Raw genomic sequence first — 230,686 nt, forward strand, 5'->3', positions numbered from 1 at the left:
CCTCACCATAGCGTGTCTGCACTTGCTTAGGCATCTTGCCATTACGGCGGTTGCCTTTTGAGCGTTCATCAAGAGAGATGGGCTTCCATCTCACCTTCAAGGGCAGCATTCAAAATGCGTTCCAACATGGGTGCCAAAGCACCGTCCTTACCAAATAATGCTTCTCAGTTACGAAGCTGTTCCGCAGCTTTCTTGTAATTAATTTCTTTGTTGTCCATAAAAAATAAACTGTATAAAAATATTTCTTATTGTTGTCTGACACAGTTTACTTTGCACTCTCGTCTGCGGTAAGTCGCCCTGCCGCCTATGGTGTAAGTTTTGGTAAGTTTCAGCGTTCAAAAGTACACGGAAAGTGTGTACAAATGTGCATCCGTCCCTTTACGAAATTAGGCCGTAACCCTTGTTTTACCAAGGAGTTACAGCCTAATCGCCTGTAAATCATAGAAATCCGTTTATTCCTCTACACGTGCCTGGGCGGCAGCAAGGCGTGCAATGGGCACTCTGAATGGCGAGCAAGAGGCGTAGTTCATTCCTATTTTGGCACAGAACTTCACGGAACTAGGTTCACCGCCATGTTCTCCACAGATACCTGTTCTGATATTCGGACGAACCTTGTGGCCTTTCTCCACAGCCATCTTTATCAATTGGCCAACACCTTCTTGGTCAAGAACCTGGAATGGATCAACCTTCAAAATCTTCTTGTCAAGATATACAGGAAGGAAAGAAGCAATGTCGTCACGTGAATAACCGAATGTCATCTGCGTAAGGTCATTGGTTCCAAAAGAGAAATATTGCGCTTCGGAAGCAATCAAGTCTGCTGTCAGCGCAGCTCGTGGAATCTCAATCATTGTACCGATTTCGAAATCTAATTTGAATCCATACTCATCGAATGTTCGTCTGGCGCTCTTCAGGATGACAGCTTTCTGCTGACGGAATTCGGCAACGGTACCGATAAGCGGCACCATGATTTCCGGCTTGGGATTCTTGCCTTCTTTCTTCAATTCGCATGCCGCGCTGATGATGGCACGAGTCTGCATGGCCGTAATCTCAGGGAATGTGATTCCAAGGCGGCAGCCACGGTGTCCGAGCATAGGGTTGTTTTCCGCCAGTGAAGCGACACGGCGCTGGATGGTGGCGAGATCTACGCCCATTTCGTCAGCCATGACCTGCTGGCCTGCCAGATCGTGAGGAACAAATTCATGCAAGGGAGGATCCAGCAGACGTATGTTGACCGGCAGTCCGTCCATCGCTTCCAGGATTCCCTTGAAGTCTGCCTTCTGGTAAGGAAGTAATTTATTCAAAGCCTTCTCTCTTCCTTCAGGTGTATCAGACAAAATCATCTCACGCATGGCAATGATTTTTTTGTCATCAAAGAACATGTGCTCCGTTCGGGTGAGACCTATACCCTTGGCTCCGAAAGCTTTTGCAACACGCGCATCATGAGGAGTATCTGCATTCGTGCGTACTTGCAGTTTTGTGTATTTATCGCAAAGGTCCATCAGTTCTTTAAAGTCACCACTTAATTCTGCCGCCTTTGTTGGGACTTCACCCGCAAAGACTTGGCCTGTAGAGCCATTCAGCGAAATGTAGTCACCTTCTTTATACAAACGTCCGTCAATCTCTACGGTTTTATCCTTATAGCTGACATTGATACCTCCCGCGCCAGAGACACAGCATTTTCCCATGCCACGTGCTACAACTGCAGCGTGAGAGGTCATGCCTCCGCGTGCGGTGAGAATGCCTTCTGCGGCAGACATACCTGCAAGGTCTTCAGGTGATGTCTCAATTCTGACCAAAACCACCTTGTGTCCTTCCGCATGCCAAGCCTGTGCGTCATCCGCGTGGAAGACAATCTGGCCGGAGGCTGCACCAGGAGAAGCAGGGAGTCCCTGAGTGATGACCTTTGCCTTTTGCAGCGCCAACTTGTCAAATACCGGATGAAGGAGTTCATCCAATTTATTCGGCTCGCAGCGTTCAATTGCCGTTTTCTCATCAATCATTCCTTCATGCAGCAAATCGATGGCTATTTTAACCATTGCCGAGCCGGTACGCTTGCCGTTTCTGGTCTGCAGGAACCACAACTTCCCCTCTTGGACAGTGAATTCCATATCTTGCATATCACGATAGTGTTGCTCCAGTTTGTTCTGTATATCGTTGAGTTGTGCATAGATTTCGGGCATGGCTTCCTCCATTGACGGATATTTACTTGCGCGTTCTTCTTCAGTAATACCCGCTCTGTTGGCCCATCTCAAAGAACCGACTTTCGTAATCTGCTGCGGTGTGCGGGTTCCGGCTACGACATCTTCACCCTGTGCATTGACAAGATATTCACCATTGAACAAGTTCTCGCCATTACCGGCATCGCGGCTGAAGCAGACACCTGTAGCAGAGGTCTCGCCCATATTACCGAATACCATGGCCATGACGGAGACGGCAGTTCCCCATTCGTCGGGAATGCCTTCCATCTTTCTATAGAGAATGGCACGTTCATTCATCCAACTACGGAATACGGCACAAATCGCGCCCCACAGCTGTTCGATAGGGTCGTTGGGAAAGTCCTTGCCGGTTCTTGCCTTGATGGCTTCCTTGAACAGGCGAACCAGTTTCTGCAATTCTTCTACAGTGAGATCTTTATCCAATTTGATTCCTCGCTCTGCTTTTACAGATTCTATAATCTCTTCAAACGGGTCTATATCTTCTTTGTTCTCAGGCTTCATTTCCAACACGACATCGCCATACATCTGTACGAAGCGGCGGTAGGAATCATATACAAAATGAGGATTATTCGTCTTGGCAACCATTCCTTCTGCGACTTCATCATTAAGTCCGAGGTTAAGAATGGTATCCATCATTCCCGGCATGGAGGCACGTGCGCCGGAACGAACACTTACCAAAAGAGGGTTGGTCGCGTCGCCGAATTTCGAGTTCATCAAGTTTTCGATATGCTTGACAGCCTCATCCACTTCCCCTCGAAGCACTTCGACGATTTTCTCTTGTCCTATTTTATAATATTCATTACAGCAATCCGTCGTAATCGTAAAGCCGGGAGGCACAGGCACTCCTATCAAATTCATCTCTGCCAGGTTGGCTCCTTTGCCACCCAGTTGCTTACGCATTTGCGCATTACCCTCAGCCTTACCATTACCAAAGGTATATACTCTTTTTACCGTCATAATAGATTTGATGTCGTTTTAATTAATACTCTTTTGTGATGCAAATATATAGGTTTTCTTAGAGATGGGCAAGCTTTTACTTCGGAAATTGCCATGTCCACATTACATTTAGCCGTGTTTGCGTGCACGGAGGGTAATTTATTAACGCCAAGAGGCAGGTAGTTGCTGTATTTTTAGTAGTTTTGTGCATTAATTAAATGGATATGACAAGGAAGAAAAAGCCGTTTCCCATCTTGGAAGATATAGAAATAACCGATATAGCAGCAGAGGGAAAGTCTCTGGCACGGGTCGACGACATGGTCGTGTTTGTGCCCTATGCGGTTCCGGGAGACATAGTAGACTTGCAGATATTAAAGAAGAAGCATCACTATTGCGAAGCTTCTGTTGTAAAATACAAGAAATTCAGTGAGAAACGGGCCACGCCCCCGTGCGAACATTTTGGTATTTGTGGTGGATGCGCGTGGCAGATTCTGCCGTATGAGGAACAACTCAAAGCCAAACAACAACAAGTAAAAGACCAACTCACCAGGATTGCCAAAGTGGAACTGCCTGAAATCAATCCCATTTTGGGTTCTGTCAAGCAGTTTGAATACAGAAACAAGATAGAATTCGGCTGCAGCAACAAGCGTTGGTTTACACGCGGCGAGCTTGACAATATGCCTCCCAAGTCCGATGAGGGGCCTCAGCTCAGGGCCGACGCCTCTGCAAACAACGCCATAGGCTTTCATATACGTGGGGCATTTGACAAGATTTATCCCATCCATAAGTGTCATTTGATGGAAGACTTGCACAATGAGATAAGGAATTTCATTGATGAAACAGCCAATCAAATGCACATGTCTTTTTATGATATACGTGCGCAACATGGAATGCTCCGCGACATTATGATAAGGAACAGCAATACCGGCGAGTGGATGGTGTTGATACAGTTCCACTACGACACACCGGAAGACATCCATGCCGGGCAGGCTTTGCTGGAGCAGGTTGCTACCCGATTCCCCCAAATCTCTTCACTCTTATACGTTGACAACCAGAAAGGCAACGACACCTTTAATGATTTGGAGATTCAAACCTACAGGGGGAAGGACTTCATCTATGAAGAGATGGAAGAACTCCGCTTCAAGGTTGGAGTCAAAAGTTTCTACCAGACCAATACGGAACAAGCCTATCGGCTCTACAGTGTTGCCCGCGACTTTGCGTCCTTGACGGGCGACGAACTCGTTTACGACCTCTATACCGGCACTGGTACGATTGCTAATTTCGTGGCGAAAGAGGCGAAGCAAGTAATAGGAATCGAGTATGTGGAAGACGCTATTGAGGATGCGAAGGTCAACAGCCAAATCAATCAGATTTCCAACACCTTGTTTTATGCGGGCGACATGAAAAATATTCTCACATCGGATTTCGTGGCCGAGCATGGCCGACCGGACGTGATTATCACCGACCCTCCCCGTGCCGGCATGCACCCGGACGTGGTCAATGTCATTCTGAATGCCGAACCGCAGAGAATTGTCTATGTCAGTTGCAATCCGGCGACGCAAGCCCGCGATTTGGCACTGCTGGATCAGAAGTACAGCGTTGGGAAAGTGCAGCCGGTTGACATGTTCCCCCATACTCCCCATGTAGAAAACGTGGTACTCTTGGTGAAGAAGTAATTCAATTTTATCATTATGAAAAAAGTTATATTAACAGCCTTGGTAGCTGTATCATTAACAACACAGGCTCAAGAGAAGAAAGCTTCCTGGTTCAACAATGTCAAACTCTCCGGCTATGGAATGACGCAATATCAATACAGCAGCCGGGAAAACGACAAGTCCAACACTTTCAACCTGCGCATGTTCAGGCTGGCGTTGGACGGCAGAATTATGGACGAGTTCTATTGGAAAGCTCAAGTCCAATTGAATGGCAACACCTCTACGTTGGGCAGCAGTCCCCGCGTTGTCGATTTGTTTGCAGAATGGCAACGATATTCGGCTTTTAGAGTGAAAATCGGACAATTCAAACGCCCGTTCACCTTTGAGAATCCCATCCATCCCATCACACAAGGTTTTATAAGCTATTCACAAAACGTTCTGAAGTTGGTGGGAATGAGTGACAGAACGGGCGAACATGCCAGCAATGGCCGTGATCTGGGTGTCCAGATTCAAGGTGATTTTCTGCCTAATGCGGAAGGGCGCAATATTCTTCATTATCAATTAGGCGTGTTCAACGGACAGGGAACAAACACCAAAGACGTTGACCAGCGCAAAGATGTCATCGGCGGCATTTGGGTGGCTCCCATCAAAGGACTGCGCCTTGGAGTGTTCGGATGGGAAGGTAGCGCCGCACGCAAGGGGACATGGACTGACGAAAACGGCAACAGCCATTCGGGCGTGCGCTCACTCCCCAAACACCGCTATGCCATCAGTGGCGAATATTTGTGCAACGACTGGACTTTCCGCTCCGAATACGTCCATTCCACGGGCAAGGCTTTCTCTACGACGATAAACAATTTCAATGATGACAACAGCAAGAATTGCAACTTGAGCAAAAACGGCGAAAAGGCTGATGGCTATTATGCGTTGGTGATCGCTCCTGTCATTCAGAAAAAACTGCACGCCAAGGCCAGATATGACGTGTATCGTCCGAAAGCCGAATGGGCTACCGCCAAGACTTATTATGAAGTGGGACTTGACTATGAGTTCCATCCCAACTTCCAGATAAACCTGGAATACGCGCGCGTCAACGACAAGTCGGTCTCTGCCTTGACAAAGCATAGCTACAACATGGTGGATGTAGAAGTGGACTTTAAATTTTAAAGCTCAACAAAGGACGATGAAAGACATCGGCTCCACAGCCATCACCATCATCACCATTACCACCACCTGCCGGAAGTGGGAGGCATGAGCAAAACGGCATGATATAAAAAAAGAATGGTTGGAATCCTACAAAGTCAGATTCCAACCATTTTTTATTTTCTGCGTCTTTTTTAGAGGCTGCCCCCTTAATATTGTCGTTCACCAAAGATAGAAGTTCCTATCCTGACCATTGTAGCCCCGTGTTCGAGGGCCAATCTGTAGTCGTGGCTCATGCCCCAGGACTTTTGGCAGAAGCTGTCTTGCGCTGCAAAATACTTGCTTTTCAGTTCCATGAAGAATGAATCGACCTCGTCAAACTCACGAGCCACTTGCTCCTGGTCGCCTACGTTCGACGCAATGGTCATCAGTCCGCAGATTTCAATGTGGGACAATGCTTTCCACGAACCGTCTTCCAAGAGTGCCCGACATGCTTCCGGCGTGAGTCCCGACTTCGTATCTTCGGCCGCTACCTTGACTTCCAACAGCACCTTTACCACCTTATTCAATTTAGTGGCCTGTCGGTCTATCTCGATAAGAAGTTTCAAGCTGTCCACCGACTCTATCAGAGAGATATACGGTACGATGTATTTCACCTTGTTGGTCTGAAGATGTCCGATGAAATGCCATTCGATATCTTTGGGCAAGGCCTCAACTTTCTGGCGCAATTCCTGTTCGCGACTCTCACCGAAGATACGTTGTCCAGCATCATAGGCAGCCTTTATGGAACTTATCGGGTGAAACTTGCTCACAGCCACCAGCTTGGTATTCGCAGGCAGGTCTTTCCGAATTTCGTTCAGATTGGAAGCAATGTCTGTCATTCTTACTCTATTTAAACCTCTTCGCTTTTCTCCTCGTATTCAGGAACATCGTTTTTCTCCTTCTTCTGTGCTGCGGATTTGTGTTCAAAGACGTCCATGATCTGTGTTTCCTGGATGGCGCTGATTACATAGTCAATCATCGTTCCCCCCATCACTTCGTCTATGTGCTTCACTGCTACAGGCAAACTGCCGGCCTGAACCAAGTAGGTGACGGTGGAGCGCTTTTCTTTTTCCGTCTTTTCGTCTATCGTAATGAATTGGAGTTTGGCCTTGTACCATTTATCATCATTGTCGGCGTCGCTGAAAAAAATCTCTCCATAGCCTGCCATCTTGATATCCCTGACCTTGAAATCGCCTGTGATGTAGGTGGACATCTCTTCTATAATGGCGTTCTCAGCTTCCGTAAAGCTCAACGCGTCAACGACATATTGTTCGGTGACCATCTTTTGAGCACCGTCTTCCATCATTTTTTCATAACGAATCTTGGTCTCAAACCAAGTGCTTGTTCTACTTCTCATTTGTATCTCCATTATTGTTATTGCAAGGCAAAATTACCAATTAAATCTTGAAACTCAAAAATTATCATCCCTTGAAATCATGGCAAGACTTGCATTTGCCGACATTGCCGGCACAGGAACATGAAGGAGGGCGTTGAAGACGCTGATGAAACATGTTTCTCAAAAGCATTTCACAATAAAAACACCCGCTTTCATAGGGGCGTTATTCGAGGATAAATTGTAAACAAAAAAAATTGATTGTCTCACGACAACCAATCTTTATTAACCTTAATAATCTAATACCATGAAAAACACAATGCAAAGTTACTCTTTTATATAGATTATGCAAGCGTTTTGCATGATAAAAGACGTAAAATAAACATTAATTAATTATCTTGCAAGCCTATTTAATAGTTCTTTGCAAAATAACGCTTTGCCATCGTGTTGGAATGGATGGCAACGAGTCCGAAACGAACATGGAAGCGCATTACCATATCTGCCCAATATACTCATTCCATTCATCCCGATAGCCATTGAAAACATTAATATCCACTTCGCCATGTATGCCCTGCACTCTTCCGTCGGGGCACAATTGCCAATAAATCAGCTTCACATCAGGTTTGTATTCGCCATAGCGAGCTATCCAAACACGATAATGATGCTTCAAGTCCTGTGCCTTGGAGAGATGGCGATTGACGAACGACTGGCTGATATAAAGTATCGGCCTGACTCCCCAAGCAGAATGGACATGGTTCAACCACTGACGAACACCTTTAAACAAAGCTTCAATGCCGCCTGCTTTTACAATCTGCCTGTCCGAGGGTTCCACATCCAGCACAGGTGGCAGGTCGCCTGCCTTGTAATGCGAATGCTTCAGGAAGTGCTTTGCTTGCGCCAGGGCGGGGGAGGTTGTAGAATAAAAATGATACGTTCCCACTCTGAATCCGTGCTTTCGGGCCTGCTTGTAGTCGGCGGGATAAAAAACATTCCTCAACGACTTCCCTTCCGTACTCTTGATATAGATGAAAGAAATAGGGTAGTTGACCTTCCCCGTTATCTTTTTCTTGCTGAGCGTGCCCAAATGTATAATCCTCAAGGCAGACCAATTGATGGGGTAGTGCTTTTTTTTGATGACATGCTGATATTTTGAAATGTCAATGCCGTAAATGCGTTCAGATGTATAATTCAGCCTTTCACCCTTGAATATGCCATCTTTCCATTCACCGACTTTGAGATGATTGTGCCTGGTCATGGAGAAACCAAATCCGTCGGCCACGTCATTCTGCCATCTGCCTTCATATTCAAATCCGTTGGCAGCGCGGTAGATGCCATGCCCCCAAGCCAATCCTTGTGCGTTCATTTCACCTACATAGACACCATCTCCATCCGTTCGACAGCCGGAATAAAGAGAATCTCGCCTGAATTTGCCTTGAATCACCCGGCCTTTCGCGTCTGTCATACGTCCGGTTCCTTCGCGCATACCCTTCTTCCAGTAGCCGACATACAGCATGCTGTCGCCACGCATCAACCGACCGAAGCCATCGGGTTTCCCCGAAACGGTCTCGCCTTGGTAAACATCAGCCTTTCCCAGGTGTATGACCATATAGTCCTTTGTTTTGAGTTTAGGGGCGCATGAAGTCAAAAAGATGGCAGAGAATACCAGGAGTTTATGGATTTTCATCATTGTCGAGTTTCAAAAGTAGTTCCAGTTCTTCACGATAAACAATCGTATTCCCTAATTTCATTCCAAGAAAAGTGCCCATACTTGTAAAAACGGGGTGCCCGTCTTTCATCAAGCAGTCGGAAAAATCATGACGCCCGCCCTTCAATGTCCCATCCATCAATACACCATACGACTTTCCAGAAGGGTTTTCCTGGACAGAAGCACCGACAACTTCGACTTCATCTTCCCCCATAGCGCCCCAAGGCAAGATGGTCAGAGCCTGAGCCTGTTTGGGCGTCTCGCCTGATACCGATTGCAGCAAGGCGTATTTCCTGTTCCGGGAATATCCCAGCAGGTCAAGCGGACACGACCGCCATTGTCCGTCTTTGTCCATATAGCTTGCCGAAAAAACATCTTTGCGTGTCATCGTCAGTGTCGCGTGGCTGCTTATATCCTCCAATCTTCCCAAGACTGTCGCCACTGTGTCGATTTTGGCATGCAGTCGCGTGGCATATTTGGCAACCATGTCGTACCCTTCATCCTGCACGCCATGCACGCGCAGATAATACCTAAGTTCCATCTGCTTGCTTCGCATATTCCGCAAGGAAGCTTTCAGGTAGTCGATTTCCTTTTTCAGAAAGAGACGGGTGTTCTCTTGTATAGGAATGATATCGGAGAAGTCCTTGGTTGCCACCATCACTTTCCCCCGACAACTCGGAAACAAGCTGTTGGCGCTAATCCAAAAACCGCCTGTTTCATATCTGGCGGCATGGGCAGAGTCCTCGGAAAAGGCCAGTCCACGCATCGTGGAGTCCTTGTCAAATCGGGAAAAAACGACGACGGGGCGAGAGTCGGCGTAAAGGACGAAGTAAGAATCACGCCGGACCAGGGTCAAGCTGCGCTTGATCTGTTGCTCGTTGCAAGGCCAATACGCCCAAGTCACCCAAGCGACTACAGCCACCAGTCCCACGAGCAAGCTGCCGTTGACCCACCGCCTGCCGAAGAGTCGCTTGAACAGAGATTTGTTTTTGATCATATTAATAATAAGGTGGGGCATGACAGTCCCGTCGATGTATGAAAACATTCGGGCGTCTACAGCCCTCTGCTACACGCAAGTGGCCCCGTCAAATGAACAACGACCCCACTTGGAATACGATTCCGCTCACCAGCCAAGCCAAAAGTGTCGTATATCCAGCTGCAAAAAGCGCCCATTTCCAGCTGCCGGTCTCGCCTTTGATGGCTGCAATCGTCGCGATGCAAGGAAAATAAAGCAGCACGAACAGTAGGAAACAGAACGCTGTCAGCGTGGCCACAGGCTCCGCCGCGGTTCTGTCTATCTGATGCAGGGCGGCTATGTCTCCGACCATTTGCCTGTGCAAGGTCTCGTATTTTCCGCCGTCGTCATTATAGCCACTGTCGTCGCCGAAGCTGTCGTTGCCACTATACAACACGCCCATCGTGCTGGCGACAATCTCCTTTGCGCCGACACCCGCAACAAGGCCGACATCCAGCTTCCAGTCGAATCCCTGGAGTTTGAAAACGGGCTCGATGGCCTTGCCCATTCTGCCGATGTAGCTCTGTTCCTGTTGCTGTTGCGGAGTGAGTTGGTCGTCGTGAGGGAAGTAGCCCAAAGCCCATACGATGATACTGGCCACCAGAATAATGCCTCCCATCTTCTTGAGATATTGCTTCCCCTTCTCCCAAGTGTGGCGTCCCATAGCCTTCCACGTGGGGAAACGATAGGGTGGAAGCTCCATCACAAAGGGCGTATCTTCGCCTTTCACGACCGTCCGGCTAAGCAACTTGCTCATGACCACCGCCATGAGCACGCCAATCATGTAGAGGAGCATAAGCACCAGGGAGCGGTATTTCAACGCGAAGAACGAACCCGTAATCATGATGTAAATGGGCAGTCGGGCCGAGCAACTCATAAAGGGCAGTATCATCATCGTGATGATGCGCGACCGACGGCTCTCGATGGTGCGGGTTGCCATGACCGCCGGCACGTTGCAGCCGAATCCCATGATGAGCGGTATGAACGACTTGCCATGAAGGCCCATCTTGTGCATCAACTTGTCCATGATAAAGGCGGCCCTTGACATATAGCCGCTGTCTTCCATGAAAGAGATGAAGAAATAGAGTATCATGATCTGTGGCAGAAAGACGATGACCGAACCGACACCGCCCAGGACACCGTCTATCAGCATGGCTTTCACAGGCCCGTCGGGCAAGCTGCCGCTGATGAATTTGCCCAGCAGGACCACGCCGGCCTCAATCCAATCCATCGGATACTGGCCAATGACGAACGTCACGGAAAACATGATGAAGAGCATGAAGAAGAATATGGGAAAGCCCACATACTTGTTGGTGATGATTTTGTCCAGCAGATGTGTCATCTGGTATGTGTCTTTCTTGTTGCCCGTCTGGTAGCCGGCTTCTTTCAGCGCGCCGTGGATGAAGCCGTACTTGGCGTCCATGATGGCCGTCTCGCTGTCGTCTCCGGTCTCTTCCTTCACGCGTTGCGCGGCAATGTCCCGATGTTCCATGATTTCCTTGGCATCGGGCAGCTTCGATACATAATCCTCCACGTCCTTGTCTCTTTCCAGCAACTTGATGGCCAGGTAGCGGGTGGAGTAGCGTTCGCGCAGATTCACTTCCTTCTTCAGGTGCTCTTGTATCTCCGCTATGCCGTTTTCAATTTCATGCCCGTGGTTGATGTGGATATGCCGAAAGTGCGGATCGGTGTCCTCCACGCTTTCGTACATTTTGATGATGGCGCGAAACAAATCGTCGACACCCTTGCCGGTCGTGAATATCGTGGGAACCATCGTCACGCCGAACAGTTCGCCCAATTTGTCGAAGTCCACGTGGTCTCCACGTTGCATGGACTCGTCGAACATGTTGAGCGCACAGACCATCCTGACGTGCATGTCTATCAGTTGGGTTGTCAGATAAAGGTTCCGCTCCAGATTGCTCGTGTCAATCACGTTGACGATGACATCGGGCGTCTTGTCGACTATCTGCTTGCGTACATACAGCTCTTCGGGCGAATAGGCTGAAAGACTGTAAGTGCCCGGCAGGTCGACGATATCGAACTCGTAGCCCTCGAAACTGGCGTGGCCGACCTTTGCGTCCACGGTGACGCCGCTATAGTTGCCGACCCGTTCATGAGCACCCGACGCAAAGTTGAAGAAAGACGTCTTGCCACAATTGGGATTGCCCACGAGCGCGATGTTGATGGTGTGGCTTTTCTCCTTGGCAACGCTTTCCAGGAGCCTGTCTGTCTCGTCGATTGCATGGATTTCAGACTTTCCCGGAGCTGCTGCCGCGTCCGCCACGTGCGACGAGCGTTCGAGCGTTTTGGCCTCCTGCTCGGAAACCACTTCTATCTTGTCGGCCTCGGAGTGGCGGAGCGACACTTCGTAGCCCATGATTTTGTACTTCACGGGGTCCTGTAGGGGGGCATTCAGCAAGACCGTCACTTTCTTGCCTTTGATGAATCCCATTTCGACGACACGCTTTCTGAAGCCTCCATGTCCGGTCACCTTGACGATAATGCCGTGTTCGCCGGTTTTTAATTCAGATAATTTCATGACATTTACAGCATTGGCGAGATAGAAAAAAGCTCTATCTTCACCTTACTTGTTGATAACTTGCAAAGTTATTTCACCTTACTTATTTATAACTTGCAAAGTTATAAAAAAGGCATTGACGGCGATTGGTTTTGTCTGGATAATTTCAGAAATACCTACTAATGGTGATGTTGGGGGGATTTCGTGTGCAATTGAGTTTCAAAAGAGCTGCGCCTGGTTTCCAAAAGCAGCCATTTAGCGAACTGAAAGCTGTGCTTTTACAAAGCCAAAGCGGTCTTTTTACAAAGCCAAAGCTGTCCTTTTACATCACAACAGGACAGCTTTGAGTTTGTAAAAGCACAGCTGTGTTCAGACAAGAGTGTAAAGCAAACTGTGTCAGACCGTTGCCTTGGCGAACAGCAACGCCTTGAAATCTTCAAAGTTGTTGGCAAGCGGCAAACTGAGTTTACTTCCCTTCATGAAGTCCTGCAAACGATCAGGCATTTGGATGTCCGTCCGCAGTATGTCGTCGACCGTCTCTTTGAACTTTGCCGGATGGGCGGTCTCCAGGAATATTCCCAACTCACCCTCTTTCAAATCTTCTTTCAAGGCCAGATAGCCACAAGCGCCATGCGGATCCAAGACGTAGCCGCAGGAGTTGTAGCAACTTCGGATGGCTTCTTTGATCATGTCGTCGGTATAGGTCGCGCCATGGACGTCCTTTTTCACTGCTTCCCATGAATGCTTGTACAGTTCAAGGATTCTGGCGAAATTGCTCGGCGCACCTACATCCATGGCGTTGGCTATCGTCGGTATGCTGGGTTGGGGCTGGTATACGCCTGTTTTCAGATATTTGTAGAATACGTCGTTGGCATTGTTGGCCGCAATGAAGCGCTTGACGGGTAGTCCCATCCGCTTGGCGAAGAGGCCTGCCGTGATGTTTCCGAAGTTTCCCGACGGCGTGCAGAATACCACTTTATTGTCTATATCTTCCTTGGAGAGCCGCTTCAATTGGGCATACGCGTAGAAATAATAAAACGCCTGCGGCAGGAATCTCGCTACGTTGATGGAGTTGGCGCTCGTGATTTGAATCTCTTGATTGAGGTCATCGTCCATGAACGCCTGCTTGACGAGCGCCTGACAATCATCGAAAGTGCCATCAACTTCAATGGCGGTGATGTTCTTTCCCAAGGTCGTGAATTGACTTTCCTGGATTTTGCTGACCTTTCCTTTGGGGTAGAGAACGAATACATGGATTCCGTCTACGCCCAGAAAGCCATTGGCCACGGCCGACCCTGTGTCGCCGGAGGTCGCCACCAGCACGTTCGTCTGCCCCGTCTTGCCTTGCTCAGCCCTTTCCTTTCGGATGAAATGCTGCAAGGTTCTGGCCATGAAACGGGCTCCCACATCTTTAAACGCCAAGGTAGGCCCGTGAAACAGTTCCAAAGTGTAGATGTCATCCTCAATGTTGACGACGGGACAATCGAAGTTGAGGGTTTCTTCGACAATCTTTTTCAGCTCATTTGGAGCGATGTCCTGCCCGAAAAAGCAACGCGCCACTTCAAATGCAATCTCGTGAAAAGAATGGTTTTCCATCGTTTCAATAAAGGAAGGCTGCAATGGAAGGATTGTTTCAGGCATATAGAGTCCCTTGTCTTCCGCCAGTCCTTTGAGAATCGCTTTCTCCAGGGAGGCGACGGGAGCCTTGTGTTCTGTGCTATAGTAGTTCATAACCGATTCTTATATTCATTTTGTCAAACGTTCATAAATGTTTGCATGAATTGCTCCAGCTTCAACAGTCCAAGTGAGCCATCCATACAACTTGATTCATCAAAAGTCTGGACCGTATCGGCCGCCATTCCTTTGTGCCAGATGAGGAAAGGAACGGGCTCGTTCACGTGCGTCCTGATTTCGACCGGGGTGGGGTGGTCGGGTAAAACGGCGATGCAGACGGGTTCTTTCCAAGCTTCCACCTCTTCAAACACAGGCTTGACGATTCTTTGATCCAACGCTTCGATTGTTTGAAGTTTCAAGTCCAGGTCGCCGTCGTGCCCTGCTTCGTCGCTGGCTTCTATATGAAGGAACACGAAATCCTTGCGTTTCAGTTCGTCGATGGCGGCCTCAACCTTCCCTTCATAATTCGTGTCGGCCAATCCGGTGGCCCCTTCCACCTTGATGATTTCCAGTCCGGCATAATGCCCAATGCCCCTGATCAGGTCGACGGCGCTGATTACGCTGCCGCTTTTGATAGTCGGAAACATTTCCATCAGTGTCTTCATCGAAGGGCGATAGCCGCCTCCCCAGGGCCAAACGCAATTTGCGGGGCGCTTCCCCAGTGCCGTTCGACGTTGGTTATAAGGATGATTGTCAAGAAGTTCGCGGCTTCGGATAATCAATCGGTTCAGCAGTTCGGCGGTTTCTTGCGCGGATATTCTGCCCGGTTCGCTGCGTGTTTCCCAACCTGGCTCTGGCTTTACCAGCAATTGTTGCCAAGGTTCGTTCGGATGGTCGTGTGGGGGAGCGCACATGATGTGCTTGCTTCCATTTTTGACGATCAAGAGATGACGGTATTGAATGCCCGTGATGAAGCGCACCCGGTCGTCGCCCAACTTTTCATTCAGGTGGCGAATGAGCGTGTCGCCGTTGTCCGTTGTGATGTTTCCACCATTGTGGGTTTGAATCACGTCGTTCTCCAGCGTAATCAGGTTGCACCGCAATGCCAAGTCTTCCGGTCTCATTTCATAGCCTATGCTGGCCGCCTCCAACGGCCCTCTGCCTTCATAAACTTCATGAAGGTCATAACCTAAAATTGCAGTGTTGGCCACTTCCGAGCCAGGGTGGAATCCGTCGGGAATCGTGACGAGCCTGCCTGTCTTCCCTTTTCGGGCCAGCATGTCCATGAAAGGGGTCTTCGCAAACTGCAGCGGCGTCTTGCCATGAAGCCTTGCAACGGCATGGTCGGCCATCCCGTCGCCTAAGATGATGATATGTTTCATGTTTTTTCCGCTTAAATGTTGGCTATACTCATGATATTGGCAAACACGCCTGCCGCCGTTACGCTGGCACCGGCTCCATAGCCTTGAATCTGCATCGGATATTCTTTGTAGCGTTCCGTTGTCAGAAGCACGATGTTGTTGGAACCTTCCAGGTTGTAGAACGGGTGCTCGCTGTCCATCGTCTTCAACGCAACGGAGGTTCGGCCATGATCCATGGTCGCCACGAACCGCCATCTCTTGCCTTCCGCTTCCAGCTTTAGGCGTTTCTCTTCAAACTCTTTGTCCAAAGTGGGCAGGCGCTTCCAGAACTCTTCAAGGGTGCTTGCAAAGAAGGCGGCCGGAATGAGCATGTTCTTTTCCACGTCGGACAATTCCACTCGATACCCCGCCTCACGGCTCAGAATCACCAGTTTTCTGACGACGTCAGTACCACTAAGGTCTATTCGGGGGTCGGGTTCGGAATATCCCTGCTCCTTGGCCTGCCGGACAGCCTCAGAGAAAGGCACACCTTGCGACAGCGCATTGAAGATGAAGTTCAATGTTCCGCTCAATATGGCCTCGATCTTGAGAATCTTGTCGCCTGAATGCTTGAGGTCGTTGATGGTGCCGATGATGGGAAGGCCGGCCCCGACGTTCGTTTCAAATCGGAAAAGGACGCCTCTTTTCAGCGCAGTCTGCTTCAAGCGCGCGTATTTCTCATATTCGCTGGAAGCCGCTATCTTGTTGGCTGCGATGATACTGATGTTGTGTTCCAGGAAATCCTGGTACAAACCAGCGATCTCTTTGCTGGCCGTGCAGTCGACGAACACGCTGTTGAAGATGTTCATCTTCAGTATATTGGCCTTCAACTTCTCGGGGGTGCTCGGCTCGGCTTGGTCCAACAAGGCGCGATAATTGTTGAAATCAATTCCGTCACGGTCGAAAACGGCCTTTTGAGAGCTGGCTATTCCCACGATGTTCAGCTTGAGACGCGACCGTTCTTTCAGTTCGTCATACTGGCTCTTGATTTGCTCTATCAGCTTTCCGCCCACTGTTCCGACTCCGCAGATGAAAAGATTCAGCACCTTGTATTCCGACAGGAAGAACGAGTCGTGCAGCACATTGAGCGACTTTCGCAAGGAGGTGCCTTCCACAACGAACGAGATGTTGGTCTCGGACGCGCCTTGCGCGCACGCAATTACGCTGATACCGCTGCGGCCGAGCGTACCGAAAAGCTTGCCGGCTATGCCCGGCGTGTGCTTCATGTTCTCACCGACAATGGCGATGGTGGCCAATCCGCTTTCCGCGTGCATTGGGAACATGGCACCCGTTTCAATCTCTTTTTCATACTCCCGGTTCAACACTTCGACCGCCCTCTCTGCATCCTGGTCTCTGACACCGATGGAAGTGGAGTTCTCCGATGACGCCTGCGACACCATGAACACGCTGATTCCATTGGCGGCCAACGTCGTGAATATCCGACGGTTCACACCTCTTACGCCCACCATCGACAGTCCCGTCACTGTGATGAGGGTCGTCCCGCTGATACTCGAAATGCCTTTGATGGGCTTGCGGTCGTTCTCCACTTTCTGCTTGATGACCGTTCCGGGATTTGTCGGATTGAAGGTGTTCTTCACCTTGATGGGAATGTTCTTGACGCAGACGGGGTAAATCGTCGGAGGATAGACCACCTTGGCGCCAAAGTTGCACAGCTCCATGGCCTCTATGTAGCTCAGTTCGTTGATGGTATAAGCGGTTTTGATGACTTTGGGGTCCGCTGTCATGAAGCCGTCGACGTCTGTCCATATCTCCAGACATTCGGCGTCGAGCGCGGCCGCGATGATGGCTGCCGTGTAGTCCGAGCCTCCCCGCCCCAGGTTTGTCGTCCGTTCCGTCGTCTTGTCTCTGCTGATGAATCCCGGAACGAGCGATATGTGGGGCAGGTCGCTGAATGTTTTTTTAACGAGCCTGTAGGTCAATTCACTGTCAAGTGTATGCTTTTCGTTGACCCGTTCGGTCTTGATGAAGGTGCGCGAGTCGAACCATCTGGCACCTCTGATGAGTGTCGCCACGATGTTTGAGCTGAGACGTTCGCCATAACTGACGATGGCATCTTGTGTCTTTTCGCTCAAATCATGGATGAGGTATACGCCGAAATAAATGCTTTTCAGCTGGTCGAGGAGCGAATCCACCACATTAAAGAGGTTTTCTCGGCTTGAAGGGTCTGAAATGATGGCGTCGATCATTTGGTGGTGACGGTCGACCATCGCGTCGAACTCCGTTTTCCAGCCCTGGTCTCCATTCAGTGCCAGTTGCGCCGTGTAGAGCAACTTGTCTGTTATGCCACCAAGTGCGCTCACAACGACGATCACCGATTGTTGACGAGCCTCGTTTTCTACAATTTTCTTCAAGCTTAGAATGCTTTTGACGGAACCAACGGATGTTCCTCCGAATTTCAATACTTTCATCTCTTTAATGTTTTAATGTTCTTCCCCTTGACGAATGGGGTGTTCAATGGCCAAGCAAACTTGTAGAAATTCGGACTTCCAGTCGAACATTTACTGCCTTACAACGGCAGCCGACATCCATTCCGTAGGCCCAATGCTCCTGCAATGGTTATATTTCGGCTTAATTGCTGCAAAACTACTCATATTCTGGAACAGTGCCAAACATTTTGCTTCTATTTTCAAACTTACAGCTATGATTTGGCAGAATGACGCCGACGATGAAATCAATTTATAAATAATGTGCTACCTTTGCAGCATGATACAGGAATGCCAGATTAGAGTTTTGCCGCAACAGGCCGCTTCGGAAGAAGCCATTGCGGCTTATATAGCAAGGGAGAAAGGTTGGGATGTGCGTACCATCAACCATGTACGCGTTTTGAAACGTAGCATTGACGCCCGCCAACGGACGATTTTCGTCAACCTGAAAGTGCGGCTTTATATCAACGAACTCCCCCAAGACGACATGTTCGTGCATACCGAATATCCTTTCGTGGGCGACAAACCGCAAGTCGTTGTGGTAGGCGAGGGGCCGGCGGGGCTCTTCGCTTCGCTTCGCCTCATTGAGCTTGGGTTCTGTCCCATTGTGATAGAACGCGGCAAAAACGTGAGAGATCGCAAGAAAGACCTTTCGCTCATCACGAAGGTTCAGCGAGTGGACGCGGAGAGCAACTATTGCTTTGGCGAGGGTGGAGCTGGTGCCTATTCCGACGGAAAGCTCTATACGCGAAGCAAGAAGCGGGGCAACGTGGAGAAAATATTGAATGTATTCTGCCAGCACGGAGCTTCTACATCCATCTTGTCGGACGTCCATCCCCACATCGGAACCGACAAATTGCCGCGCGTCATTGAGAACATGCGCAACACCATCATCGCCAGTGGCGGGCAAGTGCACTTCCAAACCAAGATGACGGGGCTGCTTGTCTCGGGTGGAAGCGTCGTAGGTGTCGAGGCATTGGGCCTCACTTCTCAAGCGGAAGAAACCTTCATGGGGCCTGTCATCTTGGCCACGGGCCACAGCGCGCGTGACATCTATCGCTATTTTGCCCAAGCCGGCATTCCGATTGAAGCCAAGGGTATCGCCGTCGGGGTCAGGCTGGAACACCCCTCGCAGCTCATCGACCAAATACAATACCACAACCGGGAGGGAAGGGGCAGGTATTTGCCCGCCGCCGAGTATGCTTTTGTCACCCAGGTGGATGGCCGAGGCGTCTACAGCTTCTGCATGTGTCCCGGCGGATTTGTCATCCCGGCAGCCACCGACAAGGAACAGATCGTCGTCAATGGCATGAGTCCCAGCAACCGTGGCACGGCTTGGAGCAACAGCGGCATGGTGGTGGAGATTCATCCCGAAGATGTAGGCGACCCGTCGGAGCCTCTTTCGGTGATGCGGTTTCAGGAGAAGGTGGAAAAAGACTGCTGGCTGAATGGCAATATGAGGCAGACGGCGCCGGCACAACGCATGGCCGATTTCGTGAACGGTCGGTTGAGTGCCGACCTACCCAAGAGTAGTTACGCGCCCGGACTCATTGCCAGCCCGCTCCATTTCTGGCTTCCCAAGATGGTGGCGGGCAGGTTGCAGAAGGGTTTCCTCGACTTCGGCAGGCGCAGCCACGGCTTCCTGACCAATGAAGCAGTCCTCATCGCAACGGAAACGCGCACCTCTTCGCCCGTGCGTATCGTCCGTGACCGCGAGTCGTTGCAGCATGTCACGCTGCAAGGTCTCTTCCCCTGTGGCGAAGGTGCGGGCTACGCAGGTGGGATAGTTTCGGCCGGAATCGACGGCGAACGCTGTGCCGAGGCCTGTTCGCTCTATCTCCGGTCACGGTAGACTGCCCTTTTGGTTTGTAACGGCTGTTCTTTTGGCTTTTAAAGGGGCTGCTTTTACAAGCTAAAAGCAGCCCCTTCTCCTCTGAAAAGCAGTGCTATCGCAACCCACTTGTCCAGGTGCTGTCCGACAAATCTCGATATGATTTTTTTGGGGGGACTTGGACAGGTGCTTAAACATTTGGCCACATATTGATTTGTCTCAATATGTGGCCAATAAATGATGAGCAATAAATGATGATTAAAGCGACTCGTCTTCCGGTTTCAGAATGGAAGCCTTTTTCTTTAGGAAGTGACTGCGAACGGTTCGGGACAGTTGCCATTTGGCTTTCTTGATTTCATACGCCTCCCGATGCGCCTCCAGGAAATTGTCTGCCATCGATTATTTGAATTTGGAATAGATAATGCTGATTTTCAGTGGAGCGTTTGGATTGTCTGCTCCTCCTACAAGACGTGTGCTTGTCAGAGCCATGTTGTGCCGAACTGCTGTCGTATATGTCACGTTGTTGATAGATGCAGTCGTCGTCGTCACAGGAATGATTACAACTTTATTCCAATCGGCTGAATGTGTATTTTCCTGTCTTGCTTTTGCCATGGCCTTTATCAGGCCGGAGATATTGCTGAATGTATATGTGTTCTTATAGCTTGTGATGCGATTGTTTTCTGATATATAGTCCCTTGACACCACATAAGAATTGATATTGTCATTGATGGAGCCGTTTTCAAAGAAAGATTTCAGACTATCCTTAGGCAACATCAACAACTGTGTAGGCACAGGGAGGTTGAACTCTGTTACACCATTGTTGTTGATGCGCTGCAACACAATCTTGGCTGAATTGATGGAATCCTTTTCGTGGCCTTTGACGATGTCTTCTACGGGAAGTGTCAGCTCTGTGAATATTCCAGCCGGTGTTTTGATATAACAGCACGACTTGTCTTCGACAAGCTGTTGAAGTCGCTTCGTGTCGTTGACAATCTTGGATGTTTGCAGAATCTCTTCGGTACCGGGGAAAGAAATCAAAGCCACTCGGTTTTTCCCATTGCCGTTTTCCTCTTTGTCAGTCAGGTAGATATTCAGCTGAACGTTTGCGATATAGGCCATGGCTCCCAAACCACTCTTCACAGAGAAATTGAATCCATGCACCACATGGCTTCTAAACATCTGGGAATTTTTGAAATATTCGGGATGCTTGTAATACGTCTGAAGTATATATGTGCCGAAATTTGAATAAGATTGCCCGTCTTTGTCCGTGTACGGGTCGTTCAAGTCGAACTGCAAGTGCTTGTCATATCTTGAAGAAGACCGCAAGGAGTCTGAAACGGTGAGGTCGGTCAGAGTGCACATCTTCGATTTGTTGATGCCGTTTTCGCGCAGATAGCCATTTGCCGCCAAATCAAAATCGCTATAATATGACGACGTTTCAGGGAGGACTTTGGCCAATTCTTGTACGTTTATCTTGAGTGGGGCCAACGAATCACCATAAAAAGTCGTAAAGAATAAATTCAAAAAGCAAGAATCAGCCTGGGCTTTTCCATCCTTTTTGTTTTGAATGAGTTCTTCTTTGGGGAAAGTGTAACCCTCTATCGTCGCTACTTGAGACATGAAACTGGACGTGACGAAATCCCCTGTTTCCGGGTCTTTGATGCGGCCAAGATAGCCTATGTGGCTTTTCCCCAATATGGAACCTGCCAAAATCGATTTGGACTCAACTTTAAAAGAGTCGGTCGAGACATCTAACAAGTCAGATTTCTCTATCAATGAAACACCGATTTCGGCTGTAGAGTCATCGCATGATACGAGAGTGAGCGAGGCAAGGAATGCCATTGCCAGTAAATAAACTTTCATCTTTCCTTCGTTTTTATGGAAAAAACTAATCAATCACAAACTTTATTGATAAAATCGACATACGCTTGGGCATAATCACCTTCAGGATGTTCCATGACAGGGAGCGCCTTGGCACGTGCATAATCCACCAAATCCGAATTGACGGTGCCGCTGGCAACAATGACGCCATCGCTGTAATCCAATGCCAGTTTGCCTAATTCTATAAAATTAAATGTCTCGTTGTAAACACTGAGCAGTTTTGCGTCTGCGTTCTTAAAGCCTACGCATTTTTTGAAGTTGCCGCCTAAGTCATTGACCAGGTGCTTTTCAAATAAGGACGTTATGACTTTCGTGTTCGCAAAAAAAGGTTCTTCGTTATATGCCTTCTTGATGTAGAGAGGAACGACGGCGCCCATCCAGCCTTGACAAATGATTACATCCGGAGTCCAGCGTAGTTTTTTCACAGTCTCCAAGACTCCACGGGCGAAGAAAATGGCACGCTCTCCGTTGTCTGGATATTCTTCTCCACTCTCATCTACGTCCATCTGACGCTTCATAAAGTAGTCGTCGTTGTCTATGAAATAAATCTGGAGCCTGGACTGGGGGATGGAAGCGACTTTAATAATCAAGGGATGGTCTGTGTCATCAATGATCAAATTCATTCCTGAAAGGCGTATGACCTCGTGCAATTGGCCTCTGCGTTCATTTATTGTGCCCCACTTTGGGGTGAATGTTCTAATCTCAAAAGCACTTTCTTGTATTTTCTGAGGCAAGTCCCTTCCCATGACGGAAAGCTCGGATTCAGGCACATAAGGTGCTATCTCTTGATTAATAAATAAAACTTTCTTGGGCATATTTGTTCAAATTTGGCTTATGCAAAGGTAGTGATTTTTGTTGACTTAAAGTCTATTTTTAATTTTAATCAACATACCAGCCGTGGAAATTGGATTATTTTATAATAAATACAATAAATCCTCTGACATTCTTTGCGAACATCAGAGGATTTCGTTTATTCAAAAGGCTCTTGTCTTTTATTCTATGACAACGAGCCCTTCTTCTTCCATGACACTTTGTCCTTGTTTTACAAGAATGGCGGTTACGGTTCCGTCGCTTTCCGCTTCGATGTTGTTGGCCATCTTCATGGCTTCCAGCACACATACGGTGTCGCCTGCTTTCACAAAGTCTCCCACCGCTACGTTGATGTTGATAATTGTTCCGGGAAGGGGAGCCTTGACGGCATTGGCCGTATTGACATTCTCCAAGTTTGCAGGCGCCTCCGTGGCCTCTTCCTTAGCAGGCTTTCCAAGAACCACCTTCTTCTTTTCGGGCTCTGCCTGTTCTTCCATCTCTACTTGGAAGTCTTCTCCGTTTACTGTAACATTGGCTACGTTGTTCTCGATATCCCCAATGCTTACATTATACTCTTTTCCGTCTATCGTATATTTAAATTCTTTCATTGTAATCCAGTTTATACATTATGGTTTGGGAGTCATTGACAAGAATCGGGCATTCCACTCTGTGGCTCTTGGCTTGATGGTGATAATTCCGGATTCCTTGTCATGGACATTGTTTCCTTTATATTCAAAAAGTGCCATTGCAATGGCCGCATAAACATTTTGATCCTTCATAATTACATGTTAACCATTTACGTCGTAATTCAATGCAGTCAATTACATGGGCATACAACCATGTTTCTTTGCGGGCAAACTCTGGCGCTTCGTGGCCAGTTGAGCCAAACCGCGACAGATGCGGAATCGGGTGTTCCTTGGTTCAATGACATCGTCAATGTATCCAAACTGAGCAGCTTGATATGGATTGGCAAAAAGTTCGGTGTATTCCTTTTCCTTTTGCGCCAGGAAAGCCTTCACGTCGTCTCCAGCCTCTTTGACGGCTTTGGCTTCTTTAGCGGCCAAGACGGCTACGGCGCCACTGGCACCCATGACGGCAATTTCAGAAGAAGGCCATGCAAAGTTCAAGTCGGAACGCAATTGCTTGCATCCCATCACGATATGGGAACCTCCATAGCTCTTGCGAAGTGTAATCGTAATCTTGGGTACGGTGGCCTCGCCATAAGCATAGAGCAACTGTGCGCCATGCAGAATGACGGCATTGTACTCCTGACCGGTTCCCGGCAAGAATCCCGGAACGTCGACAAGACTTACGATGGGGATGTTGAAAGCATCGCAGAAACGCACAAAGCGTGCACCCTTGCGGCTTGCGTTCGTATCAAGCACACCTGCATAGGCTGAAGGTTGGTTGGCAACAATGCCGACACTCTGGCCATTGAAACGCGCAAAGCCGGTAATGATATTCTTGGCAAACTTGGCTTGCACCTCGAAAAACTCCCCATTATCCGTAATTGCGGTTATAACCTTATACATGTCATACGCCGTGTTGGGGTCGTCGGGTATAATTTCATTGAGGCTGTCCTCGCAGCGATTGATGGGGTCGGAACACTCCACGCAAGGAGCCTCTTCCGTGTTGTTTGAGGGAATATAGGACAAAAGTGTCTTGATAATCTGCATGGCTTCTTCTTCGGTCTTCGCCGTGAATTGCGTCACACCACTCTTTGTGGCATGCACGCTTGCGCCACCCAAATGCTCTGCGTCAATATCTTCGCCTGTCACCGTCTTCACAACTTTAGGACCGGTGAGGAACATGTAAGAGGTGTTTTCCATCATAAGGATGAAGTCCGTGAGTGCCGGAGAGTATACTGCACCGCCTGCACATGGGCCCATGATTGCAGAAATCTGAGGAATCACCCCACTGGCCAGGATGTTGCGTTCAAAAATTTCTCCATAACCCGCCAATGCGGAAATTCCTTCCTGAATGCGGGCTCCGCCAGAGTCGTTCATGCAAATGACCGGGGCGCCATTTTGCATGGCCATGTCCATGACCTTGCAGATTTTCTGAGCCATTGTTTCAGAGAGGGATCCGCCGTTGACCGTGAAGTCTTGGGCATAGACATAAACCAAGCGACCGTCGATGGTGGCACTTCCTGCAACTACACCATCGCCAAGATATTGCTTTTTCTCCATGCCAAAATTATGGCAGCGATGCAATTTGAACATGTCGTATTCCTCAAAGCTACCTTCGTCGACCAACATGGCGATACGTTCTCGTGCCGTATATTTGCCACGTGCGTGCTGTTTATCAATAGCTTTTTCACCGCCGCCAAGACGGGCTTGTTCACGCTTGGCTATCAGTTCCTTAATTTTTTCTACTTGTTTAGTCATAATACCTTAATATTCTATTCGTATTGCGTGCAAAGATAGTAATAATAATCGAAAAACAACTTAATATATAATCTAAAACAAAATACAACACAACCAGCCAGCAGCTTTTTTAAATTGGAGAAGCCTATGTTGTCACCTATAACAGCGTAGAGCTGCCAGCAGTTCCTGATTTTCGCTCTTCGTCCCAATCGTTATTCTCAGGCAGTTTTCACAGAGTTTCACGGAACTTCGATTTCTAACAACAACTCCTTTGTCTATCAAGTACTGATAAATGCGTGGTGCGTCCACCAGTCTTGTGAGAAAGAAATTTGCATCGGTCGGATAAACATGCAGACAGAAGGGTAGGAGCTTGAAGGATTCAATCATCCGAGTACGTTCGGCAAGTATCAGTTTCACCCACTTTTCTACCTGAAAAGGGTCTGCCAACATTTGCAAGGCTTCCTGCTGTGTCAGTGAATTTACATTATATGGATACTTGACCTTATTGAGCAAATCGATTATTTGTGTAGAACTAAAAGCCATTCCCAATCGTATTCCGGCAGCCCCCCAAGCTTTGCTCATCGTGTTCAATACGACCAAATTAGGATAAGTGTTTAAAGTCTTTCTGAAAGAAGGCGCGTCTGAAAAGTCTCCATAGGCTTCGTCAACGACGACAATTCCTCTGAACAAGGCCAAGACATCGACGATGGTTTCATGCTTGATGCAATTGCCTGTGGGGTTGTTGGGCGAGCATATCCAAACAATCTTGGTATGTTCATCTGTCGCGTCGAGCAAATCTTGTGCAGCAATCTGAAAAGTATCATTCAACAAGACTGGCCTGTATTCAACATCATTAATGTCTGCACATACCTTGTACATTCCATACGTAGGCTCAATGGCAACCACATTGTCGATGCTTGGGGTGCAAAAAATCCGAAACAGAAGGTCTATGGCCTCGTCTGAGCCATTTCCTAAGAATATTTGTTCAGGTGCCATCCCCTTTATTCTGCCGATGGCACGTTTCAAATCTTTTTGCAACGGGTCTGGATACCTGTTGAGCGGAGCGTTGTAGGGATTCTCGTTTGCATCCAGAAATACATGTGCCCCTTGTCCTTCATACTCATCGCGTGCGCAAGAATAGGGCGAAAGCTTCAATATATTGCTGCGAACCAAATTTTCAAGTCTGTCCATTGTCCATCATTTTAAGTCATTCAACCTTATCCGCATGGCATGGGCATGGGCCTCCAGTCCTTCGCCTTCCGCCATGGCAACGACTGCGGGGCCTATAGCCCTTACCCCCTGCTTGTCTATGTGCTGGAATGTTATTTTCCGTGTATAGCTGTCGAGATTCACTCCACTATATGCAACTGCATAGCCATGGGTCGGCAACGTATGGTTGGTGCCACTTGCATAATCGCCGGCACTCTCGCAAGCAAAGTGTCCAAGAAAAACACTTCCGGCATTCACTACCAGGCGCGCGGCGTTTTGCCAGTCTGCAATACTCAGAATTAAATGTTCGGGTGCATAGAGATTGCCCAATTCCATTGCCTCGTCCAAATCTCTTGTCAACACGAAGTTGGAGTTGTCCAAAGCCTGTCTTGCAATATCTTTGCGAGGCAACCTTTCCAGCTGCGTCTGTAGCTCTTGCTCGACCTCTTTTAATACTTTTTCGTCGGTACATAGCAACATCACTTGCGAATCTATCCCATGTTCCGCCTGTGACAGGAGATCGGCTGCCACATACGCCGGAACACTTGTGGCGTCAGCTACGACACAAACTTCTGACGGTCCTGCAGGCATGTCAATGGCTACATCATGGAGGCTCACCATTTGCTTTGCCGCCATAACATATTGGTTTCCTGGTCCAAATATCTTATATACTTTAGGTACGCTCTCCGTTCCGTAAGCCATTGCGCCTATAGCCTGAATCCCTCCGATTTTGAATATTTTGCTGACACCGGAAATCTTTGCGGCAGCAAGTATTGCCGGATTCACTTTTCCGGTCTTCTCTGGAGGCGTGCATAGGACAATATCCTGACAGCCGGCAATGTTTGCAGGTGTAGCCAACATCAGCACCGTTGAAAACAAAGGCGCGGTACCCCCCGGTATGTAAAGCCCGACCTTCTCTATGGCAACCGACTCCTGCCAACACGTGACACCATCGGTCGTTTCCACACGTTCTCCATGAAACTTCTGGCTGCGATGGAATTTTGCGATATTGGCATGCGCCAACGTCAACGCGGCTTTCAGTTCGGATGGCACCAAGCCGTCGGCTTCGTCCATTTCATCCCGGCTCACTGCAAGCGAATCGAGGGAAACGTGGTCGAACCGCTCCTCATATTGTAGAATTGCCTGGTCGCCATGCTCCCTAATGTCATTCAACACCTTTTCCACCGTCTGCCGCAAACTCGACAAATCGAACTTCGGACGTTTCACTATGTCTTTCCATAGTGCTCTATCAGGGTACTTCAGAATATTCATGGCCTAATCTTCATTGTATGATTTTCTCTATCGGCATAACCAAAATTCCCTGTGCATCCAAATCTTTCAACTTGCCGATGATTTCCCAAAAGCGTTTCTCGTCCAAGACGGTGTGAATGGAACACCATTGCTCGTCAGCCAATGGAATGACGGTTGGGCTTTTTATACCAGGCAGCACTTCTATGATTTTGTGAAGCTTTTCTTTGGGGGCATTCATCATGACATACTTTTTGTCCTGTGCCGATCTGACAGCCTCGAAGCGGAACAACATCTCTTCCAGTATCCGGCGTTTTGCGTCTTCCATATTTCGGTTGCCTATCAATAAGGCTTCGCTCTTGAGAATGACTTCCACCTCTCGAAGATTGTTGCTGACCAGTGTGCCTCCGGAACTTACGATGTCGAATATGCCATCTGCCAGACCTATTCCAGGACTTATCTCGACACTGCCGGTAATCACATGAATTTTGGCATGAATGCCGTGCTTCTTCAAAAAACCGGTGAGAATGTTAGGGTAGGATGTCGCAATTTTCCTGCCGTCAAACCATTCCAGCCCCGTATAATTGGCATTCTTCGGTATCGCCAACGAAAGACGGCATTTGCTAAAACCGAGACGACTGACGATTTCTACGTCTTCATTTCTTTCACAAACCTCATTTTCACCAACAATCCCTATGTCGGCAAAGCCTTTGGCCACGCTTTGCGGTATGTCATCATCGCGCAAATAAAGGACTTCCAAAGGAAAATTAGACGCTTGCACCAGCAACGTGCGTTTGCCGGCTTCTAACTTTATGTCGGCTTCGGCCAAAAGTTTCAACGCATCTTCGGACAAGCGCCCCTTGGACTGTATGGCAATTCTTAGCATATAGTGATAATTGTTTTCATTCGTTTGACTTTCGTTTTCACTGAAATAATGCAAAAATAGAGATTTCCGAAAGAATTTCCAAATAAAGCAGTAACTTTGTACTATCTCATCGAATGTATATCATCTTTATGACGTTTATATGCAGTGTGTCTATCAATTGCTGATTCTCATGGCAGTCTTGTCGGTCGCGGCTTGCACCGACAGAAAGACGGAAGAACTTACTCCGTGGGGAAGCAGCATAGACGATGACTCCATACCATCCGGAACAGACGCTTTTTCTATATCGGATATCCAAAGCAATGGTGAACTAATCATGCTGACACTGTCGGGACCTAATTCTTTCTATGATTATCATGGCAGAAATCTGGGGCTGCACTACCTGCTCTGCAAGCAGTTTGCTCAGCAGTTGGGCGTATCGCTCCGCGTAGAAGTTTGCAAGGACACGTTGGATATGGTGCATCGTCTGGAGAGTGGAGAAGGCGACATCATTGCCTATCCGATGGGCAAAAAATATGGTAAGGAGTTGTTGTTGTGCGGTGCCTACACGGCTTCACATTCAGGGAAATGGGCTGTCGGCAAAGATAATAAGGAACTAGCAGAAAGATTGAACCAATGGTTCAAACCTCAATTCGTCCCCAAGATACTGGAGGAGGAGAAGTTTCTGTTTTCTACCAGAAGCATTGTACGCCGTGTCTATTCTCCCATGCTCAACAGGGCACAGGGTACGATATCCCACTATGACCATTATTTTATGCAATATGCGCCGATTGCCCGTTGGGATTGGCGTTTGATGGCTGCGCAATGCTATCAGGAGTCCACGTTCGACCCGCAGGCGCATTCCTGGGCCGGAGCTTCTGGACTGATGCAAATCATGCCTGGAACAGCCAGGCATTTAGGATTGCCCATTGAACGTATCTACGACCCGGAGAGCAACATTGCTGCATCAGCCAAATACCTGGCCGAACTGAACCAGCATTTTAAAGACGTTCAGAATCCGATAGAGAAATACAACTATGTCCTTGCCAGTTACAACGGCGGCTTCCATCACATTCGCGACGCCATGTCGCTGGCGCGCAAGTATGGCAAGAATCCATATCGCTGGGCAGAAGTTTCCGAATTTGTATTGAAGTTGCAAGCCCCCCAATATTATAACGACCCTGTTGTCAAGCACGGCTACATGCGGGGGACGGAAACGGTTGAATACGTCCGGCGCATCATCGCGCGCTGGGAACAGTATCGTGGTTTTGCCAAGCCCGGCGCTTACAACTTTGGCAGCATGGTTCCCCAGAGAGCCTCGCGCCGCAACCGTTTTCGGCTAAACTAAAGTGGCAACTGTCATAAACCTTCTTTTCATTTAGAATATGCACAAACATCTTGCGATACATCTCTTGGCAATTCTGGCAATCCTTGTCTCTTCATGTTCAATCACCAACAGGGTTCCTGATGGGGCTTATCTCTTGCGAAAAAACGATGTCACGACAGATTGTAAGGAAGTCAGCCCTTCCAAGTTCAAAGCGTATATCCGACAGCACCCCAACGTCAAGTTTCTTTCCGTCTTTCGTCTTCCCATCGCCAAGCCTGACACCACACAAATACGTAAAGGCAAATCGGCAAACCGCATCCAGAATACAATAGGGGAGAAGCCGGCCCTCTACGATTCGACACTGACAAGTCTGTCGGCGGCTGACATGTTGAAAGCGCTTCGCAACTTGGGCTACTTGGAAGCTGGGGTGGAAGTGGTCTGCAAGCCTCACAAGAAGTTCATGGATGTAACCTACCGGCTTCATCCAGGACAAGGCTATTTCATCGATTCTGTGCGGTATGCAATCGGCGACTCGTTGATTGCCGATATTCTGGGCGTGGAGTCCAATGGGATGATGCGAGCCGACTCTCCCTTGGCGGGCAAGACCCTCCAGGGCAAGCAATTCTCTGTTGAAGAATTGGAAAATGAACGCAATCAGGTGACATCCATTTTAATGTCGAAAGGATATTATAAGTTTCATAAGGACTATATTGAATATGACGCGGACTCCGTCGGCCGCAATCGACGGATAAACCTTACGATGCGGATATTGCCTTATCGCAACGAGGATGGCAAGGCGTGCATCCTGCATCCGTCTTACCGCATCAACGGAATTCGCTACGCTACGGCCGATCGTTCACCAATCCCCTTGCGGGCGAAAGTGTTACAGAACTGCACGATGCTCTCGGAAGGCACGCCCTTCAATAATGACGATTTGCAAAAGACATACAACAAATTTGCGAAACTGAATGCCGTGCAGTATTCCAACATTACATTTGCGGAACATCCCGACACAACGCTTCTGGATTGCAACGTCCTGCTCCAGATGAACAAGAGCCACATTCTTTCCATCCAGCCCGAAGGCACCAATACGGCAGGTGATTTGGGGGCTGCGGTGACGCTGGCCTTTGAAAACCGCAACCTGTTCCATGGCTCGGAACATCTGACGCTGCAGTTGCGAGGGGCGTATGAAGCCATCAAAGGACTGGAAGGATACCAGAACCAGAAATATGAAGAGTATGGAATAGAGGCGAAATTGCAGATACCCCGCTTCCTGTCCCCGTTTCTTTCAAGGTCTTTCAAGCGTCGGAGCAATGCCACGAGTGAAATCGGCTTGAGCTATAACCTTCAAAATCGTCCGGAGTTTCATCGGCGTTATTTCACCGCGTCGTGGCGCTATCGGTGGTCGGAGCCTCACCATCATACGCGATACAGGTTTGACCTTATCGACCTCAGTTATATCTACATGCCGTGGATCAGCCCCACTTTCAAACATGACTATCTGGACAGTGTCAGCAATCGGAATGCGATTCTGCGCTATAACTATGAGAACCTTCTGGTCATGAAAGCAGGTTTTGGTGTCACATATAATAATGGTATAGATGCCGTCAAGGGCAATTTTGAGACAGCCGGCAATCTGCTGCAACTCTGTTCGCCACTGTTTCGTCTGGACAAAAACGCACAGGGGCGTCGCATCGTCTTCAACACGGCGTATGCCCAATACATGAAGTTCGATTTCGATTACACCAGATTGTTTTTCTTCGACAAGCGCAACCATCTGGCGATGCACGTCGGCTTGGGGGTGGCCTGGCCCTATGGCAACAGCAAGGTGCTTCCTTTTGAAAAAAGATATTTTGCCGGCGGCCCCAACAGTGTCAGAGGCTGGAATGTGAGGGAGTTGGGCCCAGGTTCATTCAAGGGCAAGGACCGACGAATAGATTTCATCAACCAAACTGGCGACATGAAGCTGGATTTGAACCTGGAATATAGAACATGGTTGTTTTGGAAGCTTGACGGCGCGCTCTTTGTCGACGCAGGCAACATCTGGACGTTACGAAACTATGAAGAGCAGCCTGGCGGACAGTTCAAGCTCGACAGTTTCCTTCAGCAAATCGCCTTGTCCTATGGATTGGGACTCAGGCTGAATTTCAGCTATTTTATCCTTCGGCTTGACGCGGGCATGAAGGCTGTCAATCCTGCTTACGAAAGCAGCCGCGAACATTACGCGCTTGTCCATCCCAACCTCGGTCGCGACTTTACGTTCCATTTCGCGGTGGGACTGCCGTTCTGACCCTTGGTGTTCATTTGTCTCCTGCGAGATCGAATGGCCCCGAGGGTAGCTTGCGCCTCAAAACCTCCAGAACGACGTCGGTCTGCGGCGTAATGCCATTTGCAAGAAGCGTCTGCTCTATGGTCTTGTAGGCCAGGATGGGGTGGTTGTTCTCTTCGCTCAAATGGCAGAGCCAAATGTGTTTCAGCCGTTGGGTGATATTTTCGGCAATGGCCTGCCCGCAGGCGGTATTGCTCAAGTGGCCGTTTCCACTTGAAATCCTGTCTTTCAGATATTGCGGATAGGCCCCGTTCTTCAGCATTTCGGTGTCGTGGTTGGCCTCGATGATCAGATAGTCGGCATGGCGGATGTGGTCTTTCATTTCATCGGTCACATGTCCGACATCCGTCATGATGCAAAAAGAAATGCCTTCACACTCAATGTGATAGCCCACATTGTCAGAACTGTCGTGGGGTACGGTGAAAGCCGTAATCGTAAATTCGTCAAGTACAAACGGCCGATTCGTTTCAATCGTTTTGGCGTTGGCCGGTAGAATCTTCTTTCTGACGCTGTAGTTGCCCTGTATGCCGGCATGTACCTTCTGCGTGGCATATATAGGCAGATTATACTCCGTACTCAAGCTGCCCACACTCTTGATGTGGTCGGCATGGTCGTGGGTTATCAAAACATGATGAATCGAGTTCGGGCTCAGTCCGTAGTCCTTCATGTGTTTTTTCAATATCCTGACTCCAACCCCTGCATCAATCAACAAGCCACTTTTTTCTGTATATAGAAGATAACAATTGCCGCTACTGCCACTCCCAAATGATATCAATTTGAGCATTCTATCAATATTTTTGACAAAAGTATGGATATTTCTTTAAATTACCAAGTATTTTAAATACCTTTGTTCAGACAAGATTCAAATTATGTTGTTCAAGCAAAATATATTTCTTCTGTCATTGTTTCTACTGGCGACATCTTGCGGGCACAGCCATGGAGATGGGCGGGAGAAGGTGTTGGATGGTTTTGCCGACGCTTATTTCAACTATGATTTTCAGACAGCCGCCCAGTTTTGTTCCCCCGAATCGTCCAAGTGGTTGCGCTATGAGGCCAGCCAGATGACCCAGGCCGACGTGGACCGACTGGCGTCAAAGGGGTTCGGAGCCGCCCATTCCATCGTGGACGTTGAGAATCTATCAGACAGTTTGGCACAATACACCCTTGACGTGAACGACTATTATGCAACGGCGGCACTCGACAGCGTGGGCCGAGTCGTCGACCACACGCTCTTCAAGGTGTCCCTCCGGCGCAGGAACAACAACTGGGAAGTCGTTCTCGACAGTCCGCTTCGCCCGTACAAACCCTACCAGAACAAATAAGATGACGTCAGAGCTTTCCATTTTGATACCGGTGTTCAATGCCGAATGCTATGGGCTGGTGGAAGACTTGCGCCGGCAGTGCAACGCAGTAGAATCGCTGTCGTTTGAAATCATCGTGCTCGACGACTGCTCCGACAATTTTGAAGCGACTGCAAATGAACGGATAAACAGCCTTCCCGGTTGTCGTTTTGCAAGGAACGACTGCAATCTGGGACGGGCTGGAAACCGCAACAAACTGGCTTCCATGGCGCATTTCAAATGGCTTTTGTTCATTGATGGCGACATGACGATAGATTCCCAAGACTTTATCTTGCGATATTTAGGCGTCGCCTCCGGCCTTCGGATTGTATACGGAGGCTATAAAATAGGTGGCATGCACCCCGACAACCTGCGCTGGTGCTACGAAAAGAAATACTTGCGAAGCCTTCATAAGATGGAGAAAGAACGCTTTCAAGTATACAATCAATTCAGGACATGTAACTTTTTGATAAACAGAGAGGTGTTTTCGCAATTGAAATTCGACACCTCACTGAAGCTATATGGCTACGAAGACACTTGTTTTGCCCGCAAGGCCCATGCGCTCGGCTATGAGATTCGGCTGACAGACAACCCTGTGGTCTTCGCTGATTTCGAACCCAACCACGCCTTTCTTGCCAAAACGGAAGCGGCATTGCGCAACCTGAAAATGTTGGAAGCAGACCTGGCAGGCAGTTCTTTGTTGCTGAATGCGGTGCGCTTCCTCCACCTTCTTCGATTGACGGCGGTGTTCCGCCGCTTTTATCGCAGCCGAAGAGCCGGCTGGCGCAAGACCCTCGTCGAGTCAAAACCCAACCTGCGCATTTTCTATCTGTACAAGTTGGGATATTATTTGGATTTTCCGACTTGATTATCGGTCTGTGGCAACTTGGCAATCAGCCTGTGTTTACTTTATAATCAGCCTGCGGTTACTTGGCAATCGGCCTGTGTTTACTTGGCAATCAGCCTATGTTTACTTTATAATCAGCCTGTAGTTATTTGGCAATCTGTCTGTGATAATGTCGTTACCAAGCAGTGGTAACACGATCACCACAGGCCGGTAAAGCCGTGTTTTTGCGTTGTCAATCATGATTTCCTTCTCCAATAGTCCGCCGGCGTTGCGCTACATGCGCTCTTGAATGCACGCACGGAGTTGGAGTAGTCGCTGAAGGCTCATTTGTCAGCCACTTCTCCGAAACATATCTACAGATTGCCGCCAAGCAGCTGCTTGACTTTCTTGATTTTAAGTCGAAGCATGTAGGCCAATAGAGCATAGCCTGGCAGCGCATTGGCTTTGCGAGATTGAACCAGCAGTGGTTCATCGACGATGGAGGCATGTATCGAGAAGGCATAAAAAAAAGCGATGGCCTTCACAGGCAACCGCTCCAAATCTTCAATAGGTATTAGTTTCTTTAAGGTAAAAAGATTGTTTTCAGGATAACGATGCAAATATACGTATTAATTTTTGATATACAAAACATTTGATAAATATTTTTTATTGAAATATTGTTGTGCGGGCACACAATTGTAAATTATTTTGTAATTACTACAAAAAAGATGTCGTTCTCCCATTCGAAGGAGGCCCCTCGGTGAGAAAACGACATCTGTTTGGAAAGCCCTTCATGCACCCAAGTGGGGCATGAAGAGGGAGTTTGTCTTATCGAATGTTTCTGCCGTGACAGTTCTTGAACTTCTTGCCGGAGCCACAAGGACACGGATCGTTGGGACGAGGCATTTTTTCGGCACGATAAGGAGTGTGATTGACTTGTGACGCACCTTCGCGCGTGTCGTGTGAAGCTGCTCTGCGCTGGGCTTCTTGGCGTTCAACTTCGTCAATATCGTCTTTCTGCTCTACATAGTTTTGTCGTTCGCGGATTTCCGGAGCAGCCTCGTGAACTTCCTGCTGCTGGATTTCGGGTATCTGTCCACGCATCAAAACGCTGCAAATGCGGTTGTTCATGTCGTTGATCATGCCGTCCCACAACTTGACACTCTCAAGTTTGAAAATGAGAAGAGGGTCTTTCTGCTCGTAGCTTGCGTTCTGAACGGAATGCCGCAGTTCATCGAGTTGACGCAGATTTTCCTTCCAATTGTCATCTATGATGTTGAGCATAATCTGCTTTTCGAACTCCTTGACAATGGTTTTTCCCTCTGACTGATAAGCCTCCTTGAGGTTGCAGGGAATCTGGTAAGTGCGCTTACCGTCGGTGATAGGAACCAGAATGCGCTCAAACATGGAACCTTGATTCTCTTCGACCTGCTTGATGACGGGGAATGCCACGCTTTGGATGCGTTCGGTCTTGCGCTTGAAGTTTTCCATCGCAAGTTGGAATGTACGCTCTTCCAGTTCGTCACGGTTGTCATTCAGAAGTTCTTCTTCTGTTATCGGACATTCCATGGCAAGAACTTTCATGAAGGCTTCCTTCATACCTTCGTAATCATTCTGTTCAATGATATTCGTTACACGGTCCCAGATGACATTCGTGATGTCCATGCCGATACGCTCTCCCATAAGTGCGTGACGCCGTTTTTCGTAGATGACGGTGCGTTGCTTGTTCATCACGTCGTCGTATTCAAGCAGGTGCTTGCGAATGCCGAAGTTGTTTTCCTCCACTTTCTTCTGGGCACGTTCGATACTGTTGCTGATCATCGGACTCTCGATCCGTTCCCCATCCTCGAATCCGAGACGGTCCATGACATGCGCAATGCGCTCGCTGCCGAACAGACGCATCAACTTGTCTTCCAGCGACACATAGAAAACGGATGAACCGGGGTCTCCCTGGCGGCCGGCGCGTCCACGCAACTGGCGGTCGACACGGCGGCTCTCGTGCCGTTCGGTGCCGATGATGGCCAAACCGCCTGCAGCCTTCACTTCAGGAGAAAGCTTGATGTCGGTACCACGACCGGCCATGTTGGTGGCAATCGTCACCGCTCCAAGGCCATTGGTGCTTTGACCGGCCAGTGCCACGATGTCAGCTTCCTTATGGTGGAGCTTGGCATTCAGCACCTGATGGGGTATGCGGCGCATCTGCAACATCTTGGACAGCAGTTCCGAGATTTCCACCGACGTCGTACCAACCAGACATGGGCGTCCGCTTTCACGCATGGCGATGATTTCCTCAATGACCGCATTGTATTTTTCGCGTGCAGTCTTGTAGACGCGGTCGTCCATGTCTTTGCGGATGACAGGGCGGTTGGTCGGGATTTCTACGACATCCAGTTTGTAGATGTCCCAGAACTCACCCGCTTCAGTAGAAGCCGTACCTGTCATGCCGGAAAGTTTGTGATACATGCGGAAGTAATTTTGCAGTGTGATTGTTGCAAAAGTTTGTGTGGCGGCCTCAATCTTCACATGTTCCTTGGCTTCGATGGCCTGGTGAAGTCCATCGCTCCAGCGACGTCCTTCCATGATGCGGCCGGTTTGCTCGTCCACAATCTTCACTTCACCATCGATGACAACATATTCGTCATCCTTGTTGAACATGGTGTAGGCCTTGAGCAATTGCTGCAATGTGTGTACCCGCTCACTCTGAATGCCATAGTGGTTGAGGAGTTCGTCTTTCCGATTCAGGTAATCTTCTTCACTCAGTTCCTTGTGCGTTTCAAGTTCCGACAGCTGTGAAGTGATGTCAGGCAACACGAAGAGGTCGGCATTACCCGTCTGATGGGCGAGCCAAGCTCCACCTTTGTCTGTAAGGTCGGCCGAATTGAGTTTTTCATCAACGACGAAATACAGAGGTTCTACAGCCTTGGGCATTTCTCGGTTGTTGTTCTGCATGTAGAATTCCTCCGTCTTCAACATGCCTGCCTTGATACCTTCCTCAGAGAGATACTTGATGAGCGGTTTGTTCTTCGGCAAAGCCTTGTAGGAGCGATACAAAGCCAAGAACCCTTCTTCGTTTAGTTTGGCGGCCGTGTTCTTGTCCGTTTCGTTCTGCGAAGCTGTAATCTTCTGTTTGGCTTCAGCCAAAAGCTCCGTAGCCTGTTTGCGCTGCACTTCATAAAGTTTCTCCACCAGCGGTTGGTATTGCTCGAACATTTGGTCGTCTCCCTTTGGTATCGGACCAGAAATGATCAGTGGGGTACGTGCGTCGTCGATCAATACGGAGTCAACCTCATCGACGATGGCATAGTTGTGCTTGCGTTGTACAAGGTCTGCTGGGCTATTGGCCATGTTGTCGCGCAGATAGTCGAAGCCAAACTCGTTGTTGGTGCCGAAAGTGATATCTGCCAAGTAAGCCTTGCGCCGTTCGTCGGAATTGGGGCGATGCTTGTCGATGCAGTCTACGGAGAGTCCGTTGAACATGTAAAGCGGCCCCATCCATTCAGAGTCACGCTTGGCCAGATAGTCGTTGACCGTTACGACATGAACGCCATTGCCAGTGAGCGCATTCAGGAAGACGGGGAGGGTGGCGACGAGCGTCTTTCCTTCACCCGTAGCCATTTCGGCAATCTTTCCCTGATGGAGTACGGCTCCACCGAAAAGCTGTACGTCGTAGTGAACCATTTCCCATTTCAGGTCATTGCCACCGGCTGTCCAGTGGTTGTGGTAGATGGCTTTGTCTCCATCTATCGAGATGAAGTCGTTCTGGGGATTGGCTGCCAGTTCTCGGTCGAACTCCGTGGCTGTGACAATCGTCTCCTCGTTTTCCGAGAAACGACGTGCAGTTTCTTTTACAATGCTGAAAGCGATGGGTAGGACTTCGGTCAGAGCTTCCTCGTAGATGTCCAGCACCTGCTTTTCGAGTTTGTCTATCTCATTGAAGACATCCTCGCGCTTGTCAATGGGCAGTTCTTCTATCTGTCCCTTCAACTCTTCAATCTTTGCCTTCTGTTCGTTGGCCGATGTTTGAACATACGTTTGGATTTCCTTGGTCTTGGCCCGTAGCTCATCGTTGCTTAAAGACTTGATTTCCGGATATGCCACCTTCACCTTTTCTACAATAGGCTGAATCAACTTCATATCGCGAGCAGACTTGTCACCAAATAGTGATTTAAGGAATTTGTTGAAATTCATATCATTTGTTGTTTTGTTATTTTTTAAAGGACAACTGCAAGACTACACCTGCGGCAAGCTTGCTGTCAAATAATGGGTAAGAATGGACGTTCGGCATGGAAACGGATTGCCGAGAATGTCCAAAATCAAAATAGGGGAGACTTGGAGCAGGCATTGGGTGCCCTGATTCTGATGGATTTTGCAATGGTAGGCGCAATGTGGTCTACCGTTATGGGGGTTAAAATGTTTTCATGCTCGATTCCATTTCCATAAAAGACAAGAGGAAAGGGAATGTAGGCAAGTCGGCTGGTATAGGATTCCAGCGTCTCCTCGTTGTTCAATTTCCAACCTGGAGCGACCTCGATGATGATATCGCCACTCTTGGATGGGTTAAAGCCGTTTTTGATACTGCGCAGATTTCCATTGTCCGCAAATAGGCGTTCCAGCGTGTAGACATCGGAGACCCCTGCGTTTTGAATCAAGAGTTCCTGACAGCTGTTGAGCACGTCGTGCAATGAAAGTTTCTTCTGCTCTATCAGTTTATGATTCAGATATATTTGATTATGGAAATAGGCACTGACGTATTGCCCTTGTCCATAAATCGCGCTCAAGTACACATTCAGAAGTTTGGAAGTCCTGTTTATATAAAAGGTACCTGTAGGAATTCGATAATTGCCATACTCTTCCGAATCTTCATCACGGCCCGTACTGGTCAAGACAAACAGAACGCGTTCCTTGCCCACCTGCCGTTCGATGTCATTCACCAGCCTGCCCAGCGTGCGGTCCAACTGCCTGTAGACAGATTCCATCTCGGTCTGTCTATTGTTGTTTTGCTTGCCCTCGGGGGCTGAGGCAGAGAGTGTGAGGCTTAATAAGTCTGTAACTTCATCAACACCCATGGCTGCAGTTTTGATTGTTGTCAAAGCCATGTCTGCCAGTACGTCGTTTTCCGAGGAATGTGATTTGTCTATAGCAGGTTTGCCGGCAAAGGCGTTGATCCACTTGTCTGCATTGTTCGCATAAAAAGTGGAGGTTTTCCATTTGTTGGCTTGACTGTCTATCCATATGGCGTTGTTGGCCGCATGACCGGCCGATAGAATGGCAGCCTCAGGGGATGAGGCGATGCCATAGACGATACTTGAGCCACGGGAATTGACCTTCATCTCGTCGCCAATGGTTGACGTCTGAAGATACTGTGGAGAAAATAAATGACGGTTGTCAAACACACAATAGACGGGACGTAAGGAGTTGCGGTCAAGCCATTGCGTAGAAATAATGCCGTGATAAAAAGGTGTTGTACCTGTAGACAGGGTAGCAAGCGCAGAAGCACGGTCTACAGGGGAGAATGGATAGGAGGCGTTTTCGTAAACCCTACCTTCACGGAGCAGTTTCTTGAACCCGTTCGGGGTGAAAAGTGGACTGAAAGCTTCCAAATAGTCAGAACGCAATTGGTCAATCGTAATATTGATTACGAGGCGTGGGGCAAGTTGGAAAGCCTGCATTTCCGCAGTGGCGAAAGCTGCTATCAGCAGGGCTAAGTATCTATTCAAAACTCCTAAGTATTTAGTTCTTTTCTATTTATTGTAAAAACATGTATCGCTCTGAATGACAAAACAAATGCCAAAAGGAGAACGCCGCTGGCATAGTGTTGTAGGAATGCTCCGAGGATTCCGCAGAGCAAGCAGAGAGATATACAAATTTGAAACCTCCTGTTTCTGCGAAATGGCGGCACCAACAGCCCTATATGCAAAGGATTCAGTATGAGAATCTGTAGGTTTAGACTGACGGTGGGATGTTGGCTGAAAATCATGGCGGCCAGTATCAAACCGGCTGCCCCCGTAATGAGCCATGACAGATTGTCATATATTTTGCCCGCCCAACTGTATGTTCGTTTTTTGTATTCGTAAATGGTAAGGAAAAAGGCCACCAAACAAAATCCCCCAATAGAGTATATGGGATTGTCCATCAACCAGCTTGATGACGTACTCGTGTTTGGAAATTCCGTTGGTTCAATGAGCCAATGGCTATATTTGACCAACTTATGCTTTTGGCCATCTTTGCAGTAGAAGAAAGCTCTGTCAAAATCTTTGGACAACTGATTGGGGAGAAATTCGTTCTCTTTGTAGCTGATACGCCGGTCGGCTTTCATGCCTAACAACAAGTCGTTGCCCCAACGAGCCCACAAATGTTTTTGATTCCATTTGTGAATCTCCTCTCGAAAAGAAGTGTTAAGCAATTGGTTCCCACGCGGATAGACCTTGTAGCTTAAATTATCCAATAAGATGTTGCGGGCTCTTGTTGTACAATTGTCATAGAAATAATTGTACCGATAAACGCGATTCTCTGGTAAGTAATTATGATGGATTGCAAGGGTGATTCTATGCTTGTCGGTTGGACTGATGTTTAGAATTTGCTCCTTTACCCACCTGCCTTCGTATAGATATTCATCTATGAAGTTGGAATAGGGGATAATTCCCATCTGATAATCAGTAAGTCCGAAGATGAACCGTAAGACAAAATGCTTTTGATGAAAAGAAAACATGCCATAATTGATGACATAATCTTCGTTCGTCATTTTGTTACGATATCGAATGGCCGTGTGTCCATAAAGGCTGTAAACTTGATTCCCGGGCCCACATGTAAGTAGACTGATCATTACGGAATCATTTAGAGGCAAATCCGTGGTCGATATGGGGTGGCTATTTTGTGCGTCAGCCACATTTGGCAACGACACTAAAATAGTCAAAAGGGCGTGCAGAAAATACCACCGGAATCGTTTCATGATGCAAAAATAACCTTAATTTTTCAGTTATCATGCAATTATTCTGTTTTTTTTGATAATTTTGCATCCCGAATATGTCAGAAACTTTCATAGTTTTAATCGGCGAATTATAAGTGAATAAGGTAGAATATGAAAAAAATATTTCTGTGTATGGCCTTCACCGGCATTGTGAATGTAGCAGCCGTTGCTCAGAGTGGCACCAACTCTCCCTACAGCCGTTACGGTTTGGGAATATTGAGTGAGCAGTCCGGCAGTTACAACCGAGGCATGAATGGCTTGGGGTTTGGATTTTATGAACATAATCAAATCAATTATCTGAATCCGGCTTCTTATTCACAATTGGACTCCTTGACTTTCATTTTTGACGCGGGAGTCTCTGGACAGATTACAAATTTCAAGGAAGGAAATGTAAAGAAGAACGCGAATAATGCAGACTTTGAATATGCAGTAGCTGGCTTCAGGGCGGCAAGACATCTTGGCGTCAGCTTTGGTGTTTTACCGTTTTCTTCTGTGGGATACAATTATTCAATCAATAAATATATTGGTGAGAACAAGTCGGCATCCTATCAAAACACATACAAAGGTAGCGGCGGTTTGCATCAGGCATATTTAGGTATTGGATGGATGCCTCTGAAAGGGCTTTCTCTTGGTGCAAACCTATCTTATCTTTGGGGAACAATTTCAAGATCGTTGACCAATACTTATAGCGACGCAGCCGTAAATACAATTTCGAAGTACTATTCGGCTACGATTAACAATTACAAACTGGATTTAGGTGCTCAATATACGGCTATGTTGGGCAAAGAAAACAGCTTGACATTAGGAGCTGTATACAGTTTAGGGCACAAGCTGGGTGCCGATTTACATTGTGATGTTATTTCTACACGAAGCCAGGCTGGAGTTGCCGATACGGCAAAACATGTAATCAAAAATGGTTTGCGCTTACCAGAAACTTATGGGGCAGGCTTTGTTTGGAGGCATGGAGCAGTCTGGCAGGTCGGATTTGATTACCAGAATCAAAAGTGGAGTAAATTGGATATGCCGCTTTATGCCGCAGAGACCTATAAACTTGTAGAAGGGCAATATATGGACCGACAGAAAGTAACGATAGGCGGAGACTGGTGTCCATCAGCAAAGAGCCGTAGTTATTTAAAGCGAGTCCATTATAGAATAGGTGCTTCATATGTGACACCTTATTATAAAATAAACGGTCAGGATGGCCCCAAAGAATTGAGTGCAAGTTTGGGATTGGGCTTGCCCATCATGAACTCGTGGAATAATCGTTCGCAATTGAACATCAGTGCTCAATGGGTTCGACAAGAGGCAAAAGGGTTTATCCGGGAGAATACGTTCCGCATCAATGTTGGTTTGACGTTCAATGAGCGTTGGTTTGCCAAGTGGAAGGTGGAGTAGTGGTCTCAAGGACAAGAAGATAGATTATAATACTTTCACTTTGAGAAGGAGCTTGCTATATATCCTTATTTGCGTGTGCGTATGCTTTTCCTGTAATGAGCAAAAAGAACATACTGCAGCAGCAATTCATGATCGGGATTCGGCTTCGGTTATGACAAGCTATGGTGTGAACACCCTTATCTCCGACTCTGGAGTTATCAAATACAGAATTGTAACAGAAGAGTGGGATGTGAATCAAATAAAAAAGCCTTCGCGCTGGACATTTAGCAAAGGGCTCTTCTTGGAGCAATTTGATGAAAATTTTCATGTGCAGTCCTACATCCAATGTGATACAGCTTATTATTATGACCAGTTAAAGTTGTGGGAACTGAGAAGTAGGGTTAGGATATTGACAAAGGATGGCTTGCGCTTTTCCAGCGAGCAATTGTTTTGGGACGAGTCTGCGCATGAACTATATTCCCACGTGTTTTCTCGTTTGGTCACTCCAGAACGGACTCTTCAGGGGAGTTATTTTCGTAGTGACGAGCGCATGACGAAATATTTTGTATCAAATACGAAAGGCGTTTTCGAGCGTACGGACTTGGCAGGCGGCAACGAAAGCGGAGAATCTGACTCTGCCAAAATTGCACTTGATTCTATTCAAAAGGCTCAGCGGCAGCAAACTCAGCCGCAGCGCAAAAACATATCAATTCCATTGACACACTAATTTATATAAGTTTTGGAATCAGTTGATGTTTCTTTGATTATTGGTATAGGAATCACAATGATTCTGTCTGCCTTCTTTTCGGGCATGGAGATAGCTTATGTCTCCAGCAACAGAATGCTGGCAGAAATGGGAAAAGAAGACGGTCTGTTGTCTCGAAAGATTTTGGATGTCTTTTATCGTCATCCAAATGATTTTGTTTCGACAATGCTGGTAGGCAACAACGTTGTTTTGGTAATCTACGGAATCTTGATTGCCAGATTGTTTGACTCAACAATTTTTGCCGGTTATCAAGCAGGATTTACCGTCCCAGCAGATACGATATTGTCAACTCTGATTGTTTTGTTTACAGGAGAGTTCCTGCCTAAGACCCTATTTAAAAGCAATCCGAATCGTCTGTTGAAGCTTTTTGCTATCCCTGCATTTGGTTTTTACATCATTTTGTGGCCGGTCAGCAGATTTGCCTCTACGTTGTCCAAGATACTCCTGAGAACAGTTGGAATAAGGGTGGAAAGAGATAATGACAGCGATGAATTTTCAAAGGTTGATTTGGACTATCTCGTGCAATCAAGTATTGATAGTGCAAAAGATGAAAGGCAAATCGGAGACGAAGTGAAGATTTTTCAGAATGCGTTGGATTTTTCAGAAACCAAGGTTAGGGATTGCATGATTCCCAGGACGGAAATCAATGCAGTGGATGCCAGCAGTTCTCAAGCGGAACTAATGCAAAAGTTTATAGAAAGCGGAAATTCGAAAATTATCGTTTATGATGAGGATATCGATCATATCGTAGGTTACATTCATTCTTCGGAGATGTTTAAAAATCCAGACGATTGGCATAGCGGTATACGCCAGATTCCTTTTGTTCCGGAAACGATGTCTGCACAAAAGATGATGCATACTTTTCTTCAGCAAAAAAAATCATTAGGAGTTGTCGTCGATGAATTTGGCGGCACAAGTGGAATCGTTTCACTGGAAGATATTGTAGAAGAAATTTTTGGAGATATAGAGGACGAACATGACAGCTCCAAATATATCGCAAAGAAAGTGGGAGAGGGCGAATACGTTCTTTCTGCACGATTGGAGATAGACAAGATTAACGAGCTGTTTGATTTGGATTTGCCGGAGAGTGATGACTACATGACTGTGGGCGGCCTGATTTTACACGCCTTTCAGAGTTTTCCCAAATTGAACGAGGTTGTAACTATCGGGCGATTTAAGTTTAAAATTTTAAAAAATACGAGCACTAAGATAGAACTTGTGAAATTGACAGTCCTGGAAAGCAGCTAACAGATGACAGAAAGGTACGTTTTTTTATCATTTATTGTGCTGTTTGTATTTTTATTATTATTTTTGTGCACAATTCTTGAAAGCACGACTAAGTCGCGCGGCTGTTTTCATATATGATGGAGGCTGCGGTCTATTTGGTAGATGAAGAAAAATAAAATATAAATATTAAAAAACAATGGCAGCATTAGGAACAATTAGAGGCAAGGGACCACTTTTGATAGGCATCATTGGTTTTGGTCTTTTTGCATTCATTGCTGAAGAAGCATTCCGCTCTTGTGAGGCTACTCAGAATGACAAACGTCAGCAGGTCGGAGAAGTGTTGGGAGAGAAAATCAGTGTACAGGATTTTCAAAAGTTGGTTGATGAGTATTCTGAGGTTGTTAAAATGCAACAGGGAACTCAAAGCTTAAATGAGGAGCAACTAAACCAAGTGAAAGATATGGTTTGGAACACTTATGTCCAAACCAAGATCGTTGAAAAAGAAGCAGATCATTTAGGCTTGGCCGTGACAAACTCCGAATTGCAGAACATACTGAAGGATGGTACAAACCCTATGTTGCTGCAGACTCCGTTTGTCAATCGGCAGACAGGACGCTTTGACGTGTCTGCTTTGCAGAAGTTCTTGGCAGACTACAAGGCGCAAAAGGGTGCAAATCCTCAGCTCGCACAGCAATATGAAACCATATACAAGTATTGGTCGTTCATTGAGAAAACCCTTCGTCAGCAAATTTTGGCTCAGAAATATCAAAGTTTGTTTGCACATTGTCTCCTTTCCAATCCTGTAGAAGCCAAAATGGCTTATAAGGAGGAAAATGAAGAGAGCAAAATAGAGCTGGCCTCTTTCCCATATTCGACCGTCGATGATTCCAAAATCAAGATAGAGGAGGCCGACCTGAAGGCAAAATATGACGAATTAAAACCGCGTTTCCAGCAATATGTCGAAAGTAGGGATATCAAGTATGTTGATATTCAAGTGACTCCATCTTCTGTAGACCGTCAGTCAATTCAAAAACAATTCAATGCGTATAGTAAAAATTTGGCAGCAGCAGCTGACCCAACGGATATTGTACGCAAGAGCACATCTTTGACAAGCTATCTCGGCATTCCTGTCTTGAAAACGGCATATCCTTTTGATATAGCAGACAGATTGGATTCCATGTCTGTAGGGCAAACCTACGGTCCCATAGAGAACAAGCAAGACAATACATTCAATGTGATAAAGTTGATGGCGAAGCAGCAGTTGCCTGATTCCATTCAGTATCGACAGATACAGGTTGGCGGAACAACTCTTGCCGAGGCTCACAAAACCGCTGATTCCATTTATTCTGCTTTGCAGAACGGTGCCGATTTTGAGGCACTGGCAAAGAAGTATGGTCAGACAGGAGAAAAAACTTGGTTGACGACAGCTCAATATCAAAACGCTCCCTCGCTGGACAAAGATACCAAAGAGTATATCATGGCTCTGAACACTTTGAATCCCAACGAGATTAAGAACCTGACAATGGGACAAGGCAATGTCATCGTGCAGGTAATGGACCGCAGAGGCATGGTGAACAAGTACACCGCGGCAGTCATAAAGAAGACCATCGATTTCTCAAAAGATACTTATAGTGCTGCGTATAACAAGTTCAGCTCTTTTGTGAGTGCAAACCAAACTGGTGAAAATATCGAAAAGAATGCGGCCAAAAACGGCTATAGGGTGCAGGAAGCCAACGATGTGACCACAGCAAGTCATTATCTGGCCAACATTCATAGCACACGTGAAGCGTTGAAATGGCTTTTCGAAGCGAAAGAAGGTGACGTTTCCCCCATGTATGAATGTGGTGACAATGACCATCTTTTAGTTGTCGTGCTGGATAAGATTCATGCCATAGGCTACCGTTCACTAAGTGATTCACGTGTCAGAGAAATGGTGAAGGCTGAAGTGATGAAAGACAAGAAGGCCGAAGCATTAATCGCCAAGCTTGGAGGTGTTTCAAATATGTCTGCTGCCAAAGCAAAGGGAGCAAAAGTATCGGTGGTAGACCAGATAACTTTTGCCGCACCAGCGTTTATCCCAGCTACAGGTGCAAGTGAACCAGCGCTTTCCGGCGCTGTTTCGGCAAGTGCCAAAGGAAAGTTCTCCAAAGCGCCTGTCAAAGGAAATGCAGGAGTTTATTTGTTCAAAGTTGCAGATAGGAAAATGCGTCCAGGCAAGTTTGATGAAAAGACCGAGGAGCAAAAGCTTCGTCAAAAGATTGCGCAATATGCCGGCAACTTTATGAATGAACTTTATATCAATGCCAAGGTTGTAGATAACCGCTATTTATTCTTCTGATAGCAGCATATCTATAAGTGTCCCTCAAGAGTTCCATTGTCGAGCTTTTGAGGGACATTCTGTTTCCAAGTGTACATCTTTCTCCCATCGTACGATTTCTATAATCGCAGTTATGATAAACAAACAAAGGGCAACTTCAGCCTTTTGGGCACGACAGGTATGGATGTTGATTCCCCATCGCAATGAAAAACCGTTATGCAAAGCCATCGATCATTCATGTGAAGACATCGGCTTCTTCTTAACAAACCATCAACTTCTTCGTAACAAGCCATCCGCTTCTTCGTAAGAATGATTGATACCTTCTTAATAAACTATTGATTTTTCGATATAAAATTATTAATCATAGACAATTACTATGCAAACAAAAATTTTAGAACGCTTTTTGGGGTTTAATCCCCACACAATGAGTCTCAAAACAGAAATTGTTGCCGGAGCAACGACGTTTCTTACCATGAGCTACATTTTGGCAGTAAATCCGTCCATCTTGAGTTCTACGGGCATGGACAAGGCGGCCTTGTTCACCGCAACGGCAATCGCCTCTGCAATTGCGACTTTCCTATTAGCCTTCATGGCTAAATTGCCATTTGCCCAGGCACCAAGCATGGGATTGAATGCTTTTTTTGCTTATACATTGTGCCAAGCTATGGGTTATACCTGGCAGCAGTCCTTGGCCATCATGCTTATTGAAGGCATTCTCTTTTTGCTGATTACTTTTATCAACGTCCGTGAGCGCATCCTTGCCGCAATCCCTGAAAATCTTAGATTTGCAATATCGGCAGGAATCGGCATGTTCATCGCCTTCATTGGTTTAAAGAACGCTGACATTATAGTTGCCAATCCAGCCACCTTCGTAGGCCTGGGCAAATTCACCCCTACCGCAATATTGGGTGTGATAGCCATTGTCTTGAGCGGAATCTTGATGGCCAAGCAGGTCAAAGGGGCCCTTTTCTACAGTATCGTGATAGCAACCGTGGCCGGCATTCCAATGGGAGTTACGGCAATACCCGATGGTTGGTTGCCTGTCTCTACACCCCAAAGCCTCAAACCGATATTCATGCAGTTTGATTTTGCGGGATTGCTTAATTTCAAAACGGCCTTGGTTGTGATATCTTTGCTTCTCGTCAATATATTCGATACGGTTGGAACACTGGTAGGTCTTGCTTATAAAACGAAGATTGTCAAAGAAGATGGTACGATTCCCCATATCAAGGAAGCCATGATGAGTGATGCAATCGGCACCACCTGTGGGGCTTTTCTGGGTTCCAGCACACTGACAACCTACGTAGAGAGTGCTTCCGGCATTGCCGAAGGAGGAAAGTCCGGTGTAACCTCGGCTTTCGTCGCCCTGCTTTTCCTGCTGTCCTTGTTCCTTGCTCCCATTTTTCTTTTGATTCCCAGTGCAGCAACAAGTGGGGCTCTTGTGTTGGTTGGGGTGTTGATGATCGATAGTGTCAAGAAGATTAATTTGACAGACGTGAGTGAAGCATTCCCTGCTTTCATTACAATGATCACGATGGTATTATGCTATTCTATCGCCGACGGTATCTGTTTGGGTATCTTGAGCTTTGTGATATTGAAGGCATGTACGGGACGCTGGAAAGAACTGAATCCCACTTTGGTCATCCTCTCTCTCCTATTCATTGTGAACTTCATATTTGGTTGAGTCGTCAAGCAGTAGACAGTAAGACTCGGTATGGGGATTACCGACAGCAACCATCACAATGTAAAAAGACCAAGGCCTTCGGCCTAGTTTCTTGTCGTCATGTGCCAGACAGGGTAGCTCGCTGCGCTTGCAACCCTGTCCTGTAAAAGGACCAACCGCCAGGCGGTTGCATGTGCAGTGCACCATGACTGTGTTGCAATGAGCCGAATTTGGGGGGAATGGAAGATAAAAAGGGGCCAAATAGAAGACAAAAGAGCCGCAAATGGAAGGCGAAAGAGCCGTAAACAAACACTAAGAGGGCGGTAAATGTAAGACAGAAAGGCTGCAAATGAAAGGCCAAAGGGCGATGGCTAAAACGAGAAAGGCTGCGGGAATGATCTTCCTTGCAGCCTTTCTCAATGATTGGAAATGCGTTTTGGCACAGTTGAAATTACACCACCCTTAATAAGCCTCTCGGTATTTGTTACTATCCTTGTCTTCAAGCATGCTGAGATAGCTTTGGTATCGACTCGCCGCGATGTGGTGGTTCTCGACGGCGGCCAAAACGGCGCATCCCGGTTCATGGGTATGGGTGCAGTTGCTGAACCGGCAGCCTTCCGAAAACTTGAAAATCTCCTTGAAGTAGCTGGTCAGCTCCTCCGGTTCCATGTCAAACGTTCCGAACCCCTTTATCCCCGGCGTGTCTATCAGGTAGCCGCCTTCGGGCAGTTCCAGCATTTCGCTGAACGTTGTGGTGTGCATGCCCGTGTTGTGGGCGTCGCTGATTTCCGCTGTCCGCAAGTTGGCGTTGGGCAAAATCCGGTTGATCAAGGTCGACTTGCCCACGCCGCTGTTGCCACTGAGCAACGTTATCTTGTCTTGCAACAGGGGGATGAGTTGCCCTACGCCCTCTCCTGTGGCGGCGGAGATTTCATGACACGCATAGCCGATGGTCTGATAGAGCGTCATCATCATGCGTTCGTAATGCAGTTCGTCCTCCGTCAACAGGTCGGACTTGTTGAAAATGAGGACAACCGGCACGCGATAGGCCTCGGCCGAAGCCAGGAAGCGGTCTATAAAGATGGTGCTTGTCTGTGGATGGTTGACCGTCACGAGGAGGAAAGCCTGGTCGACATTGGCTGCAAGGATATGACTTTGCTTGCTCAAGTTCTGCGATTTGCGGATGATGTAGTTGCGGCGGTCTTCAATCGCAGAGATGAAAGCCGTTCCTTCCTGGTTTGCAACAAGTTCAACCCTGTCACCTACGGCGACAGGGTTGGTGCTTCGGATTCCTTTCAAGCGAAAGTTACCCTTTATTTTGCTTTCTATCACTTGCCCGTCGTCGGTCTTCACTGAATACCAACTGCCGGTATTTTTAATGACAAGCCCTTTCAATATGATGCAATGCTAATGGATTATACCGTCATGATTTCCTTCTGCTTCTCTTCAAGCAGCGCATCGATCTTCTTGATGTACTTGTCATGCAGCTTCTGCAAATCGTCTTCGGCGTCCTTTTCCAGGTCTTCAGAGAGTCCGTCCTTGATTGCTTTCTTCAGTTTCTCTTTGATTTCAGCGCGTGCCGTTCGCACTTCGACCTTCGTCCTCTCTCCTATCTTGTTGCATTGCTTCACCAGTTCACGGCGTCTTTCTTCCGTCGGCTGGGGTATTCCGAGGCGAATGATCTCGCCATTGTTCTCCGGTGTGATACCCACATCGCTGTCCATGATGGCTTTCTCAATGTCTTTGATTGTTTTTCTGTCCCACGGGCGAATGGCGATTGTCCGAGCATCAGGCGCAGAAACATTAGCTACTTGATTCAAAGGAACCATTGAACCATAACTGTTCACACGTATACCGTCCAGGATGGCTACGTTGGCACGGCCTGCGCGAATATGAGAGAGCTGGTCCTCAAGGTACATGGTAGCCATCTGCATGCGCTCTTCCGCATCATTCAATGTCGTCTTTACGTCTAACATAAGTCTTTTATGATATATTGATGGTGTTGTTTTAGACAAAATTAGAGATTATTCTTTGATTCTCCAATAGTTTCTGCCAATATTTTAGCGATGGCTTCCAATTTCAGACCATCCGTCTGGTCAAATGTCTGCAAGGAAGTGCTGTCTATGTCGATGACGCCAAGCACTTCGCCCGACCGATGATGGCGGATGGGGACGACGATTTCGGAACGCGAAAGGGAGGAACAGGCGATGTGGCCGGCAAACTTTTCGACGTCGGGAACAATCAAAGTGCGGTTCTCGCGCCATGCCGTTCCACAGACACCACGTCCTTTCGCGATGCGCATACAGGCCACAGGCCCCTGAAATGGGCCCAGCTGGAGTTCTTCACCATGCACCCAATAGAAGCCAACCCAGAAGAACGCTTCCGGAAATGCAGCCTTCATGGCCGCCGCAACATTGGCCAACAGGCCCACATGATTGGTCTCTCCGGCTGCCAGACTTCTGACCTGCGCTGTCAAGAGGTTGTATTTTTCGTTCTTATCCATCGACTGATACGATTGCATATACAAGCTATAGGTCGACAAATATACGGCTATTATTTCTCTGTTACAAATTATTTCCTTACTTTCGCATCAAAATGACATTTCAATGAAAAAGCTTTTCCTCTTTGTTTCGGCCCTAATCGTCTCGACATCGGTCACCATGTCCTGCAAATTCGCAAAGGAAGACAATCCCGGCGACACGGTGGCCGCCTCCGTTTTCGAGCCTTACGAACCGAAGGCGAAGCCCGATACCACCTCCGCCGCAATCGTTGCGTCCTCTACGAAGGACAGCGTGGGAATCTATTACATCGGCGAAGGGTCCGGCAAAGCGCAACTCCAACTCCTTTCCTACCCCTCCCGAAAAGACACCACCCTATATTACAAGGCGCGCCGCGTGCGAGTGAAGGGAAGCGCGCAGATTGGAAACATCGTCAGAGTGGGCTTCTTCCACCTGCCGTCAGGCGACAGCATTGTCAATATGGTCGAGCAAATCAAGCCCGATGTGAGTGCTCCCGAGCCCGGCAAGCTCCGCAAAGACTTCCATCAAACCCAGGAATGACAAAAAAGCCTCCCATCGTCCATGGAAGGCTTTTCTGTTTATTGGGCTTCAAGATAGAGGATTCGACTTGCCCACGCCGTATTCTTATGGTAATCCACATGATGCGTGTAGGGGATTTCGAGCCCTTGCGACATCAAGTAAGCGCCGCTGAAGCTCTTTCCTTCAAAAGCCAAAGGCTGGTTGTCTATACGGTTCAGCTCGTGCACCTTGTACATCTTGTCGGCGTCCAGACCAGCCATCTTGACGCGCGGAAGGTGCTGGTTGACAAATGTCTCCGTCTTCCACCAATAGAACACGGCCTTTTGGCGTGCGTCGTCCACGTACATCAGCGAGGCGACGCCCTTGTTTTCGTATGGACTTTGCAAGCGGTAGAGGTCTCCCATTTGCACGATCGGACGAATCTGCTTGTATTCCGCGATGGCATTCTTGCACAACGCCTTCTCTTCCTCGGTCATGTTCTTCGGCTGAATCTCCATGCCGAGGCGGCCGCTCATGGCCACGTCCACGCGATACTTCAACGGCACCAGCCTGTGGGTCTGGTGATTCGGCGACGCACTGATATGGCTGGCCATCGCAATGGCGGGAAAGAACAGGCTCGTCCCCCACTGCATGTAGACGCGCTGCAGGGCGTCGGTGTCGTCGCTGACCCAAAATTCATCAAACCAAGGCAGTATTCCCCAGTTGGCCCGACCGCCTCCGCTGGCGCAAGCTTGAATCGTCAGCAGCGGATATTTGGCCCGAATGCGCTCCAATGTCTTCTTCAGTCCCTCGTGATAGGCCATATACAGGTGGCTCTGCTCCCCCATCGGAAGATACTGACTGCCATGGTTCATGATCGGCATGTTGGCATCCCACTTGATATAAGCTATCTCTGGATATTTTGTCATGAGGTCGTCCACGACGCCAAAGACGAAGTCCTGCACTTTCGGATTGGCCAGGTCGAGCACCAACTGCGTACCTCCACGTCCCAAGACAGCGGCACGTTTCGGTGCCTTGACAATCCAATCGGGATGTTTTTCATATAGCTCGCTCACCGTATTCGTCATCTCCGGTTCAATCCAAATGCCGAACTTTACACCATGTTTCTTGGCGTCACGCAGCAGTCCTTCAATGCCTTCAGGCAGCTTTTGCCTGTCCACAGCCCAGTCGCCGAGCGACGAATCGTCGGACTTGCGTGGATATTTCTCGCCGAACCAGCCGTCATCCATCACGAAAAGCTCACCGCCCATGTCCGCAATGTCGCGCATCATCTCGTCCATGCCTTGCTGGTTGATGTCGAAATAGACCCCTTCCCAGCTGTTCAGCAAGATACGACGCTCCGTGTTGCCGTTGGCCAACATGTAGTTTCGCCCCCAACGATGGAAGTTGCGGGAAGCGCCGCTCAGTCCATCGCGGCTGTAAGTGAAGGCCAGCACGGGTGTTTCCAGCGACTGTCCCTTCTTCAGATGGCAGGCGGAATTGTCCTCGTTGATACCCGCAAAGAAGTAATGGTATTCCGTGTCGTCGGTTTCCACCTTCAGACGATAGTTGCCGCCATAGCACAGAGCCGCCCCGATGACGTCGCCGCTGTTCTCCTTGGCTTTGCCATCGAGCGAGAACATGATTTCCGAATGGTCTGTATGACTGTTGCGCACACCGTCTTTGTTCTTGATGATTAGCTGTCCGGGATTGAGTGGCTCTTCCACCACCCGTCCTTCATTGGCCCAGGAGCCATGGAGGTGGGTGGCCCAGACGTCACCGCGGCGGATGGGCATGCAGCCCGACGAGAATTGCGTCAACGTGACCTTTCCTTTCTCTTCACTCCGTATGGTGGCCCATGTTTCAATCATGTCCACATCGGCATAAGAGCGGTAATGCAAGTCTACATAGAGTGGATAGACCGCGTCTTTCAGATGTACGACGGTCTCGGTTGTCTTGCCCTTTTGCATCACGTCACAGCCTGTCGCCACCAGCACGGTCGACATGTTGCCGTCGGCATGCGTCATGGCGAATGCGGTCTCAACGGGCGCATTCATTCCGTATGCAGGATAGATGTCCATTCGTCCGCCTGTCGGGACGGAGATGTTCTTCAGTTCGTTGCCGACCAACTTGTTGCCGAAGTACATGAACTCGGGCGACTTGCCCTTTTCCACATTCAAGACGAGCGTGATGTTCTTGGATTGTATCACGACATTCTCGGCCATCGACACAAACGGAGCCAATGACAGCAACACTATAAGTAGTTTCTTTCTCATGGGAGTATTGATTTGTTATAATAGAAAAAGGCATAGACCCACTGCGTGGCGGACCTATGCCTTGATATTTCATTGCATGTCGTAGACGACTTGCATCATCTGCTTGCCCAATCCGTCGGCCTCTTCCATGGAGCCGGCTTCGCTGTAGACACGTATGATCGGTTCTGTATTGCTCTTTCTCAGGTGCACCCACTTGTCGGGGAAGTCTATCTTCACGCCGTCCACGTCGTTCACATGGGCTTCTGGCTTTGCCTCGAATATCGTTTTCACCTTCTCCAAGATGGCGTCTACGTCAGTACTCGGCGTCAGGTCGATGCGGTTCTTGGCGATGAAGTAGTTGGGATATTCCCGCCGCAGCTCGCTCACTTTGCACCCTTTCTGCGCCAGGTTGCTCAAGAAGAGTGCAATGCCGACGAGTGCGTCGCGGCCATAATGGCTCTCGGGATAGATCACCCCGCCATTGCCTTCTCCGCCAATCACGGCATTCACTTTCTTCATCTTGGTCGTCACGTTGACTTCGCCCACGGCAGCCGGTGTGTAGACGCCACCATATCTTTCGGTCACATCACGCAGCGCGCGGGTCGAGCTCAAGTTGCTGACCGTATTGCCGGGCGTGTGCCGCAGCACATAATCGGCCACACTGACCAACGTATATTCCTCACCAAACATCTTTCCGTCCTCACAGATGAACGCCAGTCGGTCGACATCGGGATCCACGACGATACCCAGGTCGTAACCACCGTGGGCCAGTTCGCCCATGATACCACCCAGATTCTTTTCCAGCGGCTCGGGATTGTGCGCGAAATCGCCGTTCGCTTCGCCGTTGAGGAACTTGTATTCCACGCCCAACTTGTCGAGAAGTTTCGGCAGGACAATGCCGCCGACCGAGTTGACGCTGTCCACGACCACCCGGAAATGGGCTTTGCGGATAGCTTCGACATCGACGAGTTTCAAGGCAAGCACCGATTCTATGTGGCGATTGTCGAACGTGTCGTCATCAACATAACGTCCCAAGCTGTCGACATCGGCGTAGTCGAAATCCTCGCGTTCGGCAATGGACAACACTTCGTTGCCGTTTTCCTTGGTCAGAAACTCACCTTCGTGGTTCAACAGCTTCAATGCGTTCCAGTTGCGCGGGTTGTGGCTGGCGGTGATGATGATACCACCGTCGGCTCCTGTCATCCTTACGGCCAGCTCGGTAGTGGGCGTTGTCGCCAGTCCGATGTTGACAACGTCATACCCCATGCCCATCAACGTTCCGCAAACGACATTCTTCACCATCGCTCCCGATATGCGGGCGTCGCGCCCTACGACTATCTTGTTTGACGGAGTCTTGACGCTTCGCCGGATGAAGGTGGTGTAAGCCGACGTAAACTTGACGATGTCCAACGGATTCAATGTGTCGCCCGTCTTGCCGCCGATTGTCCCGCGGATTCCCGATATAGACTTGATTAGTGTCATAAGTATTTATTTTTAATAGATTGAGGCGCTTTGACAAGCCGGAAGGGCTATTCCTCCTGGAAAGTCAGTTCATACATGTAGGGTCTGACGCTGTTCGACGCGCTGAGCGTGCCCGACGAACTGGGCACGATCAGGCGGACCTTGGCCAATTCGTCGCCGTCTTTCTTCGGTCGACCGATGTTGATGAAGTCGAAAGGAATCATCCAACCGGCAGGCACTGCCAAGGAATTGTATCGACTGTACATCGTGCTCTTGCCACGGACGAAGCTTCCTGAGAAGGTTCCCGAATTGTTTCTGACCACCATGTGGTCGACCAGACTGGAATAATAGACCCAACGATTCGACAAAACCACGGAGTCGGTCTTCACATCGGTTTCGTCAAATCTCACCAAAAGGTTCTTGATTTCACCTTTCTTTATTTTAGTTCCGACGCCTTTCCTTACAATCTGCATGTAGACGCCAGTGCTGTTCATCAGCACCCACTCGTTGTCTTTCAGGTTGGTCACGCTGTCGCGCGCGAAAAACTCTGCCTCCGAGATGACTTTTATATTATGCTTCGTTATGTAATCGCTGATGGCCGTGCGCTCTTTTTTCTTCAAATCGGCGTATGTCTCGCCGTTCTTACACGATTCAAAGGTCGCCAGAGCGACAAACGCCAGCAAAAACAGATATGCTCTTTTCATTTTACACACAAATGGTTACGGGGCAAAGGTAGTAAAAAATACTTATATCCACTTGTGCCCCCTTATGGATTTATTTATATTTTAACCTTTCAACAGGCTTTCATAACGAATTATTGCAGTGCGCACAATCGTCTCTGCCTCGGCCAACGTGCAGTTCAGATGGCCGCCGCTGGCATTGAGATGGCCGCCGCCGTCGAAGAACTCAGCCGCCATCCGGTTGCAAGGAAAGTCATCGACCGAACGAAGACTCACCCAAACGACCCGGTCTCGCCGGTCGTCTTCGCGCAATGAAATGCTCAATTTCATGCCTTTGATTTTCAAAGGCTCGTTCACCAGCCCCTCAACGTCACCTTTGATGAAATGAAAGTTCTTCATATCGCGGCGGGAAATCGTGAAATAGCTTGCATGAAAGTCATCAAAAACATTGAGTTTCTGCGACATAAGATAACCTCTTAGACGTATCGCCCAGGGGCTGAACACATTGAAGACGTTGCGATATATCTTGTCTTTGTCAATGCCTTTGGTCAACAGTTGCCCGATGACATGATAGATTTCGGGGCGCGTGGAGTTATAAGTAAACCCTCCGGTGTCGGTCATCATGCCCGTATAGAGGGCGACGGCCATGTGGCGGTTCATTCGTTCAAAGCCGCCCAGCTGGCAGATGATGCGGAACAGTAGTTCGCACGTGCTGCACATCTCGGGGAATGACAGCGCCAAGGCACCGGGAATGCGTGGATTGGTGTGGTGGTCGATCAGCACGTAGCGGCCCTTGAAGTTGTCCATGGCGGCCGCCATGGCGTCGAGACGGTCGAGTCCGTCGAAGTCGAGACAGAACACCAGGTCGGCTTCGGCCACTATCCGGTCGGCTTCTTCCTTGTGCTTGTCATACCGCAACAATGTTTCGCTGCCCGGCAGCCATCTCAGGAAGTCGGGATAGGTGTCGGGGACGATGGCCCTGGGTGCCTTCCCTTGCGACCGCAGGTAGTCCGACCATGCCAGGACGGCCCCCATCGCGTCGCCGTCGGGCGACTTGTGGCAGCAGACCACTATCTTTTCTGCCTGTCCGATGGACTCTTCGAGCAAGGTCAGCTGCTTGTCTGTTAGTACGTCGATATTCATAATGGATGCAAAGGTACAAAAAAAAGGCACATCGATGATATGCCTTTTTCTGTATTTTTCGGTTTCTCTCAGAACAGGCGGGCCGGATAGACGCCGTCGTCCACCAACTGCTGTATTCTGTCGACCACACCCTGACGGTCGGCGGCATAGGTGACGCCGAACCACTTGCTTGTCGTGTCGAGCACCTTGACCGACGCCGTGCCGTCCAGAATCAGCTTGTTGACCATCAGCGGGATGAAGAACTCGGCCTTCAGGTTGGCCATGTTGGCCGGATCGGACAGGAATTGCTTGAAATAGTCCTCGCTGTAAGCGAAGTAATCGGGCGTGAATCCCCACACGTTCATGCTGACGGGCGTATTGTCGGGCACGGCTATCCACTCGCCGTTTTCATCCTTATACTTCACTTCCCCTTCGCGGCGCTCGATTTCGGTGCGCTCCACGACGGTCGTCAGGTTGTCTTCTGCGTCCTTTGAGCAAATGCCGCGGGCCACGGTTCCATTGTCGCTCAGCGTGTTGCCCACACGGAATCCGACCATGGCATAATGGTTCTTGCTGCCTTCGGGCAGCTCGCTCAGATACTTGCCCACCGCCATGAAGCAGTCGCGGTTGTAGAAATCGTCGCAATTGATGACACAGAATGGTTCTTTCACGACGTCCTTGGCCATCAGCACGGCATGGTTGGTGCCCCAAGGCTTCTCTCTGCCTTCGGGAACGGCAAAGCCTTCGGGCAGCGCGTCTATGCTTTGGAAGCAGAGTTCCACGGGGATGTGGCCCTCATACTTGCTGAGCACCTTGTCTCTGAACTGCTGTTCAAAATCCTTTCGGATGATGAAGACAATCTTGCCGAACCCTGCCTGGATGGCATCGTAAATCGAGTAATCCATAATCGTTTCGCCGTTGGGGCCCAGACCGTCCAACTGCTTCAGTCCTCCGTAGCGACTGCCCATTCCCGCAGCCAATAGCAACAATGTTGGTTTCATTATATCTTAAATTTAAGTTGTACGACTTGCTTATTCAAGTCTTGACTACAAAGATAGCGCAATTTTATGATTGCGCCATCATCTCTTGCGTATATTTTCGCCGACCCTATGCTTTTGGATTGTTTTTAGGAAATGACAAGCGTGCTTTGGGGCCTCCATCCATTTGCAAAGCCTGCCCTCCATCCTCATCGTCCAGCCTCCCGAACGCTTGGAAAACAGGCTCCGACGACTATGAATAATATTTACAAAAGCTTTGAAATGGCTGCGTTTTTCAGCAAGAGACAACAGGACGGGATGAAAAACGTGTTTTTAGACAGGAGTGCAAAGGACTGACTGTCAGCTTGTTGCGGTTCGCCGGTCAAACACGGTGGCCCAATCACCTTGAAACAGGCCTCCTTTTGCCTTGTAGAAAGGCCCTTGTCGCATCCTGAAAGTCGTGCTTCAGCGCGTCGGAAGGACTGCTTTCAGCCAGTGAAAGCGCCACGGGCGCAACTTGTCATCTATCTTTTGCCGCCCGGCCTGCCCTCTTTCCGGGTTTTGCAGCTCCAGATGTAGGTAAAAAAAGATGCGTTTTTTACGCCAAAAATATTTACAAACACCGACATGTTCGGCCCCGGTTGTCTCTTGGTCGCACGCATGTATGGCGATGGCGCATACCGAACCATGTTCAACAGAGTCCGATATGCGCCACTTCCGTTCAGTTCATCTGCTTAGCAAACTTTCTCCAGCTTCTTCATCACAGCGAAGACGAAGATGAAGGAAGCCAGGCAAAGGGCTACCAGGACGCCCCAAACGACCGTCAGGGGCACTGCCTTCCACAGATAGGCCGGTATTTGAACCAGGAAATTGCCGATGGCCGTCGCGCCAAACCAGCAGCCCATCATCACGCCTTTGTACTTTTCGGGAGCCACCTTGCTCACGAACGAAATGCCCATTGGTGAGAGAAGCAACTCTGCAAAGGTGAGAACGAGATAGGTGATGACGAGCCAGTTGGGTGAAACACGCTGTTCGTCGGTCAGGTTGTAGCTCAAGCCGATGGACGCGAAAATCATGATGACATAGGCGGCGCCGGCCACGAGCATGCCATAGCCGATCTTGCGGGGCGCGGAAGGCTCCATGCCTTTGGACGCCAGCCAACCGAACAGACCCATGCTGACCGGAGTGAGGAATACGACAAAGCTCGGATTGAACTGCTGGAAGATAGGAGCCTCGATGGCAGTCTGCACCCCTTGGGTGGCATTATAATTGTGTGCAAGATAAGCCGCAGCCAAAGCGATGATGGCGAAAGCAATTACCTTGCCCTTGCTGGTCTTGCTCTGAACGAGCGCGAACAGTGAGTAGATGATGAAGATGCAAGCCAGAATGTTCGTAATGTCGAACAACATGCCGACCGTTCCTTCGACACTCTTGACGACAAAGTCGCGCGCAAAATACGTCAAGGTGAGTCCGTTCTGATGGAAAGCCATCCAGAAGAAGATGACAACGGCGAAAACAAGGTAGAGCGCAACCAGCCGCGACTTGGTGTCGGCTTTCTCTTCAGGCGTCTCTTCCCGCTTTTCAATGGCCGCGCCGGCATTCTTCTCCACCTTTCTGGCCGAGTTGTCCACATGGGCGAAGGTCCAGCGGAAACCGTAGTAGATGGCCATGGAGACGATCAAAGACACGCAGGCCACGCCGAAGGCATAGTGGTAGGCGGTCTGTTCCGAAGCTCCCAATGCCATCTTGGCCCATGCGATGAGCTTCAAGGCTGCCGTTGGCGCGAACATGGCGCCGATGTTGATGGCCATGTAGAAGATGGAGAAGCCATTGTCGCGCTGCGAAGCATACTTCGGGTCGTCGTAGAGATTGCCCACCATCACCTGGAGATTGCCTTTGAAGAGGCTTGTCCCCACGCTGATCAACAGCAGGGCGGCGACCATCATGGCAACGGCAAGGGCGCCGGAACCGGCCGGAATGGCAAGCAGCAGATAGCCCAGGAACATCACGAGAATGCCGAAGGTGACGCATTTGCCGAAGCCTATGCGGTCGGCCACGGCGCCACCGGCGATTGGAAGGAAATAAACCAGCATCAGGAACGACGCGTAGACGGTTCCGGCAAGGCCTTCGCCCCAACCGAAATTAGCCTGCAAGAACAGAACGAAGATAGCCAGCATCGTGTAGTAACCGAAGCGTTCTCCGGTGTTGGCCAACGCTAACGCAAAGAGGCCTTTAGGTTGATTTTCAAACATAAGAATTATTTTAAATTAATATTAGGTTATTCGGGGTGTACATGGACATTGACATCCTCTTGTGAATGTCTACTTGCACCTCTTCGTGCGCGAGACGTCGAACAGATAGGTGGCCTTGACGACGATGTTTCCCAGGTTTGACTTGGCGAAATAGTCGCGTTTGGAGCTTCCGTAGATGTTGCCCAGCCCATAATAATAACGCGCTTCGAGCAAGAAATGACCGATTTTGGGATGCGCGTATTCGATTCCGCCGCCCAAGGCGATACCATAATCCAGCTTGTTTTCCACAGCCATCGTGTCCTGGGCCACGACCTGGTTGCTGCGGTCGGTCATGTTCCGGTTCTTGAAATCGAAATTCATTTGGGTGGATTCGCTCAACAGATAGCCGAACTGCGGCCCCAGATTGACGAAAAACTGCATGCCTTTCGTCTCCCTTCCCCAGGCCAAGTGGGCGAAGAGCGGCACCTGGATGTAATTCAGCGTGCGGCTGTATTCCTCGGCCAGGCCCGTCACGGCGTTGACAACGGGATTCCGGTCGTGGTCGATGATGTCTTCCGTCCACCCCACCCGCGCGTAGTTGATCTCGCCAAGGATGGAACAGATGGTGGAAAAATACTTCTCTGAGGTGTATTTCAACGTCAGTCCCCCCGTAAAACCGTTGTGTCCTTGCTGGTTCACCTTGGGCGTGAACCCGACATTGCTCATCACCAGTCCTCCGTTTACGCCTATCTGGAAATCATTGCGGTGCAGACCTATTTGGGCGTTTGCCTGCAAGGACAAGAGGGAAAGTATAAAAACAAGGATTTTCTTCATAACGAATAGATGCGGAAAAGCAAGTTAAAATTCCATCAGTTCCAACTTGCCGTCATAGCGGTAGTGAACGAGCAGGAAACTGTCATTCTGGTATCCGCCGTCGCCCACACGAGAGAAATGGAGCGGCGACTGGAGGGCGCGATGGCGATTCTGCGATTTCGAGCCGGTAAATCCTTTGCCGAAGGAGCGTAACCCCTGCAAGAAGAAGCTCGCCTGGTCGTAACCCGTCAGCGCGAAGTGGGGTAAAGCATAGAGCATGTCGGCCTGGAACCAATGGCGATAGTTGCGCTCAAAGCCGGCCGTGGCCCCCGACACAGGATTATAATAAAAGGTGGAAGGGATATAGGTGTCGAACTTGTGGAAATGCTCTATATTGTATTTGGTGTACATCAGCCATTCCGTGTAGCCGTAAAGTGAGACCAACACGCCGGAGCGCATGGCCCGCAAGCCATCCAACTTGTTGAGGGCCAGCGTCAGTTCAGGCGAACGGCCCGTATTAAGCACAACCACGTTGCGCTTGTTGGTGTCGAAAGCCTTGGCGAAATTCTCTTCGCTCGACTTCAGGTTGGTAATGCTGTAGGCGATTCCGCGGCTCTCCAGCTGCTTGCGAAGCCCGAAGGTAAACGCCGCTTTCCTGCTGGTGGTGTCGTTGCAGTCGATAAACACCGGATGGCAGTCGCCGAAACGGGACAGGAACACGTCGATACTGCGCTGGTTCAGCTTGGCGGGCGACTGGTAGACCTGGTACAACTCCTGGTATTCGCTCACCTCGTTGCCCGAGATTGAAAAAGGAATCACCAACCTGATATGATGTTTCTTGCAGAATTGGGCCAATGGTTTCACCTGTTTGCTGTACAACGGCCCGAATATCACGTCACAATTCTTGGCATGCACGTCCTGCAGCAGCTGGTTGATGTCCGTGTCCATCGCCGCGTTCCAGGCATGGATGTCGGTGGACAGGCCCTTGGCTTTCAGGCTGTCGCAGGCAATCAGCAGGCCACGATAGTACTCGGTCATGCGCCTGCCGTCGCCATCCACGTCGTGCAAGGGGAGCATGACGCCGACCGTCAGCCTGTCGCCGGAAGGGCGGGTCGCTGCCGTCGAGGCGGTCGCGGGCTGCGACACTCTTGCGGCAGCGGCATTCTGCGACGTGGCGGTTGGCTTGTCGCCTGAATCCACTTGTGGAATCATGACATAGTCTCCATGACGAAGCTCATACCCCTCTTGCTTCATCTGCGGATTGGCTTCGAGAAGTTGCGGAATGGTTATGTCGAATTTCCGGGCTATGCCGTAAATGGTGTCTTTTTTCTTTACTTTATATTTGTCCCGAATGACCAAGGACTGCGCCATCAAGGAGCTGCTTAGGACAAACAGGAAGAGGAGGAAACAACATTTCTTTAGCTGTATCATGATCATTTGTCATCTGTTTCTATTGCAAAAGTAGTAAAATAATCGGATAAGAATAAATAATGTCATGGTTTTTCAGCTCTTTCATGACAATTGTCCATACGAATATCCATACAAAACGGCCGCGCCTTGGCCCAAACCATGTCAAACGGATTGGCGGTTTGCGCCTTATTCCGTTAAACTTTCCATATTCGTGCGCTTGTTACGGCGTTTTTCTGTACCTTTGCTTACTTCAAACAAAGTGACGACTACAATGAAAAAAGCATTCGTTTTTGCCATTCTCTTGTTGCAGCTGTTCATTTGTCAGGCCCAGACGGTGCCGAGTGTCAGCCCGACAGTGGACATCAGCATTCCCGACAAAGACCCGTTGACCGACCAAACGACCTATACGGGGTCGGCACCGCTGACTTGTCGCTTCAAGGCGAACCCCGCGGACAACAATGGTTGGGACGCTTTTTACGAGTGGCGGTTCTATCGGGGAGAAGACAGGCGGAACCCTTTTTTGCGGCGATATGAGGAAGAGACGACGCTCGGCATCAACTCGTCGGGAGCGCACTACATACAACTCCACGCCATGTTTGTCCATGACAAAGACACCATAAGGTTTACAGAGGAAGACCTCTCCCCCATCGTCATCAATGTTTATGAGAGCAAGCTGGAAATGCCCAACGCCTTCTCGCCCAACGGAGACGGCGTGAATGACATATACAAGGCCAAAGCCGGTTATCAAAGTATCGTGGATTTCCACGCTGCGATATTCAACCGCTGGGGACAGAAACTGTTCGAGTGGGACGACCCGGCAAAGGGCTGGGACGGCAAAAGCCATGGCAAAGACGTGAAACAGGGCGTCTATTTCTGTCTCGTGAAGGCCAAGGGGGCGGATGGCAGGGTGTTTGACATAAAGACAGACGTCAACTTATTGAGAGGATACGAAGAAGGAAGCAACAATGAATAAGATAGAAGTCTTGGGCGCGAGAGTCCACAATTTAAAGAACATTGATGTAGAGATACCACGTGGTTCGCTGACCGTCATCACCGGCCTGTCCGGTTCGGGAAAGTCGTCGCTGGCTTTCGACACGATTTTCGCGGAAGGACAACGCAGGTATATAGAGACGTTTTCGGCCTATGCCCGCAACTTTCTGGGCAACATGGAGCGCCCGGACGTCGACAAAATCACCGGCCTGAGCCCGGTCATCAGCATAGAACAGAAGACGACCAACAAAAACCCGCGTTCCACCGTGGGAACGACGACGGAGATTTATGACTATCTGCGCCTGCTATACGCACGTGCAGGAACGGCATACAGCTATGCAACCGGCGAAAAGATGGTCAAATACACGGAGGAAAAGGTCATCGAAATGATATTCGAAGCCTATGCCGGCAAAGCCATCTACATTCTGGCTCCGCTCGTTCGCAACCGCAAAGGCCACTATCGGGAGCTTTTCGAGAGCATGCGACGAAAGGGATATCTGTACATGCGCGTGGATGAAGAGATACTGGAAATCACCCGTGGCATGAAGACCGACCGTTACAAGAACCATAATATAGAGGTGGTCATCGACAAGCTCAAGGCTCCGGAGCCCGGCACGCTGGACGACAAGCAGTCGAAGCAGATAGCCGAGCGGTTGAGGAAGAGCGTGGAGACGGCCATGAAGCAGGGCGATGGACTCATCATGATACTCGACAAGGAGACGAACGTCGGCAAATACTTTTCCAAAAGACTGATGTGTCTCACTTCGGGAATCTCATACAAAGCTCCCGCACCCAACATTTTCTCTTTCAACTCGCCCGAAGGGGCTTGTCCGCATTGCAAGGGTCTGGGGTATGTCAATGAGATAGACATGAAAAAGGTCATACCCAACGACATGGCCAACATCCATGAAGGCGGAATCACACCGCTCGGGAAATACAAGAACCAGATGATATTCTGGCAGATAGACGCCATCTTGAAGAAGCATGGCTTCTCCCTCAAGACGCCCATCAAGGACATTTCCAAGGAAGCCATGGACGAAGTATTGTATGGCAGCTTGGAGAATGTGAAGATTGACAAGGAACTCGTCCACACCTCCACCGACTATTTCGTGACTTTCGACGGAATCGTCAAATACATAAAGAATGTGATCGACAATGACGACACGGCTGCCGGACAGAAGTGGGCCGACCAGTTTCTGGCTGTGGCGGAGTGTCCGGAATGCCACACCCAACGACTCAACAGAGAAGCCTTGTCATACAGGATATGGGACAGGAACATTGCGGAAGTCGCCAATATGGACATCCTGGACTTGAAGGAGTGGACAGACCATGTGAAAGAACACATGGAGCCACAACAGAAGACTATTGCGGAAGAGATTCTGAAAGAAATCAGTACCCGAATCAGTTTCCTGCTCGACGTGGGCCTGAACTACCTGAGCCTGAACCGGCCGAGTGCCTCTCTATCAGGCGGCGAAAGCCAGCGCATCAGGCTGGCCACGCAAATCGGCAGCCAACTGGTGAATGTCCTATACATATTGGACGAGCCGAGTATCGGCCTGCACCAGCGGGACAACGAACGTCTGATCAACTCCCTGAAAGAATTGAGGGACTTGGGAAATACCGTTATCGTCGTCGAACACGACAAGGACATGATGCTGGCTGCCGACTGGATTATCGACATTGGCCCCAAAGCAGGTCGCAAGGGAGGTCAGGTCGTCTTCCAAGGCACGCCGCAGGACATGCTGAAGACGCATACCATAACGGCGCAATTCCTGAACGGAGAGCAGGAAATCAAGATTCCAGAGCGGCGAAGGAAAGGCAATGGGAAGGCAATCAGAATCTTGAATGCCAGCGGGAACAACCTGAAGCATATCGACGCGGAATTTCCTTTAGGCGAGTTGATTGTCGTCACAGGCGTTTCGGGGTCGGGCAAGTCGACTTTGATTAACGAAACCTTGCAACCCATTCTGTCACAGCACTTCTATCGCTCTTTGAAAAAGCCCATGCCATACGGGGCCATCGAGGGGATGGACAATATTGACAAGATAGTCAATGTAGACCAAAGTCCCATCGGCAGGACGCCACGCAGCAATCCCGCCACCTATACGGGTGTTTTCAGCGATATCAGGTCGCTGTTCGTCAACCTCCCCGAAGCAAAGATAAGGGGGTACAAGCCCGGACGGTTCTCATTCAACGTTAAAGGCGGCCGATGTGAGGCGTGCGGGGGCAACGGTTACCGAAGCATTGAGATGAATTTCCTCCCCAATGTCCTCGTTCCCTGCGAAGTATGTCATGGAAAACGCTACAACCGTGAGACGCTTGAAGTGAGATATAAGGGTAAAAGCATTGCCGATGTGCTGGACATGACCATCAACCAAGCCGTCGACTTCTTTGAGAATGTGCCCAACATCCTGAACAAGATAAAGACCCTACAGGATGTAGGACTCGGCTATATAAAGCTGGGGCAAAGTTCCACGACCCTGTCGGGGGGCGAGAGCCAGCGCGTGAAACTGGCGACGGAACTGTCAAAGCGCGACACAGGGAAAACACTATACATCCTGGATGAGCCGACAACCGGTCTGCACTTTGAAGACATCAGAATCTTGATGGATGTACTTCAAACGTTGGTAAACAGAGGCAATACCGTCATCATCATCGAACATAACCTCGACGTAATCAAGCTGGCAGACCATATCATCGACATCGGCCTGGAGGGAGGAAGGAATGGCGGCACCATCCTTTTCGAGGGGACGCCCGAAGAGATGGCCCAAACAAACGTAGGCTACACGGCTAAATTCCTGGCACAAGAACTGGCCATGAAATAATTGTGAAAATAAACCACGCCGAGATTAATAGCCGTTAATGACGTTAACATGTTCGTTAAAATGGGATAAATATTAACGCAGATTGCTTTGTTTTCAACTTAATGATTTTATATTTGCAACCAAACAAAACGCCTATTGATTCGTATTTAACAATTCAATCGGCGTTGGTTTACAATAAGGACACAACACAGATAAAGAATAACATTAGATAAACAAGCGTATGAAAAAGCATTCTAATTTGATTTTGACGGCCATGTGTGTCACCGCATTGGCCTTTTCTGCCGGGAGTTTCATGAAAGTGAATGCGGCAAAGAATACCGAATCGTCGGCAATGGGACAGCCTGTAGACCTCACCTATGCGGCCGACAAGGCACTCCCGGCCGTCGTTCATATCAAATATGTTCAGAACTCGAAGATTCAGACGGTGGATGTTCAAAGCGATCCGTTCGAAGATTTCTTCGGTCCGTTTGGATTCTTCGGCAATCCGAATCAAGGAAACGGCGGCACACGGAAGCAACGGGTGCAGACGCCGAAAAGAGAAGCGACCGGCAGTGGCGTCATCATCAGCCAGGACGGCTACATCGTGACCAACAACCACGTCGTGAACGGTGCTGACGAGTTGACCGTGACGCTGAACGACAACAAGGAATTTTCTGCCAAGATTATCGGAACAGATCCCACTACGGACCTGGCGCTGATAAAAATCAACGGAAAGAACCTCCCGACGCTTCCCATCGGTGACAGCGAAAAGCTGAAAGTGGGCGAATGGGTGCTCGCGGTCGGCAATCCCTACAACCTGAGTTCCACGGTGACCGCAGGTATCGTAAGTGCCAAAGCCCGCTCGCTGAGCGGCAGTGCCGAAGGTCCGAGCGTGGCAAGTTTCATACAGACAGACGCTGCCATCAACCCGGGAAACTCCGGCGGTGCGCTTGTCAACACCAAGGGTGAACTTGTGGGTATCAACACCATGCTCTACTCACAGACAGGGTCTTACAGTGGCTACGGCTTCGCCATCCCCACGACAATCATGAACAAGGTTGTGGCAGACCTGAAGGAGTACGGCACCGTACAGAGAGCGGTTCTCGGTATCAAGGGCGGTGACGTTCTGGACTACATCAACAACGAAAAGGAAAACAACAAGCGTGTAGACCTGGGTACGAATGAAGGCGTTTATGTAGGCTCCGTCGAAGAAGGAAGCGCAGCCGCCAGTGCGGGTGTACAGAAAGGCGACGTCATCACCAAGGTGGATGAGAAGAATATCACCAAGATTTCCGAGCTTCAAGAATACTTGTCGAAGAAACGGCCGGGAGACAAGGTGACAATCACCTTCCTGCACAACAAGGAAAAGAAGTCGAAGACGGTCACTTTGAAAAATGCCCAAGGCAACACCAAGGTTGTAAAGACGGCCGATTTGGACATCCTCGGTGCCAGCTTCAAGCCGGTGGGCAAGGATATCAAAGAGCAACTTGACATTACTTTCGGCTTGGAGGTCACGAAAGTGGAAAAGGGCGCCATCAAAGATGGAGGCATTGGAACCGGTTTTGTGATTCTATATGCCAACGACAAGCCCATCAAGACGATAGCCGACCTGCAGGAAGCAGTGAAGGTTGCGTCGACGAGCAAAGACCCCGTCCTTATCATCAAGGGCATGTGGCCTACAGGAAAACAAGACTATAAGGTAGTGAAAGTAGGCGAATAGCGGTTCAGAATCCAACGAAAACATCGGGTTGCATATTGTTTGCGGAAAGCAAAAATATGCAACCTTTTGTTTATAAACAAGTAAATCGCTATCGAAAATTTGCAGAAAATAAAATAAAACCTTACATTTGCAACCACGCATGCAAAATTAACACTTAATGAGACAACTGAAAATCACGAAATCTATCACGAATCGAGAGAGCGCATCTCTTGACAAGTATCTACAGGAAATCGGTCGCGAAGAGCTGATTACTGTAGAAGAGGAGATTGAATTGGCACAAAGGATCAGGAAGGGCGACCGCAAGGCGCTGGAAAAACTGACCAAGGCCAATCTCAGATTTGTGGTTTCAGTGGCCAAACAGTATCAGAATCAGGGACTCAGCCTTCCGGATTTGATCAACGAAGGCAATGTTGGACTGATCAAAGCGGCGGAAAAGTTTGATGAAACAAGGGGCTTCAAGTTCATTTCATACGCGGTATGGTGGATCAGGCAAAGCATTCTGCAAGCAATCGCCGAACAAAGTCGAATCGTAAGATTGCCCCTCAACCAAGTGGGGTCGGTGAATAAAATCAATCGCATACTCAGTAAGTTTGAACAGGAAAACGAACGACGTCCCAACATCGAAGAGATTGCCGACAGCATAGACTTGTCTGAGGAGAAGATCGAAGAGGCTTTGAAGGTCAACGGAAGGCATATCTCTGTCGATGCGCCATTTGCCGAAGGCGAAGAGAACGGATTGCTCGACATTCTACCAAACACGGATGCGCCGTCGGCCGACACAGAGCTGGTGAAAGAATCGCTTCGCGAGGAAATCGGACGAGCCCTGAACCACCTGAACGAGAGGGAGAGGAATGTCATCGAAGCTTTCTTTGGCATAGGAATGCCCGAAATGACACTGGAGGAGATAGGCGACAAATATGACTTGACACGAGAACGGGTTCGACAAATAAAGGAAAAGGCAATCCGACGTCTTCGTCACAATACGCAAAATAAAATGCTGAGGTCTTATCTCGGACGATAGACACGCATTGAATGATTATGATTATGAAACTAAAAGGATTATATCTAACAGCACTTTTGCTTTGCAGCTGCTTTGCAGCAACGGCCAAGAATATTGCAACCAAAGGATATTTGTTTGGCTTTGCATCGTCTTTTAATGATTCCATCGTGTATTTCACAAACATACAGGAGGTGGACTCCGTGTGGATTAACACGAAAACCAAGTTCCTATACAGCCGCGAAAACTACTCTTATCAGTTGCGGGACCACTTGAGGGACAACGGGATGGATGCGCCTACTTGCGTCACGGTGTTCTCAACGAATCGCAAGGACATCGAGAAAAAATACATCAATCTGAAGAGAAGATACACTTCCAACAAGAGACAAAGTTACATTGTCAAATATCTGACGGATGAGAACTTCCAATTCAGGGCCATTCCTTTCGAAAACGATGAAAGTCAAGACGTGACGACGCCTGTCAAAAAAGCGAGGAAAGGCCAAAAGAACAAGCGCAAATGACGTTCATGCTTGCAACATGGCATTGCGTCGGACTGGAAGTTTGACAATAGCGACAACGTAGAGAGGGGGCAATTTCTGCTCCCTCTCTTGTTTTTCAGGGCTGTAAATCGCCAAGCAGACTCCAAACGCTCGCCCTGAATGGAAATCCTTGCACTCCATGTTGCGCCTTCATGAGCCTCGACCGCCGGCAGGAACGGCAGATGCGGGAATTGGGAATGCGGCGGCCTGTCGGCAAGAGGATGGCGGTTGTCGGCTTGTCGTTGAGCTTTTACACGCCAAGAAGCCTGCTTTCAGCTTGTAAAAGCTGCGCTTTCACAAGCTGAAAGTCATGCTGTTGTACGGTCAAATGGGGCTTTCTGCGTGTAGGGTGTACTTTGTTATGGCATAAAAATTGACCTGTTACCCAAAAGTAGCCTTGCCGTTAGCATTTGATTACAGGCTATTTCAGGTTGCTGATAAAGAAATTGCTTATCTGGCGCAACAGATGTTTTCTCGTGTTTCCACCATAAATGCTGTGGTTGCGGTTCGTATAGTAGATTTCCTTGAAATCCTTGTCGGCCTGTACGAGTGCTTCGGCATATTCAAACGTGTTCTGCGGGTGGACATTGTCGTCCGCCACGCCATGACAGAGCAGCAAGGCGCCCGACAAGTGTGCCGCGCGGCTGATGGGATTGTCGCCATATCCCTCGGGATTTTCTTTGGGTGTACGCATGTATCGCTCGGTGTAGACAGAGTCATAGAACCGCCAGTTGGTCGGAGGAGCTACAGCCACACCAGCTTTAAACACGGCCTGTCCGTCGCTCATGCTCATCAGCGTGTTGAACCCTCCAAAGCTCCATCCCCATATACCCATGCGCGAGCCATCTACATAGGGCTGTCGGCCAAGCCACAAGGCCGTTTCCACCTGGTCTTTGGATTCCAATGCCCCCAAATGCAGATAGGTGCATTTCTCAAAAGCGGAGCCGCGGCCGCCCGTTCCTCTGCCATCGACACACACGACGATGAAGCCCTGTTGCGCCAGATAGGAGTCGAAGGCTCCCCCCTGCCCCATGCTGCCTGCCGACCAGCTGTTTTTCACCTGCTGCGAACCTGGGCCGCTATACTGGTACATGATGACCGGATAACGCTTGGAAGCGTCGAAGTCCAAGGGCTTTACCATCCAACCGTCCAGCTTCGTTCCATCGGTTGTGACGAATGAAAAGGGTTCGCGCGCGGCAAAGCCATATTCCTTGGCCAGTTGCCTCAACGCCGCGTTCTGTTCAAGGGTCAGGACTTTCTTGCCGGTATTGGTCACGACTTCGTACTGGTAGGGCGTGGCATAATCGCTCCACATGTTTATAAAGTATTGGAAGTCACCGGAAAACACCGCATCGTTCCATCCCTCCTTGCCGGTGATTCGCTCTTCTTTGCCATTCTTGTGGGCAACGAAGACCTGCCTGTCATGGCTGTTGATGGAAGCAGCCTGATAATAAACGTCTCCCGTCTTCTCGTCAAAGCCATAGACCTCCGTAATGTCAAAGTCGCCATTGCCTATCTTGCGTTTCAACGTACCATTCATGGTGTATTCATACAAGTGCATGTAGCCGTCACGGTCGCTTGGCAGCAAGATGCTGCCTGCTCCGATTTGAACTTGTTCCATGGACTCCTCCTTCACATATTTGTCCGCTTTTTCCTTTATCAGCAGTTGCGACAGGGTTGTGCGTGGATTGACGGCATATAGATTCAAGACATCCTGATGGCGATTCATCGTAAACACGATGATTTTGGCCGGGTCTTTCGTCGACTTGATGCGGGGCATGTAGCCGTCTTCGTCCAGTGGCACCTGAAGCCGATTTGTCTTGTGCGACTGGATGTCGTATGCCCATGCCGAGACTTTCGCATTGACTTCGCCGGCTTTGGGATACTTGTAGGTGTACAGGCCCGGGTAGGTGCTGTATTCAGACCGCGTCGGGTGAGAACCTTCAAACATCTGTAAAGAATATTCCTTCACATTGCTCTCGTCATATTTAATCCAACAAATCATCGTTCCGTCGGCATTGAACGTGAGCGAGGACTTTGTAGAAAACTCTTCCTCATTCACCCAATCGGGAAGTCCGTTGATGATTCCGTTGATCTTGCCATCCTTCGTAACCTGCGACTCGGCATTGTCATACAACAACTTCACCAGATAGATGTTGTTGGCCCGCACGAATGCCACTTGCCGACCGTCAGGCGACCATACAGGAGCCTGTTGCGAGCCGTTGGTCGACAAGCGTTCCAACTTTCGGCTCCTGATGGTGTAGAGATAGTACTCGGCCTTGAAGGAGCGACGATAAATCCTCTTGGTTTGCGTCTGCACCAAAAGACGAGAGCCATCGGGAGATGGTATGTAGCCCTCCACCCGTGAAATGGATTCGCCAAGCGTATGGCTTGCGTCAAACAAGACGTTCGACAATTTGCCCGTTTTAAAGGAATAAAGCTCTATTCGCTTTTGGTCATCACTGATGCAGGCATATTGGTCGGTTCCGGCTATGGGACGGATGTTGCTGATCGTTCGAGCCGCGAACTTTCCCGACGTGACATCGGCTATCGTCAATTTCTCATAAGCCACCATACGAAGCGCTACGCAGAAAAGCGCAGCATACAAAAAGGCGAATCTTTTCATTTAATCATCTAATTAATTGTTATATATTGTATAGCAAAGATAAGGGAAAATTGATACTTTTGCAAAGGAATAATGACAAAATCTGTTTCATAAGATGATTTACAACGACTTTGGACACTGGATAAACGGCCAATACCCATTCAAAATACAGAAAATATCAATCGACGCTGGCTTTTCATGTCCCAATAGAGATGGCCGAATCGGGACCGGAGGCTGCACGTTCTGTGACAACAGGACTTTCAGTCCGGCCTACACTGACCGAGACTCCAGCATTTCAAGCCAGATAGAAAAAGGCAAAGACTTTTTCCAACGCAAGTATTCGAACATGAAATTCCTGGCCTATTTCCAATCTTTTACAAACACCTATGCCCCGACAGACCGGTTGAAGCAACTGTACGAGGAAGCGTTGGGCCAAGAAGACATCGTGGGATTGGTGATAGGCACCCGCCCCGATTGTGTCGCCGACGAACTTCTCGATTATCTGGCCGAGGTCAACAAGTCACGGCTGGTCATTATAGAATATGGCGTGGAGTCCATCCATGACGCAACCTTGCGGCACATACACCGAGGACACACCTTTGAATGCAGCGCGGAGGCCATTCGACGAAGCCATCAGCGAGGACTGACGACGGGCGTCCACATGATATTGGGGCTTCCTGGAGAAGACAGAGAAATGATTTTAAGACAAGCCGATGTCCTGTCGTCGCTTCCCATCGACATCCTTAAGATTCACCAAATGCAAATCATCAGGGGCACACAATTGGCCAAAGAGTTCGCGCGACAGCCTTTTCATGTTTTCACGGTCGAGGAATATATAGAGATTGTCGCTGAATACATCGCCCGACTGCGTGACGACATCGTCATCGACAGGTTTGTGAGCGAGTCGCCCAAGGAGCTTCTCGTTGCCCCCCGCTGGGGCTTGAAGAACTTTGAATTTACCAATTTGCTCACCAACCATCTTCGCCGTCACGGCATTCGGCAGGGAAGCAAGTGGCGACAAACGCAGAATCCTATTTGAAATCTTGGTAATTCTTTCCTTCCAACAGGGCTTTGACAGTCGTTCCGGGATGGGAGGACATGTATTTCTCCACTGATTTCACGAATGGGGTCTTGAAGACTTTCTTGTGCATGGCCACGTTGGTCGCCCACATCATTTTCCCCATGTGCAAATCATGCTCACGTTGTGTTCTCGCGTCTGGACTGTCCAAGGGATACAAGCTGAGGAGATAGAAACTAATACAATCCGGAACGATGTATTCCCGCGCCATGCTTCTCCTCTGTTGTACACTATAATACTTCTTATACAAAGGATAATCTTCGCCTAAATACTTGTCCAAAGAGATTCCTATGAGCTTGTCTCCAATGAGTACGCTCTGGTTCAACGCGCCAATCTGGGTGTAAATCTCCGGCAAAGGCATATCGGGGAGCAATTCTTTCAGCCGTTTGAAAGCCGCATCAAAAGCCGCATTGACATCCTCCATGTCTGCGTATTGTGCCTCTGCGTCTGAAATCAACACCTGCAAGGCGGTGTCCTGAAAAAAACTAAGAAAGCGATTGTTGATATCCGGCTCGTAAACAGCGCCGATTTTCAACACATTCTCTACAAGTGTACGAGTTTCTATGGGGTATTCAGTGTTCATCTGCTGCAAAGCAGAGAAGTCTCCGGTTGTCAAATAACGGCTCTCCAGGCGGTCATAGCGTTCTACTTTGACCACCCTTTCCTCTTGCCCGCCCAGCGACTTCATGTTGAAGTCGCAACATATACAAACGAAGAGAATGTACAAGAATATGAAGACTGAATTTTTCAATAACCTTTGACAGACTAATTACTTTCCAAATGCAAAAATAGTAAATAATATAACATGAACCAAAAGAAAAGCTAAAAAAAACAAATAACTATGCTTTTTGTGTGCTTTAAAGCGGAGTTTGTATTAATTTATTCTAATTCCAAGAGTGCCGAATATAGTAAATAGAATCTTAAAACGGGTAATATTTGGAACTAAATGGAATTTAATATAAATTTGCAAGACATTTAAAATAAGATGCAGCTTATATGACACAGGCAGAAAACAAAGTTTTATTAATCTATACCGGTGGAACGATTGGAATGGGACGCAACCCTGCTACGGGTGCTTTGGAGCCCTTGGATTTCAACCATCTGCGCGACAACGTTCCCGAAATGAAATACATCAAAGCTTCCATCGACATATATCAATTTGAACAGCCCATCGATTCCAGCGACATCGACACCGCCACCTGGGCCAAACTTGTTCGGATTATCAATGAAAATTATCAGGTATACACCGGCTTCGTCATTCTTCATGGTACGGACACCATGGCTTATACAGCTTCTGCCCTTTCTTTCATGCTTGAGAATCTAACAAAACCGGTGATCCTTACGGGCAGCCAGCTTCCCATCGGCCAGCTGCGAACTGATGGCAAGGAAAATCTGGTCACCAGTATCGAACTGGCTTCGCTCACCGACGACAAAGGAAGGGCGCTCATCCCCGAGGTTTGCATTTATTTCAGTGGGAAGGTGCTTCGTGGGAATCGTGCCACCAAGCAAAATGCCGACGAGTTCAACGCCTTCGACACGTTCAATTATCCTCATCTATGTGAGGCTGGAATCAATTTTACCTTCCATTTCCACCATATTCTCAAACCGGATTTCTCCAAACCGATGATACCACATGTCGACTTGAATCCCAATATCATCGTGTTCTCTTTGTTCCCAGGCATACAGGAAAATGTCGTCCACCACCTGATTGACGCCCCGGAATTGAAGGGAATCATATTGAGAAGCTATGGCAGCGGAAATGCTCCACAACAACCATGGCTCATTCATTTGCTGCGTGAGGCGACCGAGCGCGGCGTGTGTGTGGTCAACATCAGCCAATGCGTCGCCGGACGGGTTGAGATGGGAAGATACAATACGGGCTTTCAGCTGAAGGATGCGGGAGTCATATCGGGTTACGACAGTACGGTGGAGGCTGCCACGACAAAACTGATGTATCTATATGCAAGATACGACGATGTCAACATCATTCGGAGATTGATGAACGAATCGATTGCCGGCGAAATAAGTCCGTCGACCGCCTATTTGTCCGAGGAATGAGAGTGTAGACATCACCATGTCAACAGTCAACACCCTAAAGCCGGCTAAGACAAATCACACAATCACCCTCGTCTTGTGATAGTTCTCCCTGAACTCTGTGGGTGAGCAGCCTTTCTTCTTCTTAAAGATGCGGTTGAAGTTGCTGAGGTTGTTGAACCCACAGTCGAAACTGATTTCAGAAACCGACTTCATTGTGTCCACCAGCATTCTTGACGCATAGCCCAAGCGTATGTCTATGATGTAATCAGAGAGACTTCTGCCCGTGTGAAGCTTGAAGAAACGGCTGAAAGCACTCGAACTCATGCCCGCCATGTCCGCCAACGTCGCCAAGCGGATTTCCCGCATATAGTTTTCGCTAATGTAGTTCTTTACTTTCAGCACCCGCCTGCTGTCGTCCTCTATCACGACTTTTGCAAAGCTGCTCGACGCCAATGTGCGTGCATCCTTGCTTTTTGAAAGTTCATAAAGAATCGACATGAATTGGCTCACAGCATAAAAACCATCCTTCACTCCGCTGAGCGTGTCCAATTTGTTATACACCCTTAGCACGTCTTGCAGCGAAAAGCAAAGTCCCTTCTTGGCTGCGGTCATCATTTTTCGCATTCCCTGGAAAGGGTTGCGGCCAAAGAAGTTGTCGTCCGTCATGTTGAAATCAAACTGGACGGTAATCTCACGAATGTCTTCACTCTGGCAATTGCCTTGTTCCCATACATGTTCCAAGTCGGCACTTGTTATGAGAACCAAATCATAATCTCCGATGAATTCGGATGAATCCCCGACAATACGCCTCACACCTGCGGCGTGTTCTACAAAATTCAACTCATACACTTCGTGGCTATGAATGGGATACGTAAACTCTTTCTTATGCCTGTCAGCGATGTAGAGCACATCCTTGTGCATAAGTGGCGTGATTTCATGAATGACTTTTCGCTCTTCGACCATAGCCTTTGCAAATAAAAAGTGAAAGCCGACAACAGCTAAATCCGCAAGTCCTTGATAATCTCGGCCATTTTCTGCTTCGTCTTGATGGTTGTAGGAACCAGAGGCAACCGCAATACGTTTTCAATCATTCCCATATCGTTCAGCAAGGCCTTGACGCCGGCCGGATTTCCATCGACAAACAACAGGCTGTAAAGTTCTGTGAACGTATGGTGTATTTTCCGTGCAGGTTCATACTCGCCTCTGAACTCCAGGCGTATCATTCTTGAAAACTCCTTGGGCAAAGCGTTGCCTATCACCGAGATTACACCGGCGGCGCCACTTGCGACCATGGAGAACGTCAATGCGTCATCACCGCTTATGACATCAAAACGGTCGGGCTTCATCTTGATGATTTCATCGACTTGCTCCAAACTGCCGCTCGCTTCCTTGATGGCAACTATCTTGTCGAAGTCACGTGCCAGCCTAACTGTGGTCGAGGACTTCATGTTCACGCCCGTCCTTCCCGGCACATTGTAAAGCACGACAGGCAGAGGACTCGCCTCTGCTATCGCCTTGAAATGTTGGTAAAGTCCTTCTTGAGATGGCTTGTTGTAATATGGACAGATGCTGAGAATGCCGTCTATACCGCTCCAATCCGAGCGACGGATCTCGTCGACAACGGCCGCCGTATTGTTGCCGCCACAATATTTCAGGATTCTGACACGACCGGCATTCACCTGTTTGACGACCTCGGTAATCTTATCCTTCTCTTCACGGGTCAAACAAGGGGTTTCGCCTGTTGTTGCCAATATACATAAAAAGTTGGCACCATTGGACACTTGGTATTCCACTAACCGAGCCAAAGCCTTGTAATCCACTTCGCCGTCTATGGTAAAAGGCGTAATCAATGCAACTCCAAGACCTTTAAAAATGTTATGTGCCATATTGCTTCTCTTACGATTTCTTTCGCAAAGTTACAAGAAATATGTCTAATTGCAAAAGAAATGATTTCAATAATTTCACGCGTTACAGCCCGTTCTACCCACACGAGCCGATATAAAGAAATACCATTCCCAACAAGACCAATGCCAAGTCCAGCATTTTTGATTTCAAATTGCTCTCATGGAAGAGGAAGGCTCCGAAGAGAAAACTCACAATCACACTTCCTCGCCTTACCATCGAGATAATCGAAACCATCGCCCCAGGCAAGCTCAAGGCGTAATAATACAGGAAATCGGCCGCGCTCAGAAACACGGAGATAAACAAAACGGCCCATTTCCAGCGGAAACGCGTTTCCTGATTTCTCCCATGCCACCACAACAGTGTGAAGGCTGCGCCCATGAAGAGCATTTGATAAAGATTGTACCAACTCTGAACGGCCATGCGGTCAAGCCCCAATCCGCCAGACGCTTTCCCGGCCATCAGAAATTTGTCATACAACCCACTTGCCGCGCCCAGGATGGCGGCTGCCAGCAGGAAATAGACCCAGCGGTTGTGTTGGAAATCAATACCTTCCTTCCTGCCACTTCGCTTCAACATTGCCAAGGAAACGATTGCCAGAATGACGCCTGCCGCTTGCCAGGCATTTAAACGCTCGCCATACACGAGCATGGCGCCGACCAAGACAAGCACGGGGCGCGTGGCGTTGACCGGTCCCACGATGGTCAACGGCAGATGCTTCATGGCAAAATAGCCGAACACCCAGCTGGAGAGAACGATTATGCTTTTTAAAATAATGTATTTGTGAACATCCCAACCCACTTGGGGCACAAAAAACATGTTTCCGTCCAATATGTGCGTACAGCCGGAAAGAATGATGAAGGGCAAGAATATCAAAGAACAGACAACCGTATTCAGAAATAGAACGGGGATGACCGCATTGTCACGAAGAGCCGTCTTCTTGCAGGAATCATAACAGCCCAACAAGGCTGCTGACAAGAAAGCCAGTATCAACCACATACTAATATTCTACATCCTCCAAGAACAGCGCGTTTCCCGGTACGCTTTCGCCGGCTGCCGACCGACTGCCCGAGGCCACAATCTTGCGGAACTCTTCCAAGGTTATCCGATGCCTGCCGACATCCAAGAGCGTGCCCACGACAGCCCTCACCATATTGCGCAAAAAACGGTCGGCGGCTATTTCAAAAAACCAACAATGCTCGGTCTCTTGAATCCAACGTGCAGCCATTACTCGGCAAATCGTCGTCTTGGCGTCACTTTTACTTTTGCAGAATGCGGCAAAATCCCTTGCTTCAAGAAGATAAGCAGCGGCAGTGTTCATTAGTTTGAAGTCGGGGCAAGCATGTAATTCGTAGGAATAATGGCGGCGAAAAGGATCTTTTCGTAAATGTATATAATAATGGTAAGTCCGTTTGACGGCGGAAAAACGTGCATGAAAATCCTCGTCTACTTGCTTGACATCATACACAGCGATGTCTTTGGGCAGCACCCTGTTCAGCCGATAGGCCAATTGCTCGCACGCAATCTCCTCGTCAAGGTCGAAATGGGCGGTCATCTTGCGGGCATGAACTCCTGCGTCCGTCCTTCCCGCACCTACGACAAGAATGTCTTTCCGCAGTACAAGTCCCAATGCCTCCTGCAACTTCTGCTGCACCGACATGCCATTTGGCTGAATCTGCCAGCCGTGATACGCTGTCCCGTCAAAACCAAATGCGATTGCATAACGCCACATATTCATTATGTTCCGTTCTGAAAGACTATTTCTTGTCAAATGCTTTTTTGAACTCACGCCGATGGAAACGTTCTTCCGCCTTCAATATGCGAAAAACTTTCCCTGCCGGCAATATCTTCAGAAACTTCTGATGATAAGATTGTTGGGTCCTTTTTATCTGAATGTCGAGTAGGTCGCTCTTGACGATGGCATCACGACAGGCCCTTTCGTCCGCCGGATTGGTATGACGATACCGACGTATCTGTTCAAAATAGGCACGCTGCTGTTTCATCATCATCCTATAAACCGGAAAGAATTTGGCAGCTTCATCATTGGTCAGTTCCGCTTCCGAAGTGATAAACTGTTCCAAGGCAGCCTGAAACTTTTCCGGATCGAATTTCGGCTTGCCTCCGCTCGGGTCTTCCGCCCAGACATGCAAGGACATCAGGGCCCCGACTAATATCAATGTTATCGTTTTCATATAGTGCATACGTCAGTTGTTGTCCATGAGCGACGCGTAAATCCCATCGTTGTCCATCATGGTGTAATCTGCAATTTCGTCAATCGTTGAATACGCTGTATTTGGGGGACAGTTGTCGTTGACAGTTCCGTTTGACGAGCCAGAGGACAGGTAATGCACTCCCAACACCGACGAGAGGGAAATCACGCCGACGAACATGGCAGCCTTCAGCCATCGGTGGGAAGGTTTCAAAACTGGCTTCACGACTACCGTGTGTGCAGTTTTTTCGGGCAGTTGGGACAAGACTTCTTCCGACAGGTGCTCAAAATAGCCTTCCGGAACCTTAAAACAATCTTTACGTCCAAACTGTTTTAGGATTTTGTTTTCTTCTCGTTCCATAGTTTCTACGCTTTTATATTAGGACGCCACCATTGTGCCAAGGTTTAATCCAACGAATGGAAATAATCTACGATTTTCTTCACGGCAAGATGATAGCTGGCTTTCAGGGCCCCTTCGCTGGTGCCAAGAATCTCGCTGATTTGCGAATATTTCATTTCATCGAAGTAACGCATCGTGAAAACCGTGCGCTGCACTTCAGGCAGACCGGTGACAGCCGCCTGAAGCTGGGCCTGTGTCTCGTCGCCGTCAAAGTATTCGTCGGCCAAGAGGCGGTCGACAACGGCCGACGCCGTGTCGCCTGTCGTGCAGAACTTCTTCTGACGGCGCAGAAAGTCAAGTGCCTCGTTGTAGGCAATGCGGTACAACCACGTTAGCAGGCTGGACCTGTTTTCGAATTTGTCCAAGTTGTTCCATGCCTTCAAGAACGTGTTTTGCAAGATGTCATTGGCATCCTCGTGCTCCAACACGACATGGCGAATCTTCCAATACAGCGGTTGGCTGTATTGTCCGACCAGCAACGAGAAGCCTTGTCTGCAGGTTTGCGCGTCACCGAGCAACTTCAATATCTGTCTCTCGTCAGTTTTCAAAAGTAATTTCGTAGCTGGCGACTTATCACCCGGTCATAGCCATAGATGTCGGGATATAGTCTCAACCGCCCGCTTTGATCTGGATAAATCGTGAAATAGGTTATAAACAAAGGTACCTGCGGCTTGATACCGACACTGCGCAGCAACATGTCTGTCCGCAGGGTGTCTTTTTCTCCGTCAGGCAAATTCAAATCCGGCTCTATCCTCTGCACGCCCATCGAATAAGCCAGCTTTTCCGTCAGCCGCTTGTCCTTGTCCTCCAGCATGAAAACGGCCAGTTCGTAGGGCTTCTCCACCCGGATGCACCCATGCGACACGTCTCGGTCTTGCTGTCTGAACACACCTTTAGAACTTGTGTCATGCAAGAAAACAGAGAAGTTGTTGTCGAATCTGAACACAATCCGCCCCAGCGAATTGCCCTCTCCTCCTTTCTGAGCCAGAAGATAATCCTTGCTCGTCAGCATGTCCGCAGTTATATGTGTCGGCTCGACCACTCGTCCGCTCTTCCGTTCCTTGACAAAGAAGTTGCGGGATTGGAAATAATCGGCGTTGCCCACATGCTTCAACACGTCTTTCCTTATGATGGATCGGGGCAAGACCCATAGCGGATTGACGTCCATCCGCTTGATTCTACTTGTCAGCAAGGGCGTTTTGGTGTCATTCGACCCACATCCTATACGCATGTTCAGCACACTGTCGCCATCCACGGCTTGAAGATGGAAGGATGGCAGATTCACGATGACGTATTTCGTGTGCATGGCAGGATAGTCGTTTTGCCGCCATCGACAGCGTTCCATGTTGCAAAGTATTCGCATCCGCTCCTGCGAACGGGGTGGATGCGCGTTCAGTTCTCTTTTCAAACGGGCATATAACGGGCCGGTAGGTTGGATTTCTTTCAGAAATGGAACCACGCTGTCGTGCTTGACCTTGTCGAGCATCTGCTGGTAAAAACGCTTGTCAAACTTGTCCGTATGTACTTCATACAGCACCCGATAGGCTGTCTTCGTTGAATCGTTGTCGACCAAGTCCAGCCGGTTCAGCACGTAGCGTGGGTTGACGAAACCGAAACGCTGGCCGATTGCATATCTGAAGAATGCTTTCGTAAGGTTGTATTCCAATCGGGCTGCCGTTCGGTTGATCGTATGTCCCTTTCCAAAGTCAAGTTCATGAAACCGCCGAAGGTCTTCCCGCAGCTGTGCGTAACGAAACTTGTCCCTGTCGAACCCCATTTGGTCTACATCCTTTATATAGCTGGCCACAGAATCGGCTCGCCGGTCAACCCCCAGCCGGTCCAGCCAAAGAAAGGCGCCATCGCGAAGATAGTAGCTGCGCACACGATAGTCGGCCGTCATCGAGTCGACATCTTCATGCGCCAGTCTCAGAAGCTCCGCTTGGATTTCCTTCTTGTCCATCCGATACTCCGCCCTCCCGAATCCGACAAACGGAGCCAGCGTCAAGCTCACGTTGGGGTTCTTCACGCCTCCGCCGCATGAGCACAAGAGGGATGAAAAAATGAAAAGGAACAAAAGGAAGTTGGGTTTCAAAATGCAAGGATTATCTTAAATAAATCTTACGCGCAAACGTACCGACCTTTACAATGTAGCAACCTCTATCCAACGCCAAGTCAACACGCTTGTCCGCGCTGTCCACGACCAGCGTCTTCACCAAGGCACCCGTCACATTGTAAATATACAGCCTTTGCCCCGCCGCATTCAAGATGCGCAATGTCCCACCTTCAATCGACACCTCTATCTTGAGTTGCCACAATTGCTCTTGCGGCTCTCCGGCTGTTCCCGCCAGCGAGCGAACCGGCATGCCAAGCAAAACCGGCAGCAAGAGTGCGATTGAGAAAAGGCGATTCGTCATGCTAATCCTATCGTTACTTATTAGGCAAAGATATAAATTATTGATGAAACACAAGTGCGGCGCGCGCAACTTATTGTCTATTTACGATTATTTAACACGCGCTTGTAAAACTATTGTCGTTGCATTGACAATGCCTGTCCGATTAAATTCTTCTGATACTCCGTCAATCCTGTGGGCAGCGTGACGTTGTACGTGATGATCAGATCGCCCATGGTGCCGTCGCCTCGGTCATAGCCCTTGCCCCGCAAACGGACTTTTGTTCCGTTCTGCGTCTCCGGCTTTACTTTCAAGCGCACCTTTTGCCCATCATTCAGCTGAATGACGACCTCACCACCCAGCAATGCCGTTTTCAGGTCGATGTTCACGCTGGCGTTCATCATGCCCGAACCGCCGGATCCCTGCCTGGTTCTGCGGCTACCAGCCTTGGTGCTGCTGCCAAAAAGGTCTTGGAAGAAGCTGGAGAAGCCTCCTCCTGATCCGAACGAAGAGAAGTCGAAGCCTTCAAACGGTGATCCGCCTGCACTACTCCACTCATAACTGCTTCCACTCCGGCCGCTCTGACCGCCATTGAACATGTCAGCCTCACGCCACTGCGCGCCATATTGGTCATACTTTTTGCGCTTGTCGGGATCAGACAATACATCATAAGCTTCGTTCAAAGCCTGAAATTTCGCTTTCGCCTTCGGGTCATTTGGATGCAAATCCGGATGAAACTCCTTGGCCCGCTTCCGATAGGCGTTTCTAATATCCTTTTGGGGAATGTCTTTCGAGACGCCCAAAATCTTATAATAGTCGATAAATGCCATAATTCAAACCTCCTGGTTATAATTCATTACACCATGTTTCGCAGCAAAAAGCATGCCTATGCGCTGAAAGGACACACCTGTCTCGCCATCGCAGCATGTTGGGAGATTTTAAAAGCTGCCTTTTCGCCATGCGAAAGGGTCGCTTCTGTCTTGCGAAAAGGCTGCTTCTGTCTTGTGAAAGGGCTGCTTCTGTCTTGCGAAAGGGTTGCTGCTGCCTTGCGAAAGGGCTGCTTCTGTCTTTCAAAAGCTAACCTTTGAGCAACCAATTGCCACCCTTTTACCTGGAGGGGACGTCCACGGTCATCACAGCTGTCTTTGGGCGACCCTTCCAGGGTCGATGTCTGTCCGGTCTTTTATCCCCCTGGTCACTCCGCTTCGCAGAGACGACCAGGGGTTACTGAGCGATGAAGCCTCCGGCTTCACTCCCTGCGCAACCTGCGACAGGCATTTCTTTATATCCAACCAGCTTATGGGGACATGGTCATGGTGCATTGCGCATACAACCGCGTAGCGGTTGGTCCTTTTAGAGCAGGGGTGCGAGCGAAGCGAGCTACCCTGCCTGACACATGGCAGAGACATCTAGGCCGAAGGTCTTGGTCTTTTTACGTTTGTGGTGAATGTAGCTGGGTACGAAGGTTGAACCGTCGGAATTGCCTATTGACTTTAAAGCATAAGGAGGCACGAGCTACAAGGGCGATATGATGGACATATGTATTGATTGAAAATAAGTTTTCCCGCAAAAAGCGATGGTTCAAATGTAAAAAGACCAACCGACAAGGCGGTTGCATGCACAGTGCAGGCGGTTGCATGTGCAATACACCATGAGCATGTCTCCATGAACCGATTAGGTATAAAGAAATGCCTGTCGCAGGCTACTCAGGAAGTGAAGCCAGAGGCTTCATCGCTCAGTAACCCCTGGTCATCTCTGCGAAGCGGAGTGACCAGGGGATAGAAGACCAAGCGGAAATCGACCCTGGAAGGGTCGACAGATGGATAGCGGCACACCTCCCCGGTCATCCTGCGGCATGACCGGGGGTACGGAGAGGTGAAGCCGCTGGCTTCAACACCCGCAGGAAAGCCTCGGGGCCGTCATGCGAGCCTGCCCGCCCACCATCAAGGGGCAGCCGCCCGCAGCCATGGTCATCATATCGACCTTGCAGCTCGTGCCTCCTCATGCTTCAAAATCAATTGACAATTCCGAGGTTCAGCCTTCGTACCCAGCTACATTTACCACAAACTTAAAAAGGCCAAGACCTTCGGCCTAGTTTTCTCTGTTACTGGCCAGGCAGGGTAGCTCGCTTTGCTCGCAACCCTGCTCTAAAGAGACCAACCGCCAAGGCGGTAGTGCGCAGTGCACCATGGCTATGCTCCTATGAACCGACCTGACACAGTCCACTTTACACTCTCATATTTCACGAAGATAGTCAAATCGCCTTATAACCGCATGGAGCATCACGGCAAGGTGCTGATAGGCATTGAAATGTTTGACATGGCGTTCTCCACCATTTTACGGCTATATTTTAGAATTTCATGCTTATCGAGCAAATTTATCAATTGTCCATATATTGGCTGTCCGGTAAAATGTGTACCTTTATTCATAGTTACTGATTGATATTTGACACAAGCAAAAGTAACGGAAAGGGCTGAATTCCAAGAGAGGAAGACAGCCCTAATTTTTATATTGTCCAAAAAGTATTAGCGGACAGTGATAATTTCAAATCCCAAAGACCGATTGGGGTTATTCCGCAGCCTCTTCCGGCTTCATGTTGGTGTACACCGTCTGAACGTCGTCAAACTCTTCAAGTTTCTCCACCATCTTGTCAATCGTTTCACGATCTTCGGCCGTGACGTCCTTCAAGTCGTTGGGGATGTAGGTAAACTCGGCCCCCGTCACTTCAAAGCCTTCCGCTTCGAGATGTTTTTGGATGTCGCCAAAACTCTTCGGGTCGCCATAGATGGTTACTTCGCCCAACTCCTCGTCTTCGTCAAACTCATCTTCAACGCCATAATCAATCAAGTCGAGAATCAACTCATCCATGTCAAGGCCGTCTTTCTTCTTGAAAGTGAACACACTCTTGTGGGCGAACAGGAAGGAAAGGCTGCCGGTCGTTCCCATGTTGCCGTTGAACTTGTTGAAGATGGAGCGTACATCGGCGACGGTGCGGGTCGTGTTGTCTGTCAAGGTGTCGACAAAAACAGCCACACCATGAGGGCCATAGCCTTCATAAGTAACCTCTTTGTATTCGCTTTGGTCTTTCCCCATCGCATTCTTGATGGCACGCTCAATGTTGTCTTTAGGCATGTTCTCGCGCTTGCAGTTGGCAATGAGCGCACGCAATGTAGGGTTGTTTTCAGGTTCCGGGCCGCCGGCTTTCACGGCTATGGCAATCTGTTTGCCAAGTTTCGTAAACGTGCGGGCCATGTGCCCCCATCTTTTCATTTTTGTCGCTTTGCGATATTCAAATGCTCTTCCCATTGGAATTATATTTTATAAACTTTCTTATGATATTACAATAGTTATAGTCTGCCCATCAGCGGAGTTGCGCATCCAGTTTGCCCGTAAGATTGGCGATGAGTTTCTTCATGATGGCCTCGATCTGCTTTTCGTTCAAGGTCTTTTCATCATCCTGAAGAATGAAGTTCACGGCATAGCTCTTCTTTCCGGCCGGCAGATTCTTGCCTTCGTACACGTCAAAGAGTTCAACCTGCTTCAACAGTTTCTTTTCAGTTTGTTTGGCTATATCCTCTATCTGCTTGAAAGAGACGCTCTTGTCAATGAGCAGTGCCAAGTCGCGGCTGACAGATGGGAATTTGCCCACTTCCGAGAACACCACTTCCTGCTTGCTTGCCGCCTTTGTCAGTGCCGTCCAGTCGATGTCGGCGAAGAACACTTCGTTGGCAATGTCGAATGCCTTGCGGACAGTCTGGGCCAGAATGCCCGCCTCGGCGATGACGCGCCCGTTTCTGGTTTCGTATGCAATCGCCTTGGAGAAGATGTTGTTGCCGCTCTCTTTCACGACAAGCTTTTCGGCAGAGAGGCCTACTCGCAGAAAGACATTTTGCACGTATGCCTTCAGCTCATAGAAACTACTGTCTTCATCCGGGTGAGCCCAGCTTCCAGAGACACGCTTGCCGGTGACCCAAAGTCCGAGATGTTGGTTCTGCCTGTATGCTCTGATGGGTGAATCCTCCGTCCGCTTGTCTTGATGGAAGGCGTAGGTGTTGCCAAACTCAAAGAATTTCAGGTTCGGATTCTTGCGGTTTGCGTTGCGCACAATGCTCTCCAAGCCACCAAAGAGTATCGTCTGGCGCATGACGCCCAGGTCGGCGCTCAGCGGATTCATCACCTTCACCGTTGAAGATTCAGGGTATGCGTTGAGTTCCTGCGCCGCGTAATATGACAATTTTGACAGCGAATTGTTCAGAATTTCATTGAAGCCGCAGCCGACAAGCTGTTCGCTGATGATGTTGTGGAGTTTGTACAGCCTGTCCTCGTCACCCTGCACGGTCAACGAACTTTTCAGTTGCGTGGGAATCTCCACATTATTATAACCATAGATGCGGAGTATGTCCTCCACGACATCGCACGGCCGCTGAACATCCACTCTGTAAGCCGGCACCAACAGTTCGAGTCCCGCTTCCGATTCTGAGACGATTTTCATCTCCAGGCTGGTCACGATGTTCTTGATTGTCTCATGGCCAATCTCCTTGCCTATCAACGTGTGGACGTAGTCATACTTCAACGACACGGCAAAATCTTCTAATTTAGAGGGATATACATCCTTTATCTCCATGCTGACTTTACCTCCGGCCAGCTCTTTGCACAGGATGGCGGCCTGCTTCAGCGCGTAAACCTGCCCATTGGGGTCGATTCCGCGTTCAAACCTGAACGACGAATCGGTGGAAAGTCCGTGGCGGCGTGCGCTTTTCCGAATCCATGTGGGGTGGAAATAAGCGCTCTCCAAGACCACGTTCCGTGTCGTTTCATAGGTGCCGCTACCCTTTCCGCCGAACACGCCGGCGATGCACATGGGTGCTTCGGCATTGCAGATACTCAAATCATGCAGCCCCAACTCGTGTTCTTCGCCGTCCAGCGTGACGAATTTCGTGCCTTCCGGTTGTGTTCTCACGACAATCTTGTGGCCTTCCACCATGTCGGCGTCGAAACAGTGCATGGGCTGACCATAGGCCATCATGATGTAGTTGGTGATGTCCACGATGTTGTTGATGGGCCGCAGGCCGATGACGCGAAGTTTGTTCTGGAGCCATTCCGGACTTTCTTTCACTTCGCAGCCGGTCAAGCTGACGCAGGCGTAGCGCTTGCAGGCTTCCGTATTCTCGATGGTCACGTCGATGGGCAGGTCGTTGTCGTCTACGGCGAAGGCCGAGCAGTCAGGCCGGTGCAGGCTCGTCGTGTAGCCGTTTTGCTTGAGCCACGCATACAGGTCGCGGGCCACGCCGTAGTGGCTCAACGCATCGGCACGATTGGCCGTGATGTCTATTTCCATCACCCAGTCGCTTTCCAAATGATAGTATTCGGCGGCCGGTGTTCCTACGACAGCGTCGTCCGGCAGGACGATGATGCCATCGTGGCTGGTGCCGACACCGATTTCGTCTTCCGCGCAAATCATGCCAAAGCTGTCTACTCCACGCAATTTGCTCTTCTTTATCGTGAAACTTTCGTCGCCGTCATACAGCACGCAGCCCAGGTCGGCTACAATCACCTTCTGTCCGGCGGCGACATTCGGAGCCCCGCAGACGATTTGTTGCGCTTCTCCACGGCCCAAGTCAACCGTCGTCACGTGCAGGTGATCGGAATTTGGGTGAGGTTCACAGGTCAACACCTTTCCAACGTAAAGGCCCTTGAGGCCGCCTTTGACGCTTTGAACTTCCTCCAAAGCTCCAACTTCAAGTCCGCACGAAGTCAGCGCGTCGGCCGTTTGCTGCGGAGTGAGGTCGAAGTCTACATATTCTTTCAGCCACTTGTAAGAAATATTCATATATGATTCTTGTATTATATGTTCACAAAAACGATGCAAAAATACGACTTTTCTCGCAGGTGGCAAAATGTATGATGAAATAACATGTACTTTTACGCAGCAAACAGCCTGTCATGGGCTCGTGACCGCATGGCTGCCGCGTTGGAAAAGGGCTGCCGCCTGCCACTGAAAGCACTGCTTTCACTTTGCAAGAGCAGTCCTTTCATCATGTCAAAGCTATGCTTTCAGCGGCTAAAAAGGCCGCTTCCGAGTCTTTAAAGGATAGCGATTGCGGACCGACCGTTTTGCTTTCCAGATGATTCCGCCCAGTCGGGCGCCAATATCGCCCACGACAACGAACAATCGGGGTAACAAACAGCTTCAGACTTTGCGCCTTGCCCATTCCCCCTTTTACCTTTTTACCCTTTTACTTTTTTATCTTTTTACCTTTTTTTTATTCGTTTGAACAGCTCTTTCAGCGCATTTCGATTAATCCCCAGTGCCGTCAATCTGTTCAAGTCCTGCAAAGCTGCGTCCGTGCGCTTGGCCGTGATGAGCAGGTCAGCCCTGTTCAGCAGGTAATCCGTGTTGGAAGGGTCGCGGCGGAGAGCTTCCGAAAAGTCGTAAATGGCCAGCTCCAGCATTCCCCTCTCCTTCTCCATGCCGCCCCGCGCCGCATAAGCCACCGCACTGTCGGGATATTGGCTCACCAGACCGTTCATCCTGTCCATGGCTTCCGTGTAGTGTTTCGCCTTTTGGTTGAGCAAAGCCAAGCCCAACTGGCCTTCGAAATTGCCAGGCACGAGCATGAGCAGGCGCTCGTAGTCCAGCCTGGCGAAGTTCAGTCGGCCCAGCTTTTCGTTCACGAAAGCCCTGTAGTATAGTCCGGCGATGTTGGTCGGTTCAGAGAACAACACCTTGTCAAGGTCGTCTTTTGCGTAGTTCCATTGCTCCAACTGTATGTTCCAGGCCGTTTTTTTCAGCCTCAAATCAATGCTGTCAGGGTGATAGGCCAAGACATCCGTGGCCTTGGCAAGAGAGTCGCGAAGCGCTTGCCGCGACTGGGCGACGAGCGAAAGCGACGGGAAAGCACATAAAACGAGGATGTGGAATACTTTGCGCATAGTCCGATATTTTGCCCACAAAGGTAGCGGAATTGGCAGAAGCAGCTCTCTCGACAGTGTTATTAATCCACAAAAGAACGAAATATCAGAAAAAAAAAGACCGAACCAGGCTTTTCAGCGAAAAATAGTATATCTTTGCAAGCATAAGCATGGAGGCGGAACCTGTGCGGACACGCCCGCCGACGGCTGCCCATCGAAGACCTCTCTGCAAGAAAATTAAAAAAAATCATTCTATGAACACCTCAGAACAGACCATCCAACAGATTGACAGATTCATCAACAAGATTTTCCAGAAGTATCCTCATGTCAGCGAAGAAGATTGCGTCTTGACCGACATTCACCTACAGGTCAATCAGGATTCGGGTGAAATGAAGGCGTTCAACGATGATGAAGAAGAAATCACGCGGTGTGTCGTAGAACAGTGGATAGACAATAAAGACGAGCAGTTCTATTGTCAAGTGACGGACATTCTTCGCAAGTTGCTCGCCGCCCGCGATGGCCAGATTGACAAATTGGGTATTCTGAAGCCTTACAGTTTCGTGCTGGAGGATGATGACAATGAGAACATCGCCGAACTTTACGTTGCCGACGACGACACGGTCATCATCGGTGGCGACTTGATGAGCGGCCTGGATGAAGACCTCGACGCGTTCTTGAACAATTTGATTTCCGAAAAATAATCGACAATAGGTATAAAACGGAAAAGCCCTGATGGTGAATCCATCGGGGCTTTTCCGTTTTATTGGAATGCAAGGGCCGTCTTGTCGGCATTCGTCGCAATCGTGATGTTGCTGCCAGGCTGGAGCTTTCCGCCCAATATCAGCTCGCATACACCGTCCTCTATATAGTTTTGAATCGCTCTTTTCAGCGGTCGCGCGCCAAACTGGACGTCATAGCCTTTGGTTGCCACAAACTCCTTGGCGTCATCCGTGATACTGATGGAGTAGCCCATGTCGCCGATGCGCTTGAAAAGGCCCCGCAGTTCCAAGTCTACAATCCGCTTGATGGCCGCAATGTCCAATTGGTCGAATGTGATGATTTCATCCAACCGGTTGATGAACTCGGGCGCAAACTGCTTACTCAGGCTCTTCTGTATCACGTTGCGGGCATACGCTTTGTCTTTCTCATCTACGCTGATTCCGTTCGTCCGACCGGCGTTGAAGCCTATGCCGCGGCCGAACTCCTTCAACTGACGGGTGCCCGCGTTCGACGTCATGATGATGACCGTATTGCGGAAGTCCACCAGGCGTCCGTTGCCATCGGTCAGTCGGCCTTCATCCAACACCTGCAACAAGAGGTTGAACACATTCCCGTGTGCCTTCTCAATCTCGTCGAGCAGCACGATGGAATAAGGGTGGCGACGAACTCTCTCGGTCAGTTGGCCACCTTCTTCATAGCCAACATATCCCGGAGGGGCCCCGACCAGACGCGAGACGTTGAAACTCTCTGTATATTCGCTCATGTCGACACGGATCAGGGCGTCGGTAGAACCAAACATGTACTGTGCCAACTTCTTGGCCAGATAAGTCTTTCCCACGCCGGTAGGCCCCAGGAACATGAACGCCCCGATGGGATGGTTGGGCTCTTTCAGCCCCACCCTGTTGCGTTGTATGGCTTTCACCACTTTCTCGATGGCCGCATCTTGAGCAATGATGTCACGCTTCAGTTCGGCGGCCATGCCGACCAGCCGTATGCCTTCCGCCTCCGCCATACGCTGAACGGGGACTCCCGTCATCATGGAGACGACATCGGCCACATCGTCGGCCGTAACCTGTTGCAGGTTGTCGTTGTCCCCAGCCAGCCATTGTTCATTCAACAGCCGCAGTTCTGCTTCCATCTGCGTCTGACGATCCCTGTAGCTGGCTGCCAATTCAAAGTTCTGGTTCCTGACAGCCAAGTGCTTCTTCTGCTTCACCTCCTCTATTTCCTTCTCCTTGGCCTCAATGTCGGGCGGCAATGTCGCATTTTTCAAATGCAATCTCGCCCCCACCTCGTCCATGGCGTCTATGGCCTTGTCGGGGAAATGTCGGTCGGTGACGTATCGTTCTGTCAATTTGGCACAAGCTTCCAGTGCCTCATCATCATATCTGACATGGTGATGTTGTTCGTACCTTTCCTTGATGTTGTGGAGTATCTCGATTGTCTCGCTGAGAGATGTAGGCTCGACCAGCACTTTCTGGAAACGCCTTTCGAGGGCCCCATCCTTTTCAATGCTGTTTCGATACTCGTCAAGCGTAGTCGCTCCTATACATTGTATGGTGCCGCGGGCCAGCGCCGGCTTCATAATGTTGGCCGCGTCCATGCTCCCCGGGGTGCTTCCCGCTCCTATCAGGGTGTGGATTTCGTCGATGAAGACAATGATGTTCGGGTTTTGTTCAAGCTCTTTGAGCAGCGTCCGAATCCTTTCCTCAAACTGTCCTCTGTACTTGGTGCCGGCCACGATGGCGGTCATGTCCAGCGACACGACGCGCCTGTTGAATAGCATTGGGCTTGTGTGATGTCTGCTGATCAGCTGGGCCAATCCTTCCACGATGGCGCTTTTGCCAACGCCGGGCTCACCTATCAGGATGGGGTTGTTCTTCTTGCGTCGACACAGAATCTCCGTTATGCGCTGTATCTCCTTCTCGCGTCCGACAACTGGGTCGAGCTTACCCTCGGCAGCCAGTTGAGTGAGATCCGTGGAGAAATTGTCGAGCACGGGCGTCTTTCCTGTCGACTGTGAACGCGCCTGCGCCGTGGAAGTCCTGCTCTGTCCTCCATTGGCCTGATGGCTTGAGTCCAACTCGCTTTCTTCTTCCTCTTCGTCGGGAAGTTCCAAGCCGTCTTGCACGGCCTCCTGAGGCTTGTGCAAGAATGATAAAATATCTTCGTAATCCATGTGATTGAGTTCCAACACTTGCTTTGCTCCATTGTCAATCGTGTCATGAAGTATAGCAAGCAACAAATGCTGTACGTCGACGGTCGTGGAATGCTGCATACGAGCTTCGAGTACGGCTGATTTCAAAATATTACTGGCATTTTCGTTCAAAACCAATTCCCTGGTCATGAAAGGGGATTCCGGTTCTTCCCCCCTTACTCTGCCCTCCAGTTCATGCTTTACTGATTGGGGATTGATGTTCAATCTGTTGAATATCTCTCCGATGAAGCCATTTTTCTCTCGAATCATCCCAAGCAGAAGGTGCTCTGGTCCTACGGAGCGGCTGGCCAACCGAGTTGCCTCTTCCCTACTGAACGCGAGTATTTCCGATACTCTTGGTGAGAATTGACTAGTCATAATGATGTCTCCTTTTCTATGTTGATATCTTGTGTTTCGCAAATACCATGCCAACGGCCTGCACGAAATAGGCAGCAATTCCGTGCGCAGAAGGTAGAAAAATCGCATGGCCTGCCTCGCATAATGCTTTTTTTTATTATCTTTGTTCGCTTAAAAGGAACATTTCACATGATTGATTCGTCTGCTTTTCAAGGTAAAAAGGCAAAATATTATACATTGGGGTGCAAACTGAACTTTTCGGAGACCTCCACTTTCGAACGTTTGTTGTCGGACATGGGGGTCGTCTCGGCCAAATCCGATGAAGTGGCCGACATCTGTCTGATCAATACCTGTTCGGTCACGGAGGTAGCCGACCACAAGTGCAGGCAAATCATCCACCGGATGACGAGAGAAAATCCAGGGGCATTTGTGGTTGTAACAGGATGTTATGCTCAATTAGCTTCCGAAGCGGTAAGCCGGTTCGGAGGTGTGGATTTGGTACTTGGGTCCAATGAAAAAGCAAATTTGATCCAGTATCTGAACGAGGCGTTTCTCGACCAGGTCGGAGAAGAACACCTGCATCGACATTATTCGAAGAAAACCAAGGACATCAAGTCCTTTGCGCCCAGTTGCTCACGCGGCAATCGTACTCGTTATTTCTTGAAGGTGCAGGATGGCTGCAATTATTTTTGCACTTATTGCACGATACCATACGCCCGCGGCTTTTCCAGGAATCCGCCCATTGATTTCCTTGTCGGGCAGGCGCAACAGGCTGCCGACGAAGGAGGGAATGAGATTGTCATCACCGGCGTGAACATCGGCGATTTCGGCGAGACGACGCACGAGAAGTTCATAGACCTCGTGAAAGCACTCGACAAGGTCGAAGGTATCAAGCGCTTCAGAATCAGTTCCTTGGAACCGGACCTTTGCGACGACGAACTCATCGAATATTGTGCTACATCAAGAGCTTTCATGCCCCATTTCCATATACCACTTCAGAGTGGAAGCGACGAGGTGTTGAAGTTGATGCACAGGCGTTATGACAAGGCTTTGTTTGCCCACAAGATTCATTTGATAAAGGAGAAAATACCCCATGCTTTCATCGGTGTTGACGTGATGGTGGGCTGTAGGGGCGAGAAAGAGGAATATTTCGAAGAGTGCTATGACTTCCTGTCCTCTCTGCCCATTGCGCAGCTGCACGTATTCCCCTATTCGGAACGCCCCGGAACCAGTGCCTTGTCCATTCCTCATGTAGTGAGTGACAAGGATAAAAAGCTACGCTCGAAGCGGCTGTTGAAACTGAGTGATGAGAAAACGCAGGCTTTCTATGCACAGCATATCGGGCAGGAAGCCGAGGTCTTGTTTGAGAAGGCGGCCAAAGGCAAACGTATGCAAGGATTCACAAAAAACTATATTCGCGTGGAGCTTCCCGCCGGTATAGCGAAGGAAGAGTATGACAACCAACTCTTGAAGGTGCGTCTCTTGAAGTTCAATTTCGACAAGTCCGCGCTCATCGCGGAGCTCATTTAGAATCATAATCACATCTGGAATCATAATGCGGCTATGGAAAAAGATATTGTAATCGTCATCCTCAATTGGAACGGTCAGAAAATGATGTCCGAATATCTCAAGAACGTGGAAATGTATTCCCGTGATGAGGCAGACATCGTTGTGGCAGACAACGCGTCGACGGATGATTCGCTGGCCTACCTGCGCAGAGCACACCCCGAGGTGGAAATCATCGAGTTTGACAAGAACTGGGGGTTCGCAGAGGGATATAACAAAGCTTTGAGCCGGTTGCGTCGGTATAAATACTATATCTTATTAAACTCGGACGTGAAGGTGACGCATCATTGGCTGACTCCTTTGGCTGAATTCATGGATGCGCACGAGGAGGTCGCCGCCTGTCAGCCCAAGCTCCTGTCAATGGTCGAGCCTGACAAGTTCGAGTATGCCGGAGCGGCCGGGGGATATCTTGACAAATATGGATATCCGTTTTGTCGTGGCCGAATCTTCGACAGCGTGGAACCGGACGGGGGGCAGTACGACCAGAATGCAAACATTCTATGGGCCACGGGGGCCTGTCTGATGGTCAGGTCGAATGACTATTGGCAGGCAGGCGGACTGGACGCCCGTTTCTTTGCCCACAATGAAGAAATAGATTTTTGCTGGCGCCTTCGACTGCAAGGCAAAAAAATCTATTGCATTACAGACAGTGTGGTCTACCACTTGGGAGGAGGAACGTTGCCCAAGGGCAATCCGATGAAGACCTTTCTGAACTTCCGCAACAACCTGACCATGCTTTACAAGAATTTGCCAGAAAAGGAACTAAAGCCCGTATTGCGGACGCGGTGGTTCCTGGACTATCTGGCTGCTTTTGAAACGTTGCTTCTCAATCGTAATTTCAAAGACTTTGTCGCCATCTTCAAAGCAAGAAGAGCTTTCAAGAAATGGCTTCCTCAATTTGAAAAAGACAGGGAGAACATTCAACGGCAAGCTGTAGAAACCACGTTGCCTGAGCGGAAGCCCTATTCCATCTTGTGGCAATATTATGCGAACAAGATACGCGTTTACAGCGGCTTGCCGGAATAAAGCCGCTTGACATCATCATTTGACGACTTTAAAGCGAGCAAACTTCAAAAGCAGTTGTTTCTTGCCTGTATTTTCAAAATCGATTGTAGCTTTCTGATTCTCACCAGTACCTTCCAACTTTGAGATTGTCCCAATGCCGAACCGCTGGTGCTCAATGACCGTCCCTACAGACAATATGCCTTGTGGTGTTTTCATTTCTGAAAGAGGACTTTCCAATTGTGGCTTGCCTGTCGCCGTCCCCACGCTGCGAAAGCTGGGAGGCAGATTGGGAGCCTGCTTGGTGTAGGACTCTCCCATCTCCCCTGACGCCATACGACGTCCCGGTTGATTCCACGGCATCCGTTTTGTAAAAATGGGACGCGCCTCCTCTTCTTCCCTTATGATATAGTTCGAATCAATCTCCTGTAGAAAACAGCTCGGATTGCAAAATTCAGTCCTGCCATAACGCCAACGGTTATGGGCATTTGTCAGGATACAATGGCGCTGCGCCCTTGTGATGGCTACATACAAAAGCCTGCGTTCTTCCTCCATTCCCCGCAAAGTGCCGGCAGCCTGTGGACTTGGAAAGATGTTCTGTTCCATACCGACGACAAAGACTGTCGCAAACTCCAATCCCTTTGAACTGTGGATCGTCATGAGATTGACCTTGTCCCCTCCCATTCCGTCATCACTCTCTACGTCTGTAAGCAAGGCGACCTCCTGCAAGAATTCGGAAAGTCCGGCTTCTTCAATGCGACCTTCCTCCCTCCGTTCTTCGACGAAATTCTGGATGGCACCAAGAAACTCGTCGACATTTTCCTGACGCGCCATCGCTTCCGGTGAGGAGTCGCCATAAATGTCCTTGCTGATACCCGACGTCTTGATGATGTCCGAACCCAGCAGGAATGCGTCTTCCACATCCAGCCGTTCGCGATAACCTCCTATCAACAGGCGGAAAGACTGCAATTTGGCGACTGTCCCTTTGTTGACATCCAACCTAAAGTGCTCGGGAGAGCCAATAACATCCCAGAAACTTACACCGTTTTGGACTGCGCAGGCTGCTATTTTGGCCATGGTGGAGTCCCCGATACCCCGAGCCGGATAATTGATGATTCTTTTGAAAGCCTCCTCGTCGTTGGGATTGGCCACCAGCCGGTAGTATGCAATGATGTCTTTTATTTCCTTGCGCTGATAAAAACTCAGACCGCCAAATATCTTGTAGGGAATCGTCTGCTTTCTCATCTCCTCTTCAAAGCTTCTGCTTTGAGAGTTTGTCCGATACAGGACGGCAAAGTCCGAATACTTGCACGCGTCTTGGCGCTTGATCTGCTTGATGTATTTGCAAACGATGGAAGCCTCCTCTTTATCGCTGTATGCACTCTTGTAAAGAAGTTTGTCACCGATGTCATTGCGGCTAAAGACGTCTTTCTCTATCTGGCGCCGGTTCTTTTTAATCAGACTGTTGGCTGCTTTTACAATGTTCTGGGTGGAACGATAGTTTTGTTCCAACTTGAAAAGTTCGGCTCCCTTGAATTGTTGTTGAAAGCCAAGAATGTTGTCGATATCCGCCCCACGAAAACTATAGATACTTTGCGAGTCGTCACCAACTGCACAGATATGCAGTTTCTCCTTTGCCAGCAAGTAGACGATACGTTGCTGCACATAGTTCGTGTCTTGGTATTCGTCTACCAAGATGAAGTCGAAGCGTTGGGCGTATTTCTCGCACACCTCTTGATGGCGGCTGAACAAGATGTATGTTTGAACAAGGAGGTCGTCGAAATCCATGGCATTGGCTTTTCGGCAGCGTTGGTTGTAGTTGTTGTAAATGTCTGTCAACCGCGGCATGTTGTCACGTTTGTCTTGCTCCAACAAAGAGGTCTTGCGAGCATAGTCGTCAGGAAGAATCAATCTGTTCTTTGCCAATGAAATCTTTTTGTGGACGGTTGCCGGTTTGTAGACTTTGTCATCCAACTTCATTTCCTTGACGATGGTCTTCAGAAGAGACCTGCTGTCGGACTCATCATAGATTGTGAAATTGGAAGAAAAGCCAAGACAAGACGCTTCACCCCTAAGGATTCGTGCGAAAACACTATGAAAGGTGCCCATATAAAGATAGCGTGCCTTGTCATACCCAACGATGGAGGCGATACGTTCCTTCATCTCATTGGCAGCCTTGTTGGTAAAGGTCAAGGCCAAAATGGCCCACGGATTATAGCCGTTTTGCAGAAGATAGGCGATTTTATAGGTCAACACACGCGTTTTGCCGGAACCCGCTCCTGCAATGACAAGAGATGGTCCGTCATTGTATTCGACGGCAGCCCGCTGTGACTCGTTGAGTTCTTCCAATATATTCATTGTGTGTGAAAGTTGTAGAGAATATGAAAATGGATCAGTGGTGGTAGACGTCTCCTGCCGCTGTATTGGGGTCGTAGTCTTCCCCCTCTTTGGGAAACTTTGGAATGAAGCGCATGTTGTTTTGAATTTGCCGCTGGCGTTTCCTCATGTAAGGGCTTGGATTCTTGCTGCTGAACTTTCTGGGGTTGGGCAGCGTAGCCGCAATGAGGGCGCAGTCGGCCCGGGACAGTTCGGAAGCCTGTTTGCCAAAATGATATTCCGCACAGGCGTCAACACCATAAATGCCGTTTCCCATTTCAATTGAATTCAGATAGACTTCCATGATGCGCTGTTTGCTCCACATAAGTTCAATCAGAGCAGTGAAATACACTTCAAAACCTTTTCTTATCCAGCTTCGCCCAGGCCACAGAAAAACGTTTTTTGCAGTTTGCTGACTGATGGTGCTGGCACCAAATTTCTTCCCCCTCTTCAAATTGCGGCGGGCAGCTTTCTCTATCGCGTCATAATCAAAGCCGTGATGCAATAGAAAGCGGGTGTCTTCGCTGGCCATGACAGCTACGGGCATGCTGGGAGAGATCTTCTCCATGGGTATCCAGTGATGGTGCAACTGAATGCTTTGGCCGTCTCCGACTTGCTGAAAACAGCGCAAGAGCATTAACGGCGTGACATAAACAGGTAGGAATTTAAACAAGACAACACCTAAAATGGATGTCGCGACAAACAACCCGACCGCCCATCTGCAAACTTTCCAAACTGTATGGAGCATCATTCTGAAATATTTAGCGTATTTCTTTGCATACAAGAATGGTCATCGCTAAATCTTTAGCGATGACCATTCGACGAATAATCTAAATATCATTATTTAAGCGTGCCACTGTTGGCAGCGTCAACCATGGCCTGACTTGCATAGAGGAATACCTCTACACGACGATTCTGCTGGCGGCCGGCAGCACTTGCGTTGTCGGCAACAGGTTCCGAGCTACCTTTTCCATTGACATTCTGAAGCTGGCTTGCGCTAACGCCGCAACTTTTCAAATAAGAAGCTACGCTTTGAGCACGACTGTTGCTCAAGGGAATGTTGATACCATCATTTCCTGTTGTGTCGGTGTGGCCGTAAATGTCAATATAGCATTGGTTGTTGTTCTTCAAAACCGTAGAGAACTTAGCCAACTCGGCCTTGCTGGTTGAGTTCAAAGTTGCTTTGTTCGTTGCAAACAAAATTCCACTGTCAAATGTGACCTTTACCGCTTTAAGTCCGTTGGCGTCAGTCACCTCCTCCACTTTCGCGTTTTGCACCTGTGCAGCGGTCTCTGCAGCCACTTTGTCCATGTGTCTTCCGATAATGGCACCAGCTCCTGTACCCACTGCGGTGCCGATGGCGGCTCCCACGGCAGTGTTGCCTGCAATCTTTCCGATAATACCACCTAAGAGGGCACCTCCACCGGCTCCAATCAAAGCGCCGGTACCCTGCTTGGTTGCACAGCTGCATACTACCAACATACACATGCCTAATGTCATCACTTTAAACTTCTTCATAATCTCTAATTGTTTTATGCTTATATTAATGTTAAATAAAAATCAGTTTGGCTGCAAAGGTAATCGTTTTTTTCAGCAACACCACAAGTTTGTCAACTTTTTTATGTAATTTTGCAAGCATTGAATTTGCTGCAAAGGTATTGCAAAGAGCTTGAGATTCAGAGGATAAAATCCTAATGGCTTGTAGGGATTTCCCTATTCTTTTGTTGTAGGATTCCATCCGTATGTGATGAGCTGTTTGCTTATATTGAATACATATTATAATAAAGTATAGATAAATGGCAAAAGAACTTAAAGATTTGACCAAAAGAGCAGAGAATTACAGCCAATGGTACAACGATCTGGTTGTGAAAGCAGACCTGGCCGAACAATCGCCTGTTCGTGGCTGCATGGTGATAAAGCCATATGGTTTCGCTATATGGGAAAAGATGAGAGACCAATTGGACAAAATGTTCAAAGCTACAGGTGTGCAGAACGCTTATTTTCCATTGCTTATCCCCAAGAGTTTCCTCAGCAGGGAAGCTGAACACGTGAAAGGTTTTGCAAAAGAATGCGCAGTGGTTACGCATTATCGCTTGAAAACGAGTGAAGATGGCAACGGAGTGGTTGTCGATCCTGCTGCAAAACTGGAGGAAGAATTGATTATTCGTCCTACATCCGAAACTATTATATGGAACACATATAAAGGTTGGATACATTCTTGGAGAGACCTTCCCATCATGTGTAATCAGTGGTGTAACGTGATGCGCTGGGAAATGAGGACACGCCCTTTCCTTAGAACATCGGAATTCTTGTGGCAAGAAGGTCATACCGCCCATGCAACACGGGAAGAGGCTGAAACTGAAGCTCAGAAAATGTTGAAAGTGTATGCCGAATTTGCTGAAAAATGGATGGGTGTACCCGTCTTGCAAGGCGTGAAAAGTGAGACGGAGCGCTTTGCGGGTGCCCTGGATACTTATACGATAGAGGCGATGATGCAAGATGGTAAGGCATTGCAGAGTGGCACGAGCCACTTCTTAGGACAAAACTTTGCCAAGAGTTTTGATGTTACATTCCTGAATAAGGAAAACAAGCCGGAATATGTATGGGCTACTTCATGGGGAATCTCAACCCGACTGATGGGAGCTCTGATTATGACTCACTCCGATGACAACGGACTTGTGCTGCCGCCAAGACTTGCTCCTATCCAAGTGGTCATCGTTCCAATCTACAAAGGTGAAGACCAGCATGCGGCACTTACGGAAAAGCTAACCCCGGTAATTGAAAAATTGCGTGAGTCAGGTGTCACTGTAAAGTATGACGATTCCGACAACAAGAGGCCTGGATTTAAGTTTGCCGATTATGAGTTGAAAGGCGTGCCTGTTCGTCTGGTCATGGGAGGGCGAGATTTGGACAACAACACGATAGAGGTTATGCGTCGTGATACACTTGAGAAAGAAAGTGTAAGTTTTGACGGAATCGTAGAGCGCGTCCAGGCCTTGTTGGAGGACATTCAGCAAAATATCTTTGAAAAGGCAAGGAAATATCGCGACGAGCATGTCTACGAATGCGAGAATTACGAAGAGTTCAAACAGCGTGTGAAAGACGGCGGCTTCTTCCTGTGCCACTGGGATGGAACGGAAGAAACTGAAGCGAAAATCAAAGAGGATACGCAAGCCACAATTCGTTGCGTTCCATTTGCTTACGAGCAAACTCCCGGCATAGACATGGTGAGTGGAAAACCTGCCAAATGCCGTGTCATCATTGCTCGAAGCTATTGATATATAGTGGAGATTATACCTATTTAATATAAAGCCATATCTTAGTAAGCAACTTTAGATATGGCTTTATTTATTATTCATGTCATTCCGTATGGAACTTAATTCTTAAGATATTGGCAGTGTCCTGCGAAATCCGGCAACGATCGTCCACCCTTTTGCCGACAATGTATATAACCTTACCGGCTGCATCGACAATGATTAATTGGCTTTGTTTTTCAAAACAATTCAATTTCAAATCCGTCAGATAATCACTGATCAATTTGCTTCCCTTCATTCCAAAGGGAAAGAATTTATCCCCCGTTTGGGCATGCCGTATAGTCAATGGAAATTGGACTTTGTCCGCATCAAGTGTAACTACATCATTGTCTTTGCTCGGAATAAAGTCCACAGGCTTCGGAAAGATTGCGAACTTGAACCTTCGCACTTCGTCAAATATATAGTTGCCGACGTCCGGTATTCTCAAATCGTGCCCTTGTTCTTTCTTGCGTGGCTGAATGACTATTTCCTCCCGGTCGATCAACAAGACGTGAGTGGCCGATTCCCATCGCGCTCCTGGAGAAGCCTCAAGGTTCAATGCAATCTGTTCCACCTGATTGGGCGAGAAACTTTTCGTTCGCAAGACTTCAAACAGTAAATATTCTGGCGCTATATCTTGCTTCAATGCCTGAATGGAAAGACGTGTTTCTTCCTTATTGCTCCGAGTTACGACCTTTGCCATCTTACATTCAATGGCTTCATCAAATATTTGTGCGGCCATGCTTATGCGTTTTGCCGTTTTTGCAATGTTTTTAGAGGCTGCAGGATTGAAATTCTTTAAAAGCGGAATGATGTTTAGACGCAGTTTGTTTCTTTGTACATCGTCTACCATATTCGAACTATCCGTCACATAATCTTGACGGATTGTATCGAGATAAGCCAATATGTCACAACGACTGACTTCAAGCAATGGTCTGACAATGTGGTGTTGTCTGGCTTTGATTCCTTGAAGACCATGGATACCGGTTCCTCTGACAAGATTGATCAATACGGTTTCAACGACATCATCCAGATGGTGTGCCACAAGGATTGCCGAAGCATTGATGTCTTTTCGTAATTGCTCAAAATAGGAATACCGCAATTCGCGAGCAGCCATTTCAATGCTGACCTTATGTAGTGCCGCATACGCTTTCGTATTAAAATGGGCACGGTGAAATGGGATATTTTTATCTTTACATAATGTTTCACAGAACAGCTCGTCACGATCCGACTCTTTGCCGCGGAGATGGAAATTACAATGAACAGCTTCGATGTCATACCCCAACTCCAAACAGAGATTCAAAAGGCATACACTGTCCGCCCCACCACTCAACGCTACCAAATATTTCTGATTCTTGCCCAGCAACTGATTGGCAACTATAAACTGACGAACTTGTTCTTTTAAACCTTTCATCGACACTAAATAGACTCAAGCTATTCGACGTATAAAACCAACCCCTTCAGGTATTCACCTTCAGGATGATAGATATTGACAGGGTGGTCTGCCGGTTGGTGAAGTTGATGCAAAATCCTCACCTTTCTTCCAGCTTGTGCGGCTGCTGTAAAAACTGCATTACGGAAATTCTCTTTTGTGACGACTTGAGAACAGCTGAACGTAAACAACACCCCCCCCTTCTTGATTTTCTGCAAGCCTTTGACATTTAATCTTGTATAACCTTTCAACGCATTGTGAAGCGCAGCTCTGTGCTTGGCGAATGCCGGAGGGTCAAGCACTATCAAATCGTATTTATTGTTGTGTGCATCTAAATATTTAAAAGCATCCTCGCAGAAAGCTTCATGCCTGGAATCATCACCGAAATTCAAAGAAACATTCTCATTGGTCAGCTCTATGGCTTTTGCGGAACTGTCCACCGAGTGAACTAATTTGGCGCCGCCACGCATTGCGTAAACAGAAAAACCACCTGTATAGCAAAACATATTGAGCACACTCTTCCCTTTTGCATAATTTTCCAAAAGGGAACGATTCTCACGTTGGTCTACAAAAAAGCCTGTCTTTTGACCACGAAGCCAATCTACATGGAATTTCAAGCCATTTTCAATTGCCAAGTCATTGGCTGTCGCCCCATAGATGAAACCATTTTGTTGGTGTAAATCAGCCTTAAAAGGCAGTGTTGTTTCACTTTTGTAATATATGTTCTTGATGCGATCGCCCATAACGCTCAGCAAGGCTTTGCTGATTGCGTCACGCTCTACGTGCATTCCCACGCTATGGGCCTGCATCACGGCTGTCTCGCCATAGCAATCAATGATTAGTCCCGGGAGATTGTCCCCTTCTCCATGAACGAGCCGATATGTATTGTTAGTTGGATTATCTGCTACATTGATAGCCAGCCGGGCTGTTAACGCACTTTGGATTCGGCTTTCCCAAAAAGCATTGTCAATGACAATATCGTCAAAAGATAAAACCCGCACGGAGATGGAACCTATTTGATAATGACCAAGAGCTATAAATTCATTCGAACTGGTCAAGACATTAACGACTTCACCCTCCTGAATCCCTTCATCCATGTGCTGGATGGCACCGGAAAACACCCAAGGATGGAATCTCTTCAAGCTCTCTTCCTTCCCTCGTTTCAAATAAATATTCTTGTATGTAGTCATATATGTCTTCGATATGATGGTAATGTAGGTAGGCTATATAATGTTGTTTACGTTTAGACAGGATTGTCAGTCATTTGTAGAAATGGCCGGTTCTTCCGAAACTATCAAATCATAATCACCTGTTGACAGGAGCTGTTTGATTTCTTCATATAAGTTGATGCAAGTCCAAGCGTCTGTTGCAGCATATTCTTTTTGTTTGTCATTGAGTATGTCCGCCTCCCAATTCGTAAGGCGTTGACGCTTGCTGATTTTTTGGTGAAAGATGTTGGCGTAGATTTTCTGTAGACTGAGGTCTTTTATTCCCAATTCTCCAACAATATCCTGTAAGTCAATGAAATATCCAGGTGTAAATTCACGCCGTTTATGCAACGAAAGGAGGTCGTCGTGCCAAGATAGCCCTATCATAGGAACTTGCTTGTTTTCAAGAAGTTTCTTGATAGAGTCTGTAATGCCTGTTTTGTTGAGTCGGAAGAGAAAACAAGTGTCTTTACTGGCAACTTGCAATAAAGAGACCCGATGGTTTTGCCCTTTTCGGAAGGTTGGCTTCGTCTCTGTATCTACACCCAAGATGTCGCAACTCAACAAATACGCCACGGCCTTATCTGCTTCGCTCTCTGTTATGACAGAAATAATCCTTCCAGGAAAGAGAACCTGCGGTAAATCCGGAATTAGTTTTTTGTCAAATCTGCTATATATAATCCTTTTCATTGCACATCTCTAATGAACTGCAAAATTAGAAAAAAGTTATCGATTTGTGGCGTCTTCTTACTTTTTTCCACTATTTTTGCAGTTAATTACATGTGTGTTTATATTGAATTAAGTACAAAAGTGCTTGATTCGATGATTAGACTAATAATTTCGAGCAAAGATGGCAAGAAAAAAAACTGACCGTAAACCTAAAAACTTAGGCCAAGCAGTCGGCTTCCAGAATATTATCAGCAATGAAAAGACGGATTTCCTCTTTGGCGTAATCCTCCTTATAATATCCATTTACTTCATTATAGCAATGGTTTCCTATTTTACGTCAGGGCAAGCTGACCAAAGTATATTGGAAGACATGCGTCCGGGTGAATGGATCAATACAGAGAAAATCTTTACGAACTATTGCGGCTCGTTGGGCGCAATCTTGTCATATTACCTGATAACAGTTAATTTTGGCCTGCCTGCATTCATGATTCCCGCCTTTATGATACTTGTCTCATTGAAAATGATGAAAGTATATAAAGTGAATCTATTATCTTGGTTTTTCGGAACCATGCTGGTGATGATTTGGAGTTCTGTCACTTTTGCAAAGTTCCTTACGCCGATGATGGGCGACCTGGTCTTCAATCCTGGAGGAAATCATGGTTTGTTCTGTGTGCAGCAGCTTGAAAACCTCATAGGCCCTCCTGGACTTACAGGTGTTTTGCTGTTTGTTGCACTGGCTTTCCTCACTTATCTGAGTGCGGAAACTATCAATGTCATACGCAAAGCGCTGAATCCCGTGAAATATTTGACAAGTAAAGTGCACTTTACCGTGACAAATATACAGCACGCAGCAGATGATGTGGAGGCAAAACACCAAACCGGTTTGAAAGAGGACAAAGAGTCGTCAGAAGATGGCGGAGAGGGGGACGAAGATGTGGAAAGCCTCGTTAACGAAACGAAGTTGGAAGAGATTCCAAGCGATGTTCCTTCGCCGATAGTTGACTTGTCCAACATTATCATGGAGGCACCTAAACAACCGGTGCAACCTGTTGTAGAGACAAAGGAAAAGGTTGCAGGAGAAACTTCTGAACTGACGGTAGAGGCTGCTCCTAAGGAAGCTGCTGCCAGTGAGAAAACGATAGAGGAGATTTTAAGCACTCCGATCAATCCACTCGAACCCTATACAAAGTATAAGAAACCGGCTTTGACACTGCTAAAAAAGTACAATGACGCCGATAGTCCGGTCATAGACATGGATGAAATCAAGGCTAATAACCAACGAATCATAGAAGTACTCAACAGCTTTGGAGTCAGTATCAGCAAGATTAACGCGACAGTAGGGCCTACCATCACCCTGTATGAAATCACTCCGGCAGAGGGTGTCAGGGTCAGTAAAATCAGAGGATTGGAAGATGATATCGCACTGAATCTTTCCGCGTTGGGAATCCGTATCATAGCTCCTATCCCGGGAAAGGGCACCATCGGCATAGAAGTCCCCAATAAAAAGCCACAGATAGTATCAATGGAGAGCTGCCTTAATTCAAAGAAGTTCCAGGAAAGCAAGATGGAACTGCCGGTAGCAATAGGCAAGACTATTTCAAACGAGGTGTTTATGTTCGACCTTCATAAACTTCCCCACTTGCTTGTCGCCGGTGCAACGGGCCAGGGAAAGTCCGTCGGCTTGAATGCAATAATTACCTCTTTGCTCTATAAGAAGCACCCCAATGAACTGAAGTTTGTGCTCGTTGACCCGAAGAAAGTGGAGTTTTCCATCTACAACAAGATAGCTCCTCACTTCATGGCGAGCCTGCCCGAAAATGAAGAAGAGCCAATCATTACCGATGTGAGCAAGGTCGTGAGGACTTTAAGTTCGCTCTGCAAACTCATGGATCATCGTTATGACCTCCTCAAGATGGCCGGCGTCAAGAAGATAGAAGAATATAATCATAAATTCTTGAACCATCGTCTCGATTTGACAAAGGGGCATGAATACATGCCTTACATCGTCGTCATCATAGATGAGTTCGGCGACTTGATTATGACAGCGGGCAAAGAGATAGAACAGCCGATTGCCAGAATCGCCCAATTGGCTCGTGCGGTGGGAATCCACATGGTCATCGCGACCCAGCGTCCGACGACAAAGATCATCACGGGTAACATCAAAGCCAATTTCCCAGGACGTATCGCCTTCCGAGTGACATCCGTTATAGACTCTCGGACAATCTTGGACAAAAAGGGTGCCGACCAGCTCGTAGGCAAGGGAGACATGCTGTTCTTGGGAGGTGGAGACCCTGTCCGCGTACAATGCGCCTTTGTTGACACGCCCGAGATTGAGTCCGTCAACGAGTTCATTGCAGACCAGCCCGGACCTATCGAGCCGCTGGAATTGCCGGAGCCGGCTACCGACGAGCAAGGCAACTTCTCTGGAGGAGGACAAGGAGCAGGTATGGATTCCCATTCTTTGGATCCGTATTTTGAGGAAGCTGCCCACGCGATTGTCATTTCGCAGCAAGGTTCGACCAGTATGGTACAACGACGCTTCTCAATCGGATACAACCGGGCAGGTCGGTTGATGGACCAGTTGGAGCAATATGGCATAGTCGGACCGGCTCAAGGCAGCAAACCTAGAGATGTCTTAATCGCTGACGACAGTCAGTTGCAGACACTCATTTCACAAATTCGAGGTTAGTTTTTTTTATAGAATAATGAAAATAATTGATAGATTTCTTGTCATCGTTTCGTTTTTAGCCATCCATGTAAGTCTAAATGCGCAGACCGCCCGTCAAGTTTTGGACAAAACCGCTGGTGTCATTACTTCCAAAGGAGGAGCAACAGCACGTTTTTCCATATCAGGGAGTAAGATAAAATCCGAAGGTTCCATCAGTTTGAAGGGGAACAAGTTTTACGCATCTACTCCACAGGCGACGATTTGGTTTAATGGAAAGACGCAGTGGAGCTATATGAAGAGCTCCAACGAAGTGAATATTTCCACCCCCAATGAGGCGAAACAAGCTCAGATGAATCCTTACAAGTTCTTGACGCTTTATAGGAATGGCTATCAATTGAGCATGCAACGAACGAAGAAATCTTATCTTGTACACCTTATGGCACAAGACAAAAAGCGGAGTATTCAAGAACTTTATATAACAATAAACCGAACAAGCTACAAGCCCAGTTTGGTCAAGTTCAGACAGGGAGCAAGTTGGACATCCATCATTGTGAGTCAGGTTTCCACTAAAAAGCTGGCAGATTCCATCTTCGAGTTCCCTTCCAAGGACTATCCCAAGGCTGAAATTATTGATTTAAGATAAAACGATTGCCTACATGCGTGCATCAACAGCATGGCATGCGACCTTATCATCTCCAACTATGTCATTTAAATACGTATTCGCGAGCTTTTTTTCGCTCTTATTTTCCCCTTCAGTGATGGCACAGAATCATACCGTTTCATTACGAGTTATTGAAACAAGTGACGTCCATGGTTGTTTTTTCCCTTATGATTTCATCAACCGAAAGCCCAAGAAAGGTTCTTTGGCCAGAGTGAGCAGTTATGTAGAGTCGTTGCGCCGACAGCTTGGCGATAATGTCATTCTGCTGGACAACGGCGATATTCTCCAGGGTCAACCCACTTGCTATTATTACAACTACATCAATACAGAAAGTCGCAATGTTGCGGCAGATGTTGTCAATTACATGAAATATGATGCGGAGAATGTCGGGAACCATGATATAGAGACCGGACATCCGGTTTATGACAAATGGATCAAGGAGTTGGAGTGCCCCGTCTTGGGAGCGAACATCATAGACACGTCCACAGGACAGCCTTATGTGAAGCCTTATACGATCCTTAATCGTGGTGGCGTGAAGGTTGCGGTAATTGGATTGTTGACACCAGCCATTCCCAACTGGCTTACAGAGAGTCTTTGGAGCGGACTTCGCTTTGAGAACATGGTCACCTGTGCTCGCCGATGGATGAAACACGTGAAGGAAACAGAACATCCCGACGTTGTCATCGGCCTGTTTCATAGTGGCAAAGAAGGGGGAATCGTGACACCGGAGTATGAAGAAGACGCTTCCCTGCGAGTAGCCAGAGAGGTTCCTGGCTTTGACCTGATTCTTTTCGGACATGACCACACGAGGTTTAGCGGCTCCATCAAGGATACAAACGGCAAAGAAGTTGTTTGCTTGGATCCCGCAAACAATGCACTCACCGTCGCGGAGGCAAAAATAGACGTGACTTTCAGAAACGGGAAGAAGGCCAAAGTTGCCGTCACGGGCAAACTGGTTGACATCACAGAACAACCGGTCGACGAGCGTATGATGGCGCATTTCAAAAAACAAATGGACCAAGTAGACCGGTTTGTAAATCAGAAGATCGGCGAGTTTAAGAATACGATCTATTCCAGAGATTCGTTTTTCGGGAGTAGCGCTTTTAACGATTTGATTCTAAATCTGCAGCTGCAGATTACAGGCGCAGATGTTTCTTTCAACGCCCCTCTCCTATTCAATGCCGCAATCAATGCCGGACCCGTATATGTTTCAGACATGTTCAATCTCTACAAATATGAGAATCAACTCTATGTCATGGAACTTACGGGAGAGGAAATCCGCAAGCATTTGGAGATGAGCTACGACCTTTGGGTCAATACGATGACTTCGCCCGACGACCATCTATTGCTGTTGAGTGAAAGTACGAGGGGCGACCAGCAGCGCCTGGGCTTCAAGAACTTATCTTTCAATTTCGACAGTGCAGCCGGCATTGACTATACTGTCGATGCGACAAAGCCGAACGGCAAGAAGGTGACCATTTTGCGAATGAGCAACGGGCAGCCTTTCGACGAGCGCAAGACATACAAGGTGGCTGTCAACAGTTATCGAGGCAATGGTGGCGGAGAATTGCTGACAAAAGGTGCCGACATTCCCCGGGAAGAGCTGGAGAAGCGAATTGTTTGGCGTAGTGAAAAGGATCAGCGCTTTTATCTCATGAAAGAAATAGAGAGGCTGAAGGTTTTGGACCCCAAGCCCAACAACAACTGGAAATTTATTCCAGAGGCTTGGACGGTGCCGGCCGCACAGCGAGACCGCAAGATATTGTTTGGAGACAAGTGATGAAATACTTTTGGTTCATTTTCCACCGAACAAATCTACTTGTGGAGAGGCAGCCTGACGGCGGCTACTCGATTCCCTTTTCTGAAGAGCCTCCTTTGACCGTTCCAGATGGCGGACACGTGTTTTCCGTCTCGCCCATGGAAAGCGGAGAGTTGGTCAAAGCCTTCTCGGTGGAAGAAGACGCCGTCCCGGACAGCCCATTTGAAATGTGCGACCTACGCGGCTCTTTCTATAAATTGCCTCAAGGCCTGTATCTCAAGGCCGGCAAATGTCATGAGTTGTTGTATTGGGACCAAAACACGAAATTCTGCGGCAGATGCGGCACTCCCCTTGTCCTGCACACCGACATCAGCAAGCGCTGCCCCGCCTGCGGCAAGGAGGTGTGGCCCCAACTGGCTACGGCTGTCATCGTCTTGATTCATCGGGAAGAAGAGGTACTGCTGGTGCATGCCCGCAACTTCAAGTCGGACTTCTATGGTTTGGTGGCCGGATTTGTGGAGACAGGCGAGACACTGGAAGAAGCTGTCCATCGTGAGGTAATGGAAGAAACCGGTATTCGGATTACCAACCTGCGATATTTCGGAAGCCAGCCTTGGCCTTATCCGTGCGGTTTGATGGTGGGCTTCAATGCAGATTATGTTTCCGGCAGTCTGAGCCTCCAAAAAGATGAACTTTCCAAAGGGAGTTGGTTTACAAAAGACAATCTTCCAACGATACCAGAGAAACTAAGTATTGCAAGGATGATCTTGGACGATTGGCTGGCGCATATTGAATGAGGTGCACCGCACCCGCCATCAAAACCGTATCACCATTAAACCCAAGAGCGTGGAAGGTCATTCCACGCTCTTTAGTTTGGGTAATGAAATATGGTATCTGACAGCCAAGTATCTTATCAGACAGATTAATGAGAAAGTGGAAATCACCGTCACCGCCAAGTTGATTCCCACGCTGATCATCAGCCAATACAGGCTGCCGCCGGCAACGCTCGCCATCGCGTAAATCTCCTTTTGGAAGATGACGGGCTCTTTATTGAGCAGCACGTCGCGGATAACACCACCTGCGGCCCCCGTTATGCAGCCCATGATGATAGCCACCCACATGGGATGGTCGCACTGCAATGTCTTTTGGATACCCGCTATCGTGAACAGCGCCAGTCCCAGTGTGTCAAAGACAAACCAGGCGTTGTCCAATCTCCTGAGAGATTTTGCAAACATGATGACCAATGCCTGGGCGAGGAATGTGCAACCGATATAGAGGGCCGACGTCATCCAAAAAGGAGTGACACCCAGCATGACGTCGCGAATGGTTCCGCCGCCTATGGCCACGGCGAAGCCGCAGACGAATCCGCCAAACCAATCAAAGTGTCGAGCAGCCGCATGGCGAATGCCCGATATGGCGAACGCCAGCGTGCCGACAAACTCAAGCGCCTGCTGAATTGTGTGTACGAAGTCTATGTCCTGATAAAACATAAGGATTGATTATCTCTGTCAAGGGTTGACGACGTTGATTGGATTCCCGCTGACGAATGCTTTTATATTCGATACGCACAAGTCCATCAGCCTTTGCCTGGCTTCGGTGGTCGCCCACGCAATGTGGGGTGTTATGAACGCATTGGGTTGCGAAAAGAGCGGATTGTCTTTCCTGGGCGGCTCCTCTTCCATTACGTCAGCACAATAGGCTCGCAGTTTCCCCTGCTTGAGGGCTTCCGCCACAGCTGTTTCATCGACGAGGGGGCCTCGGCCCGTGTTGACGAGAACGGCTCCCTGCCTCATCTTCGAAATGCTGTCTTCGTTGATGATATGCCGTGTCGACTCAGAAAGCGGACAATGAAGGCTCAGGACGTCGCTGACGGAGAGCAGTCCCTCGAATGTCGTTTTCTGAATGCCCGTAGGCAAGTCCGCTGAGTTCTTGCTTGTAAAGGCGAAGACGTCCATCCCGAAGTCGCGGGCGATTTGGGCTACCTTGCAACCGATGTTTCCCAAGCCGATTATCCCCAACGTCTTGCCTGCCAGTTCCTGAAGCGGGGTGTCCCAATAGCAGAAGTCCGGATTGGAACTCCATCTGCCGCTCCTGGTCTGCTGCGCATAATGGTCTATCTTGTTGAAAACGTTCAGGATATGTGCGAAAGTCATCTGGGCCACACTGTCTGTGCTGTATGCCGGAATGTTTGTAACGATGATTCCGCGCTTTTTGGCAGATTGAATGTCCACCACGTTATAGCCCGTAGCCAAAACGCCAATATATCTAAGTTTGGGCAATTGTGCCATGATTCCATCCGTTATCCTCACCTTGTTCACCAAGATGATGTCCGCATCGTGTGCCCTTTCCACCACCTTGTCGGCAGATGTTCTCGGGTAAACGATCAGTTCACCGAACTCTTTGAGTCTGTCCCACGACAAATCTCCTGGATTTGCCGCATAGCCATCTAAGTCTACGATTTTCATAATTTCAATTTGTTATCTATTCTTTAAATCTGTCTCCCCACAATCTCAGCATTTGCTGGTATTGCCTTTCTTCGGTGGGGGAATGCTGGGCATGCCAGATTCTATGGGTTCGTATAACGTCCGGCAGATATTGCTGCTCGACGAAGTTGTCGGGATAGTCGTGGCTGTATTTATATCCGTCATGATAGCCCAGCTGTGCCATGAGTTCCGTGGGTGCGTTTCTGAGATGCAACGGGACAGGGAGGTTGCCCGTCTGCTCCACCGTCTGCAATGCCGTCGCAATGCCATTGTACGCGGAGTTGCTTTTAGGACTTGTCGCCAAATAGACCACGGCCTCGGCCAAGGGTATTCTGCCTTCGGGCCAACCAATTTTCATCACGGCGTCGAAGGCTGCGTTCGCCAGCAAAAGCGCGTTGGGATTGGCCAGTCCGATGTCTTCCGCCGCACTGATGACGAGCCGGCGTGCAATGAACTGCGGGTCCTCGCCCCCCTTGATCATGCGCGCCATCCAATAGAGGGCGGCGTCGGGGTCGCTGCCTCTGATACTCTTGATAAAAGCCGAAATGATGTCGTAGTGCATTTCGCCGTCTTTGTCGTAGGCAAGGGGATTCTGTTGCAGTCTGTTGACGACGATGTCGTCCGTGATGACGATGTCGTCGCCGTCGGCTGCCTCCACGACAAGTTCGAGGATGTTGAGCAATTTCCGCGCGTCCCCTCCACTGTAGCGTAGAATCGCGTCGCTTTCCTTCACCGTGATGTGTTTTTCCTTCAACACGACATCCTGGGTGACGGCCCTCTCCAACAACGCCAGCAGGGCCTCTTTGTCGAGAGGCTTCAGCACATAGAGCTGGCAGCGCGACAACAACGGCCTTATCACTTCAAAGGACGGATTCTCCGTGGTCGCGCCTATCAGCGTGACAATGCCTTTCTCGACGGCCCCCAGGAGCGAGTCTTGCTGCGACTTGCTGAACCGGTGGATTTCATCTATGAAGAGAATGGGTGACTGTGTGTTGAAAAAACGGTTGTTCTTGGCCCGTTCTATCACGTCTCTCACATCCTTGACGCCGCTTGTCACGGCACTGAGCGTGTAGAAAGGGGTCTCCAACTTGTTCGCAATGATCTGGGCCAAAGTCGTCTTGCCCACCCCCGGCGGCCCCCAAAGGATGAACGAAGAGATACGGCCGGAATCAATCATTCGCCTGAGCACGGCGTTCGTGCCTACCAAATGCTGCTGGCCCACATAATCTTCAAGCGCTTTGGGGCGCAATCTCTCTGCTAAAGGTTCGGTTGTCATTGCGCCTACAAAAATAGGAAATATATGATAGACCAACAAAAAATGCACAATAAAAGTTTGTGAATATGGGGCAAAGTATATACTTTTGCAGCGAATGAAACATTGAATGTACGTATGAAAGTATTAAAAGCTCTGACACTCAAAACATTAAACAAAAGCAATGTATGGGATACCCAGGAAAATGACATATTCAGAATGTGGGAAGCTGCCGAGAAAGACATTGATTTGAAGGATAATGTAAGACACTACACGGATATCATACGGAGCGCCTATGACATGGAGGAAGTCAAGATAGACAAGCCGGAAGTTGTCAACAAGCTTGAATCACGCGGATTCAAGACCGGTGTCATCCGCATAGATGAAAACACCAAGGTGAAGGTGGGGCTGAAGAAGAAGCCCATCATGCGCGTGACGGATTTGACCTATGAGAATATACGCCACATATCGGCGTCCAAGTTGATAGAAGTGCTCGAACGCAACTTCGGCGGCGGCTGGGAAAGCCTTTCCCAAAGCATTCAGGACATCATCGAGTCGGGCTTTGACATCAGCACCACCACCCTCCCGGCCAACCGGCTGCACAAGCCCGGAGGCATGTATGAGAAGAAGGTGAACGACGGCTTTGAGGTTCTTGAAATCTCCAAGGGGCTGTGGGTGGAAGCCATTTTCGCCAAAGAGAAGCCCGAAATGACAAGGTCCAGGGTGAAGTTTGAGACCGAAGAGGAACTGGACAGACAAGGACTTGAGAACGATTTTGAAGAGGACGACGAGGAAGAACTTCCCGAAGTGGACAACCTCTATAACGATGCGGATGACGAAGAGGACTCCTTCGACGAGGACAAACTGACGGAAGAAAGCTACAGGACGACTTTCGACGAGAATGCCGACGAATTGAATCTGGAAGCGGAAGGCGTCAGCGACGACGACGACTATTGATGTTGCCTTCCTCGTCTCTGTTTGAGACACGCAAAAGTGCCAATCCACCCCTTGGACTGGCACTTTTTCTTTTCCCACAAGGGGCTTCTTCGTTTCCTGTTTTACAGTTCGTGCAAATCCCAAGTCAAACGCTTCCAATCCATCTGTCCCAAGACCATTTTGTCAAAGCACGGCTTTCGCCGCCAAAAAGGGCTGCTTCCGCCTTGCGACAGGGCTGCTTTCGGCTTGTAAAAGATGTGCTTTTACTGCACAAAAGGGCCATGTTTGGAACATGAAAAGATTTCAGAAACACGATGGAATCGGCCGTTTTTCAACCGACGGGCCTGTCGGCAGGAAACAATCATCGGACAACAAGACCTTGGTGGATGGGCTTTTGAACGGAACTTACTTGACGGTGATGTGGAAACAACCTTGCTTCACTTCGTATTTTATCCAACAACGGTTGGACTGCCGCATGTCGCGAAGCACCTCGCTCAGCACCCATTTCAGGCTGTCGTTGCGCACTTCGCGCCGCGGTTGGTCGGCGGTCTGAACGGTTTTGTAGCGATTGTAGCACACGTCGAAGGTCGTTCCATAGAGGTGGCACGAGTTTTCTGTGGCGTTCTGGTTGCGCCCCCGCAGCTTGGCCACGTCGGCCTTGCTGCGCAATACGCTCGTGACGATAATCTTGTGCAAAGGTATGCCCTTTATCTGCAAGCTGTCGAAGAAGTTACGTCCTATCTCTTGAAGTAACGCAGAGGCTCGGGGAACGAGATAAGGCACACTGTTGTGGAGCTTGTCGACGAAGAAATAAGGATTGCTGCCCACGTAGACCAGTTCCGACTTCCGCGCTTCGGCGTCGGCACGGTCGGCAACCGGCTTCACACCCCAACGTTGCGCCGAAGCAAGTTGCACGTCGTTCTGGTCGGGAAAGGTGTTGCCGAAATGCGGAACGCTCATGATCCGGTTCTTGACAGGCGTGCCGTCGGCCTTGAAAAAACGGCTGGCCGCAGCCGGCAGCGTATCGATATCGGCCAAAGAGCGCACCGTATCGGTATCGGCTGGCTGCAATGGCGCCACAAGCGTATCGGCAGCAGCCGGCACGGAAACCTTTGGAGAGCGTGAAGAGGCCACTTCGGGAAAGGCACACCTCACCATCCCCAGAACAACCACGATGATACCAAAACCTTGAATGTATCTTTTCTTGCTCAAAATCATTTCCGTTTTCCTTATTTCGCGGCACAAAGGTAACAAAAAGCATAGATATCTTTGTCGCATTCGCTGTTTTTTTATATTTTTGCAGCGTAATTACAATCAAGTAAAGACTCCTTATTTTGATAGAGAAGCATATCGTTCTTGAAGATATCGACCCCGTTGCGTTTTACGGTGTCAACAATGGTCATTTGCAAATGGTCAAGTCTCTTTTCCCCAAACTGCGTGTAGCGGCACGCGGCGACGTGGTCAGGGTGCTGGGAGACGAGGAGGAAATGGCCAAATTCGAGGACGCCATCGAACGCATGCGCAAGCACGTTCTCAGATACAATCAAATCAACGACGAAGACATTCTCGACATCGTGCACGGCCACGCCACCAAGGCCGACGCCGTGAAGGGCGTGCTGGTCTACAGCATTTCGGGCCGCCCCATCAAGAGCCGCAGCCAAAATCAGCAGAAACTGATTGACGCCGTGGAGAAGAACGACATGGTGTTCGCCGTGGGACCGGCCGGAACGGGCAAGACTTATCTCAGCATCGCGCTGGCCGTAAGGGCCTTGAAGGAGAAGACCGTCAAGAAAATCATCCTGTCGCGCCCCGCCGTCGAAGCGGGCGAGAAGCTCGGATTCCTGCCCGGCGACATGAAGGACAAGATCGACCCTTATCTGCAACCGCTTTACGACGCCCTGGAAGACATGATTCCGGCCGTGAAGTTGCAGGACATGATGGAGAAACATGTCATTCAGATTGCCCCTTTGGCGTTCATGCGGGGCCGCACGTTGAGCGACGCCGTGGTCATTCTGGACGAAGCACAGAACACGACGCCGCAGCAAATCCGCATGTTTCTGACCCGCATGGGATGGAACACGAAGATGATCGTGACGGGCGACATGACCCAGATAGACCTTCCCCACGAGCAGCGGAGCGGACTGAAAGAGGCTCTCAACATCCTGGCTGACGTGGAGGGAATAGGCGTTGTGAGACTGGGAGAGAAGGACATCGTGCGCCACAAGCTCGTGACCCGCATCGTCAATGCCTACGACGCCTACGACAAAGCACACGAAGAGAAGAAGACTCGCAAAGACAAGGTTTTAAAAACAAATATCCCCAATGAAAGCATTAACCAAGACTGACTTCCACTTTGATGGACAAAAGAGTGTTTACCACGGTAAAGTACGTGATGTGTACAACATCAATGACGACCTCATGGTGATGGTTGCCACCGACAGGATCTCCGCTTTCGACGTGGTTCTGCCTAAAGGGATCCCTTTCAAGGGGCAAGTGCTGAACCAGATTGCCGCCAAATTCCTGGATGCGACAAGCGACATCTGTCCCAACTGGAAGCTGGCCACCCCCGACCCCATGGTCACCGTAGGCCTGAAGTGCGAAGGTTTTCGCGTCGAAATGATTATCCGTGGCATTCTGACGGGCAGCGCGTGGCGCGAATACAAGAACGGCTGTCGTGAGATTTGTGGTGTGAAATTGCCTGAAGGCATGCGTGAGAACGAGCGTTTTCCAGAGCCCATCGTCACGCCCACAACCAAAGCAGACGAAGGTCACGACCTGAACATCTCGAAAGAGGAGATCATCAGTCAAGGTATCGTGTCGGCCGAAGACTACGCCGTCATGGAAGACTACACGCGCAAGCTCTTCAAGCGCGGGCAGGAAATAGCCTCCCGACAGGGCCTCATCCTCGTGGATACGAAGTACGAGTTCGGCAAGCGCGACGGCAAGGTGTATCTGATTGACGAAATTCATACCCCTGACTCAAGCCGCTACTTCTATGCCGACGGCTACGAAGAGAAGTTTGAGAAAGGCGAACCTCAGAAGCAGCTGTCCAAGGAGTTCGTGCGCCAGTGGCTCATCGAGCACGACTTCATGAACGAACCCGGGCAGACCATGCCCGAAATCACTGACGAATATGCCGAGAGCGTGAGCGAACGCTACATCGAACTCTACGAGCACATCACGGGAGAGAAGTTTGACAAGGCCGCAGAAGAAGGCGACATCAACGCCCGTATCGAAAAGAACGTGAGTGCCTATCTGGCAGGCAGGAAATAAGATGTACAAACAGGAAGAGATAAAACCTTACCACGAAGGTGACAAAGGACGGCAGGTGGAGGCGATGTTCGACAACATTGCTCTCACCTATGACACCTTGAATCACCGGCTGTCGTGGGATATTGACAAATACTGGCGCAAGAAAGCCATCAGGCAGTTGGCCCCCTACCGCCCCGAAAACATGCTGGACGTGGCTACGGGCACAGCCGATTTCGCCTTGCAGGCCGCCAAAATGCTCAAGCCGGTTCATCTAATAGGTTCGGATATCTCGGAAGGAATGATGAAGGTAGGCGAAGAAAAGGTGAAAGCAGCTGGACTAAGCCAAATCATTTCCTTCGTAAAGGAAGACTGCATGCGGCTGAGTTTTGCCGACAACTCTTTCGATGCCGTGACGGCCGCTTTCGGAATACGCAACTTTCCCGACCTGGACCAAGGGTTGAAGGAGATGTGTCGCGTGCTGAAGAAGGGCGGCCACCTGAGTGTCGTCGAACTGACGACACCTGTTTCATTCCCGATGAAGCAGTTGTTTTGGCTTTATGCCAACACGGTGCTCCCCCTCTATGGCAGAATAATCTCCAATGATGATTGCGCATACAGCTACTTGAACAAGACGATAGAAGCGTTCCCGCAAGGCGAAACCATGATGGAGGTGCTCAAACGGGCCGGCTTTTCCAAAGTAAGTTTCAAGCGGCTCACCTTCGGAATCTGCACCATGTACTTCGCAGAAAAATAAAACCACAAGATTATGGACAAATACGGACTGATTGGACTCACCCTTGGGCATTCGTTCTCGAAGAACTATTTCAATGAGAAATTCGAGAATGAGCATATCCATGCCACGTACATCAACTTCGAGATTCCATCCATCAAGGAACTGACCGAGGTCATCGCGCAGAATCCGGAACTGAAAGGATTCAACGTTACGATACCTTACAAGCAGCAGATAATGGACTATCTGGACAAAATCACGCCCGAGGCCAAAGCGATTGGTGCCGTCAATGTCGTGAAAGTGTCGCATAAAGGCAAGAAAACAATCCTGAAAGGATACAACAGTGACGTGGTGGGATTCACACGAAGCATAGAACCGCTGTTGGAACCATGTCACAAGAAAGCGTTGATTCTGGGTACCGGCGGTGCCGCCAAAGCCATTGACTACGGCTTGAAGTCATTGGGGCTGGAGACGGTTTTCGTCAGTCGGCATAAAGGTCAAGGCGTCATTACTTACGACGACATCACCGAGAGCATGATGAAAGAATACAGGGTCATCGTCAACTGCACCCCCTGCGGCATGTATCCGCATGCCGAAGAGTGCCCTCAGCTTCCCTATGAAGCGATGGACAGCCACACCCTACTCTATGACTTGCTTTATAACCCCGACGAAACGCTCTTCATGAAGCAGGGCGCGAAGTATGGCGCGACCGTAAAGAATGGACTTGAGATGTTGCTTTTGCAGGCTTTCGTATCGTGGGACTTTTGGCATGAGGACGAATAGAGCAGCACAGATTTAATATATAAGAGAAAGAATCATGGACAACAGATATATGATGCGCGGCGTATCTGCCGCCAAAGAAGATGTGCATAATGCCATCAAGAATATTGACAAGGGCATTTTTCCACAGGCTTTCTGCAAGATTATCCCCGATGTTCTGGGCGGTGATCCGGAATATTGCAACATCATGCACGCCGATGGTGCCGGTACCAAGTCGGCATTGGCCTATATGTACTGGAAAGAAACTGGCGACTTGAGTGTATGGAAAGGTATCGCTCAGGACGCTATCGTTATGAATACGGACGACCTGCTTTGCGTGGGTGCCGTTGATAACATCCTCGTTTCGAGCACCATCGGTCGCAATAAGATGCTGATACCCGGCGAAGTTATATCTGCTATCATCAATGGTACGGACGATTTGCTGGCCGATATGCGAAAGATGGGTATAGGAATTTACCCGACCGGAGGCGAAACGGCAGATGTAGGTGACCTCGTGCGCACGGTAATCGTAGACTCAACCGTCACTTGCCGCATGAAACGAGCCGATGTAATTGACAACGCCAACATCAAACCGGGTGACGTTATAGTTGGCCTTAGTTCCACGGGACAGGCCACGTATGAAAGCCGTTACAATGGCGGCATGGGTAGTAATGGCCTGACTTCGGCACGTCATGATGTCTTCAGCAAGTATCTGGCCGAGAATTATCCTGAAAGCTACGACCATGCTGTACCATTCGAATTGGTCTACAGCGGCCGTTACAAGCTGACAGACGCCGTAGAAGGTTCGCCCATAAATGCAGGTCAGCTGGTTCTCTCTCCCACTCGTACCTACGCGCCGGTCATCAAGAGAATACTGGATGAAATGCGGCCGGAGATTCATGGCATGGTGCATTGCACAGGCGGAGCCCAGACGAAAGTGCTCCATTTCGTCAACGACAACTGCAAAGTAATCAAAGACAACATGTTCCCCGTACCACCGCTGTTTAAAGCCATCCATGATTGCTCCGGAACAGATTGGAAAGAGATGTATCAGGTGTTCAATATGGGACACAGAATGGAAATCTACGTGCGGCCTGAAGTTGCCGAAAAAGTAATCGACATCAGTAAAGAATTCAATATAGATGCCCAAATTGTGGGACACATTGAGGAAGGACAGAAGAGCCTTACCATTCACAGCGAATTTGGAACGTTCGAATATAAATAAACAATATGCCGGAAAATAATAGCATACTCGAGAAATTAGACGGGCTTGAAGCTCGTTACGAAGAAGTAAGTACCCTCATTACAGACCCAGATGTGATAGCGGATCAGGGGCGATACGTGAAGCTCACCAAAGAGTGGAAAGACCTGGGCGACATCATGAATGCCCGCAAACGCTACATAGATTGTCTCAATTCAATCGAAGAGGCCAAAGATATCTTGACGAACGAAAGCGACGCGGACATGAAGGACATGGCGCGTCAAGAATTGCAGGACAATGAAGAACTGAAGCCTAAACTGGAAGAGGAAATCAAGATACTGCTGGTTCCGAAAGATCCGGAAGACTCAAAGAATGTACAAATGGAAATCAGAGCCGGGACCGGAGGTGACGAAGCCTGTCTGTTTGCCGGTGACTTATTTAATATGTATAAGCGCTATTGCGACAGCAAAGGCTGGCAACTGAGCGTAACCGATGCTTCTGAAGGTGCCGTGGGCGGCTTCAAGGAAGTTGACTTTGCGGTCAGTGGCACCGATGTATATGGCACGTTGAAATATGAAAGCGGCGTGCATCGTGTACAACGCGTTCCCGTTACGGAAAGCAATGGACGCATGCAAACGAGCGCGGCTACGGTTGCTGTATTGCCCGAAGCCGACAAGTTTGAAGTAAACATCAACGAAGGTGATATCAAATGGGATACTTTCCGTTCGAGTGGAGCCGGCGGTCAGAACGTGAACAAAGTGGAATCGGGTGTTCGTCTACGCTATCCATGGAAGAATCCGAACACCGGTGAGGTGGAGGAAATCCTGATAGAATGTACTGAAACCCGCGACCAGCCGAAGAATAAGGAGCGTGCGCTGAGCCGTCTCTATACCTTCATTCACGACCGCGAACACCAGAAATACGTGGACGACATTGCCAATCGTCGCAAGAGTTTGGTATCAACGGGCGACCGCTCTGCAAAGATTCGTACCTACAACTTCCCACAAGGCCGCGTAACCGACCATCGTATCGGTTTCACGACTCATGATTTACAGGGATTCTTGGGAGGTAACATCCAAGACATGATTGATGCGTTGACCGTGGCGGAAAACGCGGAGAAGATGAAAGAAAACGAATTGTAACAGCTGTTAAACAAATAACTATCATCATGGGCATTAGGTACACAAAGAAAACGGATGAGAATGAAAGTAAAGAAAAGACCGTACAGGCCGAAGAATTTGTAAATCTCATGACCTCATCCAAAAGGATTCCAACGGAGACTAAGGATTTGCCAAAGACCGAAGTTGGCAAATAGTTTTTCAAATCACAGAAAATTATAAAGGAAAGAATATGAACAGAGAAGAACTTGTTAAACAAATATTTTCAAAGAAATCATTTCTATGTGTAGGATTGGACATTGATTTGAAGAAAATTCCGACGCAAATGCTTCAGGAGGATGAGCCAATATTTGCCTTCAACAAGATGATTATTGACGCGACCGCTCCCTATTGCGTTGCCTATAAGCCCAATTTGGCATTCTATGAATGCTATGGTATCAAAGGCATGATGGCTTTTGAACATACGATTGAATATATCAAGAAGTTCTACCCCACTCACTTTATCATCGCGGACGCCAAGCGCGGAGACATTGGAAATACGAGTACGATGTATGCCAAGACCTTCTTTGAAGAATATAATCTGGATGCGCTGACTGTAGCTCCCTACATGGGAGAAGACAGCGTAAAGCCATTCTTGGAATACAAGGACAAATGGGTTGTCCTGCTGGCACTGACCAGCAACAAGGGTTCGCATGATTTCCAACTGATGGAAGACCGCGACGGCGAACGGCTGTTCGAGAAAGTGCTCCGCAAAAGCCAGGAATGGGGCAATGAGGAAAACATGATGTACGTGGTGGGGGCCACCCAAGGCAAGATGTTTAAAGACATTCGCAAGGTCGCTCCCCACCACTTCCTGCTCGTACCGGGCGTAGGTGCGCAAGGTGGCAGCCTGAGTGAGGTGTGCCGATATGGCATGACGAAGGACTGCGGGCTGCTTGTCAATTCTTCACGGGGCATACTTTATCCATGTGAAAAAGACGCAGGCAGTATGGAACAATATGCAAGCCTGGTTGCCGGAAAGGCCGAAGAGCTGCAGCAGGAAATGGCGAAAGAACTGGAAATGCGATAGGAACGATTGCTTTCGAGTCGATTCCCGCAACATTTCAAACGCTATAATATTAATAAGGTGGCAAGGACTAAGATTCTGAAAAATTGGCAAATATTATCCTTGCCATCTTCTTTTATGAGGAAATTTTGCTATATTTGCAAAACTAATTCAATTTGATTTACAAAATGGAATTCACTGCGAGCCAGATAGCCCAGTTTGTTCAGGGCCGAGTTGAGGGTGACGAAAACGCTACAGTCAACACTTTTGCAAAAATTGAAGAAGGAGAAGAAGGGGCGATTTCCTTTCTTTCCAACAAGAAATACATCCACTATATTTACAATACAAAGTCATCTGTCGTCTTGGTTGACGAAACGCTGCAACTTGACGGGCCTGTCCACACGACACTGATTCGGGTTGCAAACGCGCGTGACTGCGTTGCACGACTGCTACAAATGTATGAGGCTGCCAAGCCGAAAAAGCAGGGAATCGACCCGCTTGCATTCATTTCTCCCGATGCGAAGATAGGCAAGGATTGCTACATAGGCGCATTTGCTTACGTGGCGGAAGGCGCGGAAATTGGAGACGGGTGCCAGATTTACCCCCATGCAGTGATTGGCGAGCATGTAAAAGTCGGTAATAATTGTATTGTTTATCCCAATTCCACCATTTATCACCATTGCAAACTGGGCAACAATATCATTCTTCATGCCGGCTGCGTGGTCGGTTCCGACGGCTTTGGATTTGCGCCGAATGGTGACAAATACGATAAGATTCCACAAATAGGAATCGTTACGATTGAGGACGATGTCGAAATAGGTGCGAACACCTGTGTAGACCGTTCTACGATGGGCAGCACCATCATCCGCAAAGGGGTGAAACTGGACAACTTGGTTCAGATAGCCCACAATGTGGAAGTGGGAAAGAACACGGTGATGTCGGCCCAGGTTGGCATTGCTGGCAGTACGAAAGTTGGCGAATGGTGCATGTTTGGTGGACAGGTTGGTGTCGCTGGGCATATCTCTATAGGCGACAAGGTGTTTCTTGGGGCACAATCTGGGGTGCCAAGCAGCATAAAGGCCAACCAAGCGCTAATCGGCACCCCCCCCATGGAGAAGTTGCCTTACTTCAAATCGCAGGCTATTTTCCAGAAACTGCCAGACCTCTACAAGGAAATCAACCGCCTCAAAAAAGAAATTGAACTTTTAAAGAAATCATAACAACAAGTATATGTCTAAACAAAAGACGCTGAAAGGTAGTTTCTCTCTCTTCGGGAAAGGACTCCATACAGGCTTGAGCCTCACCGTTACCTTCAACCCCGCACCAGAGAATTTCGGCTACAAGATACAGAGAATCGACCTGGAGGGACAGCCTTCCATTGATGCGATAGCAGAAAACGTTGTCGACACACAACGCGGAACGGTCTTGTCAAGAGGGGAAGTTCGTGTCGGGACGATAGAGCACGGCATGGCCGCCTTGTACGCCTTGGGCATAGACAATTGCATGATTCAAGTCAATGGCCCTGAGTTTCCTATTCTGGATGGTTCCGCAGCCATGTATGTGGATAAAATACATGAGGTTGGCATTGAGGAGCAGAATGCAGAAAAGGATTATTACATCATCCGTAAGAAGATAGAAATCAAAGATGACCAGTCTGGTTCATGCATTACCATTTTGCCGGATGATAATTTCTCGATTACGGCCATGTGTTCTTTCCAGTCCAAGTTCATCAACAGCCAGTTCGCAACGCTGGATGACATTGCCAATTTCACAGACGAAATAGCACCTGCCAGAACTTTTGTATTCGTTCGCGACATCGTTCCGCTGCTTGAAGCAAACCTTATAAAGGGTGGTGACTTGGACAATGCCATCGTTATTTACGAGAAAGAGGTGACACAAGAGAAGCTCGACCAACTGGCAGACGTGCTGAAAGTACCCCACATGGACGCAAAGAAGATTGGCTACATACAACACAAACCATTGCTGTGGGAAAATGAATGCACGCGTCACAAATTGCTGGACATCATCGGAGATATGGCTTTGATTGGCAAGCCAATTAAAGGTAGAATCGTTGCTACGCGCCCTGGCCACACCGTCAACAATAAGTTTGCGCGTCAAATGCGCAAGGAGATTCGGAAACACGAGGTTCAGGCCCCCATCTATGACCCCAATGACGAACCTATCATGGACAATATCCGAATCAGGCAGTTGCTCCCCCATCGTTATCCCATGCAGCTGGTTGACAAAATCATTGCCATGGGGCCTACAAGCATTGTCGGCGTCAAGAACGTCACGGCCAACGAGCCTTTCTTCCAGGGGCATTTCCCAGAAGAACCGGTCATGCCTGGGGTGCTACAAATCGAAGCTATGGCACAATGCGGCGGTCTGCTTGTCCTGAACCAATTGGAGGAACCTGAAAGATGGTCGACATATTTCATCAAGATTGATGACGTAAAGTTCCGTCAAAAGGTTGTTCCGGGTGACACACTCCTCTTTAGAGTGGAACTGCTCCAGCCCGTGCGCCATGGAATCAGCTCTATGAAAGGTTATCTCTTTGTCGGTGACCATGTTGTGTCGGAAGCTACATTCACGGCACAAATAGTAAAGAATAAATAACGAAGCGAGAAAAGTAATAAACGTATGAATAAGATCAGCCCATTAGCTTTCGTACATCCTGATGCGAAACTTGGCGACAACAATATCATTGGCCCGTTTTGCTACATCGGTGAAAATACCATACTTGGCGACAACAATACCCTACAGAATGGTGTAACGATCAACTTCGGCGCGCGAATCGGCAACAACAATGAGTTTTTTCCCGGGGCCAGCATTTCCACGAAGCCGCAAGACTTGAAATTCAAAGGGGAAGAAACCTTATGCCAAATGGGTGACAACAACAGCATTCGTGAGAATGTGACAATATCGCGGGGCACAGCGTCAAAGGGCATTACTATTGTCGGCAACAACAATCTTTTGATGGAGAACATGCACATCGCCCACGATTGTGTTGTCGGTAGTCGGTGTATCATCGGAAATTCGACGAAATTCGGTGGCGAAGTCATTATAGACGATGATGCCATTATCAGCGCAGTCGTCCTGACACATCAATTCTGTCACATCGGAAGCTTGGTGATGATTCAAGGCGGTTGCCGCTTTTCGCAAGACATCCCGCCCTATATTATTGCGGGAAAAGAGCCTACCAGATATGCAGGAGTCAACCTCGTAGGACTCAGACGCCATGGTTTCAGCAATGAATTGATTACCCATATTCATGAGGCATACAGGCTTCTTTACAGCAAAGGGGTTCTGGCCGAAGGTATAGAGGAAATCAAGAAAAAACTAACCATGACTCCCGAAATACAATATATCATAGACTTTGTTTCGGATTCTAAGAGAGGTATTATCCGATAATACCTCTTTTCATTTTACCTTTCTTACTTACGTAGTTGCAACGTTTATAGTGAATACCCTCGTCGTCGTCCTCGGTCCAACGGGTGTTGGCAAAACAAAGACATGCCTTGCGATAGCCCAGCACCTCAACACGCCGATTATCAATGCTGATTCACGACAGATTTTTGCGGAAATCCCCATTGGAACGGCGGCTCCTACCCAAGAACAACGTGCAATCGTTCCCCATTATTTTGTTGGAACTCACCGTTTGGAAGACTACTACAGTGCTTCCATGTTTGAACAGGACGTATTGAAACTCCTTGAAGACCTGTTCACGGAGCATTCCGCCTGCTTGTTGACCGGTGGAAGCATGATGTATCTTGACGCTGTATGCAAGGGAATAGACGACATTCCTACTGTCGACGCAGCCACCCGTGAACTTTTTAAGAAGAGATTGGCCACTGACGGTTTGCCGGCATTGGTGGAAGAACTGAAACAAAAAGACCCCGTTCACTGGGGCGTTGTCGACAAGAACAACCCCAGAAGAGTTGTTCACGCACTGGAAATCTGCCATGTCACAGGAACAACTTATACTTCTTTCAGGACAAACACCAGCAAACAACGCCCTTTCAGAATATTAAAGATCGGCCTCAACAGGCAACGTGAAGAGCTTTACGCCCGCATCAACGAGCGTGTGACAAAGATGATGGAACTTGGTTTGGAAGCAGAAGCCAAAAACGTGTACTCCTATAGAGGGCTAAACTCTTTAAACACTGTTGGATATAAAGAGATGTTTAAGTATCTTGACGGAGAGATTAGTCGTGAAGAGGCCATCCGGCAGATTCAATCCAACACAAGGCGATACATGCGCAAGCAACTCACATGGTTCAAGAAGGACCTTGACATTCAATGGTTCCACCCTGACAACATTAAAGAAATTATAAATTACATCGATGCTTCATTGCGCTAAAGGGGCAAATTCGTAATTTTGTAAAAACTATTGTATTTATGAATAAGATAAAAAGATTTTTCAACGGCTGCCAGAGAAAGCTCAAAGCCTTCTGGAGTTGGTATAAAAAACTTTATCAAGGCAGGGTATGGTATATAAAGGCTACCGCAGCAATAGCTTCACTTATCATTCTATTCTTTCTCTATTTGGGGATGGTCGACATGAACTTCCTTTGGCTTTTTGGCAAGAGTCCAGGTTACTTTTCCGGCATTCGGGATCCCCAAACATCACAAGCGTCTGAAATTTACAGTGCGGATGGTAAGCTCATAGGAAAATACTTCAACGAAAATCGAACTCCGGTAAAGTACGAAGACGTGAATCCCGCTTTCTTCAAAGCCCTCATCGACACAGAGGATGAACGTTTCTACAAGCATTTCGGCATTGATCCCATAGGTTTGTTCGGTGCCGCCAAAGACGCCATCTTCCGGCATGACGGTCGCGGGGCCTCCACCATCACCCAACAGTTGGCCAAGAACATGTTCCGTGTCCGTACCAACTACTCTACCGGTTTGCTTGGCAAGATTCCCGGCTTGAAGATTCTTATCGTCAAGAGTAAGGAATGGATTATCGCAACCAAGCTCGAAACCATATTCAGCAAGAAAGAAATTCTGACGATGTATGCCAATACCGTCGATTTCGGTTCCAATGCATACGGCATAAAGACGGCAGCAAAGACATACTTCAACGTCTCCCCCAAAGACTTGACGACAGACCAGGCCGCCGTTTTAGTCGGCATGCTCAAAGCAACCACCTATTATAATCCCAAAAGCAACTACGAGCACAGCCTTTCCCGAAGAAACACCGTACTGCACAACATGGTGACACATGGCGATTTGAGCCGGGCCGAATACGATTCCCTTTCCCAAAAGCCCATTGTTCTCGATTACAAGATGGAGGAGAACTATGACGGACAGGCCATGTACTTCCGCGAAGCCATCTCCCAATATTTGAAAGACTCCGGATGGCTTGACGAGACGGGCTATGACCTGTATAGCAGCGGTCTGAAGATTTATACAACGATTGACACCCGCATGCAGAAGTATGCCGAAGAGGCCGCGCACAAGCAGATGAGACAGGTGCAACAGAACTTCAACAACCACTGGGGAATTTACCGCAACAGGGCAACCAACTGGATGACACAGGAACCTTGGCAAGACGAAAACCATCAGGTGATTCCCAACTTCATCCAGCAAATAGCCGAACGCCAGCCATTTTACAAGGCTTTGCAGGCAAAATATCCCAACGATCCCGATTCCGTCCGCTATTATTACAAGGAATGGGTGCATCCTGTCAAGGTCTTCGACTATGACAAAGGAACCATTACCAAGAATATGACTTCCGAGGATTCCATCAAATATATGACAAGTTTCATGCACTGTGCCTTTGTCGCCATGGAACCCCAGACCGGTGAGGTCAAGGCATGGGTCGGAGACATTGATTTTACTTCCTGGAAATATGACAAGGTGACAGCCATGCGGCAGCCCGGTTCCACCTTCAAGCTGTTTGTCTATACGGAAGCCATGAACCAGGGGCTCACCCCATGCGACAAACGCCGGGACGAGTATATCTCCATGCAAGTGTATGACAAGCGGCAGAACAAGGAAGTCGCATGGACACCGACCAATGCCAACGGCTATTTTACGGGCGACTCCATGCCGCTCAAGAGCGCGTTCGCAAAGAGTATCAACTCCGTCGCGGTCCGCCTGGGACAGGAAATGGGTATCAAGCGCATTGCCGAGACGGCCCACAAGATGGGAATCAACAGCCCGCTGGACGAGACCCCTTCCTTGGCATTGGGTTCCAGCGACGTCAACCTGCTGGAGATGGCCAATGCCTATTGTGTTCCCGCAGACAATGGCAAGCATCATACGCCCGTCCTGGTAACGCGAATCGTTGACCGCAACGGCAATGAGGTGTACATGGCCCCTCAAAAGTCAGAACAGGTGATATCTTACAAGAGTGCCTTCCTCGTGCAACAGCTTCTCCAAGGAGGCATGCGAGAGCCTGGAGGCACCTCCATGTCGCTCTGGGGATATGTAAGCAACTTTCGAGATACGGATTTCGGCGGCAAGACTGGAACCAGCAACAACCACTCCGACGCGTGGTTCATGGCCGTCAGCCCAAGACTGGTATGCGGTGCCTGGGTCGGTGGCGAATATCGAAGCATTCACTTCCGCACCGGAGCTTTGGGACAAGGCTCGCGTACCGCCCTACCTATATGCGGCTACTTCCTTCAATCCGTCTTGGGTGACCCGGCTTTCAAGAAGTATCATGGCCGATTCGACAAGCCCAACCAGGACGATATCACCGGAAGCATGTACAACTGCCAGAGCTATTATCCGCATGCACGCGTTGACACGACGGCGCGAGACAGCGTTTCGCACAGCGAGGAAATCCTCCTTGATGAGAATGGCAATCCCATCATCACGCCTGCCGAAGGCAACAGGAAGTCCAACGAGGAGAGCGGATCTTCCAAGACTCCTGAGCTTAAGAAGAAGCCGCGTGAAGAGGCCGTCAATTTCGACAACTTGTAATCATCGAAAATAAAGAAAACATAATCGACTTGGATAATCCGGAGTTGCAAAACGCACTCCAGATTATCCGCTTTACCCGTCACTCGCTCTTTCTCACAGGAAAGGCAGGGACGGGTAAATCGACGTTCCTGCGCTATATCGCCGAACACATTAATAAAAAGCACGTCATCCTCGCCCCCACCGGGATTGCCGCCATCAACGCAGGTGGCTCTACGCTGCACAGCTTTTTCAAGCTGCCTTTTCATCCGCTGCTGCCCGATGACGAGAGATACTCCCCACGGCACATCCGCAACACGATGAAATACAATGCCGAGAAAATAAAGTTGCTGCAAGATGTCGAACTCATCATCATCGACGAAATCAGCATGGTACGTTCGGACATCATTGACTTCATCGACAAGGTATTGCGCATCTACAATCGCAACATGCGGGAGCCTTTCGGCGGAAAGCAAATGCTTTTCGTCGGCGACGTCTACCAGTTGGAACCCGTCCTCCGGGAGGAAGAGCGCCAGTTGCTGCAACCCTACTACCCTTCCAAATACTTCTTCGACGCCAAGGTCTTCAAAGAGATGAAACTCGTCTCCATCGAACTCAAGAAGGTCTATCGGCAGTCAGACCCCACTTTCATCAATATCCTCGACCACATCCGCACCTCGCAAGTCACCCCTGACGACCTTTCCGTTTTGAACCACCAGGTCGGGGCCGATTTGCAGCAAGACAGAGGCAAGCTCGCTATTACGCTCTCTACGCGTAGAGACACGGTGGATTATATCAACAACGGCAAGCTGAAACAGCTGGAAGGCGACTCCATGACATTCCTGGGGATTGTCGAGGGGGAATTTCCACTCAACAGTCTGCCCACGCCCATCGAGCTGGAACTCAAGGTGGGTGCCCAGATTCTCTTCATCAAGAACGACCGTGAGCGGCGATGGGTCAACGGCACCTTGGGAACCGTCATCGGACTGGACGAAGCCATCAACGGCCACATCTACGTCGTGACCGAAAACGGTACGGAAGTCGATGTCGAACAGGAAGTCTGGAGCAACATGAAATACACGTTCAACGAGAAGGAAAAGAAGATAGAGGAAATGGAAATTGGCACCTACCGGCAGTTTCCCATCCGCTTGGCATGGGCCATCACCGTACACAAGAGCCAAGGTCTGACTTTCAATCAGGTGAAAATAGACTTCACGGGAGGTGTCTTTGCCGGCGGACAGACCTACGTCGCCCTATCGCGGTGCACATCCTTGCAGGGTATCAGCCTTCAGGAACGAATCAGAAAGGAAGACGTCTTTGTCCGAAACGATGTCGCCAACTTCGCGCTTACCTACAACAACCAGGCTCTCATCGACACGGCTTTGAAGCAAAGCAAGGCCGACCGGGAATATTACGAGTCCATTCAGGCATTCAACCAAGGCGACATACAGGCCGCGTTGGACCACTTCTTCGTCGCCATCCACAGCCGATACGACATCGAGAAGCCTGCGCCACGCCGCCTCATCAGGAAGAAACTCAACGTCGTGAACAGTCTACGGCAACGCATAGACAGGCTTGAGAAGGAAATCGAAAGCCGCGACCAATTCCTCAAGGAATTGGCCGTGGAGTACATCATGATGGGCAAGGATTGCGAAAGGGAGAACTTCAAAGATGCGGCCATCCGCAACTACGAGAAAGCGCTGCGTCTTTACCCCGACATCCCCGAAGCCCAACGCCGTCTGAAAAAGCTCAAGAAGTCTGTCAAACCGTAGCCATTGCCACGGGGCATGCCGCCAGTGGACTAACGATACTGGTAATAGAACCAATAGGTCTTGCCGTAGGCGTCGGCCAAAGTCGCATGGCGCACCTGCTCGCTTGCCGCTTTGTCCGCCATAGCCTTGTAATCCGCGAAATCCGCTTCCATCACATCGTCATGGTATTGAATGTCGGAATCCGACGTCTTGTGACTCAACAATATCAACGCTTCCCTATAGTGCTTGGGCAGTCGGCCGTCAATCTTATAATACTTCCGCAACGCTTGCGCAAACTTGGACAGTTTTTTATCCAACAGATAGGCACACAACTCGTAATCGTGCACAGCTTTTCCATCCAAATGCCGCCCCTTCAAAAAACGCAGATAGCTGTAAATGGGCAAACGCTGTTTTATCCAAACACCCAAATGGCGATAGAACTTTCCCTCCGAAGCATACATCATCTTCACCGAACGGCCATTGGGCAACATCGCGTCGGAACGTCCCACCAGCGGATACTCAAACAGCTGTTCGCCCAACTCGCCTTGCGCCGAGAGAGCGTAGATTCTCAACATCGTCAGACTTGAATCGGTCTTCGCAGATTGCTTGCCCACCATTGCCGCCGCCCGGAAGTCACCCTGTCGCAAGTCCTGCTCCACACGCATGCGATAATGGAACACGTCATCATGGTTGCTGACGATTCCCACCAAGAGAAACATGATGAAAAACAAACTAAAATTCGGCCACATTTCACCGGGGAAAGCGCGCTTCAAGTTTTTACTCTCCGCCTTATGCAAGGCTATCAGCAGCCAATACACAATGCCATACAATGCCAGCAGCAATGGAAAACACCACACCCAGGCGCCAAAAGAAAACCCTTGGTCTATATCGGGGCTGATGTTCGTCAACACCGCCAATATGAGCAGCGACGGGAAAAAAGTCACCGCATAGAACCGCTTGGGGATTGCCGCCATCGACTGAAGCCCCAATTGGAGCAGCCATAGCACTCCCGTAATGAGGACGGCACCCACCATCTTGTCGTAATGTGTCTTGCCTTCCGACAACACATGTTGTGCCATCGCTATCAAGTCTGCCTGATAGCAGTACAGGAAACCAAAGGAGAACAGAATAAACAAAATAGCACAAATCACCTTGATGATGAATGTGCTATTCGTGGTTTTCAACTTCATGAGCAGTCTTTGTCCAGTTAAATCTTTCTAAGAACCACCGCGGAGCGGGCCGGCAAATAAAGTTTGAGCCACTCTTTATGCTGGTCTACATAGAGCGGGTCATAGTTGGTGAGATGCGTCATCGAATCATCGGCCAGCCCGTTGCCACCATACGCCTTTGCGTCGGTGTTGAGTACGACCTCATAGCCGCCAATCGGCACAAGGAAACCGTAATCGGTGAACGAACGGGTCGGCGAGAAATTGAAGACGAAAAGCAAGTCGCCACGCATGAACGCCAGTATCTGGTCGCCGTCATTATGCCAAATCTCCGTGACAGGCGTCGTGTTGAACTTCTTTTCCGATTTGATGACAGCCAGCATGTCGTGGTCGAAATCACCCAGATAATGGTAATCCAAGTCCTTGTTATCCACCAAGTTCCACTGTCGGCGGGCATATTTGTGGCTCCATCCGTTGCCTTCCCTCGGGAAGTCTATCCATTCCGGATGGCCGAACTCGTTGCCCATAAAGTTGAGGTAGCCGCCATTGATGGCGCCCAGCGTCACGAGTCGAATCATCTTGTGCAGCGCAATGCCGCGATGGACCAGGTCTGTCTCGTCGCCACGCTTGAAATGCCAGTACATGTCGGCGTCTATCAGCCTGAAGATGATGGTCTTGTCGCCCACAAGCGCCTGGTCATGGCTCTCGCAATAGGAAATCGTCTTCTCGTCCGCCCGCCTGTTTTTCACTTCCCAGAAGATGGAACTTGGTTTCCAGTCCTCATCCCTCTGCTCCTTGATAGTCTTGATCCAAAAGTCCGGAATGTTCATGGCCATGCGGTAGTCGAAGCCGTAACCGCCGTCTTCAAACCTGGCGGCAAGCCCCGGCATGCCACTCACTTCCTCGGCAATCGTAAAGGCCCGTGGATTCACCTCGTGTATCAACTTGTTGGCCAAGGTCAGATAACAGATGGCGTTGTCATCCTCATGCCCGTTGAAATAGTCGCCATAGTTGCAGAAAGCCTCACCCAGTCCGTGGCTATAGTAGAGCATGGAGGTCACTCCGTCAAAGCGGAAGCCGTCGAAATGATACTCTTCCAGCCAGTACTTGCAATTCGACAACAGGAAATGTATCACTTCATCTTTTCCATAATCAAAGCAAAGGCTGTCCCACGCCGGATGTTCGTGGCGGTCGCCGGGGTAGAAATACTGGTTGGGGTCGCCCGCCAAGTTGCCCAATCCCTCCACCTCGTTCTTCACGGCGTGCGAATGTACGATGTCCATGATGACGGCTATGCCGGCGGTGTGGGCCGCGTCGATCAGGGCTTTCAGTTCCTCGGGCGTGCCGAAGCGGCTGGACGGAGCGAAGAAAGAACTGACATGATAGCCGAACGAGCCATAGTATGGGTGCTCCTGAATGGCCATCACCTGAATGCAGTTGTAGCCTTCCTTGACGATACGGGGCAGCACGTTTTCACGGAACTCATTGTAGGTGCCCACTTTCTCGGCGTCCTGGCCCATGCCGACATGGCATTCGTAAATCAACAGCGGGTCGCGCTTGGGCGTGAATTTCTTTTTCTTCCATTCGTATGGCACCGGATTCCACACCTGAGCTGAGAATATCTTGGTCTGTTCGTCCTGAACCACACGCGTGGCCCAGGCCGGGATGCGCTCGCCCTCGCCTCCATTCCATCTGACGTGCATCTTATACAGGTCTCCGTGCTTGACGGCTTTCTCCGAAAGCTTCAACTCCCAGTTGCCCGTTCCTTCAATCCGCTTGGCCCGATAGCGGTCGCTTTCCGTCCAACCGTTGAAGTCTCCCACCAGGCAAATGCCGGTCGCGTTGGGTGCCCACTCCCTGAACACCCAGCCGCGAGAGGTCTTGTGCAAACCATAATATTGATGACCATTGGCCACATCGGCCAGTTTCCTCTTTCCGCCATCGGTCAGTTGCGACAGCTTCCACAACGCATGGTCGTGGCGTCCTCGAACCGCGTCTTCATAAGGCTCCAGATAGGGGTCGTTCTTCACCAATCCCACATATTGCGTTGCCTTCTTTCCGGCTCCGGCAGCCACCTTCTTTTTCTCAGCCATATCTCGAAAATTATTCTTCAAACCTGCGTCCGTTTTCGTAACGTCCGCTCTTCACTATCTTGCCATTGCGGTTTTTCTCCACAAACCGTCCGTCTCTCAGGTCGTCCACATAGGTGCCTTCAAACCGGTAGCCGTCCTTGTCTTCCTCGATGGCCTGCCCGTTGCGGCGGCCCTTCCTATAGACACCCTTGAACTTATCGCCCGTGGAATAATGGATGACGACCTCGCCTTCCACCTGTCCGTTGACGAAGGAACCGTCGAAGACGTCGCCGCTTTTCTTCGTCAACTTGCCCTGTCCGTTCTGCAAGTCGTTTTTCCACAGCCCGACATAGATGTCTCCATTCGACCATATCAGCGTGCCCTGGCCGTCCTTGCAGCCTTCCAGGAAATGCCCGATATACTTGTCGCCGTTGGCATACTTGAACACTCCTTCGCCGGTGCGTTCGCCTTGCACGTAGTCGCCTTCGTAAACATCGCCGTTCTGGAACCTGTAAATGCCGCGGCCGTTCTGAATGTCATCCTTCCAGTTGCCCGTATAGACGTCGCCGTCAGCATACTTGTTGACACCTTTGCCCGCACGTTGGTTGTTGGCCCACATGCCGTCATACGTGGTTCCGTCGCCCCAATCGAACAGGCCTTTGCCGCTTTTCTGGTCATCCAGCCACTGGCCGTTGTAGTAGGCGCCGCTGGCATAGGTGTAAACGCCCTTGCCCTGCCGCTTGTCCTTCACCCAACTGCCCTGGTACTTGTCGCCGTTGTAATAATACATGGTGCCCTGTCCCTGCTGATAGTCGCGAAACCACAAGCCCACATATTTATTATTGTTCATGAAATAATAGGTGCCCTTGCCGTGCTGCTGGTCTTGAAACCACTGGCCCTCGTACTTCTCGCCGTCGGCAAAGGTGTAGATACCATATCCCTGTCGCTTTCCCTTCACGTACTCGCCCTCGTAGGTGTCGCCGTTGGCAAAGACGGTGTTGCCTTTGCCGTGCGGTTTGCCTCCCGACATCTCACCCTTATACTGCCCTTTGTCATGCGTATAGCACGATCCCAGATAGATTTTCTGAGCCGGTGACGAAAAAGAAAAGAGGATGAAGAAAAGCAGTGATAGGATATGTTTCACGTTATTCGTTTTATCTGTTTATTTTTCAAAAGTAATAAAATATCATATACCGACAAAATTACTTATGCTTTTTTTATTATTTTTGCAGTGAATGTAAACATATATACCAGAATATGAAATTTATCGGATTGATTCCCGCACGCTACGCGTCCACCCGCTTCCCCGGAAAGCCATTGGCCTTGCTGGGTGGAAAGCCTGTCATTCAACGAGTTTACGAACAAGTGGCCGCCACGCTCGACGCCGCCTACGTGGCCACCGACGACCGGCGCATCTTCGATTGCGTGACCGCCTTCGGCGGAAAGGCCGTCATGACGTCCGAAAAGCACCGCAGCGGCACCGACCGCATCAGGGAAGCACTCGACAAGGTTGAAGGAAATTATGACGTGGCGGTCAACATTCAGGGCGACGAACCTTTCATCCAACCTTCGCAAATCAAGGCCGTGTGCGCCTGTTTCGACGACGCTTCCACGCAAATAGCCACGCTCGGCAAACCTTTCGAGAGCATGGAAGCCGCCGAAAATCCCAATTCGCCCAAGATTGTGATGACCAACGACAACTACGCCATGTACTTTTCACGCAGCATCATCCCCTTCATCCGCGGCAAAGAGAAGAGCCAATGGCTGACAACCTTTCCTTTTCTGAAGCACCTGGGAATCTACGCCTACAAGACAGAGGTGCTGCGTGAGATAACGGAACTGCCGCAATCGCCGCTCGAACTAGCCGAAAGTCTGGAACAACTGCGCTGGTTGCAGAACGGCTATCGCGTCAAAGTGGGCATTACCGATATAGAGACCGTGGGCATTGATACGCCTGAAGACTTGCAGCGAGCCGAACGACTGCTTTGAAACGTGCGGCAGCTTTCGGACGGCAGCACAGGAACCGCCAAAGGAAAGCCCGCTTCCATTTCATGATTTTGTAAAAAATATTTCCTAAAAAACGGCTGTTCAAAATCATCCATCCAGCTCCTGAATTGCCGCAAAAGGCTTTCTTCTGCGCCGGAAGGAAACTTTTCCGAAGCCCCAAACACCCTTTTACAGCCTCACCGCTGCGCTTTCAAGACGCCCAAACTGTGCTTTCAAGCCTATGCAGCTGTCCTTTGAGGTCGTAAAAGCAGTCCTTTCGCGACCTCAAAGGGCTGTGATGGGGAACGCAAAGAAAAGTACTCAAAGAGCGAAAACATGGATATTCCTGACAATCAATCGTTTATAAACAAGCGATTTCCTGTTGTTTTTCCAGCCAACAACGCACTTTCAAGATTCAGAAGCCTGTTTTTCAAATGAAAAGTAAAGATTTTTCGGAATTGATTTTGCCCCCATCCGGTCATATTTCAACTGCCGCCACCAAATGCCTGTAGTGATATGAGATTGAAACTACAGAACCACAAGCCACATGCCACCGCATGCCCGGAATGCAAAGTCTGATGTTTTTATCCATTCCTTCGATTCGCTTTATCCAAATATTCTTTATACTTTTGTATAAACGATATTATACGAGGATGTACTCATGGTGTTAGACATGTCATTAAGGCTCATGGTAGCCATGCTTTTAGGCGGTATCATCGGTATCGAACGTGAATACAGGGCCAAGGACGCAGGATTCCGCACCCACTTTCTGGTGGCGATGGGGAGCGCGCTCTTCACCGTCATTTCTCAATACGGGTTCGGCGAGACCCTGAAAGACTCGTCACGGGTTGCCGCCCAGGTAGTTTCGGGCATAGGATTTCTCGGTGCCGGCATCATCATCTTCCAGAAGAACATGGTGAGAGGGCTGACGACTGCCGCCGGACTATGGGTGACGGCGGCCATCGGCATGGCATGCGGAACGGGCATGTACTTGGTTGCAGCCGTCACGACGGCGTTGGTCTTGCTGGGATTGGAGGTTCTCCACTTCATGATTCCACAAGTGGGAATCGTCATCGTGCAGCTATCGTTCGACGCGCCCTCGAAAGATGGCGCCCAAAACGTGCTGCAACGCTTGCGAGAGGCCTCTCTGGATGTCGTCTCCTACCATCAGGAACGCACGCACACGGGCAAAGCCGACGCTTATTCCACCGTCATGGAAATCAGGATGAAGCGTGGCGGCCGCATAGAAGGGCTTCTGGAATACGTGAAAGATTATGATGGAGTGGCCGTGAGGTGCATGGAATGACTTCTTTTCCTGAAAACCTACAGCAAAACCATGGACGCGGATGTCAAGAAAAGACTCATAGCCTGTGCCGACCTCTATGAGACGGACCGTTTCATGCAAGGCGACCCCAGCTGGTTCATGCACCAGGTGGAAGGCACGGTCAACCGGGAGACGACGGCTTTCGTCGCCTCTTGCCTCAGCTATGGCAGCCGCAAGCTCTTCATGCCCAAGATTCAGCAGCTGCTCGACATGGCCGAAGGGGATTTATACCAATGGATTTGCAGCCGCAAATACCGAATCGACATCCCCGATTCGCCCACAACCTTCTATCGCCTGCAGACCCATCACCACATGCGGCAGCTTTTCGACGCGCTCCACACGCTTTTCCTGTCCCACCGCTCCTTGGGAAACTACCTGCAATCGCAGGCCGTCTCCACCGCCACTGCGGCCCTCGAAGCCCTCGTCCATCACTTTTCGGCATGGGATGTAGGCCATTTGGTTCCCCATACTACAGGCTCATCGTGCAAACGCGTCTGCATGTTTCTGCGTTGGATGGTGCGCGACGGGTCGTCCGTCGACCTGGGACTATGGACTTTCATCGACAAACGGACACTGCTCATGCCGCTCGACACCCATGTGTTGCAAGAAGCCGCACGCCTGAAGCTCATCAGCGGCAAAACGGCTTCCATGCGAACTGCCGCCCAATTGACCGAAACCTTGCGGCAGGTTTTCCCCGACGATCCCCTGAAAGGCGACTTCGCGCTTTTCGGTGAAGGCATTCAGAACAGTTTGAAATAAAGCAAATGCGTCATAAAAAATGTTTTATGCGAAAGCATTGCCGTTTACCTTTTTTTATTACATTTGCAAAATCAAACGGCATAAGCCCACAACGCCCCTTGCAAACATGCCGCTTGGGCTATAAATTATTAACCATAAAAACAAATTCGCGATTATGATTAAGAAGCAACAGTACTTAACCTCATTGGCAATGACCATGCTGCTTTCAATGACAGCCGGCAAAGGACACGCACAATTCACACGTTCGACGTTTGCCATGGACGGCCTGAGCTATCGCATGCAGTTGAATCCCGCCCTGACGCTCGACCAAGGCTATTTCAACATCCCCGTTCTCGGCGGCATTGGGGCCTCGGCAGCCTCCAACTCGCTCGGCACCAAGGACATCATCCACGTGTTGGAAAACAATTCCGACGCAGATTACTTCACGAAGGACGCCTTCATCAAAAGCCTGAAAGCTGAGAACAAACTACAGTCAAACGTGACGCTCGACCTGCTTTCGTTCGGTTGGTACAAGGGCAAAAACTTCTGGAATGTCAACGTAACGCTCAAAAATGACGTGGGAGTCACCATTCCAGGCCGCATCTTCGAGACCATGAGAGACGCCCGCGGACAGGCGACCATCTCATGGGCGAACTATCTGGCGCAGCAAGGTGGCGAGAAGGTGACGGTCAACTCATACGTAGAAACAGGTCTGGGCTTCGCCCGTCCCATCAACGAAAAGCTCACCGTGGGCGGAAAGGTGAAGGTGCTGTTCGGCGTAGCCAACCTGAAGCTGGACGTAAAGAAGCAGAATCTGCAGACACAGCTCACCGGAGTCCCTGAAAAGGCTGACTGGAGCAAGATGAGTCTTGAGGAGTTGGCCGCCATAAAAGGTTCTGCCAGCATCGACGTAGAGGCCTCGATGGAAGCTTCCATGAAAGGTTTCGAGCTGAAAGACGACGAGAAAGGCTTTGTAAACGATGTGAAACGAGGCGGTTCGTTTGGTGTTGCCGGCATGGGATTGGGCATGGACTTGGGCGCGACCTACAAGCCCATCGACGGTCTGACGCTGTCGGCCGCCCTACTCGACCTGGGCTTCATCTCGTGGGACAAAGGCTCCTCGCACACAGCCGCCTCGAACACCCAGCAGCAATACCGGTTCGACAGTGCGCATCCCAATGAGGCCATGGACTTCAGAGACCTCATTTCAGACGGCAAAGCCATCAACTTCGACATGCTTCAGACAAAACAGCAAGAGGGCAAGTCGCGCACGACATCTCTATACTCGACCATCGTTTTGGGTGGTGAATACCAGCTCCCCCACACGCAGCTCTCATTCGGACTGCTCTCAACGACGCGCTTTGCCAAGCCCACCACGCAATCGGAACTCACACTTTCGACGGCCTATAAGGTGAATCGGCACATTGGCGTGTCGCTTGCCTACTCCATGATACAGAGCAGCGGCAAAGGTTTGGGTGTGGGCTTGAAGCTCGGACCGCTCATGATAGCCACCGACTACATGTACTTCGGCGACAACACGAAATGCGTGAACGCCCTCGTCGGCTTCACGATTCCACTGGGCCCACACAGACAAAGCTAAGCGATGGGGCGGCAAAAGGGCCACCACCACCGCGCCATAAGCCCCCTTTGGGAGCGCAACAAGCCTACCGTTACAAAACAGCCCCTGCCTTTTCTGAAGACAGGGGCTGTTTCGTCGTATGTATTTACTGCTTTAGAAAGGAAGATCGTCCGCGCTTCCAGCTTCAGGAGCGGGGCTGGCAGGCTGCGCCGGGGCCGAATGAGCAGGCGCGGGGCCGAAGTTCGGAGCCGGGGCAACAGGGGGAACGCCGACATTGGGATCCATCTGACGGACGTCGAAAGCCCTGATGCTGTTGAACCAGCGGCCTTGATACTCGTGCGCATCTATGTCGAACGAGACATTCACCTCCTGTCCCACCTGAATGTTGAAGCGTTGCAGGCGGTCTTCTCCAAATACATCGAACACCATCTTCTTGGGATAGGCGTCGTGAGTCTCAATGACAAAACTCTGAACAACCCATTCTCCTCGTGCAGAAGTGCCGCGGCGTGGGTCGAGCGCAGCGATAACTTTTCCTTGTAAATCCATAATATCTAAACTTTATCTTATTTATAACCTGCGGTAAAGGCCGCTTACAGTTTGCGAAATTAATAAAATTGTTCTAAAAAAGGAAACATTTTATTCCTTTTCTTTGTCATTCAGAATTGTATTTAGTATTTTTGTGCTTGATAAAAACTGAAAACTTTAAAGATAACGATATGAGGTTTACACTTTCCAGCAGCGCCTTGAACAGTCGCCTGCAATCTTTGGCCAAAGTAATCAACAGCAAAAATTCACTCCCCATCCTGGAGTGCTTCTTATTCGAAGTCAATGACAAGCAGTTGAAGATAACAGCTTCAGACAGCGAGAACATCATGCAAAGCGAAATCACGCTCGACGACTGCGACACAAACGGCAACTTCGCCATCGCAAGCCATACCATTCTCGACGCAGTCAGGGAATTGCCGGAACAGCCTCTGACCTTCGACATTGACACCAACACATACTCCGTAAAAGTGATTTATCAGAATGGCTTGTACAACTTCACGGCCCAGAACGCCGATGAATATCCACGGACACAAGCCATTCCCGACAGCGCGAACACGCTGACACTCGAAGCCGCGACGCTGGCCGACAACATCGGCCGCTGCATCTTCGCCACGGCACAGGACGAACTGCGCCCGGTGATGAACGGAATCTTCTTCGACCTGAAGGAAGACTGCCTCGCCGTAGTGGCAAGCGACGGCCACAAGCTGGTGAGAAACCAGAACTTCGACATCAAGACAGAGTCTCCCGCTTCGTTCATTCTGCCGAAGAAGCCGGCCCTCCTGCTGAAGAACTCGCTCGCCAAGGACGGCGAAGACGTCGTCATCAGATTCGACGAGCGCACCGCGGAAATCAAATTCAAAGGCGGAACGCTCACCTGCCGACTCATCGAAGGCAAATATCCCAACTACAATTCCGTCATTCCGCAGAACAATCCCAACAAGATGACCATCGACCGCAAAGGCTTGATAGGCGCGTTGCGCCGCGTGCTGCCTTTCGCCAGCGAGAGCAGCCAGCTGATTCGCCTGCGGCTGGAACCCAACAAGTTGGAACTCAGCTCGGAAGACATTGATTTCTACACGAGCGCCAAGGAACAGATGGTATGCGACTACACGGGCAATCCGATGAGCATAGGCTTCAAAGGCGGATCGTTGCAGGATATCCTGAACAACTTTGATTGCGAGGACATCGTCTTCGAGTTGGCAGATCCAAGTCGGGCAGGAATCATCGTGCCAGCCGAAGAGAATGTAAGCGAGACCGTTCTCATGCTGCTCATGCCCATGCTGTTGAACGACTGATTGTTTGCAACATAGAACCAACAGCCTCCCTGATTACGCGCAGGGAGGTTATTTTTTTGATAGCACGTAATATGAAACTTAATTTAACAAAGCCATTGATCATCTTTGACTTGGAAGCGACAGGCCTGGACATCGTGACAGACCGCATCATCCAAATCTCTTATATAAAAGTAAATCCCAACCAAACGGAAGAACGAGGAAATCTGCTCGTCAATCCGGGAAAACGGATACCGGCCGAAGTGGCTGAACTGACAGGCATTCACGACGAGGATGTGGCTGCGGCACCGACTTTCAAGGCTATCGCCGCCCAGCTGGAAAATACGTTCAAAGGTTGCGACTTCGCCGGATTCAACTCAAACCATTTCGATATTCCTCTGCTGGCGGAAGAGTTTTTGAGGGCCGGCATAGACTTCGACTTCTCGAAATGCCGCCTTATCGACGCGCAGACGATATTCCACAAAATGGAAAGAAGAAATCTGGCAGCCGCCTACAAGTTCTATTGCGGGCGCAAGATGGAAGAGGACTTCGAGGCTCACCGGGCCGACCAGGACACGGAAGCCACCTACAGGGTGCTGATGGGCGAGCTTGACATGTATGAACCGGGCAAACAGGAAGAACCCGAAAGGCAGCTGCCCAACGACATGGACGTGCTGAACGAGTTTTCCAAGAACAACAACAATGTGGATTTTGCGGGACGCATCATTTGGAAAGAGATGAAAGACCCGAAGGGAAACGTGCTGCTCGACCAGGATGGAAAGCCAAGAATGCAGGAGGTCTTCAACTTTGGCAAATACAAGGGATGGGCTGTCGCAGACGTTCTCCACAAGGATTCGGGCTACTACAGCTGGATGCTGGCCAGTGAATTTACGAACAACACGAAGCAGGTGCTGACGCGAATACGGCTGCGCGAGTTCAACAAGAACAACATCAAATGACAATGCCGGATGGGAAGGCTGAAAGCGACATATCGTTTGCGGGCATTCTACATGCTGCTCTGCTGTCTGGCATGCCCGCCGTGTCATGCCCAAGAGTTGCAGGCCAAGGTGGTGGTCAACCATGCGCAGATACAGGGTACCGACGCGGCGGTCTTCGATGAACTTCAAAAGCAGATGGCCCAATTTATGAACGACCGGAAATGGACTGCACTGCACTTCGAAGACCACGAGCGGATTCCGTGCAGCTTTGCCATCACGGTGACGCAATACGACAAAGGAAGCAACTTGTTCAGTTGCAAGGCATTGATACAGGCCAACCGGCCGGTTTATGGAACGGCCTACACGACGACATTGTATCACAACACTGACAATGACTTCAACTTCGAGTATGCGCAATTCGACCAGTTGAATTTCAATCCGCAAAATATCGACAACCAATTGACGGCAATGCTGGCCTACTATGCCTATCTCATCATAGGCATTGACCTGGACTCGTTCAGTCCGATGGGTGGCGGCGACTGCCTGATGTCATGTATGACGATTGCCAACAACGCACAAAACCTGAACTTTGCCGGCTGGAAGAGCTTTTCAGACCGCCGCAACCGCTTCGCCATCATCAACGACTATCTGGACGAAGGATTGCGCCCGTTGCGTCAATTGCAGTATGACTATCACCGAACCGGGCTGGACATCATGGCTGAAAATGCCTCAAGGGGCAGGGCCAACATAACGGATGCACTGCAGAACGACTTGAAGAAATGCCACGACGACAAGCCACTCAGCCTGTGGCCCCAGATATGGACGGATTTCAAGAGGGATGAGTTGGTGAACATCTACCAAGGGCAGGGTTCTTCGAAGGAGAAGGAAGCGGTTCATGACATTCTTTTAACGATAAACGCAAGCCAAAACAACGCTTGGGAAAAAATCACACGATAATGCTTAAACAACTATACATCACGAACTTCACGCTCATTGATGAATTGAACATTCAATTCCATCCCGGTTTTTCCGTCATTACGGGCGAAACGGGGGCCGGCAAGAGTATCATTTTGGGGGCCATCGCATTGTTGCTGGGGCAAAGGGCGGACACGAAGACCATCAAATCGGGACATGACAAATGTGTCGTAGAAGCCCATTTCGACCTGTCGAAATATGACATGAAGGCTTTTTTCGACGACAACGACATAGACTATGACGACATGGACTGCATCATCAGGCGGGAAATCAACGCAAACGGCAAGAGCAGAGGATTCATCAACGACCAGCCTGCTCCCATCTCCGTGATGCGGGAATTGGGTGAACACCTGATAGACATTCACAGCCAGCACCAGAACCTGCTGCTCAACAAGGAAGATTTCCAGTTGAGCATTGTGGATATCCTGGCCCATGACGACACCGTCAAGCAAAAGTATGAAGCGGCTTTTGAGGATTATAGGCTGGCGGTCGGTCGGCTTGAGGCCTTGCGGCAGGAAATAGGAAAGAGTCAGGAGAATGAGGATTTCCTGAGATTCCAGCAAAAGGAATTGGACGAGGCCAACCTGATGGCCGGAGAACAGGAGGAAGTGGAGGCGCAAGTCCAATTGTTGAGCCATGCGGAAGACATCAAATCAGCACTGTACAACGCGAGCAACCTGCTGACACAGGAGGGTGCAGGCGTTGTCAACCAGTTGAAAGAGGCTTTCGCGCAACTGCATCACATAGAAGAGGTGTATCCAGAGATAAACGAACTCGCGCAACGACTCGAATCGTGTTACATTGAAATGAAAGACGCGGCACAGGATATTGACCGACAGGTCGACCAGATAGACTTTGACCCGCAGCAATTGGAGCATGCCAATGAAAGGTTGGACACGATCTACACCCTGGAAAAGAAATACCACGCTTCGACCGTTGAGGAATTGATAGACACCAAGCGCGAGCTGGAAAGGCAGATTGCGAAAATCGACCACAGCGACGAAGACTTGAAACGTCAGGAAGAGCAGGTCGAGCAATTAAAGTCGGTCTGCAACCAATATGCGGAAGAGTTGTCGGCCATGCGGGCCAAGGCCTCGAAGGCCATTGAGCGGGAATTGCTGAAAAAACTTGTTCCACTGGGAATCGCCAAAGCCAGATTCGGCATTCTGCTACAGGAAAAACCACTTGCCCATGATGGTAAAGACAGGGTGTCATTCCTGTTCAGCGCGAACTCTGCCACGGAGATGCAGCCGATAAGTCAGGTGGCTTCGGGAGGAGAAATCGCCCGTGTCATGCTTTCCTTAAAGGCGATGATAAGTGGGGCCGTGAAACTGCCTACCATCATCTTCGATGAAATCGACACCGGCGTCAGCGGCAGGGCGGCTGAAATGATGGGGCAGATCATGTACGAAATGGGACAATCCGACCGTCAGGTCATCAGCATCACCCATCTACCTCAAATCGCTTCAAGAGGAACGACACACTATAAGGTGTCGAAAGAAGAAACGGCAACGGGAACGGTCAGCAACATGAAGATTCTGTCGCAGGACGAGAGGATTGATGAAATAGCGCAAATGCTCAGCGGCAGCAACATTTCGGCCGCGGCCATCGGCAACGCAAAAGATTTATTAAACATCAAGTAACTGAAACTATGAAGGAAATGAAAATAAGACACATCATTCTCGGGCTTGCATTGGCATGTGGTCTGCCATCTGTCGCACAGCCTTCGGCGGTATTGAAAACATCTAAATCCGTATTCACACTAACCACTTTTGCCAAAGACGGGTCTATTCTGGCTTCATCACACGGTGTTTTCGTTGGAAACAATGGAGAAGCCATCGCACTTTGGACGCCATTCAAAGAAGCGGACAAGGCTGTCGTCATCGACGCAAACGGCCGAAAGATGGACGTGGAGACCATCGATGGCGCCAATGAACTTTATGACATTTGCAAAATCAAGGTCAACGGCAAAACCACAGGAGCACCACTTCCCGCGCAACAGGCAGGCGACAATGGCAAAGTATGGCTGGCCACGTATTCTGTAAAGAAAGGAAATGCGATACAGATATCGATAAATAGTGTGGAGAAGTTCAACTCCGTTTACAACTATTACATCCTCGCCCCCACTGAAAGCGACATGTATTTAGGTTGTCCCATCCTGAATGCAAAGGGAGAGGTTCTCGGCCTTCTCCAGAAGTCCAACAAAGGGAAGGAAGCGCATGCTGTCGACGCCAAGTTTGGCTTTGACCAGAAAGTGACCGGAATGTCATTGAACGATCCCGTTCTCCGGTCGACAGGTATTCGTTCCACCCTCCCCGACTCCCATAATGACGCCTTGCTCACCATGATGATGTCGCAGACTGCAAGTGATTCCATCAAACACGCCCAGTATATAGCAGACTTCATCAGAAAATTTCCGAAGTCGATAGAGGGATATACGGCCCAAGCGGGGGAACTGGTCAGCGCCAATCGCTTCAAGGAGGCGGACAATACGATGAAGCAGGCCATCAATGCGGTTGAAAAGAAAGAGGATGCTTATTCCGATTATGCGAAAATCATTTTTCAAAAAGAGGTATACAAAACGAATGCACCCTTTGCCGACTGGTCTCTGGATGTTGCCTTGCAACAGGCGCAAAAAGCTTACGCCATCAGCCCCAAGGCCATCTATCTACATCAGCAAGCCCAAATCATCTATGCAAAGGGAGAGTATCAACAAGCTTATCAAATCTTTATAGACCTCACCCGAAGCGACATTCGAAATGGGGAGTTCTTTTACGAAGCCGCACAATGCAAATTACAATTGAAAGCCTCGAAAGAGGAATACATGGCACTGCTTGACAGCGCCATCGCGGCCTGTCCCCAACCACTGACTGCCGTTGCCGCCCCCTATGTCTTGGCTCGTGGCCTCGCTTTCGACTCCTACGGAGAAACCCGAAAGGCACTCGCCGACTATAACCATTACGACTCCCTCATGGTTGGAAGAATATTGGAACCTTCGTTTTATTATACGAGATTCAAATGCGAAAGCAAACTTCATCAATATCAGCAAGCTTTGGCAGACATTGCAAGGGCCATCATAACCAACCCGCGTGAAGCTACGTATTATGCGGAAATGGCCAGCCTGCAATTGAGAGTAAAACTCTATGACCAAGCTGTCGAAACTTGCGAACGTTGCCTGTCGATAGAACCAGAGTATGCCGATGCGTGGCTGATAATGGGCATTGCCCACAAACAACTCGGCAAAGATGAAGAAGCACAAAAGGCCCTGTTGAAAGCCAAAGAACTGGGTGACAAAAGAGCCGACCAATATTTGCGATGACCAATCTTGCCATTGGTGTTGCAAAGAAAATTGTGCAAACAGTCAAACAAGAATGGTCAAAAACCGAAAAAGCGAGATGTCGGCAATGCGACATCTCGCTTTTTAGATATATTTAAAAGCTACTTATTTGATGATTCCTTCGGCGGCGAAAACTTTCTTCAAGGCCTGAACACCTCGCTCGACTTGATCTTTCGTATGGCTTGCCATCAATGCAAAACGAACAAGCGTGTCTTGAGGAGCACATGCCGGTGGTATCACGGGATTGATAAAGACGCCAGCCTCGAAAGCCAACTTCGTTACGACAAATGTCTTGTTGATGTCGCGGACATACAGGGGGATGATTGGGCTTTCCGTCTCCCCTATTTCAAAGCCTTCTTCCTTAAATCTCTTCAGCGCATAGTTGGTGATGTCCCACAAATGCTCCAAGCGCTCAGGTTCATTCTGGATGATGTGCAACGCTTCCAATGCAGCAGCCGTTGCTGCCGGAGTGTCACTGGCAGAGAATATATATGTACGGCAAGTATGACGCAAATAGTTGATTGTGTCTTTGTCGCCGGCAATGAATCCACCGATAGAAGCCAAGCTCTTTGAGAAAGTTCCCATAATCAAATCAACTTCGTCCGTCAATCCGAAGTGATCGCAAACGCCACGACCTTGTTTTCCAAAGACCCCAAGACCATGGGCTTCGTCTACCATGATTGAACAATTATACTTATGCTTGAGTTTCACGATCTCCGGCAACTTTGCCAAATCCCCTTCCATCGAGAAGACACCATCGACAACGATAAGCTTCACGGCCTCCAAAGGGAGCTTTTGAAGCACTCGCTCCAAATCCTCCATGTCGTTGTGCTTATAGTGGAGCTGCGTTGCAAAACTCAATCGGCGCCCATCAACAATACTCGCATGGTCGCGATCGTCACAAATAACATAATCGCCACGCCCCGCGATTGCCGGGATAACACCTGCATTGACAGAGAATCCTGTTGAAAGACACAACGCATCGTCCTTATGTTCAAACGCTGCAAGCTCTTTCTCCAACTGCACATGCAAATCAAGGGTGCCGTTGAGAAACCGGCTGCCGGCACAGCCGGAACCATATTTGTCCAATGCCTTATGCGCCGCAGCAATCACTCTTTCATCACCAGTAAGTCCCGTGTAGGCGTTAGAACCAAACATCAATACCTTATAGCCTTCCATCGTTACTTCAGGCCCCTGCTTACTTGTGATAGCACGGAAATACGGATATACACCTTCCTCCATAAACTTTTGTGGCTCGCGGTAGGCTGCATATCTTTCTTGTAATTGTCCCATTATTTTAAAAAGGTGTAGTAAACTACGTTAATTTTTACAGGCTGCAAAGATACGAAAAAGATATGACTTCCAATTATTTTTTATGGGAAAAGTCATTTATATGGAAAATTAACATTGGCCAGAAACAAAGTTGTATGGAATAATCACTATATTTGCACAGGACAAGCATTGATATAGCGTGAAAGATGAAGAAAAAGATTGTTTTTATCATGAACCCCATTTCCGGCACTACCAGCAAGGCCGGCATACCCGATCTTATAGAACAACACATTGATAAAAAACTATTTGACTATCAATTACGACTTACGGAACATGCCGGTCACGCGTTTGAAATTGCAACTAAATGCAAGAATGACGGCATTGACATTGTCGTAGCCATAGGGGGCGACGGCACCGTCAATGAAGTGGCAAAAGGAATCATAAACTCCAATTCTGCGCTTGGCATCATTCCCTGTGGCTCCGGCAATGGACTTGCCCGCCATCTCATGATTCCGATGAATGTCAAGAAATCAATTGATGTCATCAACCAATGCGTTGTCCACCGGCTTGACTATGGTATCATCAATGGTTATCCGTTCTTTTGCACTTGCGGTATGGGGTTTGACGCTTTTGTAAGTCAGAAATTCGCCGAGTCCGGCAAACGGGGCCCTATCTCTTACGTTGAAAACATCCTCAGGGAAGGGCTCAATTACAAACCGGAAACCTATACGATTGAGGATGAAAATGGAGTATATAGGTACAAAGCCTTTCTTATCTCTTGCGCCAATGCTTCGCAATATGGCAACAATGCCTACATTGCGCCACAGGCTTCAATGAGCGATGGGTGGCTCGATGTCGTCATCATGGAACCTTTTGATGTTCTGGAAGCGCCACAAATAAGTATCGACATGTTCAACAAAACCTTGGACAAGAGTTCCAAGATTAAAAGTTTCAAGTGTAAATCGCTCCATATCCATCGGACTCGCCCGGGGGTCATCCATTATGACGGCGATCCTGTCATGACAGGAGAAGACATCAAAGTGGAATTGGTAGAAAAAGGAATCAACATCATTGTCAATTCCCATGCTGACAAAAAGCTTCGACAGCCCAATCTTATCCAAAACACCGCATGTGAAATCTTCAATCAGCTCAATAACATTAGGGCCGGAATACAAAAACAGAGTCGGCAGATTCAAGCGGTAAACAAGGTGTTACTCCGAAAACTGAACCTCTGAAGCACGCTTTTCGTCAAAGATAAAAATCATCTGTCAACTGCTGATACCACGCACTGCGCAATCCGTTTCCCTCATCCAGCACCTGCGTTTCATGTTCAAATGAAATATCATGCCGATTCGTCAGTTCCAACAAACTGCGTTTGGGCATTTTTCTTTCCACCGTTTTCACATCACATCTGCGACTTAGCCTCAAACCTTTCAAAAGAGCCGTTGACAGAAATGTGTCAACCCGGTCTGTAGGCATGACTACCGACAGGCAGGCGTTTTCATCCATCAAGCCGGTAGTATACAAAATCAACTCTTCAAAACTCAAACTATCCGTATGCCGTGCACAGTTCCTTTTGGAATCCGGTGCCTTCAACGATTCAGAAAAGAATGGCGGATTGCTGACAATACTATCAAACATTTGAGAAGGCGCGAACGATTGCAATGAAGAAGGATATAATAAAATACGTCCACCCATGCCACTTGCCTCCACATTTTCCACAGCTTGTCTATAAGCATCGGTATCTATCTCGATTCCAACGACATCTGCTTCGGGATATCGCTGTGCCATCATCAGTGCTATCAATCCCGATCCCGTGCCTATGTCCAAGATTCGCTTTCCTCCTTTTGCCCAGGCGCCCAACAACACGCCATCCGTACCAACCTTCTGTCCGCACCGATCATGCCTGATTGTAAAACGCTTAAAAGAAAACGAATTTCTCCCCATGCTATTCGTAGTCGTCAATCACATTGTTCATGAAGTCCATCATGGGTTTGGCCACTTGAAAAATCCGTGCGGCTTCCTCCAGCCAGCCATCTCCTTCAAAGAAGTCATCCGCCACTTTGTGCCAGCAGCAATAATCTTTCATGCGTAGATATGCTATGTACTGATAATCTTTAGGAAAACCAGACGGACACGTCTTGAGGGCAGATATTCCAAATCCTTTCACTGATTGTTCCCAGTTTCCTTCGTTTGGATAACCGAACAATTTGACAAACCGGCCGTTTTCCACACATTTGCGCCATTGGTCTATATTGCCCATGATTTCATTCCGACACGACGTAAGAATATTCGTAGGCAACCAATAGCTGCCCACGGCTATCAAGCAGTTGCCTGGTTCCAAATGAATATAGTAGCCGCCACGTAACGCTTTTTTGCCCTTAGAGCAGATATAAGTTCCAAGATGTTGCTTGTAGGGCGACTTGTCCGGCGAGAAACGGGTGTCACGATTGAAGCGATATGTACAATCCTTCACCTGCAAATGGGCAATCTCATCGTCAAATGAACCGAAACGTGCAATGGCCTTGGCCACTCCCTCCTCGAAATCTTTCCGCACAGCCAGGTATTCCGGCTTGTGTTCCTGATACCAGTCACGATTATTGTTCTCAGCAATTGCACACAAATACTTCAATATCCGTCTTGCATCCATCGTTATTCCAATTTACTGTTTTTCATCAATTTGGGACATATCTTTTCAAATTCACACTGGTCGCACTTCGGCTTTTGACTTTGGCAAATATATCTGCCATGCAACAACAACCAATGATGCGCTTTAGGAATATCCTCGTTTGGAATGTGTCTTACCAGATATTCCTCCACCTTCTGCGGTGTCGAAGCCGTAGAAGGCACCAATCCCATCCGATGGCTGACCCGATAGACATGCGTGTCGACAGCCATCGTGGCTTTACCGAACCAAACGGCCTGAATCACATTGGCGGTTTTACGCCCTACGCCCGGCAACATCGTCAATTGCGCCATGTTGTCGGGAACTTCTCCACCAAACTTCTCTACAATCATTCGAGACATTTCCACCAAATGACGGCTCTTCGCGTTTGGGTAGCTTACGCTCTTCACATACTCAAAGACGTCTTCCACCTCTGCTTTCGCCATTGACTCCGCATCGGGATAGTGTCTGAACAACTCGGGAGTGATTTGATTGATTCGCTTGTCCGTACATTGCGCACTCAGCAATGTTGCCACCAACAACTGAAATGCGCTGCCAAATTGCAACTCAGTCGTTACAACAGGCAGCGTACTTCTAAAATGGTGCAATATGAATTCGTATCTTTCTTTACGAGTCATATTCTATTAGATATCATTTCTTTTCTTCCTTGGCAACAGTCTTTGCGGATGGTTTGTAAGCCTTGTTCAAACCGGCAATCACCTCTTTGGTAATGTCGTAGGCTTTGTCGGCATACAAGAGATTATCACCCTGCTTACTGAAGATGATGCTGAACTTCTTGTCCTGATTATAGACTTTCAAGAAATTCTGAATGCTATCGCGCAAGGCCATGTTATACTTGTCGGTCTCTGTCTGAAATTCTGTACTCAGACGCTGGTTCAGGGCCTGAAGGTCGTTGTTTTGCTTCTGCAAACCTGCCTGGATGGCTTCTGCCTGTTCACGCGTATAGGCATTCTGCTGCACTTTCTGTTGGAAATTGGCAGCAGCCGCCTGCAACTGCTGTTGCTTGGAGGCCAGCGTGTTCTGGATGTTCTGCCCCTTCTTCTGCAGTATCAGAGAATAATCTTTGCAGAATGTATACTGCGACATGATACTGTCAACCTCTACATAGGCAATCTTGAGACTGGCCGGCGCATTCTGTTCTACATCTGCTTTTGAATCCATTTTCGGACTCGACTGGTTACAAGAAGCCATGGCCATCGTTACCATTGCAGCCATTGTCAGACTGCTGATCATGTTTTTTCTTTTCATATTTTTGTTGCGATTTCTATATTGTCACACATCTAAGAAGAGACACGCCGTTTTCTGCGGGCCTCCTTGTCCTGGTCTATCACGCAATGAATGCCTTGCTTTCGTAGTCCGGGATTGTCATGAATATGCTGTGAAGAGAATCTGCCGTTCTTCTTGAACAACAGTTTGATAGATAATAAAGCCATACATATAGCAATTATTAACATGCTCAGAAGGAGTGTTTCTATCATTTTTGCTAATTTTGCACTACATCTTATGAAGATATAGGTGCAAAGATAGTGCAAATTGATGGAATAACAAAAATAAATCATCCATTTTTGTTCAACTGGCCATCGACCGAATCTTAATAAGAAAATAACGAATTAACGATTATATTATGGAAAAAAACGTATTACAACCCGCCAGTGTGTTTGAACAATTTGCGAAAATCAATACCATCCCCCGCCCTTCCAAGCATGAGGAAAAGATGATCGACTACCTCAAACAGTTTGGACAGCAACATAATCTTGAAACAAAAGTCGATGAAACGGGCAACGTACTGATTCGCAAACCTGCCACACCTGGCTATGAAAACCGTCCTACGGTCATCCTGCAAAGCCACATGGACATGGTGTGCGACAAACTTGTTGACGTTGATTTCGATTTCAATAACGACGCCATTCAAACCTACGTGGACGGAGAATGGCTGAAAGCCAAAGGAACAACATTAGGTGCCGACGACGGAATAGGTTGCGCCATCGAGCTGGCAGTGCTTGAAAGCAACGATTTTGAGCATGGTCCTTTGGAATGTGTATTCACCCGCGACGAAGAGACGCAGCTCACCGGCGCCATGGGAATGAAGGCCGGTTTCATGACGGGTGACTGGCTCATCAACTTGGACTCTGAAGATGAAGGACAGATATTTGTTTCCTGTGCCGGCGGCCGCAGTACGACTGCCACCTTCAACTTCAATCGCGAGGCTGCTCCCGACAACTACTTCTTTTTCGAGATATCCTTGAAGGGGCTTACCGGTGGACACTCCGGCGACGACATCAACAAGATGCGCGCCAATGCCATCAAAGTACTGACGCGTTTCCTTTACATCGAACAGGAGAAGACCGACCTGCGCCTTGCAAGTTTCAACTCGGGAAAACTCCATAACGCGATACCTCGTGACGGCAAGGTTGTATTCGCCGTTCCCGCAAACGAGAAAGAGAACGTTCGGGCAGACTGGAACATCTTCACGCACAACGTTGAAGACGAGTTCCACGTTACCGACACGACCATGGTTTTCAACATGGGCAGCACAGAAGCCACCCCGGTTCTTCCAGAAGGTGTCGGCCGCAAACTCATACAAGCTTTACAGGCTGTCGACAATGGAATCTTCTCCATGTGTCAGGACGAAGCCTTGGCCGGCATGGTCGAAACCTCCAGCAATGTGGCTGTAGTCAAGACTTTTGAGGACAAAATCGAGATTCTTGCGTCACAGCGCAGCAATGTGATGAGCAACCTCGACAACCAGTGCAACACCATCAAAGCTGTATTCCAGTTGGCCGGAGCACAGGTCATTCAAAACGACGGTTATCCTGCATGGAAGATGAATCCCAACAGCAAGCTGACCCAACTGGCCGTTGACGCCTATAAGAAGCTTTTCGGCAAGGACCCGGAGGTGAAAGGCATTCACGCCGGTCTTGAGTGCGGCCTCTTTTCCGAACGCTACCCCAACCTTGATATGGTATCGTTCGGCCCGACACTCCGCTACGTACATACACCCGAAGAGCGACTCCACATCCCTACCGTACAGATGGTTTGGGACCACTTGCTTGAAATACTCAAGAATGTCCCGGTGAAATAAGACAAAATCACATACCGTTCGATTCGCAAAAGCGAACCCAATGGTATGTCAAATCCCTAAAAGCGTTGTTTGTGCATGAAGAAATTCCAAGCAAACAACGCTTTTTATATACATCTCACCTTAATATGTATGGCATTGATAATAATAAAAGAGGTTCTCATCGTTGAGAACCTCTTGACGGTGACTTCGCTGGGATTCAAACCCGGAACCTTCTGATCCGTAGTCAGATGCTCTATTCAGTTGAGCTACGAAGCCAAAACCATTGTTGTCTGCGCTTCAAGAAAAGTGACTCCGCTGGGATTCAAACCCGGAACCTTCTGATCCGTAGTCAGATGCTCTATTCAGTTGAGCTACGGAGCCAAATTTCTGATTTGCGAGTGCAAAGGTAGCTACTTTTTCTGTAACTACCAAATGTTTGCACTCATTTTATCAAATAAATATTACAGCGTGTATATGACGCGCATATTTACCCTATCAAATCGACACTCCGCTTGAGGAAGGCGTCCAGAGAAGCACCCTTCAGCATGCCGTTTTGCAGCAAAGCCAAGTCTATCAGCTGATGAACGACGGCATTGCCCTTGGCATAAGTCGCGAGAATGTCGCGCTTCTTGGCACGCTCGTCCTGCAACGTCTTCTCTGTGTTGGCCAGGTCGTCCTTCTCCTCCTGCGTGATTTCCTCCGCTTTCTTCTTGTCCTGACTCTGACGGAGCGCAGACAGACGTGCCTGCTGCCCCTTGATTTCGCTCAAGACGGGCTTCAACTGCTCGGCCGTAGCCTTACCGGTGTCTTCAAGCACCTGCTTTACCAGCTTGTGGTCGCTGTTGAGTACCATCATATAGCTGTCGGGCATTTGGGCGTAAAAGTTCATGCCGGCTTGGAAATGGCTCATTTCCTTCATGCGACGCATATATTCGTTCTGCGTGATGACAACCGGTTGAGCCGTCTCTCCCAGCGCTTCCACCTCCACGCCGAACTCCGCCTTGTCGAGTTTAGGCATTTGGCTGCGGAACACTTCTGACAAATTGTCACGCTCGTCATCGGTCAGGTTGCTTGCTTTGGCGTCTTCCTTCACGATGATGCGGTCGATGATGTCGGAGTCAACACGGGTGAAGCGGCTCTTCTCCAACTTCTGTTCAAGCATCGACGTCATGGGAACGTCAAGCTCGCCATCCATCAACAGCACGCTGTAACCCTTGTTGCGGGCAGCCTCAATATAGCTGTATTGGTCGTCCTTGTTGGTGGCGTAGAGATAAATCAGGTTGCCGTCCTTGTCGGTTTGTTCACTCTGGATGAGCGACTTGTACTCCTCGAAGGTGAAATACTTGCCGTCCACGCTCTTCAACAGCGTGAAATCCTTGGCGCGATCGTAGAAGTCGGGCTGTGACAGCATGCCATAGTTGATGAAGAGTTTCAGGCTGTCCCACTTCTCCTCGTACTGCTTGCGGTCTTCCTTGAAAATGCTTTGCAGCCGGTCGGACACCTTCTTGGTGATGTAGGTGCTGATTTTCTTCACGTTGGCGTCGCTCTGCAAATAACTGCGGCTGACGTTCAACGGAATGTCGGGCGAATCGATGACACCATGCAGCAGCGTCAGGAACTCGGGCACGATACCCTCCACCTGGTCGGTGACGAACACCTGGTTGCAATAGAGCTGAATCTTGTTGCGCTGAAGTTCGATGTTGGAATGCACGCGGGGGAAATACAGAATGCCCGTCAGGTTGAAAGGATAGTCCACATTCAGGTGAATCCAGAACAACGGCTCGTCCTGCATGGGATAAAGCGTGCGGTAGAAGCTCTTGTAGTCTTCGTCCTTCAGCGTGCTGGGAGCCTTCACCCACAGCGGTTCCACATTATTAATAATGTTGTCCTCGGCCGTTTCCACCTGCTTGCCGTCCTTCCATTCGGTCTTCTTGCCGAAAGCCACCGGCACGATGAGGAACTTGCAATATTTGTTGAGCAGCTCTTCAATCTTGTTTTTCTCCAAAAACTCGGCGCAGTCGTCCGAAATATGCAGAACGATGTCCGAACCACGGTCGGCCTTCTCCGTCTCGTCAATCTCGAACGAGGGACTTCCGTCGCAACTCCACTTCACCGCCTGGCTGCCTTCCTTGTAGCTACGGGTGATGATTTCCACCTTGTCGGCCACCATGAAGGCCGAGTAGAATCCCAGTCCGAAATGGCCGATGATGGCATTGGCGTTGTCCTTGTATTTGTCCAGAAAGTCGGTGACACCCGAGAAGGCTATCTGATTGATATACTTGTCAATCTCCTCTGCCGTCATGCCGATACCACGGTCGCTGATGGTCAAGGTCTTGTTCTCCTTGTCCAGGCTGATTCGGACGGTCAGGTCGCCCAGTTCGCCGCTGAAATCACCACGTTCGGCCAGCGTCTTCATCTTCTGCGTGGCGTCGACGGCGTTCGACACCATCTCGCGCAGGAAGATTTCATGGTCGGAATAGAGAAACTTTTTGATGACAGGGAAGATGTTCTCGGTTGTAACCCCAATGTTTCCTTTTTGCATAATATGATTTTAAATTGTTATTTCTGCCCAGAGATAAGCAAAGAGCGTGCCAAAGAGCGTTGACGGATGGAGCATCGCCGGGTGGAAAGCCCCCTGTCATTGCTGTGAAAAATATTGACAAAAGGCTTCCGTACAATCGATTGTTTTCAAAGAAAAGCATTTCAGCCCGAAAAACGGCACCTTTCAAGACTTGCGCATCGCATTGTGAATCAGATACTTGCCATCATTCTCACCTTCATTGCCGCGAGACACGTTTCCAACGGCTGTGCTTTTGCACTCCAATCGTCGTGCTTTTACGACGCCAAAGCGCGGCGGTGACAGCACGGAAAGCCTGCTTTGAGAGCGGAGAAAGGGCCTTTTCAAGCTGAAAAAGACGCATGAGGAGCTTGCGACCACCGCTTCTTTGCGCGCAGAAAGCGCCACATCGGACTTGCAAACAGCTGGATGACACAGTTCAAACAAGCGTTTTTTACATGAAGAAAGTTGACAAAACAGCCAGCCAAAGACATGCTTTGCACCTTAATTAATATAGATAAACATTGAAAAAAGCCCCAATATCAAAAAATATTAGTAACTTCGCAACCATAAAGAATATATTCTATTTAAAACTATGAACGTATTAGAGTTAAGTGAACAGGAGATTGTGCGCAGGCAAAGTCTCCAAGAATTGCGCGACATGGGCATTGACCCATACCCCGCAGCCGAGTTTCCCACCAACGCTTTTTCTACCGATATAAAGGATCTTTACAGCGAAGATGAGAAAAGAGAGGTTGTGATTGCCGGCCGCATGATGAGCCGGCGGGTGATGGGAAAGGCCAGTTTCGCAGAGCTTCAGGATAGCAAAGGAAGGATTCAAGTATATGTTTCGCGCGACGAAATCTGCCCGGGCGAAGACAAGGACTTATATAACAAGGTGTTCAAGAAGCTGCTCGACATCGGTGATATCATTGGCGTGAAAGGCTTTGTGTTCAAGACTCAGACCGGAGAGATCAGTGTCCATGCGCTGGAACTGACCTTGTTGAGCAAGAGTCTCAAGCCGCTGCCCATCGTGAAGTACAAGGACGGCGTGGCCTACGACAAGTTCGACGACCCCGAGATGCGGGCCCGCCAACGCTACGTGGACCTCGTCGTGAACGACGGCGTGAAGGACACGTTCCTCAAGCGGGCCACCGTGCTGCGCACCATGCGCAACTTCTTCGACGAACACGGCTACACCGAGGTGGAGACCCCTACCCTTCAGAGCATTCCCGGCGGTGCTTCGGCCCGCCCGTTCATCACCCATTTCAACGCGCTCAACGTCGACATGTACATGCGTATCGCCACCGAACTGTATCTGAAGCGGCTCATCGTGGGTGGATTCGAGGGCGTCTACGAGATTGGAAAGAACTTCCGCAACGAGGGTATGGACAAGTTTCACAACCCGGAGTTCACCTGCATGGAACTCTACGTGCAGTACAAGGACTACAACTGGATGATGAACTTCACCGAACAACTGCTCGAAACCATCTGTAAGGCCGTGAACAACGGCAGCACCGAAGTGCGTAACGGCGACAATGTCATCTCTTTCAAGGCCCCGTTCCGCCGTCTGCCCATCCTCGACGCCATCAAGGAGAAGACCGGTTTCGACCTCAGCGACAAGACGGAAGACGAGATTCGCAAGATCGCCACGGTCGACTTGAAGATGGAAACCATAGACGAGACCTTCGGAAAGGGCAAGTTGATCGACGAGATTTTCGGCGAGTTCTGCGAAGGAACCTTCATCCAGCCCACCTTCATTACCGACTATCCCGTGGAGATGAGCCCACTCACCAAGATGCACCGTTCGAAGCCGGGACTGACCGAACGCTTCGAACTGATGGTCAACGGCAAGGAATTGGCCAACGCCTACTCGGAGCTCAACGACCCCATCGACCAGGAGGAGCGCTTCAAAGACCAGATGCAACTGGCCGACAAGGGCGACGACGAGGCCATGATCATCGACCAGGACTTCCTGCGTGCGCTGCAATACGGCATGCCTCCCACGTCGGGTATCGGCATAGGTATCGACCGTTTGTGCATGCTCATGATGGGCAAGGAGTTCATTCAGGAAGTGTTGCTCTTCCCACAGATGAAGCCCGAGGCCAAAATGCCGCAGAGCAGCATGAAGGAATGGGCCGAGATTGGCGTGGCGGAAGACTGGGTCTACGTGTTGCGCAAGGCCGGTTTCAACCTCATCAGCGACATCAGGGACCAGAAAGCCCAGGGGTTGCAGCAGAAGTTGGGTGAGATTGTCAAGAAATACAAGCTCGACTATCAGAAGCCGAGCGTGGAAGAGTTTCAAGCTTGGATAGACAAGGCCAATGCATAACTGCGGTAAGATAGCCATCATCGGCGGCGGTTCGTGGGCAACGGCCATCGCCAAGATTGTGATACGCCACACGCATCACATCGGTTGGTATATGCGTCGCGACGACAGGATTGCCGAATTCAAGCGTCTGGGGCACAATCCGGCCTACTTGATGGCGGCCCATTTCAACGTGGAAGAGGTCGATTTCTCAAGCGACATCAACCGTATCGTCGACGATTACGACACCTTGGTGTTCGTAACCCCTTCGCCCTACCTGAAGAATCACTTGAAGAAACTCACCACGTCGCTACGCGACAAGAACATCGTTTCGGCCATCAAGGGCATTGTTCCCGATGAGAACATCGTGGTGTCGGAATACTTCCATCAGGTGTGGGGTGTGCCCTACGACCGCATTGCCTGCATCGGCGGCCCGTCCCACTCGGAGGAAGTGGCCATGGAACGCCTCTCCTATCTCACGATAGGATGCAGCGACATCGCCAAGGCCCAGGCTTTCGCCGACATCATATCGAGCGAATTCATCAAGACCAAGACCTCGACCGACATCATCGGCATAGAGTATGCGGCGGTGTTGAAGAACGTCTATGCCATCGCCGCCGGCATTTGCCACGGCATGAAGTACGGCGACAACTTCCTGGCAGTGCTCATTGCCAACGCGGCGCAGGAGATGGGACGCTTCCTCAAGGCGGCCTATCCGGCCCAACGCTGCGTCGACGACAGCGCGTACATCGGCGACTTGCTGGTGACTTGCTACAGCAATTTCAGCCGCAACCGCACTTTCGGGACGATGATCGGCAAGGGCTATTCAGTGAAAAGCGCGCAGATAGAGATGGAGATGGTGGCCGAGGGCTACTATGGCACCAAGTGCATGAAGGAAATCAACGGCCACATGCGGGTGGACATGCCCATCCTCGACGCCGTCTACAGCATTCTCTACGAACGCCAAGGGGCGTCGCTCGTGATTCCACAACTGGCCAATCGTTTACAATAATCAACCCATGATCCGACAGACGACAGCGTCTTGTCCGGATTATAAATACAAACAACAATGAAAAGTATCACATTAGACATTACAAAAGCTAAACAGTTTCTTACCAAGGGTGCCGTAGAGGCATACGAAGCAAAGGTAAAAGACGCGCAGGAAGCACTCGAAAATGGCACTTGTGCCGGCAATGATTTCTTGGGTTGGCTGCATTTGCCATCCGGAATTAGCGAAGAATTTCTCAATGAAATACAGGTTGTAGCCGACACGCTGCGCAAGAAATGCGAAGTAATCGTGGTGGCCGGCATCGGCGGTTCCTACCTTGGCGCACGCGCGGTTATCGAGGCCTTGGGCAACAGCTTCGCATGGCTTGCCGACGACCGCACGAATCCTACGATTCTCTTTGCCGGCAACAACATCGGCGAAGATTATCTCTACGAGCTGACCACTTATCTGAAAGACAAGAAGTTCGGTGTCATCAACATATCGAAGTCGGGAACCACGACCGAAACGGCGCTCACCTTCCGCCTGCTGAAGAAACAATGCGAGGCCCAGCGCGGCAAGGAAGAGGCACGCGACGTCATCGTTGCCGTCACCGACGCCAAGAAAGGGGCTGCCCGCACCTGCGCCGACAAGGAGGGATACAAGAGCTTCGTCATCCCCGACAACGTGGGTGGACGCTTCTCGGTGCTCACACCTGTGGGCCTATTGCCTATCGCCTGCGCCGGCTTCGACATGAAAGCGCTTGTCAAGGGTGCCGCCGACATGGAGAAGGCGTGCGGCAAGGACGTGCCATTTGCCGAAAACATGGCCGCACGCTACGCCGCCACACGCCAGGCTCTCTACACGCAGGCCGGCAAGAAAATCGAGATTGTGGCCAACTTCCAGCCCAAACTCCATTTCATGGCCGAATGGTGGAAGCAACTCTACGGTGAAAGCGAGGGCAAGGATCTGAAGGGTATTTTCCCCGCAGCCTGCGACTTCACAACAGATCTCCACTCAATGGGCCAATGGATTCAGGAAGGCGAGCGCTCTATCTTTGAGACAGTAATCTCCGTTGAGACGCCACAGCACAAACTCGACTTCCCCCATGACGACGAAAACCTCGACGGTCTCAACTTCCTGGAAGGCAAACGGGTGGACGAAGTCAACAAGATGGCCGAACTGGGCACACGCATGGCACACGTGGACGGCGGCGTTCCCAACATCCTCATCAACATGCCGGAACTGACGGAGTACTACTTGGGCCAGCTCATCTACTTCTTCGAGCGGGCATGCGGCGTCAGCGGCTTGCTCCAAGGTGTCAATCCGTTCAACCAACCGGGCGTGGAGGCTTACAAGAAGAACATGTTTGCGCTACTCGACAAGCCCGGTTATGAGGCAGAGAGCAAGGCCATTCGTGAGAGATTGTAGACCATGCTCGAAGAAAAAATCAAACAATACTTAGGAGAACACGGCTTTGGGCGATTCTGTCCCAAGGCCGTTCTCTTTGACATGGACGGTGTGCTCTACGACAGCATGCCCCACCATGCCGTCGCCTGGCGGCAAAGCATGGCGCAATTCGATGTCAAGATGACGGCCGAAGACGCCTACGCGACCGAAGGTGCACGCGGTATCGACACGATACGGCACTTCGTGAAGGCGCAGAAAGGGCAGGAAATTTCGCTCGAAGAGGCGCAGAAAATGTACGATGTCAAGACCCATATATTCCACAACATGCCCGAAGCGCCGGTCTTCGATGGCGTCATAGAGGTGATGGAGCAGGCTTTCCGCCATGGCATGAGCGTCAACGTGGTTACCGGAAGCGGGCAAAAACCATTGATAGAAAGGCTGATTCGCGACTTTGGCGATTATCTCTCCAAAGACCATATCGTGACGGCATACGACGTGGAGCGGGGCAAGCCGCATCCCGCCCCATACCTGATGGGACTTCGGAAGGCCGGCGGACTGCACCCATGGGAGGCTGTCGTCGTCGAGAACGCGCCTCTGGGTGTCAGGGCCGGGGCTTCGGCCGGTATCTTCACGATAGGCGTCAACAGCGGACCGCTGCCCGACAAGGTGCTCTACGATGCGGGCGCGCATGTCGTTTATCGGAGGATGACCCAATTGAGCGACCACTTTGAAGAATTGTTTATATAAATATGTAGCTGTAAAACGAACTGAAAAGCAAGATGAAATACTTTATCATAGAAGACAACCGACAAGCCGGCCCCTTCAGCATAGAAGAGTTGAAGGCGAAGGGAATCTGTTCCGAGACGCTGGTGTGGGGCGAAGGAATGGCCAACTGGACGCCGGCATGGCAGGTGGAGGAACTCAAGAACCTCCTCTTCAACACCCAACCCGCCGCCACCCCACCGCCCTTCAACCCGCAGGAACATGCCGTCCCTGCAGCCGGCGGGCGGCAACCGAATGTGAATCAGCCCTACCAGGAGCCTCTGCTGCCACAAAAGTCCAAGGAAAAGAGACCATTGGGCAAAATCATCGCGGCACTGCTCGTCGTGATTGCGCTTCTTTTCGCTTTCACCAACCCCAGCAAGCGTGAACATCAAGACGCAATCGGCGACCGCCTGAACGTTTTCATGAACGCGAAAACGACCGATACGGGCGACGATGTCTTCTCTGTCGGCATGCGGTTGGTCAGCCGGATGATGACCGGGAGTATCATCAACGCGCTCAGCGAGGCCTTGGAATATCATAATTACATCTTCTTCTCGAAGACGACCGTCGCCTGGAACGACAAGGAACATACGGTTTCGTATGGCATTCTGGGCAAAGTCATCACGCTGAACGATGACGACATTGCCAGGGCATTGGGCAGGAAGAAGCTCAAAATGCTGAATCAAACGAACGAAAGCGAAGCGGTGGACGGACAAAAGTCTGATGATGAGAATGGAACCGAAGCGCCTGAAAGTGGTGAAAGCGATGAGGCTACGGAACAAATACCCAAGAAAGCCAAGGACAAAATCGTCAATTCCATCGGCGACATGGTGAAGAAGAAGGTGGCGGAAGAGGCCGACAGCACGACAGAAAAGGGGCTTGGCAAAATCATTGACGAGATTCTGGAGCTTTTCAAATAGACTTTCCCGACACAAAAGAAACATGATGGCACGACATTTGCCCATCTCTCCAATCTCCCTGATGACACAAAGGGAGTTTTATTAACAATCAAAAATTAAATGAAATGACTCTAACAAAAGATTTCCTGCGCAGCAATGACTGAGGATTGCTTGTATTGCGACTCACCGTCGGCGGCCTCATGCTGTTTCACGGAATCCATAAACTGACGGCCGGTGTCGGCTTCATCGGCGGCATGCTCGCGCAGATGGGACTGCCCCCCTTCATCGCCTATGGCGCGTTGGCTGCCGAGTTGGTCGCTTCCCTCATGATAATCATCGGCCTGTGGACACGTGCAGCCTCCGTGGTGTTTGCCGGCAACATGGTTGTCGCCATCCTCATGGCGCACCTCGGACAGATTTTCTCCGTCGACCCGATGACCGGCGGCTGGGCCATCGAACTGCCCATGCTCTATCTGCTCGGCGCGGTCGTGCTCTGTCTGACGGGCGGTGGCAGGTATGCGTTGACCAAGGGGAGCGTATTCGATTGAAAACGAAACCATTCCCTTTGAAGGAATGACAACCTCGAAAGCCAAGGGGCGCAACGGAAAGATGGTCTTTCCGTTGCGCCCCTGCACTTTCCAAGCCGTCAAAACCGACCGCCGGACTACAACTCCTTCAATGCGGGATTGTACTTGGCCAGCTTTCGCAACGCCGTCTTGCGTATCTGCCGCACCCGTTCGCGTTTCACCTCCAGCCGGTTGCCTATCTCCGCCAAGGTCGTATGGTCTTGGCCGATTCCATAAAAGGCGGCGATCACCACCCGCTCGCGGTCGTTCAACACGGTCATCGCCTCCTCCAGGGCCTTTCGGTCAAATGCCTCCACAGCCTCTCGGTCGGCTTCCGGCGCATCGCCGTCGTGCAACACATTCAAAAGGCTCACGTTCGCACCCGTTGCCAAGGGCGCGTCCACGGAGAAAGGCTTGCTGTTGGACTGTTCGATGGGATTCCTTTCGCCCCGCGGCAACCTGTAAATGCCGGCCTGTTCGTTCAACGCCCGCTCGATGGCCCTGCGTATATACATCTCCGCAAAAGCCACGAAACGCAGTCCCCGGCCTGCTTCAAACTTCTCCGCGGCCTGCAACAACGCCACGTTTCCCTCACTGATGAGGTCGTTCATGCCCAGCCCTTGTCCTTGAAAGTGCTTGGCAACGGCCACGACAAAGCGGAGATTGGCCTCCGTCAGCTTGTTCAAAGCCTGGCGGTCGCCCTGATGTATCCGTTCCGATAGGGCCTGCTCTTCCTCCATCGACAGCAAAGACTCTTTGCCGATTTCATCCAAATAAGCATTCAAAGAAGTGCTTTCACGCTCGGAAAGCGGCTTGCCTGTCTTTATCTTTCTCATACGTTACAATTCAAATGAACAACAGCAACGCACACACAGCATTGCTTTCTGCAAATGTACGAAAAAGAATAAGGATTCAAAAGAAAAACGGAATAAATTCAACATCAGAAGGTTATCTCGGCACTGCCGTAACAACGGTGATGTCTCTCGTCGTAGACCACGCAGAACTGGCCCGGCGCAACACCGTGGATGGCGGTCTCCGAATGAATGATAAACTCACGGTCGGACAGCCGTTCGACCACAGCCGGGTGATATTCGGGGGTATGGCGAATCTTGAACGTCACCTTGCCACCCGACGGGAGCACGTCCTTGCGGGTGAGAAAATGGAAATCATGCACCTTAAAGTCTTGCTTGTAAGCCGTCGCAGGGTCGTAACCATGACTGACATACAGCACGTTGCGCTCCACATCCTTCTTCACTACAAACCAAGGACCGCCGCCGAAGCCCAGTCCTTTGCGCTGTCCGATGGTGTGATACCACAGTGCCCGGTGCTCACCTATCTTGCAGCCGGTCTCCAATTCGATGACGTCGCCCGGGCAATCGCCCAGATAACGACGCAGATAATCATTGTAATTGATTTGTCCCAAGAAGCAAATGCCCTGGCTGTCCCTGCGCTTGGCGTTGACCAAATGCTCGGCTTCGGCAATCTCGCGCACCTCGTCCTTCACGTGGTGGCCTATCGGAAAGATGGCCTTGCGCAACTGCCAGTCGTAAATCTGTGCCAGAAAGTCGGTCTGGTCCTTCACCGGATCGGGACTCGTCACGAGCCATTTTTCGCCATTCACGACCTCCGTCCGGGCATAATGGCCCGTGGCGATCAGGTCATAGTCGTGCCCCATCTTCTCATCGAAGGCCCCGAACTTGATCAATCGGTTGCACATGACGTCGGGATTGGGCGTGAATCCGGCCTTCACCTTCTCCATCGTGTAGCGCGTCACTTGGTTCCAATACTCCTTGTGGCAGTCGACGACCTGCAATCGGCAGCCATATTTGGCCGCAACGGCCGTGGCCATCTCCAGGTCTTCCTCACTCGAACAGTCCCATTCCTCCTTTTCCTCGGGGCCAATCTTGATGTAGAAACAGTCGGGATGAAGCCCCAGACGGGCAAACTCCCAAACGACGACACTGCTGTCGACACCCCCCGACAGCAGCACGGCAACGCGCTTCTGACGAAGTTCATCGACGGTGAGCCCGTCTATCTTGTCTTCTTCGGTTATCATCATGGGTGCAAAGTTACGAAAAGAAGGGATAACGTAGAAGCTGGACAGAAGCCGTCGAGGGTTAATATACATTAAATATAAGGCACACATGATACAACTTGTCAAACCATCGCTTATCTTTGCAATATCAAAATGATATCATTTTAAATGCAATCGACATGCTTTCGGGCTTATCAAGACAACTTATTATTCACCTTTAAAACCATAACGACATGGAAGAGAAAAACTTCAAAAGCGAAACGAAGCAGGAAGTGCTGTTCAACGGGCTGACCCTAAACGGTTTTCTGGCCCTGTTTCTGATTCTGGCCGGCCTCGGCATAGGCGGCTATTGGGCCTATCTGGGCATTGCGTATGCCCATAACGTCAGCGTCGCGGGCGGCATTCTGCTGATCGCCGCCAGCCTGTTTTGCCAAAAAGGACTCGTGCGACAAGAGCCCAATGAGGCCCGCGTCATGATGTTCTTCGGATCCTACAAGGGCACTTTCAAGAAAGTGGGCTTCTACTGGGTCAACCCTTTCATCAACACCAAGAAGCTTTCGCTGCGCGCCCGCAACCTCGATGCCGAACCGATAAAGGTGAATGACAAGCAGGGAAACCCAGTCATGATTGGGCTGGTGCTGGTTTGGAAGCTCTCTGACACGTATAAGGCAATGTTCGAAATCGACGCGCAGACGATGGCCAACACCACTCAGGTGGGCAACAACGTGAATCTGATTATGAAAGCGTTCGAAAACTTCGTCAAGATACAGAGCGACGCGGCCCTTCGCCAGACGGCCGGACAGTACGCATACGACGCCAATGAGAGCGACGACGCAATGACCCTGCGGGGCGGAGGCGATGAAATCAACAGGCAACTGGAAGCCAAACTCAACGAAAGACTGGCCATGGCGGGCATTGAAATCGTAGAGGCGCGCATCAACTACCTGGCCTATGCGCCCGAGATTGCGGCTGTCATGCTGCGCCGCCAGCAAGCCGACGCCATCATCGCGGCCCGCGAGAAGATTGTGGAAGGTGCGGTGAGCATGGTGAAAATGGCCATCGACAAGATTGCCGAGAACGACGTTGTGGAACTGGACGACGACAAGAAGGCCGCCATGGTGAGCAATCTGATGGTGGTGCTGTGCGGCGAAGACAACGCGCAGCCTGTCGTCAACACGGGAACGTTGAACATGTAAGCCGCCGAAAGGCTGTCAATACAGAAAATGGCTAAGAAAGAAACAAACACGAAATCATTCATCCTGCGGCTCGACGGCGACACGATGGCGGCCGTAGAGCGGTGGGCGGCCGACGAATTTCGCAGTATCAACGGCCAGATGCAATGGATCATAGCCGAGGCGCTGCGCAAGAGCGGGCGGTTGCCCAAGAAGCGAAAAGCCAAGAACGAAGAGACGACCGAGACAAACCTGCCTTCCGAATAGACAATCGCTGTGCTTTCAACTTGTAGAAGCACAGCGATTGCGCGCTGAAAGCAGCCCTTTTGGCTCCTGAACGGCCCCCTTTTAGAGGATAAAAGCACAGCTTTGACACCGTCATGCGGGGCCCCGCATTTTACCAAAAGCCATAAGTCGTTGATAAACAAGGCCTTTATTTGATACAGAAAACAACTTCTTCATCCGTCCCAACCTTATCTATTACACACGTTTTGACCATCAGGATGGCGCAGAAAGGCTATTCACAGGAATCATGTCAGCCGTTGGTTCTTTTGGAAAGAATCAACACGATGACGGCGGAAAGAATCAGGAGGATTCCGACGGCCAGTCGGAATGAGAAGCTTTCGGCAAAGACACACACGCCGATGACGACCGCCGTGACAGGTTCGAGCGCCCCCATGATGGCAGCGGGAGTGCTGCCGATATTCTTGATGGCAATGGTCATGCAGAAAAGGCTCAACACCGTGGGCAGCAAAGCCAGCTGAAGGGCGTTGACCCACTGGGGAACGGTGGTCAGAAGTTGCAACGTGTCGCCTGAAATCCAGGTGAAGGCGAGGATGCACAACAGGCCGAACAGCACGATCCAGAACGTAAACTTCAACGACGAATAGGAGGTTTGAAAACGGTTGACGCCGATGATATAAAACGCGTAAAGCAGGGATGACTGCAAAACCAGGCTGATACCGACCGGTGAAAGCGTGCCCGAGCCGTCTCCTCGATAGAGCAGTCCGATGCCAGTGACGGCCATGATGATGGAACCCGTTGTGCCCCAGGTGATTCGTTCATGAAAGAAAGCGACCATCAGCACCGCCGTCATGATGGGATAGCAAAACAGGATGGTGCTGGCAATGCCCGCATCCATGTGGTGGAAGCTGAGATAGAGCGTGACGGATGACATGGCGAAGAAAGCGCCGAGCACCGCAAAACGGATGGCGTGGCCCAACTTGATGTGAAAGTCTTCGCCTTTGACCACCATCCAGAGGGCAAACATCGCGACGGCCAGCGCGTAGCGATAGAACAAAACGGAGCTTGAAGTAATGCCATCCTGGTAGAGATAGAGTGTACCCAGGGGGTTGGTACCATAGAAAACAGCGGCTAAAATACCGGCCGCAAAGCCTTTTGCCTTGGAATTCATCTGCATTTCGTATTTGAATGCAAAAGTAGTAAAACTTTAAGTCTTAACTAATGGCTTTGGAGAAAAGTTGCTACCTTTGCAATGAAAGTAAACGAATAAAATCCCATTATGGAACAAATCAAGAAAGAACAGATATTGATCAGCATTACCGGACAGGACCGCCCGGGGCTGACTGCGTCGATCATGACGATTCTCTCCCGCTACAATACGCAGATACTCGACATCGGACAGGCCGACATCCATAGCACCTTGTCGCTCGGAATCCTCGTCAGAATGGATGAAAGCTACTCCGGACAGGTGATGAAGGAGTTGCTTTTCAAGACCACCGAACTGGGAGTGAACATCGGATTCTCGCCCATCAGCGACCTCGAATACGAAAGCTGGGTGGGCAGGCAAGGCAAAAACAGGTATATCCTGACCATCATCGGCAGGCAGTTGGCAGCCAAGCAGATTGCTTCAGCCACACAAATCATTGCGGCGCAAGGCTTGAACATCGACTCGATTCTGCGGCTGACCGGTCGCCAGAGCATTCTAAACCCGGAGAAGAACGTCAGGGCCTGCATTGAATTTTCACTGCGGGGAACACCGGAAAACAACGGCCAAATGCAGGAACAGCTGATGAAGATGTCGGCCGACATGGGCATAGACTTCTCTTTCCAGCGAGACGACATGTACCGCAGAATGCGCCGTCTCATCTGCTTCGACATGGACTCGACGCTGATTCAGACGGAATGTATCGACGAACTGGCCGAGCGTGCCGGGGTCGGAGACCAGGTAAGGGAGATTACCGAGAGGGCAATGAGGGGCGAAATAGACTTCCAGGAGAGTTTCACGGAAAGGGTGAAACTGCTCAAGGGCTTGGATGCGCATGTCATGCAGGACATCGCCGAACACCTGCCCATCACGGAAGGGACTGACCGTCTCATGTCGGTATTGAAGACATGTGGCTACAAGATTGCGATTCTCAGTGGTGGCTTCACCTACTTCGGCGAATATCTGCAACGCCGCTACGGCATTGATTATGTCTATGCCAACGAACTGGAGATTGACGAAAACGGCAAACTCACGGGCAATTATCTGGGCGAAATCGTAGACGGACACCGCAAAGCCGAACTACTGAAGCTGATTGCGCAGGTGGAAAAGGTGAATCTGGCACAGACAATAGCCGTCGGCGACGGTGCCAACGACCTGCCCATGATCTCTGAAGCGGGTCTGGGTATCGCCTTCCATGCCAAGCCTAGGGTTGTGGCCAACGCCAAACAAAGTATCAACAACATCGGACTGGACGGCATTCTCTACTTCCTCGGATTCAAAGACAGCTACCTCGGAGAGCAAGGAAGGCTGTGATGGCCCCAAAAAGTTGAATATTAAACTACACGTTGGTTTCGATTTATTGCTGTCCGGTAAACCTTTTTCCCGCATATAAAAGTTTACTGGACAGCAATAATTAATCACCTCAGAATTACTTATAATCAATATGAATATTTTTTTCAGCCATATCAAGTTGAACTTTTGGAGTTTCATCTAAATAAAACGTATTTGATTTTACTGATTGGGCTAAAACCTCACGAGAAACTTTCTTTCTTGCGACCCAGTTACTCACCTTAGCTTCAGTTCTTGGCTCAAATAATTCCCAACCTTGCAATGTCAGATAATTTAGACCATCTATTTGGTTGTTGAAAACAACAGTTCGCCCAACTTCATTTTTTAAAATAGATGGTTTGGACATTGCCAGACATAAAGAGACTAAAACAAGCAAAAAGGTCGATTTTCGTTAAACTTCCTATTTACGGCAAATATCATACTGTTTTTTTTCGTAAATTTGCAAGGAAGTAATCATATAAATATTGTTTTATGGAAAATATAAAAGTGGCCAGGCTTGAAACGCAATCTATAGATCTCAGCACGGCGATAAAGTTGCTGGATGAACAACATGTAGCATATACTGATGTGACCAACGCCAACTGGTCTGCCGATTATCCTTACAAACCTGAGTTTTCATTCCGTATGGCACATAACGGCCAATGCCTAATCATAGAATATCGCGTGAAAGAAACAAGCATTGCTTCCGTTGCCGGCCGTGACAATGGCAAAGTGTGGGAAGATTCCTGCTGCGAATTTTTCTCACAGCTTCCTGGCGATGACTTCTATTATAATATGGAATGTAATTGCACCGGCCGGTTGCTTATCGGATGTGGTCCGGTCCGTGAAGGCCGACAGCTGGCTCCTGCATCTGTTCTTGACAAAGTGATGAGATGGAGTTCGTTAGGTTCGGATGACATAGCACTTACTGAAGGCGATTTCACTTGGAACATGGTTCTTGTCATTCCCACAGAGGCATGGTTTCAATCTAATATCCAGAGCTTTGACGGTATGAAGTTGAAAGCCAACATTTATAAATGTGGTGACAAATTGAGCCGGCCACATTTCCTGTCATGGAACAAGGTCGACATCGAGAAGCCGGATTTCCATCGTCCAGATTTCTTTGGCGACATACTCATGGGATAATAAGGCAGAGCTTTATTTTGTAAATTGATACTTTTCTATTACTTTTGCATTATTAATAGAGTAAGAATATGGCAGTTACAGAAGAATTACCAAAAGAGGAAAAGCGTGGAATAAGTTTTGTAGAACAACTTGTCGAGAAGGACTTGGAGGAAGGAAAAAACAATGGCCGAATCCAAACTCGTTTCCCGCCGGAGCCCAACGGCTATCTCCATATCGGGCATGCCAAGGCCATCTGCATGGATTTCGGTATAGCAGAGAAATACAAGGGCATATGTAATTTGCGCTTTGATGACACGAATCCCAGCAAGGAAAATACGGAATATGTCGAAAACATCCTGAATGACATTGAGTGGTTGGGCTTCAAATGGCAAAATATCTATTACGCATCTGATTATTTCGAGAAGCTGTGGGAGTTTGCTGTCTGGATGATTCAGAAAGGACATGCCTATGTTGATGAGCAGACAGCCCAGGAAATCGCCGACCAGAAGGGAACGCCAACCACTCCCGGAACTGCCAGTCCCTATAGAGACAGACCTGTGGAGGAAAATCTCAGGCTGTTCGAGCAGATGAATACGCCAGAAGCCGTGGAAGGCAGCATGGTGCTTCGTGCGAAACTTGACATGGGCAACTCCAACATGCACTTTCGCGATCCCATCATGTACAGAATCATTCATATCCCACACCACCGGACAGGTACGAAGTGGCACGCCTACCCCATGTATGACTTTGCACATGGACAAAGCGACTTCTTTGAAGGGGTGACCCATAGCATCTGCACGCTTGAGTTTGTCCCCCATCGTCCGCTATACGACAAATTTGTCGATTTCTTGTTGGAAAAAGAAAATGACAGCAACGCCAATTACAGACCTCGGCAGATAGAGTTCAACCGACTCAACCTGACCTATACGGTGATGAGCAAGCGCAAGTTGCACGCCTTGGTTGACATGCACCTGGTCAATGGGTGGGACGACCCTCGCATGCCGACATTGTGTGGAATGCGTCGTAGAGGTTATAGCCCAGAGAGCATTCGCAACTTCATCGACTCCATCGGCTATACGAAATTCGACGCCTTGAACGACATCGCTCTACTGGAGTCTTGTGTGCGCGAAGACTTGAACAAGAGAGCCTTCCGCGTGAGTGCCGTACTTGATCCCGTGAAATTGGTTATAACCAATTATCCCGAAGATTTGAAAGAAGAATTAGTCGCTGTCAACAATCCGGAAAACGAACAGGATGGCACACATACCATAACGTTCTCAAAGAATTTATGGATAGAACGTGACGACTTCATGGAAGAAGCTCCGAAGAAGTTCTTCCGTATGACTCCCGGCAAAGAGGTTCGTCTGAAGAATGCCTATATCGTCACCTGTACAGGCTGTACAAAGGATGAGAATGGCAACATCATAGAAATTCAGGCAGAATACGATCCAACAAGCAAGAGTGGTGAGAGCGGAGCCAACAGGAAAGTGAAAGGTACATTGCATTGGGTGTCTGCCGATGATTGCCAGAAGGCGGAGGTTCGTGAGTACGACCGTCTCTTCACGGTGGAAGACCCGTCCGCAGACGAACGTGACTTCTTGGATTTGCTCAATAAAGACAGCTATATCGTAAGGAACAATTGTTATATAGAAAACTGGGCAGCCGAAAAACAGCCTGGCGAGTATTTGCAGTTCCAACGAATCGGATATTTCATGAAAGATCCCGACTCCGTGGCTGAACATTTGGTTTTCAACAAGACCGTCGGCTTGAAAGACGCATGGGCAAAACTTAACACCAAGTAAATACAGTTGAGCCATAGGCGAATCCTATGGCTCAATTTGTTTGCAATCAAAAAAGCCTTACACGCGTCCCCCTATTCCATTATCTTACAAACAACAAGTAACATTTTAGACTTCAATCATGTCCATACTCTCTTATCTTCTAAATAATCTCAATTATTTCACGGTATGGTTCCTTATGCTGTTGGAAAGCACAGTGATACCGGTTCCCTCGGAATTAGTCGTTTCGCCTGCCGCCTATCATGCGGCAGGAGGCAACCTGAACATCTGGCTTGTCATCCTGTTGGCGACAGTGGGCGCCGATTGCGGTGCGACCATCAACTATGTTGCAGGCTATTATCTGGGGCGCCCCATCATCTATCGCTTTGCCGAAAGCAAGTGGGGAAAGCTTTGCTTGCTTAACAGACAAAAGGTCGAGAAAAGCGAAGCCTACTTCAACAATCACGGCATGGTTGCGACCATAACGGGCAGGCTGATTCCCGGAATCAGACACCTGATATCCATTCCCGCCGGTCTTGCAAAGATGCACTATGGAAAGTTTTTGCTTTATACGACGATAGGTGCCGGCGTTTGGAATTGCATTCTCGCTTTCCTGGGATGGTATCTGTATTCCATTGTACCCGAAGACAAACTTGGAGAAGCCATAGAATCCTATAGCGAATACATCAAATATGCAATCATAGGTGCGCTTGTGTTGGCAATTGCCTATTTTGCCCTGCGGAAAACCATCAAATCATATAAAAAGAATTAAATTACGGAGGATTTGTTTATGCTACTGACAGAAACTGACAAGATTCAGATTGAAAAGCGAGGGATGACGGAAACACAGGTTGTCCGCCAGTTGAAACAACTCTCGGAAGGTTTTCCTTATTTAAAATTGAAAGCGGCGGCAACGATAGATGCAGGCGTCTTGAGACTGACCGAACAGGAACGGAAGAAATATCAAGCGCTGTGGAAAGATTATCGAGCCAGCGGAAAAAAACGGATTCTAAAGTTCGTGCCTGCCAGTGGTGCTGCAAGTAGGATGTTCAAAGACCTGTTTGCTTTTCTTTCAGCAGACTATGACAAGCCGAAAACCGACTATGAAAAGGAGTTCTTTGCCCATCTAACAGAATTTGCGTTCTACGAGGCCTTGAATGCGGCTTGCCTTAAGAATCAAGGAGAGGCAATCCCTGCTCTTCTTGAAAAATCCCGCTACAAAGATGTCGTAGAAAATCTGCTGTTGCCTTGTGGCCTCAATTACGGCCAGCTGCCCAAGGGATTGATTCTGTTCCATCATTACCGTGATGAAAACCGCACTCCCATGGAGGAGCATTTGGTGGAGGCAGCCTTATACGCAAGCTCCAATGGCACGGCGGAAGTGCATTACACGGTCAGCCATGAGCACCTGAAGCTGTTTAAGGAGAAGGTGAATGAAAAAGCTGCCGGCATAGAAAAGAAATATGGCTTGAAACTAAACATATCCTTTTCCGAGCAGAAACCCAGCACCGATACGATTGCGGTGAACCCCGACAACACTCCTTTCAGGAATGAAGACGGCACCCTACTCTTCCGTCCGGGTGGACACGGCGCCCTGATAGAGAATCTGAATGACATCCAGGCCGACATCGTCTTCGTGAAGAATATAGACAACGTCACGCCAGACCGGCTGAAATCGGACACGACAACATACAAGGAGATCATTGCGGGTGTTCTTGTCGAGAAGCAGACACAGGCTTTCAGGTATCTTGACATCTTGGATAACGGCGAATATTCACATGAGTTGCTGCAAGAGATAGTCAGATTCCTCCAACGGGATTTGTGTTGCAGGAAGGAAGACCTGAAAGAGTTGGAAGATGCCGATTTGACTTGCTACTTGAAGAAAAAGCTGAATCGTCCCATGCGCGTCTGTGGCGTTGTCAAGAATGTGGGCGAACCCGGAGGCGGTCCCTTTGTCGTTTACAATCAGGATGGCACCACAAGTCTCCAGATTCTGGAAAGCAGCCAGATAGACACACGCAATGAAGAGTTTGTCAAGATGTTTACCAATGGCACTCACTTCAACCCCGTCGACCTCGTGTGCGCCACCTATAATTATAAAGGTGAGAAATTCAATCTTCCGGACTACGTAGACCACAATACAGGCTTTATCAGTCACAAGAGCAAGAATGGAAAAGAATTGAAGGCTTTGGAGCTTCCCGGTCTTTGGAATGGTGCCATGAGCGATTGGAATACGATTTTTGTCGAAGTTCCCCTCAGCACCTTCAACCCGGTGAAGGTGGTGAATGACCTCTTAAGGGAGCAACACCAATAACATTGTTTTATAGTATGGTAGAGAAATTCGAGTTCACGCAAGAAGAGTTGGCGGAAACGACACGGTTGCTGTCACTTTTGAGTAAATCCGTTGCGGACACCTTGTGGCCTGACGACGAAAGAAAACTTCGTCGGCAGATAATGCAGGCCATTCGCGAGGGGCGGCTGAAGCGGGACGCCTTCGGCCTGAATCCCATCCTGCAAGGCCTGCGCACTGCGGAAATTGCTGTGAACGAAATAGGTTTGAAGCGTGACAGCGTCCTCTCTATCCTACTCTATTATGGCGTTGTAACCGAATCCTCGACCTTAGATAACATCAAAGCCGAATATGGCGAAGGCGTCGCCCACATCATCCATGGCTTGGTAAAAGTGCAGGAGCTGTACAAGAAGAATCCCGTGATTGAAAGCGAGAATTTCCGAAATCTGCTGATATCGTTCTCCGAAGACATGCGGGTCATCTTGATCATGATTGCCGACCGGGTCAATCTGATGCGTCAGATTCGTGATACCGAGCAGAAGGAAGCCCAACGGGCCATCTCCGAAGAGGCAAGCTATCTGTATGCGCCCTTGGCCCACAAGCTCGGACTCTACAAATTGAAGAGTGAACTGGAGGACTTGAGCCTGAAATATCTGGAACACGACGCATACTACCTGATCAAAACAAAGCTGAACGCGACGAAGGAGGCGCGCGACGCGTATATCCAAAGGTTTGTACAACCTTTGGACGAACGCCTGAAAGCGGCGGGCTTGCACTATCACATGAAAGGCCGCACCAAGAGCATTCACTCCATTTGGCAGAAGATGAAAAAGCAGAAATGCAATTTCGAGGGCATTTACGACCTTTTCGCCATACGAATCATCATCGATTCTCCCGTCGAACGTGAAAAAATGTTGTGCTGGCAAGTCTATTCCATCGTGACAGACATGTATCAGCCCAATCCGAAAAGGCTTCGCGACTGGCTCAGCGTTCCCAAGACCAACGGCTATGAGAGCCTTCACATCACCGTGTTGGGCCCGGAAAGCAAGTGGGTCGAAGTGCAGATACGAACGGAACGCATGGACGAGGTGGCCGAACGAGGCCTGGCAGCCCATTGGCGGTACAAGGGAGTCAAAAGCGAAGGTGGAATCGACGAGTGGCTCGGCAGCATAAGGTCGGCCTTGGAGAACAATGACGACCTCCAACTGATGGACCAGTTCAAGATGGACTTGTATGAAGACGAGGTGTATGTCTTCACGCCAAAAGGCGACTTGATCAAGTTTCCCAAAGGCGCCACCATACTGGACTTCGCCTATCACATCCATACCAATATCGGCAACACCTGTGTCGGTGGAAAAATCAACGGGAAAGCCGTTTCCTTCAGGGAGACATTGCATTCGGGCGACACCATTGAAATCCTCACGCAAAGCAACCAGAAGCCCAAACGCGACTGGCTAAACATCGTCAAGAGCAGCAAGGCCAAGTCGAAGATACGTCTCGCCTTGAAAGAGACGCAGGCCAAGGAAGGCCTGATGGCCAAGGAATTGCTGGAACGAAGGTTCAAGAATCGCAAGCTGGAAATACAAGAATCGACAATGGCCCACCTCATCAAGAAGATGGGCTACAAGGAAAATTCGGAGTTCTACAAGGATGTTGCAGACGGAAAGCTCGACTCCAACCTCATCATAGAGCAATACACCGAGGTGTACAATCAGCAGCAGAATGTGGCCAACACGCCCCGGACGGCGGCCAGCGCCGAACTGTTCGCTTATGAAAACCCTCACGAGGAACTGGCACAGGGCAACGACGACGTCCTGATCATCGACAGAAACCTCAAGGGGATTGACTACAAGCTGGCCCAGTGCTGCCATCCCATATATGGCGACCAGGTCTTCGGCTTCGTCACGGTCAACGGCGGCATAACCATCCACCGTTCAGACTGTCCGAACGCTCCCGAACTGCGCAAAAGATTCGGCTACCGCATCGTCAAAGCCAAATGGAGCGGCAAGGGAAACGGCCAGTACAGCATTGCCATACGAGTCATCGGAACAGACGACATCGGTATCGTCAGCAATATAACGAACATCATTTCCAAGGAAGAGAAGATTGTAATGAGAAGCATTAACATAGACAGCAACGACGGCATTTTCAAAGGGAATCTCGTCGTTCAGCTTGACGACACGAGCAGGCTTGAGGCTCTGTTGAAGCGAATCCGAACCGTCAAAGGCGTGAAACAGGTTGACAGAATCTACTGATTGCGGCTTTGGACAGAATGATTGGTTGAAAACATGATGAAGAAAGGAATCATCTTTCTGCTGACACTGTGGCTTTCCACCATGGGTGTGAGGGCGGCAATGCCGGATGGCGGCCGAGAGACAGACTATACAAGCGACGACAGCCTGAAAGTGGTGCGGCTGCTCGGCAAGAGCGGCAAGCCCCAATCGGCGGGCGAACTGATGGTGTACTTCGCCCGCCAGCTGCGGAATCTGCCGTATGTCGCCAAGACATTGGAGCGGAACAGCCGTGAGAGGCTGGTGGTGAACCTGCGCCAGCTGGACTGCACGACATACGTTGAAAACGTCATGGCACTGACCATGTGCGCAAAGGCGAACACGTTGCGGTTCGAGGACTTCTACCGCACATTGCAAAGCATTCGCTATCATGGCGGCAATGTCGATTATGTTTCGAGGAAGCATTACTTTACCGATTGGATAAAGGCCAACTCGGAAGCGGGACACGTCAAAGAGATTTCCAGTCCCACTCCCCCCTTTTCCGCGACACAGAAACTGCAACTGGACTACATGTCCACCCATGTGGACTTCTATCCCATGCTGAAAGGCCATTCCGACAGAGTGTCCAGGATAAAGACCGTCGAGAAAAGACTGAGCGACAAGTCGTGCCGCTATATACCCAAAACGGAAATCAAGAACACGAAACTCCTGCGCGCGGTCATACACGACGGAGACATCATCGCCATCGTGACGAACAAGAAGGGGCTCGACACAAGCCACCTGGGCATTGCGGTCTGGCATGCGGACGGCCTGCACATGCTCAACGCCAGCCAGATTCGGAAGAAAGTCGTCGAAGAGCCCATGACCCTCAGGCAATACATGGACCGTCATCCCACACAATTGGGGATAAGAATCGTGAGAGTGAAGTAGTCCGCCCAGGCAACCGACGGCCTTTTGTCTCCCCGCGGGCATGCAAGCACCGGCACCTTGTGGCCTCCAAACTTGGTGCAAAAAGCAAAGCGGGCACCCATAGGCTTGCCAAAGTGCAAAAAAAGCAGTACTTTTGCACCGAAAATAAAAGTAAGAGAAATTATTAACAATCGTTTCACAATTCCAAACTTGGCTTCCTCATTCCGTGTTTAATGGATGACGGTTTCCAAAAGCTGCCTTTTCAGCTTGCAACAGCAGTGCTTTTCGTTTGTAAAAGCAGTGCTTTCAGAAGCTGAAAGCACTGCTCCGAGCGGGTAAAAGGGCTCCTGTTGGAAACGGACAGGCATGCTTTGCCGCGCATCGGGCGGTGCTGCGGCTGCCACCGGCTTCGCAACGTGCTCGACGAAGGCCGGCAGCAAGCGGATGGCGGAGGCTGAAATGGCTTGTGAAACATCAATAATTCATAAGAAGAATGATAACGGTAACTAATCTTGCGATTCAATTCGGCAAGCGGGTTTTGTACAAAGACGTAAACATCAAATTCACCCACGGCAACATCTATGGCGTGATTGGCGCGAATGGCGCGGGCAAGTCCACCCTCCTCAGAGCCATCAGTGGCGACCTGGAGCCCAACAAAGGAACCGTGGAACTGGGCCCGGGAGAGCGTCTCTCCGTATTGGAACAGGACCACTTCAAATACGACGAGTTCTCCGTGATGGACACCGTGCTGATGGGACACCAACCTTTGTGGAGCAACATGCAAGAGCGGAACATGCTGTACTCCAAACCCGAGATGACCGAAGAAGACGGAAACAGAGCCGCTGAACTGGAAGAGAAGTTTGCGGAAATGAACGGTTGGGAGGCGGAAAGCGACGCTGCGCAACTTTTGCAGAACCTTGGCATCCAGGACTATCTGCACACCAAAACGATGAGCGAGCTTTCCAACAATGAGAAAGTGAGGGTCATGCTGGCCAAAGCGCTGTTCGGCAAGCCGGACAACCTGCTGCTCGACGAGCCGACCAACGACCTCGACCTGGACACCGTCGAGTGGTTGGAGGAATATCTTGGCAATGTAGAGCAGACGGTGCTGGTCGTAAGCCACGACCGACACTTCCTTGACGCCGTCAGCACACAGACCGTGGACATCGATTTCGGCAAGGTGACCATCTTCTCGGGCAACTATTCCTTCTGGTACGAAAGTTCCCAGCTGGCTCTGCGCCAAGCCCAGAACCAGCGGCAGAAGGCTGAGGAGAAGAAGAAAGAACTGGAGGAATTCATCCGTCGCTTTTCGGCGAACGTGGCAAAGAGCCGTCAGACAACCTCTCGCAAGAAGATGTTGGAGAAGTTGAATGTCGAGGAAATCAAGCCCTCGAGCAGGAAATATCCGGGCATAATCTTCCAGATGGAGCGTGAACCAGGCAACCAGATATTGGAAGTCAACAATCTGAAAGCCGTCGATTCCGATGGAACGGTGTTGTTCGACCATGTGGATTTCAATATAGAAAAAGGTGAAAAGGTCGTCTTCCTGAGCCACAACCCCAAGGCGATGACCGCCCTCTTCGAAATCATCAACGGCAACAGGACGGCTGATGCGGGTGAATACAAGTGGGGAGTGACCATCACGACGGCCTATCTTCCTTTGGATAATACGAAGTATTTCGACACCGACGAGAACCTCGTCGAGTGGCTGAGCCAATATGGTGCCGGCAACGAGGTCGTGATGAAAGGCTTCTTGGGCCGAATGCTCTTCAAGCAGGAGGAGGTTGAAAAGAAGGTGAATGTGCTTTCGGGCGGCGAGAAAATGCGTTGCATGATAGCCCGCATGCAGTTGCAGAACGCCAACTGCCTGATTCTGGACACACCGACCAACCATCTTGACCTGGAAAGCATTCAGGCCTTCAACAACAACTTGTGCGGCTTCAAGGGCAACATCCTTTTTGCAAGTCACGACCATGAATTCATCGAAACGGTGGCCAATAGAATCATTGAGCTTACACCCAAAGGTACAATCGACAAGCTGATGAGCTACGACGAGTACATCTATGACGACACGATCAAAGCGATGAAGGCGAAAATGTATCAGAATTGAAAAGAGGCAGCCAATGGCACGGATTTTGTAATATGACATTGAAAAAACATTATGGACAAAGCTATGGATAAAGAGAATATCGACAAGCGGGATATGGATGATGTGAAAGGGTCGGAGGATGTGAACGTTTCCAATGATGTGGAAGCGGAGACACAGGCTCCGGACATTGATGACAAAACGTCAGATGCGGTTGCCGATGAAGCGATGGAGAAACTGAAGGAGGAAAACGCACAGTTGAAAGACCAACTGTTAAGGAAAATCGCAGAGTTCGACAACTATCGTAAGCGCACGATCAAGGAGAAGGAGGAACTTCGCCTGAACGGTGGCGAGAAGGCGGTCGACGCCATATTGCCCGTTCTGGACGACTTCGAACGGGCGCTGGGCGACAAGAGCGACGATCCAGATGCGATAAGAGCCGGCGTAGAGATGATTTACAACAAGTTCATCAAAGTGCTTGAGGGCTTGGGCGTAAAGAAAATCGCCACCGACGACGTGGATTTCGACGTAGATTATCACGAAGCCATAGCCATGGTTCCGGGCTTGGGGGACGAAAAGAAAGGCAAGGTAATCGATTGTGTCCAAAATGGTTATATGATGAATGACAAAGTGATTCGTCATGCAAAGGTGGCTGTCGGTCAATAAATAGCTTTTCAGTTTATGGCAAAACGTGATTATTACGAAGTCTTGGGCGTCGACAAGTCTGCGTCGGATGATGAAATAAAGAAAGCATACAGGAAGATTGCAATAGCCAACCACCCTGACCGCAATCCCGGAAATAAAGAAGCAGAGGACAAGTTCAAAGAGGCCGCAGAGGCCTACGATGTTCTCCACGACCCTCAAAAACGCCGCCAATACGACCAGTTCGGCTTCAGCGGCCCGCAAGGGAGCGGCTTTGGCGGCTTCAGTGGCGGCGGCATGGACATGGACGACATCTTCTCGATGTTCGGCGACATCTTTGGCGGACGCGGCGGATTCTCCGGCTTTGGCGGCTTTGGCGGAGGAGGTCGGGGCCAAGTGTATCGGGGAAACGACCTGCGCTTGAAGGTAAGGCTGTCGCTGCTTGAAATCTCTACGGGAGTCACCAAGAAATTCAAGGTGCGCAAGGACATCGCTTGCGACCATTGTCATGGCAGTGGCGCCGAAGCCGGCAGCGGAACCGAGACCTGCCCCACCTGTCATGGACACGGCGTTGTCGTCAGGTCTGTCCGCACCATGCTCGGCACGATGCAGACACAAACAGAATGCCCGACTTGTCATGGCGAAGGAACCGTCATCAAGAACAAGTGCAAGCATTGTGGAGGCTCCGGCGTCGTGAAAGGTGAAGAAGTTGTTGAAATAAAGATTCCCGCCGGAGTGGCCGAAGGAATGGTCGTGAACGTGCCGGGTAAAGGCAACGCCGGTGCCCACAACGGTGTCAACGGCGACATTCAAGTGCTCATCGAGGAAGAAGCCAACGACACTTTCGTGAGAGACGGGCAGGATGTCGTTTACAACTTGCTGCTGGATTTCCCGACGGCTGCGCTTGGAGGCGATGTCGAGATTCCGACAATAACGGGCAACAAGGTTAAGATAAAGATTGAATCGGGAACGCAACCCGGGAAGACCTTGCGTTTGCGACACAAAGGTTTGCCGGCCGTTCAGGGCTACGGCTCGGGTGTCGGCGACTTGGTTGTCAACATCAGCGTGTTTGTTCCCAAGACCCTGGCCAAGGATGAGAAGGAAAAGATAGAAGGATTCAGAGACAGCGACAACTTCAAAGGTGACGCTGTGACCAAGGAATCCATATTCAGCAGATTCAAGAATTACTTTAATTGACCCGCCATGTCATACGAGGAAACAATTGAGTATTTGTTTAAGAGCACCCCTGTCTTCGAGCATGTGGGTGCTTCTGCTTATAAGGAGGGTCTGGACAACACCCGGGCGTTAGACGAGTTCTTCGGTCATCCCCATCGGAAATACAAAACGATTCACGTTGCGGGAACAAACGGCAAAGGTTCTTGTTCGCACACTTTGGCCGCAATCCTTCAAACGGCAGGCTATAAGGTAGGTTTGTATACAAGTCCGCACCTCGTAGATTTCAGGGAGCGAATAAAGGTTGATGGAAGGTGTGTGGAAGAATCGTATGTCGTTGATTTTGTAGAGGCGTACCGCCCCCTCTTCGAACCTTTGCATCCCAGCTTTTTCGAACTGACGACCGCCATGGCATTCAAGTATTTTGCCGACACGCAGGTGGATATAGCCGTCATTGAAGTGGGGCTCGGCGGTCGGCTTGACTGCACCAACATCATCATGCCGATATTGTCCGTCATCACGAATATCAGTCTTGACCATGTGAGTTTCTTGGGGAATACGCTGGAGAAGATTGCTGGAGAGAAAGCCGGCATCATCAAACCGAATGTTCCGGTTGTGATAGGAGAAAGCAATTCCGCGACCATCCCGATTTTCCTACAAAAGGCGCAAGCCGTAAATGCCCCCATTGTGTTTGCCGAAGACAAGCCGCATCGCATGGTGGTCTCTTCACAGGCGGCAGAGACTGGCGGACGTTTTTATGAGTTGTCGAGTGGACGACGGGCGTTCGGCGACTTGATGGGCGATTATCAGGAAGCCAACATGAACACCACATTGGTGGCTGCCATGGAACTAAGGCGGCAAGGAGTGGTCGAGACTGACGAACCTGTCATCCAAGGCATGTCCAACGTCGTGAAACTTACAGGACTACTGGGACGTTGGCAGTGTCTCAACAAAAGGCCCTATGTCGTTTGCGACACAGGGCATAATTCCGGAGGATGGAACTATCTGTCTCGGCAGATGGCACGTCAACCCAACAAGACGAAACGTATCGTTTTCGGCATGGTCGACGACAAAGATTTGGATGCAGTGATGTCCATGCTCCCACATGACGGGATTTTCTATTGGACGCAGCCTTCCACACATAGGGCTTTTCCCGTGGAGGAAGTGGCAGCCTGTGGCGGGCGGCATGGCTTGAGAGGAGTCGTCTTTCACGACGTAATGAGCGCCTACCGGCAGGCGTTTGCGGATGCAGACGCTGAAGATTTTGTTTTCGTAGGCGGGAGCAGTTACGTCGTTGCGGATTTGTTGTCCGGTCTACAGCCATAGAAACAGCTCTTCAGCGGTCAAATTATTACTACTTTATTTGTGGCTTTCGTTTTTTTTCAGTTACTTTGCAGCAAAATCGTAAATCTAAAAAATAAGTACTAAACAATTTGATGATGAACACGATGGATAAAAAATACATCTGCGGTTTGAAACGGAGCGATTTTCAAACCACCGTTGATCACAAAGAAACGGATCTTTTTGTTTTAAGTAATGCACAGGGCAATGAAGTCGCTATCACGAACTATGGCGGAGCTGTTGTCGCCCTGATGGTTCCAGACAAAAATGGAGTGAAAGCCAACGTCATCCAAGGGCACGACAACATTCAGGATGTAATGGATTCTCCCGAGCCTTTCCTGTCGACGTTGATCGGCCGCTATGGAAACAGGATTTGCAAAGGCAAATTCAAGTTGCATGGAAAGGAATATCAATTGGGAATCAACAACGGCCCCAACCACCTCCATGGGGGTCCTAAAGGTTTCCATGCCAGAGTGTGGGATGCTCAGATGATGAATGAGCAGACGCTGGTACTCCATTATGTAAGTGCTTATGGCGAGGAAGGTTATTCCGGAGAATTGAAAACCACCGTGGTGTACACCTTCACGGACGACAACGAACTGGTGATAGAATATTTGGCCACGACGAACAAGAAAACAATCATCAATTTGACACACCATGGCTTCTTCTCTTTGTCAGGCATAGCGACCCCTACTCCATCAATTGAAAACATGATATGTGAAATCAATGCGGACTATTATATCCCAATAGATGAGAATAGCATTCCGACAGGCGAGATTCTTAAAGTAGACAAGACCCCATTCGATTTCCGTAAACCCAAAGCCATTGGACAGGATATAGATTCTGACAATGAACAGATAAAGTTTGGTGCAGGCTACGACCATTGTTTTGTTTTGAACAAGGATGAAGAAGGTGAATTGAGTTTCGCCGCCAAAGTTACCGACCCCGAGAGTGGCAGAGTGATGGAAGTCTATACGACAGAGCCTGGTGTCCAGATCTATACCGACAATTGGGCAACGGGCTACAAGGGACAGTTCGGCGCGACATTCCCGAAGCGCAGCGCCATCTGCATTGAAGCACAACACTTCCCCGACTCCCCCAATCATACGTATTTCCCCTCTGTCGTGTTGGAACCCAACATGCAATACAAGCAGAAAACGGTATATAAGTTTTGCGTAGCAGATTGACCGACCGCTACACATCATTAAGAAAATCATCAAATTATAATTAAAACCCAATATGGAAAATCAGACAAAACAAAATGGAAGCATAATCGCCATCATCACAATGATGTTCCTTTATGCCATGATTTCATTCGTTACAAACCTGGCTGCGCCAATCGGCGTCATCTGGAAAAACGCGTTTGCGGGCGGTAGTGCAAACACAGTTGGAATGCTCGGCAATGCCATGAACTTCCTGGCATATTTGTTCATGGGCATTCCCGCCGGCAAACTCTTGACCAAGATTGGCTACAAGAAGACAGCCATGATAGGTATCGCAGTTGGCTTTGTCGGCGTATTGACCCAGTTCATCTCCGGCACGGTGGACGCAAAGGTGCCTGGCTTTAGCGTCTATCTGTTGGGAGCGTTTGTGTCGGGCTTCTCCGTCTGCATATTGAACACCGTCGTAAACCCCATGCTGAACCTTCTTGGAGGTGGCGGAAACAGGGGGAACCAGTTGAACATGATAGGTGGAACGCTCAATTCTCTCTCCGGAACCCTGACTCCACTGTTCGTTGGTGCTTTGATCGGTACTGTCACGGCTTCGACAAAGATGGTTGACGTGAACCTCGTGCTCTACATCGCCATGGCTGTTTTTGCCGCTGCATTTGTAATCTTGAGCTTCATTCCCATTTCCGACCCGGACAAGGGAAAGGTCACAAAGGACACCGTGTTCGAGCATAGCCCTTGGGCTTTCCGCCATTTCACCTTGGGCGTTATCGCCATCTTTGTGTATGTAGGTGTTGAAGTGGGCATTCCCGGCACATTGATTTATTATCTCAGCGACCAGACAAACGCCGGTGCCGGTTTGGCAGGAAATGCTGTCGCAATTGCCGGCTCCGTTGCGGCAACCTACTGGTTCCTGATGTTGGTAGGCCGCTTCTGCTCAAGTTTCATCGCAAACAAAGTTTCAAGCAAGGCCATGATGACGATAGCGACTTCTGTTGCCATGGTTCTCATCTTGTTGGCAATCTTCTTGGGCAAGAGCGTCACCGTTTCCATGCCGGTATTCTCCGGCTCGTCGTTTGACACCGTAGTGGTTCCTATTGCAGCCGTTCTTTTGGTTCTTTGCGGTCTTTGCACTTCCATCATGTGGACTTCCATCTTCAACCTGGCCACAGAAGGCTTGGGAAAATACACCGCAGCGGCAGCCGGTATCTTTATGATGATGGTTGTTGGCGGCGGCCTGCTCCCGCTTCTTCAAAACTTCATCGCAGACAATGCAGGCTACTTGATTTCCTATATCGTTCCTCTGATTGCAATCGCCTATATGTTCTTCTATGCGATTGTGGGATGCAAGAACGTGAACAAGGATATTCCCGTAGAATAATTTAAGAACGAACATAGGGCCTCTTGCATGTCTTACGATGTGCAAGAGGCTTTTTTTGTGGTTGTTCTTTTGTCAATGTCCGTCATACAATCCCAGTAAGGCGCATATTGCCTGCGTGAATCAATGTTAATATGGTATGGATTCGCGAGGGGAATGTATGAAAAACATATACAATAAGCAAATAACTAAAGAAATCAGTTGGCTCTATAAATAATAAATAGTATATTTGCAATATTAAGAACACTAAGTTATGACCTTTTATGGCAATGGAAAGTACAACATCAATGAATCTCGCAGCAGATAATATACGCATTTTAGCTGCTTCCATGGTTGAGAAAGCAAAGTCAGGCCACCCCGGTGGAGCGATGGGTGGTGCAGATTTTATCAATGTATTGTTTGCTAAGTTCCTTGTTTATGATCCGGAAGATCCTGAATGGAGTGGACGGGATCGTTTCTACCTTGACCCTGGACACATGTCTCCAATGCTATACTCCGCTTTGGCTTTGCAGGGAAGATTCTCCCTCGAAGAACTGCAGCAGTTCAGGCAGTGGGGCTCCCCTACTCCAGGTCACCCGGAGCGTGACATTGCCAGAGGCATAGAAAACACTTCCGGGCCATTGGGACAGGGACATGCCTTTGCCGCAGGTGCCGCCATTGCGGAGAAATTCCTGGAAGCACGGTTGGGAAAGACCGTCATGCAGCATAAGATATACGCCTATATTTCGGATGGCGGCATTCAGGAAGAAATATCCCAAGGCGTCGGACGTCTTGCCGGAACGCTTGGACTGAACAATCTTATCATGTTCTATGACTCCAATGACATTCAGTTGTCTACAGAGTGTGGTGCTGTCATGGCCGAAGACACGGCCGCCAAGTACCGGGCGTGGAATTGGAATGTCCTCACCATCAACGGCAACAATCCGGAAGAAATAAGCCAGGCACTTCGTGCCGCCCAACAGGAAGAAAGCAGACCTACACTCATTATTGGCAACACGACAATGGGCAAAGGCGCCTTGAAGGAAGACGGTACAAGTTACGAGCATAATATCAAGACACATGGCGCCCCACTTGGTGGCAATGCCTATGTCAATACGATAAAGAATCTGGGCGGCGACCCGACCAATCCCTTTGTCGTCTTCGATGAAGTGAAGGAACTTTATGCGCAACGTCGGTCCGAACTAAAGGAAATCGTTGCCGAAAGACGCAAGGAAGAAGAACGCTGGGCGCAAGCGAACCCCTCGCTGGCTACATTGAAAGCGCAATGGTTTGCCGGCAAGGCTCCGGTCGTTGATTGGACGAAAGTTGAGCAAAAGTCAGGCGAGTCGACACGAGTCGCCAGCGCGGAATGCCTGAAAGTGCTGGCACAGCAAGTTCCCAATATGATTTGCGCCAGCGCAGACCTTTCCAATTCGGACAAGACGGATGGATTCCTGAAGCAGACGACCTCTTTGGTCAAGGATGATTTCAGCGGTGCATTCTTCCAGGCCGGCGTGTCGGAACTGACAATGGCCTGCATGTGCATAGGCATGATGCTCCACGGTGGTGTCATCGCCGCAATGGGTACATTCTTTGTATTCTCCGACTATATGAAGCCAGCCGTCCGCATGGCGGCCTTGATGCAAGTTCCTGTAAAGTTCATCTGGAGTCATGACTCGTTCAGGGTGGGCGAAGACGGTCCGACCCACGAGCCGGTAGAGCAAGAAGCCCAAATCCGACTGATGGAAAAATTGAAGAACCATCATGGATTGGACAGCCTCCGAGTGTTCCGTCCCGCAGATGCAGAAGAGACGACTCTGTGCTGGAAAATGGGAATGGAGAATGTGGAAACGCCGACAGCCTTCATCTTGTCGCGCCAAGGCATAGCCAATCTGCCTGCCGGGAATGATTATTCCGGCGTAGAGAAAGGCGCATACGTCGTTGCAGGTAGTGATGACAATCCCGATATCATATTGGTTGCGAGCGGCTCGGAGGTTTCCACTTTGGAGGCCGGCGCCCAGCTTCTCCGCCAGGACGGCGTAAAGGCGCGCATTGTAAGTTGCCCTTCCGAAGGCCTTTTCCGCAGACAATCGGAAGCCTATCAGCAGGAAGTCCTTCCCGAAGGAGTCAAGAAATTTGGGTTGACAGCCGGACTCCCCGTCACCCTCGAAGGCCTTGTCGGCACAGGAAAGGATTCCCGCATCTATGGGCTGACGTCGTTTGGGTTCTCCGCCCCGTTCAAAGTATTGAATGAAAAATTGGGTTATACTGGTGAAAATGTTTGCAAACAAGTGAAATCTTTCTTAGGTTTGCTTTAGTTTCTATATGTATCAATGCCAGTTGCCATTACATATTATTATTAACCATAAATTCGTTAGAGCCTATGGAAATTAAAACAGTCGGACTTGCCTGCGACCATGCAGGATTTCCATTGAAACAATTTGTTCTTGATTACCTTGAGAAGAAAGGGTATCCCGTGAAGGACTTCGGCACGTACAGTGATGAAAGCGTGGATTATCCAGACTTTGCGCATTCGTTGGCAGAGGCCATTGAAAGCGGAGAAGTCTATCCGGGCATTGCCATCTGCGGCAGTGGGCAAGGCATGGCCATCACCCTCAACAAGCATCAGGGCGTTCGTGCAGGATTGGCTTGGAACAAAGATATAGCTGAATTGATTCGCCAGCACAATGACGCAAACGTTCTGGTCATGCCAGGTCGGTTCATAGACAATCGCACGGCAGAGAGAATCATGGACGAATTCTTCAAAGCAACTTTCGAAGGAGGCCGCCACGAGCGCCGCATCAGAAAGATTGCATGCGAAACAAAGTAATTATTTTATAGACAAAGTTATATTGGGGCGCATCAAACAAGATTGATGTGCCCCCTTTTTTGAGGCATATCCCCCACAGCTTGGCCATCTTGAGCCATCGGCCCGCCATGTTGCCGGCGCATGGGCAAGCATGTTCTTTTCTCAGATTCATAGGTATTCAGTGTATGTCAGCAGAACAGTCTTACATCAATATTCGAGGAGCGAGAGTCAACAATCTGAAGAATATTTCCTTGAAGATTCCGCGGAATCGTTTCATTTCCATATCAGGCGTATCCGGTTCGGGCAAATCCAGCCTGGCTTTCGACACCCTTTATTCCGAAGGCCAGCGGCGTTATGTCGAAAGTTTGTCAGCCTACGCCCGCCAGTTTTTGGGCCGCATGAAAAAGCCGGAATGCGACTTCATCACAGGATTGCCCCCTGCCATTGCGATAGAACAAAAGGTGATTTCGCGCAATCCACGCTCGACGGTCGGCACTACGACGGAGATATACGATTATCTTCGTCTCCTTTACGCGCGCATAGGCAAGACCTACTCCCCCATCAGCGGCGAAGAAGTGAAGAAGCATTCCGTGGAAGATGTGCTGAAAGCCGTTGAAGAATTCAGCGAAGGGACAAAATACCTCATCCTCGCCCCTTTGCAAATTGCGGCAGACCGCTCTGTGCTGCAGCAGTTGAGAATGTCCAACCAAGAAGGTTACACACGCCTGTTCGTGGATGGAGAAGTTGTGCGCATCGACGATTATATGGCGGAATTGGAGGAAAGAAGCCCACAGGGGCATGAGCCGACAAACTCCCACGCGCAAGATGGAGTGGAATCTCCATTGTATCTGGTCATCGACCGCCTGGGCGTTTCGCCCGAGAAAGATGTCGTCAACCGCCTATATGATTCGGCGGAGACCGCCTTCTATGAGGGGAACGGGAAAATGCGGCTCGTCTTTCTGCCGTCCAAGATCGCCTACGACTTCTCCACGACGTTCGAGGCCGACGGCATTCGCTTTGAGGAACCCAACGAGAACATGTTCTCCTTCAACAGTCCCGCCGGCGCATGCCCCACCTGCGAGGGCTTTGGCAATGTGATAGGAATCGACGAGCGTCTTGTCATTTCCAACACCGCGCTCAGTGTCCACGAAGGCTGCGTACAGTGCTGGCATGGCGAGAAGCTGAAGATTTGGAACGATGAGTTTTGCAGGCGTGCCGCCGCCGTCGACTTCCCCATCTTCGAGCCCTACTACAAACTTTCCAAAGCACAAAAAGACTGGCTGTGGCATGGTCTTCCGTCTGAAAGCAAACAGGATATTCACGACAGGATATGTATCGATTCCTTTTTCCAAATGGTCAAGGAGAATCAATACAAGATTCAATACCGTGTCTTGATGAGCCGTTACCGCGGCAAGACGGTGTGTCCCGACTGCCATGGGGCCAAGCTGAAGAAAGAGGCGCTTTGGGTCAAGGTCAATGGCATGAGCATTGCCGACCTGGTGCAAATGCCCGTCTCCAATCTGCGGCAGTGGTTCCGGAGCCTGCGTCTGGAGCCGGGCGACGCTGAAATAGCCAAGCGACTCCTGGCGGAAATCAACAGCCGGCTTGAGTTTCTGGCCGATGTCGGGTTGGGCTACCTGACTTTGAACAGGCAGAGTTCCACGTTGAGTGGTGGAGAAAGCCAGCGCATCAATCTGACCACGTCGCTCGGAAGCTCCCTCGTCGGGTCGCTCTACATCCTCGACGAGCCCAGCATCGGCCTTCACAGTCGCGATACCGACCGCTTGATACAGGTTCTCAAGAAACTCAGGGATATAGGAAACACCGTCATCGTGGTGGAACACGACGAAGAGATACTACGCGCCTCCGACTATCTGATAGACATCGGCCCCAACGCCGGAAGGCTGGGAGGAGAAGTCGTATACGCCGGCAGGTTCCCTACAGACAAAGAGGCACAGGACATGCTGCCCGCCCAACACCCGGAAAGCTATACGGTGCAATACCTCACGGGGGCGTTGCGGATAGCCATGCCGTCATCCCGAAGGGCATGGAACAACTCCATCATGCTCCAAGGTTGCAGGATGAACAACCTGAAAGGAATAGACTTCCAGCTCCCTCTCAATGTGATGACCGTCATCACAGGCGTCTCCGGCTCAGGAAAGTCGAGCCTTGTCAAAGGCATTCTCCACCCCGCTATGAAACGCCATTTCGACGAAGTGTGCGATGCGCCCGGCGAGTTCGTGGCCTTGAAGGGGGACGTGAACCTCATCAAACATGTCGAATTTGTCGACCAAAACCTGATAGGCAAGAGCACTCGCTCCAATCCCGCCACCTATGTGAAGGCCTACGACTTGATTCGACAGCTGTTTGCAGAGCAGCCATTGGCCAAGCAGTTGGGATTCACCGCCCAGTATTTCTCCTTCAACGCGGAGGGCGGACGGTGCGAGGAATGCAAAGGAGCCGGCGTAATCAATGTGGAGATGCAGTTCATGGCCGACCTGGTGCTGACCTGCGAGGCCTGTCATGGGCAGCGGTTCAAGCGCGACGTATTGGACGTGAGGTTCAAGGACCGCAACATCCACGACATATTGGAAATGACCATCGACGAAGCTGTCGACTTCTTCCGGGCGAACAACCAGAAAGCCATCGTCAACAAGCTGAAGCCTTTGCAGGATGTCGGCCTGGGCTACATCAAGATGGGCCAGAACTCCAGCACACTTTCAGGCGGTGAAAACCAGCGCGTCAAGCTCGCCTACTTCATCGGCCAGGAGCGTCAGGAACCCACCTTGTTCATCTTCGACGAACCGACGACCGGTCTCCACTTCCACGACATCAACAAGTTGATGGCCGCTTTCAACACGTTGATCACCCATGGACACACCATTCTCATCGTGGAACACAACATGGACGTCATCAAATGCGCCGACTGGATAGTCGACCTTGGCCCCGAAGGCGGCGACAAGGGCGGCAACCTCGTGTTCGCCGGCCGTCCCGAAGAACTGATTGAATGCCCCGAAAGCATAACGGGAAAGTTCCTGAAGGCCAAGTTTTGACTTGCAACCGATGTGCTTTCAGCCGCCGAAAGCTGCCCTTTTGCATTGCAACGGCTGTGCTTTCAGCCGACGAAAGCAGCCCTTTTACAACGTAACGGCGGTGCTTTCAGGCGACGAAAGCACAGCGGTTGTAATCCGGTTCCAAAGCATTCGCGTTTTTTCAGCCATTTGCTTGACAGGAAGAAGCCCCTATTGCTCCTGTCGTTGGCCTGCGGCCAAGACGCTTCGCCGCTCTACAAGGACAAAGACGTGGTGCTCGCGTATCTCTGCCAGGACTCCGGCTGCCAGGACTGGCGTTCCATGGCGCCCAAAGACTTTGCCGGAGCGGAAACCAACACGAACGCGGTCATGCAACTCATAGACGGTCTGGGATGAAACGGCGCACGGCCGTGCGCCGCATTACCGCAATCAAGGCCCTTTTGCGTTAAACTTCCAAATTCCTGCTGATATTACGCTGATTCTGTGTAACTTTGCACCATCCTATATAGATGTGTATTTTAAATAGAAAATGAGTAACAAAAGTAATGCTACCATACAGATGATCGCCGATTTCGAGGGCGACATCACAAGCTTGTTCAATGAAGAAAAAGGAGGAGTGCTTCCCATTCTCGCAACAAGAAACATCGTTTTGTTTCCAGGAGTGATGACCCCCATCCTGATAGGGCGAGAAGCCAGCCTCAACCTTTTGGAGCACATGTCACACCATCCCACCAATTTCGCCATATTCTCCCAAAAGGATGAAGATGTCAGCAGTCCGAGCCTCGACGACCTTTATCCGATCGGTGTCTTTGCCCGATTGATCAAAGTGATCGACATGCCCGGCCCCAACCGTCAGGTGACGGCCATCGTACAGGGACTGGGGCGGTGCGAACTCCATGGATTGGTGCAGGAGCAGCCGTTCCTGTCGGGCACGGTCTATCCGGCACCGGAGGAAGACGTGACGATGGACAACAAGATTTGCAAGACGGCATACAAAGACCTGCTGGCTTCCACAAGCCGGTACATCTCCGACAACGACGAAATCCCCAACGAGCTGCAATTCTCGCTGGACAGCATATCGCAGAACCTCATCAAGGTGAACTACATCTGCTGCAACCTGCCGTTTTCCGTCAAGGACAAGTTCAACATGCTCAGGCAGAACTCGATACTTGAGCGCATCTATGAGACGTTGAAGGCTCTCCATCGCGAACAGCAGTATGTGGAAATCAAGAAGGACATCCGTTCCAAGACGCGGGAAGACCTGGACGAGCAGCAGCGCGAGTATTTCCTCCAACAACAAATCAAGAACATAAAGGAGGAGCTGGGCAACGGCAACGGAACCTCGGAGAAGATGGAGCTGGAAGAAAAGGCGCAAGGCAAGAAGTGGCCGGCTGAAATCGAACAGGTGTTCCGCAAGGAACTCGACAAGCTGGACTTGTTCAATCCGCAAAGTCCGGACTACAGCACGCAGGTCAACTATCTTCAAAACCTAGTTAGCCTGCCGTGGGGTGAATATTCCAAGGACGATCTAAGCCTCAAGCGGGCCAAGCACATCCTCGACCACGACCACTATGGCATGGAAAAGGTGAAGGAACGCATCCTCGAATACATTGCGGTGTTGAGCCTCCGCGGCGACCTCAAGTCGCCCATCATCTGTCTCTATGGCCCTCCGGGCGTAGGAAAGACGAGTCTTGGCAAAAGCATTGCCGGCGCCCTGAAGCGCAAGTATGTGCGCATCTCGCTGGGCGGCCTGCACGACGAGTCGGAAATCAGAGGACACCGCCGGACATATATCGGCGCCATGCCGGGCCGCATCATCAAGAGTCTGCTGAAGGCCGGAACGAGCAATCCCGTCTTCATTCTTGACGAGATAGACAAGGTGAGCCAGAACACCATCAACGGCGATCCGTCGTCGGCACTCTTGGAAGTGCTGGACCCGGAGCAGAACAACGCCTTCCACGATAACTTCCTGGACGTGGACTACGACCTCTCCAAAGTGCTGTTCATCGCCACGGCCAATGACCTGGGCAACATCCCCCGCCCGCTTCTCGACCGCATGGAAATCATCGAGGTCAGCGGCTATATCACAGAGGAGAAACTGGAAATAGCCAAACGCCACCTGGTTCCGAAGGAGATAAAGAACACCGGACTTGACAAGGAGACGGAAAAGATCAAGTTCACAAAGGCTGCCTTGGAAAAAATCATCGAGCAGTACACCCGCGAGAGTGGCGTCCGACAGCTCGAAAAGCAAATCAACAAGGCGCTCCGCAAGCTGGCTTTCATGAAGCAGATGGATGGCGAACTGAAGACATCCACCATCACACCGACGGAGATAGAGACGCTCTTGGGCAATCCTCCGTTCTACAGGGACATCTATCAGGGCAACGACTATGCGGGTGTCGTCACGGGACTGGCATGGACAAGCGTCGGTGGAGAGATTCTCTTCATAGAGACCAGCTTGAGCAAAGGCAAGAATGGCAAACTCACGCTGACGGGCAACCTGGGAGATGTCATGAAGGAGAGCGCCGTCATTGCCCTGGAATACGTGAAGGCGCATGTCGACTCCTTGGAAATCGACCATCGCATCTTCGACAATTGGAACCTCCATATCCATGTGCCGGAAGGAGCCACGCCCAAAGACGGGCCGTCGGCGGGTATCACCATCGCGACGAGCATCGCCTCCGCCTTGACGCAGCGCAAGGTCAGGAAGAACACTGCCATGACAGGCGAGATCACCTTGCGCGGCAAGGTTCTTCCCGTCGGCGGTATCAAGGAGAAGATACTGGCCGCCAAGAGGGCCGGAATCACCGACATCGTGATGTGCAAGGAAAACAGAAAGGATGTCGACGAGATTCCGGAGGCATATCGCAAGGGAGTGGAATTCCATTATGTGGAAAACGTTCAGGAAGTATGGGACTTCGCCCTTACGGACGAGAAAGTGAAATCTCCTATCGATTTCATCATAGAGAAGTCTGACCAAGAAACAGAGCATACGAAATGAAGTTTGAGCTACAGCATACGGACAACGCAAGCGACGCGAGAACAGGGCTCATCACAACCGACCATGGTCAGATAAAGACGCCTGTTTTCATGCCCGTGGGCACCTGTGGGACGGTCAAAGGCGTGCATTTCAGCGAATTGCGCCAACAGGTTGAAGCTCAAATCATACTTGGCAACACCTACCACTTGTATCTGCGCCCCGGCCTTGAAGTGCTGCGGAAGGCCGGCGGACTGCATCGGTTCAACAGCTGGGACCGCCCCATCCTGACGGACAGCGGCGGCTTTCAGGTGTTTTCGCTTTCCGGCATAAGGAAACTGAAGGAAGAGGGATGCGAGTTCAGGTCGCATATCGACGGATCGAAGCATTTCTTCACGCCGGAGAACGTCATGGACACCGAGCGCGTCATCGGCGCCGACATCATGATGGCCTTCGACGAATGCCCCCCGGGACAAAGCGATTACGGCTATGCCAAGAACAGCCTCAAACTGACGCAGAGATGGCTGGACCGCTGCATCAAGCGTTGCGCTGAAACGGAACCGCTCTATGGATACCATCAGAGTTTGTTCCCCATCGTTCAGGGGTGCACGTACAAAGACTTGCGGCAGGAGGCTGCGAAATTTGTTGCGGACAAGGGAGCCGACGGCAATGCCATCGGCGGACTTGCCGTAGGTGAACCGACGGAGGTGATGTACGACATGATAGAGGTGGTTAACGGGATTTTGCCCAAGGACAAGCCGCGCTATCTCATGGGTGTAGGAACTCCTCAGAACATTCTGGAAGCCATCGAGCGGGGCGTTGACATGTTCGATTGCGTCATGCCGACACGCAACGGCCGCAACGCCATGCTCTTCACCTACAACGGCACGATGAACATGCGCAACAAGAAATGGGAGGAGGACTTCTCACCGATCGACCCGGACGGCTGCGACATCGACCTGGTCCATACGAAGGCCTATCTGCACCATTTGTTCAAGGCGCAGGAGTATCTGGCCCTGCAGATTGCCAGCATCCACAACCTGGCTTTCTATCTACGGCTTGTGACGGACGCACGGCAACACATCGAGGCCGGAGACTTCGTACAATGGAAGGCTTCCATCATCGACCAGCTCGGACAAAGAATCTAAACAACTCCACATGAAACCATTGCGCCAAATCAGAAGACATCGCCGGTTTTACAGGGTAATGCGCCATCTTTCGCAGCACCCTGCATGGCTTCATCGCCTCTTCGGCTTCATCCACCGGCACACAGGTTGGTTGCGGAGTTTCCTCAAGTGGCTGGGAACAAGGATGGGATGGATGAAATATGTCAATCCGTTCCACTATGTTAAACGGCTGGATGGATACATCATCAAGAAGTTCATTGGCACCTACGTCTATTCCATTCTTCTGATCATCAGCATATCCATCGTCTTTGACGTGAATGAGAACCTGGCGAAATTCACGCAGTACCATGCGCCCCTCAAGGCTATCGTCGTGGACTATTACCTCAACTTCGTCCCCTACTTTGCCAATCTGTTCAGTCCGCTGTTCGTGTTCATTGCCGTCATATTCTTCACGTCGAAGTTGGCCGGCAATTCGGAAATCATATCCATGCTGGCGGCCGGCGTGTCGTTCAAGAGGCTCATGAGGCCCTATATGATTTCGTGCGTCCTCATTTCAGCCCTTTCCTTCTATCTCAGCGCGTTCGTCATCCCCCATGGAACCGTCATCAAGCAGAATTTCGAATCCATGTATAAGAACAAAAGGAAGAATACGGCCGCCGACAACGTACAGCTGCAAGTGGCGAAGGGAACCATCGCCTACATCCAGCACTACGACAACAATATGAAGAAAGGCTATGGCTTTTCGCTCGATAAGTTTGAAAACAAGAAGCTGGTGAGCCACATGACGGCCATGGAGATTCAATATGACACCATCGCCGACTCAAAATATCATTGGACGGCCAGCAACTGGAAGATACGCGAGCTCAGGGGACTTAGAGAGCACATCACTTCAGGGGCGACGAAAGACACCCTCATCCTCATGGAACCTACCGACCTCGTCTACTCGAAAGGACAGCAGGAAACTTTCACGAGTCCGGAACTGCGTGCCTATATATCGAAACAGATTGACCGAGGGTCGGGGCATGTGGTCCAATACCAAGTGGAATACCACAAACGCATCGCTTCGAGCTTCGCTTCGTTCATCTTGACCATCATCGGCCTTTCACTCTCGGCCAAGAAACGCAAAGGCGGCATGGGCCTTTACTTGGGCATAGGCTTGGCCCTGAGCTTCATCTATATCATGCTTCAAACGGTTTCTGCGACATTCGCAATCAATGCGGGCGCACCGCCATTATTGGCAGCCTGGGTGCCGAACATCATTTTTGCGGTGGTTGCATATTTCTGTTATCGACAGGCACCCAATTAAGAAAGTGTTAATCAGCAATCTACAAGAAAGTAGATATTCAACTCAAACCAAGGCACAGGAATCAACTTCCGGCCTGAATTAAAGTAATAAAGAAAATATGTATTTTGACGAATTGAAATTAAACGACAACGTGCTCGACGCACTTTATGATATGCGTTTCGACGCTTGCACGCCGGTGCAAGAGAAGTGCATCCCTGAAATCTTGAAAGGGAACGACGTTTTGGGCGTGGCCCAGACGGGAACGGGCAAGACCGCGGCTTATCTGCTGCCCATATTGAGCAAGCTGGACGATGGAGGCTATCCGAAATCCTCCATCAATTGTGTCATCATGAGCCCTACGCGCGAGTTGGCGCAGCAAATAGACCAGGCCATGCAAGGTTTTGGCTACTATCTGAATGGCGTGAGCAGCGTGGCTGTCTATGGGGGCAACGACGGCAACAGGTACGATCAGGAATTGAAAAGTCTGCAACTGGGTGCCGACGTAGTCATCGCGACCCCCGGCAGATTCATCTCCCACATGAGTCTCGGCAATGTAGACATGAGCAAAGTCTCGTTCTTTGTGTTGGACGAGGCGGACAGAATGCTCGACATGGGCTTTTCAGAGGATATCATGAAGATAGCATCAAAGCTGCCCAAGACATGCCAGACCATCATGTTCTCCGCCACCATGCCTCCCAAGATTGAGGAGTTGGCCAAGACGCTGTTGAAGAACCCGGTGGAGATAAAGCTGGCCGTCAGCAAACCTGCCGAGAAAATCAAGCAGAAGGCATACGTGTGCTATGAGACCCAAAAGATTGGAATCATCAAAGACATATTCAAAAGCGGTGACTTGAAGCGTGTCATCATCTTCTGTGGAAGCAAGCTCAAAGTGAAGCAGGTGAACGGCGCCTTGCAGAAGCGCAACATCAAATGCGGAGAAATGCACTCCGACTTGGAGCAGGCGCAACGAGACGACATCATGTTCAAGTTCAAGAGCGGTCAATTGGATGTGCTTGTTGCGACGGACATCGTGGCACGAGGCATTGATATTGACGACATAGCCATGGTCATCAACTATGATGTTCCGCATGACGCAGAGGATTACGTACACAGGATTGGCCGAACGGCCAGAGCCGACAGGGACGGAGTGGCGATAACTTTCGTCAGCGACGATGACATGTTCTACTTCAAGCAGATTGAGAAGTTTTTGGACAAGGAGGTTGACAAGTTGGAATTGCCGGAAGGATTGGGCGAAGGCCCGGAGTATGTCGTTTCGGGTAGACCCAAGAAGTCGGGAAGCGCCAAACAGCGTCGCAGAAAAGACCGGGAACAAACCGCCCACAAGCGCAAGCCGAAGCAGAATGCAGGCAATGACAAGCGCAGAGGGGAAGAAGGACAAAAGAGCAAAGACCAAGAGGCGACTTCGGAGCAGCCGGCGGCAGTAGGTCCGAACGGAGACACTCCCGGCAACAAGCGTCGCCAGAGTCGTTCCCGCCAGCGCAGTCCCAAGGAGGAAAGGCCGGAAACTGCAACCGCCAATGCGACAGGGACGGCAAGAAGGGAGAGGAATGCCACCGACAACGCAAACAGAAGGAATCCCAAATACAACAGGGACGGCAAGAAATATAACGCGCAACGCAAACCAAATGACAATGCGGGAACAGGAAGGAGGCCGAAAGGCAACATGCGTACACCTAACGCTTCGCCGAAGCCCACAAATAATTCCCGACATGTGGCGCAGCAAGAGAACGGTATCAAGAAGTTCTTCAAGCGCATATTCGGCCTAAAGAAGTAAAATATTGCTGTTTGAGGAAACCCTAAAGGCGATATTCAACAAGGCATTGCGTGAAGGTTTGACAACATTCAATCCTGTGCATAGCCTTAGGATGTATGCAGAAAATGCTTGTGCTCAAATTAATCTGCAAGACTTGTTTGAGCACAGGCTATTTCATGTTGGTCATGGTGTATTGCGCATGCAACTGCGCAATACACCATGACCATATTTTAATGAACCGATTTAAGGGTAAGCGTTCGGTTTCCAACCTGTCCCCAAAACAGATAAGCCAGTGCCCCTTTGAGAAACGGTCCCCGACATACCACTTTCAACAATGGGATCGTATTCGCCTCTTCCAACAAGCCTTAATATACAGCTTGCTGTTTCTCCCCAAAATGAATGGCTTCATCAATCCAACCTTCCGCAACCGTTCCCGTACCAAGGCCGAAGCCGTGTGAAAGACCTTTATAAACATGAAATTCGGTGGGAATGCCCAAAGCCGACATGCTTTCCAATCTACGTTTCATCGTTCGCCAATCAGCTATCCAATCATTGTCACCTACACAGGCGTAAGTTGGCGCATCATTTTTGGAATATTCGCTCATGCCTGTGTATTGCATAATGACCGTTCCCGCGTTAGGGAGCAAATCGCCTCCGAATGCTGCCGTACCGTAACTTCCCACCCACGCAGCCATGCGCGCTCCTGCCGAGCCGCCCCAAAGAGAATAGCATGTGGTGTCAACCCTTAATTCCCCGGCATGCTTAAAGATGAAGCTGATGGCACGCGAAAGATCTTCGCATGCAGTCTGTGCGCCCGGCCGGTATATCAAGGCAAAAGCATTGTAGCCTCGTTTCGACAGTTCAAGGGCGTGAGGGAAACTGTCGTGCATGGCACCAACATAGGCAAAGCCACCACCGGCATTGCAAACGGCAAAGCGTGCACCAGGCTTTCCTCTGAAAAAGAACAGTCCGGTATTCCGCTTGCGCTTGTCGGCCTGCTTCTCCGCATCGGAATAGATGTCGTAGAAAATTACATTCCCTTTGTCAGCCTGCGATTTCATATAGTTCACAATCTCCACCGTCTTGTTCGGATTTATATTGTTGTACCACGTGAAGCCGAGGCTTTTTAGGGTGTTACCACTCATGTATCCATAATCGGTCGGGAAGATGAGTCTGCCAAAACCTCTGAAGGCTGAATGGTTCTTTACTTCTTCCACCGTGCTGTTCAGCGTAAAATAGGTCTGCTCCATGTCACCTTGGCTTTTTAATCCTACATTATTCTGTCCGCAAGAACACCATGGAAGAACTATTGCAAACAGCATAAGGTTTCTCATATTCCTTTATCTCACCTTTCCGGACAATGCCCGCGCTTCTTTCCTGTTGGTTGCCATGCCCTCGTAAGAAAAGCCATAGAGACTTGCAAACCGCTTCATGGTGTATTCGCCGTCCTTGAGCATCCATTCTTCGGGAGCAGCTCCCTGATAGATGAAGAAGAGCTTTCGCCCTTTCAGTTCTCCCTGCTGTACCGGGCCATAAAAGCGGTCGAGCAAAGTACGGACTGAACCTGCCATATTGTGCCAATATACCTGAGAACCAATAACGACAATCTGTGCTTCCTTCAGCTTTGACATCACTTCGTCAAACTGTTCGCCATCCAAAGTCTGACCGTACACATTGATACGATAATCTGTCAGGTTCAGTGTTTCGAAATCCTTACCTCTCAAAAGTTCTTTGGCAAGTGCCGCCGTATTTCCATTTACATTCGGACTGCCATTGATAAATAGAATCTTATTCGTTTCCATATTATTTTCCTTTCCTTTATGGCTTGTCGCCAAAGCAGAAAACGCAATGACAACAAGTAATAAGAATGTTACAATTAAGTTTTTCTTCATCTCTTTAGGTCTATTCATTGTTTCTTCTATCTAATTTCTTCCTTTGATTTACTCGTGGTGACAATATAAGCACCCACCAAGACGAGTGCTGCTGCAATGGGCTTGTCAATGGAGAAGTTGTCCTGTCCCACGATGATGGCAATGACCGACGCCACGACCGGCTGAAGATTCATATATACACTGACAGTTGTCGGACGCAGATATTTCATGCCATAGGGCATTAGAAAGTAGCTGCACACTGTTGCAATAAACACTACAAACACCACTTCTGCCAATCCTATCCAATTGAATGTTGATGTGAACAGTGTTTGCTTGTCAAGCTCACTGACACCAAAGGGCAACAGAATGATGGAGGTGAAAAGAAACAGCCATTTCATCTGGGTGACAGGACCATACTTCTGTGATATCTTTCGCATGATGATCAGGTAGAAAGCCCATGCCGTGATACTGAGAATGGCAAAGGCAATGCCCTGTGCATCATTGACACCATGAGCCGACTTGCCATTCATGATGATAACCAATGCCCCCAACACACCAACAGCAACACCAATGGTCTTCTTGCTTGTAATGGGTTCTTTCAGTATGAGTGCCGACAACAACATCGTAACCACCGGGCAAAGAGCCAATATCAATGAGAAATAGACGGGACTGGTAAACAGAAGACTCTCTGCCGTAAGATACTGCGAGAGGATAAATCCTGTTATTCCGCCACATGCAATGAGCAAAAGATCTTTCTTTTCAACCCTTTCAGAAGGAAGGAACATGCCTATCGCCCAAAAGAGAACAGCTGCGATGAACGTTCTTGAAGACATGTAGCCCATCGGTGTCATCCAGCGAGCCAACAAGTCTGCCGTTATAGGAACGTTCACGCCGAAGATGACATTTGCAAGCAATATGGCGGCATTGCCATTTATCTTTTCCCTTGTCATAGCCATTCTCCATTTGATTGATACCGCATTTATTTGCCCAATGAAGTAAGGAACTCCACAGTCTGGGGATCATAATGCGAGAAGAAGAGACTCTTTCCAGTATCCAGCTTTTCGATAGCCTTCATGTCTTCTTCGTTGAGCGAGAAGTCGAAGATATCCAGGTTTTGCTCCATACGTTCTTTATGGGTCGACTTGGGTATCAGCACGACACCTCGTTGCAAGAGATAGCGGAGTGCCACCTGGGCCACGCCTTTTCCATGCCCACTGCCTATTTCTGCCAATGTCTCATTCTTGAAGAAATCGTTCCTTCCTTCTGCAAACGGTCCCCATGACATGATCTGGCAGCCGTACTTCTCCATATATTCCTGTGCGACAATCTGCTGATTGAACACGTGCGTCTCCACCTGATTGACAGCCGGCTTCACTTCTACGTTTGCTTGAAGGTCGATGAAGCGGTCCGGATAGAAGTTGCTCACGCCGATGGCACGCACCTTGCCTTCACGGTAAGCACGTTCCATAGCACGGTAGGTGCCGTAATAATCACCAAATGGCTGATGGATGAGGAGCAGGTCGATATAGTTGGTCTGCAACTTCTCAAGACTTTCCAAAATGGAAGCGTATGCTTTTTCCTCACCGGCATTGGATATCCAGACTTTTGTTACGATGAAGAGTTCTGCACGAGGCACCCCACTCTTGATGATGGCATTGCCCACACCTTCCTCATTCCGATATGCTTGGGCTGTGTCAATCATTCTGTAGCCCACGCTGATGGCGTCCAGCACGCAGCGCTCAGCCTCCGAAGGTGCCACCTGATATACACCATAGCCGACTTGCGGCATTTTTACTCCATTGTTTAATGTTACGTAATTCATATTATTCCTTATTTTTATTTGTTATTTTATTGATGATGCAAAGTTACGATGATATTTTCAGAGAACTATTTCACATTTTCTTGTGCTGTTTTCTCAATTTCATTTTATCATTAAAGACTACTTATAGGATTGTTTGAGAATATCAACAATTCCCGCATGAGAGAGTGGCTTGCGGTCTGCTGCAATTAGTCTACCCATGGTCTCAACAGCATTGGTGGCCATCTTTTCAAATTCCTCCGGCACAATACCGTAGTCGCTCATCTTCAGTTCATCTACATGGCAAGCCTTCTGTAGATTGGCAAGTGCCACGATGAAGTCTTCGGGCTTGGTTGCATCCGCTTTTCCTAAAAGTTTGGCCATGTTGACAAATCGTTCGTCACACACATGCTGGTTGATGATCGTGGTATAATAGGCTATGCTGATCATGATGAGTCCGGCACCATGGGGCAGATTCTGGTGATAGGCACTCATGGCATGCTCGATGCTATGTTCAGCAGTACAAGTAGATGTCATCATGCTATAGCCGGAAAGCGTATTGGCAAATGCCATACGGCTGCGAGCCTCCATGTTTCCGCCATCCTTGAATGCAATGGGTAGGTATTCGCCTATACTACGAATAACGGTTTCTTCCACCATATCTCCAAAGATGTTGCTCTTGTTGCAGACATACCCTTCGGTTGAATGGAACAGTGCGTCGAACCCTTGATATGCCGTAAACATGGGAGGAACGCTCGTCATCAGCTCCGGATCGACGATGGCTATTGTTGCAAAAAGTCGGGGGTCGCCAACACCAACCTTTTCATTGGTTTCGGGATTGCTGATGACACCGGCACAATCAACCTCCGAACCTGTGCCCGCTGTTGTGGTGATGGCAATGAAAGGCAGAGGATTATTCTTTGCCACCATCCTCTTTCCCGTACCGCTGAAGACATAATTCCACAGGTCGCCGGGGTTGGTGGCGTTGAGACAAATGGCTTTCGTGCAGTCGATGACCGAACCGCCACCAAGAGCTACGGCAAAATCACAGTTGTTTTCACGTGCAAACATTGCACCCTCCTCTGCCGTGCCCTTGAGAGGATTGGCTTGAACCTTGTCAAAAACGACAGAAGCAACTCCTGCTTTCTCCAATTCTTTTACCGTGCGGTCAAGATACCCATTGACACGGGTGGATTTACCATTGGAAATGACCAACAAAGCCTTCTTGCCTGGAAGTTGCTGATTATGAAGTTCATTGAGTTTTCCTGCTCCGAACATAACGCGAGTAGGGATGTTGAAATCATAATTTAAATTCGTCTGTATCATAATTGCTATTATTGAGTTTTAATTCTGGTGCAAAGATACAGCAACTTTTTCATGAGACTATTTCACATATTTCGCCAGAATTTTCATATTTCTACGCAAAAGTCTTGTAAGGGTCAAAAACAATCATAGATTTACCCCATGATTACAGAGATGAATTGGATTTGGTCTTTTCCGATGACTTTCATAGCATTAACAGTTATGAAAATCGACATGCGTGCGTTCATATGATATGTATAGAAGGCGAAGGAAGCCTGGTATTCAATGATTGCCGATGCAATGAATTTCACATCGCCATCCTACTCCAGTCGCTATCGCACCAGGCAACGGGGAATGTCTCCAAGCAAATATCGTAGAGGCTTGCAGCCAAATAAATGAAGTTATTGCTGTCCGATAGACATTTTCCGCATATAATCCTACTGAAAAAGGTTTCTCGTCTCAAATCCATAAACATTACCACCAAAATCGGCCATATAAAGCCAACCATTAGCAACGGCTACCGTTGAGAAAATAGGAACACCCGTCTGAAACTTCCATACCGGTTTTCCCGTTTTTCGATGTAGTCCATAGAGATAGCCATCTGAAGCACCGATAAATACAACTTCTCCCTGCAAAACAGGACGCGTTTCGACCGTAGCAGAAGGAGGACGCGTATAAGGTGACGTGTAGATTAAAGCAGGAGATGTTTGAAAACGCCATTTCTCCTCCAACGTTTCTTTATTCAAAGCTACTACTCCTCGTTGAGCTGTACCGAAAATAATCTCGTCATCGGTTATCAATGGAGCCGTATTGACATCCACTCCATACCCTAATGATTTATGAACAATGATGTGACCAGTATGGCCATCAATAAGAAACAACGACTTACCGGAAAGCAAATAAAACTGTTCGCCACTCCAAGTAACCGATCCTGAACGATAACGAAGTTCCTTATCTTTCTTCTCCCACAGCATTTTACCTGTACGGGCGTCATTAGCATACAATCCTTTCCAGTTGGCATGACCAATCAAAATATGTTGGTGAAGCGACAACGTGGCCACACAACCTTCTCCTCGCGACCATTCCTTATTTCTCCACAATAGTTTCCCGTCAGATATTTGTAACGCGCACAAAGATAATCCTGTGCCGGCATACACAACATCGCCCACTGCCAACAAGCCATCATTCAATCCCGGCAACAAGCCAATGCCCAAGTTTTTCTCCCAATTCAATTGTCCCGTCAATGCATCAACAGCATACAACGAACCATAGACATCTTGTGCCAACACATAACCTTTAGAAACCGCAATACTACTTCGCACAGAACCGCGAATGGGATACTTCCAGCAGATTGCTCCAGTATTGGCATCCAAGCATACTAAGGCCGATTTGCCTGTTCCATTCTCATCAATGGTTGCTAAATAGACTTTGTTTTCCTGAACGACAGGTGCCGTCATATAAACCGAAGCACCAACATTCCGCACCCATGACAAACGCATGGGAGCCGGTTGTTCTAAAAGTCCATTAAAAAACGAACGCTTTGTCCTCTTTACCTCGCCATTCTTAAAAGTAGCCTGCACCTCTATGGTCACCTTGCGGTTGTTCCATTGCGAAGCTAACTCCAGCTCCGCATACCACGTAAAGTCGCTCTGCGGCTGCATAAAACGAAGAGAAGTTATGGGGCGACCTTCACACGTGCAGCGATATTGCACTGATTGTACCGGAGATACAGACGAATAGGCATTCACAGACAATGGAATTTTTCCCGAAGATAACTTCGGACGCTGCAATCCATTCAAAGAAGCGATCTGCACATAAGCAGGCAGATAGCTGTAACGCATCTCGGAAGTCGTCTTCCCCTTAGCGTCAACAGCTAATACCCGAAAAGCAGAAGTGGCATGATCAATGCCTCCGCCTGCAGGTGTAGCGGTACAAATGAGATTCATTTTCGTAGCAGGATGCTGAACCTGATGATGAATATGCCAATGTCCATAGAACCAGTTCTTCACTCCTCTTGCGGGCAAATCTATATATTCAGTCGGACTGATTCCATAGCGAAACGTGATAGTATCTTCGGGTATGCTATGATTGAAGAATACGATTGGTCTGCCTTTTTCCACCAAGGCCAAATCATTCTTCAACCAGCGATATACATCTTCTTTCCGATAACTAGGACGATGGTCTCCTTGAAGCATCGGTGTCATCACATAATGGACAGTTCCCATATCAAAAGAGTAAAACACGGGGCCATAGATTTTTTCATAAAGTTCTTCTCCATAAGCTCCCTTTACCAAATCATGATTGCCAATGCCATAAAACACCTGAGTATTATCCATCAAACGAGTATTCAGAATCCGAATATGACTTTTCAAACCTCCTTCGTAACAAATATCTCCTGTATGAACGACAAAGGCTATTTTCTCATTGTCGGCATATTCACACAGTTGACGTGACCACATGTCATGTCCTTCCTCCGTAGATATCTCCGTATCAGACAGATGGATGAATTGATGACTGCCATCTGACTTTATTCCCACAGAACAAGGATACAACGCAAAATCATACGAAGACGTTCCTTTCCTTACTTGTTGATAAAACGCATTAAAAGTCTTGTAGCCCGAAGGCGTTGTAATAAACAGAAAGCGCATACGCTCATGCCCCGGCAAGAGATAAGTTCCTTTTGCATCTGTCTGCACTACATGCAAACCATCAGACACCGCCACTTTCGGAAGCAACTTATCTCCTTTGTCATATACGCCATTCCAATTTCGATCTTCAAACACTCTACCCGTATACTGAGCATAAAGAGGGAATGGAATAGTTAGCAAAAGCATCAACAAACACACAACTTGAAAGAATGTTTGTTTACTTCCATTCGTATAACTTACACTCCAAGCAGTTTCCTTTTCGTATATATACATATTTCTGTATTCAAAGAAAATCATATTATTATCTTGTATCAGCTAAGTAAATTTTATACAACTTTCATCCTTTCGATAAAAAATAAGTTGTCGTTACACTTTGCGGCATCTATATCAAAAGCCTTTTGTTAATTGAATATTGATGGAGGTCTGTTGGCGGACAGCAACTTTCTTTTCTGTATACCCTTTTTTCGAAAACAAAAGAGTATCATTATCTGCAACCTTTATCTTATAAAGTCCTTTAGAATCGGTTTTTGTCGCAGCACCTGTCTTCAGACATTTCACCAGATATCCTGCCACAGGAGTTGCTTGCACATCACGCACACACCCTTCTATCATGAGTTGCCTGCTTGAAATAATGGCTTGCTTTTTAGACGTTTGTACTTCGGAATCTCTAAACTGCATGTCCATAACACCAACAGTAACTGGCAATGTGTGATATATATGATCAGAAGCAGTACCTACTTGTATTTCAAAAACACCAGGTTCTAACATCCGCTGACCGAAATTATCGGTAAGATATAACTCTGTAACAGGCACTTTTATCACAGTTTCTATTGTTTCCCCCGGACAAACATCTATTTTAGAAAATCCTTTCAACTGCTTCACAGGTGTAACAACCGAGCTTACTACATCGCGCACGTAAACCTGCACAACCTCTTTACCCTTAACCGGCCCTGTATTCTTCACCGCCACAGTCACGTTGATGGTATCAAAAGGCTGATACTGCTTTTTATCAGTCACGGCATGCGAATAAGCAAAAGAAGTATAACTCAATCCATGTCCGAAAGCCCAAAGAGCGGTTGGATCTGAAAACACATAATCTCTACCTGGTTTCTCGTATGTTCCCGGTTCCTTATAAAATCCCTTGTCGGTAGGTAAATGGTTATAATACGCTGGCAGATGGCCTGTACTCTTAGGGAAAGAGAAAGATAATTTGCCAGAAGGATTGACACGTCCGAACAACACATCTGCAATAGCATGGCCCTCTTGTTCTCCGCCATACCATTGAGCCACTATCGCAGGAATATGCTCTTTCACCCAAGGCATGGCGAAAGGCTTTCCTGCCACCAACACCACAACCACCGGTTTACCCGTAGCATATACCCGTTTGATGAGTGTTTCCTGTGCGCCTGTCAGCGATATATCGTTCAGATCAATACCTTCTCCACTTGTGGATGGTTCTGCGCTATGCCGCACAAAAGCCGTACTCGAACTACCCACAAATACCAATGCGACATCACTCTTCTTAACAGCCTCAACGGCTTCGGCAATCCCTGTCGTGTCCATAGAAGCCAACGAACAGCCTTTTGCATAATGCACTTTCACTTTCCCTTTTAATAGCTGACGAATACCTTGTAACGGAGTAACTCCATCTTCCTTGTTTTTACTCCAAGTATAATCACCAAACTGCACATAATCGGCATTAGGGCCTATCACCGCTACTGATTTTAGTTCCAATGGATTCAAAGGAAGTAGTTGATTCTGGTTCTTCAGCAACACAATAGATTCTTCAGCAATTCGCCGACTTAACGCTACACTTTCGGGTGCACGCAATGCCAACCGATAAGTTGTTTTATCCAAATAGGGATCTTCAAACAACCCCAACTCAAACTTAGCAATTAAGACTCGTTTCACAGCTCGGTCTACAATCTTTACATCAAATGCGCCTTTGCGAATTTGCTCTATTAAAGAAAGATAGCAGCTACTGGACGCTTCCACATCCACACCTGCCTCTAATGCCTGACGGGCAGCATCGAAGTTAGAACTTGCTGTATGATGAAATGTTTTCAACATATCAATCGCTCCCCAGTCAGAATAGACATAACCTCGAAATCCGAACTTATTACGTAAGATTTCGGTCAACATAAAATGGGAAGCGGAATTGGGCGTGCGATTCCAGGAATTATAACTCGACATCACCGCTAAAACACCCGTTTGAGCACAAACGGCTTCAAACGGCTTCAAATAGATATCAAACAAATCACGAATTCCACATTCTACCGATGCTAAATTCAATCCTCCTTGCGGATTGCCATGCGGACCATAATGCTTCAACATGGGAGAGATACCATGGTCTAAATAGCCTTTCACCTCGGCAACTGCCATCTGAGAACAAAGAAAAGGATCTTCTCCAAAAGATTCCTCCACCCGTCCCCAACGCAATTCACGTACTACATCAATACAAGGAGCCAGAACTTGTTTCACTCCCATCGTATTCAGTTCTCCTGAAATATGCTTTGTCTTCTGGTAAGCAAGAAACGGGTTAAACGTACTTCCCAAAGCTATATTTTGCGGATAGATTGTAGCTCCCTCGTGTACCACGCCATGCAATGATTCCGCTACAGGCAAAGCAGGAATACCCAAACGAGTATTCTCTACTAAATACGTCTGTATTTCCCTAAACGTCTTTTGACAATTAGCAGCTGTCAACGGAAAACCTTCAAAAAAACCATAACTAATGCCCGAGCATTTTTTTTCTAACTTATCTTTATTCAACTGTTGACCATCAAATACATCCCATGAATGTAGATGACGAATCTGTGCGACCTTCTCCTCTAAGGTCATGCGGAAAAGCAAGTCCTCAGCCCGCGCCTCAGCAGGAAGCAATGGATTTTGATACGGCAATGCCTGCTGGGCATACCCAGCCAACATCCCCCCAAAAGCACCAGCTAACAATAAACATTTCTGTTTTTTCATGTTTCTATCTTACAGAATAAGCAAAACCTGCTACATCGTTTGGGCTTTAATTTCCTAATTTAAACAAATGACTCTTGGGATAACTGAACGTATTGTCTTGCATCCAACGTCCTTTATAAATCTTCGCGCCTCTAATAGTAAAGATTTTCTTGCCTTTCTCATTAATCAAACCGTCTGACCACCATTCTGTAGTTGGATACAACATCAACATCCCCTCTTTACTATCAGAAACACTCTTCACTGCATAAAACGGAAAAATTCTCTCCAACGTTTTCGTTTCTATGTCATATTGCCAAACTGTTTCGTTAGTAGTCAGCCACAAGCTATTCTCTTTATTTTGAACAGGGAACAAGTCATGTCCACAAGATTCTGTTTTCGGCAATTCCGTAATCAGAGTTTTATCCAACAACATCGGAGCCTTGCTGTCATTATTATATTTATAAGAATACAATGCACGATCTTGAGTTGTATACAATACGCTCCTCTTTCTATCCCACACTACATTGTGGGCACTTGGTAATTCATAAGACGCATGGAATTTACCAAAACCTTTAATGGTATCAGTCACAAACGTACGCAACTTACTGTCTGTCGAAGAAACAGCTACAATATTCCCATCAGGCAACAACTCTGCCGAGTGAGGATTACTTCCTACCTGGGCATAATACATCAACTTACTATCTGCAATACGAATCAGCGCCACCGCTCCTCCGGAAGCCGTCATCAAAATATATTGACTATTATATACGGGCTTTACTTCACTTGGATTTGTAAACCAAATTTGATGTTCAGCTGGAACTCCTGCTTGAACAGCATTCCATGACCACACTTTCTGATATGTATCTGCATCAATAATAACTACTGATTTTGTTGCCTGCTCAGCTAATACGATGGAACGCATAGGTATCTTCACAGTTTTATTGGGTAATACAGGATCATTTTCTGAACTACAACATAAAAACAATATAACACTAAGAAATATAAAGATAATATTTTTCATACTTATAAAATATTTAAAATGAATATAGAAGGCAACCGCTCCTTAGTCGCAACCGTTGCCTTCTTTGTCTACATATTATTTATCAAGTGGATGATATTCAAAGGCTCCTACATCGACTATATTATCCCAAATGCGAAGTGAACCTAATATATCACAAGTCAAACCCAGCTTGCCGATTTCCTTATTTGAGCCTGCATTAATCAAAGGAGATGTTCCTTGCAACAGATAATCACTCTTTGTCGGATTCACAAAACGAGGACCATTCACTGCGCCATTATCAGCATTCAACGTTATACAGCCATCAGTAGATAAAGGTGTAAAACCTTTATTAAATACATAACCATCTTGCACGGCACAATGAATGAACTTAGCATTCTTATCACTATCAAGGTAACCTTGATGATTTGCTCCGCGTGTATGTTTATTACCCCAAATCACCGTATTAACTACGACGACATTCTTTCCCCCTAAACGCAGGCCGGCACAACCGCCTCCACTTTCATTATTCACAATGGTAACATTATATAAATTCGTACCCGATGCATTAACAGTAGAAGATGTTGTCTGAGTCGTATTGTTACAAATCAGCACATTGATTAGTGTAGCATTTGCAAAATAGCCACCTGCATCTCGATAAGCCGTATTATTACGAATAATACAATTACGAATCACCCAGTTGTCGTAAATAGTCATCGTACCTTCTCCTTTCTTTACATTTGATCCTGTAAATACAAATCCATCGATATAACGAGTTGTACCTTCAATCTTATAACCATAAATAGAAGGCCACGGATTCTTCGGAGCAGCAATCAATATAGACTTGTTATTCAAATCACGGTCAACCAACTTCGTTTCTGTACCCTTGAATCCACCATATATATTAATCTTGCGGAATGTTGTATAGTCTTTCAACTGATACTCACCAGCTGCCACCCACAATTCCATATCACTATAGTCGCCGCAGACAGCCAAAGCATCTTCAATTCGGCCAAAAGCCCTTTCCCAACTTGTACCATCACCATTAGACCCTTTCTTTACATATACAGTGCGACTAAAAGCACGTTGAGTAATCCACAATGTATCGGACACAACCACTTTATTTCCTTTGTTTCTCACCACGACAGAAGCCGTACGTTCTTCAACGCCGTCATTCGGTTTCACAGACAAAGAAATATTGATATCCTGCACAATATCACCTGTAAATTCCGGATACTGTGCTACAGTAACCCAATTATCAGATGCTACACATTCAAATGGAACATTTACGGATATCGGTAAAACCAACGAATGAGCTCCTTTCATCAAGATTTTATCTTTTTCTTCTTTCGTCAGCGGAATAGACAACATCCTTTCTACATTACTCTGAACGATGGTCAGCTTGGTTTCCGTACTTCTTTCCGCATCGGTCAACGTCACAACTTGTTTCACCTCTTGTCCTGTTGTATTCTTAGATACTTTAACCTTCAAATGTTCTTTGTCAACCTTTTCAAACGTAATACCATTCGTTTGTCCTTGGTCGACCAGCCAATCCAAATCGGTCACCACATCTAGCATGGCTTCACCTCCATTTACATTGAAACAAAGTAATTCCTTTGACAAGGTAATCAACGATCCACGGCCATTCTGCTTTACAGAAACGTGCTTACTCATCTGATCCATCAGACGGACTTCAATCCATCCTTCTCTCTGTTTCATTTCCGGATTTTCCTCCAGTTCCATCACTATAGAGTCTGGCTTCAATGCCTGCCCCCGATAACGGTATAACTTAATCCAAGCTTCAGAAGCTTCGGCAAACCAAGGATAAGTGGAACGAAGTTTCACTACTTGACGAGAACTTGAAGGGGCCACCACCAGCTCCTCTTCTATATTCAAATCGGGGTCTACCCTACGTACAAGGTCTGAGTCGCAACATGCAACTAAACTTACCAATATGAGTAGCCCTAATAGTGCACTCCATAAATGATGAAGTTTTATATATCGCTTTTTCATACTATTCATCTGTTAATTGTTTTTCTCTACTACCTGTATACCATTCAACACTGCTCTGGCCGGATTGTCTGATGGTTTGTTCATCAATTCGAAGGACAATGGTAGACCTGCCTGCTCTACCCTACGTACCATCGTTGTAGAACCTCCTCCATCTAAATTCAAGGCCTGATAGCAACCTGCTCCCTTGCAAAGAAGCATCATATCTTCCAGACGCATGCCATTGGAATAATCACTCTGACGACCGTCAATCACAAACAAAAATACTTTCTTATAATCTTTAGAAACGCCCACAAATGTACGAGGATAAAATTGCATGGAATTATCATTCACAGTAAAGTTGCCAACAGGTTTTCCATCTTCCACTAAACACTGCCAGCCACCAACCGCATTTGTCACCCTACTTTCCTGCAATTGAAATTCAGGAATCAAAGAAATATGGGCGGTACCATCATCCAAGATATAGAATACATAATTTGCTTCTGCGTCTTTCAACGTTTTGATGGCAACCCCATCCTTATAACATAATCCATTCGTGTACCAACTACCATCTTTAGCTTTACCATAATAATCGCCATTAGTGGCCAGGATTACCTTTCTTCCTGCTTCTTCTGCCTTCATTGCCTGTTCGGCTATGGTTTGAAGCTTTGTCCCATAGCTGTTCTTATTATCCGGAGTAGAAGTAACTAATGTCACATTTTTATTCAAATCTACTTCTGCAATAATCATACGGGTAGGTTTGGTACAATAGGTAAAAGTCACATCAGTAATATGTACTCCTGCGTGCAATTCGTACACCTGCTCTTTATCAACAGACTGAATGAGTGGTACATTTTCAGCAATCCCTTGAGTAATAGGAAGTGTTGCCCCCTTAAAAGGAACGCCTTCATCATTATTGGAGCAACCGCACGAAAGAACTACGGCTGACAACAATACGATAGAGCGAAAGAATTTCGCTATATCTAAAACTAAGTTTTTCATATATCTTTATTAAATTCGTTATAAGTTATCATTACCAACCAGGATTCTGTGGAAGCAGATTCGGATTCAATGAAATTTCATTTAACGGAATGTTATACAAATAATTCTTCTCCTTAAAATTCATCGTATAAGGCGAACGCTTCGTATACGGAGTAATGAATCCATCTTTGTCAAAACCAACTTGTTCGCGGATGATAGCTATTTCTTTTTCTGTATATAGTTTCGAGTCCATCTTTGCGCCACGGCGTTCACGATTATACACCACTTCACCTACATTCCAACGACAAACATCATCCCATCGATACCCTTCCGCAAAAAGTTCTATACGACGTTCACGACGGATTTCTCGAATTAAATTCTTATTGGGACCTTGTACATTCGGATATTTGGCCACCAAATCAGGGTCTTCTATAGGATTTTGATTCAACTTAACATTTAAACCTACACGAGCACGAAGTGCATTAATAGTCTTATCCAACTCTGGGTCTTTCCCTAATTCCGCACCAGCTTCGGCACGAATCAGCAATACTTCTGCATAACGCATCACCAAACAATCAATACCACCCTTGTGATTTCCTATCAAATGTTCAGAAGATCTATAGAATTTACACATTGCATAACCTGTACTGGTAGCACCATAGAACGTACGCTTGTCCGATCCTGGAAGAATAGAAAAGATATTGGGGGCTCCTCCTCTTATAGAACCGTCATCGGAACGGAACAAATAACGAGCATATTTGCTCCCTTTTTCTGGCAAGCAAAGAGTTTGAAGCAGGCGTCCATCACGGTTCTTCATTTCTCCAATGTATCCCATATTAGGATTATGACAACCACAAATGGAAATCGGTTTGCCTGTTTTAGCACACAGATATTCTTCAAAGCAATCACGACTCATACCAATTTCACTGTTCGGTATACTATTCGATATGTTATGTCCCATATTAATTACCGGATCATATTCACGAGATAAAATAGCTTCTGGATTATCATTATAATTATCTTGAATAAACAAATCAAAATAGCTGTTTTCTACCCCAGAATCTTTATAAAGTGCATAACCATAACCCATCAATTTACCGGCTGCATCGTAAGCTTCTTGTAAATATTCCACATCACCTTCCACCCCGCGATAACGCCTCCATGTGCCTTCATACAGACAAATTCGAGCCTTCAGCAATAAAGCTGCGTCACGACTTACCCGATAGACTTTAGTCTTTTTAGGCAAAAAATCAATGGCTTGATTAATTGTTTTCAAGATATTCCGCATCACTATTACACGTGAATCACGACTCTTAAACAATTCTGGATCATCCTTATTCAAAGTGTTGTCATACCAAGGAACATCACCAAAAAGACGTACTTTGTTGAAATAGTCCATCGCCTTAAAAAACAGAATTTCTCCTGCGTATTTCTTTTTGTCAATATCAGAAGCTGGAGATTTCTGATAATTTTCCAGAAAAGCGTTACATCCTCTGATGATGGACCAATCCCAATCGGAACTTTTAGTCATAACGACATTCTGACCAAATGTAATGGCACTCGGCCCTGCCGACAACAAATTGTCCGACTGGAATTCAGCAGTGATCATTGGGCCAAGATTCCAACTCAAAGGATCACCATGCCCTTTAATCAACTTTGGATAATATAGATTACAATATTGCTCCAGAGCAGTAGCATTGGAAGTTTCCCAAAAATGGTCACTGAAAATCACATCACCTGGTTCTGTATCCAAATAATTACATCCAGAAACCAAAAATGACAATAAACACACAAGTGAGATTATATGGTATTTCATAATGGACTATTTTAAAATGTAAGATTAATACCAAAAGAAAAACTCCTCATAAAAGCATATTGTTTACCTGAATTTTCTGTCATCAAGCCAACATCTTCACCTGTCATTTGATCAACAATATCAGGAGTCATGAAAGGTGGCAAGCCTGTTTTTTCCCAAAGATTCAAACCACTAACATACACACGAGCCTGCTCCAAATTCAATTTAGACAACCACTTTTTGGGAATGTTGTAGGTTACTGTAATATCTTTTAATCGAATATACGCCGCATTTTGCAAATATTTGCTTTGCACTTGTTTGCTGCGTTTATTGGCACTCCCTGTCAAACGAGGATAATATGCTTTCGGATTTTCATACGTCCATGTGTTGTCAATATGATATTGAGTAACACAAGAATTGTAAATGCCACGAGAAAATCCCCAAAAGATATCACTGCTTGTCCACATATCTCGCTTTCCTACTCCTTCAAAAATTGCTCGGACATCAACCCCATGCCATCTAACACTTCCCAGAAAGTTAAAACGATAGCGCGGAGTAGAGTTTCCAATGATTTTCTTATCACCCGGATTATCCAACGTCACGGTTCCATTATTAATTACCCCATCACCATTCAAATCCTTATAGCGGATATCGCCAGGGTACCATTTACTTGAAATGAATTTCTGCACATAATTCATACGGTCGGCTTCAAACTCATCTTGAATAAAACCATCGGTCACAAATCCCCAGATTTCTCCAAATTTATAACCTTTATAATACATGCTCAATGAACCATTTGGATTGTCGAATTTTGTAATTTCGGCCTGATAATCAGATAAACCTACCGTGAACGAATAATCCATCGAACTACCTAACACATTCTTTATACGATCTTTCCACGTAAGTTCTACTTCCCACCCTACTGTTCTCATATCGGCTACGTTTTCCTTGCCACCACTAGTGCCCAGCACAGCCGGTAAAGTTACAGAACGCACCATATTTTTTGTGTCACGAACATAGAAGTCGAAAGTTCCAGCCAAACGATTATTAAATAGTGACCAATCCAAGCCGATATTCTTACTTTCCACTTTTTCCCAAGTCACCAAACTCGGCAAAGTAGGAACATTCAGAGCATTAATTACCTTACCACCCATCATGTAGTTATTCAGCACCTTACCAGAAAGTATAGACATATAAGGATGATAACCGTCTGTAATCTGATTACCAAGGACGCCAATAGATGCTCTGACCTTTAGGTTATCTACAAACTTACTCAAGGGGCTAAAGAATTTTTCTTCAGAAATACGCCACCCCACAGAAGCAGACGGGAAGAAAGCCCAACGGTCATGCTTGGCATATTTTGAAGAACCATCATAGCGGCCATTCAATTCCAACAAATATTTACTCTGGTAGTCATAATTCAATCGAAAAAATGCTCCTTGAACCCTCCATATGTCATTCCCTTCATCATTATCTTTATAATTAATAGCCAAACTCGATATGGGAAGGTCATTGTTGTACAAGTCGGTCATGGTATATGCCGTAGAAGAATAACGCTTTTCTTCTTGATTATAACCGACCATCACAGTCATATTATGGCGTTCATTAAATACTTTCTTATATTCAGCCCATACATTGATGGCTTGATAAATATTGTTTGAATTGTAATTCTTTACATAGTTCGGAGTTTCTATTGTATATACCGGTCCTCCTTCTGGAAAAGTCTGCGTCATTTCTTTACGATGAAATTTCTGAATAGTTGAATAACGATTCCAAGAATAATCTCCCTTGATTGAAAGGCCTTTAATTGGATGTAAATCAAAGCGACCTGTATACCACTGGTCCCACGTATTCTTCCTATTACGTCCAGCCAATGCCATCTTGCCAATAATATTAAAGTTGCCACTATTCAGGTACAAGCCGGCAAAATCACCATTCGGCAAATAAATAGATAAAGTAGGGAACATACGATACACCTCATAATACCAAGTATAAGCAGACGAACCACCATTGTCCATATAAGGTTCATCATTCTTGATATTACTCATACGAGTAGAGAAACTCATATCTAACCAATTAGTCAACTTTGTATCAAAATTGAATGACAAGTTAAAACGCTTATAGGTATCATTGCCATAACGGAAAATACCAGATTGGTCTTTACAACCAATTGAAGCATAATAATTGTTACGTTCTGTACCACCAGAAAGGCTCACGTTATGCTGCTGCATGAAAGCTGCTTTGCGATAGAATTCACCCAGCCAGTTCGTATTACCCACATACGCCCATCCCGGATTACTCGGGCTATAATTAGAGTTCTGTATACCTTCGGTATCCACTAAAATGGCTGGATTGTTTTCTGGATCAGCAATATGAGCATCTAATGCTGCCATAAACTTTTCATTGAAATAATACCCCCCTGGAGTATCATACCCATATGCCTTGTTCCACATACGTGCCCATACGTCCGAACGGGGCATTTTTGGCAAACGAGCAGGAGAACTCCAAGACATATTGTTGCTGTAAGTCAGACGAGTCTTTTGATTGCGTTGGCCTTTTTTAGTCGTGACTAACATCACACCGAAAGCAGCGCGAGCACCATATACAGCAGCTGCCGACGCGTCTTTCAAAACAGACACACTTTCTACATCTTGCGGATTAATTAAAGACAAATCAGAAATTTCCATTCCATCTACCAAAATCAAAGCATTGCCACCATTCAGTGACGTATTACCACGAATGTTGATTTTAGCAGCTTGATTAGGCTGACCACTATTAAATGTAATATTCAAATTCGGAACTATCCCCTGCAACCCCTGTGCAATATTGCCAATTGGACGGTTTTCCAATATATCTCCCGACGCAGTAGTCACAGCACCTGTCAAGTTCAACTTCTTCTGGGTGCCATAACCTACCACAACTACTTCTTTCAAAGAAGCTGCACTTTCCTCTAATTTAATTTTCAAAAACCCAGTTTTATCTGTGACCCATATTTTCTTCGTACCAAAACCAATATACGAAGCCACGAGTAAAACGCGCTGCCCTGCCTTTGCCTCCAAAGAAAACACACCATCCAAATCGGTAATAGTACGAGTATTAGTTCCTTGTAAAGAAATATTAACACCCAACAAAGGTTCTCCATTCACATCTACTACCTTGCCGCTGACTTTATAATCAGCTTGAACATTTGCAACTTCCTTCGCAGCGTTCTCTTCATTCGCCAAATTAACGATAATCACTTGCCTACCTTTAATGGTATATCCCAAATTCCTTGAAGGGAGTATTTTCTCTAAAATAGACATTACTGACTCGTTATTTGTCTTGATAGTTATTTTTTCATGATTTCTCAAAACATCGTCTTTAAAAAAGAATACATATTCGCTTTCTTTTTCCAATGTTTTAAATAAAGTAGACAAAGGCTTGTTTATCAAATTTATTGATACACGTGTAGACTGAAGCAATAATAGAGTGTCATTTGCCCAAACTTTTGGCAAATAGGGCATTAAAAGAAGGCATAACAATAAAATCCGCCCAACATAGAAAGTTGTTTTTTCAGGTTTACTCCTCGTTTGAGAATATTTTTTCATATTTTGGTATTAAAGATTAGTGATTACTATAATGAGTTATATTCAATTAACTTGAGAGAGGCCGTATGATATTTCTCTGGTATTGACTATATTTTAAGAAGGATGTTTCTTTTTCATTTTTTTTACATTTTAAAGTTAAACATCTATTTATTATTAAGCTTGTCCCTCTGGCTTCTATTTCTTAGGTTTGATATAAAACACATCTTTTGCTTTAACGATTTGCAAAGGAGTTGTTAACGAAATCGTTGCCAAGACGTCTTCTATTGTGCAATTCAAATCAAGGCTACCATGGTACAGTTCTTCTTTCAAATCACCACTTAATTCTATCCTAACCGCATAATATCTGGACAGAGATTTCAATATATCACTTAATTTTTGTCCATTGAAATTCATCAAATCGTCTTTCCAACAAATGTACCGATAAACATCTACCTGACCGATGTTCACCTTCCCATGATCATTGGAAAGCCGCTGGTTAGGAACCAAACGCTTTCTAACCGTATTCCCAACATTCACATCCACACTACCTTGTACAAGTACAACGGCCGATTCGCTATCACTCGCATAGTCAGTCACATTAAATGAAGTCCCCAATACCGTTACTTCTAAACGATTCGTCTTTACCACAAATGGATGACCTGCATCTTTTTTCACATCAAGATAGACTTCTCCTTGTACATTCAAGATTCTGTTCGTTGAGAAATTAGAAGCATAAGATATAAAAGAGCCGGAATTGACCCACAAGGTAGAGCCGTCAGGCAAAAGAATCTTTGAGCGTTTCCCGTACGGAACGACAATCTGGTTCACATCAACTTTTCCTACCCGGGAATCTATGACGAACTGGTCGTCGACACTTATGGCACCATCCTCTCCTACCTTAATCGAAGCATTGTTCTTATCTAATCCAACGACTTGTTCACCATTTAAAAAGACCTTCACTTGTTTAGAGTGGTATAAAGAATCCATTCTCAAAGCGATTGGGGTATGGGCCGTATAGGTATGCGAAGAGTCTGTTAGCAGATGAGATACGACCAAACAAAGCAAAAATACGGCTGCTGCACTTGCTATAGACATCGCCCATCGATAACGAAGAGACACCGAACGTCTCGAAACAGGTGACGCCAACACATGCGAATCGCACTTCCGAGCAGTATCTATCATCGCATCAAAGCGATACATTTTATACGAGACGCTCGTCTTTTGACAATCCTCGACCACTCTAACGCCTCGAATAACAGTGATTGCGAAGTCAATCCTTGCTTCATAACCAGGATATTTAAGTTTATAAGACTCCAAATCAAAACCATCAACCACTGTTCCATACTTTGCCCATTGGAACAGATTGTCGTCTAATAAAAATTGCTCTATGTCTTTATAAGTATATTGCGCCATTAGCATCCACTATTTATTCTATGACAAATAAGAACGCATTTTTATACTCACAACCTGTGTTTTTCGGACGAAAATATGCAACTAAAACAAAAAAGAAGAATAGCAGACGACTTACAACTGTATAGTAATTGCTTGCAAAACAGATAAAAAAGAAGCCATTGGAACTCCTTTTCGAATCTTCTCTATTGATCGAAATAAAAGATTACGAGCTGATTGTACGTGGATGTCCATTATTTCTGAAATTTCGTCAAAACTCATTTCATGTACAAATCTAAGGTAAATGATTTCCTTTTGACGACCACTGAGTCCTCTCATAATATGATGCACTTCCTCAGAGAGCCCCTGCTGCTCATTAGAAAAGACCTCTTCATCAATCGTATAATTCAAATTAAAATCATAATTCTCAAGTGAGCGAAGTTTAGAATTGCGAAGGTGTTGATTATAAATTTGATTCTTTAAAGCACGAAACAAAAAAGGACGCAACTTTGTGTTGTCCTGTAATTCAATTTTTTTTTGATATAACTTGACGAACAAATCCTGAATCGCATCTTCTACCATTTTGTCATCCCCCCCTACACGATGACCATACGCCAACAAATCATCAAAGAACAGAAGGTAGAGACGAGAAAATGCCAATTCATTTCCATCCAGAAACTCTATCCAAAGCGTAGTAATTTGTTGTTGTTTGCTAAACATCATTTTCTTCTTGTTAAGACATATTTTAATGTGAGTTCGATGATATATAAATACTTGTAAATTTGATGATTAGCAAAATTTGTCATAACTTTATAGCACTAAAAACAAAGAATTACAAACAAAAATCGCAATAATCACCGAGAACAAAATTACAGAAATATTTTGTATGGCAGATGATTTCCGCAAGTTTTTTGATACAATGATGGCAAAATACACGCTAAAAGCGGTTAAGAAAAGAGCTTGTTACCATGATTCTACGATGTCAAAGGCAGAAATTCATGCTTATTACGATTCCCTTCCACGGCTCAGGCTACCGTTGCCTGAAACATTTCTATCTTGAAAAACTTTGTGTATAGCCCCCACTTCATGTTTTGTCGAAACCTAAGGACACACATTCAGAAGGTGTTCAAGGGTATTGCCCCAAGGGGGGGAGAATTTGAGACAAATCAATATGTGGCCAAATGTTCAAGCACCTCTCCAAGTTCTCCAATCATATCGAGATTTTGTCGGACGGCACATGGCCAAGTGGGTTGCGACAGGATTGCTTTTCGGAGGAGAAGGGACTGCTTTTACAACGCGAAAGCAGCCTTTTTGAAGGCTAAAAGGATAACCGTTACAAGCCAAAAGGGCAGCTTTGGCTTCGACTACCACAATTTGTAACAAGACATACTAAAAGGCAGAACCCCATGAAGACCGGCTAAAACAAGCGTTGCAGACCGCTCGGTCTGCAACGCTTGTTCATTCAATCTACACAACAGTGTGCTGAATGTGAGCTTTTTTTGCGGAAGATGAGGGATTCAAACCCCCGATACCCGGAAAGGGTATACCGGATTTCGAGTCCAGCGCATTCGGTCACTCTGCCAATCTTCCTTTTTTAAAGGGAAAGCTGCGGTCGTCGGTCTGACAATCCATCGCCGCAGGTCGCTCCTTCGTGATTGCACTGCAAAAGTATAAAGATTCGTTGAGATGGCAAAATATATTTTACAATATTTTCTTGATTTGCGCTTCAAGCCGCCCCACGTCCCTCTTGCGGACGGCAAGTGTCATGGAGCAGTCGATGTCATAATGCTGTCGGACGATGCGCGCGTCGAAGTCCTTGATGACCTTCATGATGTCTTTTGTCTGCTCATAGGCGAACTTGAATGAAAAGGTTTCTTCGACACGCCTTTGCTCCACGACCGAGTTCTCGATGGCCAAAGCCGCAGCCGTTCGATAAGCCGTCGCCAGCCTGCTCGTACCAAGGTTCACCCCTCCGTAGTAGCGGACAACAATGACGAGAATGTCGGTCAACTCATTGGCATTGATTTGTCCCAAAATCGGTTTGCCCCCCGTACTGCTCGGTTCTCCATCGTCGTTTGCCCTGAAAACGGCACGCTCCGCCCCCAGCATGTACGCATAGCAGACATGACGCGCATCATAATAGTCGTTTCGATATTGGCTGATGACGGACTTGACCTCGTCGATCGTTTCCACATGATGGGCAAAGGCGAGGAACTTACTTTTCAATTCTGAGTAAAATCCCTCGCCTATGCTCTTGTTGGATATGGTCTTGTATTCGTCCCCCATTTATTCCAGGCTGTGGATGACCAGGCCGCTTCTGAGTTTAGGTTCGAACCATGTGGCCTTTGGCGGCATGATTTTGCCACTGTCGGCGATGTCCATGATCTGTTTCATCGTGACGGGATAGAGGGCCAAGGCCATGCGCATTTCTCCACTGTCAACACGCCGCTTCAGCTCTTCGAGTCCGCGCAGTCCCCCAACGAAGTCGATCCGCTTGTCACTTCTGAGATCGGTAATCCCCAGAATGTCGTTCAGGATGAGACGTGACGAGATGTCGACATCCAAGACGCCGATGGGATCAGTCTCGTCATAAGTGTCCGGATGCGCAATGAGGCTGTACCAATGTCCGTCGAGATAGAGTGAAAATTCGTGCAGTCGACCGGGTTTGTAAACGTTTTCGCCCTTGTCCTCCACGTCGAAGTTCTCTTTGAGCCTGTCGAGGAACCGACTGGAATCAAGTCCGTTCAGGTCTTTCACAACACGATTGTAGTCTAAAATGGTCAACTGGCTGGCCTGAAAACAGACGGCCATGAAGTAGTTGTATTCCTCGGTCCCTGTATGGTTGGGATTGAGTTGTGCTTTTTCCGCACCGACAAGGGCTGCTGCGGCAGAACGATGGTGGCCGTCGGCAATATAGAGCGACGGCATTTTCTCGAATTCCTTTGTGATTGCAAGAATGTCTTCCTGCTTGTCAACTATCCAGAATTGGTGTCTGAAATGGTCTTCCTTTGCCACAAAGTCATACTCAGGGGGCAGGGCTGCATATCTTTTTATGATTCGATCCAGCACCTCGTTGTCCGGATAGGCGAAGAAGACCGGTTCGATGTTGGCATTGTTGACCCTGACATGTTTCATGCGGTCTTCTTCCTTGTCGCGGCGGGTGAGTTCGTGCTTTTTGATGACGCCATTGAGGTAGTCGTCGACCAGCGCGCCTACGACCAAACCATATTGGGTTTTGCCATCCATCGTCTGGGCATACAGATAATAGCAATCTGTCGTATCTTGAACCAGCCAACCCTTGTTGATGAAATCCTGGAAATGCTCTTTCGCGCTTTGATAGACCCGAGGGTCATATTCGGAAGTTCCCTCGGGAAAGTTGATTTCAGGTTTGATGATGTGATACAGGCTCTTCTCGTTATCGCCAGCCTCCAGGCGTGCCTCCTCAGAGTCCAACACGTCATAAGGGCGGCTTTGCACATCTTCCACATACTGTTTGGGTGGACGTATGCCCTTGAAAGGTTTTATGGTAGCCATAAGTAAAAAAGTATTGATGGTAATTAGATAATAAATCTCGCTGAAAAACGTAATCTCCCCCGCCTTCCTATACAGAAGGCGGGGGGCGGATTTATTTGTTGACTTGGAATTTTGTGCACCCGTCCTTGAAGAATGCGTTTATCTGGCAGGCAGCGGCGACACCCGCGTTCAGGTTGGCTTCCGCAGTCTGCGCTCCCATCTTCTTCGGGGTGGAGAAATATCTTCCTTCCAACTTCAAGAAATCCTCATGGGCGTCGGGCTTGATGTCGGTGATGAATTTAAGGTCTTCACGCTCGGACAGAAGCCGCAACAATTCCGCTTCGTTGATGATTTCCTTCCGGGCGGTGTTGATGAGCACCCCGCCCTTCTTCATCTTGCCGACAAGCGCATGGTCGATGCTGTTCCTTGTTTCCGGAGTTGCGGGGATATGCAGCGAGACGACGTCGCATGTCGCAAACAGCTCTTCCTGGTTCCGAACAGGATGCACGCCTGCGGCCTCAATGACATCGGCGGGGCAATAGGCATCGTAGGCATAAACGTCCATGTCGAATCCTTTGGCTATTCTGGCGACATTGCGTCCTACGTTTCCAAATGCCAACAGACCAATCTTCCTGCCCTTGAGTTCACAACCAGACTTGCCGTTGTAGAAGTTGCGGACTGCATAGACAAGCAATCCGAAAACAAGTTCAGCCACAGCGTTGGCGTTTTGGCCTGGAGTGTTTTCCACAACGACATGGTGGACTGTGGCCGCATTCAAGTCAATATTGTCATAACCAGCTCCAGCCCGTACTACGATTTTCAGCTGTTTGGCGGCTTCGAAGACTTCGGCGTCGACCTTGTCGGAGCGAACTATCAGTGCGTCGGCTTCGGAAACAGCCGACAGCAGTTGAGACTTTTCCGAATATTTCTCCAAGAGTTCAAGTTCATGGCCAGCCTTTTCGATTTCATCCCGCATACGGGCTACGGCAGCAGAAGCAAACGGCTTCTCTGTTGCAATCAATATCTTCATAGCTTTTAGGATTATGGTTAGTATTTGGCTTCAAACTCTCTCATGGCCTTTATCAAGGCATTGACTCCCTCGACCGTCTGCGCATTGTAGCAAGAAGCCCGGAAACCGCCGACACTTCTGTGTCCCTTGATTCCAACCATGCCTCGTTCCGTGGCAAAGTCGAAGAACGGCTTTTCAAGCTCCTTGTATTCGTCGTTCATGACGAAGCAGATGTTCATGAGCGACCGAGAGTCCTCTGCGACCGTACCACGGAACAATTTGTTCCTGTCAATTTCTCCATAGAGTAATTCGGCACGCTGATGCGCTCTCTGTGCCGCAGCCTCTACACCTCCATTCTTCTTCACCCATCTCAAAGTTTCCAACATGGAGTAAATAGGCACAACCGGCGGCGTGTTGAACATCGACCCCTTCTCGACGTGAGTGCGATAATCGATCATCGTCGCCAACTCCCTGGGGGCCTTGCCAAGCATATCGTCCTTGAGAATAATGACTGTGACGCCTGCCATGGCGATGTTTTTCTGTGCACCGGCATAGATGGCCGTATATTTGGAAACGTCGACGGGGCGACTCAGAATGTCCGAGCTCATGTCCGCAACCATGGGAACCTTCACGTCCGGATCCTTCAAGATTTCGGTTCCATAGATTGTGTTGTTTGTCGTGATGTGCAGATAATCCACATCTTCAGGCACCGAAGCCTCGAATCCAAATGGATAATAGGTATAGTTGGAATCGGCAGAAGAAGCTACTTCCACTACTTCACCAAACATTTTAGCCTCCTTAAGTGCTTTCTTGGCCCAAGTTCCGGAATTGACATAAGCAGCTTTTCTAATCAGGAAATTGGCAGGAATCTGCATGAATTGCAACGAGGCGCCACCTCCCAAGAAAATGACGGAATAGCCTTCCGGAATCTGCAAGAGCTCCTTGAACAGAGAAACGCTCTCGTCCACAACTGGCTGGAAGTCTTTTGAGCGGTGGCTTATCTCCATCAGAGAAAGGCCGGAACCATTGAAATCCAGAATTTGCTTGGCAGTATTCTCAATGACTTCGCGTGGAAGCATCGACGGACCTGCATTAAAATTGTACTTTTCCATTTGGTAAAAATTAGATATTTAAATAATAGGTAAATAATCCATGTTGCGAAAATACACTAATTATTTGATTCACGCAAATATCTATACAAAAATAAGCAACAATAAGTAATTTTGTGACGTTTTGCTATGTATTCCCAATTATTCATGACATAAATTTATCACAACAAGGCTTTTCCAAGAGTAAAAAGGTTCCTTTTGTCTCAAAGATAAACAACTATTTTGGAATCGCAAAGGATTTTGCGATAAATTATCTATTTTTCTTCAACTATCGTCTTGATACCTTTTATTTTAAGTCCTTTGGCCTTCTTGAGCGCGAAGGGGGCTGACGTTCTGTCTACAGCAACCAACGAATAATAGTCATATATGTCAATTCGGCCAATGTCTTGGCTCGACAGACCGCATTGCTTGCAGAAGAATCCTACGACATCTCCTTTGCTGATTTTGTTTTTCTTCCCTTTGCCTATGTAGAGGGTGGTCATCTTGGGAAGCGGAACAGCCCGACTGCGAGGGTCAAGTTGCTGTTCTGCGACAGGCAAATCAAACGGTTCAAATTCCGCTTCTACATAAGAAGGTATGGACTCTTCGGGGCCAACAATGACAAAGGCCCTTCCGACAGCGTTCCATCTCGCGGTGCGTCCCACTCGATGGATAAACGATTCCGGCGTTTCCGGAAGATGATAGTTGACTATGTTCTGCACATCGGGCATGTCCAGCCCCCGCGCCCCCAAATCCGTGCAGACCAGAATGTTGGAGCTTCCATTCATGAACTTGTAAAGAGAATCTTCGCGCCCGGCCTGATCAAGTCCACCATGGTAGACCGCGGGCATGAAGCCGAATGATTTCAGGAAATTGGCCACACGCTCTACCGCGTCACGATAATTCAGAAAGACGATTGTGCTTTGGTCGCCAAGATAAAACAAAAGGTTTAGCAAACATGCCAACTTGTCTTTGTCACTGCTGTTGATTTGGTATAGTTTTATCCTGTCAGCCATGGCGCGTTTGGGGACAAGGTAGTCAAGTGTGGTGTAATGGCTTGTGAAACCGCCTGTTTCCAGTTCCTTGCAGCGTGTTGCGGACAAGAAGACGTGTCCGACATGTGCCGGAAGGGTTGACAGCAGGCTTGTCATCTCGTTGCGAAAGCCCAATTCCAAGCACTTGTCGTACTCGTCCAAAACAACATAGCGTATGTGTTCGGTCGAAATGTTGCCTTTCGCAATGTGGTCGTTCAGTCGTCCCGGTGTCCCGAAAATGATTTTAGGCTGAAGCTTGCGCATTATTCTATGCTCGTCCATCGCGGGTCTTCCTCCGAAGCATGCACATGCGTTTATATCCGTCCCCATGCTCTTCAACACATCGGCAGACTGCATGGCCAGCTCTCTTCCCGGGACGACAACAAGACATTCCAGCTGGGTGGTCGAAGTGTCCAACTGTTCAATGATGGGCAAGAGATATGACAGCGTCTTGCCCGTCCCCGTCGGCGACAAGACCATGACGTTGCTTTTGTCTTTATGCCTCAAGGTGTCGTAAACATCTTGTTGCATGGCATTCAATTTATAACCGAGTTTGTCCAAGACTTGATTTAGATATTCCATAATGTCCTATATTTATTTTTTCATGTTTCGGAGAATCTTGTCGATGTTGTCAAATTCCTTTCCCATATTCAGGTTGAGATAGATGGTGTATAGGGGAAGGGCCCACCGGTCTTGCCGATCGGGCGCGAGTGCTCGATACCGCTCAAAATATTTTAGAGCCTCACGGTAAAACCGAATGATGTTTGCGTGCTGCGACCTCGCGACAGAGTAATTCTTGTCCAGTTCAATGGCCTGATTGTAATAAACCAATGCGGCATTCAAGAACGCATCGGGAAAACTGTCGTTTAAGGAGATGAGTTTCAAGCAGACGGTCAGACATTTGTCGTACTGGGATGTATTCAATAAAATGGTGCTTTTTGCAAACAGATAATTTTGATTCGTACTGTCGACCACCAATCCGTAATCGCATATAGCCAGCGCGCTGTCATAATCGTTCTTTCGGGAGTAATGTTCAACGAGCCTTGGGAAGAAATAAGGGAAAGACGGATATTTGTAGAAGCCTTCTTTCAACGTGGAGAAGTATCTGGCGGTGTCGTTTTCCGCACGATACGTCTCTGCCAGATATTGCAGCATGAGACAGTAGTTGGCCGTATCTTTCAAAGCCAAATAAGAATGGTGCAACGTCGCTTTGGGATTGTGGAGCTTGTAGCCGCAATACACGGCCCAATAGGCCGCTTCGGGGAGTAGCTTGTCGCTGTCAAGATAATGAAAGGAAGAAAACAAAGGTTTGTGGGCCGTGTTGATGTACTCGTCAAAGAAACGATATGCCGTGTCATACTTCTGCTTGCCAAGGAAAAACAATCCTCCGTTGTATAGATTAGGCCTATATTCGTCGAGGATTTCCGTATATTTCTTTTTGAAGGCGAATCCTTCCTTTCCCCTTTTATCGGAGCGTGCGGCCGTGGCTTTGTCATAGTCGTCCAAGACGGAAAACATCTTTTGGGTCTGCATGAATAGAGAGATTGTATCATATTTTTGCTTCAAATACAATTTCTCGTTTTCATTTTCATACTGCTTGCGAATCGACTCAAAGAGAATCGTCCATATCCTATCGTTTTGACGATTGACGGAATCTGCCAACAAATCTCTCATAAGTTGTTCGGCTTTCGGAAGATTCTTGCCGGTTCTGACAAGGCTCTTGGCGGTAGAAATATCCTTATTCTGCGAATACCCCAAAACAAAGGCGAAGTTTAACAGTACGATCCAAAGTGATTTCTTCATCTTTTATGGAATTTGATGATTAAATGAAAACCATGGTGCCTGGATTGGAAGGCAACATCAAGAAGCATCTTACTTTGGCTTGTCAAGCAATGGTGGAGAATAGGAAAGCAATCCATCTTTTCCAGCATGTTTTTCCCAGACAGGCCTTTTATATGCCAAGCAAAGGGCATAGATTAAGAAAAAAGGCAGTAGCCAAACGACTGCTGCCTTTTAAGAGTTTGTTATTTGTTAAGACTTTCCATCGCCTTGGTTCTTGCGTCATTGGCACCATAGATTGTGTAATAGCATTGGTACAGGGGATAGCTCCAATTGGCTTTTTCACGATCCGGGTCCAACTCTTTTGCCTTTTCCAAAATCTCCATAGACTCTTTGTATAGAGCCTTCTGTTCAGGAACAGTGTTCAAATTTGCCGCTTTCGAGTTCAAGCAGAAGCCCAAATATGTCAAGATGATGACATTCTTGTCGTCGATGGCAGAAGCCTTCTTGAAACTTGCAATCGCCTCTTCCATGTTACCGGCATTCATTTCATTCTGTCCCTTCAAGGCCCAGGCTGAAAAATTATTCGGTTCTTTCGCGAGTTTGTCCTTGATGACCTGGTCTTGCTCTGCTGTCATTTTCAGACTTCCATACATGCTTGCCAGAGTGGCGAAAATCTGATCGTTCTTGCTGTCCTGCGTATAGAGCCCCTTGAGTTTGTTGACATAGTTGACAGAGTCTTCACGGGTCTTGAGCCCCTGCTGCATGATGTAAAGCTTCAGATTAAGTGCGTCTTTATACACAGCCGTATCCTTCATCGCAATGTCTACATATTTGTTCGCGTCGTCCATTTGCTTGCTTTGAAATGCAAAGACAGCAGCAACGCGGGCTACTTCACCTAGATACTGGTCTGGAGTCTTGGACTTGTCCACGCCATTGAAAAGAGGATCGGTGGATGAATCGACGTAAAGTGCATAGTTCTTAAAGGCAAGTGCTGTGTTTTCTGCGTTACCGGCCTGCTGTCCACCATTGATCAAATGGGTTCTAAGTCCCCAAAGTCTATCTGAGTTTGATTTCTGGAATCTGGGCTTCACCTTTCCCTTCTCATTGGGCTGCTGGTCAAACTGGTTGCAAAGCATGGCGTTTTGCATGGCCTCCATCACGGCATTGTAAAAGCCGAGCGTGTCGAAAGCCTGTTGCTTCCCTTGTCCAAATTGGCTGGCCATCTGGTTGGAAGTGATAATGGCTTGCTCTTTATTAACCTTATCCATTGCCAGGTCTACCAGTTTATTGTAAGCCTTTGCTTTTTCCTCGGCATTCGCCAATTGGCTGAGACTTGATTTCAAAAGGCTTTGTGCCTCTTCATAGGTCTTGGCCTTAAGAATGGCCTTCAATGGTTCGCTGTCACCAGCAAATGCTGTAGATGTACCTAGTATCATCATTGCAGCAATTATCAATTTTTTCATAATTGAATTGTTTAAAAGGTTTGGTTATTTTCTTTGTTAATTTGATTCTTCAGAAGCAAGTCCTTCCTTTACATTGTTCGTTGATGAATCGTTGTCCATGTCGTCTGGAGCTGCATTTCCACCTACAGAGGCAAGAGGGTTGATGTCATTTTTGATTTCCTGATTCTTCATGGCCCATTTCGAGCGGCTTTCTTCTTCGACAGACGCTTCCAACTCTGAGCACATGACTTTGCAGACACTCGCAATGACATCGTTTTTCTTTTCCAGATTAATGAGCTTCACACCTTGCGTAGCCCGACCCATAACGCGGCAGTCTGCAACGGCAAGTCGAATTACGATTCCACTCTTATTGATGATCATCAAATCGTTTTCATCCGTCACATTCTTGATGGCAACCAGAAGCCCGGTCTTCTCAGTGACATTCAAGGTTTTCACGCCCTTGCCACCTCGATTTGTAACCCTGTAATCTTCCACTTGCGAACGTTTTCCGTAGCCATTTTCGCTGACAACCATAATCGTTTCTTCTTCGGGATTGTTGACAACTACCATACCAACAACCTGGTCGTTTGCATCGTCCAACCTCATTCCGCGGACACCCGTGGCTGTCCTACCCATGGTGCGAACCGTATTCTCGTTAAAGCGCACAGCACGTCCATTCTTGTTTGCAATAATCAGTTCGTTGTCGCCATTGGTGAGACGAACGTCAACAACTTCGTCTCCTTCTGTAATATTGATGGCAATGACACCGTTTGTACGTGGCCTCGAATAAGCTTCGAGACTGGTCTTTTTTACAGTTCCGTTCTTGGTTGCAAACACCACGTAATGAGAATTGACGAAGTCATCGTCATTCAACCCTTTCAGGCGCAAAATCGCATTGATGGCGTCATCAGGTTCTATATTAAGCATATTCTGGATGGCCCTTCCCTTGGAGTCTTTGCCTCCCTCCGGAATCTCATAACACTTGAGCCAGTAGCATCTGCCTTTCTTCGTAAAGAACAGCATCGTTTGGTGCATGGTGGCCGGATAGATAAATTCCGTGAAGTCCTGTTCGCGATGACGGGCCCCTTTACTGCCGACACCGCCACGTGCCTGCTCTCTGAAGTCAGAAAGAGGAGTCCGTTTGATATAGCCCATGTGACTGACTGTAATGACAACAGGGTCGTTTGGATAGAAATCTTCCGGATTAAACTCGTGGTCATAAGGCTTGATCATGGTGCGACGCACGTCTCCATACTTTTCCTTCACTTCCAGAAGGTCATCTTTCATCACCTTCTTACATAGCTCCGGATCGTTAAGGATTTGATTGTAATAATCTATTTGACGTTCAAGTTCCTCGTATTCGGCGTGCAATTGATCCATCCTCAGACCGGTCAACTGACTCAGTCTCATGTCTACAATGGCTTTGCTCTGAAGTTCGTCAAGATCAAAACGCTTTTCAAGATTCACCTGTGCATCGGACGGAGTCTTGCTGTTCCTGATGATGCGAACCACTTCATCGATGTTGTCACAGGCAATAATCAAGCCTTCCAATATATGTGCACGTTCCTGCGCTTTCTTCAAATCATATTGCGTACGCCTGATGGTAACCTCATGGCGATGCTCGACAAAGTATTTGATACACTCCTTGAGGTTTAAAATTCGTGGACGTCCCTTTACAAGCGCAATGCTGTTGACAGAGAAAGAGCTTTGCAATGCCGTCATTTTAAACAGTTTGTTGAGCACGACG

181 protein-coding genes, 3 tRNA genes and 3 pseudogenes (1 of these 187 cut by a window edge) are annotated in these 230,686 nt (G+C 48.6%); 83 read left to right on the plus strand and 104 right to left on the minus strand.

The features are described from left to right. Both K334_RS15220 and ppdK read right to left on the minus strand, forming a co-directional pair. A pseudogene (locus K334_RS15220) lies at positions 1 to 218 on the minus strand (transposase); the annotation flags it as partial. Between the two features lie 234 nt (positions 219 to 452). After that, positions 453 to 3,173, minus strand: a complete 2,721-nt coding sequence (gene ppdK / locus K334_RS0103070) for a pyruvate, phosphate dikinase (RefSeq protein ID WP_025881192.1) — start codon at positions 3,171 to 3,173, stop codon at positions 453 to 455. A gap of 203 nt (positions 3,174 to 3,376) precedes the next feature. Here ppdK and rlmD point away from each other — a divergent pair, with 203 nt between their 5' ends. Together rlmD and K334_RS0103080 are read left to right on the plus strand one after the other, a co-directional pair. After that, positions 3,377 to 4,828: a 23S rRNA (uracil(1939)-C(5))-methyltransferase RlmD gene (gene rlmD / locus K334_RS0103075; protein ID WP_027444493.1), complete on the plus strand. Its 1,452-nt coding sequence runs from the start codon at positions 3,377 to 3,379 to the stop codon at positions 4,826 to 4,828. Between the two features lie 15 nt (positions 4,829 to 4,843). Next, positions 4,844 to 5,971 carry a porin gene (locus tag K334_RS0103080; protein ID WP_025881191.1) on the plus strand — a complete coding sequence of 376 codons (1,128 nt, stop codon included), beginning with the start codon at positions 4,844 to 4,846 and terminating at the stop codon, positions 5,969 to 5,971. Here the strand turns inward: K334_RS0103080 and K334_RS14725 are convergent. The 9 genes from K334_RS14725 to thrA form a co-directional block, all read right to left on the minus strand. After that, positions 5,961 to 6,176 (minus strand): hypothetical protein, encoded by a 216-nt coding sequence (locus K334_RS14725; protein ID WP_154655540.1) that lies wholly within the window; start codon positions 6,174 to 6,176, stop codon positions 5,961 to 5,963. The two genes, K334_RS0103080 and K334_RS14725, sit on opposite strands and share 11 nt — an antisense overlap. Next, positions 6,157 to 6,828, minus strand: a complete 672-nt coding sequence (locus K334_RS0103085) for a YggS family pyridoxal phosphate-dependent enzyme (protein ID WP_025881190.1) — start codon at positions 6,826 to 6,828, stop codon at positions 6,157 to 6,159. The genes K334_RS14725 and K334_RS0103085 overlap by 20 nt, the downstream gene beginning before the upstream one ends. An 11-nt stretch (positions 6,829 to 6,839) precedes the next feature. Beyond that, positions 6,840 to 7,346 carry a DUF4494 domain-containing protein gene (locus tag K334_RS0103090; RefSeq protein WP_027444494.1) on the minus strand — a complete coding sequence of 169 codons (507 nt, stop codon included), beginning with the start codon at positions 7,344 to 7,346 and terminating at the stop codon, positions 6,840 to 6,842. A gap of 466 nt (positions 7,347 to 7,812) precedes the next feature. After that, positions 7,813 to 8,928: a GH25 family lysozyme gene (locus K334_RS13415; RefSeq protein WP_238319001.1), complete on the minus strand. Its 1,116-nt coding sequence runs from the start codon at positions 8,926 to 8,928 to the stop codon at positions 7,813 to 7,815. Positions 8,929 to 8,992: 64 nt separating this feature from the next. Then, positions 8,993 to 10,024 (minus strand): hypothetical protein, encoded by a 1,032-nt coding sequence (locus tag K334_RS0103105; protein ID WP_154655541.1) that lies wholly within the window; start codon positions 10,022 to 10,024, stop codon positions 8,993 to 8,995. Between the two features lie 88 nt (positions 10,025 to 10,112). Continuing rightward, on the minus strand, positions 10,113 to 12,581 hold the full coding sequence (gene feoB, locus K334_RS0103110; RefSeq protein ID WP_027444496.1) for a ferrous iron transport protein B: 2,469 nt from the start codon (positions 12,579 to 12,581) through the stop codon (positions 10,113 to 10,115). A gap of 375 nt (positions 12,582 to 12,956) precedes the next feature. After that, positions 12,957 to 14,291 (minus strand): threonine synthase, encoded by a 1,335-nt coding sequence (gene thrC, locus K334_RS0103120; RefSeq protein ID WP_025881186.1) that lies wholly within the window; start codon positions 14,289 to 14,291, stop codon positions 12,957 to 12,959. Between the two features lie 23 nt (positions 14,292 to 14,314). Beyond that, positions 14,315 to 15,556 (minus strand): cofactor-independent phosphoglycerate mutase, encoded by a 1,242-nt coding sequence (locus K334_RS0103125; RefSeq protein ID WP_025881184.1) that lies wholly within the window; start codon positions 15,554 to 15,556, stop codon positions 14,315 to 14,317. 11 nt (positions 15,557 to 15,567) lie between these two features. Continuing rightward, positions 15,568 to 18,003, minus strand: a complete 2,436-nt coding sequence (gene thrA / locus K334_RS0103130) for a bifunctional aspartate kinase/homoserine dehydrogenase I (protein WP_027444497.1) — start codon at positions 18,001 to 18,003, stop codon at positions 15,568 to 15,570. Between the two features lie 295 nt (positions 18,004 to 18,298). Here thrA and K334_RS0103140 point away from each other — a divergent pair, with 295 nt between their 5' ends. After that, the gene (locus K334_RS0103140; RefSeq protein WP_025881181.1) at positions 18,299 to 19,870 is read left to right on the plus strand and encodes an NAD(P)/FAD-dependent oxidoreductase; all 1,572 of its coding nucleotides are present in this window, start codon (positions 18,299 to 18,301) and stop codon (positions 19,868 to 19,870) included. Between the two features lie 237 nt (positions 19,871 to 20,107). Here the strand turns inward: K334_RS0103140 and K334_RS14730 are convergent, their stop codons facing one another. The 9 genes from K334_RS14730 to hisG form a co-directional block, all read right to left on the minus strand. Beyond that, positions 20,108 to 20,245, minus strand: coding sequence for a hypothetical protein (locus K334_RS14730; RefSeq protein ID WP_021589724.1), 138 nt, complete (start codon positions 20,243 to 20,245; stop codon positions 20,108 to 20,110). A 3-nt stretch (positions 20,246 to 20,248) separates the two neighbouring features. Beyond that, positions 20,249 to 21,712: a DUF4270 domain-containing protein gene (locus tag K334_RS0103150; RefSeq protein WP_025881180.1), complete on the minus strand. Its 1,464-nt coding sequence runs from the start codon at positions 21,710 to 21,712 to the stop codon at positions 20,249 to 20,251. A 29-nt stretch (positions 21,713 to 21,741) separates the two neighbouring features. After that, complete coding sequence (locus K334_RS0103155; RefSeq protein WP_025881178.1) at positions 21,742 to 22,545, minus strand: glycogen/starch synthase; 804 nt, start codon at positions 22,543 to 22,545, stop codon at positions 21,742 to 21,744. Between the two features lie 177 nt (positions 22,546 to 22,722). After that, positions 22,723 to 23,148, minus strand: coding sequence for a biotin/lipoyl-containing protein (locus tag K334_RS0103160; protein ID WP_021589713.1), 426 nt, complete (start codon positions 23,146 to 23,148; stop codon positions 22,723 to 22,725). An 18-nt stretch (positions 23,149 to 23,166) separates the two neighbouring features. Beyond that, positions 23,167 to 23,319 (minus strand): hypothetical protein, encoded by a 153-nt coding sequence (locus tag K334_RS15060; RefSeq protein ID WP_021589719.1) that lies wholly within the window; start codon positions 23,317 to 23,319, stop codon positions 23,167 to 23,169. Between the two features lie 42 nt (positions 23,320 to 23,361). After that, the gene (locus K334_RS0103170; RefSeq protein ID WP_027444498.1) at positions 23,362 to 24,927 is read right to left on the minus strand and encodes an acyl-CoA carboxylase subunit beta; all 1,566 of its coding nucleotides are present in this window, start codon (positions 24,925 to 24,927) and stop codon (positions 23,362 to 23,364) included. Positions 24,928 to 25,059: 132 nt separating this feature from the next. After that, positions 25,060 to 26,097, minus strand: coding sequence for a histidinol-phosphate transaminase (gene hisC / locus K334_RS0103175; protein WP_025881176.1), 1,038 nt, complete (start codon positions 26,095 to 26,097; stop codon positions 25,060 to 25,062). Positions 26,098 to 26,103: 6 nt separating this feature from the next. Beyond that, on the minus strand, positions 26,104 to 27,387 hold the full coding sequence (hisD, locus tag K334_RS0103180; protein ID WP_025881175.1) for a histidinol dehydrogenase: 1,284 nt from the start codon (positions 27,385 to 27,387) through the stop codon (positions 26,104 to 26,106). 10 nt (positions 27,388 to 27,397) lie between these two features. After that, positions 27,398 to 28,249, minus strand: coding sequence for an ATP phosphoribosyltransferase (hisG, locus tag K334_RS0103185; RefSeq protein WP_025881173.1), 852 nt, complete (start codon positions 28,247 to 28,249; stop codon positions 27,398 to 27,400). A gap of 139 nt (positions 28,250 to 28,388) precedes the next feature. Between hisG and K334_RS0103190 the strand changes: the two genes are divergently transcribed. Both K334_RS0103190 and tamL read left to right on the plus strand, forming a co-directional pair. Further along, entirely contained in the window at positions 28,389 to 29,573 is a 1,185-nt protein-coding gene (locus K334_RS0103190) for an MltF family protein (protein WP_036889911.1), read from the plus strand. Between the two features lie 37 nt (positions 29,574 to 29,610). Then, the gene (gene tamL / locus K334_RS0103195) at positions 29,611 to 31,842 is read left to right on the plus strand and encodes a translocation and assembly module lipoprotein TamL (RefSeq protein WP_027444500.1); all 2,232 of its coding nucleotides are present in this window, start codon (positions 29,611 to 29,613) and stop codon (positions 31,840 to 31,842) included. 10 nt (positions 31,843 to 31,852) lie between these two features. Here tamL and K334_RS0103200 read toward each other — a convergent pair whose 3' ends face one another. Then, positions 31,853 to 32,665 carry an MBL fold metallo-hydrolase gene (locus tag K334_RS0103200; RefSeq protein WP_025881171.1) on the minus strand — a complete coding sequence of 271 codons (813 nt, stop codon included), beginning with the start codon at positions 32,663 to 32,665 and terminating at the stop codon, positions 31,853 to 31,855. Positions 32,666 to 32,750: 85 nt separating this feature from the next. On the opposite strand from K334_RS0103200, the gene K334_RS14995 reads away from it, so the two are divergent. Continuing rightward, complete coding sequence (locus K334_RS14995; protein ID WP_025881169.1) at positions 32,751 to 33,203, plus strand: hypothetical protein; 453 nt, start codon at positions 32,751 to 32,753, stop codon at positions 33,201 to 33,203. Position 33,204: 1 nt separating this feature from the next. Further along, positions 33,205 to 34,089 (plus strand): glycosyltransferase family 2 protein, encoded by an 885-nt coding sequence (locus K334_RS0103210; protein WP_021589700.1) that lies wholly within the window; start codon positions 33,205 to 33,207, stop codon positions 34,087 to 34,089. 332 nt (positions 34,090 to 34,421) lie between these two features. On the opposite strand, the gene K334_RS0103215 is transcribed toward K334_RS0103210, so the two are convergent. From K334_RS0103215 to K334_RS0103230, 4 genes are all read right to left on the minus strand, one after another. After that, on the minus strand, positions 34,422 to 34,667 hold the full coding sequence (locus K334_RS0103215; RefSeq protein WP_027444501.1) for a hypothetical protein: 246 nt from the start codon (positions 34,665 to 34,667) through the stop codon (positions 34,422 to 34,424). Positions 34,668 to 34,875: 208 nt separating this feature from the next. Then, complete coding sequence (gene secA / locus K334_RS0103220; protein ID WP_027444502.1) at positions 34,876 to 38,235, minus strand: preprotein translocase subunit SecA; 3,360 nt, start codon at positions 38,233 to 38,235, stop codon at positions 34,876 to 34,878. A gap of 125 nt (positions 38,236 to 38,360) precedes the next feature. Then, positions 38,361 to 39,764: an alkaline phosphatase family protein gene (locus K334_RS0103225; protein ID WP_025881167.1), complete on the minus strand. Its 1,404-nt coding sequence runs from the start codon at positions 39,762 to 39,764 to the stop codon at positions 38,361 to 38,363. Between the two features lie 5 nt (positions 39,765 to 39,769). Continuing rightward, entirely contained in the window at positions 39,770 to 40,996 is a 1,227-nt protein-coding gene (locus K334_RS0103230; protein ID WP_025881166.1) for an Lnb N-terminal periplasmic domain-containing protein, read from the minus strand. Positions 40,997 to 41,125: 129 nt separating this feature from the next. On the opposite strand from K334_RS0103230, the gene K334_RS0103235 reads away from it, so the two are divergent. The 5 genes from K334_RS0103235 to K334_RS0103255 all read left to right on the plus strand — a co-directional run bounded on the left by K334_RS0103235 (position 41,126) and on the right by K334_RS0103255 (position 48,382). Beyond that, positions 41,126 to 42,409, plus strand: coding sequence for a BamG family beta-barrel-assembly machinery protein (locus tag K334_RS0103235; RefSeq protein ID WP_027444503.1), 1,284 nt, complete (start codon positions 41,126 to 41,128; stop codon positions 42,407 to 42,409). A gap of 151 nt (positions 42,410 to 42,560) precedes the next feature. Further along, entirely contained in the window at positions 42,561 to 43,115 is a 555-nt protein-coding gene (locus K334_RS0103240) for an LPS export ABC transporter periplasmic protein LptC (RefSeq protein ID WP_314826811.1), read from the plus strand. Between the two features lie 57 nt (positions 43,116 to 43,172). After that, positions 43,173 to 44,402, plus strand: a complete 1,230-nt coding sequence (locus tag K334_RS0103245; protein WP_044122651.1) for a hemolysin family protein — start codon at positions 43,173 to 43,175, stop codon at positions 44,400 to 44,402. Between the two features lie 175 nt (positions 44,403 to 44,577). Further along, positions 44,578 to 46,719, plus strand: a complete 2,142-nt coding sequence (locus K334_RS0103250; RefSeq protein WP_025881162.1) for a peptidylprolyl isomerase — start codon at positions 44,578 to 44,580, stop codon at positions 46,717 to 46,719. Positions 46,720 to 47,074: 355 nt separating this feature from the next. After that, positions 47,075 to 48,382 (plus strand): NCS2 family permease, encoded by a 1,308-nt coding sequence (locus K334_RS0103255; RefSeq protein ID WP_027444505.1) that lies wholly within the window; start codon positions 47,075 to 47,077, stop codon positions 48,380 to 48,382. 441 nt (positions 48,383 to 48,823) lie between these two features. On the opposite strand, the gene rsgA is transcribed toward K334_RS0103255, so the two are convergent. Genes rsgA through K334_RS0103270 form a run of 3 tightly spaced genes read right to left on the minus strand, consistent with a single transcriptional unit; the run spans position 48,824 to position 50,864 of the window. After that, positions 48,824 to 49,756: a ribosome small subunit-dependent GTPase A gene (gene rsgA, locus K334_RS0103260; RefSeq protein WP_027444506.1), complete on the minus strand. Its 933-nt coding sequence runs from the start codon at positions 49,754 to 49,756 to the stop codon at positions 48,824 to 48,826. Positions 49,757 to 49,776: 20 nt separating this feature from the next. Further along, complete coding sequence (gene frr / locus K334_RS0103265; RefSeq protein WP_025881158.1) at positions 49,777 to 50,337, minus strand: ribosome recycling factor; 561 nt, start codon at positions 50,335 to 50,337, stop codon at positions 49,777 to 49,779. Positions 50,338 to 50,378: 41 nt separating this feature from the next. Then, on the minus strand, positions 50,379 to 50,864 hold the full coding sequence (locus K334_RS0103270) for a free L-methionine (R)-S-oxide reductase MsrC (protein WP_036889917.1): 486 nt from the start codon (positions 50,862 to 50,864) through the stop codon (positions 50,379 to 50,381). Positions 50,865 to 50,967: 103 nt separating this feature from the next. On the opposite strand from K334_RS0103270, the gene K334_RS13425 reads away from it, so the two are divergent. Then, complete coding sequence (locus K334_RS13425) at positions 50,968 to 51,420, plus strand: hypothetical protein (protein ID WP_025881156.1); 453 nt, start codon at positions 50,968 to 50,970, stop codon at positions 51,418 to 51,420. Between the two features lie 38 nt (positions 51,421 to 51,458). On the opposite strand, the gene K334_RS0103280 is transcribed toward K334_RS13425, so the two are convergent. The 8 genes from K334_RS0103280 to K334_RS0103320 all read right to left on the minus strand — a co-directional run bounded on the left by K334_RS0103280 (position 51,459) and on the right by K334_RS0103320 (position 62,354). After that, positions 51,459 to 53,654, minus strand: coding sequence for an alpha-galactosidase (locus K334_RS0103280; RefSeq protein WP_027444508.1), 2,196 nt, complete (start codon positions 53,652 to 53,654; stop codon positions 51,459 to 51,461). 69 nt (positions 53,655 to 53,723) lie between these two features. Further along, positions 53,724 to 55,115, minus strand: a complete 1,392-nt coding sequence (gene glmM, locus K334_RS0103285; protein WP_025881154.1) for a phosphoglucosamine mutase — start codon at positions 55,113 to 55,115, stop codon at positions 53,724 to 53,726. Between the two features lie 47 nt (positions 55,116 to 55,162). Further along, a complete protein-coding gene (locus K334_RS0103290; RefSeq protein WP_025881152.1) occupies positions 55,163 to 55,798 on the minus strand; it encodes a BamK family beta-barrel-assembly machinery protein in 636 nt (211 codons plus the stop codon). A gap of 81 nt (positions 55,799 to 55,879) precedes the next feature. After that, entirely contained in the window at positions 55,880 to 56,917 is a 1,038-nt protein-coding gene (locus K334_RS0103295) for a DHH family phosphoesterase (RefSeq protein WP_025881151.1), read from the minus strand. 68 nt (positions 56,918 to 56,985) lie between these two features. Further along, the gene (locus tag K334_RS0103300) at positions 56,986 to 57,897 is read right to left on the minus strand and encodes a glycosyltransferase family protein (protein WP_025881150.1); all 912 of its coding nucleotides are present in this window, start codon (positions 57,895 to 57,897) and stop codon (positions 56,986 to 56,988) included. A 710-nt stretch (positions 57,898 to 58,607) separates the two neighbouring features. Next, positions 58,608 to 60,125: a peptide MFS transporter gene (locus tag K334_RS0103310; protein ID WP_021589461.1), complete on the minus strand. Its 1,518-nt coding sequence runs from the start codon at positions 60,123 to 60,125 to the stop codon at positions 58,608 to 58,610. Between the two features lie 69 nt (positions 60,126 to 60,194). Continuing rightward, complete coding sequence (locus tag K334_RS0103315) at positions 60,195 to 60,938, minus strand: porin family protein (RefSeq protein ID WP_025881148.1); 744 nt, start codon at positions 60,936 to 60,938, stop codon at positions 60,195 to 60,197. Between the two features lie 24 nt (positions 60,939 to 60,962). Then, positions 60,963 to 62,354, minus strand: coding sequence for a LysM peptidoglycan-binding domain-containing protein (locus K334_RS0103320; protein WP_390896190.1), 1,392 nt, complete (start codon positions 62,352 to 62,354; stop codon positions 60,963 to 60,965). A gap of 244 nt (positions 62,355 to 62,598) precedes the next feature. On the opposite strand from K334_RS0103320, the gene K334_RS0103325 reads away from it, so the two are divergent. From K334_RS0103325 to K334_RS13430, 5 genes are all read left to right on the plus strand, one after another. Next, the gene (locus tag K334_RS0103325) at positions 62,599 to 63,300 is read left to right on the plus strand and encodes a T9SS type B sorting domain-containing protein (RefSeq protein WP_027444511.1); all 702 of its coding nucleotides are present in this window, start codon (positions 62,599 to 62,601) and stop codon (positions 63,298 to 63,300) included. Next, positions 63,293 to 66,142 (plus strand): excinuclease ABC subunit UvrA, encoded by a 2,850-nt coding sequence (gene uvrA / locus K334_RS0103330; protein ID WP_027444512.1) that lies wholly within the window; start codon positions 63,293 to 63,295, stop codon positions 66,140 to 66,142. The genes K334_RS0103325 and uvrA (K334_RS0103330) overlap by 8 nt, the downstream gene beginning before the upstream one ends. Positions 66,143 to 66,362: 220 nt before the next feature. Then, positions 66,363 to 67,841, plus strand: coding sequence for a Do family serine endopeptidase (locus K334_RS0103335; RefSeq protein ID WP_021589493.1), 1,479 nt, complete (start codon positions 66,363 to 66,365; stop codon positions 67,839 to 67,841). A gap of 157 nt (positions 67,842 to 67,998) precedes the next feature. After that, the gene (locus K334_RS0103340; protein WP_021589444.1) at positions 67,999 to 68,862 is read left to right on the plus strand and encodes a sigma-70 family RNA polymerase sigma factor; all 864 of its coding nucleotides are present in this window, start codon (positions 67,999 to 68,001) and stop codon (positions 68,860 to 68,862) included. Positions 68,863 to 69,008: 146 nt separating this feature from the next. Continuing rightward, positions 69,009 to 69,359: a hypothetical protein gene (locus tag K334_RS13430; protein WP_238319000.1), complete on the plus strand. Its 351-nt coding sequence runs from the start codon at positions 69,009 to 69,011 to the stop codon at positions 69,357 to 69,359. A gap of 439 nt (positions 69,360 to 69,798) precedes the next feature. On the opposite strand, the gene K334_RS0103350 is transcribed toward K334_RS13430, so the two are convergent. Further along, positions 69,799 to 72,003: a S9 family peptidase gene (locus K334_RS0103350; protein ID WP_025881146.1), complete on the minus strand. Its 2,205-nt coding sequence runs from the start codon at positions 72,001 to 72,003 to the stop codon at positions 69,799 to 69,801. A 94-nt stretch (positions 72,004 to 72,097) separates the two neighbouring features. Here K334_RS0103350 and K334_RS0103355 point away from each other — a divergent pair, with 94 nt between their 5' ends. Beyond that, complete coding sequence (locus tag K334_RS0103355) at positions 72,098 to 73,021, plus strand: tRNA modification radical SAM protein MnmL/YtqA (protein WP_025881145.1); 924 nt, start codon at positions 72,098 to 72,100, stop codon at positions 73,019 to 73,021. Here the strand turns inward: K334_RS0103355 and K334_RS0103360 are convergent. Next, on the minus strand, positions 73,014 to 73,811 hold the full coding sequence (locus K334_RS0103360; RefSeq protein WP_025881144.1) for a gliding motility protein GldB-related protein: 798 nt from the start codon (positions 73,809 to 73,811) through the stop codon (positions 73,014 to 73,016). The genes K334_RS0103355 and K334_RS0103360 overlap by 8 nt on opposite strands. Before the next feature lie 245 nt (positions 73,812 to 74,056). Here K334_RS0103360 and K334_RS0103365 point away from each other — a divergent pair, with 245 nt between their 5' ends. After that, positions 74,057 to 75,118: an asparaginase gene (locus K334_RS0103365; RefSeq protein ID WP_025880832.1), complete on the plus strand. Its 1,062-nt coding sequence runs from the start codon at positions 74,057 to 74,059 to the stop codon at positions 75,116 to 75,118. A 54-nt stretch (positions 75,119 to 75,172) separates the two neighbouring features. Here K334_RS0103365 and K334_RS0103370 read toward each other — a convergent pair whose 3' ends face one another. From K334_RS0103370 to K334_RS0103435, 14 genes and pseudogenes are all read right to left on the minus strand, one after another. After that, positions 75,173 to 76,060, minus strand: coding sequence for an AraC family transcriptional regulator (locus K334_RS0103370; RefSeq protein WP_025880831.1), 888 nt, complete (start codon positions 76,058 to 76,060; stop codon positions 75,173 to 75,175). 35 nt (positions 76,061 to 76,095) lie between these two features. Next, positions 76,096 to 76,983, minus strand: a complete 888-nt coding sequence (gene dapA, locus K334_RS0103375; RefSeq protein ID WP_025880830.1) for a 4-hydroxy-tetrahydrodipicolinate synthase — start codon at positions 76,981 to 76,983, stop codon at positions 76,096 to 76,098. A gap of 94 nt (positions 76,984 to 77,077) precedes the next feature. Then, positions 77,078 to 77,998 carry a DMT family transporter gene (locus tag K334_RS0103380; RefSeq protein WP_027444516.1) on the minus strand — a complete coding sequence of 307 codons (921 nt, stop codon included), beginning with the start codon at positions 77,996 to 77,998 and terminating at the stop codon, positions 77,078 to 77,080. 1 nt (position 77,999) lies between these two features. Further along, entirely contained in the window at positions 78,000 to 78,731 is a 732-nt protein-coding gene (gene truA, locus K334_RS0103385) for a tRNA pseudouridine(38-40) synthase TruA (protein WP_025880829.1), read from the minus strand. Positions 78,732 to 78,756: 25 nt separating this feature from the next. Then, positions 78,757 to 79,200, minus strand: coding sequence for a hypothetical protein (locus K334_RS0103390; RefSeq protein ID WP_238318960.1), 444 nt, complete (start codon positions 79,198 to 79,200; stop codon positions 78,757 to 78,759). A gap of 3 nt (positions 79,201 to 79,203) precedes the next feature. Continuing rightward, a complete protein-coding gene (locus K334_RS14170) occupies positions 79,204 to 79,569 on the minus strand; it encodes a hypothetical protein (protein WP_025880827.1) in 366 nt (121 codons plus the stop codon). Between the two features lie 44 nt (positions 79,570 to 79,613). After that, positions 79,614 to 80,156 carry an RNA polymerase sigma factor gene (locus K334_RS0103400; RefSeq protein ID WP_025880826.1) on the minus strand — a complete coding sequence of 181 codons (543 nt, stop codon included), beginning with the start codon at positions 80,154 to 80,156 and terminating at the stop codon, positions 79,614 to 79,616. Then, positions 80,153 to 81,634 carry a L,D-transpeptidase family protein gene (locus K334_RS0103405; RefSeq protein ID WP_025880825.1) on the minus strand — a complete coding sequence of 494 codons (1,482 nt, stop codon included), beginning with the start codon at positions 81,632 to 81,634 and terminating at the stop codon, positions 80,153 to 80,155. The genes K334_RS0103400 and K334_RS0103405 overlap by 4 nt, the downstream gene beginning before the upstream one ends. Before the next feature lie 76 nt (positions 81,635 to 81,710). Continuing rightward, the gene (locus tag K334_RS0103410) at positions 81,711 to 82,022 is read right to left on the minus strand and encodes a T9SS type A sorting domain-containing protein (RefSeq protein ID WP_021589484.1); all 312 of its coding nucleotides are present in this window, start codon (positions 82,020 to 82,022) and stop codon (positions 81,711 to 81,713) included. 110 nt (positions 82,023 to 82,132) lie between these two features. Continuing rightward, entirely contained in the window at positions 82,133 to 82,828 is a 696-nt protein-coding gene (locus K334_RS0103415; protein WP_027444518.1) for a J domain-containing protein, read from the minus strand. A 1,405-nt stretch (positions 82,829 to 84,233) separates the two neighbouring features. Further along, a pseudogene (locus K334_RS15450) lies at positions 84,234 to 84,287 on the minus strand (hypothetical protein); the annotation flags it as partial. Between the two features lie 279 nt (positions 84,288 to 84,566). Beyond that, positions 84,567 to 85,304, minus strand: a complete 738-nt coding sequence (locus K334_RS0103425) for a YebC/PmpR family DNA-binding transcriptional regulator (protein WP_025880824.1) — start codon at positions 85,302 to 85,304, stop codon at positions 84,567 to 84,569. Positions 85,305 to 85,359: 55 nt separating this feature from the next. Continuing rightward, the gene (gene pheT, locus K334_RS0103430) at positions 85,360 to 87,828 is read right to left on the minus strand and encodes a phenylalanine--tRNA ligase subunit beta (protein WP_027444519.1); all 2,469 of its coding nucleotides are present in this window, start codon (positions 87,826 to 87,828) and stop codon (positions 85,360 to 85,362) included. A 422-nt stretch (positions 87,829 to 88,250) separates the two neighbouring features. After that, positions 88,251 to 88,931, minus strand: a complete 681-nt coding sequence (locus tag K334_RS0103435) for a tetratricopeptide repeat protein (RefSeq protein WP_025880823.1) — start codon at positions 88,929 to 88,931, stop codon at positions 88,251 to 88,253. 233 nt (positions 88,932 to 89,164) lie between these two features. Here K334_RS0103435 and K334_RS0103440 point away from each other — a divergent pair, with 233 nt between their 5' ends. Further along, entirely contained in the window at positions 89,165 to 89,611 is a 447-nt protein-coding gene (locus K334_RS0103440) for a hypothetical protein (RefSeq protein ID WP_021589469.1), read from the plus strand. A gap of 59 nt (positions 89,612 to 89,670) precedes the next feature. Here the strand turns inward: K334_RS0103440 and K334_RS0103445 are convergent, their stop codons facing one another. Beyond that, positions 89,671 to 92,205 carry an ATP-dependent Clp protease ATP-binding subunit gene (locus K334_RS0103445; protein ID WP_027444520.1) on the minus strand — a complete coding sequence of 845 codons (2,535 nt, stop codon included), beginning with the start codon at positions 92,203 to 92,205 and terminating at the stop codon, positions 89,671 to 89,673. A 168-nt stretch (positions 92,206 to 92,373) separates the two neighbouring features. Here K334_RS0103445 and mtaB point away from each other — a divergent pair, with 168 nt between their 5' ends. Then, entirely contained in the window at positions 92,374 to 93,714 is a 1,341-nt protein-coding gene (mtaB, locus tag K334_RS0103450; protein ID WP_025880820.1) for a tRNA (N(6)-L-threonylcarbamoyladenosine(37)-C(2))-methylthiotransferase MtaB, read from the plus strand. 33 nt (positions 93,715 to 93,747) lie between these two features. Continuing rightward, on the plus strand, positions 93,748 to 94,776 hold the full coding sequence (locus tag K334_RS0103455; protein WP_025880819.1) for a glycosyltransferase family 2 protein: 1,029 nt from the start codon (positions 93,748 to 93,750) through the stop codon (positions 94,774 to 94,776). A 15-nt stretch (positions 94,777 to 94,791) separates the two neighbouring features. Here the strand turns inward: K334_RS0103455 and K334_RS0103460 are convergent, their stop codons facing one another. The 4 genes from K334_RS0103460 to K334_RS14735 form a co-directional block, all read right to left on the minus strand. After that, a complete protein-coding gene (locus tag K334_RS0103460; protein WP_025880817.1) occupies positions 94,792 to 97,110 on the minus strand; it encodes an ATP-dependent helicase in 2,319 nt (772 codons plus the stop codon). A 34-nt stretch (positions 97,111 to 97,144) separates the two neighbouring features. Next, the gene (gene mtgA / locus K334_RS0103465; protein WP_373277785.1) at positions 97,145 to 97,879 is read right to left on the minus strand and encodes a monofunctional biosynthetic peptidoglycan transglycosylase; all 735 of its coding nucleotides are present in this window, start codon (positions 97,877 to 97,879) and stop codon (positions 97,145 to 97,147) included. Positions 97,880 to 97,968: 89 nt separating this feature from the next. Further along, positions 97,969 to 98,646: a YiaD family glycine zipper/OmpA-like lipoprotein gene (locus tag K334_RS0103470; protein ID WP_025880814.1), complete on the minus strand. Its 678-nt coding sequence runs from the start codon at positions 98,644 to 98,646 to the stop codon at positions 97,969 to 97,971. Between the two features lie 31 nt (positions 98,647 to 98,677). Next, positions 98,678 to 98,866: a hypothetical protein gene (locus K334_RS14735; RefSeq protein WP_154655543.1), complete on the minus strand. Its 189-nt coding sequence runs from the start codon at positions 98,864 to 98,866 to the stop codon at positions 98,678 to 98,680. 58 nt (positions 98,867 to 98,924) lie between these two features. On the opposite strand from K334_RS14735, the gene proS reads away from it, so the two are divergent. After that, entirely contained in the window at positions 98,925 to 100,406 is a 1,482-nt protein-coding gene (gene proS / locus K334_RS0103480) for a proline--tRNA ligase (RefSeq protein ID WP_025880813.1), read from the plus strand. A gap of 82 nt (positions 100,407 to 100,488) precedes the next feature. Here the strand turns inward: proS and tilS are convergent, their stop codons facing one another. The 3 genes from tilS to K334_RS0103495 all read right to left on the minus strand — a co-directional run bounded on the left by tilS (position 100,489) and on the right by K334_RS0103495 (position 103,751). After that, complete coding sequence (gene tilS / locus K334_RS0103485) at positions 100,489 to 101,835, minus strand: tRNA lysidine(34) synthetase TilS (protein ID WP_025880812.1); 1,347 nt, start codon at positions 101,833 to 101,835, stop codon at positions 100,489 to 100,491. A gap of 20 nt (positions 101,836 to 101,855) precedes the next feature. Next, on the minus strand, positions 101,856 to 103,043 hold the full coding sequence (locus K334_RS0103490; RefSeq protein ID WP_025880811.1) for a class I SAM-dependent rRNA methyltransferase: 1,188 nt from the start codon (positions 103,041 to 103,043) through the stop codon (positions 101,856 to 101,858). A 66-nt stretch (positions 103,044 to 103,109) separates the two neighbouring features. Beyond that, positions 103,110 to 103,751: a 3'-5' exonuclease gene (locus tag K334_RS0103495; RefSeq protein WP_025880810.1), complete on the minus strand. Its 642-nt coding sequence runs from the start codon at positions 103,749 to 103,751 to the stop codon at positions 103,110 to 103,112. Positions 103,752 to 103,911: 160 nt separating this feature from the next. Here K334_RS0103495 and K334_RS0103500 point away from each other — a divergent pair, with 160 nt between their 5' ends. The 4 genes from K334_RS0103500 to nudC all read left to right on the plus strand — a co-directional run bounded on the left by K334_RS0103500 (position 103,912) and on the right by nudC (position 109,615). Beyond that, positions 103,912 to 106,419, plus strand: a complete 2,508-nt coding sequence (locus K334_RS0103500) for an FtsK/SpoIIIE family DNA translocase (protein ID WP_027444521.1) — start codon at positions 103,912 to 103,914, stop codon at positions 106,417 to 106,419. 16 nt (positions 106,420 to 106,435) lie between these two features. Next, the gene (locus K334_RS0103505; RefSeq protein WP_036889924.1) at positions 106,436 to 107,041 is read left to right on the plus strand and encodes an outer membrane lipoprotein periplasmic chaperone LolA1; all 606 of its coding nucleotides are present in this window, start codon (positions 106,436 to 106,438) and stop codon (positions 107,039 to 107,041) included. A gap of 115 nt (positions 107,042 to 107,156) precedes the next feature. Continuing rightward, positions 107,157 to 108,839, plus strand: coding sequence for a bifunctional metallophosphatase/5'-nucleotidase (locus K334_RS0103510; RefSeq protein WP_025880806.1), 1,683 nt, complete (start codon positions 107,157 to 107,159; stop codon positions 108,837 to 108,839). Further along, positions 108,839 to 109,615: an NAD(+) diphosphatase gene (gene nudC / locus K334_RS0103515; protein ID WP_025880805.1), complete on the plus strand. Its 777-nt coding sequence runs from the start codon at positions 108,839 to 108,841 to the stop codon at positions 109,613 to 109,615. The genes K334_RS0103510 and nudC overlap by 1 nt, the downstream gene beginning before the upstream one ends. Positions 109,616 to 109,672: 57 nt before the next feature. On the opposite strand, the gene K334_RS0103520 is transcribed toward nudC, so the two are convergent. From K334_RS0103520 to K334_RS0103530, 3 genes are read right to left on the minus strand one after another with little or no spacing between them, the layout of a single operon-like run. Next, positions 109,673 to 110,308, minus strand: coding sequence for a trimeric intracellular cation channel family protein (locus tag K334_RS0103520; protein ID WP_021589281.1), 636 nt, complete (start codon positions 110,306 to 110,308; stop codon positions 109,673 to 109,675). Between the two features lie 18 nt (positions 110,309 to 110,326). Next, on the minus strand, positions 110,327 to 111,283 hold the full coding sequence (locus tag K334_RS0103525) for a D-2-hydroxyacid dehydrogenase (protein WP_027444523.1): 957 nt from the start codon (positions 111,281 to 111,283) through the stop codon (positions 110,327 to 110,329). A gap of 16 nt (positions 111,284 to 111,299) precedes the next feature. Further along, the gene (locus K334_RS0103530) at positions 111,300 to 112,577 is read right to left on the minus strand and encodes a replication-associated recombination protein A (protein ID WP_036889926.1); all 1,278 of its coding nucleotides are present in this window, start codon (positions 112,575 to 112,577) and stop codon (positions 111,300 to 111,302) included. Positions 112,578 to 112,691: 114 nt separating this feature from the next. Here K334_RS0103530 and K334_RS0103535 point away from each other — a divergent pair, with 114 nt between their 5' ends. Beyond that, entirely contained in the window at positions 112,692 to 113,510 is an 819-nt protein-coding gene (locus tag K334_RS0103535) for a hypothetical protein (RefSeq protein ID WP_025880802.1), read from the plus strand. A 384-nt stretch (positions 113,511 to 113,894) separates the two neighbouring features. Here the strand turns inward: K334_RS0103535 and K334_RS0103540 are convergent, their stop codons facing one another. Then, a complete protein-coding gene (locus K334_RS0103540) occupies positions 113,895 to 114,707 on the minus strand; it encodes a DUF5715 family protein (RefSeq protein WP_025880801.1) in 813 nt (270 codons plus the stop codon). A 116-nt stretch (positions 114,708 to 114,823) separates the two neighbouring features. Between K334_RS0103540 and K334_RS0103545 the strand changes: the two genes are divergently transcribed. From K334_RS0103545 to K334_RS0103610, 13 genes are all read left to right on the plus strand, one after another. Further along, positions 114,824 to 115,834 (plus strand): PhoH family protein, encoded by a 1,011-nt coding sequence (locus K334_RS0103545; RefSeq protein ID WP_025880800.1) that lies wholly within the window; start codon positions 114,824 to 114,826, stop codon positions 115,832 to 115,834. Beyond that, positions 115,812 to 116,762, plus strand: a complete 951-nt coding sequence (locus K334_RS0103550) for a phosphoribosylaminoimidazolesuccinocarboxamide synthase (RefSeq protein WP_027444525.1) — start codon at positions 115,812 to 115,814, stop codon at positions 116,760 to 116,762. Before K334_RS0103545 ends, K334_RS0103550 begins: the two co-directional genes overlap by 23 nt. Position 116,763: 1 nt before the next feature. Beyond that, positions 116,764 to 117,495: a bifunctional demethylmenaquinone methyltransferase/2-methoxy-6-polyprenyl-1,4-benzoquinol methylase UbiE gene (gene ubiE, locus K334_RS0103555; protein WP_027444526.1), complete on the plus strand. Its 732-nt coding sequence runs from the start codon at positions 116,764 to 116,766 to the stop codon at positions 117,493 to 117,495. A 12-nt stretch (positions 117,496 to 117,507) separates the two neighbouring features. Beyond that, positions 117,508 to 118,254: a shikimate dehydrogenase family protein gene (locus tag K334_RS0103560; RefSeq protein WP_021589278.1), complete on the plus strand. Its 747-nt coding sequence runs from the start codon at positions 117,508 to 117,510 to the stop codon at positions 118,252 to 118,254. A gap of 34 nt (positions 118,255 to 118,288) precedes the next feature. Then, positions 118,289 to 119,455: an AIR synthase-related protein gene (locus tag K334_RS0103565; RefSeq protein ID WP_025880799.1), complete on the plus strand. Its 1,167-nt coding sequence runs from the start codon at positions 118,289 to 118,291 to the stop codon at positions 119,453 to 119,455. Between the two features lie 5 nt (positions 119,456 to 119,460). Further along, complete coding sequence (gene prfA / locus K334_RS0103570; protein ID WP_025880798.1) at positions 119,461 to 120,573, plus strand: peptide chain release factor 1; 1,113 nt, start codon at positions 119,461 to 119,463, stop codon at positions 120,571 to 120,573. Between the two features lie 208 nt (positions 120,574 to 120,781). After that, the gene (gene pyrF / locus K334_RS0103580) at positions 120,782 to 121,618 is read left to right on the plus strand and encodes an orotidine-5'-phosphate decarboxylase (RefSeq protein WP_025880797.1); all 837 of its coding nucleotides are present in this window, start codon (positions 120,782 to 120,784) and stop codon (positions 121,616 to 121,618) included. Positions 121,619 to 121,782: 164 nt separating this feature from the next. Beyond that, positions 121,783 to 122,814 carry a UDP-3-O-(3-hydroxymyristoyl)glucosamine N-acyltransferase gene (gene lpxD, locus K334_RS0103585; protein WP_025880796.1) on the plus strand — a complete coding sequence of 344 codons (1,032 nt, stop codon included), beginning with the start codon at positions 121,783 to 121,785 and terminating at the stop codon, positions 122,812 to 122,814. Between the two features lie 10 nt (positions 122,815 to 122,824). Next, positions 122,825 to 124,210: a bifunctional UDP-3-O-[3-hydroxymyristoyl] N-acetylglucosamine deacetylase/3-hydroxyacyl-ACP dehydratase gene (locus K334_RS0103590; protein ID WP_021589296.1), complete on the plus strand. Its 1,386-nt coding sequence runs from the start codon at positions 122,825 to 122,827 to the stop codon at positions 124,208 to 124,210. 24 nt (positions 124,211 to 124,234) lie between these two features. Continuing rightward, positions 124,235 to 125,005 (plus strand): acyl-ACP--UDP-N-acetylglucosamine O-acyltransferase, encoded by a 771-nt coding sequence (lpxA, locus tag K334_RS0103595; protein WP_025880795.1) that lies wholly within the window; start codon positions 124,235 to 124,237, stop codon positions 125,003 to 125,005. Between the two features lie 49 nt (positions 125,006 to 125,054). Beyond that, positions 125,055 to 125,954, plus strand: a complete 900-nt coding sequence (gene miaA / locus K334_RS0103600; protein ID WP_025880794.1) for a tRNA (adenosine(37)-N6)-dimethylallyltransferase MiaA — start codon at positions 125,055 to 125,057, stop codon at positions 125,952 to 125,954. A 38-nt stretch (positions 125,955 to 125,992) separates the two neighbouring features. Then, positions 125,993 to 128,527 carry a transglycosylase domain-containing protein gene (locus K334_RS0103605; protein ID WP_025880793.1) on the plus strand — a complete coding sequence of 845 codons (2,535 nt, stop codon included), beginning with the start codon at positions 125,993 to 125,995 and terminating at the stop codon, positions 128,525 to 128,527. Between the two features lie 23 nt (positions 128,528 to 128,550). Next, positions 128,551 to 130,275 carry an AAA family ATPase gene (locus tag K334_RS0103610; protein ID WP_248623501.1) on the plus strand — a complete coding sequence of 575 codons (1,725 nt, stop codon included), beginning with the start codon at positions 128,551 to 128,553 and terminating at the stop codon, positions 130,273 to 130,275. 29 nt (positions 130,276 to 130,304) lie between these two features. Here K334_RS0103610 and K334_RS0103615 read toward each other — a convergent pair whose 3' ends face one another. The 3 genes from K334_RS0103615 to K334_RS0103625 are packed head-to-tail and all read right to left on the minus strand — an operon-like array spanning position 130,305 to position 134,636. Continuing rightward, the gene (locus tag K334_RS0103615; protein ID WP_025880792.1) at positions 130,305 to 131,444 is read right to left on the minus strand and encodes a DUF6057 family protein; all 1,140 of its coding nucleotides are present in this window, start codon (positions 131,442 to 131,444) and stop codon (positions 130,305 to 130,307) included. A gap of 17 nt (positions 131,445 to 131,461) precedes the next feature. Continuing rightward, the gene (locus tag K334_RS0103620) at positions 131,462 to 133,513 is read right to left on the minus strand and encodes an alpha amylase C-terminal domain-containing protein (RefSeq protein WP_027444528.1); all 2,052 of its coding nucleotides are present in this window, start codon (positions 133,511 to 133,513) and stop codon (positions 131,462 to 131,464) included. Positions 133,514 to 133,523: 10 nt separating this feature from the next. Further along, complete coding sequence (locus tag K334_RS0103625; protein ID WP_027444529.1) at positions 133,524 to 134,636, minus strand: MORN repeat-containing protein; 1,113 nt, start codon at positions 134,634 to 134,636, stop codon at positions 133,524 to 133,526. A gap of 113 nt (positions 134,637 to 134,749) precedes the next feature. Here K334_RS0103625 and kdsB point away from each other — a divergent pair, with 113 nt between their 5' ends. From kdsB to K334_RS0103645, 4 genes are all read left to right on the plus strand, one after another. After that, entirely contained in the window at positions 134,750 to 135,481 is a 732-nt protein-coding gene (gene kdsB, locus K334_RS0103630) for a 3-deoxy-manno-octulosonate cytidylyltransferase (RefSeq protein WP_027444530.1), read from the plus strand. A gap of 658 nt (positions 135,482 to 136,139) precedes the next feature. After that, complete coding sequence (locus K334_RS0103635; RefSeq protein ID WP_021589276.1) at positions 136,140 to 136,784, plus strand: MgtC/SapB family protein; 645 nt, start codon at positions 136,140 to 136,142, stop codon at positions 136,782 to 136,784. A gap of 30 nt (positions 136,785 to 136,814) precedes the next feature. After that, entirely contained in the window at positions 136,815 to 137,561 is a 747-nt protein-coding gene (locus tag K334_RS0103640; protein WP_027444531.1) for a TIGR02757 family protein, read from the plus strand. 154 nt (positions 137,562 to 137,715) lie between these two features. Then, on the plus strand, positions 137,716 to 139,140 hold the full coding sequence (locus tag K334_RS0103645; protein WP_248623498.1) for a DUF5723 family protein: 1,425 nt from the start codon (positions 137,716 to 137,718) through the stop codon (positions 139,138 to 139,140). Between the two features lie 132 nt (positions 139,141 to 139,272). On the opposite strand, the gene K334_RS0103650 is transcribed toward K334_RS0103645, so the two are convergent. Continuing rightward, positions 139,273 to 139,665 (minus strand): DUF3127 domain-containing protein, encoded by a 393-nt coding sequence (locus K334_RS0103650; protein ID WP_025880790.1) that lies wholly within the window; start codon positions 139,663 to 139,665, stop codon positions 139,273 to 139,275. 170 nt (positions 139,666 to 139,835) lie between these two features. Here K334_RS0103650 and dnaN point away from each other — a divergent pair, with 170 nt between their 5' ends. The 5 genes from dnaN to K334_RS0103675 all read left to right on the plus strand — a co-directional run bounded on the left by dnaN (position 139,836) and on the right by K334_RS0103675 (position 146,168). After that, the gene (gene dnaN, locus K334_RS0103655) at positions 139,836 to 140,960 is read left to right on the plus strand and encodes a DNA polymerase III subunit beta (protein WP_025880789.1); all 1,125 of its coding nucleotides are present in this window, start codon (positions 139,836 to 139,838) and stop codon (positions 140,958 to 140,960) included. A 71-nt stretch (positions 140,961 to 141,031) separates the two neighbouring features. After that, complete coding sequence (locus K334_RS0103660) at positions 141,032 to 141,895, plus strand: 3'-5' exonuclease (RefSeq protein WP_021589280.1); 864 nt, start codon at positions 141,032 to 141,034, stop codon at positions 141,893 to 141,895. Between the two features lie 51 nt (positions 141,896 to 141,946). Beyond that, positions 141,947 to 142,831, plus strand: a complete 885-nt coding sequence (porD, locus tag K334_RS0103665; RefSeq protein ID WP_025880788.1) for a type IX secretion system protein PorD — start codon at positions 141,947 to 141,949, stop codon at positions 142,829 to 142,831. After that, complete coding sequence (gene recN, locus K334_RS0103670) at positions 142,831 to 144,492, plus strand: DNA repair protein RecN (RefSeq protein ID WP_027444534.1); 1,662 nt, start codon at positions 142,831 to 142,833, stop codon at positions 144,490 to 144,492. Before porD ends, recN begins: the two co-directional genes overlap by 1 nt. A gap of 17 nt (positions 144,493 to 144,509) precedes the next feature. Then, positions 144,510 to 146,168: a tetratricopeptide repeat protein gene (locus K334_RS0103675; protein ID WP_027444535.1), complete on the plus strand. Its 1,659-nt coding sequence runs from the start codon at positions 144,510 to 144,512 to the stop codon at positions 146,166 to 146,168. Positions 146,169 to 146,291: 123 nt separating this feature from the next. On the opposite strand, the gene spt is transcribed toward K334_RS0103675, so the two are convergent. Then, positions 146,292 to 147,479 carry a serine palmitoyltransferase gene (spt, locus tag K334_RS0103680; RefSeq protein WP_025880786.1) on the minus strand — a complete coding sequence of 396 codons (1,188 nt, stop codon included), beginning with the start codon at positions 147,477 to 147,479 and terminating at the stop codon, positions 146,292 to 146,294. 185 nt (positions 147,480 to 147,664) lie between these two features. Here spt and K334_RS0103685 point away from each other — a divergent pair, with 185 nt between their 5' ends. Beyond that, entirely contained in the window at positions 147,665 to 148,693 is a 1,029-nt protein-coding gene (locus K334_RS0103685; protein WP_021588460.1) for a diacylglycerol/lipid kinase family protein, read from the plus strand. Between the two features lie 13 nt (positions 148,694 to 148,706). Here the strand turns inward: K334_RS0103685 and K334_RS0103690 are convergent, their stop codons facing one another. The 5 genes from K334_RS0103690 to K334_RS14375 are packed head-to-tail and all read right to left on the minus strand — an operon-like array spanning position 148,707 to position 151,622. Next, on the minus strand, positions 148,707 to 149,405 hold the full coding sequence (locus K334_RS0103690) for a tRNA1(Val) (adenine(37)-N6)-methyltransferase (protein WP_025880785.1): 699 nt from the start codon (positions 149,403 to 149,405) through the stop codon (positions 148,707 to 148,709). Position 149,406: 1 nt separating this feature from the next. After that, entirely contained in the window at positions 149,407 to 150,108 is a 702-nt protein-coding gene (locus K334_RS0103695; protein ID WP_025880784.1) for a DUF2461 domain-containing protein, read from the minus strand. 2 nt (positions 150,109 to 150,110) lie between these two features. Further along, positions 150,111 to 150,761 carry an endonuclease III gene (nth, locus tag K334_RS0103700; protein WP_025880783.1) on the minus strand — a complete coding sequence of 217 codons (651 nt, stop codon included), beginning with the start codon at positions 150,759 to 150,761 and terminating at the stop codon, positions 150,111 to 150,113. Positions 150,762 to 150,774: 13 nt separating this feature from the next. Beyond that, positions 150,775 to 151,392: an OmpH/Skp family outer membrane protein gene (locus K334_RS0103705; RefSeq protein ID WP_021588501.1), complete on the minus strand. Its 618-nt coding sequence runs from the start codon at positions 151,390 to 151,392 to the stop codon at positions 150,775 to 150,777. 32 nt (positions 151,393 to 151,424) lie between these two features. Continuing rightward, positions 151,425 to 151,622, minus strand: a complete 198-nt coding sequence (locus K334_RS14375; RefSeq protein ID WP_025880782.1) for a hypothetical protein — start codon at positions 151,620 to 151,622, stop codon at positions 151,425 to 151,427. A 146-nt stretch (positions 151,623 to 151,768) separates the two neighbouring features. Between K334_RS14375 and K334_RS0103710 the strand changes: the two genes are divergently transcribed. Next, complete coding sequence (locus K334_RS0103710; RefSeq protein WP_025880781.1) at positions 151,769 to 153,226, plus strand: aminoacyl-histidine dipeptidase; 1,458 nt, start codon at positions 151,769 to 151,771, stop codon at positions 153,224 to 153,226. 181 nt (positions 153,227 to 153,407) lie between these two features. On the opposite strand, the gene K334_RS0103715 is transcribed toward K334_RS0103710, so the two are convergent. The 3 genes from K334_RS0103715 to htpG form a co-directional block, all read right to left on the minus strand. Next, positions 153,408 to 153,481: transfer RNA gene (locus tag K334_RS0103715), tRNA-Arg, on the minus strand. Between the two features lie 31 nt (positions 153,482 to 153,512). Next, positions 153,513 to 153,586: transfer RNA gene (locus K334_RS0103720), tRNA-Arg, on the minus strand. A 106-nt stretch (positions 153,587 to 153,692) separates the two neighbouring features. Then, entirely contained in the window at positions 153,693 to 155,747 is a 2,055-nt protein-coding gene (gene htpG / locus K334_RS0103725) for a molecular chaperone HtpG (protein WP_025880780.1), read from the minus strand. A 610-nt stretch (positions 155,748 to 156,357) separates the two neighbouring features. On the opposite strand from htpG, the gene lysS reads away from it, so the two are divergent. The 6 genes from lysS to K334_RS13445 all read left to right on the plus strand — a co-directional run bounded on the left by lysS (position 156,358) and on the right by K334_RS13445 (position 162,677). Continuing rightward, on the plus strand, positions 156,358 to 158,094 hold the full coding sequence (lysS, locus tag K334_RS0103730) for a lysine--tRNA ligase (RefSeq protein WP_027444536.1): 1,737 nt from the start codon (positions 156,358 to 156,360) through the stop codon (positions 158,092 to 158,094). After that, entirely contained in the window at positions 158,087 to 159,082 is a 996-nt protein-coding gene (locus K334_RS13440) for an NAD(P)H-dependent glycerol-3-phosphate dehydrogenase (RefSeq protein WP_025880779.1), read from the plus strand. The genes lysS and K334_RS13440 overlap by 8 nt, the downstream gene beginning before the upstream one ends. 57 nt (positions 159,083 to 159,139) lie before the next feature. Then, positions 159,140 to 160,486, plus strand: coding sequence for a glucose-6-phosphate isomerase (locus K334_RS0103740; RefSeq protein ID WP_025880778.1), 1,347 nt, complete (start codon positions 159,140 to 159,142; stop codon positions 160,484 to 160,486). 3 nt (positions 160,487 to 160,489) lie between these two features. Next, entirely contained in the window at positions 160,490 to 161,212 is a 723-nt protein-coding gene (locus tag K334_RS0103745) for an inorganic diphosphatase (RefSeq protein WP_027444537.1), read from the plus strand. Positions 161,213 to 161,244: 32 nt separating this feature from the next. After that, positions 161,245 to 162,150, plus strand: a complete 906-nt coding sequence (locus K334_RS0103750) for a GYF domain-containing protein (protein WP_025880777.1) — start codon at positions 161,245 to 161,247, stop codon at positions 162,148 to 162,150. A 146-nt stretch (positions 162,151 to 162,296) separates the two neighbouring features. Continuing rightward, a complete protein-coding gene (locus tag K334_RS13445; protein ID WP_238318958.1) occupies positions 162,297 to 162,677 on the plus strand; it encodes a DoxX family protein in 381 nt (126 codons plus the stop codon). 116 nt (positions 162,678 to 162,793) lie between these two features. On the opposite strand, the gene K334_RS0103760 is transcribed toward K334_RS13445, so the two are convergent. Both K334_RS0103760 and mnmA read right to left on the minus strand, forming a co-directional pair. Next, positions 162,794 to 163,531, minus strand: coding sequence for a sigma-70 family RNA polymerase sigma factor (locus K334_RS0103760; protein ID WP_027444538.1), 738 nt, complete (start codon positions 163,529 to 163,531; stop codon positions 162,794 to 162,796). 104 nt (positions 163,532 to 163,635) lie between these two features. Continuing rightward, positions 163,636 to 164,751: a tRNA 2-thiouridine(34) synthase MnmA gene (gene mnmA / locus K334_RS0103765; RefSeq protein WP_036889949.1), complete on the minus strand. Its 1,116-nt coding sequence runs from the start codon at positions 164,749 to 164,751 to the stop codon at positions 163,636 to 163,638. Positions 164,752 to 164,963: 212 nt separating this feature from the next. Here mnmA and K334_RS0103770 point away from each other — a divergent pair, with 212 nt between their 5' ends. Both K334_RS0103770 and K334_RS0103775 read left to right on the plus strand, forming a co-directional pair. Then, positions 164,964 to 165,926, plus strand: coding sequence for an SPFH domain-containing protein (locus K334_RS0103770; protein ID WP_025880775.1), 963 nt, complete (start codon positions 164,964 to 164,966; stop codon positions 165,924 to 165,926). A gap of 27 nt (positions 165,927 to 165,953) precedes the next feature. Next, positions 165,954 to 166,169, plus strand: coding sequence for a type II toxin-antitoxin system antitoxin (locus tag K334_RS0103775; protein ID WP_021588567.1), 216 nt, complete (start codon positions 165,954 to 165,956; stop codon positions 166,167 to 166,169). A gap of 268 nt (positions 166,170 to 166,437) precedes the next feature. Here K334_RS0103775 and K334_RS0103780 read toward each other — a convergent pair whose 3' ends face one another. Continuing rightward, positions 166,438 to 167,322, minus strand: a complete 885-nt coding sequence (locus K334_RS0103780; RefSeq protein ID WP_027444541.1) for a DMT family transporter — start codon at positions 167,320 to 167,322, stop codon at positions 166,438 to 166,440. Positions 167,323 to 167,424: 102 nt separating this feature from the next. Here K334_RS0103780 and serB point away from each other — a divergent pair, with 102 nt between their 5' ends. Then, positions 167,425 to 168,663: a phosphoserine phosphatase SerB gene (gene serB, locus K334_RS0103785; protein ID WP_025880773.1), complete on the plus strand. Its 1,239-nt coding sequence runs from the start codon at positions 167,425 to 167,427 to the stop codon at positions 168,661 to 168,663. 115 nt (positions 168,664 to 168,778) lie between these two features. Here the strand turns inward: serB and K334_RS13450 are convergent, their stop codons facing one another. Beyond that, on the minus strand, positions 168,779 to 169,075 hold the full coding sequence (locus K334_RS13450; protein WP_021588519.1) for a hypothetical protein: 297 nt from the start codon (positions 169,073 to 169,075) through the stop codon (positions 168,779 to 168,781). 95 nt (positions 169,076 to 169,170) lie between these two features. Here K334_RS13450 and K334_RS0103795 point away from each other — a divergent pair, with 95 nt between their 5' ends. The 20 genes from K334_RS0103795 to K334_RS0103895 all read left to right on the plus strand — a co-directional run bounded on the left by K334_RS0103795 (position 169,171) and on the right by K334_RS0103895 (position 197,804). Then, positions 169,171 to 169,824 (plus strand): carbohydrate-binding family 9-like protein, encoded by a 654-nt coding sequence (locus K334_RS0103795; protein ID WP_025880771.1) that lies wholly within the window; start codon positions 169,171 to 169,173, stop codon positions 169,822 to 169,824. Positions 169,825 to 169,892: 68 nt separating this feature from the next. Continuing rightward, positions 169,893 to 171,605, plus strand: coding sequence for a glutamine--tRNA ligase/YqeY domain fusion protein (locus K334_RS0103800; protein ID WP_025880770.1), 1,713 nt, complete (start codon positions 169,893 to 169,895; stop codon positions 171,603 to 171,605). A 118-nt stretch (positions 171,606 to 171,723) separates the two neighbouring features. After that, complete coding sequence (locus tag K334_RS0103805) at positions 171,724 to 172,353, plus strand: DedA family protein (RefSeq protein ID WP_025880768.1); 630 nt, start codon at positions 171,724 to 171,726, stop codon at positions 172,351 to 172,353. An 18-nt stretch (positions 172,354 to 172,371) separates the two neighbouring features. After that, positions 172,372 to 173,895 (plus strand): DUF4301 family protein, encoded by a 1,524-nt coding sequence (locus tag K334_RS0103810; protein WP_025880766.1) that lies wholly within the window; start codon positions 172,372 to 172,374, stop codon positions 173,893 to 173,895. A gap of 14 nt (positions 173,896 to 173,909) precedes the next feature. Continuing rightward, a complete protein-coding gene (locus K334_RS0103815) occupies positions 173,910 to 176,126 on the plus strand; it encodes a RelA/SpoT family protein (RefSeq protein WP_025880764.1) in 2,217 nt (738 codons plus the stop codon). Positions 176,127 to 176,159: 33 nt separating this feature from the next. Further along, entirely contained in the window at positions 176,160 to 177,032 is an 873-nt protein-coding gene (locus K334_RS0103820; RefSeq protein ID WP_051218648.1) for an N-acetylmuramoyl-L-alanine amidase-like domain-containing protein, read from the plus strand. Between the two features lie 472 nt (positions 177,033 to 177,504). Further along, positions 177,505 to 179,121 carry an ABC-F family ATP-binding cassette domain-containing protein gene (locus K334_RS0103830; RefSeq protein WP_025880759.1) on the plus strand — a complete coding sequence of 539 codons (1,617 nt, stop codon included), beginning with the start codon at positions 177,505 to 177,507 and terminating at the stop codon, positions 179,119 to 179,121. Positions 179,122 to 179,172: 51 nt separating this feature from the next. Further along, entirely contained in the window at positions 179,173 to 179,763 is a 591-nt protein-coding gene (locus K334_RS0103835; RefSeq protein WP_081658019.1) for a nucleotide exchange factor GrpE, read from the plus strand. A gap of 15 nt (positions 179,764 to 179,778) precedes the next feature. Next, complete coding sequence (gene dnaJ, locus K334_RS0103840) at positions 179,779 to 180,936, plus strand: molecular chaperone DnaJ (protein ID WP_025880755.1); 1,158 nt, start codon at positions 179,779 to 179,781, stop codon at positions 180,934 to 180,936. A gap of 6 nt (positions 180,937 to 180,942) precedes the next feature. Further along, positions 180,943 to 182,238, plus strand: coding sequence for a bifunctional folylpolyglutamate synthase/dihydrofolate synthase (locus tag K334_RS0103845; protein ID WP_027444544.1), 1,296 nt, complete (start codon positions 180,943 to 180,945; stop codon positions 182,236 to 182,238). 110 nt (positions 182,239 to 182,348) lie between these two features. Next, on the plus strand, positions 182,349 to 183,440 hold the full coding sequence (locus K334_RS0103850; protein WP_025880476.1) for an aldose epimerase family protein: 1,092 nt from the start codon (positions 182,349 to 182,351) through the stop codon (positions 183,438 to 183,440). A gap of 52 nt (positions 183,441 to 183,492) precedes the next feature. Next, complete coding sequence (locus K334_RS0103855) at positions 183,493 to 184,803, plus strand: MFS transporter (protein ID WP_025880474.1); 1,311 nt, start codon at positions 183,493 to 183,495, stop codon at positions 184,801 to 184,803. Between the two features lie 284 nt (positions 184,804 to 185,087). Further along, complete coding sequence (locus tag K334_RS0103860) at positions 185,088 to 187,097, plus strand: transketolase family protein (RefSeq protein ID WP_154655544.1); 2,010 nt, start codon at positions 185,088 to 185,090, stop codon at positions 187,095 to 187,097. A gap of 65 nt (positions 187,098 to 187,162) precedes the next feature. Then, on the plus strand, positions 187,163 to 187,609 hold the full coding sequence (rpiB, locus tag K334_RS0103865) for a ribose 5-phosphate isomerase B (RefSeq protein ID WP_025880473.1): 447 nt from the start codon (positions 187,163 to 187,165) through the stop codon (positions 187,607 to 187,609). Between the two features lie 164 nt (positions 187,610 to 187,773). Further along, positions 187,774 to 190,641 carry an excinuclease ABC subunit UvrA gene (uvrA, locus tag K334_RS0103870; protein ID WP_025880471.1) on the plus strand — a complete coding sequence of 956 codons (2,868 nt, stop codon included), beginning with the start codon at positions 187,774 to 187,776 and terminating at the stop codon, positions 190,639 to 190,641. Positions 190,642 to 190,809: 168 nt separating this feature from the next. Further along, entirely contained in the window at positions 190,810 to 191,016 is a 207-nt protein-coding gene (locus K334_RS0103875) for a hypothetical protein (RefSeq protein ID WP_154655545.1), read from the plus strand. Positions 191,017 to 191,149: 133 nt separating this feature from the next. Next, positions 191,150 to 193,621, plus strand: coding sequence for an endopeptidase La (gene lon / locus K334_RS0103880; protein WP_025880468.1), 2,472 nt, complete (start codon positions 191,150 to 191,152; stop codon positions 193,619 to 193,621). Further along, complete coding sequence (tgt, locus tag K334_RS0103885) at positions 193,618 to 194,745, plus strand: tRNA guanosine(34) transglycosylase Tgt (protein WP_021588487.1); 1,128 nt, start codon at positions 193,618 to 193,620, stop codon at positions 194,743 to 194,745. Before lon ends, tgt begins: the two co-directional genes overlap by 4 nt. Before the next feature lie 10 nt (positions 194,746 to 194,755). Further along, entirely contained in the window at positions 194,756 to 196,030 is a 1,275-nt protein-coding gene (locus K334_RS0103890) for an LptF/LptG family permease (protein WP_021588511.1), read from the plus strand. A gap of 97 nt (positions 196,031 to 196,127) precedes the next feature. Next, the gene (locus K334_RS0103895; RefSeq protein ID WP_025880467.1) at positions 196,128 to 197,804 is read left to right on the plus strand and encodes a DEAD/DEAH box helicase; all 1,677 of its coding nucleotides are present in this window, start codon (positions 196,128 to 196,130) and stop codon (positions 197,802 to 197,804) included. A gap of 344 nt (positions 197,805 to 198,148) precedes the next feature. Here K334_RS0103895 and K334_RS0103900 read toward each other — a convergent pair whose 3' ends face one another. The 14 genes from K334_RS0103900 to K334_RS0103970 all read right to left on the minus strand — a co-directional run bounded on the left by K334_RS0103900 (position 198,149) and on the right by K334_RS0103970 (position 219,794). Then, on the minus strand, positions 198,149 to 199,033 hold the full coding sequence (locus tag K334_RS0103900; RefSeq protein WP_202899923.1) for an alpha/beta hydrolase: 885 nt from the start codon (positions 199,031 to 199,033) through the stop codon (positions 198,149 to 198,151). A gap of 90 nt (positions 199,034 to 199,123) precedes the next feature. Beyond that, positions 199,124 to 199,693: a flavodoxin family protein gene (locus K334_RS0103905; RefSeq protein WP_211225438.1), complete on the minus strand. Its 570-nt coding sequence runs from the start codon at positions 199,691 to 199,693 to the stop codon at positions 199,124 to 199,126. A gap of 8 nt (positions 199,694 to 199,701) precedes the next feature. After that, the gene (locus K334_RS0103910) at positions 199,702 to 200,610 is read right to left on the minus strand and encodes a DMT family transporter (protein ID WP_027444548.1); all 909 of its coding nucleotides are present in this window, start codon (positions 200,608 to 200,610) and stop codon (positions 199,702 to 199,704) included. Positions 200,611 to 200,633: 23 nt separating this feature from the next. Then, complete coding sequence (locus tag K334_RS0103915; protein ID WP_025880461.1) at positions 200,634 to 201,476, minus strand: aldo/keto reductase; 843 nt, start codon at positions 201,474 to 201,476, stop codon at positions 200,634 to 200,636. A 117-nt stretch (positions 201,477 to 201,593) separates the two neighbouring features. After that, positions 201,594 to 202,778, minus strand: a complete 1,185-nt coding sequence (locus tag K334_RS0103920; protein WP_036889934.1) for an iron-containing alcohol dehydrogenase — start codon at positions 202,776 to 202,778, stop codon at positions 201,594 to 201,596. A gap of 413 nt (positions 202,779 to 203,191) precedes the next feature. Beyond that, positions 203,192 to 205,588: an outer membrane protein assembly factor BamB family protein gene (locus K334_RS0103930; RefSeq protein ID WP_036889954.1), complete on the minus strand. Its 2,397-nt coding sequence runs from the start codon at positions 205,586 to 205,588 to the stop codon at positions 203,192 to 203,194. A 201-nt stretch (positions 205,589 to 205,789) separates the two neighbouring features. Continuing rightward, positions 205,790 to 208,375 (minus strand): glycoside hydrolase family 3 C-terminal domain-containing protein, encoded by a 2,586-nt coding sequence (locus K334_RS0103935; protein WP_027444551.1) that lies wholly within the window; start codon positions 208,373 to 208,375, stop codon positions 205,790 to 205,792. Between the two features lie 46 nt (positions 208,376 to 208,421). Further along, complete coding sequence (locus K334_RS0103940; RefSeq protein ID WP_025880460.1) at positions 208,422 to 209,375, minus strand: DUF6528 family protein; 954 nt, start codon at positions 209,373 to 209,375, stop codon at positions 208,422 to 208,424. Between the two features lie 75 nt (positions 209,376 to 209,450). Further along, the gene (locus tag K334_RS0103945; RefSeq protein WP_248623499.1) at positions 209,451 to 211,373 is read right to left on the minus strand and encodes a choice-of-anchor Q domain-containing protein; all 1,923 of its coding nucleotides are present in this window, start codon (positions 211,371 to 211,373) and stop codon (positions 209,451 to 209,453) included. Between the two features lie 3 nt (positions 211,374 to 211,376). Continuing rightward, a complete protein-coding gene (locus K334_RS0103950) occupies positions 211,377 to 212,342 on the minus strand; it encodes a phosphodiester glycosidase family protein (protein ID WP_025880458.1) in 966 nt (321 codons plus the stop codon). A gap of 31 nt (positions 212,343 to 212,373) precedes the next feature. After that, a complete protein-coding gene (locus tag K334_RS0103955) occupies positions 212,374 to 214,137 on the minus strand; it encodes a RagB/SusD family nutrient uptake outer membrane protein (RefSeq protein ID WP_025880457.1) in 1,764 nt (587 codons plus the stop codon). Positions 214,138 to 214,148: 11 nt separating this feature from the next. Beyond that, positions 214,149 to 217,703, minus strand: coding sequence for a TonB-dependent receptor (locus tag K334_RS0103960; RefSeq protein WP_025880456.1), 3,555 nt, complete (start codon positions 217,701 to 217,703; stop codon positions 214,149 to 214,151). Between the two features lie 174 nt (positions 217,704 to 217,877). Then, positions 217,878 to 219,095: a FecR family protein gene (locus K334_RS0103965; RefSeq protein WP_025880454.1), complete on the minus strand. Its 1,218-nt coding sequence runs from the start codon at positions 219,093 to 219,095 to the stop codon at positions 217,878 to 217,880. 111 nt (positions 219,096 to 219,206) lie between these two features. Then, on the minus strand, positions 219,207 to 219,794 hold the full coding sequence (locus K334_RS0103970) for an RNA polymerase sigma factor (protein WP_021588564.1): 588 nt from the start codon (positions 219,792 to 219,794) through the stop codon (positions 219,207 to 219,209). Between the two features lie 127 nt (positions 219,795 to 219,921). Here K334_RS0103970 and K334_RS15415 point away from each other — a divergent pair. Further along, a pseudogene (locus K334_RS15415) lies at positions 219,922 to 220,220 on the plus strand (IS982 family transposase); the annotation flags it as partial. 353 nt (positions 220,221 to 220,573) lie between these two features. Here K334_RS15415 and K334_RS0103975 read toward each other — a convergent pair. The 9 genes from K334_RS0103975 to gyrA all read right to left on the minus strand — a co-directional run. Beyond that, positions 220,574 to 220,661: transfer RNA gene (locus K334_RS0103975), tRNA-Ser, on the minus strand. A gap of 111 nt (positions 220,662 to 220,772) precedes the next feature. Next, the gene (locus K334_RS0103980) at positions 220,773 to 221,357 is read right to left on the minus strand and encodes an IMPACT family protein (RefSeq protein WP_025880451.1); all 585 of its coding nucleotides are present in this window, start codon (positions 221,355 to 221,357) and stop codon (positions 220,773 to 220,775) included. Beyond that, positions 221,358 to 222,605, minus strand: coding sequence for a DUF1015 domain-containing protein (locus K334_RS0103985; RefSeq protein ID WP_021588480.1), 1,248 nt, complete (start codon positions 222,603 to 222,605; stop codon positions 221,358 to 221,360). Positions 222,606 to 222,696: 91 nt separating this feature from the next. After that, the gene (locus K334_RS0103990) at positions 222,697 to 223,614 is read right to left on the minus strand and encodes an NAD(P)-dependent oxidoreductase (RefSeq protein ID WP_025880450.1); all 918 of its coding nucleotides are present in this window, start codon (positions 223,612 to 223,614) and stop codon (positions 222,697 to 222,699) included. A gap of 17 nt (positions 223,615 to 223,631) precedes the next feature. Next, complete coding sequence (gene serC, locus K334_RS0103995) at positions 223,632 to 224,705, minus strand: 3-phosphoserine/phosphohydroxythreonine transaminase (protein ID WP_025880449.1); 1,074 nt, start codon at positions 224,703 to 224,705, stop codon at positions 223,632 to 223,634. Between the two features lie 251 nt (positions 224,706 to 224,956). Then, a complete protein-coding gene (locus tag K334_RS0104000; RefSeq protein WP_025880448.1) occupies positions 224,957 to 226,297 on the minus strand; it encodes a DEAD/DEAH box helicase in 1,341 nt (446 codons plus the stop codon). Between the two features lie 12 nt (positions 226,298 to 226,309). Beyond that, positions 226,310 to 227,518 carry a tetratricopeptide repeat protein gene (locus K334_RS0104005; protein ID WP_025880447.1) on the minus strand — a complete coding sequence of 403 codons (1,209 nt, stop codon included), beginning with the start codon at positions 227,516 to 227,518 and terminating at the stop codon, positions 226,310 to 226,312. 221 nt (positions 227,519 to 227,739) lie between these two features. Beyond that, complete coding sequence (locus tag K334_RS0104015) at positions 227,740 to 228,960, minus strand: tetratricopeptide repeat protein (RefSeq protein WP_027444553.1); 1,221 nt, start codon at positions 228,958 to 228,960, stop codon at positions 227,740 to 227,742. Between the two features lie 36 nt (positions 228,961 to 228,996). After that, positions 228,997 to 230,686: the 3' portion of a DNA gyrase subunit A gene (gyrA, locus tag K334_RS0104020; protein ID WP_025880446.1), read on the minus strand. 947 nt of this gene lie beyond the right edge of the window; the window shows 1,690 of its 2,637 coding nt (coding positions 948–2,637); its start codon lies off the right edge, out of view; its stop codon occupies positions 228,997 to 228,999.

This window comes from Segatella baroniae DSM 16972 = JCM 13447 (assembly GCF_000426585.1).
GTDB lineage: Bacteria > Bacteroidota > Bacteroidia > Bacteroidales > Bacteroidaceae > Prevotella > Prevotella baroniae.

Excerpts from the sequence above, each read along its gene's own strand:
- ppdK (WP_025881192.1), bottom strand. The coding sequence starts at position 3,173 with ATGACGGTAAAAAGAGTATATACCTTTGGTAATGGTAAGGCTGAGGGT.
- rlmD (WP_027444493.1), top strand. The coding sequence starts at position 3,377 with ATGACAAGGAAGAAAAAGCCGTTTCCCATCTTGGAAGATATAGAAATA.
- K334_RS0103080 (WP_025881191.1), top strand. The coding sequence starts at position 4,844 with ATGAAAAAAGTTATATTAACAGCCTTGGTAGCTGTATCATTAACAACA.
- K334_RS0103085 (WP_025881190.1), bottom strand. The coding sequence starts at position 6,828 with ATGACAGACATTGCTTCCAATCTGAACGAAATTCGGAAAGACCTGCCT.
- K334_RS0103090 (WP_027444494.1), bottom strand. The coding sequence starts at position 7,346 with ATGAGAAGTAGAACAAGCACTTGGTTTGAGACCAAGATTCGTTATGAA.
- K334_RS13415 (WP_238319001.1), bottom strand. The coding sequence starts at position 8,928 with ATGGTCATACACCTGGGAAAGGCTGATGTTTACCAAGGCGAGACCGTT.
- K334_RS0103105 (WP_154655541.1), bottom strand. The coding sequence starts at position 10,024 with ATGATCAAAAACAAATCTCTGTTCAAGCGACTCTTCGGCAGGCGGTGG.
- feoB (WP_027444496.1), bottom strand. The coding sequence starts at position 12,581 with ATGAAATTATCTGAATTAAAAACCGGCGAACACGGCATTATCGTCAAG.
- thrC (WP_025881186.1), bottom strand. The coding sequence starts at position 14,291 with ATGAACTACTATAGCACAGAACACAAGGCTCCCGTCGCCTCCCTGGAG.
- K334_RS0103125 (WP_025881184.1), bottom strand. The coding sequence starts at position 15,556 with ATGAAACATATCATCATCTTAGGCGACGGGATGGCCGACCATGCCGTT.
- thrA (WP_027444497.1), bottom strand. The coding sequence starts at position 18,003 with ATGAAAGTATTGAAATTCGGAGGAACATCCGTTGGTTCCGTCAAAAGC.
- K334_RS0103140 (WP_025881181.1), top strand. The coding sequence starts at position 18,299 with ATGATACAGGAATGCCAGATTAGAGTTTTGCCGCAACAGGCCGCTTCG.
- K334_RS14730 (WP_021589724.1), bottom strand. The coding sequence starts at position 20,245 with ATGGCAGACAATTTCCTGGAGGCGCATCGGGAGGCGTATGAAATCAAG.
- K334_RS0103150 (WP_025881180.1), bottom strand. The coding sequence starts at position 21,712 with ATGAAAGTTTATTTACTGGCAATGGCATTCCTTGCCTCGCTCACTCTC.
- K334_RS0103155 (WP_025881178.1), bottom strand. The coding sequence starts at position 22,545 with ATGCCCAAGAAAGTTTTATTTATTAATCAAGAGATAGCACCTTATGTG.
- K334_RS0103160 (WP_021589713.1), bottom strand. The coding sequence starts at position 23,148 with ATGAAAGAATTTAAATATACGATAGACGGAAAAGAGTATAATGTAAGC.
- K334_RS15060 (WP_021589719.1), bottom strand. The coding sequence starts at position 23,319 with ATGAAGGATCAAAATGTTTATGCGGCCATTGCAATGGCACTTTTTGAA.
- K334_RS0103170 (WP_027444498.1), bottom strand. The coding sequence starts at position 24,927 with ATGACTAAACAAGTAGAAAAAATTAAGGAACTGATAGCCAAGCGTGAA.
- hisC (WP_025881176.1), bottom strand. The coding sequence starts at position 26,097 with ATGGACAGACTTGAAAATTTGGTTCGCAGCAATATATTGAAGCTTTCG.
- hisD (WP_025881175.1), bottom strand. The coding sequence starts at position 27,387 with ATGAATATTCTGAAGTACCCTGATAGAGCACTATGGAAAGACATAGTG.
- hisG (WP_025881173.1), bottom strand. The coding sequence starts at position 28,249 with ATGCTAAGAATTGCCATACAGTCCAAGGGGCGCTTGTCCGAAGATGCG.
- K334_RS0103190 (WP_036889911.1), top strand. The coding sequence starts at position 28,389 with ATGCAGTGTGTCTATCAATTGCTGATTCTCATGGCAGTCTTGTCGGTC.
- tamL (WP_027444500.1), top strand. The coding sequence starts at position 29,611 with ATGCACAAACATCTTGCGATACATCTCTTGGCAATTCTGGCAATCCTT.
- K334_RS0103200 (WP_025881171.1), bottom strand. The coding sequence starts at position 32,665 with ATGCTCAAATTGATATCATTTGGGAGTGGCAGTAGCGGCAATTGTTAT.
- K334_RS14995 (WP_025881169.1), top strand. The coding sequence starts at position 32,751 with ATGTTGTTCAAGCAAAATATATTTCTTCTGTCATTGTTTCTACTGGCG.
- K334_RS0103210 (WP_021589700.1), top strand. The coding sequence starts at position 33,205 with ATGACGTCAGAGCTTTCCATTTTGATACCGGTGTTCAATGCCGAATGC.
- secA (WP_027444502.1), bottom strand. The coding sequence starts at position 38,235 with ATGAATTTCAACAAATTCCTTAAATCACTATTTGGTGACAAGTCTGCT.
- K334_RS0103230 (WP_025881166.1), bottom strand. The coding sequence starts at position 40,996 with ATGAAACGATTCCGGTGGTATTTTCTGCACGCCCTTTTGACTATTTTA.
- K334_RS0103235 (WP_027444503.1), top strand. The coding sequence starts at position 41,126 with ATGAAAAAAATATTTCTGTGTATGGCCTTCACCGGCATTGTGAATGTA.
- K334_RS0103240 (WP_314826811.1), top strand. The coding sequence starts at position 42,561 with ATGACAAGCTATGGTGTGAACACCCTTATCTCCGACTCTGGAGTTATC.
- K334_RS0103245 (WP_044122651.1), top strand. The coding sequence starts at position 43,173 with ATGATTCTGTCTGCCTTCTTTTCGGGCATGGAGATAGCTTATGTCTCC.
- K334_RS0103250 (WP_025881162.1), top strand. The coding sequence starts at position 44,578 with ATGGCAGCATTAGGAACAATTAGAGGCAAGGGACCACTTTTGATAGGC.
- K334_RS0103255 (WP_027444505.1), top strand. The coding sequence starts at position 47,075 with ATGCAAACAAAAATTTTAGAACGCTTTTTGGGGTTTAATCCCCACACA.
- frr (WP_025881158.1), bottom strand. The coding sequence starts at position 50,337 with ATGTTAGACGTAAAGACGACATTGAATGATGCGGAAGAGCGCATGCAG.
- K334_RS0103270 (WP_036889917.1), bottom strand. The coding sequence starts at position 50,864 with ATGGATAAGAACGAAAAATACAACCTCTTGACAGCGCAGGTCAGAAGT.
- K334_RS13425 (WP_025881156.1), top strand. The coding sequence starts at position 50,968 with ATGAAAAAGCTTTTCCTCTTTGTTTCGGCCCTAATCGTCTCGACATCG.
- K334_RS0103280 (WP_027444508.1), bottom strand. The coding sequence starts at position 53,654 with ATGAGAAAGAAACTACTTATAGTGTTGCTGTCATTGGCTCCGTTTGTG.
- glmM (WP_025881154.1), bottom strand. The coding sequence starts at position 55,115 with ATGACACTAATCAAGTCTATATCGGGAATCCGCGGGACAATCGGCGGC.
- K334_RS0103290 (WP_025881152.1), bottom strand. The coding sequence starts at position 55,798 with ATGAAAAGAGCATATCTGTTTTTGCTGGCGTTTGTCGCTCTGGCGACC.
- K334_RS0103295 (WP_025881151.1), bottom strand. The coding sequence starts at position 56,917 with ATGAATATCGACGTACTAACAGACAAGCAGCTGACCTTGCTCGAAGAG.
- K334_RS0103300 (WP_025881150.1), bottom strand. The coding sequence starts at position 57,897 with ATGAAACCAACATTGTTGCTATTGGCTGCGGGAATGGGCAGTCGCTAC.
- K334_RS0103310 (WP_021589461.1), bottom strand. The coding sequence starts at position 60,125 with ATGTTTGAAAATCAACCTAAAGGCCTCTTTGCGTTAGCGTTGGCCAAC.
- K334_RS0103315 (WP_025881148.1), bottom strand. The coding sequence starts at position 60,938 with ATGAAGAAAATCCTTGTTTTTATACTTTCCCTCTTGTCCTTGCAGGCA.
- K334_RS0103320 (WP_390896190.1), bottom strand. The coding sequence starts at position 62,354 with ATGATCATGATACAGCTAAAGAAATGTTGTTTCCTCCTCTTCCTGTTT.
- K334_RS0103325 (WP_027444511.1), top strand. The coding sequence starts at position 62,599 with ATGAAAAAAGCATTCGTTTTTGCCATTCTCTTGTTGCAGCTGTTCATT.
- uvrA (WP_027444512.1), top strand. The coding sequence starts at position 63,293 with ATGAATAAGATAGAAGTCTTGGGCGCGAGAGTCCACAATTTAAAGAAC.
- K334_RS0103335 (WP_021589493.1), top strand. The coding sequence starts at position 66,363 with ATGAAAAAGCATTCTAATTTGATTTTGACGGCCATGTGTGTCACCGCA.
- K334_RS0103340 (WP_021589444.1), top strand. The coding sequence starts at position 67,999 with ATGAGACAACTGAAAATCACGAAATCTATCACGAATCGAGAGAGCGCA.
- K334_RS0103350 (WP_025881146.1), bottom strand. The coding sequence starts at position 72,003 with ATGAAAAGATTCGCCTTTTTGTATGCTGCGCTTTTCTGCGTAGCGCTT.
- K334_RS0103355 (WP_025881145.1), top strand. The coding sequence starts at position 72,098 with ATGATTTACAACGACTTTGGACACTGGATAAACGGCCAATACCCATTC.
- K334_RS0103365 (WP_025880832.1), top strand. The coding sequence starts at position 74,057 with ATGACACAGGCAGAAAACAAAGTTTTATTAATCTATACCGGTGGAACG.
- K334_RS0103370 (WP_025880831.1), bottom strand. The coding sequence starts at position 76,060 with ATGGTCGAAGAGCGAAAAGTCATTCATGAAATCACGCCACTTATGCAC.
- dapA (WP_025880830.1), bottom strand. The coding sequence starts at position 76,983 with ATGGCACATAACATTTTTAAAGGTCTTGGAGTTGCATTGATTACGCCT.
- K334_RS0103380 (WP_027444516.1), bottom strand. The coding sequence starts at position 77,998 with ATGTGGTTGATACTGGCTTTCTTGTCAGCAGCCTTGTTGGGCTGTTAT.
- truA (WP_025880829.1), bottom strand. The coding sequence starts at position 78,731 with ATGTGGCGTTATGCAATCGCATTTGGTTTTGACGGGACAGCGTATCAC.
- K334_RS0103390 (WP_238318960.1), bottom strand. The coding sequence starts at position 79,200 with ATGCACTATATGAAAACGATAACATTGATATTAGTCGGGGCCCTGATG.
- K334_RS14170 (WP_025880827.1), bottom strand. The coding sequence starts at position 79,569 with ATGGAACGAGAAGAAAACAAAATCCTAAAACAGTTTGGACGTAAAGAT.
- K334_RS0103410 (WP_021589484.1), bottom strand. The coding sequence starts at position 82,022 with ATGACGAATCGCCTTTTCTCAATCGCACTCTTGCTGCCGGTTTTGCTT.
- K334_RS0103415 (WP_027444518.1), bottom strand. The coding sequence starts at position 82,828 with ATGGCATTTATCGACTATTATAAGATTTTGGGCGTCTCGAAAGACATT.
- K334_RS0103425 (WP_025880824.1), bottom strand. The coding sequence starts at position 85,304 with ATGGGAAGAGCATTTGAATATCGCAAAGCGACAAAAATGAAAAGATGG.
- pheT (WP_027444519.1), bottom strand. The coding sequence starts at position 87,828 with ATGAATATTTCTTACAAGTGGCTGAAAGAATATGTAGACTTCGACCTC.
- K334_RS0103435 (WP_025880823.1), bottom strand. The coding sequence starts at position 88,931 with ATGCGCAAAGTATTCCACATCCTCGTTTTATGTGCTTTCCCGTCGCTT.
- K334_RS0103440 (WP_021589469.1), top strand. The coding sequence starts at position 89,165 with ATGAACACCTCAGAACAGACCATCCAACAGATTGACAGATTCATCAAC.
- K334_RS0103445 (WP_027444520.1), bottom strand. The coding sequence starts at position 92,205 with ATGACTAGTCAATTCTCACCAAGAGTATCGGAAATACTCGCGTTCAGT.
- mtaB (WP_025880820.1), top strand. The coding sequence starts at position 92,374 with ATGATTGATTCGTCTGCTTTTCAAGGTAAAAAGGCAAAATATTATACA.
- K334_RS0103455 (WP_025880819.1), top strand. The coding sequence starts at position 93,748 with ATGGAAAAAGATATTGTAATCGTCATCCTCAATTGGAACGGTCAGAAA.
- K334_RS0103460 (WP_025880817.1), bottom strand. The coding sequence starts at position 97,110 with ATGAATATATTGGAAGAACTCAACGAGTCACAGCGGGCTGCCGTCGAA.
- mtgA (WP_373277785.1), bottom strand. The coding sequence starts at position 97,879 with ATGATGCTCCATACAGTTTGGAAAGTTTGCAGATGGGCGGTCGGGTTG.
- K334_RS0103470 (WP_025880814.1), bottom strand. The coding sequence starts at position 98,646 with ATGAAGAAGTTTAAAGTGATGACATTAGGCATGTGTATGTTGGTAGTA.
- K334_RS14735 (WP_154655543.1), bottom strand. The coding sequence starts at position 98,866 with ATGGAATCCTACAACAAAAGAATAGGGAAATCCCTACAAGCCATTAGG.
- proS (WP_025880813.1), top strand. The coding sequence starts at position 98,925 with ATGGCAAAAGAACTTAAAGATTTGACCAAAAGAGCAGAGAATTACAGC.
- tilS (WP_025880812.1), bottom strand. The coding sequence starts at position 101,835 with ATGAAAGGTTTAAAAGAACAAGTTCGTCAGTTTATAGTTGCCAATCAG.
- K334_RS0103490 (WP_025880811.1), bottom strand. The coding sequence starts at position 103,043 with ATGACTACATACAAGAATATTTATTTGAAACGAGGGAAGGAAGAGAGC.
- K334_RS0103495 (WP_025880810.1), bottom strand. The coding sequence starts at position 103,751 with ATGAAAAGGATTATATATAGCAGATTTGACAAAAAACTAATTCCGGAT.
- K334_RS0103500 (WP_027444521.1), top strand. The coding sequence starts at position 103,912 with ATGGCAAGAAAAAAAACTGACCGTAAACCTAAAAACTTAGGCCAAGCA.
- K334_RS0103505 (WP_036889924.1), top strand. The coding sequence starts at position 106,436 with ATGAAAATAATTGATAGATTTCTTGTCATCGTTTCGTTTTTAGCCATC.
- K334_RS0103510 (WP_025880806.1), top strand. The coding sequence starts at position 107,157 with ATGGCACAGAATCATACCGTTTCATTACGAGTTATTGAAACAAGTGAC.
- nudC (WP_025880805.1), top strand. The coding sequence starts at position 108,839 with ATGAAATACTTTTGGTTCATTTTCCACCGAACAAATCTACTTGTGGAG.
- K334_RS0103520 (WP_021589281.1), bottom strand. The coding sequence starts at position 110,308 with ATGTTTTATCAGGACATAGACTTCGTACACACAATTCAGCAGGCGCTT.
- K334_RS0103525 (WP_027444523.1), bottom strand. The coding sequence starts at position 111,283 with ATGAAAATCGTAGACTTAGATGGCTATGCGGCAAATCCAGGAGATTTG.
- K334_RS0103530 (WP_036889926.1), bottom strand. The coding sequence starts at position 112,577 with ATGACAACCGAACCTTTAGCAGAGAGATTGCGCCCCAAAGCGCTTGAA.
- K334_RS0103535 (WP_025880802.1), top strand. The coding sequence starts at position 112,692 with ATGAAAGTATTAAAAGCTCTGACACTCAAAACATTAAACAAAAGCAAT.
- K334_RS0103540 (WP_025880801.1), bottom strand. The coding sequence starts at position 114,707 with ATGATTTTGAGCAAGAAAAGATACATTCAAGGTTTTGGTATCATCGTG.
- K334_RS0103550 (WP_027444525.1), top strand. The coding sequence starts at position 115,812 with ATGAAAGCATTAACCAAGACTGACTTCCACTTTGATGGACAAAAGAGT.
- ubiE (WP_027444526.1), top strand. The coding sequence starts at position 116,764 with ATGTACAAACAGGAAGAGATAAAACCTTACCACGAAGGTGACAAAGGA.
- K334_RS0103560 (WP_021589278.1), top strand. The coding sequence starts at position 117,508 with ATGGACAAATACGGACTGATTGGACTCACCCTTGGGCATTCGTTCTCG.
- K334_RS0103565 (WP_025880799.1), top strand. The coding sequence starts at position 118,289 with ATGGACAACAGATATATGATGCGCGGCGTATCTGCCGCCAAAGAAGAT.
- prfA (WP_025880798.1), top strand. The coding sequence starts at position 119,461 with ATGCCGGAAAATAATAGCATACTCGAGAAATTAGACGGGCTTGAAGCT.
- pyrF (WP_025880797.1), top strand. The coding sequence starts at position 120,782 with ATGAACAGAGAAGAACTTGTTAAACAAATATTTTCAAAGAAATCATTT.
- lpxD (WP_025880796.1), top strand. The coding sequence starts at position 121,783 with ATGGAATTCACTGCGAGCCAGATAGCCCAGTTTGTTCAGGGCCGAGTT.
- K334_RS0103590 (WP_021589296.1), top strand. The coding sequence starts at position 122,825 with ATGTCTAAACAAAAGACGCTGAAAGGTAGTTTCTCTCTCTTCGGGAAA.
- lpxA (WP_025880795.1), top strand. The coding sequence starts at position 124,235 with ATGAATAAGATCAGCCCATTAGCTTTCGTACATCCTGATGCGAAACTT.
- K334_RS0103605 (WP_025880793.1), top strand. The coding sequence starts at position 125,993 with ATGAATAAGATAAAAAGATTTTTCAACGGCTGCCAGAGAAAGCTCAAA.
- K334_RS0103615 (WP_025880792.1), bottom strand. The coding sequence starts at position 131,444 with ATGAAGTTGAAAACCACGAATAGCACATTCATCATCAAGGTGATTTGT.
- K334_RS0103620 (WP_027444528.1), bottom strand. The coding sequence starts at position 133,513 with ATGGCTGAGAAAAAGAAGGTGGCTGCCGGAGCCGGAAAGAAGGCAACG.
- kdsB (WP_027444530.1), top strand. The coding sequence starts at position 134,750 with ATGAAATTTATCGGATTGATTCCCGCACGCTACGCGTCCACCCGCTTC.
- K334_RS0103635 (WP_021589276.1), top strand. The coding sequence starts at position 136,140 with ATGGTGTTAGACATGTCATTAAGGCTCATGGTAGCCATGCTTTTAGGC.
- K334_RS0103640 (WP_027444531.1), top strand. The coding sequence starts at position 136,815 with ATGGACGCGGATGTCAAGAAAAGACTCATAGCCTGTGCCGACCTCTAT.
- K334_RS0103645 (WP_248623498.1), top strand. The coding sequence starts at position 137,716 with ATGATTAAGAAGCAACAGTACTTAACCTCATTGGCAATGACCATGCTG.
- K334_RS0103650 (WP_025880790.1), bottom strand. The coding sequence starts at position 139,665 with ATGGATTTACAAGGAAAAGTTATCGCTGCGCTCGACCCACGCCGCGGC.
- dnaN (WP_025880789.1), top strand. The coding sequence starts at position 139,836 with ATGAGGTTTACACTTTCCAGCAGCGCCTTGAACAGTCGCCTGCAATCT.
- K334_RS0103660 (WP_021589280.1), top strand. The coding sequence starts at position 141,032 with ATGAAACTTAATTTAACAAAGCCATTGATCATCTTTGACTTGGAAGCG.
- porD (WP_025880788.1), top strand. The coding sequence starts at position 141,947 with ATGCTGCTCTGCTGTCTGGCATGCCCGCCGTGTCATGCCCAAGAGTTG.
- recN (WP_027444534.1), top strand. The coding sequence starts at position 142,831 with ATGCTTAAACAACTATACATCACGAACTTCACGCTCATTGATGAATTG.
- K334_RS0103675 (WP_027444535.1), top strand. The coding sequence starts at position 144,510 with ATGAAAATAAGACACATCATTCTCGGGCTTGCATTGGCATGTGGTCTG.
- spt (WP_025880786.1), bottom strand. The coding sequence starts at position 147,479 with ATGGGACAATTACAAGAAAGATATGCAGCCTACCGCGAGCCACAAAAG.
- K334_RS0103685 (WP_021588460.1), top strand. The coding sequence starts at position 147,665 with ATGAAGAAAAAGATTGTTTTTATCATGAACCCCATTTCCGGCACTACC.
- K334_RS0103690 (WP_025880785.1), bottom strand. The coding sequence starts at position 149,405 with ATGGGGAGAAATTCGTTTTCTTTTAAGCGTTTTACAATCAGGCATGAT.
- K334_RS0103695 (WP_025880784.1), bottom strand. The coding sequence starts at position 150,108 with ATGGATGCAAGACGGATATTGAAGTATTTGTGTGCAATTGCTGAGAAC.
- nth (WP_025880783.1), bottom strand. The coding sequence starts at position 150,761 with ATGACTCGTAAAGAAAGATACGAATTCATATTGCACCATTTTAGAAGT.
- K334_RS0103705 (WP_021588501.1), bottom strand. The coding sequence starts at position 151,392 with ATGAAAAGAAAAAACATGATCAGCAGTCTGACAATGGCTGCAATGGTA.
- K334_RS14375 (WP_025880782.1), bottom strand. The coding sequence starts at position 151,622 with ATGATAGAAACACTCCTTCTGAGCATGTTAATAATTGCTATATGTATG.
- K334_RS0103710 (WP_025880781.1), top strand. The coding sequence starts at position 151,769 with ATGGAAAAAAACGTATTACAACCCGCCAGTGTGTTTGAACAATTTGCG.
- htpG (WP_025880780.1), bottom strand. The coding sequence starts at position 155,747 with ATGCAAAAAGGAAACATTGGGGTTACAACCGAGAACATCTTCCCTGTC.
- lysS (WP_027444536.1), top strand. The coding sequence starts at position 156,358 with ATGAACGTATTAGAGTTAAGTGAACAGGAGATTGTGCGCAGGCAAAGT.
- K334_RS13440 (WP_025880779.1), top strand. The coding sequence starts at position 158,087 with ATGCATAACTGCGGTAAGATAGCCATCATCGGCGGCGGTTCGTGGGCA.
- K334_RS0103740 (WP_025880778.1), top strand. The coding sequence starts at position 159,140 with ATGAAAAGTATCACATTAGACATTACAAAAGCTAAACAGTTTCTTACC.
- K334_RS0103745 (WP_027444537.1), top strand. The coding sequence starts at position 160,490 with ATGCTCGAAGAAAAAATCAAACAATACTTAGGAGAACACGGCTTTGGG.
- K334_RS0103750 (WP_025880777.1), top strand. The coding sequence starts at position 161,245 with ATGAAATACTTTATCATAGAAGACAACCGACAAGCCGGCCCCTTCAGC.
- K334_RS0103760 (WP_027444538.1), bottom strand. The coding sequence starts at position 163,531 with ATGAGAAAGATAAAGACAGGCAAGCCGCTTTCCGAGCGTGAAAGCACT.
- mnmA (WP_036889949.1), bottom strand. The coding sequence starts at position 164,751 with ATGATAACCGAAGAAGACAAGATAGACGGGCTCACCGTCGATGAACTT.
- K334_RS0103770 (WP_025880775.1), top strand. The coding sequence starts at position 164,964 with ATGGAAGAGAAAAACTTCAAAAGCGAAACGAAGCAGGAAGTGCTGTTC.
- K334_RS0103775 (WP_021588567.1), top strand. The coding sequence starts at position 165,954 with ATGGCTAAGAAAGAAACAAACACGAAATCATTCATCCTGCGGCTCGAC.
- K334_RS0103780 (WP_027444541.1), bottom strand. The coding sequence starts at position 167,322 with ATGCAGATGAATTCCAAGGCAAAAGGCTTTGCGGCCGGTATTTTAGCC.
- serB (WP_025880773.1), top strand. The coding sequence starts at position 167,425 with ATGGAACAAATCAAGAAAGAACAGATATTGATCAGCATTACCGGACAG.
- K334_RS0103795 (WP_025880771.1), top strand. The coding sequence starts at position 169,171 with ATGGAAAATATAAAAGTGGCCAGGCTTGAAACGCAATCTATAGATCTC.
- K334_RS0103800 (WP_025880770.1), top strand. The coding sequence starts at position 169,893 with ATGGCAGTTACAGAAGAATTACCAAAAGAGGAAAAGCGTGGAATAAGT.
- K334_RS0103805 (WP_025880768.1), top strand. The coding sequence starts at position 171,724 with ATGTCCATACTCTCTTATCTTCTAAATAATCTCAATTATTTCACGGTA.
- K334_RS0103810 (WP_025880766.1), top strand. The coding sequence starts at position 172,372 with ATGCTACTGACAGAAACTGACAAGATTCAGATTGAAAAGCGAGGGATG.
- K334_RS0103815 (WP_025880764.1), top strand. The coding sequence starts at position 173,910 with ATGGTAGAGAAATTCGAGTTCACGCAAGAAGAGTTGGCGGAAACGACA.
- K334_RS0103820 (WP_051218648.1), top strand. The coding sequence starts at position 176,160 with ATGATGAAGAAAGGAATCATCTTTCTGCTGACACTGTGGCTTTCCACC.
- K334_RS0103830 (WP_025880759.1), top strand. The coding sequence starts at position 177,505 with ATGATAACGGTAACTAATCTTGCGATTCAATTCGGCAAGCGGGTTTTG.
- K334_RS0103835 (WP_081658019.1), top strand. The coding sequence starts at position 179,173 with ATGGACAAAGCTATGGATAAAGAGAATATCGACAAGCGGGATATGGAT.
- dnaJ (WP_025880755.1), top strand. The coding sequence starts at position 179,779 with ATGGCAAAACGTGATTATTACGAAGTCTTGGGCGTCGACAAGTCTGCG.
- K334_RS0103845 (WP_027444544.1), top strand. The coding sequence starts at position 180,943 with ATGTCATACGAGGAAACAATTGAGTATTTGTTTAAGAGCACCCCTGTC.
- K334_RS0103850 (WP_025880476.1), top strand. The coding sequence starts at position 182,349 with ATGATGAACACGATGGATAAAAAATACATCTGCGGTTTGAAACGGAGC.
- K334_RS0103855 (WP_025880474.1), top strand. The coding sequence starts at position 183,493 with ATGGAAAATCAGACAAAACAAAATGGAAGCATAATCGCCATCATCACA.
- K334_RS0103860 (WP_154655544.1), top strand. The coding sequence starts at position 185,088 with ATGAATCTCGCAGCAGATAATATACGCATTTTAGCTGCTTCCATGGTT.
- rpiB (WP_025880473.1), top strand. The coding sequence starts at position 187,163 with ATGGAAATTAAAACAGTCGGACTTGCCTGCGACCATGCAGGATTTCCA.
- uvrA (WP_025880471.1), top strand. The coding sequence starts at position 187,774 with ATGTCAGCAGAACAGTCTTACATCAATATTCGAGGAGCGAGAGTCAAC.
- lon (WP_025880468.1), top strand. The coding sequence starts at position 191,150 with ATGAGTAACAAAAGTAATGCTACCATACAGATGATCGCCGATTTCGAG.
- tgt (WP_021588487.1), top strand. The coding sequence starts at position 193,618 with ATGAAGTTTGAGCTACAGCATACGGACAACGCAAGCGACGCGAGAACA.
- K334_RS0103890 (WP_021588511.1), top strand. The coding sequence starts at position 194,756 with ATGAAACCATTGCGCCAAATCAGAAGACATCGCCGGTTTTACAGGGTA.
- K334_RS0103895 (WP_025880467.1), top strand. The coding sequence starts at position 196,128 with ATGTATTTTGACGAATTGAAATTAAACGACAACGTGCTCGACGCACTT.
- K334_RS0103900 (WP_202899923.1), bottom strand. The coding sequence starts at position 199,033 with ATGGAGCAGACCTATTTTACGCTGAACAGCACGGTGGAAGAAGTAAAG.
- K334_RS0103905 (WP_211225438.1), bottom strand. The coding sequence starts at position 199,693 with ATGAATAGACCTAAAGAGATGAAGAAAAACTTAATTGTAACATTCTTA.
- K334_RS0103910 (WP_027444548.1), bottom strand. The coding sequence starts at position 200,610 with ATGGCTATGACAAGGGAAAAGATAAATGGCAATGCCGCCATATTGCTT.
- K334_RS0103915 (WP_025880461.1), bottom strand. The coding sequence starts at position 201,476 with ATGAATTACGTAACATTAAACAATGGAGTAAAAATGCCGCAAGTCGGC.
- K334_RS0103920 (WP_036889934.1), bottom strand. The coding sequence starts at position 202,778 with ATGATACAGACGAATTTAAATTATGATTTCAACATCCCTACTCGCGTT.
- K334_RS0103930 (WP_036889954.1), bottom strand. The coding sequence starts at position 205,588 with ATGCTTTTGCTAACTATTCCATTCCCTCTTTATGCTCAGTATACGGGT.
- K334_RS0103935 (WP_027444551.1), bottom strand. The coding sequence starts at position 208,375 with ATGAAAAAACAGAAATGTTTATTGTTAGCTGGTGCTTTTGGGGGGATG.
- K334_RS0103940 (WP_025880460.1), bottom strand. The coding sequence starts at position 209,375 with ATGAAAAATATTATCTTTATATTTCTTAGTGTTATATTGTTTTTATGT.
- K334_RS0103945 (WP_248623499.1), bottom strand. The coding sequence starts at position 211,373 with ATGAATAGTATGAAAAAGCGATATATAAAACTTCATCATTTATGGAGT.
- K334_RS0103950 (WP_025880458.1), bottom strand. The coding sequence starts at position 212,342 with ATGAAAAACTTAGTTTTAGATATAGCGAAATTCTTTCGCTCTATCGTA.
- K334_RS0103955 (WP_025880457.1), bottom strand. The coding sequence starts at position 214,137 with ATGAAATACCATATAATCTCACTTGTGTGTTTATTGTCATTTTTGGTT.
- K334_RS0103960 (WP_025880456.1), bottom strand. The coding sequence starts at position 217,703 with ATGAAAAAATATTCTCAAACGAGGAGTAAACCTGAAAAAACAACTTTC.
- K334_RS0103965 (WP_025880454.1), bottom strand. The coding sequence starts at position 219,095 with ATGGCGCAATATACTTATAAAGACATAGAGCAATTTTTATTAGACGAC.
- K334_RS0103970 (WP_021588564.1), bottom strand. The coding sequence starts at position 219,794 with ATGATGTTTAGCAAACAACAACAAATTACTACGCTTTGGATAGAGTTT.
- K334_RS0103980 (WP_025880451.1), bottom strand. The coding sequence starts at position 221,357 with ATGGGGGACGAATACAAGACCATATCCAACAAGAGCATAGGCGAGGGA.
- K334_RS0103985 (WP_021588480.1), bottom strand. The coding sequence starts at position 222,605 with ATGGCTACCATAAAACCTTTCAAGGGCATACGTCCACCCAAACAGTAT.
- K334_RS0103990 (WP_025880450.1), bottom strand. The coding sequence starts at position 223,614 with ATGAAGATATTGATTGCAACAGAGAAGCCGTTTGCTTCTGCTGCCGTA.
- serC (WP_025880449.1), bottom strand. The coding sequence starts at position 224,705 with ATGGAAAAGTACAATTTTAATGCAGGTCCGTCGATGCTTCCACGCGAA.
- K334_RS0104000 (WP_025880448.1), bottom strand. The coding sequence starts at position 226,297 with ATGGAATATCTAAATCAAGTCTTGGACAAACTCGGTTATAAATTGAAT.
- K334_RS0104005 (WP_025880447.1), bottom strand. The coding sequence starts at position 227,518 with ATGAAGAAATCACTTTGGATCGTACTGTTAAACTTCGCCTTTGTTTTG.
- K334_RS0104015 (WP_027444553.1), bottom strand. The coding sequence starts at position 228,960 with ATGAAAAAATTGATAATTGCTGCAATGATGATACTAGGTACATCTACA.